The sequence below is a fragment of the Thioalkalivibrio sp. AKL10 genome (assembly GCF_000381845.1).
Taxonomy (GTDB): domain Bacteria; phylum Pseudomonadota; class Gammaproteobacteria; order Ectothiorhodospirales; family Ectothiorhodospiraceae; genus Thioalkalivibrio; species Thioalkalivibrio versutus.
In genome coordinates this window covers 461,374-636,200 of sequence record NZ_KB907143.1, presented here as the reverse complement: position 1 = coordinate 636,200, position 174,827 = coordinate 461,374, and the positions used below count along the sequence as shown (strand labels likewise).

At 65.8% G+C, this 174,827-nt stretch carries 160 protein-coding genes, 3 tRNA genes and 1 other RNA gene (1 of these 164 running past the window's edge); 100 read left to right on the top strand and 64 right to left on the bottom strand.

All coding sequences use genetic code 11. The features are described 5' to 3' along the window. Together G333_RS0108810 and G333_RS0108805 are read left to right on the top strand one after the other, a co-directional pair. Positions 1 to 400: integrase core domain-containing protein (locus G333_RS0108810; RefSeq protein WP_019628231.1), on the top strand; the 400-nt coding region annotated here is incomplete at its 5' end. A 607-nt stretch (positions 401 to 1,007) separates the two neighbouring features. Then, positions 1,008 to 1,466, top strand: coding sequence for a hypothetical protein (locus G333_RS0108805; protein WP_026340931.1), 459 nt, complete (start codon positions 1,008 to 1,010; stop codon positions 1,464 to 1,466). Positions 1,467 to 1,838: 372 nt separating this feature from the next. Here the strand turns inward: G333_RS0108805 and G333_RS0108795 are convergent, their stop codons facing one another. Together G333_RS0108795 and ssrA are read right to left on the bottom strand one after the other, a co-directional pair. Beyond that, the gene (locus G333_RS0108795) at positions 1,839 to 2,258 is read right to left on the bottom strand and encodes a secondary thiamine-phosphate synthase enzyme YjbQ (RefSeq protein ID WP_019628228.1); all 420 of its coding nucleotides are present in this window, start codon (positions 2,256 to 2,258) and stop codon (positions 1,839 to 1,841) included. Between the two features lie 59 nt (positions 2,259 to 2,317). Further along, positions 2,318 to 2,678, bottom strand: a transfer-messenger RNA (tmRNA) gene (ssrA, locus tag G333_RS14755). A 133-nt stretch (positions 2,679 to 2,811) separates the two neighbouring features. On the opposite strand from ssrA, the gene purL reads away from it, so the two are divergent. From purL to G333_RS0108625, 34 genes are all read left to right on the top strand, one after another. After that, positions 2,812 to 6,687: a phosphoribosylformylglycinamidine synthase gene (gene purL / locus G333_RS0108790; protein ID WP_019628227.1), complete on the top strand. Its 3,876-nt coding sequence runs from the start codon at positions 2,812 to 2,814 to the stop codon at positions 6,685 to 6,687. Between the two features lie 60 nt (positions 6,688 to 6,747). Then, a complete protein-coding gene (locus G333_RS0108785; protein WP_019628226.1) occupies positions 6,748 to 7,284 on the top strand; it encodes a PilZ domain-containing protein in 537 nt (178 codons plus the stop codon). A 93-nt stretch (positions 7,285 to 7,377) separates the two neighbouring features. Continuing rightward, positions 7,378 to 8,757, top strand: coding sequence for a sigma-54-dependent Fis family transcriptional regulator (locus tag G333_RS0108780; protein ID WP_026330429.1), 1,380 nt, complete (start codon positions 7,378 to 7,380; stop codon positions 8,755 to 8,757). Positions 8,758 to 8,968: 211 nt separating this feature from the next. After that, positions 8,969 to 10,327 (top strand): sigma-54-dependent Fis family transcriptional regulator, encoded by a 1,359-nt coding sequence (locus tag G333_RS0108775; protein ID WP_019628225.1) that lies wholly within the window; start codon positions 8,969 to 8,971, stop codon positions 10,325 to 10,327. A 113-nt stretch (positions 10,328 to 10,440) separates the two neighbouring features. Continuing rightward, positions 10,441 to 10,779 (top strand): flagellar hook-basal body complex protein FliE, encoded by a 339-nt coding sequence (fliE, locus tag G333_RS0108770; RefSeq protein WP_018937642.1) that lies wholly within the window; start codon positions 10,441 to 10,443, stop codon positions 10,777 to 10,779. Between the two features lie 32 nt (positions 10,780 to 10,811). Beyond that, positions 10,812 to 12,485, top strand: a complete 1,674-nt coding sequence (fliF, locus tag G333_RS0108765) for a flagellar basal-body MS-ring/collar protein FliF (RefSeq protein ID WP_019628224.1) — start codon at positions 10,812 to 10,814, stop codon at positions 12,483 to 12,485. Further along, positions 12,475 to 13,485 (top strand): flagellar motor switch protein FliG, encoded by a 1,011-nt coding sequence (gene fliG, locus G333_RS0108760; protein WP_018145758.1) that lies wholly within the window; start codon positions 12,475 to 12,477, stop codon positions 13,483 to 13,485. The genes fliF and fliG overlap by 11 nt, the downstream gene beginning before the upstream one ends. Next, complete coding sequence (locus tag G333_RS0108755) at positions 13,482 to 14,204, top strand: FliH/SctL family protein (RefSeq protein ID WP_019628223.1); 723 nt, start codon at positions 13,482 to 13,484, stop codon at positions 14,202 to 14,204. Before fliG ends, G333_RS0108755 begins: the two co-directional genes overlap by 4 nt. Beyond that, entirely contained in the window at positions 14,201 to 15,580 is a 1,380-nt protein-coding gene (locus G333_RS0108750) for a FliI/YscN family ATPase (protein WP_019628222.1), read from the top strand. Before G333_RS0108755 ends, G333_RS0108750 begins: the two co-directional genes overlap by 4 nt. Continuing rightward, positions 15,577 to 16,023 carry a flagellar export protein FliJ gene (locus G333_RS0108745; protein ID WP_019628221.1) on the top strand — a complete coding sequence of 149 codons (447 nt, stop codon included), beginning with the start codon at positions 15,577 to 15,579 and terminating at the stop codon, positions 16,021 to 16,023. The genes G333_RS0108750 and G333_RS0108745 overlap by 4 nt, the downstream gene beginning before the upstream one ends. Positions 16,024 to 16,088: 65 nt before the next feature. Further along, positions 16,089 to 17,174, top strand: coding sequence for a flagellar hook-length control protein FliK (locus tag G333_RS0108740; protein WP_019628220.1), 1,086 nt, complete (start codon positions 16,089 to 16,091; stop codon positions 17,172 to 17,174). A gap of 315 nt (positions 17,175 to 17,489) precedes the next feature. Continuing rightward, positions 17,490 to 17,987, top strand: a complete 498-nt coding sequence (gene fliL / locus G333_RS0108735) for a flagellar basal body-associated protein FliL (RefSeq protein WP_018145753.1) — start codon at positions 17,490 to 17,492, stop codon at positions 17,985 to 17,987. Positions 17,988 to 17,997: 10 nt separating this feature from the next. Continuing rightward, the gene (gene fliM / locus G333_RS0108730) at positions 17,998 to 18,972 is read left to right on the top strand and encodes a flagellar motor switch protein FliM (RefSeq protein WP_018169722.1); all 975 of its coding nucleotides are present in this window, start codon (positions 17,998 to 18,000) and stop codon (positions 18,970 to 18,972) included. A gap of 10 nt (positions 18,973 to 18,982) precedes the next feature. Further along, positions 18,983 to 19,591, top strand: coding sequence for a flagellar motor switch protein FliN (gene fliN / locus G333_RS0108725; protein ID WP_018937635.1), 609 nt, complete (start codon positions 18,983 to 18,985; stop codon positions 19,589 to 19,591). Between the two features lie 2 nt (positions 19,592 to 19,593). Further along, complete coding sequence (gene fliO / locus G333_RS0108720; protein WP_019562464.1) at positions 19,594 to 20,040, top strand: flagellar biosynthetic protein FliO; 447 nt, start codon at positions 19,594 to 19,596, stop codon at positions 20,038 to 20,040. Then, the gene (gene fliP, locus G333_RS0108715) at positions 20,040 to 20,792 is read left to right on the top strand and encodes a flagellar type III secretion system pore protein FliP (RefSeq protein ID WP_018145749.1); all 753 of its coding nucleotides are present in this window, start codon (positions 20,040 to 20,042) and stop codon (positions 20,790 to 20,792) included. The genes fliO and fliP overlap by 1 nt, the downstream gene beginning before the upstream one ends. Before the next feature lie 9 nt (positions 20,793 to 20,801). Further along, on the top strand, positions 20,802 to 21,071 hold the full coding sequence (fliQ, locus tag G333_RS0108710) for a flagellar biosynthesis protein FliQ (protein WP_018937634.1): 270 nt from the start codon (positions 20,802 to 20,804) through the stop codon (positions 21,069 to 21,071). 2 nt (positions 21,072 to 21,073) lie between these two features. After that, the gene (gene fliR / locus G333_RS0108705; protein ID WP_018937633.1) at positions 21,074 to 21,847 is read left to right on the top strand and encodes a flagellar biosynthetic protein FliR; all 774 of its coding nucleotides are present in this window, start codon (positions 21,074 to 21,076) and stop codon (positions 21,845 to 21,847) included. Position 21,848: 1 nt separating this feature from the next. Next, positions 21,849 to 23,000 (top strand): flagellar biosynthesis protein FlhB, encoded by a 1,152-nt coding sequence (flhB, locus tag G333_RS0108700; RefSeq protein ID WP_018937632.1) that lies wholly within the window; start codon positions 21,849 to 21,851, stop codon positions 22,998 to 23,000. Next, positions 23,000 to 25,102, top strand: a complete 2,103-nt coding sequence (gene flhA / locus G333_RS0108695; protein ID WP_018951414.1) for a flagellar biosynthesis protein FlhA — start codon at positions 23,000 to 23,002, stop codon at positions 25,100 to 25,102. The genes flhB and flhA overlap by 1 nt, the downstream gene beginning before the upstream one ends. Before the next feature lie 73 nt (positions 25,103 to 25,175). Further along, the gene (gene flhF / locus G333_RS0108690) at positions 25,176 to 26,420 is read left to right on the top strand and encodes a flagellar biosynthesis protein FlhF (RefSeq protein WP_019628219.1); all 1,245 of its coding nucleotides are present in this window, start codon (positions 25,176 to 25,178) and stop codon (positions 26,418 to 26,420) included. Continuing rightward, a complete protein-coding gene (locus G333_RS0108685) occupies positions 26,407 to 27,231 on the top strand; it encodes a MinD/ParA family protein (protein ID WP_018937629.1) in 825 nt (274 codons plus the stop codon). The genes flhF and G333_RS0108685 overlap by 14 nt, the downstream gene beginning before the upstream one ends. Then, entirely contained in the window at positions 27,228 to 27,995 is a 768-nt protein-coding gene (locus tag G333_RS0108680) for an RNA polymerase sigma factor FliA (RefSeq protein ID WP_018951417.1), read from the top strand. The genes G333_RS0108685 and G333_RS0108680 overlap by 4 nt, the downstream gene beginning before the upstream one ends. A gap of 41 nt (positions 27,996 to 28,036) precedes the next feature. Then, positions 28,037 to 28,417 carry a chemotaxis response regulator CheY gene (cheY, locus tag G333_RS0108675; RefSeq protein ID WP_018145741.1) on the top strand — a complete coding sequence of 127 codons (381 nt, stop codon included), beginning with the start codon at positions 28,037 to 28,039 and terminating at the stop codon, positions 28,415 to 28,417. Between the two features lie 95 nt (positions 28,418 to 28,512). Beyond that, complete coding sequence (locus tag G333_RS0108670) at positions 28,513 to 29,289, top strand: protein phosphatase CheZ (RefSeq protein ID WP_018145740.1); 777 nt, start codon at positions 28,513 to 28,515, stop codon at positions 29,287 to 29,289. 44 nt (positions 29,290 to 29,333) lie between these two features. Continuing rightward, positions 29,334 to 31,397, top strand: coding sequence for a chemotaxis protein CheA (locus G333_RS0108665; RefSeq protein WP_019628218.1), 2,064 nt, complete (start codon positions 29,334 to 29,336; stop codon positions 31,395 to 31,397). A 2-nt stretch (positions 31,398 to 31,399) separates the two neighbouring features. Then, complete coding sequence (locus G333_RS0108660) at positions 31,400 to 32,515, top strand: chemotaxis response regulator protein-glutamate methylesterase (protein WP_018951419.1); 1,116 nt, start codon at positions 31,400 to 31,402, stop codon at positions 32,513 to 32,515. Between the two features lies 1 nt (position 32,516). Beyond that, entirely contained in the window at positions 32,517 to 33,260 is a 744-nt protein-coding gene (locus G333_RS0108655) for a flagellar motor protein (RefSeq protein ID WP_018145737.1), read from the top strand. A 7-nt stretch (positions 33,261 to 33,267) separates the two neighbouring features. Next, positions 33,268 to 34,170 (top strand): flagellar motor protein MotD, encoded by a 903-nt coding sequence (motD, locus tag G333_RS0108650; protein ID WP_018937625.1) that lies wholly within the window; start codon positions 33,268 to 33,270, stop codon positions 34,168 to 34,170. Continuing rightward, complete coding sequence (locus tag G333_RS0108645; protein ID WP_018937624.1) at positions 34,167 to 34,967, top strand: ParA family protein; 801 nt, start codon at positions 34,167 to 34,169, stop codon at positions 34,965 to 34,967. The genes motD and G333_RS0108645 overlap by 4 nt, the downstream gene beginning before the upstream one ends. Next, positions 34,964 to 35,674 carry a chemotaxis protein CheW gene (locus G333_RS0108640; protein ID WP_018951421.1) on the top strand — a complete coding sequence of 237 codons (711 nt, stop codon included), beginning with the start codon at positions 34,964 to 34,966 and terminating at the stop codon, positions 35,672 to 35,674. The genes G333_RS0108645 and G333_RS0108640 overlap by 4 nt, the downstream gene beginning before the upstream one ends. A gap of 127 nt (positions 35,675 to 35,801) precedes the next feature. Next, a complete protein-coding gene (locus tag G333_RS0108635; protein WP_018145733.1) occupies positions 35,802 to 36,260 on the top strand; it encodes a chemotaxis protein CheW in 459 nt (152 codons plus the stop codon). 69 nt (positions 36,261 to 36,329) lie between these two features. Further along, a complete protein-coding gene (locus tag G333_RS0108630) occupies positions 36,330 to 36,515 on the top strand; it encodes a hypothetical protein (protein ID WP_018145732.1) in 186 nt (61 codons plus the stop codon). 140 nt (positions 36,516 to 36,655) lie between these two features. Beyond that, complete coding sequence (locus G333_RS0108625) at positions 36,656 to 37,081, top strand: DUF2802 domain-containing protein (protein WP_018145731.1); 426 nt, start codon at positions 36,656 to 36,658, stop codon at positions 37,079 to 37,081. Here G333_RS0108625 and G333_RS0108620 read toward each other — a convergent pair. After that, positions 37,076 to 37,447, bottom strand: a complete 372-nt coding sequence (locus G333_RS0108620; protein WP_019628217.1) for an EscU/YscU/HrcU family type III secretion system export apparatus switch protein — start codon at positions 37,445 to 37,447, stop codon at positions 37,076 to 37,078. The two genes, G333_RS0108625 and G333_RS0108620, sit on opposite strands and share 6 nt — an antisense overlap. A gap of 4 nt (positions 37,448 to 37,451) precedes the next feature. After that, positions 37,452 to 38,729 carry a flagellar hook-length control protein FliK gene (locus G333_RS0108615; protein WP_019628216.1) on the bottom strand — a complete coding sequence of 426 codons (1,278 nt, stop codon included), beginning with the start codon at positions 38,727 to 38,729 and terminating at the stop codon, positions 37,452 to 37,454. A 119-nt stretch (positions 38,730 to 38,848) separates the two neighbouring features. Here G333_RS0108615 and G333_RS0108610 point away from each other — a divergent pair, with 119 nt between their 5' ends. Further along, positions 38,849 to 39,340, top strand: a complete 492-nt coding sequence (locus G333_RS0108610; RefSeq protein WP_038038139.1) for a low molecular weight protein-tyrosine-phosphatase — start codon at positions 38,849 to 38,851, stop codon at positions 39,338 to 39,340. A 197-nt stretch (positions 39,341 to 39,537) separates the two neighbouring features. On the opposite strand, the gene G333_RS0108605 is transcribed toward G333_RS0108610, so the two are convergent. Next, a complete protein-coding gene (locus G333_RS0108605) occupies positions 39,538 to 42,549 on the bottom strand; it encodes an Rne/Rng family ribonuclease (RefSeq protein ID WP_019628214.1) in 3,012 nt (1,003 codons plus the stop codon). A gap of 435 nt (positions 42,550 to 42,984) precedes the next feature. Here G333_RS0108605 and G333_RS0108600 point away from each other — a divergent pair, with 435 nt between their 5' ends. From G333_RS0108600 to G333_RS0108590, 3 genes are read left to right on the top strand one after another with little or no spacing between them, the layout of a single operon-like run. After that, complete coding sequence (locus tag G333_RS0108600; protein ID WP_019628213.1) at positions 42,985 to 43,965, top strand: RluA family pseudouridine synthase; 981 nt, start codon at positions 42,985 to 42,987, stop codon at positions 43,963 to 43,965. Beyond that, positions 43,962 to 44,657, top strand: a complete 696-nt coding sequence (locus G333_RS0108595) for an HAD family hydrolase (RefSeq protein ID WP_018937616.1) — start codon at positions 43,962 to 43,964, stop codon at positions 44,655 to 44,657. Before G333_RS0108600 ends, G333_RS0108595 begins: the two co-directional genes overlap by 4 nt. Before the next feature lie 13 nt (positions 44,658 to 44,670). Beyond that, positions 44,671 to 45,636, top strand: a complete 966-nt coding sequence (locus G333_RS0108590; RefSeq protein ID WP_018145724.1) for a S49 family peptidase — start codon at positions 44,671 to 44,673, stop codon at positions 45,634 to 45,636. Between the two features lie 30 nt (positions 45,637 to 45,666). Here the strand turns inward: G333_RS0108590 and G333_RS0108585 are convergent, their stop codons facing one another. The 5 genes from G333_RS0108585 to G333_RS0108565 all read right to left on the bottom strand — a co-directional run bounded on the left by G333_RS0108585 (position 45,667) and on the right by G333_RS0108565 (position 52,341). Next, positions 45,667 to 46,344, bottom strand: a complete 678-nt coding sequence (locus G333_RS0108585) for a CsiV family protein (protein ID WP_019628212.1) — start codon at positions 46,342 to 46,344, stop codon at positions 45,667 to 45,669. Continuing rightward, entirely contained in the window at positions 46,345 to 49,815 is a 3,471-nt protein-coding gene (gene mfd / locus G333_RS0108580; RefSeq protein ID WP_019628211.1) for a transcription-repair coupling factor, read from the bottom strand. A 204-nt stretch (positions 49,816 to 50,019) separates the two neighbouring features. Further along, positions 50,020 to 50,916 (bottom strand): carbon-nitrogen hydrolase, encoded by an 897-nt coding sequence (locus G333_RS0108575; RefSeq protein ID WP_019628210.1) that lies wholly within the window; start codon positions 50,914 to 50,916, stop codon positions 50,020 to 50,022. Positions 50,917 to 50,938: 22 nt separating this feature from the next. Continuing rightward, the gene (locus G333_RS0108570) at positions 50,939 to 52,012 is read right to left on the bottom strand and encodes an agmatine/peptidylarginine deiminase (RefSeq protein WP_019628209.1); all 1,074 of its coding nucleotides are present in this window, start codon (positions 52,010 to 52,012) and stop codon (positions 50,939 to 50,941) included. Then, the gene (locus tag G333_RS0108565; RefSeq protein WP_018951428.1) at positions 52,009 to 52,341 is read right to left on the bottom strand and encodes a hypothetical protein; all 333 of its coding nucleotides are present in this window, start codon (positions 52,339 to 52,341) and stop codon (positions 52,009 to 52,011) included. The genes G333_RS0108570 and G333_RS0108565 overlap by 4 nt, the downstream gene beginning before the upstream one ends. Before the next feature lie 144 nt (positions 52,342 to 52,485). On the opposite strand from G333_RS0108565, the gene G333_RS0108560 reads away from it, so the two are divergent. Continuing rightward, a complete protein-coding gene (locus G333_RS0108560) occupies positions 52,486 to 53,736 on the top strand; it encodes a lipoprotein-releasing ABC transporter permease subunit (RefSeq protein WP_018937609.1) in 1,251 nt (416 codons plus the stop codon). After that, a complete protein-coding gene (locus G333_RS0108555; protein ID WP_018176818.1) occupies positions 53,729 to 54,451 on the top strand; it encodes an ABC transporter ATP-binding protein in 723 nt (240 codons plus the stop codon). The genes G333_RS0108560 and G333_RS0108555 overlap by 8 nt, the downstream gene beginning before the upstream one ends. Before the next feature lie 61 nt (positions 54,452 to 54,512). On the opposite strand, the gene G333_RS0108550 is transcribed toward G333_RS0108555, so the two are convergent. Then, the gene (locus G333_RS0108550; protein ID WP_018176817.1) at positions 54,513 to 55,109 is read right to left on the bottom strand and encodes a DUF2062 domain-containing protein; all 597 of its coding nucleotides are present in this window, start codon (positions 55,107 to 55,109) and stop codon (positions 54,513 to 54,515) included. A gap of 215 nt (positions 55,110 to 55,324) precedes the next feature. Here G333_RS0108550 and G333_RS0108545 point away from each other — a divergent pair, with 215 nt between their 5' ends. From G333_RS0108545 to galU, 17 genes are all read left to right on the top strand, one after another. Beyond that, positions 55,325 to 57,628, top strand: coding sequence for a DNA internalization-related competence protein ComEC/Rec2 (locus G333_RS0108545; RefSeq protein WP_019628208.1), 2,304 nt, complete (start codon positions 55,325 to 55,327; stop codon positions 57,626 to 57,628). A 9-nt stretch (positions 57,629 to 57,637) separates the two neighbouring features. Beyond that, a complete protein-coding gene (gene mtnA, locus G333_RS0108540) occupies positions 57,638 to 58,714 on the top strand; it encodes an S-methyl-5-thioribose-1-phosphate isomerase (RefSeq protein ID WP_019628207.1) in 1,077 nt (358 codons plus the stop codon). Between the two features lie 142 nt (positions 58,715 to 58,856). Beyond that, positions 58,857 to 61,484 (top strand): DNA gyrase subunit A, encoded by a 2,628-nt coding sequence (gene gyrA, locus G333_RS0108535; RefSeq protein ID WP_018951432.1) that lies wholly within the window; start codon positions 58,857 to 58,859, stop codon positions 61,482 to 61,484. Then, entirely contained in the window at positions 61,481 to 62,560 is a 1,080-nt protein-coding gene (gene serC, locus G333_RS0108530; RefSeq protein ID WP_018937605.1) for a 3-phosphoserine/phosphohydroxythreonine transaminase, read from the top strand. The genes gyrA and serC overlap by 4 nt, the downstream gene beginning before the upstream one ends. Positions 62,561 to 62,610: 50 nt before the next feature. Further along, a complete protein-coding gene (locus G333_RS0108525; protein ID WP_019628206.1) occupies positions 62,611 to 63,774 on the top strand; it encodes a 3-phosphoglycerate dehydrogenase family protein in 1,164 nt (387 codons plus the stop codon). A gap of 3 nt (positions 63,775 to 63,777) precedes the next feature. Further along, a complete protein-coding gene (gene pheA / locus G333_RS0108520; RefSeq protein WP_019628205.1) occupies positions 63,778 to 64,893 on the top strand; it encodes a prephenate dehydratase in 1,116 nt (371 codons plus the stop codon). 17 nt (positions 64,894 to 64,910) lie between these two features. Further along, entirely contained in the window at positions 64,911 to 66,068 is a 1,158-nt protein-coding gene (hisC, locus tag G333_RS0108515; RefSeq protein ID WP_019628204.1) for a histidinol-phosphate transaminase, read from the top strand. Continuing rightward, entirely contained in the window at positions 66,065 to 66,946 is an 882-nt protein-coding gene (locus tag G333_RS0108510; RefSeq protein ID WP_018176811.1) for a prephenate dehydrogenase/arogenate dehydrogenase family protein, read from the top strand. Before hisC ends, G333_RS0108510 begins: the two co-directional genes overlap by 4 nt. Before the next feature lie 6 nt (positions 66,947 to 66,952). Further along, positions 66,953 to 68,257, top strand: coding sequence for a 3-phosphoshikimate 1-carboxyvinyltransferase (aroA, locus tag G333_RS0108505; RefSeq protein ID WP_019628203.1), 1,305 nt, complete (start codon positions 66,953 to 66,955; stop codon positions 68,255 to 68,257). Beyond that, positions 68,254 to 68,961, top strand: coding sequence for a (d)CMP kinase (cmk, locus tag G333_RS0108500; RefSeq protein WP_018937600.1), 708 nt, complete (start codon positions 68,254 to 68,256; stop codon positions 68,959 to 68,961). The genes aroA and cmk overlap by 4 nt, the downstream gene beginning before the upstream one ends. 85 nt (positions 68,962 to 69,046) lie before the next feature. After that, the gene (gene rpsA, locus G333_RS0108495; RefSeq protein ID WP_018650149.1) at positions 69,047 to 70,717 is read left to right on the top strand and encodes a 30S ribosomal protein S1; all 1,671 of its coding nucleotides are present in this window, start codon (positions 69,047 to 69,049) and stop codon (positions 70,715 to 70,717) included. 93 nt (positions 70,718 to 70,810) lie between these two features. Continuing rightward, positions 70,811 to 71,107 (top strand): integration host factor subunit beta, encoded by a 297-nt coding sequence (locus G333_RS0108490; protein WP_018937599.1) that lies wholly within the window; start codon positions 70,811 to 70,813, stop codon positions 71,105 to 71,107. Between the two features lie 9 nt (positions 71,108 to 71,116). Further along, positions 71,117 to 71,434: a lipopolysaccharide assembly protein LapA domain-containing protein gene (locus tag G333_RS0108485; RefSeq protein WP_018145703.1), complete on the top strand. Its 318-nt coding sequence runs from the start codon at positions 71,117 to 71,119 to the stop codon at positions 71,432 to 71,434. 69 nt (positions 71,435 to 71,503) lie between these two features. Then, positions 71,504 to 72,736, top strand: a complete 1,233-nt coding sequence (locus G333_RS0108480) for a tetratricopeptide repeat protein (protein ID WP_019628202.1) — start codon at positions 71,504 to 71,506, stop codon at positions 72,734 to 72,736. After that, positions 72,733 to 73,452 carry an orotidine-5'-phosphate decarboxylase gene (gene pyrF, locus G333_RS0108475; RefSeq protein WP_019628201.1) on the top strand — a complete coding sequence of 240 codons (720 nt, stop codon included), beginning with the start codon at positions 72,733 to 72,735 and terminating at the stop codon, positions 73,450 to 73,452. Before G333_RS0108480 ends, pyrF begins: the two co-directional genes overlap by 4 nt. A 99-nt stretch (positions 73,453 to 73,551) precedes the next feature. Next, positions 73,552 to 73,833, top strand: coding sequence for a ComEA family DNA-binding protein (locus tag G333_RS0108470; protein WP_018937596.1), 282 nt, complete (start codon positions 73,552 to 73,554; stop codon positions 73,831 to 73,833). Positions 73,834 to 73,946: 113 nt separating this feature from the next. Next, positions 73,947 to 74,825: a UTP--glucose-1-phosphate uridylyltransferase GalU gene (gene galU, locus G333_RS0108465; protein ID WP_018145699.1), complete on the top strand. Its 879-nt coding sequence runs from the start codon at positions 73,947 to 73,949 to the stop codon at positions 74,823 to 74,825. A gap of 27 nt (positions 74,826 to 74,852) precedes the next feature. On the opposite strand, the gene G333_RS0108460 is transcribed toward galU, so the two are convergent. From G333_RS0108460 to hspQ, 3 genes are read right to left on the bottom strand one after another with little or no spacing between them, the layout of a single operon-like run. Continuing rightward, positions 74,853 to 75,539 (bottom strand): rhomboid family intramembrane serine protease, encoded by a 687-nt coding sequence (locus tag G333_RS0108460; RefSeq protein ID WP_019628200.1) that lies wholly within the window; start codon positions 75,537 to 75,539, stop codon positions 74,853 to 74,855. Positions 75,540 to 75,561: 22 nt separating this feature from the next. Beyond that, positions 75,562 to 77,247, bottom strand: a complete 1,686-nt coding sequence (ilvD, locus tag G333_RS0108455; RefSeq protein ID WP_019562489.1) for a dihydroxy-acid dehydratase — start codon at positions 77,245 to 77,247, stop codon at positions 75,562 to 75,564. 21 nt (positions 77,248 to 77,268) lie between these two features. Next, positions 77,269 to 77,589 carry a heat shock protein HspQ gene (hspQ, locus tag G333_RS0108450; RefSeq protein WP_018169763.1) on the bottom strand — a complete coding sequence of 107 codons (321 nt, stop codon included), beginning with the start codon at positions 77,587 to 77,589 and terminating at the stop codon, positions 77,269 to 77,271. 142 nt (positions 77,590 to 77,731) lie between these two features. Here hspQ and G333_RS0108445 point away from each other — a divergent pair, with 142 nt between their 5' ends. Continuing rightward, on the top strand, positions 77,732 to 78,286 hold the full coding sequence (locus tag G333_RS0108445; protein WP_019628199.1) for an NUDIX domain-containing protein: 555 nt from the start codon (positions 77,732 to 77,734) through the stop codon (positions 78,284 to 78,286). A 22-nt stretch (positions 78,287 to 78,308) separates the two neighbouring features. Here G333_RS0108445 and G333_RS0108440 read toward each other — a convergent pair whose 3' ends face one another. Continuing rightward, positions 78,309 to 78,980, bottom strand: a complete 672-nt coding sequence (locus G333_RS0108440) for an L-fuculose-phosphate aldolase (RefSeq protein ID WP_019628198.1) — start codon at positions 78,978 to 78,980, stop codon at positions 78,309 to 78,311. Positions 78,981 to 79,189: 209 nt separating this feature from the next. Between G333_RS0108440 and G333_RS0108435 the strand changes: the two genes are divergently transcribed. Further along, positions 79,190 to 79,657: a cytochrome c gene (locus G333_RS0108435; protein ID WP_018937592.1), complete on the top strand. Its 468-nt coding sequence runs from the start codon at positions 79,190 to 79,192 to the stop codon at positions 79,655 to 79,657. 39 nt (positions 79,658 to 79,696) lie between these two features. Next, positions 79,697 to 80,578, top strand: a complete 882-nt coding sequence (locus tag G333_RS0108430) for a cytochrome c (protein ID WP_369772988.1) — start codon at positions 79,697 to 79,699, stop codon at positions 80,576 to 80,578. A 65-nt stretch (positions 80,579 to 80,643) separates the two neighbouring features. On the opposite strand, the gene G333_RS0108425 is transcribed toward G333_RS0108430, so the two are convergent. Next, a tRNA-Asn gene (locus G333_RS0108425) sits at positions 80,644 to 80,719 on the bottom strand. Positions 80,720 to 80,802: 83 nt separating this feature from the next. After that, a complete protein-coding gene (locus tag G333_RS0108420) occupies positions 80,803 to 81,993 on the bottom strand; it encodes a pyridoxal phosphate-dependent aminotransferase (RefSeq protein WP_019628196.1) in 1,191 nt (396 codons plus the stop codon). 84 nt (positions 81,994 to 82,077) lie between these two features. Between G333_RS0108420 and uvrB the strand changes: the two genes are divergently transcribed. From uvrB to G333_RS0108395, 5 genes are all read left to right on the top strand, one after another. After that, positions 82,078 to 84,108: an excinuclease ABC subunit UvrB gene (gene uvrB, locus G333_RS0108415; protein ID WP_018951441.1), complete on the top strand. Its 2,031-nt coding sequence runs from the start codon at positions 82,078 to 82,080 to the stop codon at positions 84,106 to 84,108. Positions 84,109 to 84,150: 42 nt separating this feature from the next. Beyond that, positions 84,151 to 85,194 carry a beta-N-acetylhexosaminidase gene (nagZ, locus tag G333_RS0108410; RefSeq protein ID WP_018951442.1) on the top strand — a complete coding sequence of 348 codons (1,044 nt, stop codon included), beginning with the start codon at positions 84,151 to 84,153 and terminating at the stop codon, positions 85,192 to 85,194. Positions 85,195 to 85,308: 114 nt separating this feature from the next. Continuing rightward, on the top strand, positions 85,309 to 85,677 hold the full coding sequence (locus G333_RS0108405; RefSeq protein WP_018145688.1) for a DsrE family protein: 369 nt from the start codon (positions 85,309 to 85,311) through the stop codon (positions 85,675 to 85,677). Positions 85,678 to 85,817: 140 nt separating this feature from the next. Next, the gene (locus G333_RS0108400) at positions 85,818 to 86,369 is read left to right on the top strand and encodes a hypoxanthine-guanine phosphoribosyltransferase (protein ID WP_019628195.1); all 552 of its coding nucleotides are present in this window, start codon (positions 85,818 to 85,820) and stop codon (positions 86,367 to 86,369) included. Positions 86,370 to 86,391: 22 nt separating this feature from the next. Continuing rightward, positions 86,392 to 87,144, top strand: coding sequence for an S-methyl-5'-thioinosine phosphorylase (locus G333_RS0108395; RefSeq protein WP_018951444.1), 753 nt, complete (start codon positions 86,392 to 86,394; stop codon positions 87,142 to 87,144). Positions 87,145 to 87,407: 263 nt separating this feature from the next. On the opposite strand, the gene G333_RS0108390 is transcribed toward G333_RS0108395, so the two are convergent. Continuing rightward, entirely contained in the window at positions 87,408 to 88,766 is a 1,359-nt protein-coding gene (locus G333_RS0108390; RefSeq protein ID WP_019628194.1) for an adenosylmethionine--8-amino-7-oxononanoate transaminase, read from the bottom strand. A 38-nt stretch (positions 88,767 to 88,804) separates the two neighbouring features. After that, positions 88,805 to 90,175 (bottom strand): KamA family radical SAM protein, encoded by a 1,371-nt coding sequence (locus G333_RS0108385; RefSeq protein ID WP_019628193.1) that lies wholly within the window; start codon positions 90,173 to 90,175, stop codon positions 88,805 to 88,807. Positions 90,176 to 90,535: 360 nt separating this feature from the next. Here G333_RS0108385 and G333_RS0108380 point away from each other — a divergent pair, with 360 nt between their 5' ends. Further along, positions 90,536 to 91,669, top strand: a complete 1,134-nt coding sequence (locus G333_RS0108380) for an aminotransferase class V-fold PLP-dependent enzyme (RefSeq protein WP_019628192.1) — start codon at positions 90,536 to 90,538, stop codon at positions 91,667 to 91,669. Positions 91,670 to 91,763: 94 nt separating this feature from the next. On the opposite strand, the gene G333_RS0108375 is transcribed toward G333_RS0108380, so the two are convergent. The 10 genes from G333_RS0108375 to fabD form a co-directional block, all read right to left on the bottom strand. Continuing rightward, a complete protein-coding gene (locus G333_RS0108375; RefSeq protein WP_017941553.1) occupies positions 91,764 to 92,102 on the bottom strand; it encodes a PilZ domain-containing protein in 339 nt (112 codons plus the stop codon). A 97-nt stretch (positions 92,103 to 92,199) separates the two neighbouring features. Next, entirely contained in the window at positions 92,200 to 93,189 is a 990-nt protein-coding gene (locus G333_RS0108370) for a DNA polymerase III subunit delta' (protein ID WP_019628191.1), read from the bottom strand. A 7-nt stretch (positions 93,190 to 93,196) separates the two neighbouring features. Next, positions 93,197 to 93,850, bottom strand: a complete 654-nt coding sequence (gene tmk / locus G333_RS0108365; RefSeq protein WP_019628190.1) for a dTMP kinase — start codon at positions 93,848 to 93,850, stop codon at positions 93,197 to 93,199. 17 nt (positions 93,851 to 93,867) lie between these two features. Then, on the bottom strand, positions 93,868 to 94,902 hold the full coding sequence (gene mltG / locus G333_RS0108360; protein ID WP_019628189.1) for an endolytic transglycosylase MltG: 1,035 nt from the start codon (positions 94,900 to 94,902) through the stop codon (positions 93,868 to 93,870). Beyond that, positions 94,889 to 95,701 (bottom strand): aminodeoxychorismate lyase, encoded by an 813-nt coding sequence (gene pabC / locus G333_RS0108355; RefSeq protein ID WP_019628188.1) that lies wholly within the window; start codon positions 95,699 to 95,701, stop codon positions 94,889 to 94,891. Before pabC ends, mltG begins: the two co-directional genes overlap by 14 nt. After that, on the bottom strand, positions 95,698 to 97,047 hold the full coding sequence (locus G333_RS0108350; RefSeq protein ID WP_019628187.1) for an aminodeoxychorismate synthase component I: 1,350 nt from the start codon (positions 97,045 to 97,047) through the stop codon (positions 95,698 to 95,700). The genes pabC and G333_RS0108350 overlap by 4 nt, the downstream gene beginning before the upstream one ends. Before the next feature lie 15 nt (positions 97,048 to 97,062). Further along, on the bottom strand, positions 97,063 to 98,283 hold the full coding sequence (fabF, locus tag G333_RS0108345; protein ID WP_018937578.1) for a beta-ketoacyl-ACP synthase II: 1,221 nt from the start codon (positions 98,281 to 98,283) through the stop codon (positions 97,063 to 97,065). A gap of 129 nt (positions 98,284 to 98,412) precedes the next feature. Beyond that, positions 98,413 to 98,652, bottom strand: coding sequence for an acyl carrier protein (gene acpP, locus G333_RS0108340; protein WP_018145676.1), 240 nt, complete (start codon positions 98,650 to 98,652; stop codon positions 98,413 to 98,415). Positions 98,653 to 98,780: 128 nt separating this feature from the next. Further along, positions 98,781 to 99,518 (bottom strand): 3-oxoacyl-ACP reductase FabG, encoded by a 738-nt coding sequence (gene fabG, locus G333_RS0108335; protein ID WP_019628186.1) that lies wholly within the window; start codon positions 99,516 to 99,518, stop codon positions 98,781 to 98,783. A 44-nt stretch (positions 99,519 to 99,562) separates the two neighbouring features. Then, the gene (gene fabD, locus G333_RS0108330) at positions 99,563 to 100,507 is read right to left on the bottom strand and encodes an ACP S-malonyltransferase (protein WP_081624515.1); all 945 of its coding nucleotides are present in this window, start codon (positions 100,505 to 100,507) and stop codon (positions 99,563 to 99,565) included. Positions 100,508 to 100,705: 198 nt separating this feature from the next. Here fabD and infA point away from each other — a divergent pair, with 198 nt between their 5' ends. After that, on the top strand, positions 100,706 to 100,924 hold the full coding sequence (infA, locus tag G333_RS0108325; protein WP_012982660.1) for a translation initiation factor IF-1: 219 nt from the start codon (positions 100,706 to 100,708) through the stop codon (positions 100,922 to 100,924). A 92-nt stretch (positions 100,925 to 101,016) separates the two neighbouring features. On the opposite strand, the gene clpA is transcribed toward infA, so the two are convergent. The 3 genes from clpA to icd all read right to left on the bottom strand — a co-directional run bounded on the left by clpA (position 101,017) and on the right by icd (position 104,981). Continuing rightward, complete coding sequence (clpA, locus tag G333_RS0108320) at positions 101,017 to 103,287, bottom strand: ATP-dependent Clp protease ATP-binding subunit ClpA (RefSeq protein ID WP_018169782.1); 2,271 nt, start codon at positions 103,285 to 103,287, stop codon at positions 101,017 to 101,019. Positions 103,288 to 103,292: 5 nt separating this feature from the next. Further along, positions 103,293 to 103,619, bottom strand: coding sequence for an ATP-dependent Clp protease adapter ClpS (gene clpS / locus G333_RS0108315; RefSeq protein ID WP_018650138.1), 327 nt, complete (start codon positions 103,617 to 103,619; stop codon positions 103,293 to 103,295). Between the two features lie 105 nt (positions 103,620 to 103,724). After that, complete coding sequence (gene icd, locus G333_RS0108310; protein ID WP_018937575.1) at positions 103,725 to 104,981, bottom strand: NADP-dependent isocitrate dehydrogenase; 1,257 nt, start codon at positions 104,979 to 104,981, stop codon at positions 103,725 to 103,727. A 152-nt stretch (positions 104,982 to 105,133) separates the two neighbouring features. On the opposite strand from icd, the gene G333_RS0108305 reads away from it, so the two are divergent. The 7 genes from G333_RS0108305 (at position 105,134) to G333_RS0108275 (ending at position 113,383) form a co-directional block, all read left to right on the top strand. Continuing rightward, positions 105,134 to 105,595, top strand: a complete 462-nt coding sequence (locus tag G333_RS0108305) for an NUDIX domain-containing protein (protein ID WP_019567857.1) — start codon at positions 105,134 to 105,136, stop codon at positions 105,593 to 105,595. Next, positions 105,592 to 106,689, top strand: a complete 1,098-nt coding sequence (gene mnmA, locus G333_RS0108300; RefSeq protein ID WP_019628184.1) for a tRNA 2-thiouridine(34) synthase MnmA — start codon at positions 105,592 to 105,594, stop codon at positions 106,687 to 106,689. Before G333_RS0108305 ends, mnmA begins: the two co-directional genes overlap by 4 nt. A gap of 75 nt (positions 106,690 to 106,764) precedes the next feature. Next, a complete protein-coding gene (gene hflD, locus G333_RS0108295; RefSeq protein WP_018937572.1) occupies positions 106,765 to 107,394 on the top strand; it encodes a high frequency lysogenization protein HflD in 630 nt (209 codons plus the stop codon). A gap of 15 nt (positions 107,395 to 107,409) precedes the next feature. Continuing rightward, complete coding sequence (acnA, locus tag G333_RS0108290; protein ID WP_018951456.1) at positions 107,410 to 110,163, top strand: aconitate hydratase AcnA; 2,754 nt, start codon at positions 107,410 to 107,412, stop codon at positions 110,161 to 110,163. A 66-nt stretch (positions 110,164 to 110,229) separates the two neighbouring features. Continuing rightward, entirely contained in the window at positions 110,230 to 110,562 is a 333-nt protein-coding gene (locus G333_RS0108285) for a hypothetical protein (RefSeq protein WP_019628183.1), read from the top strand. Continuing rightward, positions 110,562 to 111,401, top strand: a complete 840-nt coding sequence (locus tag G333_RS0108280; protein WP_018951458.1) for an HDOD domain-containing protein — start codon at positions 110,562 to 110,564, stop codon at positions 111,399 to 111,401. The genes G333_RS0108285 and G333_RS0108280 overlap by 1 nt, the downstream gene beginning before the upstream one ends. Positions 111,402 to 111,430: 29 nt before the next feature. Continuing rightward, positions 111,431 to 113,383, top strand: a complete 1,953-nt coding sequence (locus tag G333_RS0108275) for a bifunctional diguanylate cyclase/phosphodiesterase (protein WP_019628182.1) — start codon at positions 111,431 to 111,433, stop codon at positions 113,381 to 113,383. A 43-nt stretch (positions 113,384 to 113,426) separates the two neighbouring features. On the opposite strand, the gene G333_RS0108270 is transcribed toward G333_RS0108275, so the two are convergent. Next, positions 113,427 to 114,809: a lyase family protein gene (locus tag G333_RS0108270; RefSeq protein ID WP_019628181.1), complete on the bottom strand. Its 1,383-nt coding sequence runs from the start codon at positions 114,807 to 114,809 to the stop codon at positions 113,427 to 113,429. 96 nt (positions 114,810 to 114,905) lie between these two features. Here G333_RS0108270 and purB point away from each other — a divergent pair, with 96 nt between their 5' ends. Both purB and G333_RS0108260 read left to right on the top strand, forming a co-directional pair. After that, positions 114,906 to 116,273: an adenylosuccinate lyase gene (gene purB / locus G333_RS0108265; protein WP_019628180.1), complete on the top strand. Its 1,368-nt coding sequence runs from the start codon at positions 114,906 to 114,908 to the stop codon at positions 116,271 to 116,273. A 13-nt stretch (positions 116,274 to 116,286) separates the two neighbouring features. Then, a complete protein-coding gene (locus G333_RS0108260; protein WP_019628179.1) occupies positions 116,287 to 117,459 on the top strand; it encodes a cupin domain-containing protein in 1,173 nt (390 codons plus the stop codon). Positions 117,460 to 117,483: 24 nt separating this feature from the next. Here the strand turns inward: G333_RS0108260 and dusA are convergent, their stop codons facing one another. After that, positions 117,484 to 118,473 carry a tRNA dihydrouridine(20/20a) synthase DusA gene (dusA, locus tag G333_RS0108255; RefSeq protein WP_019628178.1) on the bottom strand — a complete coding sequence of 330 codons (990 nt, stop codon included), beginning with the start codon at positions 118,471 to 118,473 and terminating at the stop codon, positions 117,484 to 117,486. A gap of 56 nt (positions 118,474 to 118,529) precedes the next feature. Between dusA and G333_RS0108250 the strand changes: the two genes are divergently transcribed. Next, the gene (locus G333_RS0108250) at positions 118,530 to 119,957 is read left to right on the top strand and encodes a Glu/Leu/Phe/Val dehydrogenase (protein WP_018937564.1); all 1,428 of its coding nucleotides are present in this window, start codon (positions 118,530 to 118,532) and stop codon (positions 119,955 to 119,957) included. Between the two features lie 18 nt (positions 119,958 to 119,975). On the opposite strand, the gene G333_RS0108245 is transcribed toward G333_RS0108250, so the two are convergent. Then, the gene (locus G333_RS0108245) at positions 119,976 to 121,361 is read right to left on the bottom strand and encodes a M17 family metallopeptidase (RefSeq protein ID WP_018937563.1); all 1,386 of its coding nucleotides are present in this window, start codon (positions 121,359 to 121,361) and stop codon (positions 119,976 to 119,978) included. Between the two features lie 92 nt (positions 121,362 to 121,453). On the opposite strand from G333_RS0108245, the gene G333_RS0108240 reads away from it, so the two are divergent. The 4 genes from G333_RS0108240 (at position 121,454) to mnmD (ending at position 126,748) form a co-directional block, all read left to right on the top strand. Continuing rightward, the gene (locus G333_RS0108240) at positions 121,454 to 122,431 is read left to right on the top strand and encodes an ABC transporter ATP-binding protein (RefSeq protein WP_018937562.1); all 978 of its coding nucleotides are present in this window, start codon (positions 121,454 to 121,456) and stop codon (positions 122,429 to 122,431) included. Further along, a complete protein-coding gene (locus G333_RS0108235) occupies positions 122,428 to 123,210 on the top strand; it encodes an ABC transporter permease (protein ID WP_018169799.1) in 783 nt (260 codons plus the stop codon). Before G333_RS0108240 ends, G333_RS0108235 begins: the two co-directional genes overlap by 4 nt. A gap of 99 nt (positions 123,211 to 123,309) precedes the next feature. Then, the gene (locus tag G333_RS0108230) at positions 123,310 to 124,818 is read left to right on the top strand and encodes a peptidoglycan DD-metalloendopeptidase family protein (protein WP_038038130.1); all 1,509 of its coding nucleotides are present in this window, start codon (positions 123,310 to 123,312) and stop codon (positions 124,816 to 124,818) included. An 85-nt stretch (positions 124,819 to 124,903) separates the two neighbouring features. Beyond that, positions 124,904 to 126,748, top strand: a complete 1,845-nt coding sequence (gene mnmD / locus G333_RS0108225) for a tRNA (5-methylaminomethyl-2-thiouridine)(34)-methyltransferase MnmD (RefSeq protein WP_019628176.1) — start codon at positions 124,904 to 124,906, stop codon at positions 126,746 to 126,748. Here the strand turns inward: mnmD and G333_RS0108220 are convergent. The 5 genes from G333_RS0108220 to G333_RS0108200 all read right to left on the bottom strand — a co-directional run bounded on the left by G333_RS0108220 (position 126,709) and on the right by G333_RS0108200 (position 132,102). Then, positions 126,709 to 128,964 (bottom strand): diguanylate cyclase domain-containing protein, encoded by a 2,256-nt coding sequence (locus G333_RS0108220; RefSeq protein WP_019628175.1) that lies wholly within the window; start codon positions 128,962 to 128,964, stop codon positions 126,709 to 126,711. The two genes, mnmD and G333_RS0108220, sit on opposite strands and share 40 nt — an antisense overlap. A 93-nt stretch (positions 128,965 to 129,057) precedes the next feature. After that, complete coding sequence (locus tag G333_RS0108215; RefSeq protein WP_018951468.1) at positions 129,058 to 129,366, bottom strand: GIY-YIG nuclease family protein; 309 nt, start codon at positions 129,364 to 129,366, stop codon at positions 129,058 to 129,060. Positions 129,367 to 129,385: 19 nt separating this feature from the next. Beyond that, positions 129,386 to 129,472: transfer RNA gene (locus tag G333_RS0108210), tRNA-Leu, on the bottom strand. A gap of 58 nt (positions 129,473 to 129,530) precedes the next feature. Continuing rightward, on the bottom strand, positions 129,531 to 131,498 hold the full coding sequence (locus tag G333_RS0108205) for a M48 family metallopeptidase (protein WP_018951469.1): 1,968 nt from the start codon (positions 131,496 to 131,498) through the stop codon (positions 129,531 to 129,533). A gap of 13 nt (positions 131,499 to 131,511) precedes the next feature. Next, on the bottom strand, positions 131,512 to 132,102 hold the full coding sequence (locus G333_RS0108200) for a LemA family protein (RefSeq protein WP_018145650.1): 591 nt from the start codon (positions 132,100 to 132,102) through the stop codon (positions 131,512 to 131,514). Positions 132,103 to 132,223: 121 nt separating this feature from the next. Here G333_RS0108200 and G333_RS0108195 point away from each other — a divergent pair, with 121 nt between their 5' ends. The 7 genes from G333_RS0108195 to G333_RS0108165 all read left to right on the top strand — a co-directional run bounded on the left by G333_RS0108195 (position 132,224) and on the right by G333_RS0108165 (position 139,127). Beyond that, positions 132,224 to 133,063 (top strand): motility protein A, encoded by an 840-nt coding sequence (locus G333_RS0108195; RefSeq protein ID WP_018145649.1) that lies wholly within the window; start codon positions 132,224 to 132,226, stop codon positions 133,061 to 133,063. Between the two features lie 4 nt (positions 133,064 to 133,067). Then, positions 133,068 to 133,898 (top strand): OmpA family protein, encoded by an 831-nt coding sequence (locus G333_RS0108190; RefSeq protein ID WP_018145648.1) that lies wholly within the window; start codon positions 133,068 to 133,070, stop codon positions 133,896 to 133,898. A 204-nt stretch (positions 133,899 to 134,102) separates the two neighbouring features. Further along, complete coding sequence (locus G333_RS0108185; RefSeq protein ID WP_026289455.1) at positions 134,103 to 134,966, top strand: alpha/beta hydrolase; 864 nt, start codon at positions 134,103 to 134,105, stop codon at positions 134,964 to 134,966. Then, on the top strand, positions 134,963 to 137,218 hold the full coding sequence (locus G333_RS0108180) for a bifunctional diguanylate cyclase/phosphodiesterase (protein WP_019628174.1): 2,256 nt from the start codon (positions 134,963 to 134,965) through the stop codon (positions 137,216 to 137,218). Before G333_RS0108185 ends, G333_RS0108180 begins: the two co-directional genes overlap by 4 nt. Positions 137,219 to 137,411: 193 nt before the next feature. Beyond that, a complete protein-coding gene (locus G333_RS0108175) occupies positions 137,412 to 138,329 on the top strand; it encodes an HPP family protein (protein ID WP_026340930.1) in 918 nt (305 codons plus the stop codon). Between the two features lie 329 nt (positions 138,330 to 138,658). Further along, positions 138,659 to 138,735: transfer RNA gene (locus G333_RS0108170), tRNA-Arg, on the top strand. Between the two features lie 65 nt (positions 138,736 to 138,800). Further along, positions 138,801 to 139,127, top strand: coding sequence for a hypothetical protein (locus G333_RS0108165; protein WP_019628172.1), 327 nt, complete (start codon positions 138,801 to 138,803; stop codon positions 139,125 to 139,127). A 4-nt stretch (positions 139,128 to 139,131) separates the two neighbouring features. On the opposite strand, the gene G333_RS0108160 is transcribed toward G333_RS0108165, so the two are convergent. Continuing rightward, entirely contained in the window at positions 139,132 to 139,818 is a 687-nt protein-coding gene (locus G333_RS0108160) for an arylesterase (RefSeq protein ID WP_019628171.1), read from the bottom strand. Between G333_RS0108160 and G333_RS0108155 the strand changes: the two genes are divergently transcribed. Next, positions 139,817 to 140,527, top strand: a complete 711-nt coding sequence (locus G333_RS0108155; protein ID WP_018951473.1) for an ABC transporter ATP-binding protein — start codon at positions 139,817 to 139,819, stop codon at positions 140,525 to 140,527. The two genes, G333_RS0108160 and G333_RS0108155, sit on opposite strands and share 2 nt — an antisense overlap. Further along, positions 140,524 to 143,046, top strand: a complete 2,523-nt coding sequence (locus G333_RS0108150; protein ID WP_019628170.1) for an ABC transporter permease — start codon at positions 140,524 to 140,526, stop codon at positions 143,044 to 143,046. The genes G333_RS0108155 and G333_RS0108150 overlap by 4 nt, the downstream gene beginning before the upstream one ends. 179 nt (positions 143,047 to 143,225) lie before the next feature. Here G333_RS0108150 and G333_RS0108145 read toward each other — a convergent pair whose 3' ends face one another. Next, positions 143,226 to 144,104: an undecaprenyl-diphosphate phosphatase gene (locus tag G333_RS0108145; protein WP_018951475.1), complete on the bottom strand. Its 879-nt coding sequence runs from the start codon at positions 144,102 to 144,104 to the stop codon at positions 143,226 to 143,228. A gap of 96 nt (positions 144,105 to 144,200) precedes the next feature. Next, on the bottom strand, positions 144,201 to 145,505 hold the full coding sequence (locus tag G333_RS0108140; RefSeq protein WP_019562522.1) for a methyl-accepting chemotaxis protein: 1,305 nt from the start codon (positions 145,503 to 145,505) through the stop codon (positions 144,201 to 144,203). A gap of 206 nt (positions 145,506 to 145,711) precedes the next feature. Here G333_RS0108140 and G333_RS0108135 point away from each other — a divergent pair, with 206 nt between their 5' ends. Both G333_RS0108135 and G333_RS0108130 read left to right on the top strand, forming a co-directional pair. Continuing rightward, on the top strand, positions 145,712 to 146,149 hold the full coding sequence (locus G333_RS0108135) for an Rrf2 family transcriptional regulator (protein WP_019628169.1): 438 nt from the start codon (positions 145,712 to 145,714) through the stop codon (positions 146,147 to 146,149). Between the two features lie 16 nt (positions 146,150 to 146,165). After that, complete coding sequence (locus G333_RS0108130) at positions 146,166 to 147,869, top strand: ExeM/NucH family extracellular endonuclease (RefSeq protein ID WP_019628168.1); 1,704 nt, start codon at positions 146,166 to 146,168, stop codon at positions 147,867 to 147,869. Between the two features lie 34 nt (positions 147,870 to 147,903). Here G333_RS0108130 and G333_RS0108125 read toward each other — a convergent pair whose 3' ends face one another. The 4 genes from G333_RS0108125 to G333_RS0108110 all read right to left on the bottom strand — a co-directional run bounded on the left by G333_RS0108125 (position 147,904) and on the right by G333_RS0108110 (position 151,155). Beyond that, positions 147,904 to 148,776, bottom strand: a complete 873-nt coding sequence (locus G333_RS0108125; protein WP_018145636.1) for a mechanosensitive ion channel family protein — start codon at positions 148,774 to 148,776, stop codon at positions 147,904 to 147,906. Between the two features lie 15 nt (positions 148,777 to 148,791). Next, entirely contained in the window at positions 148,792 to 149,601 is an 810-nt protein-coding gene (locus G333_RS0108120) for a hypothetical protein (RefSeq protein WP_018176768.1), read from the bottom strand. A 94-nt stretch (positions 149,602 to 149,695) separates the two neighbouring features. After that, entirely contained in the window at positions 149,696 to 150,784 is a 1,089-nt protein-coding gene (locus G333_RS0108115; RefSeq protein ID WP_018951480.1) for a PA0069 family radical SAM protein, read from the bottom strand. Further along, the gene (locus tag G333_RS0108110) at positions 150,781 to 151,155 is read right to left on the bottom strand and encodes a DUF1992 domain-containing protein (RefSeq protein ID WP_018951481.1); all 375 of its coding nucleotides are present in this window, start codon (positions 151,153 to 151,155) and stop codon (positions 150,781 to 150,783) included. Before G333_RS0108110 ends, G333_RS0108115 begins: the two co-directional genes overlap by 4 nt. Before the next feature lie 101 nt (positions 151,156 to 151,256). Between G333_RS0108110 and G333_RS0108105 the strand changes: the two genes are divergently transcribed. Continuing rightward, positions 151,257 to 153,227 carry a bifunctional diguanylate cyclase/phosphodiesterase gene (locus tag G333_RS0108105; protein WP_026340929.1) on the top strand — a complete coding sequence of 657 codons (1,971 nt, stop codon included), beginning with the start codon at positions 151,257 to 151,259 and terminating at the stop codon, positions 153,225 to 153,227. 10 nt (positions 153,228 to 153,237) lie between these two features. Here G333_RS0108105 and G333_RS0108100 read toward each other — a convergent pair whose 3' ends face one another. From G333_RS0108100 to G333_RS0108075, 6 genes are all read right to left on the bottom strand, one after another. Continuing rightward, positions 153,238 to 153,717, bottom strand: a complete 480-nt coding sequence (locus G333_RS0108100) for a hypothetical protein (protein ID WP_018169820.1) — start codon at positions 153,715 to 153,717, stop codon at positions 153,238 to 153,240. 79 nt (positions 153,718 to 153,796) lie between these two features. Then, on the bottom strand, positions 153,797 to 154,828 hold the full coding sequence (pyrC, locus tag G333_RS0108095; protein ID WP_019562528.1) for a dihydroorotase: 1,032 nt from the start codon (positions 154,826 to 154,828) through the stop codon (positions 153,797 to 153,799). 57 nt (positions 154,829 to 154,885) lie between these two features. After that, positions 154,886 to 155,143 carry a DUF167 domain-containing protein gene (locus G333_RS0108090; RefSeq protein WP_019628166.1) on the bottom strand — a complete coding sequence of 86 codons (258 nt, stop codon included), beginning with the start codon at positions 155,141 to 155,143 and terminating at the stop codon, positions 154,886 to 154,888. An 8-nt stretch (positions 155,144 to 155,151) separates the two neighbouring features. Beyond that, positions 155,152 to 155,898, bottom strand: coding sequence for a class I SAM-dependent methyltransferase (locus G333_RS0108085; RefSeq protein ID WP_019628165.1), 747 nt, complete (start codon positions 155,896 to 155,898; stop codon positions 155,152 to 155,154). Positions 155,899 to 155,969: 71 nt separating this feature from the next. Further along, positions 155,970 to 156,998, bottom strand: a complete 1,029-nt coding sequence (locus tag G333_RS0108080; RefSeq protein WP_026340927.1) for a hypothetical protein — start codon at positions 156,996 to 156,998, stop codon at positions 155,970 to 155,972. Positions 156,999 to 157,114: 116 nt separating this feature from the next. Then, the gene (locus tag G333_RS0108075; protein ID WP_019628163.1) at positions 157,115 to 157,948 is read right to left on the bottom strand and encodes an alpha/beta hydrolase; all 834 of its coding nucleotides are present in this window, start codon (positions 157,946 to 157,948) and stop codon (positions 157,115 to 157,117) included. Positions 157,949 to 158,047: 99 nt separating this feature from the next. Here G333_RS0108075 and G333_RS0108070 point away from each other — a divergent pair, with 99 nt between their 5' ends. Both G333_RS0108070 and G333_RS0108065 read left to right on the top strand, forming a co-directional pair. Then, the gene (locus tag G333_RS0108070) at positions 158,048 to 160,240 is read left to right on the top strand and encodes a bifunctional (p)ppGpp synthetase/guanosine-3',5'-bis(diphosphate) 3'-pyrophosphohydrolase (protein ID WP_019628162.1); all 2,193 of its coding nucleotides are present in this window, start codon (positions 158,048 to 158,050) and stop codon (positions 160,238 to 160,240) included. 426 nt (positions 160,241 to 160,666) lie between these two features. Beyond that, the gene (locus tag G333_RS0108065; protein WP_019628161.1) at positions 160,667 to 160,957 is read left to right on the top strand and encodes a GIY-YIG nuclease family protein; all 291 of its coding nucleotides are present in this window, start codon (positions 160,667 to 160,669) and stop codon (positions 160,955 to 160,957) included. A 601-nt stretch (positions 160,958 to 161,558) separates the two neighbouring features. On the opposite strand, the gene G333_RS0108060 is transcribed toward G333_RS0108065, so the two are convergent. The 5 genes from G333_RS0108060 to G333_RS0108040 all read right to left on the bottom strand — a co-directional run bounded on the left by G333_RS0108060 (position 161,559) and on the right by G333_RS0108040 (position 166,769). Then, positions 161,559 to 161,948, bottom strand: coding sequence for a flagellar protein FliT (locus G333_RS0108060; RefSeq protein WP_019628160.1), 390 nt, complete (start codon positions 161,946 to 161,948; stop codon positions 161,559 to 161,561). Between the two features lie 47 nt (positions 161,949 to 161,995). Next, entirely contained in the window at positions 161,996 to 162,409 is a 414-nt protein-coding gene (fliS, locus tag G333_RS0108055) for a flagellar export chaperone FliS (RefSeq protein ID WP_019567889.1), read from the bottom strand. Between the two features lie 40 nt (positions 162,410 to 162,449). After that, positions 162,450 to 163,817, bottom strand: a complete 1,368-nt coding sequence (gene fliD, locus G333_RS0108050; RefSeq protein ID WP_019628159.1) for a flagellar filament capping protein FliD — start codon at positions 163,815 to 163,817, stop codon at positions 162,450 to 162,452. A gap of 1,036 nt (positions 163,818 to 164,853) precedes the next feature. Further along, a complete protein-coding gene (locus G333_RS15330) occupies positions 164,854 to 165,279 on the bottom strand; it encodes a flagellar protein FlaG (RefSeq protein ID WP_255346820.1) in 426 nt (141 codons plus the stop codon). 74 nt (positions 165,280 to 165,353) lie between these two features. Next, positions 165,354 to 166,769 carry a flagellin gene (locus tag G333_RS0108040; protein ID WP_019628158.1) on the bottom strand — a complete coding sequence of 472 codons (1,416 nt, stop codon included), beginning with the start codon at positions 166,767 to 166,769 and terminating at the stop codon, positions 165,354 to 165,356. Positions 166,770 to 167,690: 921 nt separating this feature from the next. On the opposite strand from G333_RS0108040, the gene G333_RS0108035 reads away from it, so the two are divergent. Beyond that, on the top strand, positions 167,691 to 167,990 hold the full coding sequence (locus G333_RS0108035; RefSeq protein ID WP_019628157.1) for a nucleotidyltransferase domain-containing protein: 300 nt from the start codon (positions 167,691 to 167,693) through the stop codon (positions 167,988 to 167,990). Next, the gene (locus G333_RS0108030) at positions 167,987 to 168,484 is read left to right on the top strand and encodes a hypothetical protein (protein ID WP_019628156.1); all 498 of its coding nucleotides are present in this window, start codon (positions 167,987 to 167,989) and stop codon (positions 168,482 to 168,484) included. Before G333_RS0108035 ends, G333_RS0108030 begins: the two co-directional genes overlap by 4 nt. A gap of 541 nt (positions 168,485 to 169,025) precedes the next feature. Here the strand turns inward: G333_RS0108030 and G333_RS0108025 are convergent. Continuing rightward, positions 169,026 to 169,652 carry a YIP1 family protein gene (locus G333_RS0108025; protein WP_019628155.1) on the bottom strand — a complete coding sequence of 209 codons (627 nt, stop codon included), beginning with the start codon at positions 169,650 to 169,652 and terminating at the stop codon, positions 169,026 to 169,028. Positions 169,653 to 169,790: 138 nt separating this feature from the next. Between G333_RS0108025 and G333_RS14300 the strand changes: the two genes are divergently transcribed. Beyond that, positions 169,791 to 169,976: a toxin-antitoxin system HicB family antitoxin gene (locus G333_RS14300; protein WP_155986114.1), complete on the top strand. Its 186-nt coding sequence runs from the start codon at positions 169,791 to 169,793 to the stop codon at positions 169,974 to 169,976. Between the two features lie 11 nt (positions 169,977 to 169,987). Here G333_RS14300 and G333_RS0108015 read toward each other — a convergent pair whose 3' ends face one another. The 5 genes from G333_RS0108015 to G333_RS0107995 all read right to left on the bottom strand — a co-directional run. Beyond that, positions 169,988 to 170,761 carry an adenosylcobinamide-GDP ribazoletransferase gene (locus G333_RS0108015; RefSeq protein ID WP_019628153.1) on the bottom strand — a complete coding sequence of 258 codons (774 nt, stop codon included), beginning with the start codon at positions 170,759 to 170,761 and terminating at the stop codon, positions 169,988 to 169,990. A 223-nt stretch (positions 170,762 to 170,984) separates the two neighbouring features. Further along, entirely contained in the window at positions 170,985 to 171,548 is a 564-nt protein-coding gene (locus tag G333_RS0108010) for a histidine phosphatase family protein (protein WP_019628152.1), read from the bottom strand. Beyond that, a complete protein-coding gene (gene cobT, locus G333_RS0108005; protein WP_019628151.1) occupies positions 171,545 to 172,606 on the bottom strand; it encodes a nicotinate-nucleotide--dimethylbenzimidazole phosphoribosyltransferase in 1,062 nt (353 codons plus the stop codon). Before cobT ends, G333_RS0108010 begins: the two co-directional genes overlap by 4 nt. Before the next feature lie 810 nt (positions 172,607 to 173,416). After that, entirely contained in the window at positions 173,417 to 173,938 is a 522-nt protein-coding gene (gene cobU, locus G333_RS0108000; RefSeq protein WP_019628150.1) for a bifunctional adenosylcobinamide kinase/adenosylcobinamide-phosphate guanylyltransferase, read from the bottom strand. After that, positions 173,935 to 174,827 carry the 3' portion of a cobyric acid synthase gene (locus G333_RS0107995; RefSeq protein ID WP_019628149.1) on the bottom strand. It continues 592 nt past the right edge of the window, so 893 of the gene's 1,485 nt are visible here — the last part of the coding sequence; its start codon lies beyond the right edge, outside the window — the gene reads right to left on this strand; the stop codon is at positions 173,935 to 173,937. Before G333_RS0107995 ends, cobU begins: the two co-directional genes overlap by 4 nt.

The following is a 174,827-nucleotide window of genomic DNA, read 5'->3' as shown; positions in this document are numbered from 1 at the left end:
CGTGGAGATCGATCTGAATCTGCCCGCACCCCGTGTGATCCGGGTGCTGGAGCGTATTGCCGCCTGGCGGGGCTATCCGCAGCAGCTCCGGCTCGATAATGGCCCCGAGTTCGTCTCGGCCGCGATCGCCGACTGGGCCGACCAGCGCGGCGTGGAACTGAGCTTCATCCAGCCGGGCAAACCGATGCAGAACGACTTCATCGAACGGTTCAACGGCAGCTACCGCCGCGGGGTCCTGGACCTCTACGTCTTCCGAACGCTGACCGAAGTCCGGGAACACACCGAGCAGTGGCTGCAGGACTACAACGAAACCATCCCTCACGACGCGCTGGGGGACCTGACGCCGGTCGAATACCGGCAGTTACACACCCCGGAAACCTCTAGTTATGCGTGGACCTAATCCGGGGAAGTCGACAGCTTGCCGGGAGCGCCGGAAGAGGGAGAGCGGGTTACCGAGCATTTGCTGGACGGCCAGCAGCGACTCGTTGCGTTGTGGCGGGGCCTGCACAATATGGCATATCGGGGTCGGACCTCGGTAAGTGCCTGTAAAGAAATGCGTTAAGGGGTTTGTAGCCGCTTCTATGGAGCTTGGAAGGGCGGTTTTTGCGGCGGAAATGACCGGCTAGAGCCGTGGTGCGGGCCGGCATGTGGTGAAGCTGGCGCAGGGGAGAGGGTAAGCGCGATACGCGGGGTCGGACCACGGTAACCGATGGAGAACACGACAGAATATGCGGAATTGAGCCCTGAATTCGGGCTTAAAGCGGCAATTTCTGTCTTCAAATGGCCATTCCAGGGAAGAGAGCCATGCAACGCGACGAGTACGCGTTCCACTCCACTGGGCGGGTTGTGTCGGTATAACACTCCCGGAGTCAGGGACTTATCGTGGTCCGACCCTGGTCATTGTTCAGCCCTGCCGGAATACCGGCGGAGGACTGGCAGGTTTCCCTGCTTTTCCCCGCGACGTGACGTCCGGTATCTGATTTCGACAGAGCTGAGAGGCATTGCGCATGGATAAGGAACATCTGCCGAGACTGGTGGGCGAGTTGTATCGTGTTGTCGGGGAGCTAGAAGCGATGTTTCCGGGTAGGCATTTCACGCCGGATGGTCACCTTGTGGGCAGTCTGGGTGAGTGTCTCGCGGCCTATCATTACGGGCTGGATCTCCTCCGGGCATCTTCACCGGGCGTGGACGCCGTTAAGGATGGGCGAGAGATCGAGATCAAGGCGACTCAGGGCAAAAGCGTAGGCCTTCGAAGTGGTCCGGAGCATCTGCTTGTGCTAAAGCTGGACCGGGAAGGCGGCTTCGCGGAAATCTACAACGGACCGGGGAAAGTCGTCTGGCGAGAGTTCGAGGGAAAACCGAAACCGAGTAACGGCCAGTATCAGATCTCGGTGAAGCGGCTTACCCAATTAATGGAGGCTGTCTCTCCCCATCAGAGAGTGGCAATGAAGATTGCAAACGGATGAGTAGGCCTTCATCGGCCCAGAAGACAGCCTTCAGCTTGCCGCAATCGACGGTAGGCGCATCAGGGTATGCGGAAGGACCGTCGGGATGGGCAAGCATCAAAGTCCTCCGACCCGAAGTCGCTTAGAAGAGATTGGTGGAACCTTCGTCCAGGGGTTCTCGGCGCTCTGCAAAGGTGCCCACCAAGGGCGGTGGCTTCTGGGCGGCAAGATGATCTGTGGAGCTGATAAGAACAGGACTTTGGTCAGCTACATGGCCTTGGAGGCCCGGGACATCTTGTGAGCACTGGGTCAAACCTTGCTTTTGCGCTTTCTGAAGCGGATGTACGCCGAGCCGGTGATTGTGTTTCCTCAGGAGCGGGGCCGATACGGGTTCTACTCGCCCTGGACCGTAATCGTGAGCTTGCGCGTTTGGGCGGCGTAGCGGTGCTCCCAGAGGAAGAGGCCTTGCCAGGTGCCGAGAATTAGACGGCCCTGGCCGACCGGGAGGGTGAGATCGTTGTGCGTGAGCATGGCGCGGGCGTGGGCGGCCATGTCGTCGTCGCCTTCCATATCGTGGCGGTAGGCCGGGTCGCCGTCCGGGGCCATGCGCGCGATCAGGGTCTCCAGGTCGTGGCGGACGTCGGGATCGGCGTTCTCGGTGACCAGCAGGGAGGCGCTGGTGTGGTGCTGGAAGACGTGGCAGGTGCCGGTGGTGATGCCGGAGGCGCGCACGATGTGCTCCACGGCGGTGGTGATGTTTTGGGTTCCGCGGCCTCGGGTCTGCTGGGTCAGGGTGTCCTGGTAGACGGCCATGCGATTCCTCGAATGCAAACAAAAAAGCGCCCGTAGGCGCTTGATTGGTCGATCTAAATTGGTGGAGGCGGCGGGAATCGAACCCGCGTCCGCAGGACCTCCGCCTTCGGCTCTACATGCTTATTCTGTCTTTTAATTTAACCAGCGACTACCCGACAGGCAGGGAATGTAGCTGGCGATCCCGGTTGAGTTTTAATGGATCCACGCCGGGCGCGCTTCACCACGATCTTATGAGAGTCGACGCCCGATACTGGACGCATAAGCACGGCTCCAGTCGGACGGCATCTACCGGTTTTTAAGCGGCGAGTGCGTAGTTGTCGTCGTTGGCAACTATTTTTTTGCAGTGGTTTTAACGAGGTCCACTACAGCCTCGGCATGCACCTCAGGTTTCGCGACCCGCGTCGAAGCCATGTCGCCCCCAAGTACTACATGGACAGGGTAACGCATTGGGAGTTCCCCAACCAGCGCAATTGCTGCCACGTACCGGTCCCGCGCGGCAGGCGCCTCCGGTACAATGCGCGGCTTTCGGTACGTCCGGTTTCGAGGAAGCGCAATGCGGGTTGTGGAAGGGGGCGCGGCGGTCTCGCCGTTTCGGCTGCGGGCTCTGGAGGCAGGGCTGCGGGCAAGCGTACCGGGCGCCGGCCCGCTGGCGGCACGGTTCATCTATTTCGTGGCGACTCGCCGTCGGCTGAGTCCGGACGAGGAGGCGGTGCTGGCGCGCCTGCTGCGCGAGGGCGATGCCTGGGAGGCCCCCGAGTTTGCGGTGCAACGCGAACTGGTGGTGATCCCGCGCTTTGGCACGATCAGCCCGTGGTCGTCCAAGGCCACCGAGATTGCGCACCATGCCGGGCTGGAGGACGCGGTCGAGCGGATCGAGCGCGGCATCCACTGGCAGATCGGGGGCGAAGCAGCGGCGAGGGCCGATTTGGAGGCGCTGGCCGACCTGCTCCATGATCGCATGACCGACGCGGTGATCGAGGATCCGGCGGCCGCGGCCCAACTCTTTCACCACGAGACGCCACGGTCGCTGGGGCGTGTGGAGCTCGGCGAGGATGCCCGCGCGGCGCTGGAGCGCGCCAATGGCGAACTGGGCCTGGCGCTGTCCCCGGACGAGATCGATTACCTGGCCGATGGGTTCTCCGCGCTGGGGCGCGCGCCGACCGATGCCGAACTGATGATGTTCGCGCAGGCCAACTCGGAACACTGCCGGCACAAGATCTTCAATGCCGCCTGGGTGCTGGACGGCGAGGCCGACGAGCGCACGCTGTTCGGGATGATTCGCCAGACCCATGCGCGCCATCCCGAGGGCGTGCTGTCCGCCTATAGTGATAACGCATCGGTCATCGCCGGGCATGAAGGGACGCGCCTGATGCCGGATGCAATTACCGGCGAGTATCGTCGCGAGGCGCTGGATCTGGCGATCCTGATGAAGGTCGAGACGCATAACCATCCGACCGCGATCTCCCCGTTTCCCGGGGCTGCCACCGGCTCCGGTGGCGAGATCCGCGACGAGGGCGCGACGGGACAGGGGTCCAAGCCCAAGGCGGGGCTGACCGGGTTCTCCGTGTCCAACCTGCGCATTCCCGGCTTCGAACAGCCCTGGGAGCGGGATTTTGGCCGCCCTGGCCGGATCGAGAGCGCGCGCCAGATCATGCTGGATGGCCCGATCGGCGCGGCTGCCTTTAATAACGAGTTCGGGCGGCCGGCGCTGGCTGGCTACTTCCGTACGCTGGAGATGGCGCTGCCGGATGCCGCGGGCGGCGAGACCCTGTACGGCTATCACAAGCCGATCATGCTGGCCGGTGGGGTCGGGTCGATCCGGGGCGAGCACGTGCACAAGCAGGATGTGCCGGCCGGTACCCCGATCGTCGTCCTGGGCGGTCCCGCGATGCTGATCGGTCTGGGCGGCGGGGCGGCCTCGTCCATGGCGAGCGGGGCGAGTTCGGAGCAGCTGGACTTCGCCTCGGTGCAGCGTGGCAACCCGGAGATGGAGCGGCGCTGCCAGGAAGTGATCGACCGGTGCACGGCCCTGGGGGCCGGCAACCCCATCCTGTCGATCCACGACGTGGGTGCGGGCGGGTTGTCCAACGCCATTCCGGAGATCCTGGACGACGCCGGGCGCGGCGGGGTGATCCAGCTGCGCGACCTGCCGACGGCCGAGCCGGGTCTGTCGCCGATGGAGCTGTGGTGCAACGAGGCGCAGGAACGCTACGTGCTGGCAATTGCCCGCGAACATCTGGAGACCTTCCGTACCCTGGCGGCGCGTGAGCGCGCCCCGTTCGCGGTGGTGGGCGAGGCCACGGACGAGGGGCACCTGAAGGTCGAGGACGACCTGTTCCACGAGCCGCCGGTGGATATGCCCATGGGCATGTTGCTGGGCAAGATGCCGTTGATGACCCGCGAGGACCGCCGCCGGGCGCCGCCGGTGACGGACTTCGACCCCGAGGCCTGTCCGTTGGCGGAGGCGCTGGAGCGCGTGCTGCACATGCCTTCGGTCGCGGCCAAGCACTTCCTGATCACGATCGGGGATCGCAGCGTGGGAGGGCTGGTCGCGCGCGATCAGATGGTCGGTCCCTGGCAGGTGCCGGTGGCGGACTGCGCCGTCACGCTGACGGATTTCGATGGGTATACCGGCGAGGCGATGGCCATGGGCGAGCGCACGCCGCTCGCGATCCTGTCGGCGCCGGCCTCCGGGCGCATGGCGATCGGCGAGGTGGTGACCAACCTGGCCGGGGCCGATATCGGCGGCACGGATGCGATTCGCCTTTCGGCCAACTGGATGGCCGCCGCCGGGGTACCGGGCGAGGACGCCAACCTGTTCGACACCGTGCGCGCCATTGCCGAGGACCTGTGTCCGGCGCTGGGGATATCGATCCCGGTGGGCAAGGACTCGCTGTCCATGCGCACGGTATGGGAGACCGAGGACGGGCAGGCGCGGCACATGCACGCGCCGGTATCGCTGATCGTGTCGGGCTTTGCCCGGGTCGCGGATGCCCGCCGGACCCTGACGCCGCAGCCGGATCCGGCTGCGGACGATCGGCTGTGGCTGATCGATCTGGGCGAAGGCCGCACGCGCATGGGCGGCTCGGCGCTGGCTCAGGGCTACGGGCATATCGGCGAGACCGCCCCGGACGTGGTGGATGCCGCCCGCCTGCGCGCCTTCTTCGATGCCATCGGCACCCTGCGCCGCAACGGCCTGTTGCGCGCCTACCATGACCGCTCCGACGGCGGACTGGTCACGACCCTGCTGGAGATGGCCTTCGCCGGGCGCTGTGGGCTCGATGTGGAGATCCCTGGCGGCCAGCCGGTAGCGGCCTGGCTGTTCAACGAGGAACTGGGTGCGGTGGTCCAGATGGCTGCGGGTGCCGAGTCCGCGCTGCGCGACGCCTTCGCGGAGGCGGGGCTGGAGGCGCACCTGCACCCGGTGGCGCGCCTGCGCGAGGACGAACAGATCGCCATCCGCCAGGACGGGCGGGATCTGTACACCGGTGACCGTGCCGGTCTGCAGCGTCAGTGGCAGGAGACCTCGGCGCGGATGCAGCGGCTGCGCGATGATCCGGAGTGTGCCGACGAGGAGCTCGCGCGGGTGGATGCCGATGGCGGTCTGCAGCCACGGGTGAATTTCGATCCGGCCGAGGATGTGGTCGCCCCGATGATCGCGCGCGGCGAACGTCCGCGCATTGCGATCCTGCGCGAGCAGGGGGTCAACGGGCAGCTGGAGATGGCGGCGGCGTTCGAGCGCGCCGGGTTTGCCCCGGTGGACGTGCACATGACTGACCTGCTGGATGGGCGCCAGGATCTGGGCTCGATGCAGGGGATGGCCGTCTGCGGCGGGTTTTCCTACGGCGACGTGCTGGGTGCCGGCGGCGGCTGGGCGCAGACGATCCTGAATCATCCGGCTCTGCGGGATGCCTTCCAGGGGTTCTTCGAGCGTCCCGAGACCTTCACGCTGGGGGTCTGCAACGGCTGTCAGATGCTTTCGCATCTCGCGCCGCTGATCCCGGGAGCGGATCACTGGCCGCGCTTTGTGCGCAACCGGTCCGAGCAGTTCGAGGCGCGCCTGTCGCAGGTGCGCATCGAGCCGGGCCCGGCCGTGCTGCTCGACGGAATGGCCGGCTCGGTGTTGCCGGTCGTGGTCTCGCATGGCGAGGGACGCACCCGCTACGCTGACGGTGTGCCGGTCCACGATCAGGCCACCCTGCGCTACGTGGAGGCCGACGACACCCCGGCGACGGTTTATCCGGCCAACCCGAATGGTTCTGCCGGCGGGGCCACAGGTTTCGCCAGCGAGGATGGGCGGGCCCTGATCATGATGCCGCATCCAGAACGGGTGTTCCGCAGTGTGCAGCATAGCTGGCACCCGGCGGACTGGGGCGAGGAGGGCCCGTGGTTGCGGCTGTTCCGCAATGCCCGGGTATTTGTCGGCTAAGGCCCACCATGGTCTATAACGGAAACATTTGTTCCGGCGACGAGGGAGGCGGGAGCGCACATGGATGACGCCAGTCAGGACGAGATTCTCGGAGATGACCTGCGTGTGACGACCGCGCTGATGATTGGTCCGTCGGTCCGGCCCGCCACCGATCCGGTGCTGGCGCAGCGCCTCATCGAAAACCTGGACCTGTTCGACGCCGCCCATCCACGCGGCGCGATGCCGCACGAGGACGAGACTTCGCCCGAGGTGCAGCGCCTGGAACACAAGCTGGACCTGTTGTTGCACCTGGTCGCAGAGTCGCTCCACCCCGAGCGTCCCGATCCGGTGGAGGCGACGCTCAGTGGCCACGGGATTGTGCTGCCCGCAGGCACGTTGCCGGAGGGTTGTGAGCGCGTGGAGGTCTACCTCAGCCGCCTGTTGCCCCAGCCGTGCGTGCTAGGCGTCGAAAGTCCGACGACACGTGGAGGCTTGCAGATGACCCGCTGGACGGGGGTCGAAGGTCCCCTGGAAGAGGCGATCGGTCGCTGGATCTTTCGCTTGCATCGCCGCGAGGTCGCCGGGAAACGCCAGAAAGTTGACGGCAATCACAAATAGGCTCGATACTGCGAACTCGATCACACCATTGGATGCCGGCCGGGGCGTTTCCCGGGCGGGCGCATCCGATCGCGGCAGTCGGGGCACAACGGTATGCGGGGTTCGGGGGAACAACAACAGGCGATGCGCATTGCACTTAGCGGCGATGCAGGAGCCACGGACGCAACACAGGCGATCCTGAACTGCCTCGGCTGCGTGGCCGAGACCCACACCAACCCCACTGACCTGATGGATGGCACACCCGCCGCAGCCGTGTGGCTTTGCGGGCCTGCCGCCGAGCTGTCCGCACGCCTGCAGGAGCCGCGCGGGGATTTGGCGCCGGTTGTCGTGCAACCGACTGACGGTGGCAAGGTGCAGGCCGACGGGGTGGATTGCATCGTCGAGCATCCGCTCTCGATTGGCCGGGTTTCTCAGGTCCTCCAGTGGCTGCGCTTCGGTCGCGAGCCGGGGTACGACGATATCCCCGGGCTGGTCGGGTCGCATCCGACCATGCAGGCGGTCAAGCGTCTGGTCGGGCAAGTGGCGCGAACCGATGCCACGGCGCTGATTCTGGGCGAGACCGGTTCCGGCAAGGAGGTGGTGGCCCGCGCGATCCACAACGCCTCCGACCGCGCGGATAAACCCTTCGTGGCAGTCAACTGCGGCGCCATCCCGGCGGACCTGCTGGAGAGCGAGCTGTTCGGCCACGAGAAGGGCGCGTTTACCGGCGCCTTCACCGCGCGCGCCGGTCGGTTTGAACTGGCCGAGGATGGCACGCTGTTTCTCGACGAGATCGGCGACATGCCGTTGCCGATGCAGGTGAAACTGTTGCGCGTACTGCAGGAGCGGGTGTTCGAGCGGGTGGGTTCCAACAAATCGATCCCGGCCCGCGCGCGAATCATCGCGGCTACCCACCGGAATCTGGATGACGCGGTGGCGGATGGCGGTTTCCGTCAGGATCTGTTTTTCCGCCTGAGTGTATTCCCGATCGAGCTGCCACCTCTGCGCGAACGCACCAGCGACATGCCGCTGCTGATCGCCGCTCTGGAAGATCGGCTGCGCGACCAGGGTATGGCCCCCGCCCACCTGACCCCTGCGGTGGTTGCCCACCTGGGTCAACTGGCGTGGCCGGGAAATATCCGCGAGCTGGCAAACTTGCTGGAGCAGCTTGCGATCATCTATCCGGATCTACCGGTGGACCTGGCGCAGCTGCCGCCACGGGTTCGTCCGGACGGAATCGAGGATCTGACCCTGCCGCCGACTACGCCGAATGGTTTCGAAGGCGGTTCCGCGGCGGGCGCCAACCTGCTCGCCGGTGGTCTGCCACCGGAGGGCGTCGATCTGCGCAGCTTCCTCAACGACCTGGAACGCGACATGATCACCCGCGCCCTGGATGAGACCGGGCACGTGGTGGCGCGCGCCGCTCGACGTCTGGGCATGCGGCGGACCACGCTGGTTGAGCGTATGCGTAAGTTCGGGCTGGGCAAGGCCTGAGAAGACGCGAATGCGGGCGTGAACGCGCCCGGAAATCGGTGCGCTCAAGTGGACGGAATCCCGTCACTCGATGGAGCCGAGATGGGTGGCCCCAGCGTCATAGGCTTGACGAACCCCGGGGCGATCCAGAAAAACCCTTTATAAACGAATCGCCTGCATTGCTGGCGCGATGTTTGCTAGATCTTCCCCGAATCGATACGGGAAGAACTTCATGTCGCGAGCCACGATCCTGCTGGTGGATGCCGAACCCGAACTACGAGAGGCCGTGGTCCAGGTGCTGGCCACGATCCCGCGGGTGCGTCTGCAGACGTGTACTGCCGACGCGCTGGTGCAATCCCTGGAGGTGTCCGCCCCGGCGGTCATCCTGCTGGCGCATCCTGCGGACGTGTCCCGGGATGCCCTGAGCCAAGCCACGGCAGCACTGGCGGCAGTCAGCCGCGACGCAAGCCAGGATCAGGAGCTGGCTGCGATGCGACATGGGCTGGAGGCGCACTTCGCGCTCCCGCGGATGGCGGACGAGCTGGCCGGGTGGCTGCGTCCGCGAGTGCGGCCGGAGCCGTCGCTCGAGGTCCCTGCATTGGTGACACGCAGTCCCGTGATGCGTGGCATCGATCGCTTCGTGACGCGCATTGCCGGCAGCACGGCAACCGTCTTCGTTACCGGTGAGTCGGGGGTGGGCAAGGAGGTCCTGGCGCGGCAGCTGCACGCGCGCTCGCCGCGGCGACGGGGACCATTCGAAGCGATCAACTGCGCCGCACTGCCCGAGGCGATGCTTGAGGCGATGCTCTTCGGGCATGCCAAGGGCGCCTTTACCGGCGCGGTCGAGGCGCGACCGGGCAAGTTTGTGCGGGCTGACGGCGGCACATTGCTGCTGGACGAAGTGACGGAGATCCCGGTGCATTTGCAGGCAAAGCTGCTGCGTGCGCTGCAGGAGCGCGAGGTCGAGCCCCTGGGCGGGCGGCGGCCGCAGCGCGTGGACGTGCGCGTGATCGCGACCTCCAATCGCGATTTGCGCGCGGCCGTGGCCGAAGGGCATTTGCGTGAAGACCTGTACTACCGACTGAACGTCTTTCCCCTGTGCATCCCGCCACTGCGCGAGCGTGCGGAAGATATTGTGCCCTTGGCCGAGGCGTTGCTCCGACGCCTGAGTGGCGGCCAGCTCCAGACCCTGGATGACGGCGCACAACGACGGCTGCGCGAACACGACTGGCCGGGCAACGTGCGCGAACTGGCGAACGTGATGGAACGCGCGGTCACATTGCATGACAACGCGGATCCGCAGGTGAGTGCAGAGTCGGTTTGGCTGGATGCGGACATGGTGAACCCCTGGAGTACCGGGGCCGGCGAGGTGACCACCGGGGCGCAATCGATACCGGATGACGAGAACCCGACACCGATGCTGGAGCAGACCCTGCAGACGCAGGAGAGCAGGGTGATCATGAACGTCCTGCGCGAGTCCGGCGGGCGGCGCAAGGAGGCGGCCGACCGGCTGGGAATCAGCCCCAGAACATTGCGTTACAAGATTGCGCGTCTGCGCGAGCACGGCTTTGCGGTGCCCGCGTCGGGCTAGTGTGCCGTCGCCTGGCATATGGATTGCTAGAGAGTTTCTGTCGAACACGAAAATACGGCGGGCCCTTCGTGGTCGGTCGGCCGGCGTAACAAGACGCCCCGGGGGTAGTGAGCATGAGCGAGATGCAGATCCAGAACGTCCTGCAGCAAATGCGTCAACTGACGCAAGCCAACGGCGTGGAGAACACGAATGCGGCCCAGCAAACGCGCGAACCCCAGCGCGTCGGCGGCGCGGACTTCCAGAACGTGCTGACGGAGTCGCTGCGGGGTGTCAATCAGGTGCAGCAGCAGGCGACCGATCTGCAGACGCGCTTCGAGCTGGGCGACGACAACGTGAGCCTGCCGCAGGTGATGACCGCGATGAGCAAGTCGAGCATCGCCTTCGAGGCGACCAACCAGGTGCGCAATCGTCTGCTGACGGCGTATCAGGAAATCATGCGGATGCAGGTCTGATCGGCCGATCGGGCTGAGGGAGAGAACGGACGATGGCCGAAAATGCACAATCCCTTCCCGCGGTGGTGACCGGCGGGATCAAGGAGTTCAACGGGATGCCTGCGGGCCGCCAGCTGGCCCTGATCGGGATGCTGGCGGGTGCCATTGTGGTGATCGTGGCGCTGCTGTACTGGGCGTTGCGGCCGACCTACGTACCGCTATTTCCGCGCATGGATGCGGAGGATGCGGCGGAGGTCGTGCAAGTCCTTTCGCAGGCCGGTATCCAGTATCAGGTCGATTCCACGACGGGGCAGGTGAAGGTGCCCCAGGGCGAGGTGGCGGGCGCGCGACTGCAGCTGGCCGGCGAAGGCCTGCCACGTTCCGGCGACATGGGCTTCGAGCTGCTGCAGGAGGATACCGGCCTGGGTACGAGCCGGATGATCGAGGGGGCGCGCCACCATCGGGCGATGGAGGGCGAACTGGCGCGTACCGTGGCGTCGCTGAATGCGGTGGACCGGGCGCGTGTGCACATTGCCGAGGGTGAGCAGTCGGTGTTCGTGCGTGATCGGCGCCCGGCCAGCGCGTCGGTGGTCGTGCACCTGCGCGGTGGGCGGTCCCTGAGCGAGTCGCAGGTCGGTGCGATCGTGCACCTGGTCGCGTCCAGCACCTCTGATCTGGAGCCTGAACGGGTCACCGTGGTGGACCAAAGCGGGACGCTCCTGACGCAGGATGGCGGCGAGTCGGGCATGGGTCGCAGTGGTGACCGCCTGAGTTTCACCCGCGACGTGGAGACCCGCTATACCGACCGTATCCGTGACCTGCTGATTCCGATCGTCGGGCGCGACAAGGTCCGGGTGCAGGTGAACGCGGACATCGACTTCTCGCAGGTGGAGCGCACCGAGGAGTTGTACGATCCCGAGACGATTGCCTTGCGGTCCGAGCAGACCCGCGAGGACGAGCGCACCGGACCCGAGGGCGGTATCGGGGGTGTCCCCGGGGCGCTGACCAACCAGCCCCCCGCCGGTGGGGTGGTCGGCGAGGAAGGCGAGGAGGGTGAGGGCCCGCCCGCGGCGCTCCCGGGCAGCCGCAGCACCAATATCACCCGCAACTACGAGGTGGATCGCCGCATCAACCATATCCGCGAGATGCCGGGCGGCGTGCAGCGCGTGTCCACGGCCGTGGTGGTGGACTTCCGCCAGGAGGTCAACGAGGACGGCGAGACCGTGCAGGTGGCGAGGGATGCGGAGGAACTGCAACGCATCGAGGCGCTGGTGCGCGAGGCGGTAGGATTCAATGCCGAACGGGGGGATACGATCAATGTAGTGACCGCCCCGTTCGAAGCGCCCATCGAGGCGGTGGCGGCGGACGAAATCGCGTTCTGGGAACAACCCTGGTTCCTCGAGGTGGTCAAGATCGTGGCGGCATTGCTGCTGGCTCTGATTATCCTGTTGACGGTGGTGCGTCCGGCGATGAAACATCTGATGAAGCGGCCGGCTCCGCCGCCGCGGCGCGAGGAAGATCGCGAGGCGCTGACCGACGAGTCAGGCGGCAGCGAGACGGGCATGGCAATGGGCCAGGGCGAGGGTTCGGCCGTGGCTGCGCTGACTGGCCCCAAGGGGCCGGACCAGCAGGAGATGGATCTGGAGGCGGTGCGCGAGATGGTCCGCGAGGACCCCAAGCGCGTGGCACAGGTGATGAAGACGTGGTTGGGTGACGATGGCCGCTGACAAGAACGCCAAACAGGAAGGTGCCGAGCGCGCCGCCGTGTTCATGATGAGCCTCGGCGAGGACGCCGCCGCCGAGGTCATGCGCCACATGGGGCCCAAGGAGGTGCAGAAGATTGGCACCGCGATGGCCTCCATGGACCGCATTTCGCGCAGTGACGTGAACGCGGCGCTGCACGAGTTCTCCACTCACGTGCAGGAACAGACGGCGCTGGGGGTGGGTGCCGACGAGTACGTGCGCAGCGTCATGGAGAGCGCGCTGGGTGACAAGGCCTCGGGCCTGATCGACCGCATCCTGCTGGGACGCAATTCCAAGGGGATCGAGGCACTCAAGTGGCTGGACCCGCGGGCGATCGCGGACATGCTGCGCAACGAGCACCCGCAGATCGTGGCGATTGTGCTTTCCCACCTCGACTCCGACCAGGCCTCGGACACCCTGCAGTACCTGCCCGCGCGGGTGCAGTCCGACATCGTGATGCGCATTGCGACCATGGATGGCGTCCAGCCCCAGGCCCTGCAGGAGCTGGACGAGATCCTCGACCGTCAGCTTTCCGGCAATGCCGCGAGCAAGACGTCGATGCTGGGTGGCGTGCGTTCGGCGGCCAACATCATGAACTTGATGGAGGGCTCACGGGAGGCGGAGATCATGGATACGATCAAGGAGTCCGATTCCGATCTGGGTTCGCGGATCGAGGAAGAGATGTTCGTGTTCGAGAACCTGGTGGAGATCGACGACCGCGGTATCCAGACGCTGATGCGCGAGATCCAGACGGAATCGCTGGTGCTTGCCATGAAGGGTGCCGACGACGACATGAAGGACAAGATCTTCCGCAACATGTCCAAGCGCGCGGCCGAGATGCTGCGCGAGGACCTCGAGGCCAAGGGCCCGGTCCGGGTCAGCGAGGTCGAGGGCGCGCAGAAGGAGATCCTGTCCGTGGCCCGCCGGCTTGCGGAGAACGGCGATATCGTGCTGGGTGGCGGTGGTAGCGAGGCGATGTTGTGACCGATGGCCCGGCGGCCAGGCTTTACACCGACGCGGCGGCATCGCTTTGGGAGCCGCCGGAGATTGGTGACAATGGGGTCCATCCCCCGCGTCGCCTGCCGACGGCCGCCGAGATCGAGGAGATCGAGGACGAAGCCCGCAAGAACGGGTTCGAGGGCGGTTATGCCGAGGGGCATGAGCTTGGCAAGAAAGAGGCCGAGAAGGCCACCCGGGCGCGCGAGGACAAGAAACTGCGCGAGACGGTCGCCATGCTGGAATCCGTGGCCGGCGGCCTTGCTGATCCCCTGGCGGATGCCGCGGATGCCCTGGAGCCGGAGTTGTTGGCGCTGGTGACGGCGCTTGCACGCAAGGTCGTCCAGAGCGAGTTGGAGACGCGACCGGAGCAGATCCGGACGGTCCTGGAGGGGGCATTGGCCCAGCTTCCCGGGCGCAACCAGGAGGTTCGGGTGCACTTGAACCCGGAGGACCAGGCGCTGGTGGAGGCCTATGGTGAGCGGGCGGATGCGCGCATCACCTGGGTCCCGGACGCGGGCCTGGCGCGCGGCGGCTGCCGCCTCGAATCGGGCGCGGCAAGTGTCGACGCAAGTCTCGAGCGGCGTCTGCAGCACGCGGTGGAAGCCCTCTGGGATGGCGAGTATCCGGAGATGGACAGCGCACCCGACGAGGAAGATCACCAGTCCGCCAATTCCGTGGACAGCGCGGCCCCGGAGGATTCATGAGTACCCCGATCGACGAGGTGCGCCGCAAGGGCCGGGAGCGGCTGAATAGCGGCTTGCTGGGTCGTCTGCAGCAGTCGCGCGGGCGGGTCGAGCGGGTCAATCCGCCGCAGTCGGAGGGTCACCTTTCGCGCCTGACCGGCCTGACGCTGGAGGCGGAAGGCCTGCGCTTGCCCATAGGGGGGCGCGCGCTGATCCACGGCGAGAACGGAGACACGGTGCCGGCCGAGGTCGTCGGTTTCCAGAATGAACGCACGTTCCTGATGCCCGAGGAGATCGCGGCGGGCCTGACGCCCGGCGCGCGCATCGAACCGCTGGACAACCAGCGTCAGATTCCGGTCGGGGAGGGGTTGCTGGGCCGCGTGATCGATGCCAACGGGCAGCCGCTGGACGGAAAAGGCCCAATCCGTACCCATGAGTTTGGGCTGTTGGCCGGGCGGCCGATCAACCCGCTGCAACGCGCACCGGTACGTGAGCCGCTGGATGTTGGGATCCGGGCAATCAATGGTCTGCTGTCGGTGGGTCGTGGTCAGCGCCTCGGTCTGTTCGCCGGATCCGGGGTCGGCAAGAGTGTGCTGCTGGGGATGATGACGCGTAACACGACGGCTGACGTGATCGTGGTCGGACTGATCGGCGAGCGCGGTCGGGAAGTGAACGAGTTCATCCACGAGATTCTCGACGAGGAATCGCGCACGCGCACGGTGGTGGTCGCGGTGCCGGCCGACCAGTCGCCGCTGCTGCGCCAGCACGGGGCCTGGGTGGCCACTGCGGTGGCGGAGCATTTCCGCGACCAGGGCCTGCACGTGCTGTTGCTGATGGACTCCCTGACCCGCTTTGCCCAGGGCGCCCGCGAGATCGCGATGGCGATCGGCGAGCCGCCGGCCTCCAAGGGGTATGCGGCATCGGTATTTGCGCGCCTGCCGCAACTGGTGGAGCGCGCTGGCAACGGCGACGTAGGGGGCGGCTCGATTACCGCCTTCTATACCGTGCTCGCCGAGGGCGATGACCAGAACGATCCGATCGTGGACGCCGCGCGCGCGATCCTGGACGGCCATGTCGTGCTGTCGCGCGAGGTGGCAGAGACCGGGCGCTACCCGGCGATCGACATCGGTGCATCGGTCTCGCGCGTGATGTCTTCGCTGATCTCGCCGGAACACGAGCGCGCGGCGCGACGCTTCCGCGGACTCTCCGCCACCTATATGCAGAACCGCGATCTGATCGCGGTCGGGGCCTATCGCAAGGGTGCCGACCCGCATCTGGACGAGGCAGTGGCGATGCACGAGCGCCTCGAGGCGTATCTGGCGCAGGGTCGCGACGAGGCCGTCGGCTTTGACCGGGCGCGGGATGACCTGCTGGCGCTGGTTGGCGGGGCGGCATGAACCCGAAGCGCCTGGAACGACTGTTGCGCCTGCGCCGGATCGAGGAGAGCGAGGCCACCCGCCAGTTGGGTGAACGTCTGCAGCAACTGGATGGCATTGCCGGTCAGCGCGAGCGCCTGGAAACCTATCAGCGCGAGTATCTGCAGGCGACCCTGCCGGATGACGCCAACGCCCTCAAGTGGTTGGCGGGCATGCGCGACCAGTTGCGCTCGGCGCTGGAGCAACAGGACCTGCGCATTCAGGCGGCGGAGTCGCAGGTGGAGACCGCGCGCCAGGAGTGGCTGGAGCGCCACCGCAACAGCCTGTCGCTGGAAAAGCTGCTGCAACGCCGGAAGGCCGAGACGGCGCAACACGGCGCCCGGCGCCAGCAAACCGAACAGGATTTGTGGGCCACGCGGCAGGCTCATGCGCGCGAGGAAGCGTCGCGTTGGCAAGGTTCTTGAATGGACCGTGACTATCGATTAGGGCAAGGGCCCGGGGATTCGCCCGGCACACCGAGGATTCGGAGATGATCGCGACACAGAACACCGGTCAGGGCATGCTGCCGCTGCTGCAATTGCTGGGCGGCGAGGCATCGCTGCAGGACCTGGACGGCCTGAAGGGGCTGAAAGGGAAGGACGGCGAGGGGTTCCTCGCGGTTCTGGAGCCGCAGATGGAGGCCTTGCTGGCGAACCTGGGCGTGCCCGGGGACGAGCTGGAAGGGCTCGATCTGGAAGCCATGCTGGCGCGGTTGCAGGATCTACTCGACGGGCAGGGTTTCGCCGCGGGCGACGAGGCGGGTGGCAAGGGCTTGCCGGTCGCCAGCCTGATGGCGAGAGTGCAGGAACCGGGGCGCATGGATACCGCCCGTTGGGAGGCGGGCGTCTCTGGCCGCGGGGGTGCCGAGGGCCAGGCGTTGCCGGTCAAGCCCCTGCCTGCAGCCGTCATGCGCCTGTTTGTCGAGGCCAGCCAGGCGGCGGGCGGGCGCGACGGCCTGGCCGCACTGAAGCCCGAACTGCTGGGCGCGCAGGGCGGGCTGTCGCGGGACGGTGTGCTCGATGTCCTCGCCCAGTGGATGACCCAGGGCGGGGACGAGTCGCGTCGGGGGCGTACCGATCCCCTGGGGGGCGTCCTGCCGGCTCTCGCCGGTGGCCAGGTCGAGGGGGCGGACGCTGCACGCGCGTTGCCGCGACTGGACCTGACCCGGCTCCTGCAGCAGCCCAACGGGGCCCGCGAGCTGGCCGATCAGGTGCGCATGCTCGCCCAGGCACAGGGTGGACGAACCGAGCTCAAGCTGCATCCCCCGCAGCTGGGCAGTCTGGATATTCGGGTGCTGGTCGAGGGTGACCGCACAAGCATCCAGTTCATCAGTGCCAATCCGGTGACCCGCGAGGTGCTGGAGGCGGCCATGCCGCGCTTGCGCGACAGCCTCGCCGAGAGCGGGCTGATGCTCGAGGACGCGACCGTCTCCGACCAGGCGGCCGAGGAGCAGGCCGAGCAGGATGAGCGCCAGGCCGCCGCCGGGACCGCTTCGGAACTGGACGAGGCCGAAGACAACGAGAATGGCGGCAGCACGCTCTCGATGCTGAATCGGCGCCTGGATCTGTTTGCCTGAGGCGAGCCCGGCGCGGGCTCGGTCTTGTCTTGCGATATCCGATGGGCGGCCGGCGGTATCCGTGACCTGCCCCATCGGGCGTCTTTCTCTGTCGTAGCGATCTTCCATGAGTGCCGCCAAGAATCCGTCTTTCCCGCGCGGCGGGCGGCCGATTCTTGACGTTATCGCCCGTTCCTTCCCCCGAAGTGTCCTTCCTTCCCCTCCAGTACTGGTCGCTAACTATCGGATAAATCGATAGAAAGCCAATGCTGGCATCTGCCTTGCTAAGGTCTTTTCCGAGATCAAATCCTCGGTTTACCGGACAGCGGGTGCGACATGGCGAAGAAGGAAGTCAATCTGGACGACGAAGAAGGCGGCACCCCGAAGAAGGGCGGCATGGGCAAGCTGCTTGTGCTGCTGCTGATCGTGATTCTGTTGGTGGGCGGCGGGGCCGCTGCGGCCTGGTTCTTCCTGGTTGCGGGCGACGAGGCTGCCGAACAGGTGGTGGAAGGCCCGCCCGAGCGCTTCTACACCAGCCTGGAGCCGATGACTGTCAACATCGAAGCGCCGGGACGCATCCGGTATCTGCGTGCCGAGGTGAGCCTGGTGACCCACGAGGCGCCGGTGATCGAGGCGTTCGAGCGGCATATGCCGGCGATCCGCAACGACATCCTGGGCATCCTGGCGGAGCAGCGTTACGAGGATCTGAATACGCGTGATGGCAAGGAATCGCTGGCGGAGGAGCTGAAGGAAGCAATCCGCGAGATTCTGCGCTCGCGGGATGCGCCGGACGCGGTCGAGGCCGTGTTGTTCAACGAACTGGTGATGCAGTAGGAGCCCCGTTATGGCGCAGACGGATATCCTCAGCCAGGACGAGATCGATGCCCTCCTGCATGGTGTGGATGAGGGCGACGTCGAGACCGAAGACCCGTATCCGAGTGACGGTCAGGCGCGGGAATTCAACTTTGCCACGCAGGATCGCATCGTCCGTGGGCGCATGCCCACGCTGGAGATGATTAACGAGCGCTTTGCGCGTCAGCTCCGGGTCCGTCTGTTCAATGTACTGCGCCGCTCGGCCGAGATCTCGGTGGTCGGTACCCGTATCACCAAGTTCTCCGAGTACATGCACTCGCTGTTTGTCCCCACCAGCCTCAATCTGGTGCGGGCGCATCCATTGCATGGCACCGGCTTGTTCGTGTTCGATCCCAAGCTGGTGTTCATCCTGGTCGACAACTTTTTCGGTGGCGACGGACGCTACTACACCCGCATCGAGGGACGAGACTTCACCCCGATGGAGATGAAGGTCGTCCACGGCGTGCTGGAGGGGGCCTTCGAGGATATGCAGAAGGCCTGGCAGCCGGTGATGGAGCTCAAGTTCGAGTTCCTGAACTCCGAGGTCAACCCACAGTTCGCGAACATCGTCTCGCCGACCGAAATCGTGGTTATCAGCGAGTTCCACATCGAGCTCGACGGGGGCGGCGGCAATCTGCACGTGACCCTGCCGTACTCGATGATCGAGCCGATCCGCGAACAGCTGGATACCGGCATCCAGTCGGATCGCTCCGATGTGGACCAGCGCTGGATGCACGCGCTGCAGGAGGAGATCCAGACCGCCGAGGTCGAGATCAGCTCCATGCTGGCGGAGACCGAGGTCACCGTGCGCGAGCTGCTGGATATCCAGCCGGGCGACATCATCCCGGTGGACCTCCCCGAGAAGATCACCTTGCAGGTCGAAGACATCCCGATGTTCCGCGGGAAGTTCGGCGTATCCAATGGCATGAATGCGATCCAGGTTTCGGAACGCATTATCAAACGATAGAGGGCGCAGCATGGCTGACACCGACGATCCCAAACAGGACACCCCGGCCGTGGATGAAGATACCGCGGGCGCTGAAACCATGGCCGACACCGAAGGCGGCAGCGATGACCAGGCGCTGGCGGATGAGTGGGCGGCGGCCCTGGCCGAGCAGAAGGATGACGACGGCGAAGACGCGGCTGATCCCGATGAGTTGCTGAACGCCGCGCAAGGCGGGGCTGCTGCGGGGGGAGGTGATGACGCGACCGCAGCGAAGCAGACGCCGAAGTCCGAGAAAAAGGAGCGCAAGCACCAGCCCGATTCGTCCGCGGAGGCCCTGCAGCCCGAACAACTCTCGGGGGTGGTGCAGGGCGACGGCGAGGAGATGAATCTGGAGATGGTGCTGGACGTTCCAGTGACGATCGCCATGGAGATCGGCCGCACGCGGATCCCGATCCGCAACCTGCTGCAGCTGAACCAGGGCTCGGTGGTGGAACTGGACCGTCTGGCCGGGGAGCCGCTGGACGTGCTGGTGAATGGCACGCTGATCGCGCATGGCGAGGTCGTGGTGGTCAACGAGAAGTTCGGGATCCGGCTGACCGATGTGATCAGCCCCAGTGAGCGCATCCGCAAGCTCAAATAGCCATGAATCCACGTAATACGCGCAGTTCGGCCCTCGTCCTGGCGGCCGTCACGGGGACCCTCTGGCCATTGACTGCCCTTGCGGAGGGTGGCAGTGGCGGGGCCGCGGCCTATCTGACCCAGCTAATCGGCGGTCTGGTACTGGTGATCGGTGCCATTGTGGTGCTGGGCTGGATCCTGCGCCGGACCCAGGGCGGACTGAACCGCGGCTCGCAGGTGATCGAGATCGTCGCGGCACGTTCGGTGGGCACGCGCGAGCGTCTGGTGCTGGTTCAGGTGGGCGATGAACAGGTGCTGGTGGGCGTGGCGCCCTCCGGTATGCGTACCCTGCACACGATGCGCGAGCCCGTGGTGGCGCCGGTAGGCGAGACCCCGGATTTCTCCAGCGCACTCAAGCGCGCCGTGACCCGCCGGGCTCCGCCCGGTAGCAGCGAGCGGGGGCAGTCGTGATGGCGCTGTTCCTGCGGTTCGCGCTGGCACTGGGCCTGCTGCTCCTGCCGGGCCTCGCCGGGGCCCAGGTGGCGCAGGGCATCGAGGCCCTGACTGTGACCACCAACGGAGACGGGGGCGAGACCTACTCGGTCACCCTGCAGATCATCCTGTTGATGACGCTGCTGACCCTGCTGCCGTCGATCCTGATCATGATGACCTCCTTCACCCGGATCATTGTGGTGTTGGCGATCCTGCGCCAGGGCCTGGGCACGACCCAGACACCCTCGAACCAGATCCTGATCGGTTTGGCCTTTTTCCTGACCCTGTTCGTGATGGCCCCGGTGCTCGACGAAATCTACGAGACCGCGTTTGTGCCCTACGTGAATGAGGAGATCGGGACGGAGGAGGTGATCGAGGCGGGGGTGCAGCCGTTGCGCGAGTTCATGCTGATGCATACCCGCGAGAGCGATATCGCGATGTTTGCCGAGATCAACGGGATCGACGGATTCGAGGAGGCGGATGACATCCCGTTGAACCTGCTGGTGCCAGCGTTCATTACCAGCGAGCTCAAGACCGCATTCCAGATTGGCTTCCTGATCCTGATCCCGTTCCTGATCATCGACCTGGTGGTGGCCTCGGTCCTGATGTCGATGGGGATGGTGATGCTCTCCCCGCTGATTATCTCGCTGCCGTTCAAGGTGATGCTGTTCGTTCTGGTGGACGGCTGGGCTCTGATGATGAACACCCTTGCCACCAGTTTTTTCGTGTAGGAGAGCGCGATGACACCCGAACTCGTTGTGGATATCGGTCGCGAGACACTAACCGTGGTGGTCCTGTTGGCCGCGCCGCCGCTGCTGACGGCGCTGGCCGTGGGTCTGACCATCGGGATGCTGCAGGCAGCGACCCAGATACAGGAAATGACCCTGTCGTTCATCCCCAAGCTGCTGGCGATGTTCGCGGCGCTGCTGATCAGCGGGCACTGGATGCTGGCGTTGTTGATCGACTACACCGAGCGCCTCTACGAGAGTGCGCCGGGGATGGTGGGGTAGGCATGGCCCTGGCGGCGGAACAGCTGGTGCTGTGGGTGGGGGCGGTCTTGTGGCCGTTCGCCCGCATTGGCGCCATGCTCGTCGCCATGCCGATCTTCGGCGCGGATACGGTCAATGCGCGGGTGCGCATGGGGCTGGCGCTGTTGCTGGCGATCTTTGTGGCCATGCAGGGCCCGGTCCTGCCGGATATCGATCCGTTGAGCCTTGAGGGCGTGCTGGTCACCCTGCACCAGGTCGCGATCGGCGTGTTCATGGGCTTCATTCTGCAGATGGTGTTCTCGGCCGTGACCCAGGCGGGCGAGGTGGTCGCACTGGGTATGGGCCTGGGTTTTGCCTCCATCATGGATCCGGCCCAGGGGGTGCAGGTCCCGGTGGTCTCCACCATTTTCGTCATCTTCTCGACCCTGCTGTTCCTCGCAATGAACGGCCATCTGATTGCTCTGGAGCTGATGTTGACCAGCTTCGAGACCATGCCGATCGCCCCGACCGGTCTGAACGCCGAGGCCTTCTACGCCCTGGTGGCCTTCGGCTCCACGATGTTTGTGGGCGCGGTGCTGGTGGCATTGCCGGCGGTTGCGTCGCTCCTGTTGGTGAATATCTCCATGGGGGTCATCACCCGCGCGTCCCCGCAGCTCAACATCTTCGCGGTGGGTTTCCCGATGATGATCCTGATCGGGTTCGTGCTGATGATGTTGATCCTGCCGGGCCTGCCGGAACGTTTTGGCGAACTGATGTTCGAGGCCTTCAACCTGATGCAGACCCGGATGGGCTTCTGAAATGGCCGAGAACGAAAGCGGACAGGAAAAAAGCGAAGAGCCCACTCCGAAACGCCTGCGCGAGGCGAAGGAGAAGGGGCAGGTCCCGCGCTCGCGCGAGCTGAGCACCTTTCTGGTGCTGATGGCGGGCGGGAGCTTCCTGCTGATGTACGGCCCGAACATGGGGGCGCAACTTACTGAACAGATGAGCAGTCGCCTGGATTTCGAACGCGAAATGGCCTACGACTCGTCGCTGTTATTGCCGTATCTGGCCGACGAGATTTTCCGCACCCTGCGGACCCTGTTCCCTCTGTTCGGCGTACTGGTGGTGGCCGCGGTACTCGCGCCGATCGTGATCGGCGGCGCCAATTTTTCCTGGAAGGCCGCCGCGCCCAAGGTCTCCAAGCTGAATCCCGGGAAGGGCCTCAAGCGAATCTTCTCCTGGCAGGGGCTGATGGAGTTCGGCAAGACCTTCGCCAAGTTCGTACTGATCAGCAGTGTCGCGGTCGCCGTGCTGGCCACCTTCTCCGACCGGCTGCTGATGCTCGGTTACGAGCCTGTTCATCAGGGCATCATCCATGCCGCCCAGCTGGTTCTGGGAACCTTCATCGCGGTCTCGGCGGCCCTGATCGTGGTCGCCGCCATTGATGCGCCGTTCCAGATGTGGAATCACCAGAAGCAACTGCGCATGACCCGGCAGGAGGTCAAGGACGAGTATAAGGAGACCGACGGCAAGCCAGAGGTCAAGCAGAAGATCCGTCAGTTGCAGCAGGAGATGGCGCAGCGGCGAATGATGGAGGAGGTCCCCAAGGCCGACGTGATCATCACCAACCCGACCCACTATGCGGTGGCTATCGTCTACGAGGCCTCGCGCATGGCGGCGCCGAAGGTGGTGGCCAAGGGCGTCGACGAGGTGGCCGCCTCGATCCGCGCAGTCGGGGACGAACACGCGATCATCCGTGTCGAGGCCCCGCGCGTGGCCCGCGCCATCTACTTCACCACCGATCTGAACCAGGAAGTGCCCAACGGTCTGTTCGTGGCCGTGGCCCGCATCCTGGCGTACGTCTACCAGCTCAAGCGGGCCGATGCCGACGCGCAGATGCCGGATGACCTTCCAGTACCCGAGGACTATCTCGATCCTGACAAGCAACGCGGCCCGCGGAGGGATCGCTAATGGCCTTCTTTGACCGTCTGGGTAACGTGGGCAAGTGGGGGCTGGGGGCGCCGATCCTGCTGATCGCGATGCTCTCGATGATGGTGCTGCCGCTGCCGCCGCTGGCGCTGGACGTGCTGTTCACCTTCAATATCGCGCTGTCGCTGGTGGTGATCATGGTTGCGGTGTACACCCCGCGGCCGCTGGAATTCGCGGTCTTCCCGACCGTGTTGCTGGTCGCCACGCTGCTGCGTCTGGCGCTGAACATCGCCTCCACCCGCGTGATCCTGCTGGAAGGCCACACCGGCACGGATGCCGCCGGCAAGGTCATCCAGGCCTTCGGCGACTTCGTGGTCGGCGGCAACTACACCGTGGGGCTGGTGGTGTTCGCGATCCTGATCATCATCAACTTCGTGGTGGTGACCAAGGGAGCCGGGCGTGTGTCCGAGGTCAGCGCCCGCTTCACCCTGGACTCCATGCCCGGCAAGCAGATGGCGATCGACGCCGACCTGAACGCCGGCATCCTGACTCAGGAAGAGGCGCGCAAGCGCCGCGAGGAGATTGCCAGCGAGGCGGACTTCTACGGCTCCATGGACGGTGCCTCCAAGTTCGTCCGCGGCGATGCCATCGCGGGGATCCTGATCCTGTTCGTAAACATCATCGGCGGGCTCACCATCGGTGCGGTGCAGCACGGCATGTCGATCGGCGATGCCGCGACCAACTACGTGTTGCTGACCATCGGCGACGGCATCGTTGCCCAGATCCCGTCGCTGGTGCTGTCCTCCGCCACCGCGATCATCGTGACCCGCGTGACCAGCAGCCAGGACATGGGCCAGCAGGTGTACGGGCAGATGTTCTCCAACCCGCGGGTCCTGTACGTCGCCGGTGGCGTGATCGGCGCGCTGGGCGTCGTGCCGGGCATGCCGAACGCCGTGTTCCTGGGGCTGGCGGCGCTGATCTTTGGCTGGGCCTACCTGCTCAAGCGCCGGAGCCGCGAGGCCGAGGTGGAAGTGGAGCGCATCCCGCAGGAAGACGAAGGCGGGGCTCGTTCGGAGGATCGCGACCTGACCTGGGAAGATGTCCCGCCGGTGGACTTGGTCTCCCTCGAGGTCGGCTACCGCCTGATCCCCTTGGTGGACCGCACCCAGGACGGCCAGCTGATGGGACGGATCAAGGGCGTGCGCCGCAAGCTGTCGCAGGAGCTCGGGTTCCTGCTGCAGCCGGTGCACATCCGCGACAACCTGGAGCTGAGCCCGAACGCCTATCGGATCAGCCTGCTGGGCGTCACTGTGGCGGAGGCCGAGGTGTTTCCCGATCGCGAACTGGCGATCAATCCGGGCGAGGTCTTCGGCACCGTGCCGGGCACCCCGACCAAGGACCCGACCTTCAACCTGGATGCCCTGTGGATCGACCCGTCGGATCGCGACCAGGCCCAGGGCGCCGGCTATACCGTGGTCGACTGTTCCACGGTGATTGCGACGCATTTGTCGCAGGTGTTCCGCGAGAACGCCCACCGCCTGATCGGGCACGAGGAGGCACAGCACCTGCTGGATCAGCTGGCGCGGCATTCGCCGAAGCTGGTGGAGAACCTCGTGCCCAAGACCCTGTCGCTTTCGATCGTGCTGAAGGTGTTGCAGAACCTGCTGGCCGAGCAGGTCTCGATCCGCGACCTGCGCACGATCGCCGAAACCCTGGCAGACGACGGGGTGAAGAGTCAGGATCCCGGCACTTTGACCGCAGCGGTGCGCGTCGCGCTGTCGCGTTCCATCGTCCAGGACCTTGTGGGACCGGAGGATGAGCTGCCATTGATTGCCCTGGACCCATCGCTGGAACAGCTCTTGCATAAGTCCCTGCAGGGCAGCTCGGGTGGCACGGTTGGACTGGAGCCCGGGCTGGCGGAACGGTTGCAGCGTTCGGTTGCGGACGCGGCGCGCCGCCAGGAGACGGCCGGCCAAGCGGCGATCCTGGTGGTGGCACCGGAGATCCGTTCCTGGATTGCCGGCTGGTTGCGCGGCGCGGTTCGCAGCCTGACCGTCCTGGCGTTTACCGAGATCCCCGACAACCGGCGGATTCGGGTAGTGGCCACGGTCGGTCAGGAAGAAACGGCGAAGCAGTCCGCATGAGACATAGGGGTTCCGCCGCGTGAGCGGCGCAGGAGATCAAAGCATGAATGTCAGACGATATCGGGCCCGGGACATGCGCGACGCCATGCGTCAGGTGCGCGAACAACAGGGAGAGGATGCCGTGATCCTCTCCAGTCGCCGGGTGGATGGCTGGTTGGAGGTGGTCGCCGCCCTGGAGGATGGCGAGTCCTCGGAGCCGGTGCGCGAGCCGGAGGCCGCAAAGCCGGCCCGCGAGGCGCGCACCGCCGACCGCGCCCCGAATTCGGCGGCCCCTTCGTGGCCGGCCGATCCCGAGCTCACCGCGATGCGCCAGGAGTTGCGTGACCTGCGCAGCCTGATGACGCGTCAGTATGCGGAGAGTGACGAGGCTCGCTGGGCGGCCCGTCACCCCCTTGCGGCCGAATGCAAGGTCCGCCTGATCGACCGCGGCTTCAGTGAATCGCTGGCCCGCAGCCTGGCGGGCAGCATCCTCGATGACAGCTCCCCCGAGCAGGCTTGGGAGCGTCTCCGCGCGCGGCTTTCGGGTGCGATTGCCACGCATCGCCCGGCGATCCTGGACGAGGGCGGGCTGCTGGCGATGGTGGGGCCGACCGGTGTCGGAAAGACCACCACGCTGGCACGGATCGCGTTGCGCCAGATCCGTCGGATGGGACCGGATTCGGTTACGCTGGTGACCCTGGACAGCCAGCGCATCGGTGCCACACGGCAGCTGCAAGCCTTTGCACAGATGGCGGGGATCTCGGTGCGCGTGCTGCAGAATGCGCGCGAACTGCGCGATCTGGCGCGGCGCGTGGACGATGGCCACCTGATCCTGGTGGATACCGCCGGGCAGGCGCCGCGCGCGGTGGAGGAGGAGTCGCTGTTCGCGCATCTGCCGCCGGATATCCGTGCCGAGAGCTGGTTGGTTGTGTCGGCCACGACCCAGGGCAGTACCTTGCGGCGGGTGCTGGACGCGTTTCGCAAGGCGGATCCCTCGGCGCTGGTGCTGACCAAACTGGACGAGGCAGAACAGCTGGGCGAGGTCCTGTCGGTCCTGCTGGACCAGCACCTGGGGCTTGGGTTTGTAAGCGATGGCCAGCGCATCGCCGAGGATTTTCACCGGGTCGATACGGGGTATCTGACCCGCCTGGCACTGGACGACGATGCCGAGGGTGCGCAGGCGGGTGGCAATGCCCGCGAGACCTGGGCCGCCGAACGGCTGGCCGAAATGGAAGCGCCGCGACGCTCGCGCTCGCCGCTGCGCCCGGCGCAGGGGGCCGAGCCGGCCACACTGGAACTGATTCAGCCGGTTGGAAAGGGGCGTTATGCCACGCACTAACAAGCCGTTGAAGGTCATTGCGGTCGCCTCGGGCAAGGGCGGCGTGGGCAAGACCAACGTGTCGGTCAATCTGGCGGTCGGCCTGGCCCGGTTGGGCCGCGAGGTGATGCTGTTCGATGCGGATCTGGGCCTGGCCAACGTGGACCTGTTGCTCGGGATGCGCCCGGAGCGCACCCTGCACGACCTGGTGACCGGCGCCGTGGACAGCCTGGACGATGTCCTGGTTCAGGGGCCGGACGGGGTGAAGGTGGTCCCGTCGGCCTCCGGTATCGCGGCGATGGCGAATCTTACGCCGGCCGAGCACGCGGGGCTGATCCATGCCTTCAGCGCCTACCGCAAGCCGCTGGATGTCCTGATCGTGGACACTGCTGCAGGCCTGCAGGAGTCGGTGACTTCGTTCTGCCGGGCGGTACAGGAGACCCTTGTGGTGGTCTGCGACGAGCCGGCTTCGATTACCGATGCCTATGCCCTGATCAAGGTGCTGCATCGTGACCACGGGCTGCGGCGTTTCCGCATGGTCACCAACATGGTCAGCGGACGCGAGGGTGCGGAGCGGCTGATGCAGAAACTCAATACCGTCTGTGGCAATTACCTGCCGGAGGTGGTCCTGGATCTGGCCGGCTATATCCCGATGGACGAACATCTGCGCAAGTCCGTGCAGAAAAGGGCACCGGTGGTTCAGCAGTATCCCGGCAGTCCGGCCGGCAAGGCGTTTGCCGAACTGGCACGCACGGTGGACCGCTGGCCGGTTGGTGGGGGTGACCACGGGGGCGTCGGGTTCTTCGTGGAACGAATGCTGCAGAGTGCATGATGACGACGCGTAATCGACTTTCCGGCTACCAGGCGACGTCCACCGCGACCGGTGGACACGAGAAGTTGATTGCCGATCACGTTGAACTGGTGCATCGCATCGCGCACCACCTGATGGCCCGTCTGCCGGCCTCGGTCCAGGTCGATGATCTGATCCAGGCCGGCATGATCGGCCTTCTGGAGGCGGCGCGGCAGTTCGAGGGCGGGCAGGGGGCGACCTTTGCCACCTACGCCGGAATCCGCATCCGCGGTGCGATGATCGACGAATTGCGTCGCAGTGACTGGACGCCGCGTTCGGTGCACCGCAACAGCCGGCGTATTGCCGCCGCGATCCAGAGTGTCGAGGCCCGTGAGGGGCGTGCGGCGCGTGGGAGCGAAGTGGCGGCCGAGCTGGACGTGGCGATCGATGACTATTACGACATGCTCAAGGACCATGCCGGGGCCCATCTGTTTGCGCTGGACGATCTGGGTGGCGGGGATGACGGGGCCGATCGTGTGATCGAGGGGCAGGAAGTCTCTCCGTCGCGTAGCCTTGAGGCTGGCGAGTTTCGCGAGGAGTTGGCCGAGGCCCTTGGGGATCTGCCTGAACGCGAACGCCTGGTGCTGTCGCTGTATTACACCGAAGAACTGAATCTGCGCGAGATCGGGGCTGTTCTGGGCGTGACCGAGTCGCGCGTGAGCCAGATTCGCAGCCAGGCGGTCATCCGGCTGCGCGCGCGCATGGGGTCGTGGCTCGAAGACGGCACGGCTTTGCAGTTATTCTAAAACTCACCTTACGAATCCCGGAGTGACGTGTGGACAAGGGAATGAAAATTCTCATCGTGGACGATTTTTCCACGATGCGGCGCATTATCAAGAACCTCTTGCGCGATCTTGGCTTCAATAATACGCAGGAAGCCGACGACGGCAGCACCGCGCTGCCGATGCTGCAAAATGGTGATTTCGACTTCCTGATTACCGACTGGAACATGCCCAATATGCCGGGCATCGACCTGCTGAAGGCCGTCCGGGCGGATGCCAACCTGAAGTCGATGCCGGTGCTGATGGTGACGGCCGAGGCCAAGCGCGACCAGATCGTGGAGGCTGCGGAGGCAGGTGTGAACGGTTACGTGGTCAAGCCGTTTACCGCCGAAACGCTGAAGGAAAAGATCGACAAGATCTTCGAACGTATTGAAGCACAGGGCTAAGCATCGCTCAGTGATGAATACGGACGACGTCCGTCTCGCTTGCGCGGGTGGACGTGACCCGGCTCCTTCGGCGCCGTACCAGCAAGAGGCTCCTCATGACTGAACAGGAACACCCCCCACGCGACGGCCAGCTCGAGCTGGCCCGGCAACTGGTGCAGACGCTCGAGGCGGGCGACGACGCGGCGGCACGCGCGCTGGTGCAGGATCTAGCGCGTCCTTACGACCGCGAGCTCTTCGACGAACTGGGCAAGCTGACGCGCGACCTTCACGAGGCCTTGCAAAGCTTCCGTGGCGACTCGCGCCTGGTAGAGCTGACCCAGGCGGAGATCCCGGATGCGAAGGAACGCCTGAACTACGTGGTCACCATGACCGAGCAGGCCGCGCACGCCACGATGGGCGCCATCGAATCGAGCCTGCCGATCGCCGAGTCGTTCAGCCAGCAGGCGGCCGACTTGACCGCCAAATGGACGCGCTTTCGCAACCGGCAGCTCTCGGTGGACGAATTCCGCGATTTCGCGCGTGAGCTGGACAGCTTCTTCGGGCAGGCGGGCGAGGACGCCGAGGAATTGCGGCGGCTGCTCTCCGAGGTGTTGATGGCACAAAGTTATCAGGACATTACCGGCCAGGTGATTCGCCGCGTGATCCAGCTGGTGACCGACCTCGAAGAGAACCTCGTTACCCTGATTCGGCTCTCCAGCGGGCGCATGGAGCAGGTCGAAGCGGCCGAAGCGTCCCTGGAGCGTGGCGAAGAAGACCGCGAGGCGGACCGCAAGGGCCACGGCCCCAGTGTGCCCAAGACTCAAGATTCCAGCGCAGATGTCGTTCAAGGACAGGACGAGGTGGACGATCTGCTATCAAGCCTGGGCTTCTAGCAGTGCCCCCCATACGACTGGCGCCACGGGACCGGAGAGACTGAATGGCCATCGACCCCAATGACGAAATCCTTCAGGACTTCCTGATCGAGGCCGGGGAACTGCTGGAGGGGCTCAACGAGCAACTCATCGACCTGGAACAGAATCCGGACGATCGGGATCTGTTGAATGCGGTCTTTCGAAGCTTCCACACCATCAAGGGGGGCGCCGGGTTCTTGAGCCTGGATCCGCTGGTGACGGTGTGTCATCACGCCGAGGACGTCTTCAATCTGCTGCGCAACGGCGAACGCCGGGCCGATAGCCATCTGATGGACACCATGCTCCGCGTGCTGGACTCCCTGAACGTCATGTTCGGGGATCTGCGCTCCGGCGTGGACCCGACCCCCGCCGATGCCGCAGTGGTCGAGGACCTGCGGCGCATGGCAAAAAACGAAGACGTGGCCGGAGATACCGCCACGGCGCCGCCCGCGCCTGAACCGGAGCCCGTCCCCGAGCCACAGGCCTCGGCCCCCGGCGACGCCATGGTGGGCGGCGGGGAGGAGATCACGGACGACGAGTTCGAGGCCCTGCTGGATACGTTGCATGGTGACGGTGCCCCGGCACCCATGGACGCGGCTGTGTCGGGCGGCGCCGGGGCCAGCGAAGACTCGGGCGGTGATCTGATCAGCGACGACGAGTTCGAGAATTTGTTGGACGAGTTGCAGGCCAAGGGCGGGGGTCCGGCATCGCCCGAACCGGCTGCGGACGCCCCTGCGGATCCACTGCCGACCGAGCCCGCGGCCGCGGCGCCCGAGCCGGAAAAAGCAGTAACGCCGGAGCCGGCTGCCGCCGGTGGGCAGGGCGGTGGTGGTGCCCGCGCCGGCGGGGCCGAGGCCGGGGGGCGCCCGGCTCCACAGGGCGAGACCTCCGTGCGTGTGGATACCGAGCGGCTGGACGAGATCATGAACCTGGTGGGCGAGCTGGTTCTGGTGCGAAACCGGCTGAGCATGCTGCGTTCGCAGCATGTCGACGACGAACTGGGCAAGGCGATCAGTTCGCTGGCACTGGTGACCTCCGACCTGCAGACCTCGGTGATGAAGACCCGCATGCAGCCGGTGAAGAAGGTCTTCAATCGCTTCCCTCGAGTGATCCGCGATCTGTCGCGGAATCTGGGCAAGGAGATCGAACTGGAGATCTTCGGCGAGGAAACCGACCTCGACAAGAATCTGGTCGAGGCCCTGTCCGATCCGCTGGTGCATCTGGTGCGGAATGCTGTGGACCATGGCATCGAGACGCCCGATGTGCGCGAGGCGGCGGGCAAGCCGCGCAAGGGTACGGTCGTGCTCGGTGCGGCGCAGGAGGGCGATCACATCGCACTGCTGATCAAGGACGACGGCGGTGGCATGGATCCACAGGCCCTGCGCCGGAAGGTGGTGGAGAAGGGGCTGATGGAGCCCGCGATGGCCGAACGCATGACCGATCGCGAGGCCTTCAACGTGATCTTCATGGCCGGATTCTCCACCAAGACCGAGATCTCGGACGTCTCCGGCCGCGGGGTTGGCATGGACGTGGTCAAGACCAAGATCTCGCAGCTCAACGGCACCATCGAGATCGATTCCGAGATCGGCGTAGGGACCACGCTGCGGGTGAAGCTGCCCCTGACCCTGGCGATCCTGCCCGCGCTGATGGTGATTCTGGACGGCCGGCGTTTTGCGATCCCGCTCGCTTCGGTCTCCGAGATCCTGGATCTGGATTTGACCAAGACGAATTACGTGGATGATCAGGAAGTCATCATGGTGCGCAAGCACGCCCTGCCTGTTCATTACCTCAAGCGCTGGTTGAAGCCGGGGCACGAGCCCGAGCCGCGCAAGGATGCGCACGTGGTGGTGGTCCACACCGCCGACCGCAAGGTAGGGCTGGTAGTGGATGATCTCGTGGGGCAGGAAGAGGTGGTCATCAAGCCGCTCGGCCAGAATCTGCAAGGTGTGAAGGGCCTGGCGGGAGCGACGATCACCGGAGATGGCGGCATCGCCCTGATCCTCGACGTCTCTGATCTGGTGACGATCCTGATGCGGCAACTGCAAATGTCCGGTCGACCGCGCCGCGCGTCGCGCTCGAGCGAGGGCTGAGGATGCCGATCAGGGTTCTGGTGGTTGACGACTCGGGGTTCTTTCGTCGGCGTATCGCCGAGATCCTGGATTCCGATTCCGGCATCGAGGTCGTGGGTTCGGCCGAGAATGGCGAGCAGGCGATCGCCAAGGTCCGGGAGCTCGATCCCGATGTCGTGACCATGGATATCGAGATGCCGGTGATGGACGGCATCACCGCGGTGCGCAAGATCATGGCCGAGCGCCCGCTTCCGATCCTGATGTTCTCCAGTCTCACCACCGAGGGAGCCCAGGCGACCCTGGATGCGCTGGAGGCCGGTGCGGTGGACTTCCTTCCCAAGCGCTTCAGCGACATGGCCGGGGACGAGGACAGCGCACGCATGCTGCTTCGGCGCCGTGTGCGCTCGTTGTCACGCAGCCGGGCGCGCTCTGTCAGTGCCCCGGGCACGACCACGCCTGCGCGGGAAGCCCGTCCGTCCGCGCGCCGCGAAGAGACGGACCGTCAGGCGGCGGCCGATGCGCGCAAGCCGGCTCCGGCGGTTGCCAGTTCCCGGCCGCCGACGCCGCTGCGGCAGTTGCGCGCGGTGCTGATTGGTACCTCCACCGGCGGTCCGGTGGCGCTGCAGGAGGTGCTGAAGCCGCTCCCGGCGAATTTCCCGCTGCCGATCCTGCTGGTGCAACACATGCCCGCCAGTTTTACCCCGGCCTTCGCCGAACGCCTGAACGCCATGTGCAATATCGAAGTCCGTCAGGCGAAGGACGGCGACGTGCTGAAACCGGGCGTGGCGCTGCTGGCGCCGGGCGGGATGCAGATGACGCTGGAACGCGGCAGCCAGACGCATGTGCGAATCGCGGAGAGCCCTCTGGGCACCATCTACAAGCCGAGCGTGGATGCGGCCTTCGGTTCCGCCGTGGAGGCGCTGCGCGGGCAGGTGCTTGCCGTGATCCTCACCGGCATGGGTGCCGATGGCCGCGAAGGCACGCGGGCACTGAAGGGCGCCGGCGCGCAGGTGTGGTCGCAGGATGCGGCGACCTGCGTGGTGTACGGGATGCCGGCGGCAGTGGCCGAGGCCGGCCTGTCCGATCATGTGTACCCGCTGCCCGAAATCGGGCCCGCACTGGTGAAGGGGTTCTGCTGACATGGATATCCTGAGCCTCATCGGGATTACCCTGGGGCTGGTGGCGGTTCTCGGGGGCAGCATTGCCAAGGGCAGTGGCCTGGGCGCGCTATGGAATGCCGCGGCCTTCCTGATCGTGGTGCTGGGAACCCTGGGGGCGACCCTGGTGCAGGCACGGCTGTCGGTGTTCATGCACGGTATGCGCATCCTGCCGTGGGCCTTCAAGCCACCGAAGGTCGACAATCGCGCGACGGTCGAGCAGATCGTCGAGTGGTCGCATGTCGCGCGCAAGGAAGGCCTGCTAGGCCTGGAGACGCTGGCCGACGAGGAGACCGACGGCTTTGCCCGCAAGGGGCTGCAACTGCTGGTGGACGGTAGTGAACCGCAGACCATTCGCCAGATCATGGAGGCCGACCTCGACAACCGCGAGCACTTCGACCTGCAGGGCGCGAAGATCTTCGAGAGCATGGGGATCTATGCCCCGACCCTGGGGATTGTCGGCGCGGTGATGGGCCTGATGGCAGTGATGCAGAACCTCGCGGATCCGAGCAAGCTGGGGGCGGGCATCGCGGCGGCCTTTGTCGCCACGATCTACGGCATTGCCTCGGCCAACCTGCTGTTCCTGCCGGTGGCCAACAAGTTGAAGTCGATTATTCAGAACCGTTCGCAACACCAGCAAATGCTGATGGAAGGTCTTATCGCCATTGCGGAAGGGGAAAACCCGCGGAACATCGAAAGCAAGCTGAGTGGCTTCATCCACGAGTGAGGTCACCATGGCGCGACGCAAACGGGCGGAAGAACACCAGAATCACGAGGCTTGGGCCATCCCCTATGGGGACCTGGTCACACTGCTGCTGGCGTTCTTCGTGGTGATGTACGCCATCTCCTCGGTGGACGACGGCAAGTACCGGGTGCTGTCCGAGTCGCTCGTGGACGCCTTCCGCGCACCGATGCAGGCCGACCCGATTCAGGTCGGGGATCCCACCGTGGCCCGGGAACGTACACCGCAGGATCTGCGTGCCCTGGTGCCTATCGAGGTCCAGCCGGGTCTGGTGGAAGAGGGTCCGCAGCCCATCGACATGGCTTTGAGCGGGATGCTTGACGAGGGCCCGGACGACGCTGGGATGCAGGCGTTCCTGGACGAACTGGCGGATACCGCGCGCGAGATCGAACAGGCGATGGCGCAATGGATCGAGGATGGCGACCTGCGCGTGACGCGCGAGGCCTATTGGCTGGAGATCGAGATCACCAGCCGTCTGCTGTTTGCGTCCGGGGCGGCGACCCTGAACCCGCAGGCGGAAGCTCTTCTGCAAGAGGTTGGCGGGATTCTGGCGCCACGTGTCTCGCGCGTTCATGTGGAGGGACACACGGACAATGTGCCCATCCAGACCGCGATCTATCCGTCGAACTGGGAGCTTTCGTCCGGACGGGCGGCCGCGGTGGTCAGCGTGTTCGAGGAGGTCGGGGTCGATCCGGAGAATCTGGTCGCCCTTGGCTATGGCGAGCACCGGCCGGCGGCCAGCAACGACACCGCGGAGGGACGGGCCGAGAACCGGCGCGTGTCCATCGTGGTACTGCCCGGGGCGCGTCCGCGCGCCGAGGGCGCGCAGGAACCGGAGCGCCTGCGCGAGGATCTTCCGCCCGCACCGCTCCCGACGGATGGAGACACACCATGAAGGTCTGGGCGGTTGCGAACCAAAAGGGCGGTGTGGGCAAGACCACCACCACGGTGACGCTGGGCGGCCTGCTGTCGGGCCCGGAGCAACGCGTGCTGCTGGTGGATGTGGACCCGCACGGATCGCTGACCGCGTATTTCGGCCATGATCCGGAGACCGCCACGCGCGGGGTGTACGAGCTTTTCAGCCAGTGCGCCGAGGGTGCGGATCCAGACCCGAATGGTCTGATCCGCGAGACCCGGTTCCCGGGGCTGGACCTACTGACCGCGAGTACCGCGCTGGCAACGCTGGATCGCCAGCTGGGCACCCGCAGTGGCATGGGGCTGGTGCTGCGTCACGCGCTGGAGAAGATCTCGGACCAGTACGACTACGTGCTGCTGGATTGCCCGCCGATGCTCGGTGTGCTGATGGTCAATGCCCTGGCCGCCTGTGACGAACTGCTGGTGCCGGTGCAGACCGAGTTCCTCGCCCTGAAGGGGCTGGAACGAATGATCAATACGCTGAAAATGGTACAGAAATCGCGCAAGTCCGAGTTGGCGTACCGAATTATTCCGACCCTGTTCGACCGTCGAACCCGGGCGGCGCACGAGGCCTTGTCGGAACTGCGCCGTTTGTACGGCGACGACGTCTGGCCGGGCGTAATCCCGGTGGACACGAAATTCCGTGATGCCTCCAGTGCCGGGCAGCCGCTGTGTTTCATGATCCCGGACGCCCGGGGCGTGCTTGCCTACTCGGATCTGCTGGAGGCCATTGGTGGCCGGCTGTCCGAACCCCATGAACGGAGGCGACGCGGATGAAACGTTCCATAGTCGACAACCTGGCCCTGAAGGCCGAGCCGGAGGCGCTGGATGACTACTTCGGCAGCCTGCTGGACGAGCCGGAGCCCGTTCGGCCGCTTCTGCGACCGGATATCCTGGAGCCACGGCCGCCGGTAGAAGAAGCGGCGCCCGTAGTGGAGCTGGAAGCCCCGGTCCGTGAAGCAGACGCGGTGGATCTCCCGGCGCCGGTAGTGGCCTCGACCCCACCAGCCCCACCGGCCGATCCGGCGGAGCGCGAGTATGCGCGGCCCGAGCAGCCGTTTTCGGCCCTCGTGATCGAGGCTGGCAATCTGACCCTGCTGGCGCCGCTACATGCGCTGGGCGGGGTGGCGCCGCTGGACAGCCTGGAAGTGCGGCCCACCCCGAATCATTCGGTCTGGTACCTTGGATTGGCGGATACCAAGCAGGGGCGGGTGCAGCTGATTGACCTGGCCGCCGTGGTGACACCGGAAGATCGCGATTACGAGCCGGATACGGCCCGGCAGGTGGTGTTCCTCGCGGGTTCGCGGTTCGCGCTGGCCTGCCGCGCGATTCACGGCACCCGGGTGATCCATCCGGAGTCGTTGCGCTGGCGCAGCCAGCGCCGGCGCCTGCCCTGGCTGGCCGGCGTGGAACGCGAGAAGATGGCGACGTTGCTGGACCTGGAGGCGCTGGACCGCACCCTCGACGAGGGTGGCTGGGACTGATCCCGGCCGGCGCCATTCAAGCATGGCGGTAATCGGCCGATAACCCGGTCAAGACGACACCACAGGGCGGCCCCCGCCGGCACGGAATATCGAGGATGACATGAGCAGCGCACAAGACGTAGAAGCCATGACCAAGGCCGACACCGCTCCGTATGTGACTTTCAGTCTGGCGGAGGAAACCTATGCGATCGACGTTCTGCAGGTTCAGGAGGTGCTCAAGGTTACCGAGATCGCCCCGGTACCGGGTGTGCCGGACTACATCCTCGGGATCATCAACCTGCGCGGGAATGTCGTTACGGTGATCGACGCCCGGCGGCGTATGGGGCTGGATGATCGCGAGTCGGATGAGGCCTCGCGCATCGTGATCATCGATGTAGACAACCAGAACGTGGGGATTCTGGTGGATTCCGTCTCGGAGGTCGTGCGGATCTCCCCGGATTCGGTCGAGCCGGCGCCCGAGGTGGGTAACGATGACAGCAGCCGCTTTATCCAGGGCGTGACCAGCACCGAGGAGGGCCTCACCATCCTGGTGGACCTCAACAGGCTGCTATCGGACGACGAGTGGGCGCAGTTGCGCGAACTGTAGCCGCGCACGTCGGGTCTACAGTCAACAGACGAGGACCATGACCATGAGGCGCAAGCCGGGAGGTGAACCATGGTCGACGAACTCCAGCCGGACCGGACTGTTCGACCGGTCCATACCACTGTTCCCGGGCGCAATTTGAGCGACGACCATGACCGCGACCCGGTCTTTCGTCCCGCAGTGCGTCCAACCCAGCAGCGTCCGCCGCGCAAGGAAGAACGCCGCCAGCGGCGCGGCCTGATCGACGACTACGCCTGAAGTCCCCGGGGACCGGCACCCACTCGGTCCGGGCGCGGTTCCGTGTCCGAGTTTTTCGCCATGGCTGGTCACGCCCTCACGAATCACGCGACAATCGGCAGGCCCCGGGTTTCAGGAGTGTGCAGGCAATGGGAGAGGGAATGCTGATCTGGCTCGCCGCGTTGATTGCGTTGCTGGCGACCATCGTCGCCGGATTTGCCGTGGGGCTCGTGATTCTGTTGCGTCGGCAGTTGGCGGCCCTGCGCCAGGATTATCAGCGCCAGGCCACCTCGGTAATGGCCCTGCAAGGGGCGATGAAGGCCCTGTCCGAGGGGGTCGCGACCCATGGTCAGGCACAGGCCTCGGTACAGCGTGCCCTGGAGCGCCTGCATGACCAGCACAGCGAGCTACGCGCCCGCGAGGGCGACAGCGGCGCCTACGAGCAGGCGATTCTTCTGATCCAGCAGGGCCTGGGGCGCGAAGAGGTCCGTCGGCGTTGCGGCCTTACCTCCACCGAACTCGACTTGTTGTTTAGCCTGCACGGCTCCGGGAATGCCGGCGGCACCGGGTTCGCCGGGCGCTCATGAGCCCCGGTCCGGCCCTTCGCGGTCCGGGTTGGACTGGCGCGAGGGGGCCTGATACCCACTGCCGCGGTCGTCGGGTGTGATCCCTGCCAGCAGGAACACAAAGGCGAGAATCTCCGCGACTGCGACGTAGAGCTCCTCCGGGATCTCGCTGCCCACGGGGACCTGCGCCAGCGCCTCGCTCAGGGCCGGGTCCTGATGCAGCGGGATTCCATGTTCCTCGGCAATGCGCAGGATGGCCTCGGCCGTCAGGCCCGAGCCGCTGGCTGTGATCCGCGGCGCCTGCCGACGATCCCATTCCAGTGCGACCGCCTTGGCCGGTGATCGGCCGCGGTCGGCCGTTCGGTCCCCATGATCCTTTCGTGCCATCGGCTCAGGCCTGTTCGTCCAGCATGCGATGCGAATTCGTGGGGCGCGGGTCCGTATCGACCTCGCCCTGACGTACCGATAGCCCCGTCACCGTCACGTCGCGCTCGCCCAGCCGATCGCGGAGATAAGCCATTTCGCTGCGCAGTCGCGTGACGGTATCGGCCTCGGGTGCGGTGAAGTGCACGCTGACGCCCCCATTGCGCGATGCCAGGGCGATCCGCGTCGGGCCGAGGTCACCGATATCCAGCGTCAACACAATCGACCAGGGCGCTTCGGCTTCGTCGTCGCTTCCGCCTTCGCGGTGGATCTCGCCGAAAACACCGTGGATACCCTGCTCGCTGCGCAGCGGAAGTTCGAATAACCAGCGACTGTTGCCGGGCTCGTCACTTGCGAAGGACTGCAGCGACTGGAGCTGGAGCGACGTGACACGTTTCAGGAGCCCCTCCAGAAGGCCGGACAGGGCCGCGGCCGGGGCAGGGGGAGGCGAGGCGGTGGCGGGGGGTGCTTGCCCTGCAGGGCGTGCGTCCGCCGCTTGGCGAACCTGGTCTGCGGCACGCAGAAGCTGGGCCTTGAGATCTCCCGCGAATGGATGCATCGGGCCTTGACCGCGTCCGGCATGCCCCAGCATGGCCTCCATCCAGAGTCCCGATTGCTGGATGTGCTGGCGCAGGGTCTCGGGCTGTGCCAGTTGGGCCGGGGTGGGCAGGAGATCCAGGATACGGTGCAGTGCGGGTGCGGCCTGGGCCCCGGGCATGGCGCTCGTGGCTGGCGCCCCGGTCCCGGTGGGCTGGGTCAGCAGGCCATGCAGAGCCGGCCCCAGCGGGCGTGCCCCGGGGAGCTGCAGACGCAGTTCTTGTCCCAGCCACTGCTGGGCCGGGTTGGGCGCTGAGCCGCTACCGGCGGGGCGGGGTGCGGCGCGATCCATGGTCAGGGGGAGCAGGCGGACCTCCAGGCGTGGCTCGGTGCGGGTGATCTCGGCCAGCATGGCGGTGCCGGAAGCGCCCGAGCCGGGTCGGTTCAACAAGGCCGTGGGCAATGCGCCGGTCAGCTGGGCGGTGACCACCGTTGCAGGGGGGGAGGGGCGTGCCGCGGTCGATGCGCCGCTGCGGCCCGGGGAGGGTTCGAGACGCAGCCGCACCCCGCGATCGGCAAGTACTTCCAGGACACGAACCTCGATGCGCGTTCCGGTCTGGAGGGATTGTCGCGTTCCGGTGCCTGCCCCACTGGCCGCATTGCCGGGGGGTGTCCAGCCGGGAATGCGCGGACCGCCAAGGTCGACCATCAATGGATCTCGTGATGCAAAGCCTCAGCATGGCATACCGGAGGGCGCGGAATGAAACGGCCCGCCCAGGATGCCCGGTTTGTTATCCTGATGCCTTTCGCGATTCGGACTGTGGAGCGATGTCGAAGATACGTGTACTGATGGTTTGCCTGGGTAATATTTGTCGCTCGCCGATGGCCCATGGAGTGTTCGAGGCGCGGGTGCGCGATCACGGACTGAGCGAGGCCATCGAGGTCGATTCGGCCGGAACCGCCGGGTATCACGTGGGGGCGAAGGCGGATAGCCGGGCCCGCCAGGAGGCGCGCTCGCGCGGCTACGATCTGGAACATCTGCGCGCGCGTAGGCTGGAGCCCGAGGATTTCCTGGAGTTCGATTACATCCTGACCATGGACGACGCAAACTACCGCAATGCCGAGCGCATCCGTCCGGCAGATGCGCGGGCGGAGTTGCTGCGGTTTCTGGATTTTGCGCCACAGTTCGGCGAACACGAAGTCCCGGATCCGTACTACGGCGGGGACGAAGGGTTCGTGCACGTCATGGACCTGGTGGAAGCGGCAGCGGATGGGTTGCTGGAACATATCTGCGATCGCCACACGTTGAAGGCCTCCTGACAGCACTGCCGGACGCGTTGCGGACCGGGCGCAGGAGTCGCTGCCGGAGTCGACTGGCGCAGGGTCGCGTGCAAGCCGAGCCAAAGGCATCGGTATGACCCTTCTGGAAGATCATCCATTCGGAATCCCGAGGCCAGAACCAAAAAGGGCCCGCCAATAGGCGGGCCCTTTTTGGTTGGACGAGGGACCTCGTCCTGTCAGTCGTCGCCTTTTCGGTTCGGACTTTCGGCGGCCGGTTCCGCTGGCTCGGCAGTGGGCCTGGGCGCGGCAGGTTTGTCGTCTTTCGCCTCCGCAGGCTTTTCTGCTTTCACTTCGTCCGGCCTTGAAGCAGCGGCCCCTTCATCGGTGGGGGTGGTCTCCGCCTTGGTCGCCTTTGGCCGCCGGGTTCTTGGCTTGGGAGCGGTGTCCGGCGGGTCTGTCGGGGTCGCATCGGTCTTGTTCGCGGCATCCCCGGCATCGGCCTTCTTGGCCCGGGCCGGGCGCTTGGCCGGGGCCTTGTCGCTTTGGCCTGTGGCGTCCGCCGTGTCCTGCTTCGCTGCCGGCTCGGCTTTTGGGGCCGGTTCCCGGGAATCGGAAACGGCCGGCTGGCTTTCTGTCGGGGTGTTCGGCTCGCTGGAGCCCGGAGTCACTTCGCCGGTGGAGGTCTCTGCGGAGGCCGGGGCCGGCTTGCGGCCGCGACCACCGCGGCTACGCCCCTTGGCGGGCGCGGCGTCCTTGGGGGCGCCATCGTCGGGGATGGCCTTTTCCGGTGGCGGGGTGCTCTCGCCACCGTCCCTGGTTGGGGCCGAGGACTCGGCGTTCTGAACTTCTTTGGGGGTCTCAGCGTGTGCCTTTCCGGTGTCGGCCGCGGGGGCTGAGTCCGGGGCGGTCGTATCACTGCCGGACTCCGGAGCGGAACCCTCGGTTGCAGTGTTCTGCGCACCGTCGGTGCCGGCTTCGCCGGCGTTTTCGCCAGAACGTCCACGACCGCCACGACGCCGGCCACCGCGACGGGAACGGCGGGAACGGGTGCTGCGACCCTTGCCGCCGTCATCCTCGTCCGACTTCTCCGGTCCGTTACCCGCAGGAGTGTCCGCGGCTACGCTCGTGGCGGCCTCGTCCTTGTCCCGTGCTGGCTTCTCGGCCGGCTTCTCGGCCGGTTTCGAGTCTGCGGACTTCTCGGGTCCCCTGGTGTCAGGCGTCCGGCTTTCGGCGGCTTGTTTCGGCGATTCGTTGCTCGTGCCCTTCGCGGCATCGGCATCTTTCTTGCCGCCACGACGGGAACGGCCCTTGGCACCATCGGGCTTGGTGCCATTGCCCTTGGCACTATCCGTCTTGTCGGGTGCGCCCTTCTTGCCCTTGTCGGTCTCGTCACGCTTGTCGCCGGTATTGCGGCCGCCGTTGTCGGCCTTTTTCCGACTGCCCCCGCGGCCGCTGCCCTTGCCGCCGCGGTTGCTTTCGCCGGCGCGCCCGCGACCTCCGCCCTTGCGGCTGTCTTCCTGTTCATCTTCCGGCCCGTCTGCCGGACGCGCGTTGGGGAACAGCGAGGACCAGATGCGCGTGAAGAATCCGGGCTTCGTCACCGGCTGTGACGTCTCCGGTGCGGAGGGTGCGCTGTCGCTGACCGGGGCCGGCCCGGTCATCTTGACGCCCTGGACCAGCGGCTTCTCGACCTTGCTGCGGCGCTCCTGATGCGGATCGCTCTCGTCCTCGGTGGTCTCCACCAGTTCGTGCGAGCCGCGGTCGCTGATCGTCTCTTCGCGTTCGTCGCCGCGCACGCGGCGGACCTCGAAACGTGGGGTGAGGTACTGCGGATTGGGGATGATGCTGATGTCGACCTTGTGGCGATCCTCGATGTCGTTGATCGATTCGCGCTTCTCGTTCAGCAGGAAGGTGCCCACGTCGACCGGGACCTGACCCATCACCAGGCCCGTGCGGTCCTTCATCGCCTCTTCCTCGATCAATCGCAGGATCGACAGGGCGAGGGATTCCACGCTACGGATCTGGCCGTGACCCTGGCAGCGCGGGCAGGTGTTCTGGCTGGATTCCCCCAGCGACGAACGCAGGCGCTGGCGCGACATCTCCAGCAGGCCGAAGCGGCTGATGCGCCCGACCTGGACCCGGGCACGATCCATCTCCAGCGCTTCGCGCAGGCGGTTTTCGACCTCCCGCTGGTGCTTGTTGGCGTTCATGTCGATGAAATCGATCACGATCAGGCCGCCCAGGTCGCGGATGCGCAACTGGCGCGCGACTTCTTCCGCCGCCTCCAGGTTGGTGTGGAAGGCGGTCTCCTCGATGTCGCCACCCTTGGTCGAGCGCGCAGAGTTGACGTCGATGGAGATCAGGGCTTCGGTGTGGTCGATGACCAGCGCACCGCCGGAGGGCAGGGTGACGTCGCGATCGAATGCGCTCTCGATCTGGCTCTCGATCTGGTAACGATTGAACAGCGGGACCGGGTCATCGTAGCGCTTGAGCTTGCGCAGGCTGTTGGGCATGACCAGACGAACGAATTCCTCGGCCTGCTGGTACACGTCGTTGTCATCGATGATGACCTCGCCGACGTCGTTGCGCATGTGGTCGCGCAGGGCGCGGATGATGACGTTGCTTTCCTGGTGGATCAGCGCCGGGGTCTTGGCCTTTTCCGCCGCTTCGGTGACCGCCGCCCACAGGGCAGTCATGTAATCCAGATCCCACTGGAGCTCTTCGGTGGTACGCCCGACGCCCGCGGTCCGGGCGATTACGCCCATGCCGTCCGGCATCGTCAGTCCGGAGAGTGCGTCACGCAGGGAGGCGCGGTCTTCGCCCTCGATGCGGCGCGAGACTCCGCCGGCTTTCGGGTTGTTGGGCATCAGGACCAGATAGCGGCCGGCCAGGCTGATGTAGGTAGTCAGCGCGGCACCCTTGTTGCCGCGTTCTTCCTTTTCTACCTGGACGAGGAGTTCCGTGCCTTCCTTCAGGAAGTCGCGGATTGGCTTGTCGCTGTCGGCAGGGGCGCCAACCGCGGAATGAGCGATTTCCTTGAACGGGAGGAAGCCGTGGCGATCAGCACCAAAGTTGACGAACGCGGCCTCCAGGCTCGGTTCGACGCGGGTGATCTTGGCCTTGTAGATGTTCGCCTTTTTGCGTTCGCGCGAAGGCAGTTCGATATCCAGGTCGTACAGCCGCTGGCCGTCGACCATGGCGACCCGCAACTCTTCCGGCTGCGTGGCATTGATCAGGATGCGTTTCATGCATTGGACTCGGTAGGGCGTCCTGGCGTCCGGCGGGGAAGATCGGGGTCCGGGGTGCGGCGATCGAGCGGCGGCACGGCAACGCTTGCGCACGCGTGCTCGCAGCGGCGGCGCGTAGCACAAGCCAACGCGCCAGCCAGGTGTTCACCAGCAACCACGGGATCAGTCGCCTGCGGGAGGCGTAGCCGGGGAGACAGGACTGGGTTAGAAGAAATAGCGTCACAGTGTCGCTTTGTGGCGATGGCCCTTCGACCGGAGGCTGCTTTCAGCCTGTGGATCGAAGCGGCGGGTGATTCGAGGCGCGTTGCAGGCGTAGCACAGCAACGTACCGTGGGCCAATGTAGGGCATAACCCCCCGTCCGGGCAAGTTTTTCCGCCCGCAACGGGGATGGGTGCAGTAGCCCGTTGAGCGCGGCTCCGGTAGCATCCCGCGCCATGAAAGCAACGCGCGAACCCTCCGGCCCACGTACCTTCCAGGTCACCGAGCGTGGTGACGGTCAGCGGCTCGACAACTTCCTGCTGCGCGAACTGAAGGGCGTGCCCAAGGGCCTGATCTACCGCCTGGTCCGTCAGGGTGCCGTGCGGGTGGATGGGCGCCGGGCCAAGGCCCACAAGCGCCTGGCGGTCGGCAACGAGGTCCGGGTGCCGGATCTGGATCGACCGGAGGCAGCCAGCAGCGAGATCCCGCCGAAGGTACTGGACCGGTTGCGGCGGGCGATTATCCACGAGGATGACGATGTGCTGGTGCTGGACAAGCCATCCGGCCTGGCGGTGCACGGCGGGAGCGGGCTGGCGTTTGGCATTATCGAGGCGATGCGCCAGTTACGGCCGGATATCGAGCTGGAACTGGGGCACCGCCTGGATCGCGAGACCAGTGGCTGCCTGCTGCTGGCCAAGCGCCGCTCGGCGCTGCAAGAATTCCATGCCGCGTTGCGTGAAGGGCGGGTCGAGAAGCGCTACCTGGCGCTGCTGGTGGGGCAGTTCGCGGGCGGACAGACCATCGAATGCGATGCCCCGGTCGCCAGTGGCCGACAGGAAGACGGCCGCCGCCGGATGCGTGCGGGCGAGACCGACAGCGACGGACCGCGGGCACGGGAAGCCCGGAGCGTCTTTGTCCCGCTGGAGGCGCACGGTGCCTTCCAGTTGGCGGAGGTGAAGATCGGGACCGGACGCACGCACCAGATTCGCGTCCACGGTCAGTCGATCGGCCATCCGGTGGCGGGCGATCACGACTACGGCTTGCCGGATGCCAATCGCAGCCTGCGGCGCCATGGGCTGAAACGGCTGTTCCTGCACGCACAGGCACTGGCATACCAGTCGGCGGACGGCGAGCGACATATCTTCTCCGCCCCGTTGCCGGACGAGCTGACCGCGGTTCTCGCGAGCCTGGATGCCGGAGGCGAGGACGACGCATGATGACCCCGTTGCTGCCACCGGAGGAGGGCGACCTGCGCCTGGTTGTGTTTGACTGGGATGGAACGCTGATGGACTCGCCTCGCCGGATCGTGCACTGCCTGCAGCGTGCGGCGAAGGATACCGGTGCCCCGGTGCGGGACGAGGCGACGCTGCGCAATATTATCGGGCTCGGGGTTCAGGCAGCGGTCCGCGAGCTCTACCCGGACGCCGATGATGCCTTCGTGCAGCACTTTTCCGACACCTATCGCGAGTGTTATCTGGCGGCTGACGATGCCCCGGAGACCCCGCTGTTCGCCGGCGTGAGCGACCTGCTCGACTGGCTGGATGCGCGCGAGATCCTGCTGGCCGTGGCGACCAGCAAATCGCGACGGGGACTGGACCAGGCCCTGGAGGCGACGGGTCTGGGCAGGTACTTCGTGGCAACTGCCACGGGCGACGAATACCCGTCGAAGCCGAATCCGACGATGCTCCAGTCCGTGATGGGACGCGCGGGGGTGGAACCGGCCCGGACGCGCATGGTCGGTGATAGCGTTTATGATCTCGAAATGGCGCGGCATGCAGGAGTACCGGCCGTGGCTGTCACCCACGGGGTGCATTCGCCGGAACGCCTGAGTGACGAATCCCCCCTGGCCTTGCAGCCGGATCTGGAATCGCTGCTTGAGGCGTTCCGGCGGGCTGAAGGTACAACTTAGAAAAGGAATCACGATGGGCTGGGCGAACGAGAACAAACCGGGCTGGGAACGCGAAGCCCTGGAGAACCTGGTCCAGGCACAGGTGATCGAGCAACGCCGGGCCCGACGCTGGGGCATCTTCTTCAAGCTGTTGTTCTTCTTCTACCTGGTCGCGCTGCTGATCCTGGTGCGCGGCGGCGATCTGGGGCTTTCGGGGATGTTCGAGAGCGAACGCGAGCCCGCCGAACACGTTGCCGTGGTCGAAGTCGAGGGGCTGATTGCCTCCAGCGCGGCGGCCAATGCCGAGGACATCTCCAAGGTGCTGAAAGAGGCCTTCGAGGCGGATGGCACCCAGGCGGTAATGCTGCGTATCAACAGCGGGGGCGGAAGCCCGGTGCAGGCCGCCAACGTGCACGACGAGATCCTGCGGCTAAAGGAGAAGCACGCGGATATCCCCGTGTATGCGGTCATTGGGGATGTGGGCGCCTCGGCGGCCTATTACATCGCGGTAGCGGCGGACGAGATCTATGCCAGCCAGGCCAGCATGGTGGGTTCGATCGGCGTGCGCATGGACAGCTTCGGGCTCGTGGATCTGATCGACAATATCGGTGTGGAACGACGTCTGTTTACCGCTGGCGAGAACAAGGGGTTCCTGGACCCGTTCCTGCCGTTGGACGATGACCATGTGAATCACCTCGACGGGGTGCTGCAGGGCGTGCACGAGCAGTTCGTGGACGTGGTGCGTGCCGGTCGTGGCGATCGCCTGGTCGAACGCGACGATCTGTTCAACGGCTTGATCTGGACGGGCGACCGATCGGTAGAGCTCGGCCTGATCGATGGCATCGGCACGGACCGCAGCGTGGCGCGCGACGTGATCGGTGTGGAGAAGATGGTGGAGTTCAAGCCGCGGCGCAGTGCGTTGCAGTTGCTGTTCGAAGACCTCGGCATGGCGGCCTTCCAGCAATGGATGAGCTGGGAGACCACGCCGCAGTGGCGCTGAGGCGCGCTGCCCGGCCTCCCAGCCTGCGGTTCAGCTGCGATCGATGCGGGTGACGCGGGCGATCATGCCGATCACCGGATGGTCCAGGTAGAACAGTTCGTCGCCGGAGTTCATGCGCTGGCTGCCGCGTACCGTTATCGCGCGCGGCGGCTGGTCCCCCTGCGGTTCCTCGACGTGGTAGATCAGGTCGGTCTCCAGGTGCAGGAATCGCCCCACCCAGATACGCAGTCGGCCCTCCAGCTCGAAGCGTTCGTCCTGTTCCTCCATGAGCGGACGCGGCATCCGGTCGGCCTCGGCGCGCAGAAGATCACGCGTACCGATTCGCCGTCCCTGCTGCACTCGCAGCCAGGGGGCGGAGGCGTGGTCGCGTCCGGTCTGATCCCAGGCCAGGCTCGCCAGGATGCGCCCGGCGCCGGAGTCCTCCACCCGGCGTACCACGCGTTGCAGTTCAAAGCCCTTGCGTGAGTCGCGATAGATCCGCCCGCCCAGTTCGGATTCGCCGAGCATGGCCTCGCGCGGCGCGGCGAGCTCCATCTGCAGCCGACGGCTCTCGTCCGTGCGATGCTCGAAGATCACCAGTTCGATGCGATATTGGCGCCCGGCCTGTGCCAGGGCCGGTCCCGTGGCGCCAGCCAGGGGCAGGGCGGCCAGTCCGCCCAGCAGGCGGCGTCGAAGGGGGTTGTGGGATTCGGATGGGTCGTTGCGCATTCAGGCGGCCTGTTGTTCGGGGCTGATGGTGTTCAAGAGGCGCAGGACGGCCTGCGCCCGAGCCTCCAGTGTCTCCATCGGCGCAAAGAAGCGGAAGGCCTTCTGGCCATCCAGTTTGTACATTTGCGGATCGGATTGCACCAGCTGGATCAGGGCCGCGATGTCCAGATTGGGACTCGGGCCAAAAACCAGGCGTCCGCCAGCAGGGCCCAGTTCCAGCTTGCGTATCCCGAGCGGGGTCAGCTTCAGACGCAGACGGGCGGCCTCGAACAGGGCCTTGGCCGGGTCCGGAAGCAGGCCGAAACGGTCCACCAGTTCGACTTCAAGCTCGCGAAGGGCATCGGAGGTCGGTGCGCTGCTGATGCGCTTGTAGAGGATCAGCCGCGTGTGCACGTCGGGTACGTAGTCGCCCGGGAGCAGGGCGGGCAGGCCCAGTTCCACCTCGGTCCCGGTGGCCGCGGGCCCTTCGAGTTCCGGCATATTGCCGGAGCGCAGGGCATTCACGGCGCGGTTGAGCAGGTCGTTGTACATCGAGAATCCAACCTCGTGGATCTGCCCGCTCTGCTCGTCGCCGAGCAGCTCGCCGGCACCCCGAATCTCCAGGTCGTGGCTGGCCAGGGTGAAGCCGACGCCCAGGTCCTCCAGCGATGCGATGGCCTCCAGCCGTTTCTTGGCGTCGGCGGACATGGCCTTCTCAGGCGGCGTGATCAGGTAGGCGTAGGCGCGGTGGTGTGAACGCCCGACGCGGCCACGCAACTGGTGCATCTGTGCCAGGCCCAGCTTGTCCGCACGGTTCATTATGATGGTGTTCGCGGTGGGGACGTCGATGCCGGTCTCGATGATGGTGGTGCACACCAGGATGTTGTAGCGCCGGTGATAGAAGTCGAGCATCACCTGTTCCAGTTCGCGCTCGCGCATCTGCCCGTGGGCAATGCCGACCCGCGCCCCGGGCAACAGCTCCTGCAGGCCCTGGGCAGTGCGTTCGATGGTGTTGACCTCGTTGTGCACGAAGTACACCTGGCCCCCGCGCCGGATCTCGCGCAGGCAGGCCTCCTGGATGATGGCGTCGTTCCATTCGTTGACGAAGGTCTTGATCGCCAGGCGGTCGCGCGGTGGTGTGGTGATCACCGACAGGTCGCGCAGGCCGGCCAGGGCCATGTTCAGGGTGCGCGGGATCGGTGTGGCGGTCAGCGTGAGCATGTCGACCTCGGCGCGCATCTTCTTCAGCGCCTCCTTGTGGCGCACGCCAAAGCGCTGTTCCTCGTCGACGATCACCAGCCCGAGGTTGGAGAAGTCCAGGTTGGCCTGCAGCAGCTTGTGGGTGCCGATCACGATATCGACCTTGCCGTCTTTCAGGCCCTCCAGTACGGCGGCCTGCTGCTTGGCGCTGCGAAAGCGTGACAGCGACTCGATGTGGACCGGCCAGTCGGCGAAGCGGTCGGTGAAGTTCTGGTGGTGCTGCTGCGCGAGCAGGGTGGTCGGGACCAGGACCACGACCTGCTTGTTGTTCTGCACCGCGACGAAGGCGGCGCGCATCGCGACCTCGGTCTTGCCGAAGCCCACGTCGCCACAGATCACGCGATCCATGGGGCGGGTGTCGGCCATGTCCGCGAGCACGGCGTCGATGGCCTGTTGCTGATCCAGGGTCTCCTCGAACGGGAACCCGGCGGCGAAGGCGTGATACTCGGCGGTGTCGGTAGCGAAGACCGTGCCCTGTTTCGCCGCGCGCCGGGCATGAATATCGAGCAGTTCGACGGCCACGTCCCGCGCCTTTTCCGCCGCCTTCTTGCGCGCCTTGCCCCATTGCTCGCTGCCGAGCCGGTGCAGGGGGGCGTGCTCGGCATCCGCGCCGGTATACCGGCTGATGAGGTGCAGCGAGGACACGGGGACATAGAGCTTGGCCTCGTCGGCGTACTCGAGCGTCAGGAACTCCGAAGGCTGGCCGTTGAAGTCCAGGGTCTGCAGCCCGAGATAACGGCCGACGCCCTGTTCCTCGTGGACCACCGGTGCACCGATGGTCAGGTCGCTGAGGTTCTGGATGACCGCGTCTGCGTCCCGCGTGGTGCGGTTGCGTCCGCGGGTCTGGCGCGCGCGTTCTCCGAGCAGGGCGGCCTCGGGGGCGACGGCCACACCCTCGGGCAGCACGAAGCCCTCGCCGAGCGCGGCCACGGTGACGTACAGGCCGGGTTCGGCGGTGAGGAAGGCGTCCCAGTCGTCCACGGCATGATGGGGTACGGCCTGGTCCCGCAACAGCGTCAGCAGGGCCTCGCGGCGACCGGCAGATTCCGCGGTCAGGAGCACGCGCTGTTGCCCCTCGACAAAGACCTTCAGGGGCTGGGTTGGATCGTCGCGGCCCTGCTGCATGCCGAGTTCCGGCAGCGCGTCGCAGGCAAATGCGATATCCGCGCCGCGTCCCGCGGGGAGCGGGGCGGCCGGGTCGCCCAAGGCAATGCCGGAGTGCTCGCGCAGTGCGCCGGACAGGCCGTCGACGTCCAGGTAGAGCCGTTCGGGCGGCAGCAGCGGTCGATCATACTGATGGCTGAGCTGTTCGAAGCGGTCATGGATCTCCTGGGCGAACTCCTCGGCCGCCCCGGCGATGTTGCCGACCTGCACCATCTGGACCTCGGGGCAGTAGTCGAACACCGTGTCCATGCCCTCGAAGAACAGCGGCAGGTAGGCCTCGATACCCGGCGGGACCAGGCCCTCGCTGATGTCGCGGTAGATCGGGTGCTTGGCGGGATCGCCTGAGAAATGCGCCCGGTAGCGGGTGCGGAATTCGCTGATGGAGGTATCGTTCAGCGGGAATTCGTGGCTGGGCAGGATCTCCAGTCGCTCGACCTTTTCGGTGGAGCGCTGCGACTCGGGGTCGAAGCGGCGCAGGGAGTCGATCTCGTCATCCAGAAACTCGATGCGCACGGGTTCGTCCGCGCCCATCGGAAACAGGTCGAGGATCTCCCCGCGGGCGGCGAATTCGCCATGGCTGATGACCTGCTGAACGGCGCTGTACCCGGCCTCGGTGAGGTTCTCGCGCAGGGTCATGCGGTCCAGGCGCTGGCCGGTGTGCAGCGAAAGGCCCTGGGTGGTCAGCCAGTCGCGCGGCGGCAGGCGCTGCATCAGGGTCGAGACCGGCATCAACACGATCCCGCGTTCCAGCCCCGGCAGGTGGTACAGCGTGCGCAGGCGTTCGGAGATGATGTCCTCGTGCGGGGAGAAGACATCGAACGGCAGGGTCTCCCAGTCCGGCAGGCGCAGCAGCGGCAGGTCGTGGTCGCCGGCGAAGAACTCCCACTCTTCCTGCCAGCGGTCGGCCGCCTCGTTGGATTCCGTGATCACCAGAAGTGGCCGGGCGAACTCGCCGGCGTTCCGCGAAAGTGCGAGCGTCGCCGCCGAGGCATTGAGCCCCGACCACACCTCGAAGCCGGAGCCGGGGAGGCGGCCGGGATGGAGCGGGTTGCGGCGTTGTTCGGACATGGGCCTGTTGTTCGGTCGGGAGGGGCGGAAAGGGCCGCGATTATACGGATTCCGCCTGACGGGTGCGCGTGAGCCAGAGGCCGCCCTGACGAATCGGTTTGTGCTGTGTGAGGCTGAAGGGCGTTTTTGCGGCGGAGGGCATGGAGATCACGGAGAAGGCCGGGGATTACCTGGGGCGGATCGCGCTAGTGGGTGTTGATCACCTCAGGTGGGATCGATGTAGCGTTGCAGGATCGGGCCGTAGGCATCGATGCGGCGATCGCGGAGAAAAGGCCACTGGCGGCGTACGGCCTCGGTCCGGCCGCGATCCAGCTCGATGGTGAGGATCTCCGGCTGCGCCTCGCCGGCGCGGGCCAGGATCTCGCCCTGGGGCCCCGCGACGAAGCTTGTGCCCCAGAAGTTCGCCCCGGGCGCGCGTCCGGAGGGGTCCGGTTCGTGCCCCGTGCGGTTGCAGGCGATCACCGGCAGGTTGTTGGCAACGGCGTGGCCGCGCTGGACGGTCATCCATGCGTCCTGCTGCCGGGCCTGTTCCTCGGGCGTGTCCTGCGGGTCCCAGCCAATGGCAGTGGGATAGATCAGTAGCTCGGCGCCGGACAACGCCATGATGCGGGCGGCCTCCGGGTACCACTGGTCCCAGCAGACCAGGACCCCGAGGCGACCGACCGAAGTGTCGATGGGGACGAAGCCGGTGTCCCCCGGGGTGAAATAGTACTTCTCGTAATAGCCGGGATCGTCCGGGATGTGCATCTTGCGGTAGGTGCCGACCGGGCGGCCGTCGGTTTCGAAGACCACTGCGGTGTTGTGATAGAGGCCCGGGGCGCGACGCTCGAACAGGGAGCCGACCAGGACCACGCCGTTGTCCCGTGCCATTGCGCCCAGGCGCTCGCAGCTCGGGCCGGGGATCGCCTCGGCGCGATCGAAGGTGGCGAGGTCCTCGGTCTGGCAGAAGTAGGGGCCGGTGTGCAACTCGGCCAATACGACCAGGCGGGCACCATTCGCGGCGGCCTCGGCGACTGCGGCCGCGGTGGCGTCGAGATTGGCCTCGACGCTCCCGGCATCGCGGTGCTGGATCAGGGCGACGGACAATGGGGCGTTGGGCATGGCGGGTGCTCGGTGCAGAAGGTTATTCCTGCGGGATGCCGAGGGCGGCCGCAGGGTATTGCATGGTCAGGCAGTGCAGGCTGCCCCCCTGGCGAATGATCGCCCGGCAGTCGATCTCCACGATCTCGCGTCCCGGGAAGGCCTCGGCGAGCCGGTCGCGGGCGACGGCATCGGCGGGGTCATCGTAGACCGGCAGGAGCACCGCACCGTTCAGAATCAGGAAGTTCGCATAGGTGGCAGCCAGCCGTCGGCCGTCCTCGACGATGGGGGCCGGCCAAGGGAGCGGAATCAGGCGGTAGGGCTCTCCGGAGGTCTGGCGCAGGGCCCGGAGTTCCTGTTCCATCGCTTGCAGTTCGGGGTGATGGGGGTCCTGCGGATCGTCGCACTGGACGTAGGCGATCGTATCGCGGGCGCAGAAGCGGGCCAGCGTGTCGATATGGGCATCCGTGTCGTCGCCCTCCAGCTGCCCGTGTTCCAGCCAGAGGATCCGTTCGGCACCCAGCCATTCGCCGAGGCGCTGTTCCAGCCCGGTGCGATCCAGATCGGGGTTGCGGGTGCTGGAGAGCAGGCAGCGCGTTGTAGTGAGCAGTGTGCCGGCGCCGTCGGATTCGATCGACCCGCCTTCGAGGATCAGCCCGGTGGGTTCCGGTACACAGCTGCCGAATACGCCCTGGCTGGCCAGGGCCCGAGTGATCGCATCGTCCAGATCGGCGGGGTATTTGCCGCCCCAGCCGTTGAAGGTAAAGTCCAGCAGGCGTGGCTGATTGCCGTCGAATACCGTGATGGCGCCATGGTCGCGCGCCCAGGTGTCGTTACTCGAGGCCAGGGCAAACCACAGCCGGTCGGGCCGGATGGCGGTCTCGGTCAGGAAGCCGGAGATCTCCTCGATGTGCTCGGGATCGCGCGCGACGATGATGACCGGCTCGTACTGGCTGATGCTCGCGGCAATGGTGGCAAATACCGGGTGCACCTGATCCAGGACCGGTGCCCAGTCCGTGGCGTCATGCGGCCAGGTCAGCTGGATCGCACCCTGGGGCTCCCACTCGGCGGGGAGGCGGCGTTTGGGCGGCACCGGGGTGGCGTCCCCGGTACTCATGGACGGTCGGAGCGGGATCCGTTGCGCACTGCGCTGTGCAGGACGTACTCGCCCTCGAAGAACACGGAGAAGTCGGCATAGTCCCAGCGTGTGATCGGCGGATCGCCCACGGTGGCGTGGCGTTGTTCCGGCTCGCCGTGCTGGCGAATGACCGCTGACTGGCTCTGACCACGGGTTGGGGCCCCTTCACGTTCCTTTACCGTGAACCCCCCTTCGGGGCTGCGCAGGATGTCGGCCGAGGCGGTGGCCATGGCGCCGGCGAAAAGCGCCAGTACAAGGGCGCTGGCCGCGGTGCGCACGGTGCTGCCCCGGCGTGCGCCGGACTTCAAGGTGGGGTTCGCTGCGTTGCATTTCCCTGGCATGGCCAACTCTCCGTTTGCTGGATGGCTCCATGGTAGCGTCAACCGCGACGCCATGCCTCCCCCGACGCTTCCCCTATAGGCGCGACCCGGTATCTCTGGCATGCTTTCGCGATGTTTCGCCCCCTGACCCTTGCCATCGGCCTGCGCTATACGCGTGCCAAGCGGCGTAACCACTTCATCTCGTTCATCTCGGTGGTGTCGATCATCGGGCTGGTGCTCGGCGTGATGGCGCTGATCACCGTGTTGTCGGTGATGAACGGGTTCGAGCGCGAATTGCGCGAGCGCATCCTGGGGATGGCCTCGCATGCGACCATCGGTGAGGCCAACGGAGGGCTGCGTGACTGGGAGCGCCTGCAGCGCGAGGCGCCGGACATCGATGACCGGGTGGTGGCCGCGGCCCCTTATGTTCAGGGCGAAGCGATGCTGAGTGCACGCGGGAATATCTCCGGGGCGCTGATCCGCGGTGTCGAGCCGGAGGCGGAAGAACGGGTTGCGCGCATCGGTGAGCACATGATCCGGGGCGAGCTGGGGAGCCTGGAGGGCGGTCGCTACCGCGTCGTGCTCGGGCGCGAACTGGCGGCGGAACTGCGTGTGCAGGTTGGCGATTCGATCATCCTGATGGCTCCCCAGGCCTCGGTGTCGCCGGCCGGGGTGATGCCGCGCATGCGGCGCTTCGAGGTGTCCGGCCTGTTCGAGGTCGGCATGTATGAATACGACCGGGGGACTGCCTTCATCCATCTGGAGGATGCCCAGGCGGTGTTCCAGATGGGCGATCAGGTGACCGGGCTGCGGCTGCGGCTGACCGACATGATGCAGGCCGGGGTGATTGCACGCGACGTGGCGGCGCAGCTGGACGGGCTTTTCCGGGTGTCCGACTGGACCCGTCAGCACGCGAATCTGTTCCGCGCCATCCAGATGGAGAAGATGGTGATGTTCATCATCCTCTCGCTGATTGTGGCGGTCGCAGCCTTCAATATCGTCTCGACCCTGATCATGCTGGTGACCGACAAGCAGGGGGATATCGCGATCCTGCGAACGCTCGGGTTGTCGCCCGCAGGCATCATGGTGATCTTCATGGTCCAGGGGGTCGTGATCGGGGCGATCGGCATCCTCTTGGGTACCGCGGCCGGGGTCGCGCTGGCGTCCAATATCGATGTCGTCGTGCCCTTTATCGAGCGGCTGGTGGGCGTCGAATTCCTGTCCGCCGAAGTCTATTACATCAGTGACTTGCCATCTGAACTTAAACTGTCGGATGTTCTACGGGTCGGCATTCTGGGCTTCCTGCTGACGGTCGTGGCCACACTGTTCCCGGCCTGGCGCGCGGCCCGTACCCAGCCGGCGGAGGCGCTGCGCTATGACTGACCACGAGACTCCGGTCCTCGAGGCCTTGGGCGTGGAACGCCGTTTCCGCGACGGCAAGCTGGATGTGGCCGTGCTGACCGGGGTCGATTTCGCCCTGCAGCCGGGGGACCAGACCGCGATCATCGGTGCCTCGGGCAGCGGCAAGAGCACCCTGCTGCACCTGCTCGGTGGTCTGGACCGGCCGACGGCCGGCGAGGTGCGCTTGCTGGGCACGGACTGGACCCGCATGAGCGAGGCGCGGCGCGGGCACCTGCGCAACCAGCATCTGGGGTTCGTTTATCAGTTCCACCACCTGTTGCCGGAACTGACGGCCGCCGAGAATGTGGCCCTGCCACTGCTGATCCGGCGGATGTCCAACCGCAAGGCGCGGGAGGAGGCACGCCACTGGCTGCAGCAGGTGGATCTGGGTCACCGCCTGGAGCACAAGCCTTCGGAGCTCTCCGGTGGCGAGCGTCAGCGGGTCGCGATCGCCCGTGCGTTGGTCACCCGACCCTCGGCCATCCTGGCGGATGAGCCGACCGGGAACCTGGACCAGGAGCGGGCAGCGCAGGTGTTCGAGCTGCTGCGCGCGATGAATCGCTCCACCGGCACCGCGCTGGCCCTGGTTACCCACGACATCACCCTGGCGCGCGAGCTGGACCGCTCGGTGCAGCTGGTCAAGGGACACCTCGAGCCGGAGGTCTTCGACGGCCAATTGGCGGCGGTCCACGAATAGGCCCCCGTGCAGCGCGCATCCGCGCGCCTGGCAGCATCGGACCCTGAACGGGCTCGGTTGATCAGTCCAACGGCGGTTGCTTCTTGTTCGATTTTTCCTCTTCGCTGCGTTCCGCGGCTTCGCGCTCCGCCAGTTCCTTGCGCAGCCGCCGCAGATAACGGCGGCTGCGCACGCGCTGGACCACGTTCAGCCGCCACAGGAAGCGCACGAGCAAATAACCCGACAGGCTCGCGACCGAGCCCAGCAGGACGCTCCCCAGGAGCAGGGGCTGCCAGATGGTCAGTAACTCCGTGCTGAACCACTCCCAGCTCCAGTCCAGGCGGATATCGCGACGGGGTTCGTCCAGAAGCTTGCGCCCGATCGTGTAGGCCGTATACAACATGGGCGGCATGGTGATCGGGTTGGAGATCCAGACCAGGATCACCGAAATCGGCAGATTGACGCGGACGATAATGGCCACGGCCGCCGCGATCAGCATCTGCATGGGCAGTGGCAGGAAGGTCACGAAGAGCCCCACGGCAAACGCACCAGCCACGGAGCGGCGGTTCAGATGCCACAGATCCGGCGACCCCAGACGCGGCCCCAGCGGGGCGAGCGCCTTGTGCCCACGCATGCGCTCCATGCCGGGAAACATCTTCTTGATGATGTGTCTTGCCATGTTCCGGGTTGCCGATGGTGCGCCTGGCGCGGGCTCGCGACCGCGCATGTGGGTTCCATTCTCGCTGATTTGGGCCGGCGAATGCCTGTGTCGCCCGGCACGTGGGTCTTGGGCCACGCAGTGGGCCGGGCGTTCAGGGCCTCAACGTGACCGCTTTCACCCTCGGGCTTCTGGTCACGGCGTGGTGGCTGCACCGGGTACCGGAGCCGCTTCCGATGGCCCCGGGTCTGCTGCTCGCGCTGCTCGTGGTCACCGCGGGCGCCAGCGCCGGCCTGCGACGCTACGGCTACCGGGCCACTGTGCCATGGGCGATGGCGCTGGGTGGGGTGGTCGCCTGGGGGAGCGTCTCCATGACCGCGAACATCTGGCTCGAGGAGGCCTTGGCACCTTCGCTTGCGGGAGAAGAGGTCACCGTTCTTGCCACGGTCACCAGTTTGCCGGAACACACCGGGCATCGCAGCCGGTTTCGGGTCACGGTGGAGGCGGTCATCGCGGGGCCGGAGGCATTCGCTGCCCGTGAGCTCCTGGTGACGGCGTATCCGGCGCGGCCTGAGGTCGAGGCAGGCACACGCGGCCAGATGACCCTGCGCCTGCGCCCGGCCGAAGGGCCCGCGAATCCTGGCGGATTCGATCGCGCGGGGTGGTTTTACCGCGAGGGCCTGCATGGCTCCGCGACGTTGCTTGATCTGGAGTCGATCGGGAACGGAGTGTCGGCCGCACCGGCACGGCCCTGGCGGGCCGACTTGCACCGCGTCCGCGGCTGGCTGCGCGGGCGGCTGGAAGTCGCGGCCCCGGAGTTGCGCCATCCGGGGCTGGTGCAGGCCCTGGTCATTGGCGACCGTCAGGGGATGACCGCGCCGGAATGGCAGGCCTTTCTGCGCACCGGAACCAACCACCTGATGGCGATCTCCGGGTTGCATGTGGGGCTGGTTGCCGGTTTTGTCGGGTTGCTGTCGGGGTTGGTCTGGAGCGGTTTGTTGCCGCTGCAACGGGGTCTGCGGAAGGCGGCCTTCATGGCGCTGGCCGGTCTGGCGGGGGCTGCGGTGTATGCCGCGTTGGCCGGCTTCAGCATCCCGACCCAGCGGGCGTTGATCATGCTCGCGGCCTTCATGGCGGCCCTGTTGTGGCGCCGCGAGGCGTTCGCCTGGCGAGGTCTGATGCTGGCCGCGATCGCGGTCGTGCTGTGGCAGCCGACGAGTGTACTGGCCCCCGGTTTCTGGTTTTCGTTTGGCGCGGTCGCGGTCATTCTTCTGCTGTTGCAGGGGCGCTCGGGGCGTCCGGGCTGGCGCGAGGCGGGGAGTATCCAGGTGATGCTGGCACTGGCGATGCTTCCGCTCAGTCTCGCCTGGTTCCAGTTGGGTTCGTGGGTCGCGCCGGTGGCCAACCTGGTGGCAGTGCCCGTGATCAGCCTGCTGGTGCTGCCGGTGTTGCTGGTCGGGGCAGGGCTGGCCGCCTTGTGGGCCCCTTTGGGTCAGCCGTTCCTGCACGCGGGCGACGGCGTACTGGCTCTGCTCGTCGGGTTGCTGGATCTCCTGTCCGGATTGCCCGTGCTGGTGGACGAGCGGCGGGTCCCGCTGGCTGCGAGCTTGCTGGGCGGGCTCGCGGTGCTCGTGGCCTTGCAGCCGCGGCTGCGTCTGGGTGCCGTTTGGGTCGTGCTCGCAGGCATGGCGCTGGCCTTGCCCATGCGACCGGATATCGAGCCGGGTGCCGTGCACGTCCTCCTGATGGATGTCGGGAACGGGCAGTCGGCCTTGCTGCAGACGCGTAACCACAACCTGTTGTTCGATGCGGGTCCCGGGCGTGCGGGTGGCTACAGCGCGGGTGAGCAGATTGTGGTCCCGACCCTTCGGGCCGAAGGGGTGCGCCGGCTGGATCGCATGATCCTCAGCCACGAACACGCCGCGCACGCCGGAGGCAGCGCCGGGGTCCGGGATTCCATACCCGTGGTCGAGACCCTGCGACGGGTGCCGGCAGAGGCCGATGAGCGGGCGTGCGAGGTCGGAGAGCGCTGGGAATGGGACGCGGTGCGATTCGAAGTGCTGCACCCGCCGCCCGGATGGGATGGCAGAGCCTCGGCCTCCTGCGTGCTGGCGGTGGAGACGGCCGGAGGCGTCCGTCTGCTGCTGACGGGCGGGCTCGGAGGACTGGGCGAGGCAGTGCTGATGCGTGATGTGCCGGACGCGCGTGCCAGTGATCTTCTGGTGCTGCCGCGCGGGGCTGGCACGGGCAGCTTGAGCCGGGGCTGGCTGGTGGATGCGCCGCCGCGCATCGCCTGGGCGAGTACCGATGGGCGCGGGCGCGGTCTGGAGGCCGCTGTCCGCGAACGTCTGAAGGCGGCCTGTGTGCCACTGCAGGAGACCGGGCTGCATGGCGCCTTGCGCCTGGAAGCGAACTCGGAGCTGGAGGTGGGGCCCGGTCATCGAGCCCGCCACCGGAGGCTCTGGCAGCCTGCGCCCTTGCCACCCTTGCGCGGGCAGGAGGGTTGCACCCCCGCGCCGACGGACGAGACACGCTGGTAGAATGACCGGATGAATCGCGAACATTCCGACACCATCCGTCCCATCCGCTTCCGCGAGGGCGCGCTCCAGTTGCTGGACCAGCGCCGCCTCCCGCAGGAGAGCGTCTGGCAAACCTATCAGGACGCGCCCGCCGTGGCCGTGGCGATCCGCGACATGGTCGTTCGCGGGGCGCCGGCGATCGGCATCACGGCGGCATTCGGTGTGGTGCTGGCTTGCCAGCGAGCGGCAGGTCAGCACGACTGGCGTGCGCGGGTGGCCGCCGATATCGAGACCCTGCGCGGTTCGCGCCCGACAGCGGTGAATCTGTTCTGGGCGCTGGATCGCATGCAGGCGGTCGTGGCCGCCAGCCAGTCAGTAGATGCGGCCGTGAGCGAGACCCGGGCGGTAGCCGAGCGGATGCTGGAGGCGGACATTGCCGGCAATCGGCAATTGGGCGCCCTGGGTGCGCAATTGATCGAGCCGGGGCGTGGCGTGCTGACCCACTGCAATACGGGTTCGCTGGCAACCGGGGGCTATGGCACCGCGCTCGGTGTGATCCGGGCCGCCTGGGATGCCGGGCGTATCAAGGAGGTGTTTGCCGACGAGACCCGCCCCTGGCTGCAGGGCAGCCGACTGACCGCTTGGGAACTGGTGCACGACGGCATTCCGGTGCAGGTGCTGTGCGAGGGTGCGGCGGCCAGCCTGTTGCGCTCCGGCCGGGTGGGCTGGGTGATCGTCGGGGCGGACCGAATTGCCGCCAACGGCGATACCGCCAACAAGATCGGCACCTATGGCCTGGCGTTGCTGGCGCGGGCCCACGGGGTGCGTTTCATGGTTGCGGCGCCCGTGGCGACCATCGACTTCGAGATGGCAGACGGATCGGGCATCCCCATCGAGCAGCGCGGCGAGGACGAGGTGCTGGCGCTGGCCGGCCAGCGCGTGGCCGCCGACGGTGCGCGGGGATACAACCCGGCCTTTGACGTGACCCCGGCGGACCTGATCGATGCCATCGTCACCGAACGCGGTGTGGTCGAGGCCCCGACGCGGGAGCGCCTGGCCACACTGCGCGAGCCCGCGGCCGCGGAATCCACCACGACCGGGGCCTGACACCCGGGAAAATGGGGCCGGCACCGGCCGCCCTCGGGCCTGAGAGCCTCGGAGAACCGTTTTGAGGGGAGAAAAGGGCGCCCCCAGTGGTTACCCCTGTGGTATCATCGCGAGCTTGTTCAGACGGACGGCGTAACCCTCGATGGCTGAATTTGCCAAGGAAGTTTTTCCGGTCAATCTCGAAGACGAGATGCAGCAGTCTTACCTCGATTATGCGATGAGCGTAATCGTGGGCCGGGCCCTCCCCGATGTCCGTGACGGCCTCAAGCCGGTCCATCGCCGCGTGCTCTACGCGATGCGCGAGCTGGGCAACGACTACAACAAGCCGTACAAGAAGTCGGCGCGTGTGGTCGGTGACGTGATCGGTAAATACCACCCGCATGGCGACTCCGCCGTCTACGACGCCATCGTGCGCATGGCGCAGCCGTTCTCGATGCGCTACATGCTCGCAGACGGGCAGGGTAACTTCGGTTCCATCGACGGCGACTCGCCGGCGGCCATGCGCTACACCGAGGTGCGCATGGCGCGCATCGCGGCCGAGCTGCTGGCCGATATCGAAAAGGAAACGGTCGACTTTACCGACAACTACGACGGCTCCGAGAGCGAGCCGGCCGTGTTGCCGAGCAAGTTTCCCAACCTGCTGGTCAATGGTTCCGCCGGCATCGCGGTGGGGATGGCGACCAATATTCCGCCGCACAACCTGCGCGAGGTCGTCAACGCCTGCGTGGCGCTGATCGATGACCCCGACATCTCCATCGACGGCCTGATGGAACACGTGCCGGCGCCGGATTTCCCCACCGCCGGCATCATCAACGGCATCGATGGCGTGCGCGAGGCCTATCGGACCGGTCGCGGCCGGGTCCTGATCCGGGCACGCTCGCACGTGGAGCCGCTGGAAGGCGGCCAGCGCGAGGCGATTGTCGTCACCGAGCTGCCCTACCAGGTGAACAAGGCGCGTCTGACCGAGAAGATCGCCGAGCTGGTGAAGGAAAAGCGCATGGAGGGCATCTCCGAGCTGCGCGACGAGTCGGACAAGGACGGCATGCGCCTGGTCATCGAGCTCAAGCGTGGCGAGATGGCCGAGGTGGTCCTGAACCACCTCTACATGCACACCCAGATGCAGAATGTCTTCGGCATCAATATGGTCGCGCTGGTAGATGGCCAGCCGAAGGTGCTGGATCTGCGCCAGGTGCTGCGGGCCTTCCTGCGTCATCGCCGCGAGGTGGTGACCCGGCGCACGATCTTTGATCTGCGCAAGGCGCGCGAACGCGCCCACATCCTGGAAGGCCTGGCGATTGCGCTGGCCAATATCGATCCAGTGATCGAACTGATCCGTGCCGCGCCGAACCCGGCCGAGGCCAAGGCCGGGCTGCTGGCGCGCGCCTGGCCGCTGGGCGTGGTCAGCGACATGCTCGATCGCGCCGGGGCCAGTGCTTCGCGTCCCGAGGACATGGCGCCGGAATATGGCGTGAGCGAGGATGGTTATCGGCTGTCGGAGGCCCAGGCCCAGGCGATCCTGGATCTGCGTCTGCACCGCCTCACCGGGCTGGAACAGGACAAGATCCTCGACGAATATCGCGACCTTCTGGAGCTGATCGAAGACCTCCTGGATATCCTCGGTTCGGGCGACCGCCTGCAACAGGAAATCCGCAACGAACTGCTAGGGGTGGCCGAGCAGTTCGGCGACGAACGCCGTAGCGAGATCCGCGCGCGCCAGGCCAACCTGACACTGGAGGACCTGATTGGCGAGGAAGACGTGGTCGTCACGCTTTCGCACGCCGGCTACGTGAAGTACCAGCCCGTGGCCGACTACCGCGCCCAGCGCCGGGGCGGTCGCGGCAAGGCGGCGACCAGCTTCAAGGAAGAGGATTTCATCGACCGGTTGGTGGTGGCCAATACGCACGACACGATCCTGTGCTTCTCCAGCCGCGGCCGGGTGTACTGGCTGAAGGTTTACGAGCTGCCGCAGGGGTCGCGGGCCGCGCGCGGCAAGCCGATCGTCAATCTGCTTCCGCTGGAAGCGGATGAACGCATCAGCACGATCCTTCCGGTGCGCGAGTACGACCCGGATCACTATGTATTCATGGTGACCGCGCAGGGAACGGTGAAGAAGACTCCGCTGACGGATTTCTCGCGCCGTCGCGCCTCCGGCATCATCGCGGTGGATCTGCGCGAGGGGGATCATCTGGTCGATGTCTCCCTGACCGACGGCACCCTCGACGTGATGCTGGTGACCACGGCCGGCAAGGCCGTGCGTTTCCACGAGAGCGACGTGCGCGCCATGGGGCGGACGGCCTGCGGCGTGCGCGGCGTGCGCATGGAGGATGACCAGCGGGTGATCGCGCTGCTGAATGTCGACGAGGGATCGGCGCTGCTGGCGACCGAACACGGTTACGGCAAGCGCACCCGTTTCGACGAATTCCCGGTGCATCGCCGTGGTGGCCAGGGCGTGATCGCGATCCAGACCGAGGGCCGCAATGGCTTGCTGGTCGGGGCCGCACGGGTGCTGGACGACGACGAGGTCATGCTGATCACCAATGGCGGGACGCTGGTGCGGACACCGATCGACCAGATTCCATTGATCGGTCGCAACACGCAGGGCGTGCGTCTGATCCGTCTCGATGAGGACGAAAACCTGGTCGAGCTCGCCCGGGTCGCCCAGTTGCAAGGCGAGGACGGCGTCGAAGACGATGAAGAGCCCGGTCAATCGGAAATCGGGACGGACCCGGAGACGGGTCCCGAATCCAGTGACGATGGAGAACAGGCATGACGCGAGTGATGAACTTCAGCGCGGGGCCGGCGGCCCTGCCTCAGGCGGTGCTCGAACGGGCGCGTGACGAGCTGCTGGACTTCCGCGGGTCCGGGATGTCCGTGATGGAGATGAGCCACCGCGGCAAGCCCTTCATGGCCGTGGCCGAGAAGGCCGAGCAGGACCTGCGTACGCTGATGGACATCCCCGACAACTACACGGTGTTGTTCCTGCAGGGCGGGGCGACCGGGCAGTTTGCCGCCATCCCGATGAACCTGGCGAATGGCCGGGGTATGGACTACATCGATACCGGGGCCTGGTCCGGCAAGGCCATCAAGGAGGCTCAGAAGTACGGGCCGGTGAATATCGTGGCCAGCTCGCAAGCGAGCGGGTACGACTCGATCCCGGATCGCGCCTCGTGGAACCTGGATCCGAACGCCGCCTACGTGCACTACACCCCGAACGAGACCATCGGCGGGGTCGAGTTTCCGGAAATTCCGGATGTGGGGGACGTACCACTGGTGGCGGACATGTCCTCCACCATCCTGTCGCGTCCGATCGATGTGTCGAAGTTCGGCGTGATCTATGCCGGGGCGCAGAAGAACATCGGTCCGGCCGGCCTGACCGTGGTGATCGTGCGCAATGACCTGCTGGAGCGCGACAAGGGCAACGTGCCGGCGGTGCTGGACTGGGCGCTGCAGGCCAAGAACGATTCGATGTACAACACCCCGCCGACCTTTGGCTGGTACCTGGCCGGGCTGGTGTTCGAATGGTTGCTGGAGCAGGGTGGCCTGGAGAGCATGGGCAAGACCAACCAGCGCAAGGCCGCCAAGCTGTACCAGTACATCGACAACTCCGCCTTCTATCGCAACCCGGTCGAGCCCACGGCCCGGTCGTGGATGAATGTGCCGTTTATCCTGGCGGACGATTCCCTCGACGGGACGTTCCTCAACGAGGCGGATGCGGCCGGCCTGTCCTCGTTGAAGGGACATCGCTCGGTGGGCGGGATGCGCGCAAGTATCTATAACGCTGTGCCGGAAAGCTCCGTGGATGCCCTGATCGATTTCATGGCGGACTTCGAGAACCGCCACGCCTGATCCTGTCGAATCGTGGTCGCCGGGCGTAACTACCGGGCCAGGAGGTCGTGATGTACCGAATTCAGACCTACAACAACATCGCCGTGCGTGGGCTGGACCGCTTCCCGCGCGACCACTACGAGGTCGCGTCGGACATCAACCAGCCAGACGCCTTGATGCTGCGGTCGTTCGACCTGCATTCGGTCAATATCCCGGATTCCGTCCTGGCTGTCGGGCGTGCCGGCAGCGGGGTGAACAACATCCCGGTGGAGGCGCTGTCCGAGCGCGGGGTGGCGGTGTTCAATGCCCCGGGCGCCAATGCCAACGCCGTGAAGGAATTGGTGATTGCCGGTCTGCTGTTGGCAGCGCGCAATCTGTTGCCGGCGGCAGGCTACGTGCAGGGGCTGGACCCCACCAAGGAGGACTTCATGTCCTCGGTGGAGCACGGCAAGAAGAAGTTCACCGGCTTTGAACTGCCCGGCCGGCGCCTGGCTGTGCTCGGCCTGGGTGCGATCGGTGTGGGCGTGGCCAATGCCGCGCGGGCGCTCGGCATGGAGGTGGTGGGCTTCGACCCCAAGGTCACGGTGGAGAACGCATGGCGTCTGGACTCCGGCATCGAGCGCGCGCGCTCGGTGGAAGCCGCGATGGAGGGGGCCGATGCGGTCACCGTGCATGTGCCACTGACCGAGAACACCGCCAACCTGGTCAACGCGAAGAACCTGAGCGGGATGAATCCCGGGGCGATGGTGCTGAACCTGGCGCGCGAGGGCATCGTGGACGACGCCGCTGTGCACGAGGGGCTGGACGCCGAACGCCTGCACGCCTACATCACCGATTTCCCGGTGCAGGCCATGATGGGGCACCCGCGGGTGATCACCCTGCCGCATCTGGGGGCCTCGACGACCGAATCCGAGGAGAATTGTGCGGTGATGATCGCGGATCAGCTGCGTGATTATCTGGAAAACGGCAACGTGGTCAATTCGGTGAATCTCCCGACCCTGGTGCTGGATCGCAAGGGAGATACCCGGATCGCCGTCGTCAATCGCAACCTGCCGGACCGGGTCGGGCGCATCTCGCATACCCTGGGTGAGTCCAACATCAACATCCTGCACTTGATGAACGACTCCCGCGGTGACATTGCGTACACCCTGCTGGATGTGGATGGCCAGCCGGACCAGGCGACCCTGGATGCACTGCATGAGATCGATGGCGTGCTGCGGGCGCGGGTGCTGTAGATCGTGGCCGGGGACCCTCATTCGTCGCAGCCCGCCGACGGCCAGGAGGATCTGGCTGCCCTGCGGGCGCGCATCGACGCGCTGGATGCCGAGCTGCTCGAGCGGCTGAGCGAGCGTGCCCGCTGTGCCGAGGCCGTGGCCCGCGTGAAGCGCAGCCAGGAGAGCAATCCGGTGTTCTATCGTCCGGAGCGCGAAGCCGAGATCCTGCGCCGGGTGCGTGAGCAGAACCCCGGCCCGCTGTCCGGCGAGGCGATTACCCGGCTGTTCCGCGAGATCATGTCCGAATGTCTGGCGCTGGAGCATCCGCTCCATGTGGCCTATCTGGGACCGGTGGGCACGTTCACCCATCTGGCGGCGCGCAAGCATTTCGGCCATGCGGTCGAGACCCAGCCACTGGCCTCCATTGATGCCGTGTTCGACGCCGTGGAGACCGGTCGCGCGCAGTTCGGCGTGGTGCCCATCGAGAACAGCTCCGAGGGGGTGGTAACCCACACGGTCGACTGCTTCATGGATTCTTCGCTGCAGATCTGCGGTGAGGTCGTGACCCCGATTCACCACCATCTGCTGACGCACGCCGAGGATCTCAGTCAAGTCCGGCGCGTGCTGGCCCACGCCCAGGCGCTGGCGCAATGCCGCCAGTGGCTGGACGCGGAGCTGCCGCACGCCGAACGCGAGGCGGTCTCCAGCAACGCCCGCGCAGCCGAGATTGCGGCGCAGGACCCGACCGTGGCGGCACTCGCCAGCCAGGCCGCGGCCGACCATTACCAGATCCCGGTGCGGGCGCCGCACGTGGAGGATCGCGCCGACAACACCACACGTTTCCTGATTATCGGTTCCGGCACCACGGAACCCAGTGGCGCGGATCGCACCTCAGTGATGCTGACGACCGCCAATCGCCCGGGATCGCTGTATTCGCTGCTCAAGCCGATTGCGGAGTCGGGTATCAGCCTAACCCGTATCGAATCGCGCCCGTCGCGCTGCACGCCGTGGAACTACGTCTTCTTTCTCGACCTGGTCGGCCACCAGCAGGATCCGCTGATCCGCGAATGTCTGGAGCAGCTGCGCGCAAGCGCCGATACCGTCAAGGTGCTGGGGAGCTATCCCCAGGCCGCCACCTGAATCCCCGAGGTTTCCGCATGGCATCCAATCCTTCCGTATCCGCTACGGCCGGCCCGGCGTTTGATCCGGTGACTCTGGCGGTTGCTGGCGTCCAGGGGCTTAGCCCCTACCAGCCGGGCAAGCCCGTGGCCACGCTGGAACGCGAACTGGGGATTACCCAGGCAGTCAAGCTGGCCTCCAACGAGAATCCGTTGGGCCCGTCGCCCCTTGCGGTGGAAGCCGGGCGCGTGGCGTTGGCCGATGCGCATGTCTATCCCGACGGCAATGGCTTCGAGCTGAAGGCACGTCTGGCCGAACGCCATGGCGTGACCCCGGAGCAGATCACCCTCGGCAATGGCTCCAACGAGGTGCTGGAGTTGGTTGCACGGACCTGGCTGGCGCCGGGGCGTGCTGCCGTGTTTTCTGCCCACGCGTTTGCGGTCTATCCGCTGGTGACTCAGGCGGTGGATGCCGAGGCCCGAGTTGCCGCGGCGCTGCCCGCCGACCATCCGGAACAGCCCTTCGGGCACGATCTTGACGCGATGCAGGCGCGGGTGGATGGCGATGTGCGGGTCGTGTTCGTGGCCAACCCGAACAACCCGACCGGCACCTGGCTGGATGCTGCGGCGCTCGAAGCCTTCGTGGCCGCGATGCCGGTGACGACCGTGGTCGTTATCGACGAGGCCTATTTCGAATATGTCGAGGAGGCCGAGTATCCGGACACCACGCAATGGCTGGATCGCTATCCGAACCTGATCGTCACCCGGACTTTCTCCAAGATCCAGGGCCTAGCCGGACTGCGCCTCGGCTATGCGGTTAGCTCGCCGGCCATCGCGGACCTGCTGAATCGAGTGCGCCAGCCGTTCAATGTGAATGCGATTGCCCAGGCGGCCGGCCTGGCCGCGCTGGACGACCACGAGCATGTGGAAAAGTCGGTGGCCATCAATCGGGAGGGGGTTCGCCAGGTGAGCGCCGCCTTGCGCGAGCAGGGCTTGCGTGTGATTCCGTCGGTGGGCAATTTCGTGACCTTCGATACCGGCCGCGACCCGGGCCCGGTATATGACGCCATGCTGCGCGACGGCGTGATTACGCGCCCGGTAGAGAATTACGGTCTCCCCGGGCATCTGCGTGTCACGGTCTCGACCCGTGCGGACAATGACCGCTTTCTCGCGGCCCTGAAAAAGGCCCTGGCGTGATCGAACGGCTGGTCATCTTCGGCGTTGGGTTGATCGGCGGTTCGCTGGCCCTGGCCCTGCGCGAGGCGGGGGCCGTGCGCGAGATCGTGGGTTGTTCGCGCAATGCAGACAACCTGCGCGAGGCGCAGCGCCTGGGCGTGATCGATCGCTGGACCACCGATGTCGCCGAGGCCGCCGAGGGCGCGGACTTGGGCGTGCTCGCCGTCCCGTTGGGGGCGATGGAGCCACTGGCGCGCGACCTGGCTGCGGCGTGGCCCGAAGACAGCCCGCTGACCGATGTGGGCAGCAGCAAGCAGGCCGTAATCGATGCGGTGGGTACCGGCTTCGGCAAGGTCCCGCGCGCGTTTGTCCCCGGCCATCCGATTGCGGGGACCGAGAAGAGCGGGGTGGGGGCGGCCTTTGCCACCCTGTTCCGTGAGCGCCTGGTAATCCTGACACCGGTCGATGCCACGAATGCGCTGGCGACCGACCGAGTGGCCGCGATGTGGCAGGCCGCCGGGGCGCGGGTCGAGTACATGACTCCGGCGCACCACGACCGGGTGCTGGCCGCGACCAGTCATTTGCCCCATGTGCTGGCCTTCACACTGGTGTCGTCGCTTGCGAACATGAGCGAGCGCGACGAGATCTTTCATTACGCCGCCGGGGGCTTTCGCGATTTCACGCGCATCGCCTCCAGCGATCCGGTGGTCTGGCGGGATATCTGCCTCGCCAATCGCACCGCCATCCTCGAGGTGATCGGGCAGTACCAGGCCGATCTGGAGGGTTTGCGCAGCGCTATCGAGCACGGCGATGCCGCGACCATCGAACAGAGCTTTGAACACGCCAAGGAAACCCGCGATCGCCTTTGCGACCCCGCGGACGCACAACTGGATACCTGAAAATCGATGAATACCTTTACCGTACAGCCCGGAGGGCAGCTTTCGGGCCGCGCCCGCGTGCCGGGCGACAAGTCGATCTCCCACCGGGCGATCATGCTGGGTGCGCTGGCCGAGGGGGAGACGCGTGTGACCGGATTCCTCGAGGGGGCCGATTGTATTGCGACACTGGAGGCGTTTCGTGCGATGGGCGTGGCGATCGAACGTACCGGTCCAGGCGATGTACGCATTCAGGGTGCCGGCGTGCACGGGCTCAAGGCCCCGGCAGCGGCGCTGGACATGGGCAACTCGGGGACCGCGATGCGGTTGCTGTGCGGCGTACTGGCCGGCCAGGCGTTTGACAGCGAGCTGGTCGGTGATCGCTCCCTGAGCGGGCGCCCGATGCGCCGAGTCACCGACCCACTCGCGCACATGGGTGCGCACATCGATACCAGCGCGACCGGGACGCCACCGTTGCGGGTACATGGCGGGGCCCCGTTGCGGGGTACGGACCATGTATTGAAAGTCGCCAGTGCCCAGGTGAAGTCGGCCCTGTTGTTGGCCGGTCTTTGGGCGGATGGCAGGACCTGCGTGACCGAGCCGGCGCCCACCCGCGATCACACCGAGCGGATGCTGGCCGGATTCGGTTATCACGTGGAGCGCGACGGACCCCGTGCCTGTGTAGAGGGCGGCGGTCGCCTGGTCGCAAGCCCGGTGGATGTGCCAGCGGATATCTCGTCGGCGGCGTTTTTTCTGGTCGGTGCCTCGATTGCCACCGGCTCGCGCATGCGCCTGGAACATGTGGGGATCAACCCGACGCGCACCGGCGTGATCGACATCCTGCGTCTGATGGGCGCCGAGATCCGCGTCCTCGATCAGCGCGAGGCAGGTGGCGAGCCCGTGGCCGATCTCGAGGTCGAGGCGGCCACTCTGAAGGGGATCCAGATCCCCGAGCACCTGGTGCCACTGGCAATCGATGAATTCCCGGCCATCTTCGTCGCCGCGGCCTGTGCCGAGGGCGAGACGGTCCTGACCGGCGCGGAGGAGCTGCGGGTCAAGGAAAGTGATCGTATCCAGGTGATGGCCGATGGTCTGGCCGCGCTGGGCGTGGACTGCGCAGTGCAGCCGGATGGCATTCGCATCCAGGGCGGTGACGGTTTCACTGGGGGCGAGGTCGACAGTCATGGCGATCACCGCATCGCCATGTCGTTCGCGATGGCCGGGCTGCGTGCCCGAGCGCCGATCCGCATCCGCGATTGCGCCAACGTGGGGACCTCTTTCCCCGGCTTCGTGGCGCTGGCGCGTGAGGCTGGACTGCAACTGGAGGCGGCATGAGTACGGCCATTCCGGTACTGACCATTGATGGCCCCGGCGGTGCAGGGAAGGGCACGGTCTGCATGCGCGTGGCGGCGGCGATGGGTTGGCATCTTCTGGATAGCGGAGCCCTCTATCGGCTGTTGGGGCTGGCTGCGCGGCAGCACGGCGTGGAACTGACCGACGAGGAGGCACTGGCCCGGCTGGCCGCGGGTCTGGATGTGGACTTCGAGGTCAATCGGGATGCCACGGCCGTGACCACGCTGCTGGAAGGTGCACCCGTGGACCAACTGCTGCGCACGGAGCAGACGGGCAGTGACGCCTCGCAGGTGGCTGCGATTCCGGCGGTGCGCGAGGCGCTGTTGGAGCGTCAGCGCGGTTTCGCGAAGGCCCCGGGGCTGGTCGCCGACGGGCGCGACATGGGCACGGTCGTGTTCCCCGAAGCGGACCTGAAGATCTTCCTGACGGCCTCGGCCGAGGAGCGGGCCAGGCGGCGATACATGCAGTTGAAGGAACAAGGACTTAGTGCTAATCTCTCCGCCCTTCAGGACGAGATGGAGGCCCGCGACCGGCGTGATCGCGAACGCAGCGTGGCCCCCCTCAAGCCCGCCGAAGATGCCTGGGAAGTGGATACCACGGACCTGGACATCGTCGGCGTGGTCGACATGATCCTGGAACGCCTTCGGGACGTACTCCCGGAACAAAGCCCCCGCCCCGCGGAATAAGCCGTCGGAAGCGGGATCATAAACGTCTAGAACTGGTTGCAGGAAGTATCTGCAAGCATTTGTTAAACCACAGGTTCACAAATCCATGAGTGAAAGTTTCGCGCAACTGCTCGAAGAGAGCATGGCCTACACCCAGATGCAGCCGGGTGCCATCCTCAGTGCCACCGTCATTGAGGTCACCCCGGAAGTCGTCGTGGTGAACGCCGGCCTGAAGTCCGAGGGGGTCATTCCCACCGAGCAGTTCATGAACGAAGAGGGTGAGCTCGAGGTCAAGGTCGGCGATGTCGTCGAAGTGGCCCTCGAAACCCCGGAAGACGGTTTCGGCGAGACGCGCATGTCGCGCGAGAAGGCCAAGCGAGCCAAGGCCTGGGACCGTCTCGAAGGTGCGATGGAAGAAGAGCAGTACGTCACCGGCAAGATCTCCGGCAAGGTCAAGGGTGGCTACACCGTCGAGCTGGGCGATATCCGGGCGTTCCTGCCGGGTTCACTCGTGGATGTCCGTCCGGTGCGTGATACCGCGTATCTGGAAGGCAAAGAGCTGGAATTCAAGCTCATCAAGCTGGATCGCCGTCGCAACAACGTGGTTGTGTCGCGTCGTGCCGTGGTCGAGCAGGAATACAGCGCCGAGCGCGAAGAGCTGCTGAAGAACCTGCAGGAAGGCGCGCAGGTCAAGGGCATCGTCAAGAACCTGACCGACTATGGTGCGTTCCTGGATCTGGGCGGCATCGACGGCCTGCTGCACATCACCGATATGGCCTGGAAGCGTGTCAAGCACCCGTCCGACGTGGTCGAGATCGGCCAGGAAGTCGAGGTCAAGGTCCTGAAGTTCGACCGCGAACGCATGCGCGTATCGCTGGGCCTGAAGCAGCTGGGCGAGGATCCGTGGGAGAACATCACCCGTCGTTACCCGACCGGCACCCGGATCTTCGGCAAGGTCACCAACATCACCGACTACGGCTGCTTCGTGGAGATCGAAGACGGCGTGGAAGGCCTGGTGCACGTGTCCGAGATGGACTGGACCAACAAGAACGTCAACCCGGGCAAGATGGTTGCCATCGGTGACGAGGTCGAGGTAATGATCCTGGACCTGGACGAAGAGCGCCGCCGCATCTCCTTGGGCATGAAGCAGTGCCAGTCCAACCCGTGGGACGACTTCGCCGCCAACCACAACCGGGGCGAGAAGGTCAGTGGCCAGATCAAGTCGATCACCGATTTCGGTGTGTTTGTTGGCCTGGAAGGCGGCATCGACGGCCTGATTCACCTGTCCGACCTGTCCTGGCACGAGGCCGGCGAAGAGGCGATCCGCAACTTCAAGAAGGGTGACGAGGTCGAGGCCGTGGTCCTGTCCGTGGATCCCGAGCGCGAGCGCATCTCCCTGGGTCTGAAGCAGCTGGACCGCGATCCGTTCGCCAACTTCGTGGCCGAGCACAGCAAGGGCAGCATCGTGTCCGGTACCGTGAAGGAAGTGGACGCAAAGGCCGCGGTGATCGAACTGGCCGACGGCATCGACGGAATCCTGCGTGCCGCCGACATCTCCCAGGATCGTGTGGAGGATGCCAGCACCGTGCTGAAGGTTGGCGAAACCGTCGAAGCCCGATTCATGGGCGTGGACAAGAAGACCCGCGCCATCAGCCTGTCGATCAAGGCCAAGGATCGCGCCGAGGAAGCCGAGATGGTGTCCGATTACGGCAGCAATGCCGGTACCGGTACCACCCTGGGCGATCTGCTCAAGGAGCAGATGGACAAGAACGACTAAGCCCGTTCTGCGGCGGCCCACGGTGCCGGAAGGTGCCGTGGGCCATTTTGTTCCGGGAAACCGGGTTTCCTTCCTGTCTGTGACGAGTGCCTGATGACCAAATCGGAATTGATCGAGAACCTCGCCCGGAAATCGCCTCATTTGCCTGCCAGGGATGTCGAGATGTCGGTCAAGGCATTACTCGAACGGATGAGTCATGCGCTGGCCAATGGGCAGCGGGTAGAGATTCGCGGCTTCGGCAGTTTTTCCCTCCATTTCCGGCCCCCAAGGCTGGGACGTAACCCCAAGACCGGTGAAAGCGTTGCCTTGCCCGGTAAGCATGTCCCCCATTTCAAGCCCGGCAAGGAATTGCGCGAACGGGTAAACGGCTCCATCGACGGGAACGACTAGGGACCGTCCGTGGACGACCGACGTCGACAGCAGATTCGCAATGCCGTGGCCTTTGCCGCGCTTATCGTGATTTCGTCCGCTGTTGGCATTCTTGTTGTATTGAACGAAGACCTGGTGACCCTTGCGTTACCCGGTGTGCAGATCGAGGCGCCGCTCGTGGTGTTCCTCGGGATTGCGGCCCTGTTCGGGGTCGTTTTGGCTTCGCTCGTACTCTGGCTGCGGCTGCGCCGGTTGCGTCAAAAGATTGCAGACCTGCGCGAACAGAACCATGCCCTCAAGGTCGAGGTCGAGCAGTTGCGTACCGCACCCATGCGGGATTTCTACTAGTCACGTGGCGCGCATGCGGCCACTGACGCCCCCCACGTTTCTTTTCTCATCCGGGACCCATTCTCGCTCATGATCGACGACTGGTTCTGGTTGCTGCTCCCTATTGCGGCTGCAAGTGGCTGGTGGCTCGCGCGTTACGGCGTGCCGGAAGACCGTGAGGAACGGGAGCCGTCACTGGATCGCTACCTGGAAGGTGTGCGCCACCTCCTCGACGACCGCACGGATGATGCCCTTCAGGCCTTCATCGAAATGGTGGAAGTCGATCACGAAACCTTCGAGACCCATGTAATCCTGGGCCGGCTGTTCCGGCGTCGAGGCGAGGTCGATCGCGCCATCCGCATCCATCAGAACCTGGTCGCGCGGCCCACGTTGCCTGCGGCGCAGCGGGCGCAGGCCCTGTGCGAACTGGGCGAGGATTTTCTCCTGGCCGGCGTATTGGATCGGGCGGAGGCGGTGTTTCGCGAATTGGCGGATTCGCCGCATCAGGCGATCGCCGCACTGGAAGGCCTGCGTCAGGTCTACGAGACCCAGCGGGAATGGGAGCGTGCGATCGAGGTGGGCGACCGGCTGAAGGAACATGGGGTCGCGCACGAGCATCAGCGGATCGCGCATTATCATTGCGAACTGGCCCAGATCGCGCTGGACAAGGGTGACTGGGAAAGCGCCAGGGCGCGCGCGGAACAGGCCGAGGGCCTGGTGCCGGGGCTTTCGCGGGCATTGCTGATCCAGTCGGAGATCGCGGCACGCAGGGGCGAGATCCGCGAGGCGATCGGATTCGGACGCGATGCGGTGGCGCGTACCCCGCAACTGGCGCCCTTGCTGGTACCGCGTATCGAGCGGTTGCATCAAGAGCTGCCTGGGGAGAATCGTCTGGGTCAGCTGGAGGAGCTCCTAGACGATCTCGCGCGCAACCGTGGGATCACGATGGCGCGCATTGCCCTGATGCGTCTTTACCGACGTACGGGCCGGCTGGATGCCGCGCTGATGGAGCTGGGTTCGATCCTGGCACAGCGTCCGGTGCCGACCTCGGGATTGCTGGAGGCGGTGCGCTGGATGAAGATTCTCCCGGCGGTCCAGCAATACAGCACCGAGTTTGCGGCATTCGAGAAGGCCCTGGCGGACCAGCTCGGGAGCCAGCATCTGTACCAGTGCGTGAACTGTGGCTATCAAGGGCGCGCGCATGTGTGGCAGTGCCCAAGCTGTCGTCGCTGGGATACGCTGCGCGGTCTCGACTTCGACATTGATCAGACGACGGAGGCCGCCGAGGAGGCGCTAATCCGCGAAGGGAGTCCCCGTTCATGAATCCGATTCCGGAACCTGCAACGCGCCTGATTGTGGCGCTCGATTTTTCCGAAGCCGAAGCCGCACTGGCGTTCGCCCGAAAGCTCGATCCCGCCCAGTGCGCGCTGAAGGTCGGGTTTGAGCTGTTCGTGGTCGCCGGGCCCGACCTGTTGCACCGTCTGCACGGCCTGGGTTTTCGGGTCTTTCTGGATCTGAAGTTCCACGACATCCCGAATACGGTGGCGGCGGCTTGTCGGGCCGCGGCGCGGACCGGTGTCTGGTTGATTAACGTGCATGCCAGTGGCGGTGAAGAGATGATGCGCGCCGCGCACGCGGCGGTGCGCGAGACGAATGACACGACGGCGCTTCTGGCCGTAACGGTGCTGACCTCCAGTGACGCCGGTACCTTGCGTGAGATCGGCGTGAATCGGGAACCGGCCGAGCAGGTGCGTCTTCTGGGCGAACTGGCGGTGCGCAAGGCGGGCCTGGAAGGGCTGGTCTGTTCGGCGCAGGAGGCCGCCATGCTGCGCCGCCTGCTCGGCGAGGAACCGTTGCTGGTAACGCCCGGAATTCGGCTGGAGGACGCGGGCGGGGACGATCAGAAGCGGGTGATGACCCCCGAACGGGCGATCTCGGCCGGGGCCAGCGCCATCGTGGTCGGCCGGCCGATCACGCGTGCCGCGGACCCGAGCATGGCCATGGAGGCCTTCATCACACGATTGCAGAAGAGCGGATGACGGCGTGGATTGGAGGGGTTTTCGCAGGGCATCAATCCCGCTAGGATGCCGTTGGTGCATGGATGCACCGATCGTTCAATGAAGATAAGGAGCGTTTTCATGAGGAAGCTTTTTCAATGCGCGAAGTGCTGGGCCCTGGCGGGCCTCTGCGTCCTGCCGTTGGTGATGGTTACGGCCTCGGGAGGCCAGCCGCTCAACGTGAATGGCGCATCCGCCGAAGAGCTGGCCGCGCTGGACAACGTCGGTCCGGTGAAGGCCCAGGCGATCGTGGAGCACCGCGAGGCACACGGTGAGTTCGCTTCGGTGCAGGCACTGACCGAGGTCTCCGGAATTGGTGAACGCACCGTGGAGATGAATCTCGATCGCATCGTCGTCGAGTAACGTTGTAGCGTAGTGGGTGGCAGCGCGTGCTGCCACCCGGTTCCAGCCCCTGGTCAATGGGTCCGGCAGGACGCGTGGGCCAGGGGTTCGTTATTGAGCGCCCAGGAGATGGAATGAGCCAGAATCACCCACCGATCCGTACCGCCGTGTTCCCGGTTGCCGGCATGGGTACGCGCTTTCTGCCGGCCACCAAGGCGAATCCGAAGGAGATGCTGCCGATCGTGGACAAGCCGCTGATCCAGTACGCAGCGGAGGAAGCGGTGGAAGCGGGGATCGAGACCCTGGTGTTCGTGACCGGGCGCAACAAGCGCTCCATTCCGGACCACTTCGACAAGGCTTACGAGCTGGAACACGAGCTGGAGGAGCGTGGCAAGACAGAGCTCCTGGAGCAGGTGCGCAATATCGTTCCGCCGAACGTGACCTGTGTCTATGTGCGCCAGTCCGATGCGCTGGGTCTCGGCCATGCGGTGGCCTGTGCCCATCCGATTGTGCGTAACGAACCCTTTGCCGTGATCCTGGCGGACGACCTGATCGAGTCAAGTAATGGCGGGGCGACGCGGCAGATGGTGGAGCAATACGCCGAGCACGGGTGCAGCGTGCTCGGGGTGGAAGAAGTGCCGGGTGACCGCACACATCAGTACGGGATCATCGATCCAGTGAAGACCGGCCCGCGCAGCTGGGATGTGAAGGGGATTGTCGAGAAGCCCGATCCGGACCAGGCCCCGTCGAACGTGGCGGTGGTGGGGCGTTACATCCTGACCCCGAGAGTCTTCGAGATGCTGGCCACGCAAAAGCCAGGGGCCGGCGGCGAGATCCAGCTGACCGATGCCATCGCGCGGTTGCTGGAGCTGGAGCGGGTAACGGCCTTCAACTTCGAGGGGCGCCGCTTCGATTGCGGTTCCAAGCTGGGCTATCTGGAGGCGACCGTGGAACTCGCCCTGAACCACCCGGAGCTGAAAGACGACTTCGCCGAGTATCTCCGCAACCGCTAGGGAGACGCCGAGCCTCGGCGGGTCCTGTCACCACCAGAAACGGCGCTGGCGCGGCCGGACCGGCAGGCGCCCGCGCCAGTACTGGATGAGCAGGAAGCCGAAGGCCATCCCGCCCAGGTGAGCGAAGTGGGCGATGCCGGCAAGCGTCCCGGAGATCCCCAGATACAGCTCCAGCACGCCATAGCCAATCACGAAGTACTTGGCCTTGATCGGGATCGGCAGGAAGATCAGGAACAGGCGCTGGTTGGGGAACATCATCCCGAACGCGAGCAGAACCCCGAATACCCCGCCCGAGGCCCCGATGGTCGGGTAGATCATGTCACCGTTGCCGTGGGCAGTGATGACCAGCTGCACCAGCCCGGCGCCGATCACGCACACCAGAAAGTAGGTCCCGAAGGTGCGTGAACCCCACGCGTTCTCGATCTGCACGCCCAGCATCCATACGGCGAACAGGTTCACGAACAAATGGACTGGACCGCCGTGCAGAAAGCCGTAACTGACCAGCTGCCAGAGCTGGAAGTCGGGCACCCGCATCCAGCTGCCGTCCTGATGGACGGTGGCCGGCGTGCCGATGGGCCAGAGCCCGAAATGGGTGATCAACCAGTCACCCAGCCACGGCATGGTGAGGAACAGGCCCACGTTGGCGATCAGCAGGAAGCCGATCACCGGCGGCATCATGCTGAAGTCGGGGTGGCGGGGGTCCGGGTGTGTCATCGGACTCTTTTGCTCCCCGCCGTCAGGTGAAATCGTCGGTTACGGCACCGCGACTGGCCGAGCCCACGATACGCGAGTATTTCGCCAGGACCCCGCGGTCAAAGCGGGGCACCGGCGGCTCCCAGGCCGCGCGGCGGTGTTCCAGCTCGGCTTCGTCGACCTGCAGCGTGAGCCGGTTTTCTCCGGCATCGATCTCGATCGTATCCCCGTCCCGGACCAGCGCAATCGTGCCGCCGGTCGCGGCCTCGGGGGCAACATGTCCAACCACCATTCCGTACGTCCCGCCGGAGAAGCGCCCGTCGGTAATCAGACCAACGGAATCGCCCAGGCCCGCACCGATGATCGCGGCGGTCGGCGCGAGCATCTCGCGCATGCCGGGACCCCCACGCGGCCCCTCGTAGCGGATGACGAGGATATCGCCGGCCTGGATCTGGCCGTCGAGGATGGCATCCAGGCAGGCCTCCTCGGAGTCGAAGCAGCGCGCGGGGCCGGCAATGGCGGTCCGCTTGAGTCCGGTGATCTTGGCCACCGCGCCCTCGGTCGCGAGATTGCCCTTGAGGATGGCCAGGTGCCCGTGCGGGTACAGGGGCCGCTCCAGCGGGCGGATGATTTCCTGATCCGGGGAGGGCGCATCGGGGATCTCCGCCAGGGTCTCGGCCAGGGTGGCCCCGGTAATCGTCAGGCACTCACCGTGCATCAGCCCGGCATTCAGGAGCATCTTCATCACCTGGGGCGTGCCGCCCACCGCATGGAACTGGGTGGTCACGTAGCGCCCGGAGGGCTTCAGGTCGCACAGCACGGGGACCTTGCGGCGGATGCGCTCGACATCGTCGATGTCCAGGGGGACCTCGGCGGCATGCGCAATCGCCAGCAGGTGGAGTACTGCGTTGGTGGAGCCCCCGATGGCCATCACCACTGCGAGGGCGTTCTCGAAGGCCTCGCGGGTCAGGATGTCGCGCGGGCGCCGGTTCGCGTGGATGGCCTCTACCAGGACCTCGGCCGACCGGGCGGCCGAATCGCCCTTTTCCGGGTCCTCGGCGGCCTGGGTGGACGAACCGGGGAGGCTCATGCCCATGGCCTCGAAGGCACTCGACATGGTATTGGCGGTGAACATGCCGCCGCAGGAGCCGGCGCCGGGGCAGGCGTTGCGTTCCACGCCCTGAAGGTCCTCGTCGGACAGATTGCCGGCACCATGCTGGCCCACGGCCTCGAAGGCGCTGACGATCGTCAGGTCCTGACCCTTGTAGTGCCCGGGCTTGATGGTTCCGCCGTAGACGAAGATGCCCGGCACGTTAAGACGGGCCAGGGCAATCATCGCCCCCGGCATGTTCTTGTCGCAGCCGCCGGTGGCGAGAATGCCGTCCAGGCTCTGGCCGTTGACTACGGTCTCGATGGCGTCGGCGATGACCTCACGCGAGACGAGCGAGTACTTCATCCCCGGCGTCCCCATGGAGATGCCGTCGGAGATGGTGATGGTACCGAAGGTCTGTGGCATGCCCCCGGCCTGGCGCACCGCCTGTTCGGCGCGGGCGGCGAGGGCACCAATGCCCATGTTGCAGGGCGTGATCGTGCTGTGGGCGTTGGCAATGCCCACGATCGGGCGCTGAAAGTCGTCGTCGCCGAAGCCGACTGCGCGCAGCATGGCGCGGTTGGGCGTGCGGCGGGGGCCTTCGGTGACGACGCGGCTGCGGCGGTTGTCCTGTGCCATGGTCTTCCCTGCGGTTGTGGGTTAGTGGGCGCCGGGCTCGCCGTGGCGCGAGTAGCGGCCGTTCATGAAACGATCGAAGAACTGCCCGAGGGCGGGGTGTTCGATCTGTTCGCCGCGAGTATCCGGCTCCAGGTGGCGTTCGGCCACGTAGGTGCTGTGCGAATAGCCGTCCACCAGCACGTGATACCACGGCTGGTCCTTGGGTGGGCGGCTCTTGGCCACGGTTTCGTACCATTCGTCCGACCCGGCGTACACCGGATCTACATCGACGATCACACCCCGGTAATCGAACTTGGTATGGTGAATGAGCTCACCAACGGTAAAGCGCGTGCGTGTGGTCATGTTCGCCTCTGTCCTGCCTCGGTGCGCAAGTCTCTATTGTGGACCGCGGCCACCGGCGCGTGTTCGAGCTCGGCTCTCGGGTGCACCGCATGGCACTGTACGACTTTGTATTTAAAGCTATAACGCCCCTAACGGTACCGCCATGAGTCGCAATCAAAACAGGCTGGATGCCAGCTTCCATCACCATATCCCCGAAGGCGATGATCGCGAACGGCGTGTCTGCGACCATTGTGGCTTCGTTGACTACGAAAACCCGCGAATCATCGTCGGCAGCGTGGCCATCTGGGAAGACCGCGTATTGCTTTGTCGAAGGGCCATTCAGCCGCGTCGTGGTTTCTGGACCCTGCCGGCGGGGTTCATGGAAAAGGGGGAAAGCCCGGCCGAGGGGGCCCGCCGCGAGGCCTGGGAGGAGGCGCGGGCCGATCTGGAAATTGGTCAGTTGTTGGGCGTCTATAGCGTCCCGCACATCGGGCATGTGCAGATGATCTATCGGGCGCGCTTGCTGAGCGATGCGATTGGGCCGGGCCCTGAATCGGAAGAGGTCGGCCTGTTCCGATTCGATGAATTGCCGGAGGAACGCGCCTTCCCATCGGTGACCTGGGCCCTGCAGCACTATCTGGAAACCCGAGACCGGGTCGATTTCGCCCCGCGCTCGGCCCCGCTGGCCGATGGAGAAGGTGTCACCCCCGGTCTTTGAGGGTGGCGCGCTCCACGCGTGTCTATTTCCTGTCGCGCTGCGGCCCGTAGTGGCGAAACTTTTCCAGGACGCGATCCATCTCCGCGTCATCCAGCAATTGCGGCCCTCCGATCTGCAGGCTCAGCACATATTGCCGTGCCAGGAGTTCAACCTCCTCGGTCAGCCACAGGGCGCGCTCCAGGTCCGTCCCGGTGGCAATCATCCCGTGATTCGCGAGCAGGCAGGCCGTGCGGTCCCGCAGGGCCGCCACCGCGAGCCGCGAGAGGGTCTCCGTTCCAAACGTGGCGTACGGGGCGCAGCGGATGGAGTTCCCGCCGGCGGCGGCGATCATGTAGTGCAGCGCGGGGATGTCGCGTCCCTGGATCGCCACGACACTGGCATGGACGGAATGGACATGGACGACCGCTCCCAGCTCTGGTCGCGCCTGCAGGATGGCGCGGTGGAAGTGCCATTCGCTCGAGGGCTTGCGGCCAGGCGCCCATTGTCCATCTGCATCGACATACACCAGGTCGTCCGGCTGTAACGCCTCGTACGGGATGCCAGAAGGCGTAATCAGCATGCCGTCGCCGAAGCGCGCGCTGATGTTGCCCGAGGTGCCCTGGTTGAGCCCCCGACGATTGGTCTCCAGGCCGGTGTTGATGATGGCTTGGCGAAGGGCGGTCTCGTCGGTCGTGTTGGGGGAGTTCAGGGTCATCTTCTCGGAAGCGCTTGGGCGTAATGCGATTGTACCGGGTTCGTCCGGGAACCCCGCGCACGGGTTGTGGTCAATCGGGAAAGCCCGCAATCGTGATGGGTAATCCATTTCGCTCATGGAAATGGGGCGGGCCCGCCGTTTATAGTGGCTTCGCATATCCGGTTCGCCAGATATCCGCGAAGTCTTGATTGTTACAGGGAGGAAGCACCATGAAGAACGTCGCACGCCTGATTACCGCCACCTCCGTGGCCGCCGCACTGACCCTGGGGTTGGGTGCCGGAAGTACCGTTCACGCATTCGATGAGCACGAGGCCACGATCGACTACCGCCAGGGTGTGATGCGCGCCATTGGTGGCAACGTGGGCGCCATTGCCGCCGTGGTGGTGGACGGAGCCGAGTTCGGCGACAACCTCGAGATGCATACCAGCCAGCTGGTAGCGCTGAGCCAGGACATCCCGGGCCTCTTTCCGGAGGGGAGCGATTTCCCGGATACCGATGCCAAGGAAGAAATCTGGGATGACTGGGAACGCTTCGAGGAGCTCTCCAATGACACGCTGGAGGCCGCCGAGGCCCTGCACGCAGCCGTGGAGGCCGGTGACGAAGGCGAATACGCCATTCGTTTTCGCAACCTCGGGCAGTCCTGCCAGGCTTGCCACGACGACTTCCGCCGCGAGTAATCCGCAGTGCTAGCAGGTAACAAGGGGCTGGCAGCCTGTCTGTCAGCCCTTTTTCTGCTTGGATCGGCGGCCACGGTGCAGGCAGGGGTGCAGATTGGCGAGCACGACCCGTCCGCGGGTACCGACGAGCAGATCGCCTACGGTGAGTACGTCTTGCGAGCCGGTGGCTGCGTGACCTGCCACACGGCAGAAGACGGGGAATTCCTGGCCGGCGGGCGTGCGATCGAGAGCCCGTTTGGTGCGTTCTATGGTCCGAACATCACCCCGGATGCGGAACACGGCATCGGGGACTGGTCGGAAGAGGACTTCAAGCGCGCCCTGCTCGAAGGCCGCAGCCCGGACGGGCGCCACTACTATCCGGCCTTTCCGTATACGTCGTACACCAAGATCCAGCCGCGAGACGTGGAAGCCCTGTGGGCCTTTCTGCAATCCGAGGTGGAGCCCGTCGCTCGAGAAAACACCCCGCATGACCTGGTCTGGTATGCCCGGTTCCGGTCATCCCTGATGGGCTGGAAGTGGCTGCATTTCGAACCGGGCACCTTCGAGGCCGACCCCGACCAGTCGGACGAATGGAACCGTGGGGCCTACCTCGCCAACGCCCTTGGGCATTGCATGGAGTGCCATACTCCGCGCACGCGGACCGGCGGTCTGGACCTCAAGCGCATTGGGGCCGGCGCCCGACTGCCCGACGGGGACGTTGCCTCCAATATCACCCCGGATCGCGAAACCGGCATCGGACGCTGGGGGGAGCGGCATATTGCGCGCTATCTGGAGATGGGCCTGACCCGCGACGGTGATTTTGCCGGCGGCGGCATGGCCGACGTGATCGATCACGGCACTGCCCATCTGACCGATGCCGATCGCCGCGCCATCGCGATTTATATCGGTTCTCTGGAGGCCATCGAACACGATCCCGAGTAATCGGCACCGCAGTACGCACCACGAAAAAGGGCCAGATCGCGATGACCTGGCCCTTTTTCTTTATCTGGCTCCCCGGGACGGGCTCGAACCGCCGACCTAGTGATTAACAGTCACCCGCTCTACCGACTGAGCTACCGGGGAATTGGGCGCAAATCCTAATGGGGCGGGGCGGGGGCGTCAAGGAAAATCTGGCCGCCCTTCGCGTTTTACCGCCGTTCGCGGCTTTAACGGTGGTTGGCCACGAACTGGCGCAGCCGTTCCAGGGCCTTGTCGAGCTGATCGACGCTGGTGGCAAACGAGACGCGGACATGACCAGGGGCCCCGAAGGCGCTGCCCGGCACCAGAGCCACCCCCACCTCGTCCAGCAGCTGCTTGGTCAGGGCCACATCGGTATCGATGTCCGCGGCCTGCATCAATCCGGTGACGCGCGGGAAGCAGTAGAACGTACCGTCTGGCATCAGGCACTCGATGCCGTCGATGGCATTGAGTCCGTCGACCACACGACGTGCCCGCTCGGCAAAGGCGGAGCACATGGCGACCACGCAGTCCTGATCGCCATCGAGGGCGGCCTCGGCCCCGGCCTGGGCAATGGAAGTCGGGTTGGAGGTGCTTTGCGACTGGATCTTCTTCATCGCCGCGATCAGGTTCTTCGGTCCACCGGCGTAGCCGATACGCCAGCCGGTCATCGCGTACGCCTTGGAAACGCCGTTCAGGACGACGGTACGGTCCAGCAGGTCCGGGGCCACGTTGACGATGTTCACGAACGGCGTGGAGCCGAACAGGATGTGCTCGTACATGTCGTCGGTGGCGATGACGACGCGCGGATGGCGCCGCAGGACCTCGGCCAGTTCCGTCAGTTGCTCGGCCGAATAGGCGGCACCTGTGGGGTTGGACGGGCTGTTCAGGAACACCAGGCGGGTGTTTGGGGTGATCGCCGCTTCCAGCTGTGCGCCGGTGATGCGGAAGCCGGCTTCCTGCTCGGCGCTGACGACCACCGGCCGGGCACCGGCGAGCAGGGCAATATCCGGGTAGGAGACCCAGTAGGGGGCTGGGATCACCACTTCGTCGCCCGGGTTCAGCAGGGCCTGGCAGAGGTTGAAGATGCTCTGCTTGCCGCCGGAGGAGACCAGGATCTGGTCGGGGGTGAACGTCAGGCCGTTGTCGCGATCGAATTTCCGAATGATGGCGGCCTTGAGACTGACCGTTCCGTCCACCGGAGTGTACTTGGTTTCTCCGCGGGCAAGCGCGTCGACCGCGGCCTGCTTGATATGCTCGGGGGTATCGAAATCCGGTTCTCCCGCCCCCAACCCGACGATGTCCCGTCCCTCGGCTCGCAACTGGGCGGCCAGGGCGCTGACGGCGAGAGTGGGGGAGGGCTGGATACGCTGGACGCGGTCGGAGAGCTCGATTTCCAAGGTGGGGCCTCTGTGTGATCGGGGCGAAGGGCCGCGCGGGCGGTCGGGTGCGAAATGATACTGAAATCAGGCGCGGAGGATAAGGTGCAGCCAGGCGAAGGCGAACAATTCCAGGTGGTGTCCGAATACCAGCCGGCTGGCGACCAGCCCGCGGCGATCGCGGCATTGACCGAAGGCCTCGAGGCGGGCCTGGCACATCAGGTCCTGCTCGGGGTCACCGGGTCGGGCAAGACGTTCACCATCGCCAATGTGATCGAGAATATCCAGCGCCCCACCATCATCCTGGCGCCAAACAAGACCCTGGCCGCCCAATTGTACGGGGAATTCAAGGAGTTTTTCCCGAACAACACGGTGGAGTATTTCGTTTCCTACTACGATTACTACCAGCCGGAGGCCTACGTCCCGTCCTCGGATACCTATATCGAGAAGGACGCGTCGATCAACGACCACATCGAGCAGATGCGCCTGTCGGCCACGCGTGCGTTGCTGGAGCGCCGCGATGCGATCATCGTGGCCTCGGTCTCCGCGATTTACGGCCTGGGTGATCCGCGCAAGTATCTTTCCATGGTGCTGCATCTGGAGCGCGGCGAGCGTATTGACCAGCGCGACTTGCTGCGGCGCCTGGCGGAGTTGCAGTACACCCGCAACGATGCGGAGTTGCGCCGTGCGACCTACCGCGTCCGCGGCGAAGTCATCGACATCCACCCGGCGGAGTCGGACATCGAGGCGGTGCGCATCGAGCTGTTCGACGACGAGGTGGAACGCCTGTCGTATTTCGACCCCCTGACCGGCGAACAGCTGCGCACCGTCCCGCGCCTGACGATCTACCCGAAGACCCACTACGTGACGCCGCGCGAAACCCTGTTGGGGGCGGTGGACCACATCCGCGACGAATTGAAGGAGCGCCTGGACTTTCTGCGCAAGGAAGACCGGCTGGTCGAAGCGCAGCGGCTGGAGCAACGCACGCTGTTCGATCTGGAGATGATCCTCGAGATTGGCTACTGCAACGGCATCGAGAACTACTCGCGCTACCTCTCCGGCCGCGCCCCGGGCGAGCCGCCACCGACCTTTTTCGACTACCTGCCCAAGGATGCGCTGTTGGTGATCGACGAGTCGCACGTGTCGGTCCCGCAGGTGGGCGGGATGTACAAGGGCGACCGTTCGCGCAAGGAGACGCTGGTCGAATACGGCTTTCGCCTGCCGTCGGCCCTGGACAACCGGCCGCTGCGTTTCGAGGAGTTCGAGGCCTTGCAGCCGCAGACGATCTACGTCTCCGCCACCCCGGGGCCCTATGAGCGTGAGCATGCCGACGCGATCGTGGACCAGGTGGTGCGCCCGACCGGGTTGCTGGACCCGATCCTGGAGATCCGCCCGGCCGGTACCCAGGTGGACGACGCACTCTCCGAGATTCGCGATCGGGTCGAATGCAACGAGCGCGTCCTGATCACCACGCTGACCAAACGCATGGCCGAGGATCTGACGGATTATCTGTCCGAGCACGGGGTACGCGTGCGCTACCTGCACTCGGATATCGATACCGTCGAGCGCATGGAGATCATCCGCGACCTGCGCCTGGGCGAGTTCGATGTGCTGGTGGGGATCAACCTGCTGCGCGAAGGCCTGGACATGCCGGAGGTCTCGCTGGTGGCGATCCTGGATGCCGACAAGGAGGGCTTCCTGCGCTCCGATCGTTCGCTGATCCAGACCATCGGCCGCGCCGCACGCAACGTCAACGGCAAGGCGATCCTGTACGCCGACAAGGTGACCGGATCCATGCGGCGTGCGATCGACGAGACCGAGCGCCGCCGTGCCAAGCAGATCGAGCACAATGAGGCCCACGGGATCACGCCCATCGGCATCCGCAAGAACGTTGCGGACATCCTGGAGGCGCGCAACGCGATGCCCGGCGCCGGCGGCCGACGAGGTCGAAAGGTGGCGGAGGAGGGCGCCGATTACGTGGGCGCACCGGACAACGCGGCCAAGGAGATCGAACGCCTGGAAAAGGAGATGTTTGCCAAGGCCCGCGACCTCGAGTTCGAGGAGGCCGCCCGGATTCGCAATCGCATCGAAAAGCTCAAGGCACTCGCCTTTCTCCCCGAAGCCTCGCTATCCTGAAAAGATGGCTCCCGCGGGAGCGCCGAATCGAGCCCCTGAGTGATGTCCAAGAACGACCCCTTGCCCCTGGGTCCGGTGATGCTCGATGTCGCCGGTACCGAACTGACTCCCGAAGACCGTGAACGCCTGCGTCATCCCGCCACCGGCGGCGTGATCCTGTTCGCCCGCAACGTCGGCACTGCGGAGCAGGTGAGCGCGCTGGTCGCCGCCATTCGCGCCGAGCGCCCCGGCATCCTGATTGCGGTGGACCAGGAGGGCGGACGGGTGCAACGGCTGCGCGATGGCTTCACCGCCATCCCGCCGATGCGTCAGTTGGGCCATGTCCACGATTACGACCGCAACAAGGCCTGCGAGCTCGCCCATGCGACCGGCGAACTTCTCGGGCGCGAGCTGCGCTCGGTGGACATCGACTTCAGCTTTACCCCGGTGCTGGATCGCGACCTCGACATCAGCGAGATCATCGGCGATCGTGCCTTCCATTATGACCCGGACGTGATCGCGCGCCTGGCCGGCGAGTTGATCCGGGGCCTGTCCGCGGCCGGCATGGCGGCCGTGGGCAAGCATTTCCCGGGTCACGGGGCTGTTGCCGCGGATTCGCATGTCGCCTTGCCGGTCGACGACCGTCCACTCTCCGAGATCGAGAATCAGGACCTGGAGGCGTTTCGCCCGGTGCTCGGGGACCTCGAGGCCATCATGCCGGCACACGTCGTATACCCACAGGTGGATGAACATCCCGCGGGCTTCTCGCGCGTCTGGCTGCAGGACATCCTGCGCCGCGAACTGCGCTATCGCGGGGCGATCCTCAGCGACGACCTCGCCATGGCTGGGGCAGAGGGCATCGGCGGTCCCGCCGAGCGCGCTGCGGCCGCACGGGCGGCCGGCTGCGACATGGTGCTGATTTGCAACCAGCCGGAACAAGCCGACATCATCCTTGCCGCCCAGGCGGATCAGCCGTTGTCACCTGAATCGCGGCGTCGACTGGAACGCTTGCGGGCGCGCCCAGTGGAGCCTGATCCACAGGGTCTCGTCGCACTGCGCGCGCGGTTGGCGCGCTGGACTCAAGCGAGCCAGATCGCCACTGCATAACCCCATGGAAAGGGCGCATTGGCACCCGCGTGCCGAGCCGCCTATAATGCGCCACCGGTTTGCAGTTGAGCAGCTAGTAATATTCACACTCACCACTGAAGTTGGAGATCCAAAATGGCCGATAAGCTCATGATCGTCATGGTCAACACCGACCCGAGCAACGCTTCCGAACTGGGTGCCCCGTTCTTCCAGGCCACCGTGGCTGCCGCCATGGAATACGACGTTGAAATCGTGATGACCGGCCGTGCTGGCGAGCTCGCCAAGAAGGGCGTTGCCGAGAACCTGTTCGTGCAGGAAGGCTCCAGCAAGAGCGTCTACGACTTCATGAAGGACGCCCACGAAGCCGGCGTCGTAATGAAGGTCTGCACCCCGACGCTGGATCTTTGGGGCAACGACCTGATTCCGGAGATCGAAGAAACCGTGGGCGGCGCCTACGTCATCTCCGAAGCGATGGACGACGACACGGTCACCTTTACCTACTAAGGTTATCGACGTTCGTTTTCAACCGGCCGGCCCTTGTGCCGGCCGGTTGCGTTTCCGGGCCCCGAAAAGGCGAGGCCAACCTTGCCGAATGTTCGGCGCTCGGACATGATTTCCCCGCATCGATACCCTCAGGACATGCCATGAGCCCGGAACAGGCCCGAGCCACGCTGCGCGACGCCGACTGCCTCTTCAGCCGCGATGCCGTCGAGACGGCGATCGACCGCCTGGCGGAACGCACGGCCAGCACGCTGAAGGACCGCAATCCGTTGGTCATGGGCGTGATGAACGGGGGGGTGGTGCTGATGGGCGGGTTGTTGACCCGCTGGTCGTTCCCCATGCAGGTGGATTACCTGCACGCCACGCGCTATCGCGGTGGCACCCGCGGCGGCGAACAGCTGCACTGGTTGGCCCGTCCGCAGGCGTCGCTCAAGGCCCGAACCGTTGTCATCGTGGATGACATCCTCGACGGCGGGATTACCCTGGAGGGAATCAAGACGTTCTGCGAGGAGCAGGGCGCTGCGCAGGTGATATCCATCGTCCTGGTGGACAAGCACAACCCGGAACGCGATCCGGCGATCACCGTCGACTACGCCGCCCTGGAGGCCCCGAACCGCTACCTGTTCGGGTACGGTATGGATTATCAGGACTATCTGCGCAATGCGCCCGGCATCTTCGCCGTGGCCGACCACTAAACCACTGACGCCCGAGGCGCTCATGTCCACACCCCGTATCGCCGTCATCGGCGGCACCGGCCTGACCCGGCTGAAGGATCTGGAGATCACCCGGCGTCAGGTAATGCACACGCCGTATGGCGAACCCTCGGGGCCGCTGGTGTTCGGCCGCCTGAACGACACCGAGATCGTGTTTCTGCCACGGCACGGGGCCCGGCATACCATCCCGCCGCACGAGGTGAACTACCGCGCCAATATCTGGGCGCTGAAAAATGCCGGGATCGACAACGTGGTGGCCGTGGCTGCAGTCGGCGGGATTGGCGAAGAGATGAAGCCCGGTATGGTCGCGATCCCCGATCAGATCATCGACTACACCTGGTCACGGGCGAATACCTTCTTCGAGGGAAATGACCTGGAAGAGGTCACCCACATCGACATGACCTGGCCCTATAGTGACAACGTCCGCCAGACACTGATCCGCGCGATTGACGACCTGGGTATCGAGGCCGTGGAGCACGGGACCTACGGGGCCACGCAAGGACCCCGCCTGGAGACGGCCGCGGAGATTGATCGCCTGGAACGCGACGGCTGCGATCTGGTGGGCATGACCGGCATGCCCGAGGCGGCGCTGGCGCGTGAACTGGGGCTGAACTACGCCTGCTGTGCCGTAATCGCCAACTGGGCGGCCGGACGCGCCGAAGGCGAGATCACCATGGACGACATCGCCGCGAATCTCGATGTCGGCATGGCGCGGGTGAAACAGATCCTCACGCACGTCATCAGCAGTCTTTCCTGACGCCACGGCGTTAACAATCCGGGGACCGGCCGGGGAGAGAACCCGGGCCGGGTGACCGCACGTGCATGGTCCAGGGACTCCCTAACCAGGGACTCGCTAAGGCGAACGACACCGTCACTTATCCCCGATTTAACATAATATGTATTATGCGACATTGAAGATGGGCGTGTCTCGAGCGGAATGACCGGGATGCTCCCACCGAAGTCATGAACGCGGCCTGCGCCAGGCCCAATCCCGTTCCCGTTTAGGCCTGATCCCGCACGTCAGGCGCGCACGGCCTTTTCGATCCCCTCGGTCATCACCTCGACGAGCAAGTCGATCTGTTCCTCGGTGATCACGTACGGCGGCATCAGATAGCTCACGTTCCCCAGTGGTCGCAACAGCGCACCGCGTGTCAGGCCGTGGCGATAGATGTGCAGTCCGCGACGTTCCTGCCACGGATACGGCGTGCGCCGGGACTTGTCCTGCACCAGTTCCACCGCCGCAATCATGCCGTGCTGGCGCACGTCGGCGACATGCGGATGTTCCCGCAATGGTTCAAGTCGTTTCTCGATATGGGCGGCAAGCTCCCGGTTTCTCTCAAGAACGGGATCGGAATGGAAGATGTCCAGTGTGGCGAGTGCGGCCCTGCACGCCAGCGGATTCCCGGTATAGGAATGCGAATGCAGGAACATGTTGAGCTTTTCGTAATCGTCGTAGAACGCCTGGTAAATGGTATCTGTGGTCAACACGGCGGCCATGGGCAGATAGCCGGCGGTCAGGCCCTTGGACAGGCACATGAAATCGGGCGTGATTGGCCCCTGTTCGCAGGCGAACAGCGTGCCCGTGCGCCCGAAGCCGACTGCGATCTCGTCGGCGATCAGGTGGACGCCGTGACGGTCGCAGGCTTCACGCAGTAGCCGCAGGTATTCAGGGTCGTACATGCGCATGTGGCCGGCGCACTGGACCAGGGGCTCCACGATGACCGCGGCGGCCTCATCGGCATGTTCCGCCAGCGCTTGTTCCATGTGGTCGAACTGGCGACGCGCCACATCGGCGCAGGTTTCGCCGTCTTCGCGGTCGAAACAATCCGGTGCCGGGACGGTGATCACGTCCAGCATCAGCGGTTCGTAGGTTGCGCTGTACAGCGGTACATCGCTCACGGACAAGGCGCCCAGGGTCTCGCCGTGGTAGCTGTTGGACAGGCGGATGAAGCGGGTCTTCTGCGGGCGATCGACGTTGCGCCAGTAGTGAAAGCTCATCTTCAGCGCGACCTCGACCCCGGCGCTGCCGTTGTCCGCCAGGAACACCCGGTCCAGGCCTTCGGGGGTGATGTCGATCAGGCGTTCGCACAACTCGACCACCGGCTCGTGGGTGCAGCCGGCGAGGATCACATGCTCCAGCCGGTCCAGCTGGTCCTTGACCGCATCACCGATGCGCGGGTTGGCGTGACCGAACAGGTTGACCCACCACGAACTGATGGCATCCAGATAGCGATTGCCGTCGAAATCGTACAGCCAGACGCCCTCCCCCCGCTGGATCGGAAGCAGCGGGAGGGTCCCCTCCTCGCCGTAGTCTTTCATCTGGGTACAGGGATGCCAGAGGGTGCGTAGGTCGCGTTGCTTGAGCGTGTTGTTGTCCATGAGATCCATTGTGCCAAACCCGCCCGGCTGAGGCGGACTCAGTGAGCCGATTCGGCCTTCATCGCCATCAGCTCGTCCTCGAAGAAGAAGCGATCTTCGCCGAAGGCGGGTTTGAGCTGATCGAGCCAGGTGGCTTGGTCATCGTAGCGCGCAAAAAACGGGCGCTGGACCCAGTCGGGGTTGCGTGCCTGGATGAAGCGCAGGACGAAGACCTTCTCGCCCTGGATCTCGGCAACGCCCTGGATCTCCACCTTGCCGGGCTCGGCGCTCATTGAGGGGCCGCGGGCGGTGCGCCCGAGCCCCGAGACCTGTTTCATGGCTTCGCGGTAGATTTCCCAGGCGCGCGCCAGCGGGACCTCGAAGTAGCGTCGCGCCCCGGTGTCACGCTCTACGAACATGTAATACGGGATAATCCCGAGGCGTACCTGTTCGCGCCAGAGATTGGCCCAGGCCTCGGCGTCGTCATTGATGTGCCGGAGCAAGGGCCCCTGGGAACGGATTTCGGCGCCGGTATCCCGTACCCGACGGATGGCCTCGTGGGCAATCGGGGTCCGCAATTCGTTCGGATGGTTGTAATGCGCCATCAGGGCCACGTGCTTGCCCGCCTCGACCAGCCGTTCCAGTAGACGCAACAGTTCGTCCGCATCCGAGTCGGTCACGAATCGGTAAGGCCAGAATGTCAGGGCCTTGGTGCCGATCCGTACGGTCTGTATGTGGGCCAGCTCGGGCTCCAGCAAGGCCTCAAGATAGGCCTTCAGGTGCTTGGTTTTCATTACCATCGGGTCGCCTCCCGTCATCAGAAGGTCGCTGATCTCCGGATGGCCGCGCAGGTAGTCGTGCAGCAACGCGGCATCGGTGCTGGCGATGCGCAGCTCCTTGTCACCGACGAACTGGGCCCAGCGGAAGCAGAAGGTGCAATAACTGTGGCAGGTCTGGCCTTGGCCGGGGAAGAACAGCACGGTTTCACGGTACTTGTGCTGGAGGCCGTTGATGACCTCGCCCGCTTCCTCGCTCGGGCGGTTGAGCTCCATCTGCCCGGCTGGATGCGGGTTGAGCTCCTCGCGCAGCTCGCGCGCGAGGGCCTGGATCTCGGCCCGCCCTGCCCCTTGGCGATGCAGAACGGCCATGCGCTCGAAGGCCTCGGGGGCCAGCATGTCCCGTTGCGGAAAGGTCAGCTGGAAGATTGGGTCGCCGGGAACCCGGCTCCAGTCGATCAGCTCCTCGATCACGTAGTCATTGACCCGGAACGGAAGAACGCTGGCAACAACCTGCATCTCGAAGCGTATGGCCTCGGGCAGGCTGGCCAGGGCCGGGATGCGTTCGATCGAGCGTTCATTAAAGACGCGGAACTCGCGCGGCTCGACTGCACCAAGCTGGGGATCACGATAGAACTGGACAACGGAATTCATCCGCGACTCCTGTGCCGACAAACTGAAATTGGAGTGCCTCGCCGCAGCGATGGGCGAGGATGCGCGTGCATCCCGGGACGTTCGGGGCGCTCAAGCTCTAGGAATACGGGATGACCATTCGCACGCGAACGGCGTCCGCAAGAGCAGCGAGTAAGATGCTGACCCGTGCCGCTGTCGAAGGGCGGGGTAGCGGGACCTTCAGAAGCCGGTAAATTAACAACTTGCCCGCATTTTCACAACCAGTTCCCGGGCGCGCCTGATGGGTCGGGTGCGCAGGCGGGCCCCTTCGGCTGCGTCTCTCCGGGTGTTCTAAGCCTCGCCTGACTGGGTTACCCTTTGGCACCCGCCAAGGAGGATCGCATGCACCCGGAGTTTCCACAGGAAGGGATCATCCACCTCAATCATGCCGCCGTGGGCCCCTGGCCCCGGCGCACCGAGGACGCGGTCTGCCGCTTCGCCCGGGAGAACGTGGCCCATGGCTCGCGTGACTACCTGCAGTGGCTGCAGCAAATCGACGCGACGCGGGAACTCGCACGGGCGTTGATCGGGGCGCCGTCCGCAGAGGACATTGCCTTCGTGAAGAACACGTCCGAGGCGCTGTCGATGGTGGCCTTCGGCCTGGACTGGCAGCCGGGCGACAATGTGGTGTTCCCGGCGCACGAGTTCCCGTCCAATCGTGTCGTCTGGCTGGCCGCCGCAGAGCGTTTCGGCATCGAGGCGCGCGAGGTCGCCATTGGCGAGGAACCGGAGCGCGACCTGCTGGCCGCATGTGATGCGCGGACCCGCCTGGTGGCCACCAGTGCTGTGCGCTACGACTCCGGGCTGCGGGTCGACATCCAGGCGCTGGGTGCGGAACTGCGCTCGCGGCGCATCCTGTTCTGTGTTGATGCGATCCAGCACCTGGGCGCCCTGCCCTTCGATGCCCCGGGTTGCCATGCCGACTTCGTGATGGCCGATGCCCACAAGTGGATGCTGGCGCCCGAGGGAATCGGGGTGTTCTACGTAAACCCGGAGATCCGCGAACGGCTGACGCTGCAGGAATATGGCTGGAACATGCTGGCGCATGCCGGCGATTTCTCGAACCCGGGGATCGAGCCCGCCACGAGTGCACGGCGTTTCGAACCGGGCAGTCCGAACATGCTCGGAATTCACGCCCTGCACGCCAGTCTCTCCCTTCTGCTGGAGATCGGGCTGGACAGCATCGACCACGAGATCCGCGAGCACTGGCTACATTTGGAAGAAGGCCTGCGTGCGCACGGCTGCCAAATCCTGACACCGCGCGGCCGGCGTGCCGGCATCCTGACGTTCCGACCGCCGGTGGATGACCTGGAAGCGCTATACGCGAGGCTTCAGGGGCGCGGCATCCTGTGTGCCATGCGTGGCGGCGGGATCCGCTTTGCGCCCCACTTCTACCTGACGCGGGCGCAGATTGACCAGGCGCTGGAAACGCTGGGCGAGGTCATCCGCGAGACCGGTGCCGCGAACGTGCGCTGACGGTTCCAGGCTCGTCGCGAAGGGGTAGCAAGCGGGTGTTCGTGCGCGATGCAAGGTCCGACGAGGTGTCGGTCAAGACGGCACTGTCAGACGTCTAGAAGGTATGCGTCTTGCGGTCGGAGTTCAGCATGCCGCCCAGGTGTTCCTCAATGCGGCGGTGGGTCACACCCTTGTCCGACTTGTTGAACTGCACGCCGATGCCCCGCAGCCGGTTGCCCTGGGCGCGCGGCGGCGTAATCCAGACCACCGTGCAGGGGGTCGGAAGGCGATCCGAATCCTCCAGCAGTGACAGCAGCAGGAAGACCTGGTCTCCGAGCTTGTAGGCCTTGTCGGTCGGGATGAATAGACCGCCATTGGTCACGAACGGCATGTATGCCGCATACAGCGCGGGTTTTTCCTTGATTGCCAAGGTGAGCATGCCCTGCCCGGCCATAGACCCTCCGTGTGACCTGAAATCGTACTGGGTCTGGCAGTATCGCCCATCGCACCGATACCGCGCCACCCCGACTGTACTCGTGGCAAGTGACGCCTTACTGCTCGAGGAAGCTCAATGCGATGTCTTCCATGCGCAGCTGCGGGTTAAGCTGGCGCGAGGCCTGGCGTTGCCAGCCGAGCGCTTGACTCGACAGTTCAGCCAGCCGCCGCGGCCCCATGCGCCGGGCGAAGTCCTCGATTAGATCGCGCGGGAACTGCCGGCCAAACGCATCCGGCTCGCCGTTCACGAGCAGGCGCTGGGCCGCAACCAGCAGGGCCTGGATTCGTGGGATCAGGGATTCCGGCAGGCTGCGTTGCATGGCACTGGCCATCGGTGTCACCCCGGGGCGACGCAGTAGCAGGGTCAGGGCCTCGCGGTCCTGTTCCCAGCGCGCCATACGGTCGGGGTCGGTCAGGATCTCGCGGGCGGCCAGCGGACGCCCGAGACTGGCGGCATAGGCCTCGTCCACTGCCGCAGGGTCATCGGCGGCCCCGCGCAGCCAGTCCGTTGCTTCGGCAGGCCCCGGCGTGGCGATCTCGACCATCTGGCAGCGGCTGCGGATGGTCGCTGGCAGACGCGCCGGCTGCGCCGCCTCGAGAATCAGCATGGCCCTGGGCGGGGGTTCCTCCAGGGTCTTCAGCAGCGCATTCGCCGCATTCGTGTTCAGGGCATCGGCCGGGCGGATGATCACGCTGCGCAGCCCGCCCGAACCGGACAGCGAGAGAAACTCGATCGCCTCGCGTGCCGCCGCGATCAGGATTTCCTTGCCCGCCTCCTCCGGCTCCAGCGTCATCACCTCGGGGTGTACACCACCAAGGAAGCTGCGACAGCCGTTGCATTCGCCGCACGGCGGCTCGGTGCCCGTCGCGCGCTGGCACAGCAGGGCCTGGGCCAGCGCCCGCGTCAGCAGTGCCTTGCCAACGCCCGGAGCGCCATGAACCAGCAGACCGCTGGGCAGGCGCCCTTCGCGCCCGCGCCGCGCCAGCGCCTCCCACGGCTTCTGCAGCCAGGGCGGCAGGGTATCGTCGGTGACTGGCGCAGCCATGGCCCCCTTAACCCTCCCGCGCGTGCAACGGCAGGCGCTCGCGCACGCCCGCGAGGATGCGCTCGGCTACCGTGTCCGGGTCCGCGGATGCATCCACGACCAGATAGCGTCCCGGCACTCGCTTGGCGCGTTCCCGATACGCCTGGCGTGCCCGCTCGAAGAAGTCCAGCGCCTCGCGTTCGATGCGGTCTCGCCGGCCGCGCTGGACGGCTCGATCGAGCCCGGTCTCTGAGTCGATGTCCAGCAGGATTACCAGGTCCGGGCGCAGTTCGCCCTGCAGCCAGTCCTCCAGCTGTGCGACCCGCTGGGATCCAAGTCCCCGCCCGGCCCCCTGGTAGGCAAACGAGGCATCGGTAAAACGGTCGCTGAGGACCCAGTCACCGGCCTGCAGGGCCGGCCGGATCACCTCGTGCAGGTGCTGGGCCCGCGCGGCGAACATCAGCAGCAGCTCGGACTCGGCACACATGCCCGGCAGATCGGGGTCCAGCAGCAGGCCGCGCAGGCGTTCGCCGAGGGCGGTCCCGCCCGGCTCCCGGGTGTTGCGCACCGGGTGTCCGGCAGCGCGCAGCGCGGTGTCCAGACGCTCGATCTGGGTGGTCTTGCCCGAGCCCTCGATGCCTTCGAGGACCAGGAAGTGGCCGGGATGGGGCGAGCGTTCCATGTGCAGGGCGTCTCCAGTTACCGGTTGCGTATGCCGTAGCGGCTGCCATCCCCGCCCAGCTGGTAGCGGATCACGGCCTCGCGATGCTCACGATAGGTCTCGGAGAAATGATGACTGCCGTCGCCGCGCGAGACGAAGAACAGGTCATTGGTTTCGGCCGGACGTGCCGCCGCCTGCAAGGCCGCGCGCCCCGGCAGGGCGATGGGCGTTGGCGGGAGCCCGGCACGGGTATAGGTGTTGTAGGGATGATCGCGGTCCAGTTCGGCGCGCGTCAGGCGTTGTACGCCGGGCTCCTGCGCGTACAGCAGGGTGGGATCGGTCTGCAGGCGCATGCCGCGCTTGAGCCGATTCACGAACACCCCGGCCACCCGGTCACGCTCGTCCCCGCGCCCGGTCTCGCGTTCGATGATGGAGGCTAGGATCAGCAGCTCATAGGGGGAATTCACCGGGTGGTCCTCGATTCGGTCCTCCCAGGCGCGGTCCAGGTGCAGGCGCATCGCCTGGTGGGCGCGTTGCAGCACCGTCAGGGCCTCGGTTCCGGAGCCGAAGAAATAGGTGTCCGGCAGGAACCATCCCTCCGGGTGTCCCAGGTCCTCGAGCCCCAGTGCCTCCAGCAGGTTGTCGACCCCGACCGATTCGGCGGGCCCGATGAGTTCCGGGTGCTCGCGCAGGGCGGCCAGCGCCTGGCGGATGGTCCAGCCCTCCGGGAACGTGAGGCGATGCTGTACCACCTCGCCGCGAGCCATCGCATGGATCAGTTCGCGCGGGGTCATGCCCGGCGTCACGGCGTATTCCCCTGCCTGGAGACGCGGCGCAATCCCCTGACGCCGTCCATAGGCCTCGAGCACCCAGGCAGAATCCACCCAGCCGCGTTCGGCAAAGGTCCTGCTCACCGAACGCAACCCCTGCCCCGGTTCCAACTGAAAGCGTTCCGAGGCGTCCAGCGCCATCGGCGTATCCAGCTGCGCCTGGTAGTGTTCGCTCAGCCACCAGGCGGCGCCCAGGGCCAGAATGACCAGGAGCGCCAGGACAGCGAGGCTAATCCGCTTCATGCAATGCAATTCCCATTGAATACAGCGGATCATCCTGCCACGCAGGCCCCCGCTTGTCCCCTTCGGACAGCACGGCCGGGGTCATCCCGATACGCGCGTTGCTGACATAGAGCGCATCGGCACGCTCGATACGCGCGGGGTCCGGGTACGCCTCGATCACCTCGAACCCGAACCGTTCGGCATGCTCGAGGACCCAGGCGCGCCGCGTACCGGCGATCCCGGACTGATCCACCGGCGGGGTGAGCAAGGTACGCCCTTCGCGCAGCCAGAGATTCCCCTGCGTGGCGCTTACCACGCGCCCCAGCGCATCGTGGAGGATTGCCTCGTCCCAGCCCGGTTGCCAGCTGCGCCGGGCCATCACGTGTTCCAGGCGACTGGTGTGTTTGAGACCCGCGAGCGCCGGGTTTACGCCGATCGGCACTGCGGCCCAACCCAGGCTCAGGGATTCGCGTTCAGTGGGGGCGGCGTCGTCCAGCGCCGGACCGGCACTGACGATCCGAGTCAGTGCCGGTGCCGCGGGCGGCGCGTAGCCCCTTGGCCCCTCACCCCGGGTCACCGTCAGGCGCACCATGCAGGCTGGCAGGGTCGCCACTCGGGCAATCTCGTCCAGCACCTCGGTCTCGCCGAGTTGCGGAAACCCGAGGTGCTCCAGCCCGCGCGTCAGGCGGGCCCAGTGGTAGGACCATAGCTGCGGTCGGCCCTGTCGCACCCGTAGCGTCTCGAACAGGCCGTCGCCCAGGAGTAGCCCGCGATCCAATGGCGATACCCGCCCCTCGCGCTCGCCGGTCACCAGGATCATGGGCTCTTCTCCCCCGCCCCCTGCAGCGCCTCCAGCAGGCCGCGTGCCTTGTGCCGGGTCTCCTCCAGCTCGCGCTCGGGATCGGAGTCCGCGACGATGCCCGCCCCCGCCCGAAAACGCAGTTCGTTCCCCCGAACGACGAGGGTCCGGATCAGGATATTGGTATCCATACGGCCGTGGCGGCTGACGTACCCGCAGCCGCCGGTGTAAGCCCCACGCGGGGCCTGTTGTTCCAGTTCCTGGATGATCTGCATGCTGCGGATCTTCGGGCAGCCGGTGATGGTGCCGCCCGGAAAGACCGCGCGCAGGATGTCGGCCGTGGTGGTGCCCGGGCGCAGGCGCCCGACAATGCTGGAGACGATGTGATGCACCCGGCGATAGCTCTCGATGGTCATCAGCTCCGCCACGCGCACGCTACCGATCTCGGCCACCCGCCCGACATCATTGCGTTCCAGATCCACGAGCATGACATGCTCGGCGCGTTCCTTGATGTTGAACGTCAACTCACTGAAAAGACGCCGGTCTTCTTCCGCATCCGGATCGCGGCGACGGGTCCCCGCAATCGGCCGGGTCTCGACCATGGCGGCTTCCACCGACACCAGCCGCTCTGGGGAGGAACTGATCACGTGAGCCCCCGGGAGTTGCAGCCACGCGGCAAATGGCGCGGCATTGGCCTCGCGCAGGCGGGTGTACAGCCCCGCCGGATCCAGCGGCTGCGCGGCGGTGGCACGCCATTCGCGGGATAGATTGACCTGAAAGGTGTCGCCGGCCCGGATGTACTCGAGGCCCTTCATCACTGCGTCGCGATAGCGCTGGGCGTCCTCCTCCTGAAGGGCCAGGGCGGGCAACGGTTCGGATGCGGGACTCGGCTGGCCCCGGACTGTCGCGCAGTCCGACTCCACCCGCTCCAAACGCGCGCAATCGCCTGCCTCGTCGACGAACCAGGTGGTCCCCTCGTGGTGATCGTGGATCAGTGCCGCCGGGAAATAGGTCACCAGGGCATCTGGCAGCCAGGGGTCCGAGCGGCAATCACCCAGGGCCGGCTCCATGCGCCAGGCCAGTTCGTACCCGGCGTACAGGAACCATCCCCCGAGGAACGGGAGGTGGGCATGTGCGGCGTCGTCGGGGTCGAGTGGTGGTGTGCTCGAGAGATCCTGATCCAGCACGCCCAGCACGTCCTCTCCGGCCGCACTGGACAACGTGCGGCCGGGGAAGGCGAACAGGATGGAAAAACGAGCCGGAGCCTGCCCGATCAGGGCAGACTCCAGCAGGTGGGGATAGCGCTCTGGGAATCGCCGCGCCAGGGCCGCAAAGTCGACCCCGGCGGCCAGTTCATGGACCGCCATGGCGGCGCCGCAGCGTCAGATGCTGCGGAACACCAGGGTGCCGTTGGTGCCCCCGAAACCGAAGGAGTTCGACAGGCCGACCTTGGTCTTCATTTCGCGGGCCTCGTTGGCCACGTAGTTCAGGTCGCAGCCTTCGCTCGGGTTTTCCAGGTTGATGGTCGGCGGTGACACCTGATCGCGCAGCGCCAGGGCGGTAAACACGCCCTCGATCCCGCCGGCGGCACCCAGCAGGTGGCCGGTCATCGACTTGGTGGAGTTGACCATGAGCTTGTAGGCGTGATCGCCGAATGCCTTCTTCAGGCCCTGGGTTTCCGCCAGGTCACCTGCGGGGGTCGAGGTCCCGTGAGCGTTGATGTACCCAACCTCTTCCGGATTCACACCGGCATCTTTCAGGGCACGATGCATGCACTTGGCGGCACCGGAACCATCTTGGATCGGCTGCGTCATGTGGTGCGCATCCGCATTCCAGGCGAAGCCGGCCACTTCGCAGTAGATGTGGGCCCCGCGGGCCTTCGCGTGCTCGTATTCTTCGAGCATCATTACACCGGCGCCATCGCTCAGCACAAAGCCATCGCGGTCCTTGTCCCAGGGACGCGAGGCGCGTTCGGGGTCGTCATTGCGAGTGGACAGCGCGCGGGCGGCGGCAAAGCCGCCAATGCCCAGTGGCGTGGTGGCCATCTCGGCCCCGCCGGCGACCATGGCATCGGCGTCCCCATAGGCGATCATGCGAGCGGCGTCGCCGATGTTGTGGGTACCGGTGGCGCAGGCCGAGACGATGGAGATGTTCGGACCCTGCAGGTTGCGCATGATGGACAGGTTCCCGGCCACCATGTTGATGATCGCACTGGGCACGAAGAACGGGGAGATCTTGCGCGCCCCGCCCTTCAAGTACGCGCCGTAGGAGCGTTCGATATAAGGCAGCCCGCCGATCCCGGAGCCAATGGCCACCCCGATCCGCTCGGCGTTCTCCTCGGTGACTTCCAAACCGGAGTCATCCAGGGCCTGAAGCCCCGCCGCGATCCCGTAAAGGACGAAGGTGTCCATCTTCTTCTGGTCTTTCGGCGGGACGTAGTCATTGGCTTCGAAGTCCCGGACCGCGCCGGAGATCTTCACCGGCATGTCCGATGCATCGAAGACATCGATGGGGGAAATGCCGCTCTTGCCGGCCTTGATGTTGCTCCAGGCCTTGTCGATAGTGGATCCGACCGGGGAGACGATCCCCAGTCCGGTAATCACGACACGTCGCTTAGCCAATGTGTTCTCCTCGAAAGACTGAAATTACGCGCTCAGCGCAACGACGAAGGGCCGCCCTGCGCGCAGGAAGGCCCGTTCGCGTCGTCCTGATCGGCGCCCGGAGGCGTCGAATCAGTCCTTCATGTGCTCGTTGATGTAATCGATCGCCTGCTGCACGGTGGTGATCTTTTCCGCCTGCTCGTCCGGGATTTCGGTTTCGAATTCCTCTTCGAGCGCCATGACGAGTTCCACCGTGTCCAGCGAATCCGCACCCAGGTCGTCGACGAAGCCGGCCGCGTTGGTCACGTCCTCTTCCTTGACACCCAGCTGCTCGACAACGATTTTCTTGACGCGTTCTTCAATGCTACTCATGGTTCAGAAATCCCCTTCAGTGTGAGGCGGCTTCGTTGAAAGGTCCGCCATTCTAGAGAAAAGCCCCGCCGCGATCTAGCGATCCGCGCAGCGGGTTTTGCGGGCGGCCTGCGGCCGACCCGTCGTGATCAATGCATGAACATCCCGCCATTCACATGCAGGGTCTCGCCGGTGATGTATCCGGCCTCCTCGGAGGCCAGGAAACCGACGGCCGCAGCGATCTCTTCCGGCGCCCCCAGGCGCCCCAGCGGAATCTGTCCGAGCAGGGCCTGTTTGGTGTCATCGCCCAGTTCGCGGGTCATGTCGGTATCGATGAAACCCGGTGCGACCGTGTTCACGGTGATACTGCGGCTGCCGACCTCGCGCGCCAGGGAACGGGCAAATCCCGCAAGGCCGGCTTTCGCGGCAGCGTAGTTGGTCTGCCCGGCGTTGCCGGTGGAGCCCACGACCGAACCCACCAGGATGATGCGGCCGCGGCGCAGTTTCATCATGCCTTTCAGCAGGCGCTGTGTCAGGCGCACGGCAGCGGACAGGTTGGTGTCGAGGACCGCGTCCCATTCCGCGTCCTTCATGCGCATGAACAGGTTGTCGCGAGTAATACCGGCATTGTTCACCAGCACCTCGATCGGCCCTTCCTGTTCCTGGATCGCCTGCAGGCCGGTTGCGACGGAGTCCGCGTCGGTCACGTCCATCGCAATGCCGCGCCCGCCCCATTGCTTCAGGGTTTCGGTGATCCGTTCGGCGCCGGACGCACTGGTCGCGGTACCCACCACCTGCAGGCCCTGCTCCGCCAGACGGTGGGCAATGGCCGCGCCAATTCCGCGGCTTGCACCGGTTACAAGGGCTACACGTTTGCTGTCGGACATGGTTAAGCCTTTACTTCAAGTGAGAGAAAGTCGCAGTCGGTCGATCAGCCCGCGGCCAGACGTTCGAGCGTGACCTTCAGGGTATCGCGGTCGGCAACATCGAACAGTTCCAGTTCGCGGTCGATGCGTTTGGCAAGACCGGTCAGGACGCGTCCCGGCCCGCATTCAACCTGAACCGCCACCCCCTGTTCGCGCAAGCCGCGAATGGTCTCGACCCAGCGCACCGGGCGATACAACTGCGCGGCCAGATTTTCTTTGATGGCCGCGGCGGCATCGGTCGGCGCGGCAGTCACATTCTGCCAGACCGGGATGGTGGGGGACTGAAAGGTGGTGCCGTCCAGGGCCGCCTGCAGGCGTTCCGCGGCCGGGCGCATCAGTGCGCAATGCGACGGGACCGAGACCGGCAGCTTCAGGGCGCGCTTCGCACCAGCATCCTTGGCGGCGCTTACGGCCCGATCCACCGCAGTGGCATTGCCCGCAATCACGACCTGCCCCGGCGCGTTCAGATTGACCGCCTCCAGGATCTCGCCACCGGCATGCTCGAGGCAAAGCGCGTGTACCGCGGCATCGTCGAGCCCAAGGATGGCCGCCATCGCGCCTTCTCCTTCCGGCACCGCAGCCTGCATGGCCCGGGCGCGCTCGGCGACCAGGCGTACCGCATCCGGGAAACGCAGGACGCCGGCGGCCACCAAGGCGCTGTATTCGCCCAGGCTGTGGCCCGCGACGGCCTGCGGGCGGGCGTCCGTTTGTTGGGTCAGGAGGCGCCAAGTGGCGACCCCGGCAGCCAGCATCACCGGTTGTGTCCACTCGGTCTGGTTGAGTTGTTCCACCGGACCATGCTGACAAAGGCTCCAGAGATCCGCGTCGAGGCAATCCGACGCTTCCTGAAAGGTGTCGCGGACAATGGCGTGGTCATCGCCCAGATCGGCCAGCATGCCGGTGGACTGGGACCCTTGCCCCGGAAATACGGCGGCCCAAGAAGTTGTCATTCGTTACAGATCTCGCGCGTGAAAGCGCGCGTAGTGTAGGCGGTCACGTACACCCCGGCAAACGCCGCCCATCCGCAGGGACCGGCTCTGGTCCGTCGCCGGGGGGGGGGCTATGTCCCCCGAAAGCCGCCACCTGACTTGTGTTCCGCCGGTGCATCCGGATAATGTCGCACCTTGATTCAATACGAGAGGGACCGTATGGCGAAGGAAGACGAAATCGAGCTGGAGGGCACTGTAGTCGAAACGCTCCCCAACACCACCTTCCGGGTGGAGCTCGAAAACGGGCACACGATCACGGCGCACATCTCCGGAAAAATGCGCAAGCATTACATCCGGATCCTGCGCGGCGACAAGGTGATCGTGCAGATGACGCCCTATGACCTGACCAAGGGTCGTATCGTCTACCGCAACAAGTAAGTTCCCTCTCCAACGAAGAAGCCCCGGCCGGACCGGGGCTTCTTCGTTTGCGGGCCCTCCCGGGCCCGGTAACGCCGGATCGGCGAGCCGCGTCAGGACGGCACCGCGGTTTCCTGGATGTCCAGCTCCAGACCGGCCTCGCCCAATCGGACCACCACTTCGCCACCGTGGGCCAGTCGCCCGAACAGCAGCTCGTCGGCCAGCGGCTTTTTGATGTACTCCTGCAACGTACGCGCCATCGGGCGCGCGCCCATCTTGACGTCGTAGCCGTGCTCGGCCAGCCAGGCACGCGCCTCCGGCTCGACCGTCATATGCACCTTTTTCTCGTCGAGCTGGGCTTGCAGCTGGATCAGGAACTTGTCGACCACGCTGAGGATGGTGGCCTCGTCCAGCGGCCCGAACTGAATGGTGGCATCCAGGCGGTTGCGGAACTCCGGGGTGAACGTGCGCTTGATCGCTTCCATCGCATCGCTGGAATGATCCTGCTTGGTGAAGCCCACCGATGGACGGCTGGCCTGCTCGGCCCCCGCGTTGGTGGTCATCACCAGGATCACGTTGCGGAAGTCGACCTCGCGCCCGTTGGCATCGGTCAGCGTGCCGTGATCCATCACCTGCAGCAGCACATTGAACACGTCCGGGTGGGCCTTCTCGATCTCGTCCAGCAGCAGCACCGAATGCGGATGCTTGAGGATGGCATCGGTCAGCAACCCTCCCTGTTCGTAGCCCACATAGCCAGGCGGCGCCCCGATCAGGCGAGATACGGTATGCCGCTCCATATACTCGGACATGTCGAAGCGGGCCAGATGGATGCCCATCTGCTGCGCCAGTTGGCGCGTGACTTCGGTCTTGCCGACACCGGTCGGCCCGGCAAACAGGAACGAGCCGATCGGCTTGTCCATGTCGCCCAGCCCGGAGCGGGCCATCTTGATCGCGGTGGATAACGTCCCGATGGCCTCGTCCTGTCCAAAGACGGTCATCTTCAGGTTGCGATCGAGGTGGCGCAGGGTCTCCTTGTCGGAACTGGAGACGGACTTCGGCGGGATGCGCGCGATCTTGGCCACGATCGTCTCGATGTCCTGGACGCCGATGGTCTTCTTGCGCTGGCTGACCGGCTGCAACTGCCGGCTGGCCCCGGCCTCGTCGATCAGGTCGATGGCCTTGTCCGGCAGGAAGCGGTCGGTGATGTAGCGATCGGCCAGTTCCGCCGCCGCGCGCAGGGCCGGCTTGGTGAAGCGCACGTTGTGATGCGTCTCGAAGCGGGACTTCAGGCCGCGGAGGATCTGCTCGGTCTCGTCCACCGTCGGCTCCGGCACCTCGATCTTCTGGAAGCGCCGCGCCAGGGCCCGGTCCTTCTCGAAGATGCCGCGATATTCCTGATAGGTGGTGGACCCGATGCACTTCAATTCGCCCGAGGCGAGCATCGGCTTGATCAGGTTGGAGGCGTCCATCACCCCGCCGGAGGCCGCGCCGGCCCCGATGATGGTGTGGATCTCGTCGATGAACAGCACCGCGCCCGGCTCTTTCTTGAGCTGGGCGAGCACGCCTTTCAGACGCTTTTCGAAGTCACCGCGGTACTTGGTGCCGGCGACCAGCGCGCCCAGATCCAGCGAATAGACGGTGGCAGACGCGATCGCGTCCGGTACCTGTTCATCGACGATGCGCCGTGCCAGGCCCTCGGCGATCGCGGTCTTGCCCACGCCGGCCTCGCCCACCAGCAATGGGTTGTTCTTGCGGCGGCGGCAGAGGATCTGGATGGTGCGTTCGATCTCATGATCGCGCCCGATCAGCGGGTCGATCTCGTCCTTGCGCGCCTTGTCGTTCAGGTTGGCGGCGTAGAGCTGCAGCGCGTTGGTCTTTTCTTCGCGCTCACCCTCCACCGGCTCAGCCTGGGACTCGCCCGGGTTGGGCTGGGCCCCGAGTTCGTCTTCCCCGACCTTGGAGATGCCGTGGGAGATGAAATTCACGACGTCCAGACGCGAGATGTTCTGCTGACCCAGCACGTACAGGGCCTGGCTGTCCTGCTCTCCGAACAGGGCCACCAGCACGTTGGCGCCGGAGACCTCCTTGCGCCCGCTGGATTGCACATGGAATACCGCCCGCTGCAGCACTCGCTGGAAGCCCAGGGTTGGCTGAGTCTCGCGCGAATCGCTCGGCGGGATGCGCGGCGTGTTTTCGTCAATATAGGCCGCAAGCTCGTCGCGGATGCGATCGAGATCGCCCCCGCAAGCCCGCAGCACCGTGGCAGCGCTGGGGTTTTGCGCCAGCGCCATCAGCAGATGCTCAACCGTCACGAACTCGTGACGCTTTTCGCGGGCCTCCTTGAAGACCATGTTCAGGCTGAATTCGAGTTCCTTGTCGAGCATGGGAGTCAGACCTCCTCCATCGAGCAAAGCAGTGGGTGCTGATGACTGCGGGCATAGTCGTTCACCTGCGCCACCTTGGTCTCGGCCACATCCCGGGTAAAGATGCCGCATACGCCTTTGCCACGCGTATGCACATGCAACATGACCCGGGTGGCCTTCTCGCGATCCATGCTGAAGAAGGTCTCCAGTACTTCGATCACGAACTCCATCGGCGTGAAATCGTCGTTGAGCAACACCACCTTGTACTGTCGCGGTGGCTTGAGCTCCGGCCTCGATTCTTCGACCGTTACCGAGTCGTCTCGATCGGGGGATTGGGGCTTGTCATTACTCATCGGTCGAAATTACGCCTTCAGCGGTTACTCGTTTGTTAGTCGTCATCCTCGATTGGTTCCGGGCTCAGGCCAAGTGCCCTTACGGACACTCCGACCACCCGACCCTCACATGTGCTTGATCATCGCCTCGCCAAAGGCCGAGCAGTCGATCGGCTCGACGCCATCCATCTGCCGCGCAAAGTCGTAGGTGACCTCGCTGGCACTGATCGCTCCACCCATGCCCTTGACCACCAGGTCGGCCGCTTCCGACCAGCCCAGGTGCCGCAGCATCATCTCGGCAGACAGGATCAGCGACCCCGGGTTCACCTTGTCCTGACCGGCATACTTCGGCGCCGTGCCGTGCGTGGCCTCGAACATCGCCGTGCTGTCGGACAGGTTCGCCCCCGGCGCGATGCCGATACCACCCACCTGGGCCGCCAGGGCATCGGAGATGTAGTCGCCGTTCAGGTTCAGGGTCGCGATCACCGAGTAGTCCTCCGGGCGCAGCAGGATCTGCTGCAGGAAGGCGTCGGCGATCACATCCTTGATCACGATGTCACGCCCGGTCTTCGGGTTCTTGAAGGTCTGCCACGGACCGCCGTCCAGATCCTTCGCACCGAATTCCTCGCGTGCCAGCTCGTAGCCCCAGGCCTTGAAGGAGCCTTCGGTGAATTTCATGATGTTGCCCTTGTGCACCAGGGTCACCGACGGGCGATCGTTATCGATCGCATATTCGATGGCCTTGCGCACCAGGCGCTTGGTGCCTTCGCTGGAGACCGGCTTCACACCGATCCCGGCGGTCTCCGGGAAGCGGATCTGGGTGACACCCATCTCGTCCTGCAGGAAGTCGATGACCTTCTTGACCTCCGGGGTCCCCGACTCGAACTCGATCCCGGCGTAGATGTCCTCGGAGTTCTCGCGAAAGATCACCATGTCGGTCTTCTCCGGCTCCTTCAGCGGGCTCGGGGTGCCGTCGTAATAGCGCACCGGGCGCAGACAGACATACAGATCCAGCTTCTGACGCAGGGCCACATTCAGGGAGCGGAAGCCGCCACCCACCGGGGTGGTCAGCGGACCCTTGATCGACACGCGATAGTCCTTCACCGCCTCCAGGGTCTCGTCAGGCAGCCCGGAGTCGTCATCGTAGACCTGCGTCGCCTTCTCGCCGGCGTAAACCTCCATCCACTCGATGGCCTTCTTGCCGCCGTAGGCCTTTTCCACCGCCGCATCGGTCACCCGGCGCATCACCGGGGTGATGTCCACACCGATCCCGTCACCTTCGATGTAGGGGATCACCGGATGATCCGGCACCTGCAGCTTCCCCTGGTCGTCGACGGTGATGCGTTCGCCCTTCTCCGGGACCTGAATGTGCTGATAGGCCATGCCAACTCCTTGTGCGGATTTCGTAGATGAATCGTAAATCACGTATGACCTGATTATACATGCCGGACCGGGTTTTCCGGTGACCGAACCAGTGCGCGATTGCGCGTTCCCCTATGGCAGCCCGACCGGCAGCCTGCGTTATCATCCGTGCCATGACCGACCGCCTCCCCTGTCATATCACCGTGGCCGCCGTAATCGAGCGCGAGGGCCGGTTCCTGTTCGTCGAGGAAACCGACGCCGGCCGCCGGGTGCTGAACCAGCCCGCAGGCCACCTGGATGCCGGCGAGGACCTGATGGAGGCCGTGATCCGCGAGGTCCGCGAGGAAACCTGCCTGGAATTCGTGCCCGAGGCAGCCCTCGGCTGCGACTTGCTGCAAGTGGCCAGCGGCGCCGTGATCCTGCGCGTGACCTTCTGCGGCCCGGTGTCACCGGTTCAATCCCCTGCCCCCCGCGACCCGGCGATTCATGCCCTGCACTGGCTGGCGCCCGAACAGGCCGAGGGTGAATGGCCGTTGCGCAGTCTGCTGGTGATGCGCAGCATCCGCCGGTATCAGGACGGCTTGCGTTTGCCGCTCGCGGCGGTGGGCGATCTGGTTCGGGCACCGGGCGCATGATGCGCGGCGAGCTCGTCATCGTTGGATTGTCGGGTGGGGTCGATTCCGCTGTCGCGGCCAGCCGCCTGCTGGAAGCCGGCTATCGCGTCGAAGGCCTGTTCATGAAGAACTGGGAAGATGACGACGACGCCGAGTACTGCGCTGCCGAGGCCGACTATGCAATGGCCCGTGAGGTGGCGGACTGCCTGGAAATCCCGCTGCACAAGGCGAACTTTTCCGAGGACTACCGCCAGCGCGTTTTCGCGCAATTCCTGCATGAGTACGAGGCCGGGCGCACCCCGAACCCCGACATCCTCTGCAACCGCGAGATCAAGTTCCGCTCGTTCCTCGATCATGCCCGGGATCTCGGGGCGCGCTGGATTGCCACCGGCCACTACGCCCGGGTGCGCCATCACGCGCACTACAGTGAGCTGTGCCAGGCGGCCGATGCCAACAAGGACCAGACCTACTTTCTGCATACCCTGACCCAGGAGCAACTGCGCCCCGCCCTGTTCCCGCTCGGAGACATTCCCAAGCATCAGGTCCGCGAACGCGCCCGGGAACTGGGTCTGCCGAACCATGCGCGCAAGGATTCCACCGGGATCTGCTTCATTGGCGAGCGACGCTTCCGTGACTTCCTCGCCCAGTACCTGAAAGCGCCCGAGGGAGCGATGCGCACCCCGGAAGGCCAGGTGGTCGGTCGCCACCAGGGTCTGATGTTCTACACCCTCGGGCAGCGCCAGGGCCTGGGGATCGGCGGGGTCGACGGCTTTGCCGAAGCCCCGTGGTATGTCGTCGACAAGGACCTGGACAGCAACACCCTGGTGGTCGCCCAGGATCCCCAGCACCCACTATTGATGAGCCCGTCGCTGACCACCGAGGTGGTGCACTGGATCCACGATGTACCGGTCCCTGGTGAGCCGCTGCAGGCCCGGTTACGCCATCGCCAGCCCTTGCAGGAATGCCGGGTGCAGGCGCTGGACACGGCCGGCGCCACCGTGGTCTTCGACACACCCCAACGCGCGGCGACGCCGGGGCAGTCCATCGCCTTCTACCGTGGCGATGTCTGCCTGGGCGGGGCGGTGATCGCCACACGAACCACGAATGCGCCGTGAGTCTGCCAGGCCACTTCCGGTATAGTGGCCGCTGCCCGGCGACCCGACTCCGACCCACCCAAGGAACCGACTGGTTTGGACCGCTCCGATCACAACCGCACCCTGGCGCTGGCCGCCCTCTTCCAGTGCGCGAGCCTGGTCAAGGATCTGGCCTGGCGCGGGAGCTGCGACGACTACGAATTCGAGGTCCTGGTCGGGAGCCTGTTCGCCTTCGACGCGGACACCCCGGAAGCGGTCTATCGCGAGGCGGTCAGCCTGCGCAGTGGCCTGGAGCGTATCGAGAGCCAGCTGCAAAACGGCAGCAAGCCGCCGGACATGGAGATCACCCGTTACGCGATCGGGCTGATCTTCCTCGAGCGCAAGCTGCAAAAGCGCGACGACATGCTGCAGAAGCTGACCGACGGCCTGCAGGGCGCCCAGCGCCAGATCGACTACTTCCACATCACCCACGAAAGCGTGATTGCCCGGCTGGCCGAGATCTACAAGGAGACCATCTCCGAGCTCGGCCCGCGCATCATCGTGCAGGGCGAACAGAACAACCTCTCCAATCCCGACACCGCCGCGCGCATCCGTGCGTTGCTGCTGGCCGGGATCCGCGCGGCGGTCCTCTGGCGCCAGGCCGGTGGATCGCGCTGGAAATTGCTTTTCGGCCGTAAGCGGCTGATTCGCGAAGCGCATGACATCCTCAATCGACTCAATACCTGAACGCGGAAGACGCACATGAGCCACGCTGACCCCAAGAACACCCGGACCCTCACCGCTGGCGGCCGCGAATGCCGCTACGTGCCGATCACCGACGACGCCCGGGCGACCGACCTGCCGTTTGCGCTGAAGGTGCTGCTGGAAAACCTGCTGCGCTTCGAGGACGAGCGCACGGTGCGCCGCGCCGACATCGAGGCCTTGCTGGACTGGGATCCGAAGGCCGAACCGACCCAGGAGATCGCGTTCCGTCCGGCGCGCGTGCTGCTGCAGGACTTCACCGGCGTGCCGGCGGTCGTCGACCTCGCCGCGATGCGCGATGCAATGGAGGCCCTGGGCGGCGATCCGAAGAAGATCACCCCGCTGCAGCCGGCCGAACTGGTCATCGACCACTCCGTGCAGGTGGATGCCCACGGCAACGCCAACGCGATGAACCTGAACGCCGAGCTCGAATACTCGCGTAACCGCGAGCGCTACAGCTTCCTCAAGTGGGGCCAGCAGGCGTTCGACACCTTCAAGGTGGTGCCGCCGGACACCGGCATCGTCCACCAGGTGAACCTCGAGTACCTGGCGCGCACGGTGTTCGTGGATGACCAGGCCGAGGGGGGCTGCATGGCCTACCCCGACACCCTGGTCGGGACCGATTCCCACACCACCATGATCAACGGCCTGGGCGTGCTCGGCTGGGGCGTGGGTGGCATCGAGGCCGAGGCCGCGATGCTCGGCCAGCCGATCTCCATGCTGATCCCGCAGGTCGTGGGCTTCCGCCTGACCGGCAAGCTGGCCGAGGGCGCGACCGCGACCGACCTGGTGCTGGTGATCGTCGAGACGTTGCGCAAGAAGGGCGTGGTCGGCAAGTTCGTCGAGTTCTTCGGCGACGGCCTGGCCGATCTGCCGCTGGCCGATCGCGCCACCATCGCCAACATGGCCCCGGAATATGGCGCCACCTGCGGCATCTTCCCGATCGATGACGAGACCCTGACCTACCTGCGCCTGACCGGGCGCGACGCCCAGCACATCGAGTTCATCGAAGCCTACGCGAAGGCCCAGGGCCTGTGGCGCAACGACAATGCCCCGATCGCGCGATACACGGACATGCTGGAGCTGGATCTGTCTACCGTGGAGCCAAGCCTGGCCGGGCCCAAGCGCCCGCAAGACCGCATCCCGCTGAGCCAGGCCGGCGCCACCATTAGCCGCCACCTCGACACCATGCTGAAAGAGCGCGAGAGCGGCGCCGATGAACCGGACGACGCCGAGCGCTTCGCGGCCGAGGGCGGGCATACCGCCGTGGGCGTCGAGCATCAGGCGGAAGAGCCCCACCACACCGCCATCGAGATGGACGGCGAGACCTTCACCCTGGATCACGGCGACATCGTGATCGCGGCAATCACCTCCTGCACCAACACCTCCAACCCCTCGGTGATGCTGGGTGCCGGCCTGGTGGCGCGCAAGGCACGCGAGGCCGGACTGCAGGTGAAGCCCTGGGTGAAGACATCGCTGGCTCCAGGCTCCCGCGTGGTGACCGATTACCTCGAGAAATCCGGTCTGTTGCCGGACCTCGAGGCCCTCGGTTTCCACGTGGTGGGCTATGGCTGCACCACCTGCATCGGCAACTCCGGTCCGCTGCCGGAACCGATCTCCGAGGCCATCATCAAGGACGACCTGATCGTCAGCTCGGTGCTCTCCGGCAACCGCAACTTCGAGGGGCGGATCCACTCGGAGGTGCAAATGAACTTCCTGGCCTCGCCGCCGTTGGTGGTCGCCTACGCCCTGGCCGGACGCAGCAACATCGACCTGTACAGCGACCCGATCGGGGAGAATCAACAGGGCGAGCCGGTCTACCTGAAGGATATCTGGCCGACCACGCAAGAAGTGCGCGAGGCGGTGGCCAGCCATGTCGGCGCCAGCAGCTTTACCAGCGCCTATGGTGACCTCTATTCCGGCGAGGAACGCTGGCGCAACCTGGAGGCGCCGCAGGGTCAGCGCTTCGACTGGCAGGAGGACTCCACCTACGTACGCAACCCGCCCTACTTCGAGGGCATGAGCATGACGCCTACGCCCTGGAACGATGTCCAGGGCGCGCGCGTCCTCGCGCTGCTGGGTGATTCGGTGACCACGGACCACATCTCCCCGGCCGGCTCCATCGCCAAGGACAGCCCGGCGGGTCGCTATCTGGAATCGAAGGGCGTGAAACCGGCCGACTTCAACTCCTATGGCTCCCGCCGCGGGAACCATGAAGTGATGATGCGCGGGACCTTCGCTAACGTGCGCCTGCGCAATCTGCTGGCGCCCGGGACCCAGGGGGGCGTGACCCAGCACCTGCCGGATGGCGAGCAGATGTCGATCTACGACGCGGCGATGCAGTACCAAGCAGAGGACACCCCGCTGATCGTCATCGCCGGACAGGAATATGGCACCGGCTCTTCGCGCGACTGGGCCGCCAAGGGCACCCTGCTGCTGGGCGTCAAGGCGGTCATCGTCGAGACCTTCGAGCGTATCCACCGCTCCAACCTGGTGGGGATGGGCGTACTGCCGCTGCAGTTCCTGCCCGGCGAGAACGCGGCCAGCCACGGACTGACCGGGCGCGAGACCTACAGCATTACCGGCGTGGAGAACGGCGAGTCGCGCGAGGCCACGGTCACGGCCGTGGCCGATGATGGCCACCGCAAGACCTTTGCCGTACGTGTGCGGCTGGATACCCCGCAGGAGGTGGATTACTTCCGCCACGGCGGCATCCTGCCCTACGTGTTGCGCCAGCTCGCGGCTTCCGCATAAGGTTTGGCCATGGGACGGCGGGTATCCACGGAGGTGATTCAGTCCGGTCAGACGCTGGCAACAGCCGTGCATGACCGTTCCGGCCGTCTCCTGATCCCCGCCGGCATGGTGCTCCAGGACAAGCAGATCCGCGTGCTCCTGTCCTGGGGCATCAGCACTGTCGAGATCGTCGAGGACGAACATGCCGCGGCCAACGATTCGCGGGACGACGCGGTCCCGGACCTGTCGGCGGAGGCCCGGCCCACCCCGGAGATGGAGGAACAGGCTGACACCATCCTGGCCGAGCGCTTCCGTCACTGTGACTTGACCGCCCATCCCATGGACGGCATCTACTCCATCGCGCGTGCCCAGCTGATCGACGAGCTCATGCGCCGCGGCCACAAGGCCCGGAGCGCATGATGACCGTTGCCGAGTTTCTCGAGCAGGATGACTCGTTGTGCAGCTTTTCCGGGAGTTACAACACGATCTTCTCGCGCCTTAGCGACCCGACCGCGAACGTGGCCGGGATTACCGAGGCGGTGGAACTGGACCCGGCCATTGCGGCGAAGACGCTGCGCATGGCCAACTCTTCGCTGTACGGTTTCCCCGAACCGATCGATACCCTGCACCGGGCAGTCTCCATCATCGGCCTGCAACAGATGCGGCAGATCGTGCTGTCGACCATCGTGATCGAGCACTTCCGCGGCCTGCCGGTCATCGGCGTCGACATGGAATCGTTCTGGCGCCACAGCATTGCAGTCGGCGTGCTCAGCCGCTCGATCGCCCGCTTTCGGCGCGAAGCGAACATCGAGCGCCTGTACCTCTACGGAATCATGCACGACCTCGGGCGGCTGCTGCTGTTTCTCCGGCTGGGCAGCCGCACCGAGGAGCTGATCAACATCCGCGAGCGTGAGCAGTGCCTGTTGTACGAGGCAGAACGCGAGCTGCTGGGTTTTGACCACGCCGCCATCGGGTCCGCCCTGCTGGAGGAATGGGGCATGGCCCCGGCCCAGGTGGAAGCCACGCGCTACCACCATGCCCCGGAAGAGGCCCGCGCGTTTCCCGTGGAGACGGCTATCGTGCACGTCGCCGACAGCATCGCCAATTCCTTGCGGCTGGGATCCTCCGGGGAACGTTTCGTGCCCCCGGTTGCCCCGGAGACCTTCGACCGCATTGGCCTGGAGATGGCGGTCTACGAGGACATCATCGGCCACGCGCGCAAGCATCTGGATCAGATGCAGACGATCCTCCTCGACTGAGCCTGTATGCAAGCAAAGGACGCTGTTGCATGAGCCCATCGTACCGCACGCCCGAGGAAGTCAATGCCCTCCATGAGCGCATCCGATTCCTCGAGGAAGCACTGGAAGCCAACGCCTATGCGATGGATGTGCTCGCCTCGACGACGGCGATCTTCGGTGACACCGACCGCAACCGCAGTCCCGAACTGATTATCCAGAACACCATCGAGTCCATCCGGCGCCTGCTGCCGACACAGGACATGGCGGTGTACGTCCTGGACAACGACTGCTCGTTCAACCTCGACTATCAGGAACGCCCCGGGGAGCTGACGCCGGACCTGTCGGAGACCGTCGAACAACTGATCCAGGATGGCCAGTTCTCCTGGGCGCTGCACCAGAACCATCCGGTCTGTCTGCCCTCCCCGGTCGAGGGCGAGAGTGTGATGCTGCACGTGATCTCGACGCGCACCCGGATTCGCGGGATGTTCGTCGCCCGCTTCCGGCAGGCGGAGCTGCAACGCTACGAGATGATCCTGTCGACACTGACCATGGTGCTGTTCAACACGGCCTATGCCCTGGAGAGTGCCGACCTGTTTCAGATGATGGACCGGCGCCAGAAGGCACTCCAGCGCATCACCGAGCGCCAGTCACGCGAGCTGCTGCACCACATGTCCCACGACTCGCTGACCAACCTGCCCAACCGCATGCTGTTCAGCGACCGGCTGTCGCAGGCGATGGAGCGCCACGCGGGTGCCGCGGCGGGGCATGTGGCCTTGATCCTGCTGGATCTGGACAACTTCAAGCGCACCAACGATTCGCTGGGTCACCGCGCCGGCGACGAGCTGATCCGCAAGGTCGCCCAGGACCTGTCCGCTCTGCTGGACCATGCCCGGGAACGCTCGGGACGCCACCTGCGAACCACCCTGTCGCGTCTTGGCGGCGACGAGTTCGGCATCCTCGTCGAGGACACGCATGGCCTGGAGGGCGTCGTCCGGCTGGTCACCGATGTCGTGCGCAAAACGGCGACCGAGCGGCAGATCTTCGATCAGCCCGTGGTCAGCAGTGTCTCCTGCGGGATTGCCGTCTACCCCTATGACGGCGAGGATGCGGACACCCTGCTCGGCAACGCCGATGCGGCGATGTACGAGGCCAAGCAGCGCGGTCGCAACGGGTTCCGGTTCTACACTCAGGACCTCAACGCCCGCACCTTCCGCCACTTCGAGCTGGAAAACGAACTGGGGCAGGCAATTGCCAATGATCAGCTAAGACTGCATTACCAGCCCAAGATCGAGCTGGAAAGCGGCCGAATCATCGGCGCCGAGGCGTTGATTCGCTGGCAGCACCCGACGCTGGGTCTGCTGCCCCCCAGCCATTTCATCGAACTGGCGGAGGACATGACCCTGATCGAGGAGATCGGGGAATGGGTGTTGCGCCAGGTCTGTCGGGACCTGCAGTCCCTGCGAGTGGCCGAAGACGAACTGCCGCGTATCGCAATCAATGTCTCCGCGCGCCAACTGCGTCAGCCGGATCTTGCGGCGACCTTCCACCGCATTATCCGCGAGGCCGGCATTCCGCCCCGCTGTATCGAGCTGGAGCTCACCGAGACCGCGATCATGGACGACCCCCAGGGGGCGGCGCGGGTCTTCCAGCGACTGCGTCACGCCGGCATGTCCCTGGCGGTCGATGATTTCGGAACCGGTCATGCGTCCCTCGTGCAGCTCAAGCAGATACCGGCCGACACCCTGAAGATCGACCGCTCCTTCGTGAAGGATCTCGACCAGGGCGAGGAACATTCGCAGATCGTCCGCGCGATCATCCTGATGGCCCATACCCTGGGGCTGGACGTGATTGCAGAGGGCGTGGAGACCGAGCGCCAGGCGCAGATTCTGCAACAGCTGGATTGCCACACGGCCCAGGGCTTCTATTTCTCGCACCCGGTGGCGTTCGACGCCCTGCGGGGCCTGCTCCGCGACCGGGTCCAGCTCCCAGCCGCGACCGCCTGACCCCGTTCGTCACCCCGAACCCATGGGCCCGGGCGGCCTTGGACTAGTCCGTCTGGGGCTCGGTCAGGCTCGCTGGGTTCAGCAAGGCTTGCAGGCGTTCACGCGGGATGTCCGTATGTTCTGCCGCGACATCAACGATCGGCCGGCCACTGGCGTACGCCTCCTTGGCAATCCGGGCGCCGGCCTCGTAGCCGATCTCTGCGTTCAGCGCCGTCACCAGGATCGGGTTGCGGTCCAGGGCCGCGCGCAAGACCTCCTCGTTGACCGTGAAGCCGGCGATGGCCCGATCGGCAAGGTGTTCGGCCGCGCGCGCCAGCAGACCCATCTGGGTGAGCAGATTGTCGGCGATCAGCGGCAGGCCGACGTTCAGCTGGAAATTGCCCCCCTGTCCCGCGGCGGCGACCGCGGCGTCCAGGCCAACCACTTGCTGCGCGGCCATGATCACCGCCTCGGGGATCACCGGGTTGACCTTGCCAGGCATAATCGAACTGCCCGGTTGCAGGGGCGGCAGGGCGATCTCACCCAGTCCGGCCAGCGGGCCCGAATTCATCCAGCGCAGGTCGTTGGCGATCTTGATCAGGCTGGTGGCCGTGGTGCGCAGCTGGCCGGAGAGCTCCACTGCGGTGTCCTGGCTGGCCAGTGCCGCAAAGCCGTTGGGTTCGCGCTCGAAGGCGATCCCGGTGCGCTCCGCCAGGCGGTGGGTGACCCGGTCCCCGAACTGGGCCGGTGCATTGATGCCGGTGCCCACCGCCGTGCCGCCGATCGCCAGTCGGTTGACCCGCACGCGCGTGTCGCGAAGGCGTTCGACGTCCAGTTCCAGTTGCCGGCGCCAGCCGGACAGCTCCTGACTCATCCGCACCGGCATCGCGTCCATCAGATGGGTGCGTCCGGTCTTCACGATTGCGGTCAGTTCGCCCTCGCGCCGCGCGATGGTCGCAATGAGATGACGCAAGGCCGGCATCAGCTGCTTTTCCATCTGAACGGAGGCAGCCACATGCAGGGCGGTGGGGATCACGTCATTGGAGCTTTGGGAACGGTTGACGTGATCGTTCGGGTGGACCGTCAAGGCATCACTCGAGGCCAGTCTTGCGATCACCTCGTTCATGTTCATGTTGCTGCTGGTACCGGAACCGGTCTGATAGACATCCACCGGGAAGGCATCGGCATGTTCGCCACTGGCGATGGTCTCGGCGGCCGCGACGATCGCCCCGGCCACCTCGTCCGGGAGCTGGTCGAGCCCCTGGTTGGCCTCGGCGCAGGCGGCCTTCGTCTGGGCCAGGGCGCGAATGAAGGCCTGCGGCAGCGGCCGCCCGCTGATGTGGAAGTTGTCCACAGCGCGCTGGGTCTGGGCGCCCCACAGGGCTTGCTCCGGGACCTCCACCGTCCCGAGACTGTCCTGTTCCTGACGCATTGCGGGCTTCGACATGCCTTCCTCCTGGTTTGCGCGTGGCGCGATGCTGTATTGCAGTTGAGCACCTTAGTATACTGCGCCGCCTGTCCCGAACCCGACCCCGGAATCCCCATGTCCCTGAGCCCGTTGTCCGCGATCAGCCCCGTCGATGGCCGCTATGCCCGGCACACCCGCGACCTGGCCCCCTACTTCTCCGAACAAGGCCTGATGCAGGCCCGCGTGCGGGTGGAGATCGCCTGGCTCAAGGCCCTGGCCGCCGAGCCCGCGATCCCCGAGGTCCCGGCGCTGACCGATACGGCCGGCGCCTTCCTCGACGAGATCGCGTTCAGTTTCGACGAAGTGGCCGGGGCGCGCGTGAAGGAGATCGAGGCCACGACGAATCACGACGTGAAGGCGATCGAGTACTACATCAAGGAGCAGATGGCGGACCGCGACGACCTGCAGAGCCAGATCGAGTTCGTGCACTTCGCCTGCACCTCCGAGGACATCAACAACCTCGCCTATGGCGTGATGGTCCGCGAGGCGCGCGACATGGTGATGCTGCCGGCCCTGGACGCCGTGCTCGCGCCGCTGCGCGAACTGTCCGGCCGCTTCGCCGAACAGCCCATGCTCGCGCGCACCCACGGCCAGCCCGCCTCCCCCACCACCATGGGCAAGGAACTGGCCAACGTGGTCGCGCGACTGGAGCGGCAGCGCGCCGAGATCGCCGGGGTGGCCTGCCTCGGCAAGATCAATGGCGCGGTGGGCAACTTCAACGCCCATTCCGTGGCCTACCCCGAAGTCGACTGGCCGTCCCTGTCGCGCCGCATGATCGAGAGTCTGGGCCTGGAACCGAACACCCATACGACCCAAATCGAGCCGCACGACTTCCTGGCGGAGCTGTTCCACGCCTTCATGCGCGCGAACACGATCCTTCTGGATGCGTCGCGCGACATCTGGGGCTACATCTCGCTGGGCTATTTCAAGCAGAAGGTGGTCGCCGGCGAAGTCGGCTCCTCGACCATGCCGCACAAGGTCAACCCGATCGACTTCGAGAACGCCGAGGGCAACCTGGGTCTGGCCAACGCCCTGTTCGACCACCTGGCGAGCAAGCTGCCCGTTTCGCGGTTCCAGCGCGACCTGACCGACTCCACCGTACTGCGCAACATCGGCCTGGCATTCGCCTGGTCGCTGATCGCCTACAAGGCGTTCGGCCGCGGCCTGGGCAAGCTGGAGATCGAGCCGGGACGCCTGGCAGAGGACCTGGACCAGAACTGGGAGGTCCTCGGCGAGGCCGTGCAGACCGTGATGCGCCGCTACGGCATCGAGTCGCCCTACGAGAAGCTCAAGGAACTGACCCGGGGTCAGCGCATCACCCCCGAGGGCCTGGCGGCGTTCATCGACGGCCTCGACATCCCGGAAGAGGCCCGTGCCCGCCTGCGCGAGCTGACGCCGGGCAGCTACACCGGGATCGCCGACCGACTCGCGCGCGAACTCTGATCCCGCGCGCGGCATGGGGGCCCCGGACCCGAACCAACCGCTCGCGCTACTCGGCGGCCTGACGCCCGCCGAATTCCTGCGCGACTACTGGCAACAGCGCCCGCTCCTGGTGCGCGACGCGATTGCGGGTTTCGACAATCCGATCGAGCCCGATGACCTCGCCGGCCTGGCCACCGATCCGGACGCGGCCAGCCGGATCGTCAGCGGGCATGTCGACCGCCAGGACTGGGATGTCGAATACGGCCCCTGCGAAGCCGAGCGGCTGGGCGAGCTTCCTGAACGCGACTGGACCCTGCTGGTTACTGACGTGGAGCGCTTCTGGCCCGGTGGCCCGGATTTCCTGTCGCGCTTTGACTTCATCCCGCGCTGGCGCCGGGACGACCTGATGATCTCCTACGCCCCACCCGGCGGTTCCGTCGGGCCGCATGTGGATCAGTACGACGTCTTCCTGTTCCAGGCCGCGGGCCGGCGCCGCTGGCAGATCCAGGACCCGCCGGGATCGCTGGATTGCCATGATGATCTGCCACTGGCCATCCTGCGGGCGTTCGATCCCACCGAGACCTGGGAGCTGGGTCCCGGCGACCTGCTCTATCTGCCCCCCAACCTGCCGCATTACGGACTGTCGCTGGACGACCAGTGCATGACCTGGTCGGTAGGATTTCGCGCCCCGACCATCCTCGATGTCCTGACCGGGTTTCTCGAGGAACGCGCCAACGTGATCGGCGACCAGGCGCGCTTCGAGGATCCGGGTCGGCACCCGTCCGCGCACGCGGCGGAGCTTCCCGCCGCGGATCGCGAGGCGCTGCGCGAAGCCCTGCGCGCCCTGCTGGCGGCGGAGGATCACGACCTGGACGCCTATCTGGGGCGTTTCCTGACCCGCCCCGCCGGCAACGTCGAGCTCGCCCCGGGGGACCCGGAGCTGGCGGCCACTGCCGGCCCGGCCGATCGCTTTGCGATCCACCCCGGCGTCCGGCGTGCGTGGTTCCAGGGCCCCGATGGCCCGATCCTGTGCATCGCCGGAAACGACTATCCCGCACAGGCGGTCGCGGCGGACGTTCTCGAGGCCTTCTGCAGCGCGGAGACGCTCAGCATCGCGGAATGGGAGGAGGCAATCCCCATGATCCGGCAGATCCTCGAGGATGGGCTCGAGGCCGGCTGGCTGGCACCGGACGACCCGCGCGAATAGTCACGCCGCGGCGACTCCGGGCTCTCAGGCTGCCCGGGGGAGACAGGCCTTCGCGGCCCGCTCGATCAGTGCCGGCCCGGCATCCGGGCGGTGGGCCCCCTCGGTCAGGATCCGCCGCCACTGGCGCGCGCCCGGCGCGCCGTGGAACAGGCCCAGGACATGCCGGGTCAGACGCGCCAGCGGCACGCCATCACGGCGCATCCCCTCCGCAATCCCCAGGATGCCCTCCAGGACCTCTTCGCGCGTCGGGTCGTCCGCGCCCCCGAAATACAGGCGGTCCACCACCGACAGGCTCCAGGGCTGGTGGTAGGCCAGCCGACCGAACATGACCCCGTCCACATGCTCCAGGTGCGCGCGCGCGGCGCCGACGTCGTCCAGTCCGCCGTTCAGGACAATCGTCAGGTCGGGGAACTCGGCCTTCAGCCGATAGACGCGCTGATAGTCCAGCGGGGGAACGTCGCGATTGTCCTTTGGACTGAGCCCCTGGAGCCAGGCCTTGCGCGCGTGCACCACGAAGTGGCGGCACCCGGCGGTGGCCACGCGTTCGACAAAGGCGTGCAGGTCGGCCTCCGAGTCCTGGTCGTCAATGCCGATGCGGTGCTTGACGGTGACGGGGACGTCAACGGACTGCTGCATGGCTGCGACGCACTCGGCCACCAGTCCCGGTTGTGCCATCAGGCAGGCCCCGAACGCGCCCGACTGCACACGGTCGGAGGGGCAACCCACGTTCAGGTTGATCTCGTCGTAGCCGCGATCCACCGCGATGCGGGCGGCCTGCGCCAGGGTGGCCGGATCGGAGCCGCCCAGCTGCAGCGCGATCGGGTGTTCCACCGGGGAGAACCCCAGCAACCGGTCGCGATCCCCATGGATGACCGCGTTGGCATGCACCATCTCGGTGTACAACAATGCCCGTCGTGTCAGCAGCCGATGGAACCGGCGACACCAGGTGTCCGTCCAGTCCATCATCGGCGCAACCGCAAACCGCGGGTCGGGAGCGTGGCCCGCGTCACCCATTCACAGAATCTCCATGCCGCGCAGGCGGCGCCCAAAAATCAGAAAGGATTGCCATCATGTCGGAAAGCGAAGTGCCTGAAACCTTTCGCGATAGTGTCTCACACATGGTCGACCGGGCCATGGGCTACCTCGATCTTCCCGAGGGGGCCCGGGAGGCCGTCAAGACCTGCGACTCGGTCATTCAGGTGAGCTTTCCGATCCGCTTTCGCGACCGCATCGAGGTGTTCAAGGGCTGGCGCGCGGTGCATTCCGCCCATCGCCTGCCGGCCAAGGGTGGCCTGCGGTTCTCCCCGACCATGGATCAGGATCACGCCGAGGCCCTGGCGGCCCTGATGACCTACAAATGCGCCATCGTGGATATCCCCTTCGGAGGGTCCAAGGGCGGCCTGCGCATCGATCCGCAAAAGTACAACGAATGGGAGATGGAGCGCATTACCCGACGGTTCGCCCACGAACTGATTCAACGCGACTACATCAGCCCGGCCCAGAATGTCCCCGCACCGGATGTGGGGACGTCCCAGCGCGAGATGGCCTGGATCATGGAGACCTATCGCGATCGCCACCCGGAGGACCTCGACCATGCCGCATCGGTGACCGGCAAGCCGGTCGAGCTGGGCGGCATACGCGGGCGCCTGGAGGCCACCGGGCGCGGTGTCCAGTACGCATTGCAGGCCTTTTTCCGCGAAGGCTCGGCGGCCCGCGAGGCCGGGTTCGAGGGCGGGCTGGGCGACCAGCGCATCATCATCCAGGGCTTCGGCAACGTGGGCTATTACGCCGCCCGCTTCCTGCAGGAGGACGATCACGCGAAGATTGTCGGTGTCATCAAGAGCGATGGCGGGGTGTATTCCGAGGACGGGATCGATATCGAGGCCCTGCACGACTACGTTCGCCGCAGCGGCACCATGGAGGGCTTCGCAGGGGTCGAGTTCGTGCGCGATGGCAACCGCATTATGGAACGCGAGTGCGACATCCTGATTCCGGCCGCCCTGGAAGGCGCGATCCATCGGGACAACGTCGACCAGATCCAGGCGCGCCTGATCGCCGAGGCGGCCAACGGTCCCTGCACCTGGGAGGCGGACCAGGCCCTGCGTGATCGCGGGGTCACGATCCTTCCGGATGTGTACGTCAACGCCGGCGGCGTCATCGTGTCCTACTTCGAGTGGGTGCGGAATCTGTCGCACATGCGCTTCGGGCGCCTGGAGCGCCGCTACGACCAGGCACAGGGCCAGCACATCGTCAGTGCCATCGAGATGATGACCAACGAGAGCGTCCCCGAATGGATTCGCGATGCCGTGGTGCGCGGGGCCGAGGAGATCGACCTGGTCCGCTCGGGCCTGGACGACGCCATGCGCGAGGCCTTCCGCGAGATGCACGAGGTCCGCGAGATGGAAAGCAATGGCGAGGTACTCGACTACCGCACCGCCGCCTATCTGATCGCCCTGCGCAAGATCATTCGCGCCCGCAGCGACCTGAGCCTGATCTGATTCCCGCGGGCCCCCGCCCTACCGCGCTTGCCCGTAGCGCGACTCCAACGCCGCGAACAGCGCCCTCAGGCCCATCGCCTCGCCGCCCTTGGGCCGCCCCGGGCGCGCGCGGTCGTTGAAGGCCATGATGTCGAAATGCATCCAGGTCGTGCCCTCGGGGACGAACTCCTTCAGGAACAGCGCGGCAGTAATCGCGCCGCCGTGGCCGCCGGTAGAGCTGTTCACGATGTCCGCCACGTCACTGTCCAGCATGTACCGATAGGGCGTATGCAGCGGCAACTGGCAGACCGGGTCATCCCATTCGCGCGCCGGCTCCACCAGCGCCCGCGCCCAGCCCTCGTCCTGGGTGAAGCAGGCGCTGATCTCCGTCCCGACGGCGACACGCGCCGCCCCAGTGAGGGTCGCGAAGTCCACCAGCAGGTCGGGATGGAAGGAACCCGCGCGGTCCAGCAGATCGGCCAGCACCAGGCGCCCCTCGGCATCCGTGTTGTCGATCTCGATCCGCTTGCCGTTGCGTGCGGTCAGCACATCGCCCGGGCGGAAGGCCCCGGCGCCGATGGCATTCTCCACGGCCCCGATCAGCACTGTCAGCCGCACCGGGAGCGCCTGCGCCATGATCAGGCGCGCAAGCCCCAGCACGATCGCCGCCCCGCCCATGTCCTTCTTCATCTGGCGCATGGAGTTGCCGGGCTTCAGGTTCAGGCCACCGGAATCGAAGCACACGCCCTTGCCCACCAGCACCAGCGACGGCGCGTCGGGCGCCCCCCAGGTCAGCTCGATCACCCGGGCCCCGTGGTCGCTGGCAGCCCCCACGGCATGGATACAGGGGAAATCCTGCTCCAGCTTGTCGCTGTCGCTGACCAGATGCAGGCTGCTGCCGAATTCCTCGGCCAGCTCCCGAGCCTTCAACGCCAGATTGGCCGGCATCATGTCGGCGGCCGGGGTATTGATCAGGTTGCGGGTCAGCCCGATGGACTCCACAAACGCGAGCACCCGCGCCTGATCCGCGTCTTCCGGCCACACCAGCCGCGGCGACCGATCCTGCGCCTCGCGGTAACGCTCGAAGCGATAACGTCCCAGGCCCCAGCCTATGGCCGCCAGGTTCTGGATCTCGGGGTTCAGGGAATCGATTTCCAGACGGTAATCCCCCGTTCCCAGGGTCTCTGCCGCTGCGGCCACCATCCAGATCGGAGTTTCCGCATCGAAGCCGGCCAGCACCGCCGCCAGCCCGCCCTCGGTATCCGGGATGCGCAGGGTTGCGCCCGGCTCCGCCTCGAACCCGGAGGCTTCCACCCATTTGCGCCAGCTCTCCGGCGCACTCTCCAGGCGGACCGGCAGCGACTCGCGGCTGACCGGGATCAGGGGAACGGCGGTGTCGGACGACGCAACAAAAACAGAATCCACGCGGCTTTCCTCGAAAACAATTCAAAGCCTTCATAATACCTGCCTTGTCGACCCTCCGGGGTCGTATTCCCCTAGCCTTACAGGATGTGACGATGACGCCAGCGCTGGAGATTCGCGGGCTCAAGAAGACCTACAAGAACGGATTCGAGGCACTCAAGGGCATCGACCTCGAGGTGGCCCCGGGCAGCTTCTTCGCCCTGCTGGGGCCCAACGGGGCCGGCAAGTCGACGACCATCGGGATCATTACCTCGCTGATCAACAAGACCGCCGGCACGGTCAAGGTCTTCGGCCATGACGTGGATACCGACCTGCAGGCAGTGAAGCGCTCCATCGGGCTGGTCCCGCAGGAGTTCAACTTCAACAATTTCGAGCCGATTGGCGAGATCGTGGTCAATCAGGCCGGGTACTACGGCATCCCCCGGCGCGAGGCCTGGAAGCGCTGCGAGCACTACCTGAAGGAGCTGGGGCTCTGGGAAAAGCGCAAGGACATGGCGCGCACGCTCTCCGGCGGCATGAAGCGCCGCCTGATGATCGCCCGCGCCCTGGTCCACGAACCGCGCCTACTGATTCTCGACGAACCCACCGCCGGGGTCGACATCGAGTTGCGGCGTTCGATGTGGGACTTTCTTACCCGTATCAACACCGACGGGCGCAGCATCATCCTGACCACGCACTACCTGGAAGAGGCGGAGACGCTGTGCCGCAACATCGCGATCATCGATGACGGTGCGATCATCGAGAACACCACGATGAAGCAGCTGCTGGCCAAGCTCGAGACCGAGACCATGGTGCTGGATCTCAGCGAGCCGCCACCCGGCATCCCGCTGGATTCCCCGATTGCCCTGCGTCAGGTGGACGAGATGACGCTGGAGGCCGATATCCGCAGCGGCCAGCACCTGAACGACCTGTTCCGGGTGCTGGATCAGGCTGGGATTCGCGTCCAGAGCATGCGCAACAAGGCCAATCGGCTGGAGGAACTCTTCATCCGCATGACCCGCCCCGGCCAGGACCCCAGCCATCTGACCCCCGGCGCCAGCGGGACCACCGAGCAGCCGGAGAATCAGGCATGAGCGACTCCCATCTGCGCGATTACTGGACCGCCTTCCGGACCATCGTCAGCAAGGAAGTGCTGCGCTTTGCCCGGATTTGGGTGCAGACAGTCCTGCCCCCGGTCATTACCACGGCGCTGTACTTCATTATCTTCGGGGGGCTGATCGGCGAGCGCATCGGGGAGATGGAAGGCTACCGTTACATGGACTTCATCGTCCCGGGCCTGATAATGCTGGCGGTGATCACCAACAGCTATGCCAATGTGGTGTCGTCGTTCTTCGGCTCCAAGTTCCAGCGCCACATCGAGGAGCTGCTGGTCTCGCCCATCCCCAACAGCGTGATCATTCTTGGGTTCGTCTTTGGCGGCGTGGCGCGGGGGCTGGCGGTCGGCGTGGCCGTACTACTCGTCTCGCTGTTCTTCAGCCCACTCAGCATCCACAACCCCGGCGTAATGCTGATCATCGTGCTGATGACGTCCATCCTGTTCGCCCTCGCCGGGCTGATCAACGGCGTCTTCGCGCGCACCTTCGACGACATCGCCATCGTCCCGACCTTCATCCTGACGCCGCTGACCTATCTGGGCGGGGTGTTCTACTCGATCAGCCTGTTGCCGGAGTTCTGGCAGGGCGTGTCCATGCTGAACCCGATCCTCTACATGGTCGACGCCTTCCGTTACGGCAGCCTGGGCCATAGTGACTTCCCGATCGCCATGTCCTTCGCCATCATTGCCGGGTTCATTGCAGTCATGTACGGGGTTGCGTTGGTCCTGCTCAACCGGGGCGTAGGGATTCGATCCTGAGACGCGCAGGCCGCGAAACTTCGGGAGACCGCCTTCCGACGCTGTTTATTGCCCGAAAAAACGTGGTATAAAGCGGAAACTCTGCAGGGCAACAGCCATATGGGTAACAACAGAAAGACTTTGCATTTCTTTCTGGCGGGGACCGCCGGACTCACCATTCTGGTGGGCACCAGCCTGCTTCTTGCCTCCCAGCCCTCCGAGACGTCCCAACCGCTGCAAATCGGCGCCGGCAATCCGCTCCCCGCATCCCAGCTCGCGCTCGCCCGTACGGACCATCCGGCTGGCGGCGCGTCGATACGGACGGCGCATAGTGCCGCATTCGAGGGCGGCGCCCAGACCGTGGCTTTTGCCTCCGACCTGCCGGGCGAGCCCGCCGCGGATTACGACGACGCCGCAATCGACCCGGACGCCGAGGCCCCGACGTCCTACGAGACCTTCGATCTCGACGGCGACTCCGATGTCGCCGCTGACGCCGAAGCGACCGACACCGACTGGTACACCCACACCCTGCAGAAAGGCGAGCGTCTGACGGGCCTCTGGGAGCGCGAATGGGAACTCCCGCTGGCGACCCTCTACCGTCTGCTGGACGACGACGACAACGCCTCGATCCTGAACCGTGTGCGCCCCGGCCAGGAGATCGAATGGCAGGTCGACGACGAGGGCTACCTGACTCGCCTGCGCCTGTGGACCGACCGGGCCCGTGGGCATGAGTGGGTCCGCGAGGCCGATGGCTGGGAGTTCGAACTCGGCGAAGTCGAGAACGGCCGCGAGGTCAGCCACCTGATCATTACGGCCGAGATCGATGGCAACATCGCCAACGCCTTGACCGAACGGGCGGATATCTCCGCGCGTGCGGCCAACGCCCTGGCCGTGCTGCTGGACCGCTACCTGCCGGTGCGCACCCACGCCCGTACCGGCGATCAGTTCACCCTGCTGGTCGAGCAGGAAACCCTGGTGGGCGACGACACCCCGCTCAACCTGCGTCTGCTGGCATTCGACTACGAAGGCGAGCGCATCGAGATCCGTGCGGCGCGCAACGTCAACGGGCGCTTCTACACCCCGGATGGCGAAAGCCTCCTGCCCCCGTTCGATCGCCGCCCGTTTTCCGGCAACTATCGCATCAGCTCCGGCTTCAACCCGAACCGTCGTCACCCGGTGACCGGACGCGTGGCCCCGCACCACGGGACGGACTTCGCCATGCCAATCGGAACTCCGATCCAGGCACCCGCCGACGGTCGCGTGACCCGCGTCGAAAACCACCCGTATGCCGGTCGCTTCATCGTGATCGAGCACGGTCAAGGCTACTCCACCCGCTACCTGCATCTGGACCGCCAGCTGGTGCGCCCGGGTCAGACCGTCGAGCGTGGCGACCGCATCGCATTGTCCGGCAATACCGGTCGCAGTACCGGGCCGCACCTTCACTACGAGATCCACGTGAACAGCCGCCCCCAGAACCCGATGCGCGTGGAACTGCCGGAAAGCGACGCCCTGGAAGGCGAAGAGCTCGACCGCTTCAAGTCCATCAGCCAGACCCTGCTGGCCCAGCTGGATAACGGACAGCGCAACCAGCAGGTGGCGTTCACCCCGTTCGAAGAACTGGCCCGCTAACCTCCCATTACGGCCCGTCTCGCGCAATCGCGCCTGGCGGGCTGTGACGGTCCGGTCCTTGGCGACACCCTTGCTCCCCCCCCCCTTGCTCGACTGGGCACGCCTCGAATGGCGTGACGGACAGCCTTTCGCCGCCGACTACGGGGACGGCTACTTCGGCTCCAGCGATCCGCATGCCGAGGTCCGCGAGGTCTTCATCGAGGCCAACGACCTCGCCCGGCGCTTCCGCCAGTGTCAGCGCTTCGTGCTTGCCGAGACCGGCTTCGGAAGCGGGCTCAACCTCTTGCTGGCGCTGCAGGAGTGGCGACGCCACGCGCCCCCCGGTGCCTTCCTGTCCCTGTTGAGCCTCGAGGCCCACCCGCTCGCACCCGCCGACCTAGCGGCCCTGCACCAACGCCTGGGCCTCGACAATGCCGACGCCCGTGAGTTACGGGCCCAGTATCCACCACCGGTTCCCGGACTCCACCGAATCCAGTTCCCCGAGGCCGGGGCCGCGTTGACCCTGGGCCTGGGTGACGCCGCTCCACTACTTGCCCAGATCCGCGGCACCGTGGACGCCTGGTTCTTTGACGGGTTCGCGCCGCGCAGCAATCCCGCCCTGTGGAACACCGGGGTGTTCCGGCAAGTGGCGCGGCTTTCCGCGCCGGGTACTACATTCGGCACCTACACTGCAGCCGGTCAGGTTCGACGCGACCTGGAGAGCACGGGGTTCGATGTGCGCCGGGTGCCGGGGCATGGCCCGAAACGGGAGCGTCTCGTGGGGACCCTTCGGGAGCCCCAGTCGCCCACGAAGTCAGCACCCTGCGCGGTACCGCAACGTGTCGCCATCGTGGGGGCCGGCGTTGCCGGGCTCAGCGCCGCCCATGCCCTTCAGGCGCGAGGCGTGGAGGTCACGGTCTTCGACCCGAACGGTGCCGGCGGTGGTGCCTCCGGCAACCCGGCCGCCGTCCTGCTACCGAACCTGCACCCCCGCGACGGGGCGCTGAATACCCTGGCACTCGCGGGGATGCGCCGTACCGCTTTCCTTGCCGGGCAGCTCGACCCGACCGGCGCATACGGTATCCGGCTGGCAACGGGCGTGGCCTTCCATGGCATCAGTGCCCACGGACGCAAGCGCGTGGAACGTCTGCTGAAAGCGGGTCCCGAACATGCGGCCCTGCTGTTCGACCCTGGCGGGCCCGGTTGCACCGCGGACCCTCACATCTACTACCCGGACGGTCTGGCGATCGACATGCGGGCCCTTTGCGAGGCCGTGGCCCACGGCCTGCCGCCCCTGCGCATGGAATCGGTACAGGCGCTGAAACCGTCGTCCAACGCCGGTACCGTGCAGGTTGAGAGCGACACTGGGTCTGAAGACTTCGACGCGGTCGTGGTGGCGACGGCCGCCGGCGATGGCACCACCTTGTGCCCGGAACAAGCGGGTATCTCCACGGTAACCGGTCAGATGACCCGGGTCCGTGCGGCCTTCCCCGATTGGGGTGGCTATGTCGCAACCGGTCAGGGCTACTGCATCCCGGGAGACGACGGCACCGCCTGGATCGGCGCGACCTATCGCCGCACGGAGGCCCCGGGAGCCGAAAATGAACGGTCCCCTCAGGCCGAGGATGATCAGACCAATCTGCGGCATCTGGCCTGGGTGCCGGGGCTACAGTATGCCCAGGCAGTCGAGATCCTCGCGCAATGGACCGGGGAACGCGCCGTGGTCCGCGATCGCCTGCCGCTGGTCGGGCGCAGCCGGCTGGATCCCGGTGGCCGGGTGCTGTTGAGCCTGGCGCATGGCTCGCGCGGTCTGCTCTATGCCCCGCTGGCCGGCGAATGGCTGGCCGATCACCTGCTGGGTCTGATCGAGCCCCTCGAGGCGCAAACCGCGGCACGGTTCGCCCCGGCGCGTCACTCCGTGCCCGATTCCGGCGCCGCTTCCGACGCGTAGGCCACGTCGTTGCGCCCGGCGGCCTTGACGCGGTACATCGCGTGGTCCGCGGCCATCATCAGGTCCGCCAGGCGCTGACCATCTCGGGGATAGAAGGCGACCCCGATACTGCACGAGAGGCTCTCCTCCACCGGTTCCATGTGGCCGGGGTGCAACTCGAATGGCTGGCGGAAAGCCGCCTGCAACCGTTCGATCAGCCTCCCGGCCTCCTCGCGTCGATTCAACGGCGCACTCAGCACGATGAACTCGTCCCCGCCCAGACGCACCAGCAGGTCATCCGAACGCAGACTGGCCGCAAGCCGTTGCGCCAGCTGGCGCAGGAGTTCGTCCCCTACCGCATGGCCGTACCGATCATTCACCGGCTTGAAACGGTCCAGGTCAATGAACAGCAGCGCCAGTTGTCCCTCCTTGCGATCCGCTCGCGCCGCAAGCCGCGGAAATGCCCGATCCAGCGCCGCACGATTCGCGGTTCTGGTCAACGGGTCCTCCCAGGCCAGGGCCTGCATGCGTTCTTCCAGCTGCTTGCGCTCGGTTACGTCCAGGGCGTGCCACACCACGGCCGACGAGCCTTCGAACGGTGCGTCGATCGGGCGTACCCGCGCCTCGTACCAGCGGGTTTCCTCCGGTGATGGACGCGTCTCGCCTCCGTGGAACACGTTCGCCTCGAGGCGATACTGAATCTCCTGCAATTCACCTTCGCGCAAGGCCCGGCGCACGACGCCGGAAAAGCGCTGCGCGACCTCATCCGGCAGCAGTTCCGCCAGTGTGTGGCCGGCGGCCGTGTGCTGGGGTGCCTGGCCACGCCGCGCTTCGCCAAAGACCGCGCGAACCAGCCCGGTGTCGTCGATCACCAGGGCATCGCCGGGCATGGCCTCGAACAGCGCGTCCTGAAGATCACGTGCCTCGCTCAACGCGTTGAACAGCATTCGGTTGTCGTGTACATCCACAAAGCTCAACAGGAAGGCCCGCTGCCCTTCCCAGTCAATCGGCACCCAGCGCAGCAAATGAAACCGCTGAGCTCCGTCCGCCGTGTGGACGCGGATCTCGCGTCCGCGCGGATTCTCCAATGCCATGGAAAAATCGAGCTTCGGGGGAAGGTGCCGACGATCGTCGGCCTGAATCACCCCCAGCGCCGACAGGGTCTGGCCAGGATCCGGCGACAGGCCGGTCATGCGGGTAAAGGCCGGGTTGGCCCAAAGTACGTGGCGCCCGGCGACCACCAGAGTGGCGTCCGCAAGACGATTCACAAGTCCCTGATAGCGTGTGAGGGCCTCCCGCCGCTGACGGATGCCCTCCCCCACGCGGAACGTATAGCCACTGACCGCCAGCAGCCCGACCACGCCCATCACCCACCAGGCGGCCGGGCGCTCCGTGGCCGATGGGTTGGGGACGGGGTGTGCAAGCATCTGCCACTGGCCCCCGGCAAACGTCACGTCGAGCGCGAGCGGCGCGCTGGCCACGTCGATCTGTTCGGGGTTGTAGAAGACCTCACCGTCGGCGCCGGTCCCGTCGAGGCCGCGCAGTGCCAGTTGCAGGTCGGGAGGGCGCGGTGCCAGACCCGCCTCGCTGAGGACCGTGTCAAAATCCAGCGCAATACTCGACAGTGTCCACGGATTGACGAGTTCCGGGGAATCTTCCGGATCAGTCAGGACTGGCGCGCGCACCAGAAGGCCCCGCCCGCCCTGTGCCAACGTCCAGGGCCCCGCGACAACGGTTTGCCGCCTCTCCAGCACTTCTCGATAAGAAGCACCCTGCTCCGGATGTTCCGCCAGGTTAAGGCCGATCGCGCCCTCGTTGCCGTCGCGCGGGTAGACCAGCGCAAGGGTCTCGCCGCGCGCCAGCGTCAGAGAGCGAATCAGATCCGGCTGGCTGCGATAAAGACGGTCCGCTGCACGATCGAAGTCGTCCTCGGTCAGGTCCGGGTGGACATAGGCATAAGCGGCAAGGCCGATCGTCGCATGGACCGAGCCATTCAGCACGCTTTCCAGTCGGGTCCGAACACTGCTTGCCTCCGAGACCACCGCTTGCTGGTAGCGGTCGGCCATCTGCTGTTTCCAGGCCTGGTCGATCGCTACGAACAGCAGGGCAAACAGCAACCCGGCAATCAGTGCCGCCACAATCGGGCCGCTGATATGCGGTTCGGTGGTGCGGGCGTCGGTCGGCTGGGCCGCTGGCCGCGCTTCGGATCCTTCGGTTGTGTCCGTGGACTGGGGCATGCCGGGCCTTTTCACAGGGACGCTCAGAGCCCTACTATGCGCCTTTCCCGGGCCAGGCTGAACCGTTGCATGGACGCAACACGGACCTTCGCTTCACGCCTCGTAATCGAGCGCGCCCTCGGGCCCATCGTTCTGCCTCTTCCATGTAGCCGCGAGACGTCGCTTCTCGGCCGGTGGCAGGCGTTTGATGCGTTGTTCTTCGCGCAGTGCCTCGCCATGGCCGGGAAACACCTTCGCCCCCAGGAGCTGCTCCGGCGGGTACATGCGGGTGAAACGCGCCCCGCGCCCCGCACGATGGGCGGCCAGGCGCGCCTCCAGTCGCGGTGTGACCCCGGTATAGACCCGGGCACCGCGGCACTCCAGGAGATAGACGTACCAGGGTTGGGGGCTGGCCACGATCACACACCCGGGTAGAAATGATTGGTGGGGACGGCCGGAATCGAACCGGCACGGGCTTGCGCCCAGCGGATTTTAAATCCGATGCGTCTACCAGTTCCGCCACGCCCCCGGAGCGGCCGCATCATACCGCGCGGCCCCGATCGTCGCACCCGCGGGAGCGGGCCGCACTATTCCGCGTCGGCGGCGGGCATCTCCGCGACGGGTAACGGCACGTGCAGCGAGGCCGCGATCGCCCGCAACAGCTCCACCTCCGCGACCACTGTCTGGCCACCATGCGTGATCGTGGCAAGCATCGCCGTGATGAGGGTCTGCTTGTCCGCCGGGCGCAGGGCATCCAGGGCCTCCAGCGCCCTATCCAGCCCCTCGGCCCAGGCGGCCTCATCGGCAGTCCGCTCCAGAGCTGCGGCAATGGCCTCGTCGGTGGGCTCCTCGATCGCCAGGGCCAGAAGGCCCGCGCGCAGAGCTGCCCGTGCCTTGTCGGGGGTATCCGGATGGCCGTGGTGGGCGAGCACGGCCAGCGTGTCCTGCGCGTGGGCAGCATGGCGAGCCAGCCGGTCGCGTCCGCCCGCGCGGGCACGTTCGGGCTGCTCCAGGTCGCGCAACTGGCGCCGCAACAGACGGCCGGTCGCGTATTCGAACGCCGATACCCGGCCGTCGGCGCGGATCAGTTCGTCAATGAGGCCTTCCAGCTGCCGGCGTTCCTCGCGTGGGCGATGGCGCAATACCGGAAAGCTCATCTCCAGCAGCGGAATGCGCAGGTCCGGGCGCAGCTCGGGTTCGGCCTCCAGCAGGGTGCGGACGTGGGACTCGCTCTCCGCCCCCCGCGTGCCGGCAATCCGCAGGAGCTGGTGATCGCGTACTTCCGGATCGTTACTGATCAGCAGGTACAACAAGACATCGACACCCCAGGCATCGGAATGCGCCGCGCGCTCCAGCGGCCCCGGCATCGCCGCCACCAGCAGCCCCGCCCCGAGGATCTGCGAAAGACCCGGGTCGCCGATGTTTTCCATCAGCCGCTCCGGATTCAGGAGCAGGCCACCCGGGCGTTCCGTCGCGTCGCGGTCGCGTTCCTCCGCCTCGGCCTGGGCGTCCTTTTCGACACGACGCGCCTGGGCATCCTTCTGCATCTGCTCGCGGATGGCCTCCAGTTCTTCCGGCTTGAATCCCGGCTCGATCGCCTGGATGCGCTGGACCAGCGGTGGATGGGTCGAAAACATCTGACTGACGGCCCCGGAAGCGAACAGCATGTGTCCGACCTCCTCGGTGTCCGCCCCGAGCTCGGTATGGGCGGCGCCGATCTTCTTGAGCGCTCCGGAAATACCCTCCGGCTGCCGGGTGAACTGCACCGCCGAGGCGTCCGCCAGGTATTCCCGCTGGCGCGAAACGGATGCGCGGATCCAGCGCCCGAAGAACAGCCCGATATAGCCCACCACGATCAGTGCCACGCCCGCGGCGACGATGCCCCCGGCGTTGCGGTTATTGCGCGACAGGCTCATGGCGAGCAGCACACGCTGCCCAATCAGGGCCATCACCAGGATCCCGAACAGCATCCCCATCAGGCGGATGTTCAGGCGCATGTCGCCGTTGAGTACGTGCCCGAACTCGTGCGCCACCACGCCCTGCAATTCATCGCGGTCCAGTTGTTCCAGGGCCCCGCGGGTCACGGCGATGGCCGCGTCGTCCGGCGAGTAACCCGCGGCAAAGGCGTTGATACCGGCCTCCTGCTCGAGCACGTAGACCTCGGGCACCGGCACGCCGGAGGCGATGGCGATCTCCTCCACCACGTTCATCAGGCGCCGCCGCAGCGGGTCACGGGTATCGCCATCCACCCGCGTCCCGCCGAGTTCGCGGGCCACCGCCCCGCCGCCATCGCGCAGACCGAGCGTGCGGTAGAGACTGCCCAGGCCAATCAAGCCAACCGTCAGCACGGTCGTCCAGACCATCACGGCGACATTGCTGGCAAGGAACTCACGGGTCAGCCAGGGTTCGCCCGCAGCGGCAGGCTCTGCCTGACCGAACACCACCAGCACGATGGCATTCATCACCAACACGATGGCGAGTACCGCCAGGCCGAACAGAAACAATAACCAACGCGTCCGGCGCTGCGCCCGGTCCTGCTGCTCGAAAAAATTCATGACGCCTCGGGTATCAGGAGAAGTTCACTTGCACGGGCTCGCGCTTCTGCGGGTCCTCGATCTCCAGCAGCTGCCCCGGGCGGAACCCCAGGTTGTTGGCAATCAGGCTGTTGGGGAACATCTCGCGCAGGATGTTGTACTGCATGACGGCATCGTTGAAGGCCTGGCGGGCGTAAGCCACGCGGTTTTCGGTACTGGTCAGTTCTTCGGACAGCTGCATCATGTTCTCGTTGGCCTTCAGGTCGGGATAGCTCTCGGACAGCGCGAACAACCGCCCCAAGGCCCCCGACAGCCCCTGTTCCGAGCTCGAGAGCTTGCGCACGGCCTCGGTGTTGGTTGGATCACCGCCGACCTCCTGCAGGCTTTCCTTCGCATTGTTACGGGCCTGGATGACCGCCTCCAGGGTGTCGCGCTCATGACTCATGTAGCGTTCCGCAACCTTGACCAGATTGGGGATCAGGTCATAGCGGCGGGTCAACTGCACGTCGATCTGGGCAAAGGCGTTCTTGTACCGGTTGCGCGAGGTCACCAGGCGGTTGTAGGTCCACACCCCCCAGATCACCAACAGAACCAGGATCCCCAGTACCACCCAAGTCATATCCATCCCGCCACACTCCTTGATCGTCGACGAGCCGAGTTTACGCCGGAATGCGGGTAGCACGACAAGGCAGACGCTCACGATGGCGGTGTTTTATGCTGACCCCGGTCTCCTTCCGGAAGTACGCATGAATCTCTCCACCCTCCTCGGCATCCTTGGCAGTCTGCTGGTGTTCGGCAGCGTCATCGCGTTTTCCTCGCAGAATATCGACGCCTTTCTGAACCTGCCGGGCCTCGGCATCGTGGTAGGCGGCACCATCGCGGCCACGCTGATGAGCTACCCCTTCCACGAGGTGATGCGCGTGTTTCGCGCCGGTGCCAACGCGATCCGCGAGGAACGCTACGACGTCACCCAGGATCTCGAGGAGATCGTCCAGGTCTCGCGCTACTGGTTCTCCCAAAACCTGCGGCGCATCCAGGATCGCCTGGACCAGATCCGCAACCCGTTCCTGCGCACCGGCATCCAGCTGGTTATCGACGACACCCCGATGGACGATGTGTCCGACCTGCTGAACTGGCGCATGGCGCGCCTGCGAGCCCGTGAACAGGCCGATGCGCAGATGTTCCGAACCATGGCCACCTATGCCCCGGCGTTCGGGATGCTCGGCACGCTCATTGGCCTGATCAACCTGCTGCTGACCACCGAAAACGACGATTTCACCGTCATCGCGGTGAACCTGGGTATCGCCCTGATCACCACGTTCTACGGCATCCTGCTCGCCAACCTGGTCTTCCGGCCCATCGCCATCAAGCTGGAGCGCCGGACCGAGGAGCGCGTGGTGCTGATGACCATGGTGCTGGAGGGCATCATGCTGATGCGCAAGGGACGCTCACCTGGCTACATCCGCGAGACCCTGCGCTCGTTCATGGAGAATCACAGCGACGAGATCCGCCAGGCGGCCCCGAATGGCGAGGAAGAACCCGAGGCGGACGAACGCGCCAGCGGCGAATCCACGGAGCGGCGCTGAGTCCATGTCCGGACCCAGCCCCTCCACCGCCGAACGCGACGCGCTGCAGGCAGAGATGGATGCCCACGCCGCCACACGCCCGGAGCAGGCCTTTCTCGGTTCCTACCCGGGCGAACGCCAGCGCGACGACGAGCACGCCTGGATCCTGACCTATCTGGACGTTCTGACCCTGGTTATCGTGGTGTTCGTCATCATGCTCACCTTCATGGACCCGCGTGACGATGATCCGAGGGCGGTCTCGGCCAGCCCGATCGCCCTGGCCCACCCGGACCGCAGCGCCCTCATCGAACCCCTGGTCCATTCCTCTCTGCTGGATCGGCCCGCCCTGGAGGAGGCGCCGGTCGGTGAGCGCTCCGGCCCGGAGGTGGTCGCCGAACAGCCCCCAAGCCGCGAGGCCGGCCGATTACGCGCGCGCGCCCCCGAGGGTGTGGACGTCGTCGAGCAACCTGGACGAATGGAGCTGCGCATCCGCGACGACATCCTGTTCGGGACCGCCGAGGCCGACCTGCGCCCGGATGGGCAATCATTGCTCCAGGATCTGCTCCCCATCCTGGAAGACCACCCCGGCACCATCACCGTGGAAGGCCATACCGACAACATCCCCATCGCGACCGAGCGCTTCCCGTCGAACTGGGAGCTATCCTCGATTCGCGCCAGCGGCGTCGTGCGCTACCTGGTGGCCCGCGAGCTGGACGCAGCCCAGCTCCGCGCGGTCGGGCTGGCCGACACTCGTCCGGTTGCCGACAACGCCAGCCCGGAAGGCCGCGCCGCCAACCGTCGTGTGTCACTCATGCTGGAGACCGATGCGGTGCCACACACGGATCCCGGCCAGTAGGCTCGGCTCAGGCAACGTTGCTCGACCGCGACGAAAAAGCGGGTCTTCGCCGGTGCCGCGAGCGCGCGACAGGCGGTACGACCCACGCGTGTTTATTAGCCAACGCATGCCGCCGCCGCAGGATGCTGGTACATTGCGATCAGGGATTTTTCGTTAGCGGTTTGCGCGTCAGGACAGGGGGATACAAGGATGTCTGGATGGTTCTTGCGAAGTGCGGCAGCGGTTGCGACCGTGATCCTCCTGAGCCTGAACACGGTTGCAACCGCCAAGGAAACAGCCGTGATCCTGGAGATGTCGTCCGGGGATTCGGCTGAAGCGGCGTACTGGGCGGGCGAACCGGACATGCCCGCGATCCTGATCCAGCACGGTTTCCTGCAGACCCGTCACTTCCCCACCGTGCGCCGCCTTGCCTTGGCGTTAGCGGACTCGGGGTTCACGGTCCTGACCCCCACACTGACACTGGGGATCGATCGGCGCACGGCGAGCCTGCCATGCGAGGCCGTACATACCCACACCATGGAACACACCCAGGAAGAGATTGCGATCTGGGTCGACTGGCTGCACGCAAAGACCGGCCAGGAACCCGTCGTCATCGGACACAGCGCCGGCAGCATCAACCTTCTCGACTATCTTACGCACTCCCCGGGCAGCCCCGTCGCCCACGCCATCTTCATCAGCGTGACCTATTTTGGGCACGGCGAGGCCGCGTTCGAATCCCCCGAACATGCCGCTCGTGCCCGCGCTGCCCTTGCCCGTGGTGAGGCCGGGCTGGCGGAGTATGCCCTGGGTTTCTGTCGCCAGTACGTCACCACGCCCGCGGCGTACCTGTCCTACTACGACTGGGACAAGCAACGTACCAACCGGGCCTTCCAGTCGTGCGGTGTGTCTTCCACCCTGATCGCGGGCAGCGCCGATGACCGGATCGACCTGGAATGGATCGAGACCCTGCAACAGCATGGCGCAGAGGTCCGCATCGTGGAGGGTGCCAACCACTTCTTCGATCAGTTTCACGAATTCGACCTGCTGGACGAGATCGAGCACGTCCTCCAGGGATACCGCGCGCAATGATTTCCGGCCGAACCCCGTCAATCACGCACTATGCCCTGCTGCTAGCAGCGATCGCCCTGGTCACCCTCGCCAGTTTTGGCCTCTACACCTGGTACAAGGTCGACCAGCTACGCGACGAGATCCAGGAAAGTGGCCGCGAGGCCGCCCGCCAGGAGCTTTCCGGCACGCTCGAGCACGTCCTCACGCAGGCGGCAGAACAGGCATCCAGGTTCGCCCGCTGGGAGGAAGTGCGCCAGCAACTGGGCACGCCGCACTACTATGCCTACTGGAAGAATCATCGCATGCACCAGGCAGGGATCCTGACCGACAGGATCCTGGACGCCGGGATCTATGATCACCAGGGAATGACCTTGCCCGGTTCGGACAGCGACCACTTGCCCGGGAGACTCGAGCTCCCGCCACCCGCTACACGGGCGGTACGGGGCGACACCGAGCCCTTCCTGATGGTCATCGAGCCGATTCCCGCGCCGGACGCAACTCAGCCCCCACCCGGCTTTGTCGGTCTGAAGAGCCGGTTCCTGGATGCCCTCCGCGAGGGCCGTGTCTACCGCCATGTCGATCCCGAATCGATCCGATTCGACCTCGGCGAGCGGAACGCCATCCCCGCGAGGGAGCTTCTGCAGCATGCTCAGTTCGATCTGCGCCCCAATCCCATGGCCGATCAGGTGGAGGACTTGCTGTCGGGCGCGGTGGTCAATCTCGGGGCCATCCTGGGTGTGATCACGCTTGTCCTGTTCTCCACGTTGGCCTATCTGATCGTCCGCCCCCTGCGCGACATCTCCGGCCACGTCGACCGGCTGCGCGAAAGCGCCGGGAGCCTTGTGCTGAAACGCGTCGGCGGGCTGCTGCCCGTCGCGGAGACGGAAAAGATCCGCGAATCGCTGAATTCCTACCAGGCCCGGCTCCAGGACGTCCATTCCAGCCTGGAGGCAAAGAACCGCGAATTCTGGCGCATCGCGCATCACGATGCCCTGACCGGCGTGCGTAACCGCCGGGCCTTCGATGAATGCTGGGACACCCTTCCGCGACTGGCCGCCCGCCACAGCTATCCTGTGTGCTTTGCCCTGTTCGACATCAATCACTTCAAGGCCATCAACGACAGCTACGGCCATCAGACGGGCGACGCGGTACTGCAGAGTGTGGCGCGCAGCATCGACGAGGTTTTGCGGGACGGGGAACACCTGTTTCGTATCGGCGGCGATGAATTCGCCGCGATTCTCCTCAACTTCGACGAATCGGGCGCCCAGCGCCTGGGCGAGCGTTGCCAGGAGAGGATCCGGGCCACTGACTTCACCCAGTACGGGGTGCGGGAACCGATCAAGATCAGCATCGGCCTGGCCGTCGCGCCCGGCAACGATGCACCGGCCATGCAGGCCCTGCAGTGGCAGGCCGACGTTGCCATGTACAAGGCCAAGCGCCCCGGATCCTCGCCGGTCGTGCTGTTCACCCCGGAACTGGAGAAGGATACCCAGAGCCTTTATTCGAACTGGATCAACAATGCCGTGTACGAGGCCACCACCCGGGGAACCGGGATCCGAATGGCCTACCAGCCAGTGGTTGCGCTCAACGAGCACCATCGCTCGTATGTCGAGGCCCTGCTGCGTATCGAACACCAGGGCGAGGTCATCGGACCCGCGGATATCTTCCCCGTCGTCGAGGCGCGCCGCCTGGAGGTCGACCTGGACCGGGCCGTACTAACCCGCATCCTCGGCGATCTGCGGGCCTCCCTCATCCCGCCAGGGGTCGGTATCTCGATCAATCTGTCGGGCCCCACCATCGTGAATGCCGCGCTTATCCAGTGGCTGGAGGTCTTCGTCCCCTTCCTGCAGGATCGGCCAATCATCCTCGAGGTCACGGAGACCGCCCTGATCACCGAGATCGGGCTGGCGACGGAAAATCTCCAGCGACTACGTCAGCAAGGGTTCCTGGTCGCCCTCGACGATTTCGGCAGCGGCTACTCTTCCATCCGCTATCTGGCTTCCATGCCCGTGGATACCGTCAAGTTCGATATCACCCTGATACGCAGCCTGGATGTCCCGGACCAGCACCACATCCTCGAGGCCCTGGTCCAGATGATCCGCGATGTGGGCTACACCACCGTGGCGGAAGGGATCGAGACCGCCGAACAACTCAGCCGGGTACACGCCCTGAAGTTCGATTTCGCACAGGGCTACCATCTCGGGCACCCTGCCCCGGTTTCGCAAGGCCTCCCACGGGTCCTGCAGGCTCATGCAGGCATTTCCCGGATGTGATTGCTCGCTCGCTGGCCGCGTAGCGGAAACTGGATCTCCGGAGAAACATGCGATTAGCGTTTCCCGGGTGCGGCCGCGTAATAGACCTGCCCCGCTGACATCCACCGCCAGTCCGTGTCAAAGCGATGCCATTTGACCCGGAGACGGCGTACGCAGAACATATACTCCGTTTTCCACTTACGAGGAGGCCGGTTTGCGCTCTGGACGCGGATCCCTGTTGGGGGACTGGCTCGATACCACCGACCACAAGGACAAGCTGATTGCCCTGATTGGCGGCGTGATCGGCCTCTACCTCTCGCTGGAAGTCGCAGCATCGGTCACCGACAACGGGATCAACGGCCTGATCCTCGCGTCTCTGGGTGCCACGGCCGTGCTGCTCTTCGCTGCGCCCCACGCAGCGATGTCGCAGCCCAGGAACGTGCTCGGTGGTCATGCCGTCGCCGCCATCGTGGGGGTGCTGGTGCGCGACGTTCTGCCCCACCCATTGCTGGCTGCAGCGGTCGCCGTCGGGCTCGCAATCTGGCTGATGCACTACCTGCGCTGCCTGCATCCCCCCGGCGGCGCCACCGCGCTTTATGCGGTGCTCGGGGGAGAGTCGGTGCATGCCCTGGGCCCCTGGTTCCTCCTGCATCCCGTGTTGACCAGCGTGGGGGTCATGCTGGTTGTCGCGGTAATCATCAACTACCCGTTTCCCTGGCGGCGCTACCCGGCCAGCCTGACGCCGACGCCCGAAGCCCCAAAGCAAGGTCCCCTGGCTGCCCTGGAGCGAGCAGGACTGGGCCAGGATGACCTCGAATACGCGATGCGCGAAATGAACCTGTATCTCGACCTCACGGAAGACGATCTCGCACGCCTGTACCTCTTGGCCCGGCGCCATCACCAGCACCCCGACCCCATCACGCCGGACGCGATCCAGCCGGATCACTGTTTCAGCAATGGCGAGAACGATGCCGACTGGGCCGTGCGGCGCGTATTACGCATCGACGACGGGCAAGTGGCCTACCGCAACCTTGTGGGGCCGGACACCCCTGGCGAGGACCGCGCCACGCTGGAGGAATTCACCGCCTGGGCGCATCACCAGCTCGACCCGAAATCCGCCCCGGGCGACTGAACCGTTTGGGGCTGCCCCTGCCCGGCGCTTATACTCTCGCGCTAGGGAAACACTGATCAATCTACACGCTCGCGTTGGTACCCCAGGTTTTCTGAGACAAGGCGCGGTGCGCAGCCGGTAGTGGTTCTACCGGCAAGGGCCGCAACGCAGGATCGGGGAACCTGGGTTACCAACCCCGCGGGGCTCGGCCGCCCGTGCTTATCCAAAACGGGCGCGCGCACGGCGTTGCGGTTCCCTTGTGCAGAATGACTGCACGGCAGTCACCGCGCCTTGTTCGCACGCAAAAGCGACTCGAGCGCGAGCGTGTACATTGATCAGTGTTTCCCTAGGTCTCCGTAGCTCAGCTGGATAGAGCAGCCCCCTCCTAAGGGGCAGGTCGCAGGTTCGAATCCTGCCGGGGACACCACATTCATGAGGCCGATGCCGATTTTCGATCTGGCGCCGTGCCCGCATCGGTCGTAAGGTAGGCGGATGGCCATGCTGACGACCGAACAGTCCACCCGCATGATCGACCTCCTCGCCCCGCTGATCGGCATTCAGGGCGAGGTGGACGGCTGCATGGTGGAACTGGTCGAGGTCCTGGACGAGGGGCCTCGGGGTTTGCCCGGGGTCGCCTTGATGAGCATGGGCGCCGAGCGCAGCATCCAGGCCAATCAGTACGGCAATCCCCTCTGTCGCCATTCGGAAACCCGCACCCTCTCGTTGCTGTCAGAGGTTGAACGCGACCTGCACCCGGTCCTGCGCCAGCTGCTTCCGGAATCCGTCGTGGCCGAACTGCGGGGTTTGCTGACGGAGTGAGGGTTTACCCGGCTCCGTTGCATGGGCGCGATCGGGCTTCGGCCTCCTCCACCATGGGTTCCAGCCGCGACCACACCGCGTCCAGCAGATGGGGTTGAGCGGCCTCGCTGGGGTGGATACCGTCGTCCATCAACATGCCGTCTTCCAGCAGGATGTCCTCGAGGAAGAATGGCTCGAATGCCAGTCCCCGCTCCTCGGAAAGATCGGCGAATACGGCCTCGAAACGCTCGGTATAGCGGCGGCCGTAGTTCGGCGGGATGCGTATACCCAGCAACAGGGTGTTGGCGTCGACGGCCTCGATCGCATCGACCATGGCCTCCAGGTTTTCGCGCATGGCCTGCGGCGGCAGGCCGCGCAGGCCATCGTTGCCGCCCAGGGCCAGGATGACGACTTCGAACGCTGCGCGTTCCAGCACGTCGGGCAAGCGACTCCGTCCACCGGCAGTGGTATCACCGCTGATGGATACGTTGACCACTTTCCAGTCCTTCTCTCGCTCGGCCAGCCGTTCGCCCAGCAGGGCCGGCCAGCTGGCGGAATCCGGCATGCCGTACGCGGCACTCAGCGAGTCTCCGAATACCAGGACCCGGAGCGGCTCGGCCGAATGATTTTCGTCCGGTAGGGAATTCGCAGCCGCAACAGGACTCCATAGCAACGCGATCAAGCCCATCACGACCAACGGAATACGCAACATGGATGCATCCTCGTCATTTGTACTGGAGGCCCGGGACCTCGAGCAGCGGATCAACGGACCCAGCGGCCCGCTGGACATCCTGCGCGGCATCTCACTGGCGGTCCAGGCGGGCGAGACGGTGGCCATTCTCGGCGCATCGGGTTCCGGCAAGTCCACCCTTCTCGGGTTGCTTGCAGGTCTGGACGCCCCGAGTGCGGGAGAAGTTCGGCTGCTCGGGCAAACCATCAGCGAACTGGACGAGGATGGCCGGGCGGCCCTGCGCGCCGGCCGGGTCGGGTTTGTGTTCCAGTCCTTCCAGCTCCTGCCGGCACTGACAGCGATGGAAAACACCCTGCTCCCGCTGGAGCTCAACCCGGCCCATGCGCAAGAGAGTCAGGAAACCCTGAACCACTGGGCCTCACAGGCCCTGGAACGCGTGGGTCTGGGCGAACGTTCCGCACACTACCCCCATCAACTCTCCGGTGGCGAGCAACAACGCGTGGCGATTGCCCGCGCCATTGTGGATCACCCGGCGGTGCTGTTCGCCGACGAACCCACCGGGAACCTCGACGGGCGGACGGGGCACCGCATCATCGAACTGCTATTCAGCCTGGCGCGACACCCGGACAATGATGGACCGGCGACAGCGCTGGTGCTGGTGACACACGACCCCGAACTGGCCGGACAATGTGATCGCATTATCTCGATCCAGGACGGTGTGCTCGAATGATCGCCACCCGGGGAACCGACCGCAGCCATCTACGCGCCCTGCTGCGTGGCACCTGGCGTGAATGGCGCTCGGCCGAGCTGCGCGTCCTCGCCGCCGCCCTGGTCGTCGCCGTCGCAGCCGTCGCGGCGGTGGGCTTCTTCACCGATCGGGTGGATCGGGGCATGGCCCAGCAGGCGACCGCGCTACTGGGGGGTGACCTGGCCGTCGTCAGCGACAACCCGCTGCCGGAAGGCTGGCCTGTCGAAGCGGCGAGCCACGGACTGGAAACGGCGCGTACGGCCTCCCTCCCCAGCGTCGTCTTTACCGCCGACGACGAGTCGCGACTGGCCGCCCTGCGCGCGGTCGAGGCGGGCTGGCCTCTGAAAGGCGAGGCGCGTATCCGTCCTGGCCGCGAGGCGGACGAGCGGGTCCGCGACCGCGGTCCGGAACCGGGTACGGCCTGGCTGGAGCCGGCGCTGCTCGAGGCCCTGCGACTGGAGGTCGGCGAGCGAGTGGAGGTCGGGGACCTTGATCTGGAAGTGACCGGGGTCATCACGCACGAACCCGATCGTGGCAGCAACCTGCTGGATATCGCGCCGCGACTGATGCTGGCCTTCGATGATCTGGAGGCCAGTGGCCTGATCGGGCCCGGGAGCCGCGTACGCTACGAGTTCTTTGCCGCTGGACCCAGCGCCGGGGTCGCGGAGTTCCGTGACTGGCTGGAGGATGACTTGGAGTCCGGCCAGCGCCTGCTGGGTCTGGAGGACGCCAACCCGGAACTGCGCACCGCGATCGAACGTGCGGAGCGCTTCCTCGGCCTCGCCTCGTTGATGGCGGTGCTGCTGGCCGGGGCCGCGATCGCGGTCGCGGCCCATCACTTCGCCCAGCGCCGCGCCGACCCGGCGGCGGTGATGCGTGCGCTGGGAGCCAGCGGACGCCAGGTCCTGCTCACCTACTTCGGCCGTGTTGTGCTGGTCGCCCTGCTGGCCAGTGGGGTTGGGCTCGCGATCGGCTTCGCGGCCCAGTTTGTCCTCGCGGCGCTGCTGGGCGACTGGCTCGCCGGGGACCTGCCTCCGCCCGGTTCCCGCCCGGTCATCGCCGGCCTTGGGGTGGGACTGATCACGGCCGTGGGCTTTGCCCTGCCCGCTCTGTTGCGGATCGGCCAGGTCTCGCCGCTGCGGGTCCTTCGGCGCGATTTGGGTCTGCCGCCCACCTCGGTCTGGCTGTCCGGTGCACTGGCGCTGCTGGCGTTCGGCGGCCTGCTGTACTGGCAGGCCGCCGATCCCCAACTGGCCGCCTGGGTGCTGGTAGGCACGGCCGTTGCGATCGCGGTGCTGGCCACACTCGGGATGGCGCTGGTGCTGGCCCTGCGGCCCCTGCGCAACCGCGGCGGCATGGCGCTGCGCTTCGGCCTGGCCAACCTGTCCCGTCGGGGTGGCCTGAGTGCCGTGCAGCTCGTGGCCTTCAGCGTGGGCATCCTGGCACTGCTGCTGCTTGCGATTGTCCGGGTAGACCTTCTGGAGGCCTGGGATGCCAGCATCCCCGAGGATGCACCGAACCAGTTCTTCATCAACATCCAGCCGGGACAGGAGCAGGCCTTTGCCGACCGCGTCGAGGCGGCCGGTCTCGAGCGTCCGCAACTGGACCCGATGATCCGCGGCCGACTGATCGAGATCAACGACGAGCGCGTCCGTCCGGATGATTTCGACGATGATCGCGACCGCAGGCTGGTGGATCGCGAGTTCAACCTGTCCTACGCCGAGTCGCCCCCGGACCATAACCCCATCGTCGAGGGAGACTGGTTTGGCGAGCAGGGGCAGGACCCCGATACCGGATGGTCGGTCGAGGCCGGGCTGATGGAACGCTTCAACCTGGCACTCGGGGACCACCTGACGTTCCGTGTCGGCGGTCAGGCTATTCGCAGCCCGATCACCAGTGTCCGCGAGGTCAACTGGGACAGCTTCCAGGTGAACTTCTTCGTCATCGGGCCGCCGGGGTTGCTGGACGAGCAGCCCCGGACCTTCATCACGGCCATGCACGTCCCCGAGGCACAGCGCTCCGCCCAGAACCAGTGGCTGCGCGAATTCCCCGCGGTATCGGCAATTGACGTCAGTGCGATCCTCGCGCAGGTGCGCGACGTCATGGATCAGGCCACCCGGGCGGTGGAGTACGTCTTCCTGTTCACGCTGATTGCGGGTCTGACCGTGCTCTATGCGGCGGTGCAGGCGACGCGCGATGTGCGCCGGCGCGAGGCCGCGCTGCTGCGCACCCTGGGCGCACGCCGCGACCAGATCCGCAACGGCTTGCTGGCCGAATTTGGCGCCCTGGGGCTACTGGCCGGGCTGCTGGCGTCCGTCATTGCCACGGCGGTCGGCGCCCTGCTTGCCTGGCAGGTCTTCGGGTTCGACTACAGCGTGAACCCGCTGACCTTCGTCTACGGCATCGGTGGCGGTACGCTGGGGATTGCCCTGGCGGGCTGGCTCGGCACCCGACGGGTGCTGGATCAGGCGCCCCTGGCGGTCCTGCGCGGACCGGAGTAAGCCGAGGAATCCAGGGAGCGGCTGATTCATTCACCCGTCTGCGTGGGTACCCCACTTTTTCGAGACAAGGCGGGGTTCGCAGCGCCCGGGTCTCTCTCCGGTCCCGCGTCGATCATTGGGACGCAGCGCAGGATCGGAGTACATGCCCCCCTCGTGAGACTCCACACCCGGGGATCCGGTCATTTCCCGTACATGATGTCCACGTCGAGGAATCCGAACAGGACCAGCAGCGCCAGCGCCCAGAGGTAGAACGAGAAGACCTTGAGGTTGGCGCGGTACAGGAAGAACAGGACCATCTTCAACGAGACGATCCCGACCAGGGCGGACACCACGAAGCCCACCGCGAGCGCCGTCCAGTTCAGATTCCCCAGCCCGTCGCCATTGAGCACGTCCAGTGACTGCACTGCGGTGGCAGCGAGGATGGTCGGTATCGCGAGGAAGAAGCTGTACTCCGCCGCCCAGCGCCGCTTGAGCCCGGTGAACAGGGCGAAGGTGATGGTCATGCCGCTGCGCGAGAGCCCCGGGATCAGTGCAAAGCCCTGGGCCACGCCGATGATGGTGGCGATCTTCGGACTCAGCTGGCGCAGCCCCAATGGGCGCCGTTGCAGCCGGTCCGTCCACCACAGCAATACCCCGGTCAGGCTCAGCGTGCCCGCGATCAGGGTCGGGTGGGCGAACACCTGCTCGAAGCCCGCCTTCAGGGTGAATCCGACCACCGCAGTCGCGAACACCGAAAGCACCACCAGCAGCCCCAGACGCAGAAACAGCATCTCGCGCCCGGCCGACCCGCGGGCCGATGCCCACTGCAGGCTTTCGCGGGCAATGCCACCGGTCAGCCGGGTCAGGCTCTTGCGGAAGACGACGACGATCGAGACCAGGGTGCCCACGTGCACCACCAGGTCGAACAGGATCATCTCGGGGCTCTCGGGCGCCGGCAGCGGTTCGCCCTGACGGATCAGCCAGTGCTGGGTCAGGACCAGATGGGCGGTCGAACTGACCGGCAGAAACATAAAGATGCCCTGAACGACCCCGAGCAGGGCAGCGACCCAGACTGTCATTGCAGATACCGCTCCATGAACCCGAGGCGGGCCGCAGTATACGGAAAACGCCTGGGAGACGCCGGGACCTCGGTCGCACGCCGAGGCAGGCGTGGATCAGACCCGGAACTGGGTGGTCAGTCCCCGCAGCCGCTCGATCCGCCCTACCAGGGCGTCCGTCTCGCTGGCGGTGGCTTCGGCATTCCCCGCGGTGATCTGGGCTCCCTGGCTGACTTCCGTGAGGGTGCCATCCACCTCGCGCGCGACCTCCGCCTGTTGCGATACCGCCCCGGAGATCTCGTTGTTGAGATCACGGATGCGTTCGACCGCTGAACGGATCGCCTGCAGGGCGTCGCCCGCACCAGCGGCTTGGTCCACTCCGGCCTCGCCCCTCTCGCGGCTGCGCTCCATCGCGCTGGCGGCCGCCCGGGCGCCGGCCTGCAGGCGTTCGATCATGGCCTGGATCTCGGTGGTGGAGTCCTGTGTACGCGTGGCGAGGGTCCGCACTTCGTCCGCTACGACAGCGAATCCCCTTCCCTGCTCCCCCGCCCGCGCGGCCTCAATGGCCGCATTGAGCGCCAGCAGATTGGTCTGCTCGGCAATCCCACGGATCACGTCAAGCACCGAACCGATGCTGTCCGACTCGGACTGCAGGCGCGCCACCTGCTCGTTTGCGGTGCCAATCTCGCTCGCCAGTTCACGCATCGTGCGCACCGAGGCGTCCACCACATCGGACCCGGTACGCGTCTCGCTCTCGGCCTGATCGGCGGCTTCCGACGCGGTTTGGGCATTGCGCGCGATCTCTTCGGCCGAGGCCGTCATCTGGTTCATCGCGGTAGCAACCTGGCCGATCCGGGCTTGTTGCTGTTGCACCTCCTGGTTGGTCTCTTCCGCCACGCGGTGAAGGGTACCGACGGACTCCCCCAGTTCACGCGCATGTTCCACCATCTCCGAAACCATCCCCTGCAAGCGTTCGATAAATGCGTTGAACAGACGCGCCAGGCGATCAATCCCGTCATTGCGCGGGGCGTTGATCCGTTGGCTCAGATCGCCCTCGCCCTCCGATACCACGCGAAACTGCGAGGCCAGTTGCGCCAGGCGCCGGCGAATCATCAACACGAACAGGAAATACACCACGACGACCACGCCGATCGCGACACCCAGCATCATCGCGTTGACCTGCCAGGCCGCAAGATCCAGCAGACGGTCGATCTCGAGCGCCACCTCGGCCTCCAGTGCCGGGGTCGTCTCGTGGCCCTGCATGACCCCCGTCAACGTCGCCTCCATACCCCCCTTGAGCGTTGCGGTGTGCCAGAACACCGCGGCAGCGGCTATCAGAAAGAACACCCCCACAATCGCACTCAGCGCCAGCGAAAACCGTCCGGCGAGTGACAGCCGGCCCAACCCCTTGATCGACTCCATCGAGTTTCCCTGTATTTCGGCTTCAGAAGCCTTGTTATGGTTGGCATGTAACGGCCGGGCTGTGCGGTTTCTGAACCCCGAGCACGCCCCGGCCTTCACTCAGTGGCAACGACCGAACTTGTGACGGATGTCCGGAGCGATTAAGGTTCCGGGACATATGCGCGCATGCATATCCTTCAAAACCGCGAACCGACGAATCCTTCCCTATGCAGCTCACTCGCTATACTGATTTCTCCCTTCGGGTCCTGATGTACCTCACCGTGCAGCCGCGCGACCAGCGCGTGACCGTGAGCGATATCTCCGAGCAGTTCACGATCCCGCGCAACCACCTGGTAAAGATCGTTCACCAGCTCGGCCAGAAGGGCTACATCATCACCCGGCGTGGCAAGGGGGGCGGGATCTCGCTCGCCTGCGAGCCGAACGAGATCAAAGTAGGCAGTGTCATCCGCGACATGGAGCCGAACCTGAACGTGGTGGACTGCGAGAATCCCGTCTGCCCGATTCTCCCCGGTTGCCAGTTGCGTGGGGTCCTGAACGATGCGCGCGATGCCTTCCTGGACGTCCTCGACCGCTACACCATCGCCGATGTCACCCAGGCGCCGGATTATCTCTACGAACTGCTGAACCCCAGCAAGAGCGCCTGATTCTTCTCATGCGGCCATGGATCGGCTGACGCACCCCCGCCGCCGCCACGCCAACCCGGCCCCTTGCGTGCGCCGCACGCTGGGGGGCGCACTGGTGGTTCTGCTATTCGCAACCTCCCCGGTCGATGCCCGGGTGGCCTGCCCCTCCCCCGGGGCCGAGGTCGCCCCTCTCGCCGAGCTCCGCGCCGGCGCGGTCGCTGAGGGAGATGCCGTCATCGCGGAGGGCATCGTCACGGGCGTGTTTATGGGGCCCGATCAACTCGGCGGGTTCTATCTGCAGCAGGGCGCCGGGCCCGACTCGGCCGGTATGTTCGTGTATGCCCCGCGGCGCGAGCCGGTCTCGACCGGCGAGCATGTGCAAGTACACGGGGTGTTTAGCCGCCACCGCGGACGCCCGCAGATCGCTCGGCTGGACCGCATCCAGGGCTGCGGGCACGGCGAACTTCCGGCACCGCTGGAGGTGCGCCTGCCTGAAGATGCCAGCCGCCTCGGCGAGTACGCCGACCTCCGTGTTCGCTTTGCGCGGCCGCTGGCGGTGACCGCCAACCACGAACTCGCGCGCTATGGCAGCCTGACGCTCTCGGCCGGGGGGCGGCTCATGCACCCCGGCCAGACCGGGGCCGCGGGAACCGCCCGGGACGAGAAGCGCCGGATCATCCTGGATGATGGCAGCTATCGCGCGAACCCCGACCCGATCCCCTATCGCGACGATCATGGCACGCGCCGGGTGGGCAGCACGCTGGAGGGCCTGACCGGGATCCTGACCCACGCCTTCGGCGACCATCGCATCCATCCCACCGACTCGCTGGACTGGTTCGGCGGCGAGCGCCCTGATCCGCCGTCGACGCCGGGAACGGACCACCTGCGCATCGCCACCGCCAATCTGGAGAACGACTTCGTGACGCTGGGCGAGCGCGGCGCACAAAACCGGCCGGAACGCGAGCGCCAGACGGCCAAGCTGGATGCCCTGCTGCAAACGCTGGACGCCGACCTGCTGGGCGCGGTCGAACTGGAAAACGCCGAAGCGGCGCGCCGGCAGCTGGTCGAACGACTGAATGCAGTCCCTCCGCCGCGCGGCGACTATGCGGCCATTGCCCACCCGGGTCCGGGCGACGACGCGATCAAGGTGGCCCTGCTCTACCGGCCGGACCGATTGCAACTCGTTGGGTCCGCAGCCGATCGCGATGCCGTGCATCATCGTCCGCCATTGCTCGGCTGGTTCCAGCAGCCCGGGAGTGGCAAGCGTTTCGGGGCCGTGGTGGTGCACTTCAAGGCGAAGAGCGGTTGCCCCGACGCGGGCGATATCGACCGCGGCCAGGGTTGCTGGAATGATCGGCGCACGGCCCAGGCCGAACGTCTGGTGACATGGATCCGGGAACAGCAACGCAATGAGTTTGCCAATGTTCCCGTACTGATCCTCGGCGACCTGAACGCCTACGCCGCCGAAGACCCGGTGCGAACGCTGGCCGCGGCCGGCAAGCGGGACCTGGTGCATGACGATCCAGCGTCCGCCCATACTTATGTCTTTCGCGGCCGGGCCGGACAGCTGGATTACCTGCTGGGTCCCGATGCCTTGCGCGACGCCGTGCACGACGGGGCGGCCTGGTCGGTCAATGCAGACGAACCCGGCTTCCTCGGCTTTGACGGTCGCGCGCCCGCCACGGGGCCCTGGCGCGCCTCGGATCACGACCCGGTCTGGGCGGATCTCCGCCTGGATTGAGTGCCGCCCCAACCCCGCTCCGGCGGCCTGCCGGTCAGTCGCGCGCGGACGCTTCCGCCTCGGCCTCCGGCACGTTGTCGACGATGCGCACGGGTAACGGGCTTCCATCCAGGCCACCCAGCGTGCGCTGCGGGAACGGGATATCAATCCCCGCCTCGTCCAGCGCGGCCTTCACACCCTCGTGCATGGAATTGCGCAGGTCCAGGAACTTCTCCCGCCGCGCCCACACCGAGAGCTGAATCTTCAGCGCGGAATCACCGTACTCGAGGAAGATAAACAGCGGCTTGGGCTCCTCCAGACAGACCGGATTGCGCTCGGCCACGCCCATGAGCACGTCGCGCAACTGCTTGAGATCAGTCCGGTAGCCCACCCCGATTTGCATGTCCAGACGACGGATGGGGAAGCGGCTGAGATTGGTCAGTTGCGTCTTCACCAGGGTCTCGTTGGGCACGCGCACCATCAGGTTGTCGAAGGTGCGCAGCTTGACCGACAGCGGGTCGATCGACAGCACCTCGCCTGTGGCATCCCCGACCTTGATGACATCCCCGACGGAGAACGGGCGTTCGCCAATCAGGAACAGCCCCGAGATCAGGTTCGAGGCCGAAGTCTGCGATGCAAAGCCAAGCGCGACCGTCAGGATGCCGGCCGCGCCCAATAGCACGGTGAGATCGAAGCCCAGCTCGCGCAGCGCCGAGGCTAGCACCAGCAAAACGATCAAGTAAAAGCTGATGCGGCGGGTGAGCATGACCTGCTGCGCGTCGAGCTTGTCCTCCAGCGCGCGCGCCAGACCGCGCGACAGCAGGCGCGCCAGCAGCAGGCCCACCAGCAGGTAGACCGCGGCGCGGATGGCGGCGAGAAAGGCCTCGCTGGTCACAAAGGTCTGAGCGGTTTGCAGCCATTCATTCATCGCGCCGGAAGCTCCCTACTGAAACAGGGCGGTGAACGCCCTGACCATCAAATGCCGCCCCCCGGCCTGGCGGGGTTCGGCGATGCGCTGGGCCCCGCCGGCCACACCGGGAGGACCGGAGTCGATCTTCATGTCCGCCATGTCGCGATCTTCCTCGCGCTCCATGCGCACCGCCGGGGTCCACAACCGGTGGTGCTCGTCGGCGAACACCGGAAGGCGCGGCACCGGCAGGTTCACGCGTTCCAGGAACAGGGCATCCGAAGCCTTGTTCTCGATGGTCAGCGGCGTGATGACGCGGTGCGGGCGCACGGGCACGTCGGCCAGGTCCAGGCGAGCCTGGGTGCGGGTGGCATAGCAGAGCTCCCCGTTCACGGTATTCGGGCCGAACCAGGTATCGGACGGCGTATAGACCGGAAACTCCTGCACCATGGCGTCGCCCAGGTGCAGCTGCACCCAGGCCGGGGAACTCAGATAAAGCGTGACCTGACCACGGGCCGGCACATAGAAGGGGTTTTGCGGCCGGCTGACCATCGGCCGATCCGCCAGGGCCACCCGCAGCTCCGGTACCGAATCCGCCGGGGATCCGGCAAAACGCAGCAGGTCGTTCGCATCGGCAGGGAACCCATCGGCGCAGGGAACATCGATCGCCAGTGTGGCATCGGCGGGGTCGCGCGGGCGTTCCAGGACCATCTGCCATTCCTGCTCGCCGTGCAGCAGCCAGAGGTCCAGGGGGCCGATGGACCAGCGTCCATGTTGCCCCGATGCAAGTCCCCGGCGCCCCCACCAGGCCGCATCGTTGGTACTCATGGTTGGATTCTGCGGCATCGTCCGCCCTGTCGTGGTGTTGGCGCCACTGTAAACCAGAACACCCCGTCTGCGGGAGAAGCATCCTCAGGACAATGGCGCCATTCGCCGAGCGTCAGAAGAGATCGAGCTGCCCTTCGGACCGCGTCTTCTGCGGGCGCGCGGGCGGGGCAAACTGGTTGCAGTCCAGCTCCACGAGACGTCCGGCCAGCCCCGCCCGGCGCCGCGCCAGCCGGAAGCGCTGCCGCAACAGCTCCGCATACGGCCCGGCCCCGCGCATACGGTGACCGAAGGTGGAATCGTAGAGCTTGCCCCCATGCGCCTCGCGCAGGCGCTGCAGTATGTGCTCCGCCTTGAGCGGGTGATGGGTGCGCAACCAGTCCTCGAACAGTGGGGCCACCTCACGCGGGAGCCGGAGCAGCACATAGCCGGCGGCCACTGCGCCCGCCGACGCCCCAGCATCCAGCAAGACCTCCAGCTCCCCGTCCGTGAGCACGGGGATCAACGGCGCCACCAGCAAGCTGACGGGGACACCCGCCGCCGTGAGCCGCTCCACGGTCTGCAAGCGCCGTTGCGGGGCCGCCGCGCGCGGCTCCAGATGTCGCGACAGCCCGCGATCCAGGGTCGTCACCGAGATCGCCACCTGCACCAGTCCGCGCTCCGCCATCGGACCCAGCAGATCCAGGTCGCGCTCGACCAGTGCGGACTTGGTCACAATGGATACGGGGTGCCCGGTCTCGGCCAGCACCTCCAGCAGCTCGCGCGTGATCCGCCATTCACGTTCGATCGGCTGGTACGCATCGGTGTTGATCCCGAGCGCCAAAGGCGTCACCCGGTGGGACGGTCGCGCCAGTTCGCGCCGCAGGCAGTCGGCCGCGCCGACCTTGGCGAACAGCCGGCTCTCGAAGTCGAGCCCCGGCGAAAGGCCCACATAGGCATGGGCCGGCCGCGCAAAGCAGTAGGCACAGCCGTGCTCGCAGCCACGATAAGGGTTCAGGGACAGCTCGAATGGCACATCCGGGGACTGATTCCAGGACAGGACGCTACGCGGATGCTCGACCATCACCTCGGTGCGCAGCGGCGCCGGTGCCTCGCCATCACCGACCCACCCGTCGTCGAAGGGTTCGTGCCGGGTCGACTCGAAGCGAGCATGGGGATCGATGGTCGCGCCCCGGCCCTTGGTCGGTCCATGGACCGGCTTCATTGGCTGGGGCCATCCATGCGCTCGCACAGCTGTCGGAAATAGCCGGACTCGGAGAGCATGCCCCGACCCGCATCGCTGCGGTTCAGCCGGTCGAGCAGCAAGCGCAGGCGCTTGGCCGCCTGCTGGCGCGCCGCCTCGTCGTCCGCCGCCTGCAGCAACGCCTCCGTGGAGGCGATCTCGCCTCGCAGTTGCACGGCCTCGGGGACATAGCCGGCGTTCTTCATCACCCGGAAGGCCATGCGCAGCTCTTGCGGCACCGCGCTGTCATCATCCAGTTCCAGGGGTCGACCCGCCCCCCGGAGGTCATCGAACTCCCCGCGGCGCGCCGCATCGGCCAGCCGGGCCTCGATCTGTAACTCGGTCAGCAACATCCCGTATTCCGTTGTTCATGCGCCGGGCCGCGCCTGTTGAGCCCCCGACTGATTTACCGTAACGTCCAGCCCTTCCACAAACCATCCCCGTCTGGACCCCGATGGCACTCACCCCGCGAGACAATCCACCGGCTTCCAGCGTACGCGCGCTTGTTCCGGCTCGCGAGGCATTGCAGGCCGAACCCCAGTTCGACACCTATCTGACGCGCCAGATCCCAGTGCTGGTGGCGCTGTCCCTGGTCCCCGGCCTGGGGTACATCCTGCTGGGTGCGCTGCACGGGGCATTCACCGCGGCTGCAGCCTGGTACAGCGTGATGTTTGCCGCATCGCTCTGGGGCCTGCAGCTGTACTGGCGTTATCACCGCGCGCCCTTGTCACCGGAGCAGCGGCTCCGCTGGCGGCTGCACCTCACCCTCTTCCTGTATCTCTACTTGGCGCTGTGGACCGCGATCTTTCTGATCTTTGTGCGCCTGGACTCGCACAATCTCCACTACATCGCCATTTTCACGCAGATCGGCGCCACCACGGTGGTTGCGGCGTTGCTCTATCCGGCCCCCTGGGTCTTCCGGCCGCTGATCCCCGCCATGATGGCGCCACTGGCCGGATACTTCCTGCTGATCGGGGACTGGTACAGCTATGTCCTGGCGGCGTTCTCGGCCACCCTTGCCCTGGTCCTGTTCTACGCGGCCAACAGCAGCTTCGGGTTGCTCCGCAACAGCTTCCATCAGGCCTCCCACGATGCCCTGACCGGACTGAACAATCGCGCCGCCTTCATCGAGCATCTCGAACAAAGCCTCGAGGTACTGCAGCATCACGGACAGCACTCGTACCTGCTGCTGATCGATCTGGACCATTTCAAGACGGTCAACGACCTGCTGGGGCACGACATCGGCGACGAATTGCTGAAGTCCGTGACGCGCGACTTCGCCAACACCCTGCCCCCGGGCCACCACCTCGCCCGCCTGGGCGGCGACGAGTTCGTCATCGTGGCCCCTGGCAAGGAAGACCGCCAGACCTGCGAGCGCGCCGCCCGCCGCCTGGCGCATTCGCTGCTTCAGGTGGTCAAGACGCCCTACATTATCCGCAACCATCACCTGCACGTGAGCGCGAGCATCGGGATCCGCCTGATCGAGCCCGCGCAGCCGGTCGACTCGCATCAGCTCGTGCGCGAGGCCGATATCGCCATGTACGAAGTGAAGGACCGCGGGCGCGACGGCGTGGTGGTCTTCAGCGACGAGTTGTCGCGGGCGGTGGAGCGGCATCTGCAGATCGAGCGCTGCCTGCACTTTGCGTTGCACAATCGCGAGATCGAGGTCCTGTTCCAGCCCCAGGTGGACACCACTGGGCGGATCCGCAGCGCCGAGACCCTGATTCGCTGGCACAGCGCCGAGCTGGGCGCCGTATCACCCGCCGAGTTCATCCCCATCGCCGAACAGACCGGCTATATCAGCGAACTGGGCGACGCGGTGATCGCGCGGGCGTTCCAGGCCTTGCGCGACTGGGATCGCGCCGGGTTCCCTCTGGAGCAGCTCGCAATCAACATCAGCCCGCGGCAACTGGTGCACCTGAACTTTGTCCACCGCATGCAAGACCTGATCACCCGCTATCTGGGCCGTGAACACGCCCACCGCATCACGCTCGAAATCACCGAGCACGTGGTGGCGGAGGATACCGACCGGGTGATCCACATCATGCAGGCCCTGCGGCAAATGGGCCTGCGCTTCTCGATGGACGACTTCGGGACCGGGTTTTCCTCGCTCAGCTACCTGAAGCGTCTCCCGTTCGACGAACTCAAGATCGACCGGAGCTTCGTCCGCCAGGTCGACCACGACACGGACGACCAGGCCATGGTGCGCACAATCTGCGACATCGCACGCCAATTCGGTCTGGCGGTGGTGGCCGAGGGGGTCGAGACCGAGGCCCAGTACCGCTGGCTGACCACCCACGGTGATTTGCTCTTTCAGGGGTTCCTGTTCGCCCGGCCCATGGATGCCAATGCCTTTTTCGATCACTGCCGCCGCGCGCCAGCGCTGAAGCCGGACACCAATCGAGCGGCGCCGGCGGCCGGATAGGAATCCGGCCTCAGGCCCCGCCGGTCGCGGCCGGCAGCACCCAGAGCGTCAGCGACAGCAGGATGGCCGTCAGGCTGACCCCGATCAGCGGCAACATCATCACGCCGGCCAGGGCCTCGCGCCGGAACAGACGCACGGCCATGCCACCCAGGGTCAGCGCCCAGCCCAACGCGACGAAGAACGCCAGCGCGTTCAGTTCGGCACGCCACAGCAGGATCAGGGCCACCGGGAGCCCAAGGTTGAGGATCACCACCCCCATCTCCTGGCTGCCCGCGGCACGTCCGGCAGACAGCGCATAGGCATACGCGGCCCAGACCATCAGCAGACCAAAGCCCAGGGCACCGGCGGCCGGCGAGCTAAGCGGCGCGCGCAGGATCGGCGCGCCGGCCGGCTCCAGCCCGACCCCCAGAGCCACGATCAGCAACGCCACCCCCAGGCTGATGGCCATCCAGAACAACAGGGTCCCGCGTTGCACATTGGGTTCGGTCATGTCTCCATCCTCGTCTTGTCCTGTACTCGTCTACCCTGCTGACCGCCGAGCCGTTACAGGGTTCGCCACGCCGGCCGCTTTACGCCAGCTGCCAGGCGATCGTCTCGCCCGCGCGCAGGGGCACACCCGGATCATGCCCGAACAGTACGGCCTCCGGTACGGTCCACGGGGACCGCTCTAGCGTCAGCTTGTCGGTATTACGCGGCAGTTTGTAAAAATCGGGGCCAAAATGGCTGGCAAAGCCCTCCAGCCGGTCCAGTGCATCCGCCGCGGCAAAGGCCTCCGCGTACAGCTCGATGGCCGCGTGCGCAGAATAGATACCCGCACAGCCACACGCCGACTCCTTCGCGTGGCGTGGATGCGGAGCGCTATCGGTCCCCAGGAAGAAGCGCGGGTGGCCACTGGTGGCCGCTTCGAGCAGCGCCTTGCGGTGGCGCTCGCGCTTCAGGATCGGCAGGCAAAAGTGATGCGGCCGCATGCCGCCCGCGAACAGCGCATTGCGGTTGTACAGCAGGTGCTGGGGCGTGATCGTGGAGCCGACATTGGCCGGCCCGTCCTGGATGAACTGCACGGCCGATTCGGTGGTGATGTGTTCCAGCACCACCCGAAGTTCCGGAAAATCGCGGATCAGCGGCTCCAGGTGGCGCTCGATAAACACCGCCTCGCGATCGAAGATGTCCACGTCCGGATCGGTCACCTCGCCGTGAATCAGCAACGGCAGGTCCACCCGCTGCATCGCCTCGAACACCGGATAGCAGCGGCGGATATCGGTCACGCCACTGGCTGCATTGGTGGTGGCACCCGCGGGATAGAGCTTGACCCCGTGCACGAACCCGGAGGCCTTCGCCGCGTCGATCATGCCCGGTGTCGTGCCCTCGGTCAGGTACAGCGTCATCAGGGGTTCGAAGTCCGCCTCCTCCGGCAGCGCCGCCAGAATGCGGTCGCGGTACTCGGCGGCGGCCTCCACCGTCGTCACCGGCGGTTTCAGGTTCGGCATGATGATGGCGCGGCGGAAGCGGCGCGCCGTATCCGGCAGTACCGTCGCCAGCACATCGCCATCGCGCAGGTGCAGGTGCCAGTCATCCGGTCGAGTCAGGGTCAGGCGGTTCATCCGTAGTTCCCTTATTGGGGGGGCGTCCGGAACGGGCCCCGTCACAGTCATGAGCAATCAGGATAACGCGCGGCGCAAGCCGGTCTCGGACCAGCCCTCTACCGCCACGGTCTTGCGCCGCGAGTGCGCGCCGGCAACGACCCGCACAGCGGTCTTTGGACACCCCAATTCCGCCGCCAAAAGCACGATCACGGCGTCGTTTGCACGTCCCTTCTCGGGCGGGGCCTGTACCGCCAACTTCAGGGTATCCCCCATCCAGGCGCCGACGGCGGTCTGCTTGCTGCCGGGCGCAACCTTCACCTTCAACAGGCCCAACACGCGTGTCAGTCAGCCGGGCGCGTCGCCATGTAGGCGCTGAAGACGCCGAGCTGGACATTGCGCTGCACATCCTCGAAACCGACCGATCGAAGGGTTTCCATGATGTCCTCCGGGGGGACGCACTGATCGATGGTGTCCCAGAAATAGCGCATCAGCAGTTGCCCGTCCGGGTCGCGGGTCAGCACCTTGCCCACGAACGGCACAAAATCGCGGAAATAGAAACGCGCCAGGCCAAACTGGAACTTTGTACGTGGCCGCGAGACCTCGAGAATGGTGCAGCGCCCGCCCGGCTTCAGCACGCGGAAGTACTCGCTAAACAACTCGTGCAGGTCGCGCACATGGCGAAGCCCATACCCCATGTACAGACGGTCGTACTGCTGGTCGCGCAAGGGCATCTGTTCGCCCAGGCTCTGCACGAACGTGGCATCCATCTTGGTTCGGGCCACATCCATCATGCCGCGGCTCGGGTCCACGCAGGTCAGGTGGTCATCGCCCACCACCTTGCGGATCTCCTCTGCAACCGGGCCGGTGCCGGTGGCCACGTCCAGCACCTCCATGCCGGCCTCCAGACCGGATTGTTTCAGGACAAACCGGCGATACGACTGCCCGGTGCCGAAGAAGCCGACCCGCAGGATTCGGTCGTAATACGGGGCAGTCCGGTCGAACAGGTCGTCGACGTAGGCGCGCCGGCTGGCTTCATCCCCGTAGTAGTCCTTCAGGACCGGGTGTGGCTTCTTGGTGGTTGGCTGCATTGCGTGTACTCCCCAGGCAAGGGACCGGCGCCACCGCAAGTCGGCGGCCTGACCGGCCCGGCATCAATCCTTCATGGTGTCGCGAACGTCGTGGTCAGACGCTCCGAATAAAGTCCCTCGATCTCCACCAGCAACTCCTCGCGGCAGATATCCCCGTGCAGCAACAGGCACGGCACATCGTGACCAAGGCGCGAGCGCAAGTGACGTTCCGCGGCCGATGCATCGGTCGCATGGCGCAGGTACACCTTGAGCAGCGACAGGTCGCGCGGCCTCTCCACCCGAACCGGGTGATCCGTGGCGGCCTGTTCCAGCAGCACACCGACATTGCGCAGGCTTTCGTCGATCTGCGCCTCGAGATCGCCAACATGCCGGCTTTCATGGCCGACAATACTGGCGGTGCCCGAGATAAACAGCTCGGCCGATTCCGGCCCCGACTGCCACAGACTGGCGCGGGCAAACGAAGGGCTGCGCGGCCCGTACTGAGGCGGGTAGTGATACGCGCTGACCTGGCGCGGATTCTCGATACGCGCGGCCGCCTCGCGAGTGGCAATGAAATAGATCAGCAAGCCGTTGGAATGGGTGCCAATCGCCGTCGCCGCCGGCAGGAACTGTTCGTACTCCGGCAATGCCTCGAACACCCGCGCCCGCCCGCTGCAGAAGCCACGATAGCGCTCCTGGCCGGCGACCGGGTCATTGATCGCGGGAAGATAGTTCCACACCCGCACCAGGTGCTCGAAACCCAGCGAACGGCAGCCAGCCAGGATCTCGCGGTACGCGCGCTCGGTCAGGGGGTCCGGGTCACCTGCGGCATCCAGCGGCTGAATCCAGCAACCGATCAGGCAATCCTTGTGGCGAAGGTAGCTCAGCGAGCCTTCCACCCCGGTCTCGCCCTCGGCGCCGTCCGGCAGCGACCAGCATTCCGCCCAGTCCGACTCGCCGCCCAGGGGCTCCAGCCCCACGCGGATCTCCAGACGCCCCGGCAGACGTTCCACACCGCTCGCCCCGCCAAAGCGGATCACCAACGGCGCCGACGCGCATTCCGGCTGCTCATCAAGACAGTAGGTAACCGTCAGGGGGGCTTTTGCGGCAGATTCGCTCATTCCGGACGCCTGGGAGATCCATTCCAGCCAAAACAGCCGCGGAGTCTACCAATCTCCCACGATGGAAACACGGGTTCTCCCCTCGACCTGCCCCATCCAGTCTCTTTGTCCGTTCGTCATTGAGGGCCGTCGACCGCCACGCCCGCATCGCGGAGGAACGCGCGCAGGCCCTCCGTGTAGTCGTCCCCCGTGGTCAGGAAAGCGTCGTTGTGGCCACCCTCCATCTCCAGCACTCGCGCATTCGTAGCAGCGGCCCGCAGGCGTTTGGCATGCTCGAATGGCACGATCTCGTCTTGGGCACTATGAGCCAGCAGGATCGGCGCGGAGATCGCGCCCACCCGGCCCAGGGTGTCGTATTGGTGCCGCAGCAGCGCCCGCACCGGGAGCCAGGGGTAATGCCGCGCCCCCAGATCGGCAGCCGAGGTAAAGGCGGACTCCAGGATCACCGCACCCGGCTCCACGCCCGTTGCCAGTTCAGCCGCGACCGCCGCCCCCAGCGAGCGGCCAAACAGCACGATCTCCTCTGGCGAAACCGAACGCTCATCAATCAGGTACTGCCAGGCGGCGCGGGCATCCGCATAGGTGCCGGCCTCGTCCGGGCGCCCCGCACTCCGCCCGTAGCCGCGGTAATCGATGATCAGCACGGCCAGTCCCAGCTCGTGGAACTGGCGTAGGGAATGCAACCGGTGGCCGATGTTTCCGGCATTGCCATGCAGGAAGAGCAACACGGGCGTGTCGCCCTCCGGGCCCGGCAGGAACCAGCCATGAATCCAAACCCCATCCTCGGTGACCAGCTCGACATCCTCGTAGTCCAGCCCGATGCGCTCCGGCGTGCTGGTCACCGTGCTGGACGGCAGATAGATCAGACGATCCTGAGTCACGAAGATCAGCGCGGTTACCAGGACATAGCCCAGCCCCACGAGCAGCAGGATCTTGAACAAGTTGGCCATATCCCGATCCTGATCCCGGTCACTCCCGTTCGCAAGCCTCTCGCCACCTTCTGCGCTCCCGTACAATAGGGCTCTCGCTCTGATTCGACGATTGCCTCCATGCGCCATTCGCTGCTGACCAATACCGATCTGCAGGGGCTCGACCGCGACGCGTTGCTGCGCCATTTTGCGGGCAGCCAGCCCCTGGACGACGCCACCGGCCTGCAGCTGGCCGAGGCACTGGATCAAGCACTGGAGGCCGTCGATACCGCCGGGCTCGAATCGCATCCACTGGACGTGGCGGAGATCCTGCGCCATCTCAACGTCGACCGGCAGACGCTGATCGCGACCTTGCTGGTACCCGTGTATCTGGCGGACCTGCTCAAGCCGGCCGAGCTCGAGCAGCGCTTTGGTGCCGCGGTGGCCCGGTTGACCACCAACGTCGCGGCGCTGGTCCGCCGCCGCTTCGAGGCCCCGGCCGGGCGTCCGGAACAGGCCGAACGCCTGCGCCGCATGCTGATGGCCATGGTGGACGACGTGCGCGCCGTGCTGATCAAGCTGGCGTTCCGCGTCCAGCACCTGCGCCTGCTGGTCCGCGAGCCCGACGAAGGCGCCCGCATCCTCGCCCAGGAGACCCTCGACGTCATCGCACCGCTGGCCAACCGTCTCGGGGTGGGCCAGCTCAAGTGGGAGATGGAAGACCTCGCCCTGCGCATCCTGGAACCCGAAACCTACCGCGACATCGCCGTAGGCCTCGAGGAAAACCGCACTGAAAGAGAATCCTATGTCGAAGAGTTCGCCCAGACACTGAAGACACGCCTGCAGGCAGACGGCATCGAGGCCCGGGTCTTCGGCCGGCCGAAGCACATCTACAGCATCTGGAAAAAGATGCAGCGCAAGCGCACCTCGCTGTCCGAACTGTACGATCTGCGCGCCACCCGCGTGATCGTCGACCAGCTGGCCACCTGCTACACCGTGCTCGGCATCGTCCACAACGACTGGCGCCACCTGCCCAGCGAGTTCGACGACTACATCGCCAACCCCAAGGACAACGGCTACCAGTCCCTGCACACCGCCGTGGTCGGGCCGGAGGGCAAGGTCGTGGAGGTGCAGATCCGCACCCGCGAGATGGACGACTTCGCCGAGCTGGGGGTCGCCGCGCACTGGCGCTACAAGGAAGGCGGGCGCGAGGATCAGGCGCTCAACCGCGCCATCAACAGCCTGCGGCAGCTGCTGGAGGCCGCCGACAACAACGACCAGAACCTGCTCGACGAGATCCAGAGCGAACCGCTGCACCAACGCGTGTTCGTGCTCACACCCCAGGGCGAAGTGCTGGACCTGTCCCAGGGCGCAACCCCGCTGGACTTCGCCTACGCTGTCCACACCGAGGTCGGCCACCGCTGCCGCGGCGCCAAGGTCGACGGCCATATCGTCCCGCTCACCTACAAGCTGAAGTCCGGCGAGCGCGTGGAGATCCTGACCACCCGCGAAGGCGGGCCCAGCCGCGACTGGCTGAGCCCCGCGCTCGGCTATCTCAACACCGCCCGCGCGCGCTCCAAGGTCCGCACCTGGTTCCGTCAGCAGCACCAGGACGAACACCTGGCGACCGGCAAGCACCTGTTCGATCGCGAATGCCAGCGCCTCGGCTGCGGCCACAACCTCGACCGCAGCGCGCTGGCCGAGGCAATGAAGTATCAGACCTTCGACGAACTCCTGATTGCCCTGGGCGCGGGGGATGTCACCACCGCCCAGATCGCCGGACGCATCTCCCACCAGCTGCGCGACGCCCGAACTGGGGAACAACCGGCCACCACCCCTGCGCCCCAGCGGTCGCGCCGCCACGAGGGCGAAGCCAAACCGGACGACATCCGAATCCGCGGCGTCGGCGGGCTGCTCACCACGCGCGCCCAGTGCTGCAATCCGCAGACCGGGGACCCGATCATCGGTTTCATCACCCGCGGCGCCGGCGTCTCCGTGCACCGCAGCGACTGCGTCAACATCCTGCACATGCCGGAAGACAAGCGCGGCCGCCTGATCCCCGTCTCCTGGGGCGAAGAGCCCGAACGCGAGGCGATCACCCTGGAGGTCGATGCCCACGACCGCCCCGGCCTGCTGGGCGAAGTCGGCAACGCCTTCTCCGAATGCGGCATCAACCTGCTGCGCGTAAACACCGAAACCAACCGCGAAGACCGCAGCGTCCGCATGGAACTGGAAGCCGAATTCAGCGACCTCGGCGAACTCAGCCACCTCTTCGACCGCCTCCAATCCCTCAGCAGCGTCCAAACCGTCCGCCGCCTACCCTCAAACTCCTGACCCCGCCACGTCATCCCGGCCCTTGCCTACCCAGCCTGTCATCCCGGCCACAACGCCCTCCTTCCCGTCCCCCGGCCGCAACGCCCTCCTTCCCGTCCCCCGGCCGCACGCCTTCCCACCCTGTAGCGCCGGCCGCGCCCCACCCGGCCCGTCATCCCGCCCGGCCCCAGTGCCACCCCTTCCCGTCATCCCGGCCGCAGCAAAGCGGAGAGCCGGGATCTCCCCACGCCGGACACACCCCAACGCGCGGGCACACCACACCGCAGAGATCCCGGATAACCGCTTCGCGGTTTCCGGAATGACGAGTAGGAGTCAGAGGAATGCCTTGTGCCTCCCACGGATCAAGGGCACCCGAAACGCGGTGAACGCGCGACCACCGCAACATCCATGGCAAACTCAATACTTGGCCTCGCAAGGACGCGAACCATGGAAAAGCACCCGGCGGTCTACATCCTGACCAACCGGCGAGAAGGCACCCTGTACACCGGGGTCACCAGCAACCTCCCCAGCCGCATCGCCCAACACCGCGACGACCTCGTACCCGGCTTCACCCGCCGCTACAAGCTCCACCGCCTCGTCTGGTTCGAACAACAAGACTCCATGGACGAAGCCATCCGCCGCGAAAAGCAAATCAAACGCTGGCGACGCCGCTGGAAGATCGACCTTGTCGAAACAGAAAACCCCACCTGGAGAGACCTCTACGACAACCTCTTCTAGCCGATTCGCTTAGTGGCAGACTCGAAGTTGGCAGGGCACCCGCTCAACCCGTCATCCCGGCCGTAGCGCAGCGAAGAGCCGGGATCTCGCACGCCGGATTCACCCCAACGTACGGGCAGCCCACACCGCAGAGATCCCGGATAACTGCTCCGCAGTTTCCGGGATGACAAAAGGTTTGTGGTGATTCCAAGTGCTTTTCCCGACGCCTGTCCGGTTAGACGCTCCCCCTCATCGTCATCCCGGCCGTAGCGAAGCGGAGAGCCGGGATCTCGCACGCCGGATTTACCCCAACGCACGGGCAGCCCACACCGCGAAGATCCCGGATAACTGCTCCGCAGTTTCCGGGATAACAAAAGGTTCGTAGCGATTCCGAGTGCTTTTCCCGACGCCTGACCAGCTAGACGCTCCCCCTCATCGTCATCCCGGCCGCAGCGCAGCGCAGCGGAGAGCCGGGATCTCGCACGCCGGATTCACCCCAACGCACGGGAAGCCCACGCCGCGAAGATCCCGGATAACTGCTCCGCAGTTTCCGAGATGACGGGAGGGGTGGTGTTCGGGGTTTGGTGGGAGTCGAAAAGCGCCGACCGGGCACAGAGCCCCGTCAGTCGGCCGAGTGACCCGTGCCCGTTCGCATGGAATGCCGACGGGTCGTCTCGTAGGCGTTGGTGCCCTTGCGGCCGGACTTCAGCTCACGGATCTGCTGCGCGACCTCGCCCCGTCGTTGCGACAGGTCCGGTACGGAGGTCTCGTAGAAGCGCACCAAGTCCTCCAGGGCCGCTCGCAGGGCTGTCCCGGAGTCATCGCGCAGCGGCACTGGCTCGGTCCCGAAGGCTCGTTCCACCAGGGCTCTCGTCTGCCGGTCCAGCTCCTGCAGCTCTTCCCAGTCTTCTTCGGCCACGGCCCGCGCCATGTGGGCGCGGATCGCTTCGACCGCATCCTCCAGGGTGGCGCTTGTGGTCTCGGGCGCCTCCCGGCTATCGGTGCCGGTCATTGTCATCGGCGGCCCTGGAAATCAGAGGGAAAGTCCATAGAGGGCTGTCAGCTCGCCCGGGCAACACGTTGTTCGGACGGAATATCGTCCCAGCCCGCCTTGATCTCGCGCAGCAGCTTGGCCACCTCGTCCAGTGCCGCCGGATCGTTCTTCGCGTTCGCCTCCAGCAGGCGGCGGCTCATGTACTCATAGAGCGAATCCAGGTTCCCGGCCAGCTCACCGTTGTGCTTGTGGTCCAGCACCGCCCGCAGGGACTCGACAATGTCGATCGCCTTGCCGATCTTCTCGCCCTTCAGGGCCACGTTGCCCTGCTGCATGGCACCCTTGGCCACGGCAATCCGCTCCAGCGCGCCCTCGAAGAGCATCTGGATCAGGCGGTACGGGTCCGCCACCTGGGCCTCGGCCAGTGCGCCCGACTGCCGGTACTGGTTCACTCCGCGATTCATGCCCGGTCCGTACATGCGTTGGTCTCCGTTATCCGTTCGCCCAACCCGGGGGCGACTATCGACGAGAATTGTTCTGGGCCAGCGGCATATTCGCCAGCTGCCCCATCAGAAAATCACCCGTGCTCTGCATCTGCGCCACGGCACTGTCCATCCGCGAGAACTGACCGACCAGTCGTTCTTCCATCCGCTCTAAGCGTACTTCCAGATTCTCGCGTTGCTGGCCAATGCGTTCCAGATCGTTGCGCAGACCGTCAGTGCGCGCATTGATCAACCCCTCCGGCCCGATAAAGCCATCGGTTACTTCCTGCATGCGCCCGCCGATCTCGCGCACGATCTCCGTGACACGGTCAAAACCGTCCGTCTCCATCGCACGGTCGAAGCGCGCGCCGTCAAAGGCCAGCGTCCCATCGCGGTTGGACACGATCCCAAGCTCCGCGAGCGTCTGGGCGTTCGCGTCCGGCACCTGGGCAGGCTGGATCAGCGCATTACCCAGGCGGCTGCGAATACCGCGAATCGTGCTGTCGCCCGTCAGTACCGAGCCTTCCTCGGAATCGGGGTTGAAGGAGGTCAACTCGCGGGTCTGCCCCACCAGAGAGTTGTAAGATTCCACAAACCCCTGCAGGGCCTCGCGCAACTGGTCCTGGTCTTCGCTCACGGAGACCGAAACGGGAGACTCGGACGTCCCGCGAAGCTCGATGTTCAGGCCCTCGATCGTATCGTCCAGCGTATTGGTCGAGCTGGTCACGGTCAGGCCATTGATCACCGCCACGGCATCCCGGGCTTCCTGAGTGGTTTCCAGGTTGTCGCTGGCCAGGCGGCCGAGACCCTCGTTCAGGGCCCCAGTGCCACCATTTACCGCGACCGAGATCGTGTTCTCGGCACCGGTTTCGGTTGCATTCAGCACCAGCCGCGCACCACTGCCGTCATTCACGATCGAGGCCGTCACACCGCCACCGGCCTCGTTGATCGCGTTGCGCACGTCACGGAGGGTATCGCCCTCCTCGACATCGATGGTGATGGCGTTCCCGCCACCCACGCTGATCTCCAGCTGGCCGGCACCCACCTCGGCATCCGCATCGGCGAACTGGCCCGCCGCCGTCGCCACGCTCTGGGCCTGCGCCAGCTGATCCACTTGCAAAGAGAAATTGCCGTTCGCCGCGGTGCCGTCAGAGGTCACGTTGGCCACGCTGGAGTCGGAAACTTCCGCGGACTGAGACAGCTCGAAGCCCGCCAACTGGCTCAAGCTCCCACCGACCTGCTCCACACTGTTGGTCAGGTTGCCGAACGCGGAGATCTGGGCCTCGATCCGCCCTTCGCGGCGATCGAAACGCTGCTCTTTCGGTACCCGCTCGGCATTGATCAGGTCACCGACGATCTGATTCAGATCCAGTCCCGATCCAACACCCAATGAACTGATGGCCATGGTCTTTCTGCTCCTCGGTGTCCGACGTCTCGAACCCTTTGCACGTGCGATATATCTCTTTACGACAGCCTAGCCCAAAACTTGAGGCCGCCGCAGGAAAACCGCCTCAAAATCGGTATGCCGCCCCCTGACTTGTTGCCCCGCAAAATCCCGTCATTGCGAGCGCAGCGAAGCAATCTCCAGAATCGGGCCCCCGCCCGCCACTCGAGCCTGCGACGAGCATCCCCCCTCCGTCATCCCGGAAACTGCGCAGCAGTTATCCGGGATCTCCACCGCGGAAGGTGGCACAACCGTCGGGGGCATCCCGGCGCACGAGATCCCGGCTCTCCGCTGCGCTTCGGCCGGGATGACGGGAAACGGCACGCGCATGAACCCGTATACACGAACCTTCGGGCTTGCCACCCAGCCGGCGTCATCCCGGAAACCGCGCAGCGGTTATCCGGGATCTCCGTCGCTGGAGATGGCACAAACGCCCGGGTGTTCGCACGTAGTGAGACCCCGGCTCTCCGCTACGCTCCGGCCGGGATGACGGAGAAGCGGCACGCGCATGAGCCCGTATACACGCACCTTCGGGCTTGCCACCCAGCCGGCGCGTCATCCCGGAAACCGCGCAGCGGTTATCCGGGATCTCCGTCGCTGGAGATGGCACAAACGCCCGGGTGTTCGCACGTAGTGAGATCCCGGCTCTCCGCTGCGCTCCGGCCGGGATGACGGAGAAGCGGCACGCGCATGAGCCCGTATACACGAACCTTCGGGCTTACCATCCAACCGGCGTCATCCCGGAAACCGCGCAGCGGTTATCCGGGATCTCCGTCGTTAGAGGTGGCACCGACGTCGGGGCGTCCCGGCGTCCGAGATCCCGGCTCTTCGTTTCGCTGCGGCCGGGATCACGCCAAGGGGCCGCGGCACGGATGACAGGAAAGGGGCGAGCGGGCCGTGGATCTGCGGCTGGCTGATGCTGACACAACGAAAAAAGCCGGACCCGCTGCCGGGCCCGGCTTAACTTGAACATCACGCTTACAGGTCTACGAAGCCGTCAGGCCTTGTCCGCCAGCCCCGTACCGCCGAGCTCCTGCTCGGTCTGGAACTGTTCCACCAGGGCCAGCACGGCCTCCGGCGGGATCTGGCGGATCACCTCTTCGCGTTCGCCGTCCATCACGGTAATCACCGTGCGGCCGCTGCTGTCGTCCACGCTGAACTCCAGCGCCCGCTTGGTGGATTGCAGGTAGGAATTGATCGACTCGACCACCTGATTGACCTCGTCCATATCCATGGCCTCAATCGCCGGTCCGGTGGAACCACGAGCCGTTGATTCCGTATTATTGTCCGCACGAACCACGGCCTCCGGCCGCCCTTCGCCACGAACAAGACCCGCGCCGGAACCAGGAGCCTTGGCCCCCTCGCCCCCGCGCGGGTTCACTGCCACCAGCGGTGATGTGATATTGCCGATTCCATCACTCATATCGCTGTCCTCTTCAGAAGGAGAGGATGGCGCTCGCGCCACCCTCCCTCAACCAGAAGCCCGAGTGATCGAGCTTACTGCAGCAGGGCCAGCACGTTCTGCGGAACCGCATTGGCCTGCGACAGCACCGAGGTACCCGCCTGCTGCAGCACCTGGGCACGGGTCAGCTCGGCCGTCTCGGACGCGAAGTCCGCATCCATGATGCGGGAACGGGCAGCCGACAGGTTCTCGGAGGAGATCTCCAGGTTGGCGATGGTGTTCTCGAAGCGCACCTGCACCGCACCCAATTCGGAACGCAGCGTCGAAACCTGCTGCAACGCCAGATCGACCGTACCAATCGTCTCCGTGGCGTCCTCGCGAGTCGCAACGCTCACATCATTCAGCGTCCGGGTATCTGCATTGTCATTGTCAAACCCCAGTTCGCCCGCAGCGTCGCCGCCCACTTCAATCCCGGTACCGATAGCGGCTTGCAAGTCGATGCCCTGAACAAATTCGGCGGTGTCGTCATTAGTGTCAAGCTCACCAATCGCCAGACTGGTGTTATCACCACCAATATCGGTCACCTCGATGGTGAAGTCCGAGTCGGAAGTAAAGACCAGTTCATTGTCGACGTTCTCAGCCGTCACGCCAGTCTCGCTCGATTGAGCGTTGATCGCGGCGACTGCATCATCGATATCCGAGTCTGCAGCAATGACAATCTCGGTACCGTTAATTTCGATCGTTGCGTCATTGGTACCCGCAGTACCATCAGGCCCGGTAAAGCTAAGCGCTTCCGTCACAACCGGACCACTACTCCGCTCAGCGCTAACGCCAGTGTCATCCGACATGGCATTAATGGCTGCAACGATGTCGTCAAAGCTCGAAACGCCATCAAGACTGACACTTTCACCGTTGATGGTCAGGTCATCCGAGAGCTCGGAGAAGTCAGAGCCGTTCGACAGCGCCGCGGCATCAATCGCGACGCCATCCATCACGTCTGCCCCAAGTTCAGAACCTCGGGCATCAACGCCATCCACCGAGATCGTCTGGTTCTGGTTCGCGCCTACCTGGAACACCAGGTTTTCGAGTGCACCATTCAGGATGTTTTCACCGTTGAACTCGGTGGAATTGGCTACCCGGTTGATCTCTTCAACGAGCTGGTTCACCTCGTTGTTCAGCGCCTCACGGTCGGAACTGGAGTTCGTGTCGTTCGCCGCCTGAACCGCCAGTTCACGAATACGCTGCATCGCGTCACTCACGGTACCCAGCGCCCCTTCGGCGGACTGTGCAAACGAAATCCCGTCATTCGCATTACGCGCCGCCTGATTCAGGCCGCGGATCTGGGAAGTGAAACGCTCGGAAATGGCCAGACCGGCCGCGTCGTCCTTGGCGCTGTTGATACGCAGGCCCGAGGACAGACGCTCCAGGCTCTGAGCCAGCGCACCCTGGGAGTTGTTCAGGTTGCGCTGCGCGTTCAGGGAAAGAACGTTGGTGTTAATTACTTGGGACATGATCGCTCTCCTGTAGAGTCGTTCGTCACCGCCTCGGGCGGTTCTGGTGAACGGGTTGATCCCCGCTCTCAGAAGCCTTAACGACCCTCACCCAGGAACCTTTAGCCCTTCATCGAAATTTTTTTCGTCCGGCGGCAATTCCTTGCCGCCCCTAGTTCCTCCGGCCGCGAAACCGTAACGCCCCGCACCAATGCCCAGCCATTATCCGGACCGCACTCCGACCACCATGGCCTTCTCGGTCATCCCGGCCGCAGCCCCCTGTCCGTCATCCCGGCCGTAGCGAAGCGAAGAGCCGGGATCTCCCCACGCGCGAACACCCCGACGTCTGCGCCACATTCAGCGGCGGAGATCCCGGATAACCGCTGCGCGGTTTCCGGGATGACGGGGGCTGGGTGGGCAATCCGACGGATGGGTGGCCATTCCAAACGTGCCTGCATCTATCCAGGCCATATCCACGCCATTATCCCGTCGGCACCCTTCCTCGCCGTCATCCCGACCGCAATGCCCCCTACATGTCATCCCGGCCGTAGCGGAGCGGAGAGCCGGGATCTCCCCACGTGCGAACACCCGGACGCTTGTGCCGGCTCCAACGGCGGAGATCCCGGATAACCGCTCCGCGGTTTCCGGGATGACGGGGGTGGGTGGGCAATCCGACGGATGGGTGGCCATTCCAAACGTGCTTGCATCTATCCAGGCCATATCCACGCCATTATCCCGTCGGCACCCTTCCTCGCCGTCATCCCGACCGCAAGGCCCCCTACACGTCATCCCGGCCGCAGCGCAGCGGAGAGCCGGGATCTCCTCATGCGCGAACACCCCGACGTCTGTGCCACCTCCAACGGCGGAGATCCCGGATAACCGCTGCGCGGTTTCCGGGATGACGTGGAGGGCATGTCGGCAGGGGCTTGATATACTTGAGCGATGCGCCTGACGGACGAACAACAGACGATCATCCGCGAGGAAGTGGCCCGTGCATTCGGGCCGGATGCTCGCGTGAAGCTGTTCGGCTCGCGCGTGGACGATGCCGCGCGTGGCGGCGACATCGACCTCTACATCGAGGCGGACGGCACACCGGATGAACTGCTGGACCAGGAACTGCGCCTGTACGTGGCACTGCAACGCCGACTGGGCGAACGCCGTGTGGATATCGTCGTGCATCCACGCGGCACTCCGCACCGCCCCATCGATACGCATGCCGACCGGACGGGGGTGGCCCTGTGACCGCTACGACGCCACAGCAACGACTCGCACGGCTCATTGATCTGGTTGATCGTGAGGATGAGCACCTGCTCGCCGTACGCGAACGCCTGCTGGAAGGCGATTGCACAGTCGGTCCCGAACGCGTTCAGGGCATCCTTGCCACGGACACCGGGGTCGATCGCCTGGAGTCCTTCGGCGCGAAGTTCGGCCGCATGCAGGACACGATCATGGACAAACTCGTCCCCACATTTCTTGCCTGCGCCGGGGAAAACACGGGACCGGCCATCGACAACCTGGCACGTCTGGAGAAGCTCGACCTCCTCCAGGACGCCGACGCCTGGCTACAAATGCGCCAGCTGCGCAACCGCCTGGTCCATGAATACATGGAGAGGCCCGCCGACCTGGCCCCGGCCCTCCAACGCGCCTGCCGCTTCACCGACCAGATGCACGCCGACTACCACGCACTGCGCACCTACGCGCAGGATCACCTGAAGATCGGACCGGCTGGCCTTTAAGATCTCAAAGCCGCTGGCTATCCCTCGCCTCATCCCGACCGCCCCGACTACTCGAGCCCGGCCGCACCGCCCCCCTTCCCGGCATCACGGCCGCAGCGCTCGCCTTCTCGTCACCCCGGCCGTAGCGAAGCGAAGAGCCGGGATCTCCACACGCGGGAACGGCTCGATGTCAGTGCCAGCTCCAACGGCGGAGATCCCGGATAACCGCTGCGCGGTTTCCGGGATGACGGGGGCTGGTGGTTATTCCGAGGGTTGGGTGGTCACTCCAAACGTGCGTGTATCCATCCAGCCCGCATCCCCTGGCCTTTGTCCCGGCGGGCTACCCCCTCACCGTCACCTCGGCAGCAGCGCTCCCCTTACCGTCATCCCGGCCGTAGCGGAGCGGAGAGCCGGGGTCTCCATACGCGGGAACGGCCCGAGTCAGTGCCAGATCCAACGGCGGAGATCCCGGATAACCGCTGCGCGGTTTCCGGGATGACGGGGTGTGTGCGCGGCGACTGGTGTAACGGTCACAGGCGCGGATTGTCATGGCTGGCGCGGGCTAGAGCAGCCAGGTGGTGCCGATGCGGTGGTCGGGGGTGGCACCGGGGATCAGGTCCATCAGGAGCCAGCCGAAAATGAGGGTGATGAAGGCGCCGCAGAAGATGGTGGCCACGAACAGGCCGATCCGGTTGCCGCGGCGCAGGCCGATGATCTCGCGCAGCGACCAGTAGAGCAGCCAGAGGGAATACAGGATCAGCAACAAGGCGATGCCGTTGCCCCAGGGCCAGGGGAACGCGGCGACCACCTTGCCGACCCAGGCGGGCAACAGCCCGATCGTGACGGCGAGCATCGCACGGTCCGGGTGCGAGTAGCCCTGGAACAGCTCGGTCAGGTAGTGCGCGGACCAGGCCATCCCCAGCACCCCGATGCTCATCGCCAGCACGCTATAAACGCCAAAGCCCCAGGCGCCCGGCATGGCCTCGGGCGGCAGGCCGGTAGGGATCACCTGGTAAAGCCATTGGCTCGCGACCACGCTCACAAGCAGCACCGGCAACGCCAGCCAAAGGAATGTCTGCCACCACGGCGGGGCGGGTTCGATTGCCCGCGCATCGCGCACCGCCCCAAGCGGGTTTACGAGCGCACGCAGGGTCATGCGGGCCGGATTGAGTGTCACGGGAACAGTCATCGCCGAAGTATGTGGCAATTACGTGACCATTCGATGACAGCTTTTGCTAGCTTCGGACATGCATCCTCTGGTCCTGAGCGCGGAGACGCTGCATTGGCTCGATTGACGATTCGTTTTCCGGACGACTAGAACGAACGGCTGAAGGCGCTGGCACGCGAACGTGGGACCAGCGTGAACCGCCTTGTCGACGAGATGGCCACGCTGCTGATTGCGGAGCACGATGCGGAGACCCGTTTCCGGGTGCGCGCCCAGCGTGGTCAGGGTCGGGAGCAAGAAGGTCTGGCGCTGCTGGACAAGGCGATGGGGAACACCTCGCCTCATTGAGAGGCGACTCCCTAATGCAGGGCGAGCACGAGCGCCATGACGGTAATCGCCACCAGTTCCACGACCTCCAGGGTGGCGCCGGCCGTGTCTCCGGTGAAACCGCCGAGCCAGCGACGCAGGAAGGCGGCGATGGCGAACACCAAGGCCAGCGCAACGGCCAGGCCCAGGATCAGGCCCCAAACGCCGGTGACCAGCGCCAGTAGCAGGATCAGTACACCGGTGGCTACCAGCACCATCTGGGCGGGGCTACGCGGCAGGTGTGCAGCCATCTCGGCACCCAGGCCCTGCTCCCGCACATAGGGCACCAGCAGAAACAGCCCGGTGAGCGCCGCGCGCCCCAGCACGATGGCGACCAGCAACGCGATCCAGGCACCCGTCTCCACCACAGTTACCAGGGCTGCGAACTTGATCAGCAGCACCAGGATCAGCGCCGCCACTGCCATCGGGCCGCTGGTCGGGTCCTTCATGATGGCCTGGGCCCGCTCCGGGTCCTGATGGCTGCCGACCCAGGCATCCACCGTGTCCGCCAGGCCGTCCAGGTGCAGCGCACCCGTCAGACCGACCCATAACGCGAGCACCAGTGCCGCGACCAAGAGCGGCGGCGTGCCGGGTATGGCCGCCAGCGCGATACCGACCAGCACCACGAGCAGGCCCAGGATCAGACCGACCAGTGGATAAGCCAGCACCGAACGGCCCAGGTCGGCCGGCTGCGGGTCTAGCACGGGGGTGGGCAGGCGGGTGAGGAATTGGAGGGCCAGCCAGAAGGGTTTAAGCACGGCGCTCATTTGGGTGCCCAGTCGGACTTTGACGGGAGGTATTCGCGGCCAGGGCCGCTCCCGCAGGGGGCTAGGCCACCGAAGGTCCTCGACATAGTTGTGGGAGCGGCCTTGGCCGCGAAGCCCCTGCCCGCGCCAGACTTTGGCAGGGGCTTCGCGTGCAAGCACGCTCCCACAAGAGCCCTCACAAGGCCACCCACAGGGTCTTGGCGCATCGGGGGCGGGAGATTCATCAATAGGGGTGCCATGGCTCGACAATATGCAGGGAGGCGAGCGGGACGTCGATGCCGAGCAGCTTCTCCAGCGGCCAGCCCTCGCGCAGGGCACGGATCAGGCGAATGACGCCGCCGTGCGCGATCACGAGCACGCGCTCGCCTTCGTCGGGCGCCAGGTCATTCCAGCCGGCGACGACGCGAGCGCGAAACTCCTGGAGCGACTCACCGTTGGGGGGCGAGTGATTCACCGGGTCCTGCCAGAAACGGCCCAGTGCATCGGCATCCGTCTCCATCAGCGCCGCCGCCGTGCGGCCTTCCCAGTCGCCGAAGTCGAGTTCGGCCAGGCGGTCGTCGACGGCGAGCGGTACACCGGCCTCTTCCGCAAACGCCTGTGCCGGGGCGCGGCAACGTATCAGCGGCGAGCAGACAATGCGATCCCAGACACTACCTCCGGCCAGAGCATCACGCATCGTGGTCCACCCGGCCTCGGTCAGCGGGACATCGCTCCCTCGGCCGCAGAAGCCGTTGCCAGTCGTTTCCCCGTGGCGCAGCAGGCCGATTTGGGCGTGGCGGATAGTCAACTGGCCTCTCCGCTGACACCCGCCTCGGCGAAGGTTGCCATGCCGGAGTGCAGCTCGCAGGCCAGACGCAGCAGGGGCACGGCCGTGGCGGCCCCGCTCCCCTCGCCCAGGCGCATGCCGAGATCCAGCAGCGGCTCGGCCTCCAGCGCCGCCAGCAGGCGCTGATGACCCGGCTCCGCCGAGGTATGGGCATAGAAGAACCAGTCCGCCGTGCCCGGGCACAGGCGCTCGGCCACCAGCGCCGCCGAGGTGCTGATGAAGCCGTCCACCAGCACCGGCAGGCCGATCTGGGCGGCCGCGATATACGCCCCGGCGAGCCCCGCAATCTCGAAGCCACCCAGGCAGCGCAGGCTGCCGAGTGCGTCGCCCCGCACGGCCGCATGGGTCTGGAGCGCCTGCTCGATGACCTCGGCCTTGTGCCGCACCCCGTTCGCGTCCAGGCCCGTGCCGGGGCCGGCCAGATCGGCGGGCGGTAGATCCAGCAGGGAACAGGCCAGCGCAGCAGCGGAGGTCGTGTTGCCGATCCCCATCTCGCCGCCGACGAACATCTGGGCGCCGCTGCGCCGGGCGCGTTCCGCGCACTGGCGGCCGGCGTTCAGGGCACGTTCCAGCTGCGCCGGCGTCATCGCCGGCTCGCGGGCCAGGTTCGCGGTGCCGGGGCCCAGGTTCAGTTGCTGCACACCGCTAACAGCGGGCGGCTCCGCGACCGTGCCCAGGTTGATCACCTCGATGGAGGCGCCCAGGTACCGCGCGAGCACCGAGATTGCCGCCCCGCCCGTCGCGAAATTCGCGACCATCTGCGCCGTCACCGCCTGCGGAAAGCGCGAGATGCCCTCGGCCACCACGCCATGATCGCCGGCAAACACCGCGATGTGGACGTTCTCCAGCCCGGGCTTCTCCACGCCCTGCATCCCGGCAAGGCGTTCGGCGATCGCCTCCAGTTGCCCGAGCGACCCGGGCGGTTTGGTCAGCTGGGCCTGCCGTTCAGCCGCGGCCTGCCGGGCGGCGGCGTCCAGGGTTGCCGGCGGCACCTGCAGCCAGTCACAGTCTTCAGTCAATTGTTGGTCCTCATTGGTCTCTCGTGCGCGCTCTGCCACTTTCCTTCATCCCGGCCTATGACTCCTCGCCATCCCGACCGGCTACTTCCCGTCATCCCGGCCGCAGCGAAGCGAAGAGCCGGGATCTCCCACGCGGGAACACCCCGACGTCTGCGCCACCTCTCACGACGAAGATCCCGGATAACCGCTGCGTGGTTTCCGGGATGACGACGTTGGGGGAGCATCCGAATGTCTGGAACTGGAATCCTGGCCGCCCGCCCATCTGTCATGCCGGCCCATTGCTTTTCGTGATCCCGGCCATCCATTGCCCGTCTTCGCCAACCACTTCCCGTCATCCCGGCCGTAGCGAAGCGAAGAGCCGGGATCTCCCACGCGGGAACACCCCGACGTCTGCGCCATCATCCCACGACGAAGATCCCGGATAACCGCTGCGCGGTTTCCGGGATGACGACGTTGGGGGGAACATCCGAATGTCTGGACCAGGAATCCTGGCCGTCCGCCCACATGACATACCGGCCCATTACTCCTCGCCCTCCCGGCCGTAAGCGGTTCCCTTGTTGTCATCCTGGCCGCAGCGAAGCGGAGAGCCGGGATCTCCCCACGCCAGGGGTACCCCCTGACGTCCGTGCCACCTGCCAACGGTGGAGATCCCGGATAACTGCTGCGCAGTTTCCGGGATGACGAGGGTTGGGTGACCGAAGGACGGCTGGGGTCGGGATGCTGCGGTGGTGCCGGCCTGCCGGCGTGCTTGTCTATGTGCCTCGAGGGCAGAATGCATCCTGGAGGGTGGAATGCATGTATGCCGGTTTGTCACAGCGGGTCTCCCTTGAGGACGTGCGGGAGGCCGGCGACGGTGAGGACGACGCGGTCCATCGTTGGGGCCAAGCGCTGGTGGAGCCAGCCGGCCTCGTCGGCGAAGCGGCGGGACAGTGCGTCCATGGGCGTGATCCCCATGCCGGTCTCGTTGGAGACGAATACCAACGTGCCCGGCAGGCGCGGAACGGTCTCGATCAGGGCCTCGCGTTCACGCTCGATCCGGCCCTCGTCATCGGTGCACAGGAGCTGGGTCAGCCACAGGGTCAGGCAATCCACCAGCAGGCACTGCTCCGGTCCAGCGGCCTGCTCCAGCGCCCGGGCCAGGCCCGTGCCCGCCTCGACGAGGCCCCAGTCTCCGGGCCGGTCGGCGCGGTGGCGCTCGATCCGGCGCGCCATCTCGGCGTCGTCGGCGCGCGCCGTCGCCACGTAGGTCACGGGCAGGCCGCTGGCCGCCGCCAGTTGTTCTGCCAGCCGGCTCTTGCCCGAGCGCACGCCACCCAGTACCAGGGTCTTCATGCGACTGGCTCCTTCGGTTCGGCTTGCAGAAGGGTCAGTATGTATTTCATATCCATGTGTTCTTCCAGAGAATCGGCCAGGCGCTTCAGGCCGCGCTCCCGCGCCGTTGCCAGGTCTTCCCCGGTCTCCATCCCGCTGCGCATCCCCGCCCAGTGCAGCAAGGCCTCGGCGGCGTCCGATGTATCGAACACGCCGTGGACATAGGTGCCGGCCACCGCGTCATCCGCACTACGCGCGCCATCCGGGCCGTGTTCCAGGTGCAGTAGCGGCCGCTCCAGGCCCGGACCGGTCGTCACGCCCGCATGGATCTCGTAACCTTCTACGCCGGCTTCTCGGTCCAGTACGCGATCTCCGCGAACCCTCTCCAGGTGCTTCTCGGGTGCGAGCCGGGTCTCGATATCCAGCCAGCCCAGCGCCGGGGTGAAGCCCGGCTGGCCCTCGACCCCATCGGGATCATGCACGGAACGGCCCAGCATCTGGAACCCGCCGCAGATCCCCAGTACCTTGCCTCCGTAGCGCACATGCCGCTCCAGCGCGGCCTCCCAGCCCTGTTCGCGCAGCCAGGCGAGGTCATCACGCACGGCCTTCGAGCCCGGCAGGATGACCAGATCGGCGGGCTGCAACGACTCGCCCGGCCCCACAAAGCGCAGGTCCACCGCCGGATGCAGGCGCAGCGAATCGAAATCCGTGTGGTTGGAGATGCGCGGCAGTGCCGGCACGACCACCTTCAGGGCGTCCGCGGCCTTTTCCGGCATCGCCTCGCGCGGCAGCGCGTCCTCGGCATCCAGATAAAGCCCGTGCAGGTACGGAATCACGCCGAGCACCGGCTTTCCGGTCTCCTGTTCCAGCCAGTCCAGGCCGGGTTGCAGCAGGCCGATATCGCCGCGAA

Excerpts from the sequence above, each read along its gene's own strand:
- G333_RS0108805 (WP_026340931.1), top strand. The coding sequence starts at position 1,008 with ATGGATAAGGAACATCTGCCGAGACTGGTGGGCGAGTTGTATCGTGTT.
- G333_RS0108795 (WP_019628228.1), bottom strand. The coding sequence starts at position 2,258 with ATGGCCGTCTACCAGGACACCCTGACCCAGCAGACCCGAGGCCGCGGA.
- purL (WP_019628227.1), top strand. The coding sequence starts at position 2,812 with ATGCGGGTTGTGGAAGGGGGCGCGGCGGTCTCGCCGTTTCGGCTGCGG.
- G333_RS0108785 (WP_019628226.1), top strand. The coding sequence starts at position 6,748 with ATGGATGACGCCAGTCAGGACGAGATTCTCGGAGATGACCTGCGTGTG.
- G333_RS0108780 (WP_026330429.1), top strand. The coding sequence starts at position 7,378 with ATGCGGGGTTCGGGGGAACAACAACAGGCGATGCGCATTGCACTTAGC.
- G333_RS0108775 (WP_019628225.1), top strand. The coding sequence starts at position 8,969 with ATGTCGCGAGCCACGATCCTGCTGGTGGATGCCGAACCCGAACTACGA.
- fliE (WP_018937642.1), top strand. The coding sequence starts at position 10,441 with ATGAGCGAGATGCAGATCCAGAACGTCCTGCAGCAAATGCGTCAACTG.
- fliF (WP_019628224.1), top strand. The coding sequence starts at position 10,812 with ATGGCCGAAAATGCACAATCCCTTCCCGCGGTGGTGACCGGCGGGATC.
- fliG (WP_018145758.1), top strand. The coding sequence starts at position 12,475 with ATGGCCGCTGACAAGAACGCCAAACAGGAAGGTGCCGAGCGCGCCGCC.
- G333_RS0108750 (WP_019628222.1), top strand. The coding sequence starts at position 14,201 with ATGAGTACCCCGATCGACGAGGTGCGCCGCAAGGGCCGGGAGCGGCTG.
- G333_RS0108745 (WP_019628221.1), top strand. The coding sequence starts at position 15,577 with ATGAACCCGAAGCGCCTGGAACGACTGTTGCGCCTGCGCCGGATCGAG.
- G333_RS0108740 (WP_019628220.1), top strand. The coding sequence starts at position 16,089 with ATGATCGCGACACAGAACACCGGTCAGGGCATGCTGCCGCTGCTGCAA.
- fliL (WP_018145753.1), top strand. The coding sequence starts at position 17,490 with ATGGCGAAGAAGGAAGTCAATCTGGACGACGAAGAAGGCGGCACCCCG.
- fliM (WP_018169722.1), top strand. The coding sequence starts at position 17,998 with ATGGCGCAGACGGATATCCTCAGCCAGGACGAGATCGATGCCCTCCTG.
- fliN (WP_018937635.1), top strand. The coding sequence starts at position 18,983 with ATGGCTGACACCGACGATCCCAAACAGGACACCCCGGCCGTGGATGAA.
- fliO (WP_019562464.1), top strand. The coding sequence starts at position 19,594 with ATGAATCCACGTAATACGCGCAGTTCGGCCCTCGTCCTGGCGGCCGTC.
- fliP (WP_018145749.1), top strand. The coding sequence starts at position 20,040 with ATGGCGCTGTTCCTGCGGTTCGCGCTGGCACTGGGCCTGCTGCTCCTG.
- fliQ (WP_018937634.1), top strand. The coding sequence starts at position 20,802 with ATGACACCCGAACTCGTTGTGGATATCGGTCGCGAGACACTAACCGTG.
- fliR (WP_018937633.1), top strand. The coding sequence starts at position 21,074 with ATGGCCCTGGCGGCGGAACAGCTGGTGCTGTGGGTGGGGGCGGTCTTG.
- flhB (WP_018937632.1), top strand. The coding sequence starts at position 21,849 with ATGGCCGAGAACGAAAGCGGACAGGAAAAAAGCGAAGAGCCCACTCCG.
- flhA (WP_018951414.1), top strand. The coding sequence starts at position 23,000 with ATGGCCTTCTTTGACCGTCTGGGTAACGTGGGCAAGTGGGGGCTGGGG.
- flhF (WP_019628219.1), top strand. The coding sequence starts at position 25,176 with ATGCGCGACGCCATGCGTCAGGTGCGCGAACAACAGGGAGAGGATGCC.
- G333_RS0108685 (WP_018937629.1), top strand. The coding sequence starts at position 26,407 with ATGCCACGCACTAACAAGCCGTTGAAGGTCATTGCGGTCGCCTCGGGC.
- G333_RS0108680 (WP_018951417.1), top strand. The coding sequence starts at position 27,228 with ATGATGACGACGCGTAATCGACTTTCCGGCTACCAGGCGACGTCCACC.
- cheY (WP_018145741.1), top strand. The coding sequence starts at position 28,037 with ATGAAAATTCTCATCGTGGACGATTTTTCCACGATGCGGCGCATTATC.
- G333_RS0108670 (WP_018145740.1), top strand. The coding sequence starts at position 28,513 with ATGACTGAACAGGAACACCCCCCACGCGACGGCCAGCTCGAGCTGGCC.
- G333_RS0108665 (WP_019628218.1), top strand. The coding sequence starts at position 29,334 with ATGGCCATCGACCCCAATGACGAAATCCTTCAGGACTTCCTGATCGAG.
- G333_RS0108660 (WP_018951419.1), top strand. The coding sequence starts at position 31,400 with ATGCCGATCAGGGTTCTGGTGGTTGACGACTCGGGGTTCTTTCGTCGG.
- G333_RS0108655 (WP_018145737.1), top strand. The coding sequence starts at position 32,517 with ATGGATATCCTGAGCCTCATCGGGATTACCCTGGGGCTGGTGGCGGTT.
- motD (WP_018937625.1), top strand. The coding sequence starts at position 33,268 with ATGGCGCGACGCAAACGGGCGGAAGAACACCAGAATCACGAGGCTTGG.
- G333_RS0108645 (WP_018937624.1), top strand. The coding sequence starts at position 34,167 with ATGAAGGTCTGGGCGGTTGCGAACCAAAAGGGCGGTGTGGGCAAGACC.
- G333_RS0108640 (WP_018951421.1), top strand. The coding sequence starts at position 34,964 with ATGAAACGTTCCATAGTCGACAACCTGGCCCTGAAGGCCGAGCCGGAG.
- G333_RS0108635 (WP_018145733.1), top strand. The coding sequence starts at position 35,802 with ATGACCAAGGCCGACACCGCTCCGTATGTGACTTTCAGTCTGGCGGAG.
- G333_RS0108630 (WP_018145732.1), top strand. The coding sequence starts at position 36,330 with ATGGTCGACGAACTCCAGCCGGACCGGACTGTTCGACCGGTCCATACC.
- G333_RS0108625 (WP_018145731.1), top strand. The coding sequence starts at position 36,656 with ATGCTGATCTGGCTCGCCGCGTTGATTGCGTTGCTGGCGACCATCGTC.
- G333_RS0108620 (WP_019628217.1), bottom strand. The coding sequence starts at position 37,447 with ATGGCACGAAAGGATCATGGGGACCGAACGGCCGACCGCGGCCGATCA.
- G333_RS0108615 (WP_019628216.1), bottom strand. The coding sequence starts at position 38,729 with ATGGTCGACCTTGGCGGTCCGCGCATTCCCGGCTGGACACCCCCCGGC.
- G333_RS0108610 (WP_038038139.1), top strand. The coding sequence starts at position 38,849 with ATGTCGAAGATACGTGTACTGATGGTTTGCCTGGGTAATATTTGTCGC.
- G333_RS0108605 (WP_019628214.1), bottom strand. The coding sequence starts at position 42,549 with ATGAAACGCATCCTGATCAATGCCACGCAGCCGGAAGAGTTGCGGGTC.
- G333_RS0108600 (WP_019628213.1), top strand. The coding sequence starts at position 42,985 with ATGAAAGCAACGCGCGAACCCTCCGGCCCACGTACCTTCCAGGTCACC.
- G333_RS0108595 (WP_018937616.1), top strand. The coding sequence starts at position 43,962 with ATGATGACCCCGTTGCTGCCACCGGAGGAGGGCGACCTGCGCCTGGTT.
- G333_RS0108590 (WP_018145724.1), top strand. The coding sequence starts at position 44,671 with ATGGGCTGGGCGAACGAGAACAAACCGGGCTGGGAACGCGAAGCCCTG.
- G333_RS0108585 (WP_019628212.1), bottom strand. The coding sequence starts at position 46,344 with ATGCGCAACGACCCATCCGAATCCCACAACCCCCTTCGACGCCGCCTG.
- mfd (WP_019628211.1), bottom strand. The coding sequence starts at position 49,815 with ATGTCCGAACAACGCCGCAACCCGCTCCATCCCGGCCGCCTCCCCGGC.
- G333_RS0108575 (WP_019628210.1), bottom strand. The coding sequence starts at position 50,916 with ATGCCCAACGCCCCATTGTCCGTCGCCCTGATCCAGCACCGCGATGCC.
- G333_RS0108570 (WP_019628209.1), bottom strand. The coding sequence starts at position 52,012 with ATGAGTACCGGGGACGCCACCCCGGTGCCGCCCAAACGCCGCCTCCCC.
- G333_RS0108560 (WP_018937609.1), top strand. The coding sequence starts at position 52,486 with ATGTTTCGCCCCCTGACCCTTGCCATCGGCCTGCGCTATACGCGTGCC.
- G333_RS0108555 (WP_018176818.1), top strand. The coding sequence starts at position 53,729 with ATGACTGACCACGAGACTCCGGTCCTCGAGGCCTTGGGCGTGGAACGC.
- G333_RS0108550 (WP_018176817.1), bottom strand. The coding sequence starts at position 55,109 with ATGGCAAGACACATCATCAAGAAGATGTTTCCCGGCATGGAGCGCATG.
- G333_RS0108545 (WP_019628208.1), top strand. The coding sequence starts at position 55,325 with ATGGCCCCGGGTCTGCTGCTCGCGCTGCTCGTGGTCACCGCGGGCGCC.
- mtnA (WP_019628207.1), top strand. The coding sequence starts at position 57,638 with ATGAATCGCGAACATTCCGACACCATCCGTCCCATCCGCTTCCGCGAG.
- gyrA (WP_018951432.1), top strand. The coding sequence starts at position 58,857 with ATGGCTGAATTTGCCAAGGAAGTTTTTCCGGTCAATCTCGAAGACGAG.
- serC (WP_018937605.1), top strand. The coding sequence starts at position 61,481 with ATGACGCGAGTGATGAACTTCAGCGCGGGGCCGGCGGCCCTGCCTCAG.
- G333_RS0108525 (WP_019628206.1), top strand. The coding sequence starts at position 62,611 with ATGTACCGAATTCAGACCTACAACAACATCGCCGTGCGTGGGCTGGAC.
- hisC (WP_019628204.1), top strand. The coding sequence starts at position 64,911 with ATGGCATCCAATCCTTCCGTATCCGCTACGGCCGGCCCGGCGTTTGAT.
- aroA (WP_019628203.1), top strand. The coding sequence starts at position 66,953 with ATGAATACCTTTACCGTACAGCCCGGAGGGCAGCTTTCGGGCCGCGCC.
- cmk (WP_018937600.1), top strand. The coding sequence starts at position 68,254 with ATGAGTACGGCCATTCCGGTACTGACCATTGATGGCCCCGGCGGTGCA.
- rpsA (WP_018650149.1), top strand. The coding sequence starts at position 69,047 with ATGAGTGAAAGTTTCGCGCAACTGCTCGAAGAGAGCATGGCCTACACC.
- G333_RS0108490 (WP_018937599.1), top strand. The coding sequence starts at position 70,811 with ATGACCAAATCGGAATTGATCGAGAACCTCGCCCGGAAATCGCCTCAT.
- G333_RS0108480 (WP_019628202.1), top strand. The coding sequence starts at position 71,504 with ATGATCGACGACTGGTTCTGGTTGCTGCTCCCTATTGCGGCTGCAAGT.
- pyrF (WP_019628201.1), top strand. The coding sequence starts at position 72,733 with ATGAATCCGATTCCGGAACCTGCAACGCGCCTGATTGTGGCGCTCGAT.
- G333_RS0108470 (WP_018937596.1), top strand. The coding sequence starts at position 73,552 with ATGAGGAAGCTTTTTCAATGCGCGAAGTGCTGGGCCCTGGCGGGCCTC.
- galU (WP_018145699.1), top strand. The coding sequence starts at position 73,947 with ATGAGCCAGAATCACCCACCGATCCGTACCGCCGTGTTCCCGGTTGCC.
- G333_RS0108460 (WP_019628200.1), bottom strand. The coding sequence starts at position 75,539 with ATGACACACCCGGACCCCCGCCACCCCGACTTCAGCATGATGCCGCCG.
- ilvD (WP_019562489.1), bottom strand. The coding sequence starts at position 77,247 with ATGGCACAGGACAACCGCCGCAGCCGCGTCGTCACCGAAGGCCCCCGC.
- hspQ (WP_018169763.1), bottom strand. The coding sequence starts at position 77,589 with ATGACCACACGCACGCGCTTTACCGTTGGTGAGCTCATTCACCATACC.
- G333_RS0108445 (WP_019628199.1), top strand. The coding sequence starts at position 77,732 with ATGAGTCGCAATCAAAACAGGCTGGATGCCAGCTTCCATCACCATATC.
- G333_RS0108440 (WP_019628198.1), bottom strand. The coding sequence starts at position 78,980 with ATGACCCTGAACTCCCCCAACACGACCGACGAGACCGCCCTTCGCCAA.
- G333_RS0108435 (WP_018937592.1), top strand. The coding sequence starts at position 79,190 with ATGAAGAACGTCGCACGCCTGATTACCGCCACCTCCGTGGCCGCCGCA.
- nagZ (WP_018951442.1), top strand. The coding sequence starts at position 84,151 with ATGTCCAAGAACGACCCCTTGCCCCTGGGTCCGGTGATGCTCGATGTC.
- G333_RS0108405 (WP_018145688.1), top strand. The coding sequence starts at position 85,309 with ATGGCCGATAAGCTCATGATCGTCATGGTCAACACCGACCCGAGCAAC.
- G333_RS0108400 (WP_019628195.1), top strand. The coding sequence starts at position 85,818 with ATGAGCCCGGAACAGGCCCGAGCCACGCTGCGCGACGCCGACTGCCTC.
- G333_RS0108395 (WP_018951444.1), top strand. The coding sequence starts at position 86,392 with ATGTCCACACCCCGTATCGCCGTCATCGGCGGCACCGGCCTGACCCGG.
- G333_RS0108390 (WP_019628194.1), bottom strand. The coding sequence starts at position 88,766 with ATGGACAACAACACGCTCAAGCAACGCGACCTACGCACCCTCTGGCAT.
- G333_RS0108385 (WP_019628193.1), bottom strand. The coding sequence starts at position 90,175 with ATGAATTCCGTTGTCCAGTTCTATCGTGATCCCCAGCTTGGTGCAGTC.
- G333_RS0108380 (WP_019628192.1), top strand. The coding sequence starts at position 90,536 with ATGCACCCGGAGTTTCCACAGGAAGGGATCATCCACCTCAATCATGCC.
- G333_RS0108375 (WP_017941553.1), bottom strand. The coding sequence starts at position 92,102 with ATGGCCGGGCAGGGCATGCTCACCTTGGCAATCAAGGAAAAACCCGCG.
- G333_RS0108370 (WP_019628191.1), bottom strand. The coding sequence starts at position 93,189 with ATGGCTGCGCCAGTCACCGACGATACCCTGCCGCCCTGGCTGCAGAAG.
- tmk (WP_019628190.1), bottom strand. The coding sequence starts at position 93,850 with ATGGAACGCTCGCCCCATCCCGGCCACTTCCTGGTCCTCGAAGGCATC.
- mltG (WP_019628189.1), bottom strand. The coding sequence starts at position 94,902 with ATGAAGCGGATTAGCCTCGCTGTCCTGGCGCTCCTGGTCATTCTGGCC.
- pabC (WP_019628188.1), bottom strand. The coding sequence starts at position 95,701 with ATGATCCTGGTGACCGGCGAGCGCGAGGGGCGGGTATCGCCATTGGAT.
- G333_RS0108350 (WP_019628187.1), bottom strand. The coding sequence starts at position 97,047 with ATGGCGGTCCATGAACTGGCCGCCGGGGTCGACTTTGCGGCCCTGGCG.
- acpP (WP_018145676.1), bottom strand. The coding sequence starts at position 98,652 with ATGAGTAGCATTGAAGAACGCGTCAAGAAAATCGTTGTCGAGCAGCTG.
- fabG (WP_019628186.1), bottom strand. The coding sequence starts at position 99,518 with ATGTCCGACAGCAAACGTGTAGCCCTTGTAACCGGTGCAAGCCGCGGA.
- fabD (WP_081624515.1), bottom strand. The coding sequence starts at position 100,507 with ATGACAACTTCTTGGGCCGCCGTATTTCCGGGGCAAGGGTCCCAGTCC.
- infA (WP_012982660.1), top strand. The coding sequence starts at position 100,706 with ATGGCGAAGGAAGACGAAATCGAGCTGGAGGGCACTGTAGTCGAAACG.
- clpA (WP_018169782.1), bottom strand. The coding sequence starts at position 103,287 with ATGCTCGACAAGGAACTCGAATTCAGCCTGAACATGGTCTTCAAGGAG.
- clpS (WP_018650138.1), bottom strand. The coding sequence starts at position 103,619 with ATGAGTAATGACAAGCCCCAATCCCCCGATCGAGACGACTCGGTAACG.
- icd (WP_018937575.1), bottom strand. The coding sequence starts at position 104,981 with ATGGCCTATCAGCACATTCAGGTCCCGGAGAAGGGCGAACGCATCACC.
- G333_RS0108305 (WP_019567857.1), top strand. The coding sequence starts at position 105,134 with ATGACCGACCGCCTCCCCTGTCATATCACCGTGGCCGCCGTAATCGAG.
- mnmA (WP_019628184.1), top strand. The coding sequence starts at position 105,592 with ATGATGCGCGGCGAGCTCGTCATCGTTGGATTGTCGGGTGGGGTCGAT.
- acnA (WP_018951456.1), top strand. The coding sequence starts at position 107,410 with ATGAGCCACGCTGACCCCAAGAACACCCGGACCCTCACCGCTGGCGGC.
- G333_RS0108280 (WP_018951458.1), top strand. The coding sequence starts at position 110,562 with ATGACCGTTGCCGAGTTTCTCGAGCAGGATGACTCGTTGTGCAGCTTT.
- G333_RS0108275 (WP_019628182.1), top strand. The coding sequence starts at position 111,431 with ATGAGCCCATCGTACCGCACGCCCGAGGAAGTCAATGCCCTCCATGAG.
- G333_RS0108270 (WP_019628181.1), bottom strand. The coding sequence starts at position 114,809 with ATGTCGAAGCCCGCAATGCGTCAGGAACAGGACAGTCTCGGGACGGTG.
- purB (WP_019628180.1), top strand. The coding sequence starts at position 114,906 with ATGTCCCTGAGCCCGTTGTCCGCGATCAGCCCCGTCGATGGCCGCTAT.
- G333_RS0108260 (WP_019628179.1), top strand. The coding sequence starts at position 116,287 with ATGGGGGCCCCGGACCCGAACCAACCGCTCGCGCTACTCGGCGGCCTG.
- dusA (WP_019628178.1), bottom strand. The coding sequence starts at position 118,473 with ATGGGTGACGCGGGCCACGCTCCCGACCCGCGGTTTGCGGTTGCGCCG.
- G333_RS0108250 (WP_018937564.1), top strand. The coding sequence starts at position 118,530 with ATGTCGGAAAGCGAAGTGCCTGAAACCTTTCGCGATAGTGTCTCACAC.
- G333_RS0108240 (WP_018937562.1), top strand. The coding sequence starts at position 121,454 with ATGACGCCAGCGCTGGAGATTCGCGGGCTCAAGAAGACCTACAAGAAC.
- G333_RS0108235 (WP_018169799.1), top strand. The coding sequence starts at position 122,428 with ATGAGCGACTCCCATCTGCGCGATTACTGGACCGCCTTCCGGACCATC.
- G333_RS0108230 (WP_038038130.1), top strand. The coding sequence starts at position 123,310 with ATGGGTAACAACAGAAAGACTTTGCATTTCTTTCTGGCGGGGACCGCC.
- G333_RS0108220 (WP_019628175.1), bottom strand. The coding sequence starts at position 128,964 with ATGCCCCAGTCCACGGACACAACCGAAGGATCCGAAGCGCGGCCAGCG.
- G333_RS0108205 (WP_018951469.1), bottom strand. The coding sequence starts at position 131,498 with ATGAATTTTTTCGAGCAGCAGGACCGGGCGCAGCGCCGGACGCGTTGG.
- G333_RS0108200 (WP_018145650.1), bottom strand. The coding sequence starts at position 132,102 with ATGGATATGACTTGGGTGGTACTGGGGATCCTGGTTCTGTTGGTGATC.
- G333_RS0108195 (WP_018145649.1), top strand. The coding sequence starts at position 132,224 with ATGAATCTCTCCACCCTCCTCGGCATCCTTGGCAGTCTGCTGGTGTTC.
- G333_RS0108190 (WP_018145648.1), top strand. The coding sequence starts at position 133,068 with ATGTCCGGACCCAGCCCCTCCACCGCCGAACGCGACGCGCTGCAGGCA.
- G333_RS0108180 (WP_019628174.1), top strand. The coding sequence starts at position 134,963 with ATGATTTCCGGCCGAACCCCGTCAATCACGCACTATGCCCTGCTGCTA.
- G333_RS0108165 (WP_019628172.1), top strand. The coding sequence starts at position 138,801 with ATGGCCATGCTGACGACCGAACAGTCCACCCGCATGATCGACCTCCTC.
- G333_RS0108155 (WP_018951473.1), top strand. The coding sequence starts at position 139,817 with ATGGATGCATCCTCGTCATTTGTACTGGAGGCCCGGGACCTCGAGCAG.
- G333_RS0108160 (WP_019628171.1), bottom strand. The coding sequence starts at position 139,818 with ATGTTGCGTATTCCGTTGGTCGTGATGGGCTTGATCGCGTTGCTATGG.
- G333_RS0108150 (WP_019628170.1), top strand. The coding sequence starts at position 140,524 with ATGATCGCCACCCGGGGAACCGACCGCAGCCATCTACGCGCCCTGCTG.
- G333_RS0108145 (WP_018951475.1), bottom strand. The coding sequence starts at position 144,104 with ATGACAGTCTGGGTCGCTGCCCTGCTCGGGGTCGTTCAGGGCATCTTT.
- G333_RS0108140 (WP_019562522.1), bottom strand. The coding sequence starts at position 145,505 with ATGGAGTCGATCAAGGGGTTGGGCCGGCTGTCACTCGCCGGACGGTTT.
- G333_RS0108135 (WP_019628169.1), top strand. The coding sequence starts at position 145,712 with ATGCAGCTCACTCGCTATACTGATTTCTCCCTTCGGGTCCTGATGTAC.
- G333_RS0108130 (WP_019628168.1), top strand. The coding sequence starts at position 146,166 with ATGGATCGGCTGACGCACCCCCGCCGCCGCCACGCCAACCCGGCCCCT.
- G333_RS0108125 (WP_018145636.1), bottom strand. The coding sequence starts at position 148,776 with ATGAATGAATGGCTGCAAACCGCTCAGACCTTTGTGACCAGCGAGGCC.
- G333_RS0108120 (WP_018176768.1), bottom strand. The coding sequence starts at position 149,601 with ATGCCGCAGAATCCAACCATGAGTACCAACGATGCGGCCTGGTGGGGG.
- G333_RS0108115 (WP_018951480.1), bottom strand. The coding sequence starts at position 150,784 with ATGAAGCCGGTCCATGGACCGACCAAGGGCCGGGGCGCGACCATCGAT.
- G333_RS0108110 (WP_018951481.1), bottom strand. The coding sequence starts at position 151,155 with ATGTTGCTGACCGAGTTACAGATCGAGGCCCGGCTGGCCGATGCGGCG.
- G333_RS0108105 (WP_026340929.1), top strand. The coding sequence starts at position 151,257 with ATGGCACTCACCCCGCGAGACAATCCACCGGCTTCCAGCGTACGCGCG.
- G333_RS0108100 (WP_018169820.1), bottom strand. The coding sequence starts at position 153,717 with ATGACCGAACCCAATGTGCAACGCGGGACCCTGTTGTTCTGGATGGCC.
- pyrC (WP_019562528.1), bottom strand. The coding sequence starts at position 154,828 with ATGAACCGCCTGACCCTGACTCGACCGGATGACTGGCACCTGCACCTG.
- G333_RS0108085 (WP_019628165.1), bottom strand. The coding sequence starts at position 155,898 with ATGCAGCCAACCACCAAGAAGCCACACCCGGTCCTGAAGGACTACTAC.
- G333_RS0108080 (WP_026340927.1), bottom strand. The coding sequence starts at position 156,998 with ATGAGCGAATCTGCCGCAAAAGCCCCCCTGACGGTTACCTACTGTCTT.
- G333_RS0108075 (WP_019628163.1), bottom strand. The coding sequence starts at position 157,948 with ATGGCCAACTTGTTCAAGATCCTGCTGCTCGTGGGGCTGGGCTATGTC.
- G333_RS0108070 (WP_019628162.1), top strand. The coding sequence starts at position 158,048 with ATGCGCCATTCGCTGCTGACCAATACCGATCTGCAGGGGCTCGACCGC.
- G333_RS0108065 (WP_019628161.1), top strand. The coding sequence starts at position 160,667 with ATGGAAAAGCACCCGGCGGTCTACATCCTGACCAACCGGCGAGAAGGC.
- G333_RS0108060 (WP_019628160.1), bottom strand. The coding sequence starts at position 161,948 with ATGACCGGCACCGATAGCCGGGAGGCGCCCGAGACCACAAGCGCCACC.
- fliS (WP_019567889.1), bottom strand. The coding sequence starts at position 162,409 with ATGTACGGACCGGGCATGAATCGCGGAGTGAACCAGTACCGGCAGTCG.
- fliD (WP_019628159.1), bottom strand. The coding sequence starts at position 163,817 with ATGGCCATCAGTTCATTGGGTGTTGGATCGGGACTGGATCTGAATCAG.
- G333_RS15330 (WP_255346820.1), bottom strand. The coding sequence starts at position 165,279 with ATGAGTGATGGAATCGGCAATATCACATCACCGCTGGTGGCAGTGAAC.
- G333_RS0108040 (WP_019628158.1), bottom strand. The coding sequence starts at position 166,769 with ATGTCCCAAGTAATTAACACCAACGTTCTTTCCCTGAACGCGCAGCGC.
- G333_RS0108035 (WP_019628157.1), top strand. The coding sequence starts at position 167,691 with ATGCGCCTGACGGACGAACAACAGACGATCATCCGCGAGGAAGTGGCC.
- G333_RS0108025 (WP_019628155.1), bottom strand. The coding sequence starts at position 169,652 with ATGACTGTTCCCGTGACACTCAATCCGGCCCGCATGACCCTGCGTGCG.
- G333_RS0108015 (WP_019628153.1), bottom strand. The coding sequence starts at position 170,761 with ATGAGCGCCGTGCTTAAACCCTTCTGGCTGGCCCTCCAATTCCTCACC.
- cobU (WP_019628150.1), bottom strand. The coding sequence starts at position 173,938 with ATGAAGACCCTGGTACTGGGTGGCGTGCGCTCGGGCAAGAGCCGGCTG.